This is a genomic window from Pantoea sp. EA-12, from assembly GCF_030053355.1.
GTDB classification, from domain to species: domain Bacteria; phylum Pseudomonadota; class Gammaproteobacteria; order Enterobacterales; family Enterobacteriaceae; genus Pantoea; species Pantoea vagans_C.
On the sequence record NZ_JASGBY010000002.1, the window covers coordinates 230,686 to 461,371 of the forward strand.

At 54.6% G+C, this 230,686-nt stretch carries 213 protein-coding genes, 5 tRNA genes, 1 other RNA gene and 2 pseudogenes (2 of these 221 running past the window's edge); 81 read left to right on the forward strand and 140 right to left on the reverse strand.

Going from position 1 to position 230,686, the window contains the following annotated elements; all coding sequences use genetic code 11:
- From nuoN to lrhA, 14 genes are all read right to left on the reverse strand, one after another.
- Nucleotides 1–971: the 5' portion of an NADH-quinone oxidoreductase subunit NuoN gene (gene nuoN, locus QMZ30_RS03735; protein ID WP_039328356.1), read on the reverse strand. Its footprint begins 493 nt before the window's first position; only the first 971 of its 1,464 coding nucleotides appear in the window; it begins with the start codon at nucleotides 969–971; its stop codon lies beyond the left edge, outside the window.
- A gap of 6 nt (nucleotides 972–977) precedes the next feature.
- Complete coding sequence (gene nuoM / locus QMZ30_RS03740) at nucleotides 978–2,498, reverse strand: NADH-quinone oxidoreductase subunit M (RefSeq protein WP_283226457.1); 1,521 nt, start codon at nucleotides 2,496–2,498, stop codon at nucleotides 978–980.
- A gap of 215 nt (nucleotides 2,499–2,713) precedes the next feature.
- Nucleotides 2,714–4,549, reverse strand: a complete 1,836-nt coding sequence (nuoL, locus tag QMZ30_RS03745; RefSeq protein ID WP_283226458.1) for an NADH-quinone oxidoreductase subunit L — start codon at nucleotides 4,547–4,549, stop codon at nucleotides 2,714–2,716.
- Nucleotides 4,546–4,848, reverse strand: a complete 303-nt coding sequence (gene nuoK / locus QMZ30_RS03750) for an NADH-quinone oxidoreductase subunit NuoK (protein WP_034825057.1) — start codon at nucleotides 4,846–4,848, stop codon at nucleotides 4,546–4,548. The genes nuoL and nuoK overlap by 4 nt, the downstream gene beginning before the upstream one ends.
- Nucleotides 4,845–5,396 (reverse strand): NADH-quinone oxidoreductase subunit J, encoded by a 552-nt coding sequence (gene nuoJ / locus QMZ30_RS03755; RefSeq protein ID WP_282996560.1) that lies wholly within the window; start codon nucleotides 5,394–5,396, stop codon nucleotides 4,845–4,847. The genes nuoK and nuoJ overlap by 4 nt, the downstream gene beginning before the upstream one ends.
- A gap of 10 nt (nucleotides 5,397–5,406) precedes the next feature.
- The gene (gene nuoI / locus QMZ30_RS03760; RefSeq protein ID WP_034825061.1) at nucleotides 5,407–5,949 is read right to left on the reverse strand and encodes an NADH-quinone oxidoreductase subunit NuoI; all 543 of its coding nucleotides are present in this window, start codon (nucleotides 5,947–5,949) and stop codon (nucleotides 5,407–5,409) included.
- Between the two features lie 11 nt (nucleotides 5,950–5,960).
- On the reverse strand, nucleotides 5,961–6,938 hold the full coding sequence (gene nuoH, locus QMZ30_RS03765) for an NADH-quinone oxidoreductase subunit NuoH (RefSeq protein ID WP_282996561.1): 978 nt from the start codon (nucleotides 6,936–6,938) through the stop codon (nucleotides 5,961–5,963).
- Nucleotides 6,935–9,658 (reverse strand): NADH-quinone oxidoreductase subunit NuoG, encoded by a 2,724-nt coding sequence (nuoG, locus tag QMZ30_RS03770; RefSeq protein WP_282996562.1) that lies wholly within the window; start codon nucleotides 9,656–9,658, stop codon nucleotides 6,935–6,937. The genes nuoH and nuoG overlap by 4 nt, the downstream gene beginning before the upstream one ends.
- A gap of 104 nt (nucleotides 9,659–9,762) precedes the next feature.
- Nucleotides 9,763–11,103, reverse strand: a complete 1,341-nt coding sequence (gene nuoF / locus QMZ30_RS03775) for an NADH-quinone oxidoreductase subunit NuoF (RefSeq protein ID WP_197063376.1) — start codon at nucleotides 11,101–11,103, stop codon at nucleotides 9,763–9,765.
- A gap of 2 nt (nucleotides 11,104–11,105) precedes the next feature.
- The gene (gene nuoE, locus QMZ30_RS03780; protein ID WP_038645741.1) at nucleotides 11,106–11,621 is read right to left on the reverse strand and encodes an NADH-quinone oxidoreductase subunit NuoE; all 516 of its coding nucleotides are present in this window, start codon (nucleotides 11,619–11,621) and stop codon (nucleotides 11,106–11,108) included.
- 2 nt (nucleotides 11,622–11,623) lie between these two features.
- Nucleotides 11,624–13,423 carry an NADH-quinone oxidoreductase subunit C/D gene (nuoC, locus tag QMZ30_RS03785; protein WP_058969161.1) on the reverse strand — a complete coding sequence of 600 codons (1,800 nt, stop codon included), beginning with the start codon at nucleotides 13,421–13,423 and terminating at the stop codon, nucleotides 11,624–11,626.
- A 116-nt stretch (nucleotides 13,424–13,539) separates the two neighbouring features.
- Nucleotides 13,540–14,220, reverse strand: coding sequence for a NuoB/complex I 20 kDa subunit family protein (locus tag QMZ30_RS03790; protein ID WP_007889318.1), 681 nt, complete (start codon nucleotides 14,218–14,220; stop codon nucleotides 13,540–13,542).
- Nucleotides 14,221–14,235: 15 nt separating this feature from the next.
- Complete coding sequence (locus QMZ30_RS03795; RefSeq protein ID WP_034825074.1) at nucleotides 14,236–14,679, reverse strand: NADH-quinone oxidoreductase subunit A; 444 nt, start codon at nucleotides 14,677–14,679, stop codon at nucleotides 14,236–14,238.
- 659 nt (nucleotides 14,680–15,338) lie between these two features.
- Nucleotides 15,339–16,262 carry a transcriptional regulator LrhA gene (gene lrhA, locus QMZ30_RS03800; protein WP_039336481.1) on the reverse strand — a complete coding sequence of 308 codons (924 nt, stop codon included), beginning with the start codon at nucleotides 16,260–16,262 and terminating at the stop codon, nucleotides 15,339–15,341.
- A gap of 967 nt (nucleotides 16,263–17,229) precedes the next feature.
- On the opposite strand from lrhA, the gene QMZ30_RS03805 reads away from it, so the two are divergent.
- Together QMZ30_RS03805 and yfbR are read left to right on the forward strand one after the other, a co-directional pair.
- The gene (locus QMZ30_RS03805) at nucleotides 17,230–18,447 is read left to right on the forward strand and encodes a pyridoxal phosphate-dependent aminotransferase (RefSeq protein ID WP_039336479.1); all 1,218 of its coding nucleotides are present in this window, start codon (nucleotides 17,230–17,232) and stop codon (nucleotides 18,445–18,447) included.
- A gap of 193 nt (nucleotides 18,448–18,640) precedes the next feature.
- Nucleotides 18,641–19,240 carry a 5'-deoxynucleotidase gene (yfbR, locus tag QMZ30_RS03810; RefSeq protein ID WP_283226459.1) on the forward strand — a complete coding sequence of 200 codons (600 nt, stop codon included), beginning with the start codon at nucleotides 18,641–18,643 and terminating at the stop codon, nucleotides 19,238–19,240.
- Between the two features lie 281 nt (nucleotides 19,241–19,521).
- Here the strand turns inward: yfbR and QMZ30_RS03815 are convergent, their stop codons facing one another.
- The 3 genes from QMZ30_RS03815 to yfbV form a co-directional block, all read right to left on the reverse strand.
- Nucleotides 19,522–20,181, reverse strand: a complete 660-nt coding sequence (locus QMZ30_RS03815) for a sugar phosphatase (protein WP_283226460.1) — start codon at nucleotides 20,179–20,181, stop codon at nucleotides 19,522–19,524.
- A 14-nt stretch (nucleotides 20,182–20,195) separates the two neighbouring features.
- On the reverse strand, nucleotides 20,196–20,690 hold the full coding sequence (locus QMZ30_RS03820) for a YfbU family protein (RefSeq protein ID WP_283226461.1): 495 nt from the start codon (nucleotides 20,688–20,690) through the stop codon (nucleotides 20,196–20,198).
- Nucleotides 20,691–20,841: 151 nt separating this feature from the next.
- Nucleotides 20,842–21,294 carry a terminus macrodomain insulation protein YfbV gene (gene yfbV, locus QMZ30_RS03825; protein WP_039336471.1) on the reverse strand — a complete coding sequence of 151 codons (453 nt, stop codon included), beginning with the start codon at nucleotides 21,292–21,294 and terminating at the stop codon, nucleotides 20,842–20,844.
- A 339-nt stretch (nucleotides 21,295–21,633) separates the two neighbouring features.
- Here yfbV and ackA point away from each other — a divergent pair, with 339 nt between their 5' ends.
- The 3 genes and pseudogenes from ackA to QMZ30_RS03840 all read left to right on the forward strand — a co-directional run bounded on the left by ackA (nucleotide 21,634) and on the right by QMZ30_RS03840 (nucleotide 26,537).
- Complete coding sequence (ackA, locus tag QMZ30_RS03830) at nucleotides 21,634–22,836, forward strand: acetate kinase (protein WP_283226462.1); 1,203 nt, start codon at nucleotides 21,634–21,636, stop codon at nucleotides 22,834–22,836.
- A 73-nt stretch (nucleotides 22,837–22,909) separates the two neighbouring features.
- Nucleotides 22,910–25,054 carry a phosphate acetyltransferase gene (gene pta, locus QMZ30_RS03835; RefSeq protein WP_283226463.1) on the forward strand — a complete coding sequence of 715 codons (2,145 nt, stop codon included), beginning with the start codon at nucleotides 22,910–22,912 and terminating at the stop codon, nucleotides 25,052–25,054.
- A 237-nt stretch (nucleotides 25,055–25,291) separates the two neighbouring features.
- Nucleotides 25,292–26,537: pseudogene (locus QMZ30_RS03840) on the forward strand (IS3 family transposase).
- Between the two features lie 17 nt (nucleotides 26,538–26,554).
- On the opposite strand, the gene yfcD reads toward QMZ30_RS03840, so the two are convergent.
- Both yfcD and yfcF read right to left on the reverse strand, forming a co-directional pair.
- Entirely contained in the window at nucleotides 26,555–27,088 is a 534-nt protein-coding gene (gene yfcD / locus QMZ30_RS03845) for an NUDIX hydrolase YfcD (RefSeq protein WP_039336465.1), read from the reverse strand.
- Between the two features lie 110 nt (nucleotides 27,089–27,198).
- The gene (gene yfcF / locus QMZ30_RS03850) at nucleotides 27,199–27,840 is read right to left on the reverse strand and encodes a glutathione transferase (protein ID WP_058969407.1); all 642 of its coding nucleotides are present in this window, start codon (nucleotides 27,838–27,840) and stop codon (nucleotides 27,199–27,201) included.
- Between the two features lie 204 nt (nucleotides 27,841–28,044).
- Here yfcF and QMZ30_RS03855 point away from each other — a divergent pair, with 204 nt between their 5' ends.
- On the forward strand, nucleotides 28,045–28,941 hold the full coding sequence (locus tag QMZ30_RS03855; RefSeq protein ID WP_283226464.1) for a TIGR01777 family oxidoreductase: 897 nt from the start codon (nucleotides 28,045–28,047) through the stop codon (nucleotides 28,939–28,941).
- 37 nt (nucleotides 28,942–28,978) lie between these two features.
- Here QMZ30_RS03855 and QMZ30_RS03860 read toward each other — a convergent pair whose 3' ends face one another.
- From QMZ30_RS03860 to dalD, 3 genes are read right to left on the reverse strand one after another with little or no spacing between them, the layout of a single operon-like run.
- Entirely contained in the window at nucleotides 28,979–30,259 is a 1,281-nt protein-coding gene (locus tag QMZ30_RS03860) for an MFS transporter (protein WP_058969499.1), read from the reverse strand.
- Nucleotides 30,260–30,278: 19 nt separating this feature from the next.
- Nucleotides 30,279–31,748 carry a xylulokinase gene (gene xylB / locus QMZ30_RS03865; protein ID WP_283226465.1) on the reverse strand — a complete coding sequence of 490 codons (1,470 nt, stop codon included), beginning with the start codon at nucleotides 31,746–31,748 and terminating at the stop codon, nucleotides 30,279–30,281.
- A 10-nt stretch (nucleotides 31,749–31,758) separates the two neighbouring features.
- Nucleotides 31,759–33,147: a D-arabinitol 4-dehydrogenase gene (gene dalD / locus QMZ30_RS03870; protein ID WP_283226466.1), complete on the reverse strand. Its 1,389-nt coding sequence runs from the start codon at nucleotides 33,145–33,147 to the stop codon at nucleotides 31,759–31,761.
- Between the two features lie 194 nt (nucleotides 33,148–33,341).
- On the opposite strand from dalD, the gene QMZ30_RS03875 reads away from it, so the two are divergent.
- The gene (locus QMZ30_RS03875) at nucleotides 33,342–34,289 is read left to right on the forward strand and encodes a sugar-binding transcriptional regulator (RefSeq protein WP_283226467.1); all 948 of its coding nucleotides are present in this window, start codon (nucleotides 33,342–33,344) and stop codon (nucleotides 34,287–34,289) included.
- Nucleotides 34,290–34,460: 171 nt separating this feature from the next.
- Here the strand turns inward: QMZ30_RS03875 and hisP are convergent, their stop codons facing one another.
- The 15 genes from hisP to QMZ30_RS03950 all read right to left on the reverse strand — a co-directional run bounded on the left by hisP (nucleotide 34,461) and on the right by QMZ30_RS03950 (nucleotide 48,558).
- Entirely contained in the window at nucleotides 34,461–35,234 is a 774-nt protein-coding gene (hisP, locus tag QMZ30_RS03880; protein WP_283226468.1) for a histidine ABC transporter ATP-binding protein HisP, read from the reverse strand.
- An 8-nt stretch (nucleotides 35,235–35,242) separates the two neighbouring features.
- Entirely contained in the window at nucleotides 35,243–35,959 is a 717-nt protein-coding gene (locus tag QMZ30_RS03885; protein WP_058969417.1) for an ABC transporter permease, read from the reverse strand.
- Nucleotides 35,956–36,642: a histidine ABC transporter permease HisQ gene (locus QMZ30_RS03890; protein WP_283226469.1), complete on the reverse strand. Its 687-nt coding sequence runs from the start codon at nucleotides 36,640–36,642 to the stop codon at nucleotides 35,956–35,958. Before QMZ30_RS03890 ends, QMZ30_RS03885 begins: the two co-directional genes overlap by 4 nt.
- Before the next feature lie 192 nt (nucleotides 36,643–36,834).
- Entirely contained in the window at nucleotides 36,835–37,617 is a 783-nt protein-coding gene (gene argT, locus QMZ30_RS03895) for a lysine/arginine/ornithine ABC transporter substrate-binding protein ArgT (protein WP_039336448.1), read from the reverse strand.
- Between the two features lie 275 nt (nucleotides 37,618–37,892).
- Nucleotides 37,893–38,462, reverse strand: a complete 570-nt coding sequence (locus QMZ30_RS03900; RefSeq protein ID WP_283226470.1) for a UbiX family flavin prenyltransferase — start codon at nucleotides 38,460–38,462, stop codon at nucleotides 37,893–37,895.
- A gap of 114 nt (nucleotides 38,463–38,576) precedes the next feature.
- Nucleotides 38,577–40,094: an amidophosphoribosyltransferase gene (purF, locus tag QMZ30_RS03905; RefSeq protein WP_283226471.1), complete on the reverse strand. Its 1,518-nt coding sequence runs from the start codon at nucleotides 40,092–40,094 to the stop codon at nucleotides 38,577–38,579.
- 36 nt (nucleotides 40,095–40,130) lie between these two features.
- The gene (gene cvpA, locus QMZ30_RS03910) at nucleotides 40,131–40,616 is read right to left on the reverse strand and encodes a colicin V production protein (protein ID WP_034825265.1); all 486 of its coding nucleotides are present in this window, start codon (nucleotides 40,614–40,616) and stop codon (nucleotides 40,131–40,133) included.
- A 250-nt stretch (nucleotides 40,617–40,866) separates the two neighbouring features.
- Nucleotides 40,867–41,622, reverse strand: coding sequence for a cell division protein DedD (gene dedD / locus QMZ30_RS03915; RefSeq protein ID WP_283226472.1), 756 nt, complete (start codon nucleotides 41,620–41,622; stop codon nucleotides 40,867–40,869).
- Nucleotides 41,612–42,877 (reverse strand): bifunctional tetrahydrofolate synthase/dihydrofolate synthase, encoded by a 1,266-nt coding sequence (gene folC, locus QMZ30_RS03920; protein ID WP_039337190.1) that lies wholly within the window; start codon nucleotides 42,875–42,877, stop codon nucleotides 41,612–41,614. The genes dedD and folC overlap by 11 nt, the downstream gene beginning before the upstream one ends.
- Nucleotides 42,878–42,944: 67 nt before the next feature.
- Nucleotides 42,945–43,853: an acetyl-CoA carboxylase, carboxyltransferase subunit beta gene (gene accD / locus QMZ30_RS03925; RefSeq protein WP_039337192.1), complete on the reverse strand. Its 909-nt coding sequence runs from the start codon at nucleotides 43,851–43,853 to the stop codon at nucleotides 42,945–42,947.
- Between the two features lie 132 nt (nucleotides 43,854–43,985).
- Nucleotides 43,986–44,648 carry a DedA family protein gene (locus tag QMZ30_RS03930; RefSeq protein WP_039337194.1) on the reverse strand — a complete coding sequence of 221 codons (663 nt, stop codon included), beginning with the start codon at nucleotides 44,646–44,648 and terminating at the stop codon, nucleotides 43,986–43,988.
- A gap of 29 nt (nucleotides 44,649–44,677) precedes the next feature.
- The gene (gene truA, locus QMZ30_RS03935; protein ID WP_064511439.1) at nucleotides 44,678–45,484 is read right to left on the reverse strand and encodes a tRNA pseudouridine(38-40) synthase TruA; all 807 of its coding nucleotides are present in this window, start codon (nucleotides 45,482–45,484) and stop codon (nucleotides 44,678–44,680) included.
- A complete protein-coding gene (locus QMZ30_RS03940) occupies nucleotides 45,484–46,494 on the reverse strand; it encodes an aspartate-semialdehyde dehydrogenase (protein ID WP_283226473.1) in 1,011 nt (336 codons plus the stop codon). The genes truA and QMZ30_RS03940 overlap by 1 nt, the downstream gene beginning before the upstream one ends.
- 102 nt (nucleotides 46,495–46,596) lie before the next feature.
- The gene (gene pdxB / locus QMZ30_RS03945; protein WP_283226474.1) at nucleotides 46,597–47,721 is read right to left on the reverse strand and encodes a 4-phosphoerythronate dehydrogenase PdxB; all 1,125 of its coding nucleotides are present in this window, start codon (nucleotides 47,719–47,721) and stop codon (nucleotides 46,597–46,599) included.
- A gap of 57 nt (nucleotides 47,722–47,778) precedes the next feature.
- Nucleotides 47,779–48,558 (reverse strand): AraC family transcriptional regulator, encoded by a 780-nt coding sequence (locus QMZ30_RS03950; protein ID WP_283226475.1) that lies wholly within the window; start codon nucleotides 48,556–48,558, stop codon nucleotides 47,779–47,781.
- A gap of 94 nt (nucleotides 48,559–48,652) precedes the next feature.
- Here QMZ30_RS03950 and QMZ30_RS03955 point away from each other — a divergent pair, with 94 nt between their 5' ends.
- A complete protein-coding gene (locus QMZ30_RS03955) occupies nucleotides 48,653–49,558 on the forward strand; it encodes a DMT family transporter (protein WP_283226476.1) in 906 nt (301 codons plus the stop codon).
- Here the strand turns inward: QMZ30_RS03955 and QMZ30_RS03960 are convergent.
- Both QMZ30_RS03960 and tctD read right to left on the reverse strand, forming a co-directional pair.
- A complete protein-coding gene (locus QMZ30_RS03960) occupies nucleotides 49,545–50,921 on the reverse strand; it encodes a sensor histidine kinase (protein WP_283226477.1) in 1,377 nt (458 codons plus the stop codon). The genes QMZ30_RS03955 and QMZ30_RS03960 overlap by 14 nt on opposite strands.
- Complete coding sequence (tctD, locus tag QMZ30_RS03965; RefSeq protein WP_283226478.1) at nucleotides 50,912–51,583, reverse strand: transcriptional regulator TctD; 672 nt, start codon at nucleotides 51,581–51,583, stop codon at nucleotides 50,912–50,914. Before tctD ends, QMZ30_RS03960 begins: the two co-directional genes overlap by 10 nt.
- A 120-nt stretch (nucleotides 51,584–51,703) precedes the next feature.
- On the opposite strand from tctD, the gene QMZ30_RS03970 reads away from it, so the two are divergent.
- The 4 genes from QMZ30_RS03970 (at nucleotide 51,704) to flk (ending at nucleotide 55,797) form a co-directional block, all read left to right on the forward strand.
- On the forward strand, nucleotides 51,704–52,681 hold the full coding sequence (locus tag QMZ30_RS03970) for a Bug family tripartite tricarboxylate transporter substrate binding protein (protein ID WP_283226479.1): 978 nt from the start codon (nucleotides 51,704–51,706) through the stop codon (nucleotides 52,679–52,681).
- 11 nt (nucleotides 52,682–52,692) lie between these two features.
- Nucleotides 52,693–53,124 (forward strand): tripartite tricarboxylate transporter TctB family protein, encoded by a 432-nt coding sequence (locus QMZ30_RS03975; RefSeq protein WP_283226480.1) that lies wholly within the window; start codon nucleotides 52,693–52,695, stop codon nucleotides 53,122–53,124.
- Between the two features lie 12 nt (nucleotides 53,125–53,136).
- Entirely contained in the window at nucleotides 53,137–54,645 is a 1,509-nt protein-coding gene (locus QMZ30_RS03980; RefSeq protein WP_283226481.1) for a tripartite tricarboxylate transporter permease, read from the forward strand.
- A 120-nt stretch (nucleotides 54,646–54,765) separates the two neighbouring features.
- Nucleotides 54,766–55,797: a flagella biosynthesis regulator Flk gene (gene flk, locus QMZ30_RS03985; protein WP_283226482.1), complete on the forward strand. Its 1,032-nt coding sequence runs from the start codon at nucleotides 54,766–54,768 to the stop codon at nucleotides 55,795–55,797.
- Nucleotide 55,798: 1 nt separating this feature from the next.
- On the opposite strand, the gene QMZ30_RS03990 is transcribed toward flk, so the two are convergent.
- The gene (locus QMZ30_RS03990) at nucleotides 55,799–56,242 is read right to left on the reverse strand and encodes a rhodanese-like domain-containing protein (RefSeq protein ID WP_283226483.1); all 444 of its coding nucleotides are present in this window, start codon (nucleotides 56,240–56,242) and stop codon (nucleotides 55,799–55,801) included.
- A gap of 86 nt (nucleotides 56,243–56,328) precedes the next feature.
- Between QMZ30_RS03990 and pdxR the strand changes: the two genes are divergently transcribed.
- Complete coding sequence (gene pdxR, locus QMZ30_RS03995; protein ID WP_283226484.1) at nucleotides 56,329–57,765, forward strand: MocR-like pyridoxine biosynthesis transcription factor PdxR; 1,437 nt, start codon at nucleotides 56,329–56,331, stop codon at nucleotides 57,763–57,765.
- Here the strand turns inward: pdxR and QMZ30_RS04000 are convergent.
- Nucleotides 57,728–58,909 (reverse strand): MFS transporter, encoded by a 1,182-nt coding sequence (locus tag QMZ30_RS04000; RefSeq protein WP_283226485.1) that lies wholly within the window; start codon nucleotides 58,907–58,909, stop codon nucleotides 57,728–57,730. The two genes, pdxR and QMZ30_RS04000, sit on opposite strands and share 38 nt — an antisense overlap.
- A gap of 251 nt (nucleotides 58,910–59,160) precedes the next feature.
- The gene (fabB, locus tag QMZ30_RS04005) at nucleotides 59,161–60,381 is read right to left on the reverse strand and encodes a beta-ketoacyl-ACP synthase I (RefSeq protein WP_034825147.1); all 1,221 of its coding nucleotides are present in this window, start codon (nucleotides 60,379–60,381) and stop codon (nucleotides 59,161–59,163) included.
- 155 nt (nucleotides 60,382–60,536) lie between these two features.
- Between fabB and mnmC the strand changes: the two genes are divergently transcribed.
- Entirely contained in the window at nucleotides 60,537–62,549 is a 2,013-nt protein-coding gene (mnmC, locus tag QMZ30_RS04010) for a bifunctional tRNA (5-methylaminomethyl-2-thiouridine)(34)-methyltransferase MnmC2/FAD-dependent 5-carboxymethylaminomethyl-2-thiouridine(34) oxidoreductase MnmC1 (RefSeq protein WP_283226486.1), read from the forward strand.
- A 30-nt stretch (nucleotides 62,550–62,579) separates the two neighbouring features.
- Here mnmC and QMZ30_RS04015 read toward each other — a convergent pair whose 3' ends face one another.
- The 6 genes from QMZ30_RS04015 to prmB all read right to left on the reverse strand — a co-directional run bounded on the left by QMZ30_RS04015 (nucleotide 62,580) and on the right by prmB (nucleotide 67,268).
- Complete coding sequence (locus tag QMZ30_RS04015) at nucleotides 62,580–62,861, reverse strand: YfcL family protein (RefSeq protein WP_039336069.1); 282 nt, start codon at nucleotides 62,859–62,861, stop codon at nucleotides 62,580–62,582.
- Nucleotides 62,862–62,892: 31 nt separating this feature from the next.
- Nucleotides 62,893–63,438 carry an elongation factor P hydroxylase gene (locus tag QMZ30_RS04020; RefSeq protein ID WP_039336067.1) on the reverse strand — a complete coding sequence of 182 codons (546 nt, stop codon included), beginning with the start codon at nucleotides 63,436–63,438 and terminating at the stop codon, nucleotides 62,893–62,895.
- Between the two features lie 67 nt (nucleotides 63,439–63,505).
- Nucleotides 63,506–64,303 (reverse strand): sulfite exporter TauE/SafE family protein, encoded by a 798-nt coding sequence (locus QMZ30_RS04025; protein ID WP_039336065.1) that lies wholly within the window; start codon nucleotides 64,301–64,303, stop codon nucleotides 63,506–63,508.
- A gap of 69 nt (nucleotides 64,304–64,372) precedes the next feature.
- Entirely contained in the window at nucleotides 64,373–65,197 is an 825-nt protein-coding gene (gene mepA, locus QMZ30_RS04030; RefSeq protein WP_283226487.1) for a penicillin-insensitive murein endopeptidase, read from the reverse strand.
- Nucleotides 65,198–65,204: 7 nt separating this feature from the next.
- Nucleotides 65,205–66,290, reverse strand: coding sequence for a chorismate synthase (gene aroC / locus QMZ30_RS04035; protein ID WP_039336061.1), 1,086 nt, complete (start codon nucleotides 66,288–66,290; stop codon nucleotides 65,205–65,207).
- Nucleotides 66,291–66,335: 45 nt separating this feature from the next.
- Nucleotides 66,336–67,268: a 50S ribosomal protein L3 N(5)-glutamine methyltransferase gene (gene prmB / locus QMZ30_RS04040; protein ID WP_039336059.1), complete on the reverse strand. Its 933-nt coding sequence runs from the start codon at nucleotides 67,266–67,268 to the stop codon at nucleotides 66,336–66,338.
- Between the two features lie 156 nt (nucleotides 67,269–67,424).
- On the opposite strand from prmB, the gene smrB reads away from it, so the two are divergent.
- A complete protein-coding gene (smrB, locus tag QMZ30_RS04045; RefSeq protein WP_039336057.1) occupies nucleotides 67,425–67,973 on the forward strand; it encodes an endonuclease SmrB in 549 nt (182 codons plus the stop codon).
- A gap of 46 nt (nucleotides 67,974–68,019) precedes the next feature.
- On the opposite strand, the gene sixA is transcribed toward smrB, so the two are convergent.
- The 4 genes from sixA to QMZ30_RS04065 form a co-directional block, all read right to left on the reverse strand.
- Nucleotides 68,020–68,502 carry a phosphohistidine phosphatase SixA gene (gene sixA, locus QMZ30_RS04050; RefSeq protein ID WP_039336074.1) on the reverse strand — a complete coding sequence of 161 codons (483 nt, stop codon included), beginning with the start codon at nucleotides 68,500–68,502 and terminating at the stop codon, nucleotides 68,020–68,022.
- 195 nt (nucleotides 68,503–68,697) lie between these two features.
- Nucleotides 68,698–70,827 (reverse strand): fatty acid oxidation complex subunit alpha FadJ, encoded by a 2,130-nt coding sequence (gene fadJ / locus QMZ30_RS04055; protein WP_283226488.1) that lies wholly within the window; start codon nucleotides 70,825–70,827, stop codon nucleotides 68,698–68,700.
- A complete protein-coding gene (fadI, locus tag QMZ30_RS04060; RefSeq protein WP_283226489.1) occupies nucleotides 70,827–72,137 on the reverse strand; it encodes an acetyl-CoA C-acyltransferase FadI in 1,311 nt (436 codons plus the stop codon). The genes fadJ and fadI overlap by 1 nt, the downstream gene beginning before the upstream one ends.
- Before the next feature lie 167 nt (nucleotides 72,138–72,304).
- A complete protein-coding gene (locus QMZ30_RS04065; RefSeq protein ID WP_283226490.1) occupies nucleotides 72,305–72,601 on the reverse strand; it encodes a YfcZ/YiiS family protein in 297 nt (98 codons plus the stop codon).
- A gap of 358 nt (nucleotides 72,602–72,959) precedes the next feature.
- Here QMZ30_RS04065 and fadL point away from each other — a divergent pair, with 358 nt between their 5' ends.
- Nucleotides 72,960–74,243, forward strand: a complete 1,284-nt coding sequence (fadL, locus tag QMZ30_RS04070; protein ID WP_283226491.1) for a long-chain fatty acid transporter FadL — start codon at nucleotides 72,960–72,962, stop codon at nucleotides 74,241–74,243.
- Between the two features lie 87 nt (nucleotides 74,244–74,330).
- On the opposite strand, the gene mlaA is transcribed toward fadL, so the two are convergent.
- Genes mlaA through ccmA form a run of 10 tightly spaced genes read right to left on the reverse strand, consistent with a single transcriptional unit; the run spans nucleotide 74,331 to nucleotide 82,087 of the window.
- Nucleotides 74,331–75,098, reverse strand: coding sequence for a phospholipid-binding lipoprotein MlaA (gene mlaA / locus QMZ30_RS04075; RefSeq protein WP_283226492.1), 768 nt, complete (start codon nucleotides 75,096–75,098; stop codon nucleotides 74,331–74,333).
- 35 nt (nucleotides 75,099–75,133) lie between these two features.
- The gene (ccmI, locus tag QMZ30_RS04080) at nucleotides 75,134–76,345 is read right to left on the reverse strand and encodes a c-type cytochrome biogenesis protein CcmI (RefSeq protein ID WP_283226493.1); all 1,212 of its coding nucleotides are present in this window, start codon (nucleotides 76,343–76,345) and stop codon (nucleotides 75,134–75,136) included.
- A complete protein-coding gene (locus tag QMZ30_RS04085; RefSeq protein WP_039335149.1) occupies nucleotides 76,345–76,800 on the reverse strand; it encodes a cytochrome c-type biogenesis protein in 456 nt (151 codons plus the stop codon). The genes ccmI and QMZ30_RS04085 overlap by 1 nt, the downstream gene beginning before the upstream one ends.
- Nucleotides 76,797–77,354 carry a DsbE family thiol:disulfide interchange protein gene (locus QMZ30_RS04090; RefSeq protein WP_038645648.1) on the reverse strand — a complete coding sequence of 186 codons (558 nt, stop codon included), beginning with the start codon at nucleotides 77,352–77,354 and terminating at the stop codon, nucleotides 76,797–76,799. The genes QMZ30_RS04085 and QMZ30_RS04090 overlap by 4 nt, the downstream gene beginning before the upstream one ends.
- On the reverse strand, nucleotides 77,351–79,309 hold the full coding sequence (locus QMZ30_RS04095; RefSeq protein WP_058969464.1) for a heme lyase CcmF/NrfE family subunit: 1,959 nt from the start codon (nucleotides 79,307–79,309) through the stop codon (nucleotides 77,351–77,353). Before QMZ30_RS04095 ends, QMZ30_RS04090 begins: the two co-directional genes overlap by 4 nt.
- Nucleotides 79,306–79,791, reverse strand: a complete 486-nt coding sequence (gene ccmE / locus QMZ30_RS04100) for a cytochrome c maturation protein CcmE (RefSeq protein ID WP_283226494.1) — start codon at nucleotides 79,789–79,791, stop codon at nucleotides 79,306–79,308. The genes QMZ30_RS04095 and ccmE overlap by 4 nt, the downstream gene beginning before the upstream one ends.
- Nucleotides 79,788–80,021, reverse strand: a complete 234-nt coding sequence (gene ccmD / locus QMZ30_RS04105) for a heme exporter protein CcmD (protein ID WP_039335142.1) — start codon at nucleotides 80,019–80,021, stop codon at nucleotides 79,788–79,790. Before ccmD ends, ccmE begins: the two co-directional genes overlap by 4 nt.
- Nucleotides 80,018–80,758 (reverse strand): heme ABC transporter permease, encoded by a 741-nt coding sequence (locus tag QMZ30_RS04110; RefSeq protein WP_283226624.1) that lies wholly within the window; start codon nucleotides 80,756–80,758, stop codon nucleotides 80,018–80,020. The genes ccmD and QMZ30_RS04110 overlap by 4 nt, the downstream gene beginning before the upstream one ends.
- A gap of 55 nt (nucleotides 80,759–80,813) precedes the next feature.
- Entirely contained in the window at nucleotides 80,814–81,473 is a 660-nt protein-coding gene (ccmB, locus tag QMZ30_RS04115; protein ID WP_058969466.1) for a heme exporter protein CcmB, read from the reverse strand.
- Nucleotides 81,473–82,087: a cytochrome c biogenesis heme-transporting ATPase CcmA gene (gene ccmA, locus QMZ30_RS04120; RefSeq protein WP_283226495.1), complete on the reverse strand. Its 615-nt coding sequence runs from the start codon at nucleotides 82,085–82,087 to the stop codon at nucleotides 81,473–81,475. The genes ccmB and ccmA overlap by 1 nt, the downstream gene beginning before the upstream one ends.
- A 244-nt stretch (nucleotides 82,088–82,331) precedes the next feature.
- On the opposite strand from ccmA, the gene QMZ30_RS04125 reads away from it, so the two are divergent.
- On the forward strand, nucleotides 82,332–83,252 hold the full coding sequence (locus QMZ30_RS04125) for a formate/nitrite transporter family protein (protein WP_039335138.1): 921 nt from the start codon (nucleotides 82,332–82,334) through the stop codon (nucleotides 83,250–83,252).
- An 86-nt stretch (nucleotides 83,253–83,338) separates the two neighbouring features.
- Nucleotides 83,339–83,413 (forward strand) — tRNA-Arg (locus tag QMZ30_RS04130).
- A gap of 17 nt (nucleotides 83,414–83,430) precedes the next feature.
- Here QMZ30_RS04130 and QMZ30_RS04135 read toward each other — a convergent pair.
- Nucleotides 83,431–83,697, reverse strand: a complete 267-nt coding sequence (locus QMZ30_RS04135; RefSeq protein ID WP_283226625.1) for a hypothetical protein — start codon at nucleotides 83,695–83,697, stop codon at nucleotides 83,431–83,433.
- A gap of 178 nt (nucleotides 83,698–83,875) precedes the next feature.
- Nucleotides 83,876–84,751, reverse strand: coding sequence for a helix-turn-helix domain-containing protein (locus QMZ30_RS04140; protein ID WP_283226496.1), 876 nt, complete (start codon nucleotides 84,749–84,751; stop codon nucleotides 83,876–83,878).
- Between the two features lie 182 nt (nucleotides 84,752–84,933).
- Between QMZ30_RS04140 and QMZ30_RS04145 the strand changes: the two genes are divergently transcribed.
- A complete protein-coding gene (locus QMZ30_RS04145; protein ID WP_283226497.1) occupies nucleotides 84,934–85,833 on the forward strand; it encodes a DMT family transporter in 900 nt (299 codons plus the stop codon).
- A gap of 38 nt (nucleotides 85,834–85,871) precedes the next feature.
- On the opposite strand, the gene QMZ30_RS04150 is transcribed toward QMZ30_RS04145, so the two are convergent.
- Nucleotides 85,872–86,111, reverse strand: a complete 240-nt coding sequence (locus QMZ30_RS04150; protein WP_039327337.1) for a hypothetical protein — start codon at nucleotides 86,109–86,111, stop codon at nucleotides 85,872–85,874.
- A gap of 278 nt (nucleotides 86,112–86,389) precedes the next feature.
- Between QMZ30_RS04150 and QMZ30_RS04155 the strand changes: the two genes are divergently transcribed.
- Together QMZ30_RS04155 and QMZ30_RS04160 are read left to right on the forward strand one after the other, a co-directional pair.
- Nucleotides 86,390–87,607 carry an L-lactate MFS transporter gene (locus QMZ30_RS04155; protein ID WP_283226498.1) on the forward strand — a complete coding sequence of 406 codons (1,218 nt, stop codon included), beginning with the start codon at nucleotides 86,390–86,392 and terminating at the stop codon, nucleotides 87,605–87,607.
- Nucleotides 87,608–87,890: 283 nt separating this feature from the next.
- Nucleotides 87,891–88,037: a hypothetical protein gene (locus QMZ30_RS04160; RefSeq protein ID WP_197063290.1), complete on the forward strand. Its 147-nt coding sequence runs from the start codon at nucleotides 87,891–87,893 to the stop codon at nucleotides 88,035–88,037.
- 67 nt (nucleotides 88,038–88,104) lie between these two features.
- Here QMZ30_RS04160 and QMZ30_RS04165 read toward each other — a convergent pair whose 3' ends face one another.
- The 4 genes from QMZ30_RS04165 to QMZ30_RS04180 form a co-directional block, all read right to left on the reverse strand.
- On the reverse strand, nucleotides 88,105–88,386 hold the full coding sequence (locus tag QMZ30_RS04165) for a putative periplasmic lipoprotein (RefSeq protein WP_283226499.1): 282 nt from the start codon (nucleotides 88,384–88,386) through the stop codon (nucleotides 88,105–88,107).
- A gap of 257 nt (nucleotides 88,387–88,643) precedes the next feature.
- On the reverse strand, nucleotides 88,644–89,447 hold the full coding sequence (locus tag QMZ30_RS04170; RefSeq protein WP_283226500.1) for a hypothetical protein: 804 nt from the start codon (nucleotides 89,445–89,447) through the stop codon (nucleotides 88,644–88,646).
- Between the two features lie 9 nt (nucleotides 89,448–89,456).
- The gene (locus tag QMZ30_RS04175) at nucleotides 89,457–89,909 is read right to left on the reverse strand and encodes a universal stress protein (protein ID WP_058969475.1); all 453 of its coding nucleotides are present in this window, start codon (nucleotides 89,907–89,909) and stop codon (nucleotides 89,457–89,459) included.
- Nucleotides 89,910–89,916: 7 nt separating this feature from the next.
- A complete protein-coding gene (locus QMZ30_RS04180; protein ID WP_283226501.1) occupies nucleotides 89,917–90,702 on the reverse strand; it encodes an IclR family transcriptional regulator in 786 nt (261 codons plus the stop codon).
- A 150-nt stretch (nucleotides 90,703–90,852) separates the two neighbouring features.
- On the opposite strand from QMZ30_RS04180, the gene QMZ30_RS04185 reads away from it, so the two are divergent.
- From QMZ30_RS04185 to ypdK, 3 genes are all read left to right on the forward strand, one after another.
- Nucleotides 90,853–92,454, forward strand: coding sequence for an MFS transporter (locus tag QMZ30_RS04185; RefSeq protein WP_283226502.1), 1,602 nt, complete (start codon nucleotides 90,853–90,855; stop codon nucleotides 92,452–92,454).
- Nucleotides 92,455–92,459: 5 nt separating this feature from the next.
- A complete protein-coding gene (locus tag QMZ30_RS04190) occupies nucleotides 92,460–93,488 on the forward strand; it encodes an HlyD family secretion protein (RefSeq protein WP_283226503.1) in 1,029 nt (342 codons plus the stop codon).
- Nucleotides 93,489–93,690: 202 nt separating this feature from the next.
- Nucleotides 93,691–93,765: a membrane protein YpdK gene (ypdK, locus tag QMZ30_RS04195; RefSeq protein ID WP_100701370.1), complete on the forward strand. Its 75-nt coding sequence runs from the start codon at nucleotides 93,691–93,693 to the stop codon at nucleotides 93,763–93,765.
- Nucleotides 93,766–93,806: 41 nt separating this feature from the next.
- On the opposite strand, the gene alaC is transcribed toward ypdK, so the two are convergent.
- Nucleotides 93,807–95,042 (reverse strand): alanine transaminase, encoded by a 1,236-nt coding sequence (alaC, locus tag QMZ30_RS04200; protein WP_039327361.1) that lies wholly within the window; start codon nucleotides 95,040–95,042, stop codon nucleotides 93,807–93,809.
- Nucleotides 95,043–95,159: 117 nt separating this feature from the next.
- The gene (locus tag QMZ30_RS04205) at nucleotides 95,160–95,684 is read right to left on the reverse strand and encodes a GNAT family N-acetyltransferase (RefSeq protein ID WP_283226504.1); all 525 of its coding nucleotides are present in this window, start codon (nucleotides 95,682–95,684) and stop codon (nucleotides 95,160–95,162) included.
- A gap of 530 nt (nucleotides 95,685–96,214) precedes the next feature.
- On the opposite strand from QMZ30_RS04205, the gene QMZ30_RS04210 reads away from it, so the two are divergent.
- Together QMZ30_RS04210 and QMZ30_RS04215 are read left to right on the forward strand one after the other, a co-directional pair.
- Entirely contained in the window at nucleotides 96,215–97,906 is a 1,692-nt protein-coding gene (locus QMZ30_RS04210; RefSeq protein ID WP_039327372.1) for a sensor histidine kinase, read from the forward strand.
- Nucleotides 97,903–98,628: a LytR/AlgR family response regulator transcription factor gene (locus QMZ30_RS04215; RefSeq protein WP_283226505.1), complete on the forward strand. Its 726-nt coding sequence runs from the start codon at nucleotides 97,903–97,905 to the stop codon at nucleotides 98,626–98,628. The genes QMZ30_RS04210 and QMZ30_RS04215 overlap by 4 nt, the downstream gene beginning before the upstream one ends.
- A 33-nt stretch (nucleotides 98,629–98,661) precedes the next feature.
- On the opposite strand, the gene glk is transcribed toward QMZ30_RS04215, so the two are convergent.
- Together glk and QMZ30_RS04225 are read right to left on the reverse strand one after the other, a co-directional pair.
- Complete coding sequence (gene glk / locus QMZ30_RS04220) at nucleotides 98,662–99,627, reverse strand: glucokinase (protein WP_283226506.1); 966 nt, start codon at nucleotides 99,625–99,627, stop codon at nucleotides 98,662–98,664.
- A gap of 156 nt (nucleotides 99,628–99,783) precedes the next feature.
- On the reverse strand, nucleotides 99,784–101,439 hold the full coding sequence (locus QMZ30_RS04225; RefSeq protein WP_283226507.1) for an alpha-keto acid decarboxylase family protein: 1,656 nt from the start codon (nucleotides 101,437–101,439) through the stop codon (nucleotides 99,784–99,786).
- A gap of 212 nt (nucleotides 101,440–101,651) precedes the next feature.
- Between QMZ30_RS04225 and mgrA the strand changes: the two genes are divergently transcribed.
- Both mgrA and QMZ30_RS04235 read left to right on the forward strand, forming a co-directional pair.
- Nucleotides 101,652–102,644 carry an L-glyceraldehyde 3-phosphate reductase gene (gene mgrA, locus QMZ30_RS04230; protein WP_283226508.1) on the forward strand — a complete coding sequence of 331 codons (993 nt, stop codon included), beginning with the start codon at nucleotides 101,652–101,654 and terminating at the stop codon, nucleotides 102,642–102,644.
- A gap of 159 nt (nucleotides 102,645–102,803) precedes the next feature.
- A complete protein-coding gene (locus tag QMZ30_RS04235; RefSeq protein ID WP_039327388.1) occupies nucleotides 102,804–103,142 on the forward strand; it encodes a DUF2502 domain-containing protein in 339 nt (112 codons plus the stop codon).
- A 46-nt stretch (nucleotides 103,143–103,188) separates the two neighbouring features.
- Here QMZ30_RS04235 and QMZ30_RS04240 read toward each other — a convergent pair whose 3' ends face one another.
- The gene (locus tag QMZ30_RS04240) at nucleotides 103,189–104,430 is read right to left on the reverse strand and encodes an Nramp family divalent metal transporter (RefSeq protein WP_283226509.1); all 1,242 of its coding nucleotides are present in this window, start codon (nucleotides 104,428–104,430) and stop codon (nucleotides 103,189–103,191) included.
- A 369-nt stretch (nucleotides 104,431–104,799) separates the two neighbouring features.
- Between QMZ30_RS04240 and QMZ30_RS04245 the strand changes: the two genes are divergently transcribed.
- The 5 genes from QMZ30_RS04245 (at nucleotide 104,800) to QMZ30_RS04265 (ending at nucleotide 110,433) form a co-directional block, all read left to right on the forward strand.
- Complete coding sequence (locus tag QMZ30_RS04245) at nucleotides 104,800–105,990, forward strand: NupC/NupG family nucleoside CNT transporter (RefSeq protein ID WP_039327393.1); 1,191 nt, start codon at nucleotides 104,800–104,802, stop codon at nucleotides 105,988–105,990.
- Nucleotides 105,991–106,183: 193 nt separating this feature from the next.
- Nucleotides 106,184–107,272 carry an LLM class flavin-dependent oxidoreductase gene (locus QMZ30_RS04250; RefSeq protein WP_283226510.1) on the forward strand — a complete coding sequence of 363 codons (1,089 nt, stop codon included), beginning with the start codon at nucleotides 106,184–106,186 and terminating at the stop codon, nucleotides 107,270–107,272.
- A complete protein-coding gene (locus tag QMZ30_RS04255; RefSeq protein WP_283226511.1) occupies nucleotides 107,272–108,255 on the forward strand; it encodes an ABC transporter substrate-binding protein in 984 nt (327 codons plus the stop codon). Before QMZ30_RS04250 ends, QMZ30_RS04255 begins: the two co-directional genes overlap by 1 nt.
- Nucleotides 108,252–108,842: a cysteine dioxygenase family protein gene (locus QMZ30_RS04260; protein WP_283226512.1), complete on the forward strand. Its 591-nt coding sequence runs from the start codon at nucleotides 108,252–108,254 to the stop codon at nucleotides 108,840–108,842. Before QMZ30_RS04255 ends, QMZ30_RS04260 begins: the two co-directional genes overlap by 4 nt.
- Nucleotides 108,835–110,433 (forward strand): rhodanese homology domain-containing protein, encoded by a 1,599-nt coding sequence (locus QMZ30_RS04265; RefSeq protein ID WP_283226513.1) that lies wholly within the window; start codon nucleotides 108,835–108,837, stop codon nucleotides 110,431–110,433. The genes QMZ30_RS04260 and QMZ30_RS04265 overlap by 8 nt, the downstream gene beginning before the upstream one ends.
- A gap of 175 nt (nucleotides 110,434–110,608) precedes the next feature.
- On the opposite strand, the gene QMZ30_RS04270 is transcribed toward QMZ30_RS04265, so the two are convergent.
- Nucleotides 110,609–110,684 (reverse strand) — tRNA-Ala (locus tag QMZ30_RS04270).
- 341 nt (nucleotides 110,685–111,025) lie between these two features.
- Between QMZ30_RS04270 and QMZ30_RS04275 the strand changes: the two genes are divergently transcribed.
- Nucleotides 111,026–111,814, forward strand: a complete 789-nt coding sequence (locus tag QMZ30_RS04275) for a formate/nitrite transporter family protein (RefSeq protein ID WP_039329656.1) — start codon at nucleotides 111,026–111,028, stop codon at nucleotides 111,812–111,814.
- A gap of 111 nt (nucleotides 111,815–111,925) precedes the next feature.
- Nucleotides 111,926–112,279, forward strand: coding sequence for a YfeC-like transcriptional regulator (locus QMZ30_RS04280; RefSeq protein ID WP_039329658.1), 354 nt, complete (start codon nucleotides 111,926–111,928; stop codon nucleotides 112,277–112,279).
- Between the two features lie 85 nt (nucleotides 112,280–112,364).
- On the opposite strand, the gene gltX is transcribed toward QMZ30_RS04280, so the two are convergent.
- The gene (gltX, locus tag QMZ30_RS04285) at nucleotides 112,365–113,786 is read right to left on the reverse strand and encodes a glutamate--tRNA ligase (RefSeq protein ID WP_283226514.1); all 1,422 of its coding nucleotides are present in this window, start codon (nucleotides 113,784–113,786) and stop codon (nucleotides 112,365–112,367) included.
- Nucleotides 113,787–114,059: 273 nt separating this feature from the next.
- Between gltX and QMZ30_RS04290 the strand changes: the two genes are divergently transcribed.
- The 5 genes from QMZ30_RS04290 to QMZ30_RS04310 all read left to right on the forward strand — a co-directional run bounded on the left by QMZ30_RS04290 (nucleotide 114,060) and on the right by QMZ30_RS04310 (nucleotide 114,999).
- Nucleotides 114,060–114,135: transfer RNA gene (locus tag QMZ30_RS04290), tRNA-Val, on the forward strand.
- A gap of 41 nt (nucleotides 114,136–114,176) precedes the next feature.
- Nucleotides 114,177–114,252: transfer RNA gene (locus tag QMZ30_RS04295), tRNA-Val, on the forward strand.
- Between the two features lie 4 nt (nucleotides 114,253–114,256).
- A tRNA-Lys gene (locus QMZ30_RS04300) sits at nucleotides 114,257–114,332 on the forward strand.
- 31 nt (nucleotides 114,333–114,363) lie between these two features.
- Nucleotides 114,364–114,500: non-coding RNA, RtT sRNA (locus QMZ30_RS04305), on the forward strand.
- A 148-nt stretch (nucleotides 114,501–114,648) separates the two neighbouring features.
- Entirely contained in the window at nucleotides 114,649–114,999 is a 351-nt protein-coding gene (locus QMZ30_RS04310; protein ID WP_039329661.1) for a FlxA-like family protein, read from the forward strand.
- Here the strand turns inward: QMZ30_RS04310 and QMZ30_RS04315 are convergent.
- On the reverse strand, nucleotides 114,996–115,916 hold the full coding sequence (locus QMZ30_RS04315) for a LysR family transcriptional regulator (protein WP_058972988.1): 921 nt from the start codon (nucleotides 115,914–115,916) through the stop codon (nucleotides 114,996–114,998). The genes QMZ30_RS04310 and QMZ30_RS04315 overlap by 4 nt on opposite strands.
- Before the next feature lie 100 nt (nucleotides 115,917–116,016).
- Here QMZ30_RS04315 and QMZ30_RS04320 point away from each other — a divergent pair, with 100 nt between their 5' ends.
- A complete protein-coding gene (locus tag QMZ30_RS04320) occupies nucleotides 116,017–117,018 on the forward strand; it encodes a bile acid:sodium symporter family protein (protein WP_283226515.1) in 1,002 nt (333 codons plus the stop codon).
- Between the two features lie 30 nt (nucleotides 117,019–117,048).
- Here the strand turns inward: QMZ30_RS04320 and QMZ30_RS04325 are convergent, their stop codons facing one another.
- The 3 genes from QMZ30_RS04325 to zipA all read right to left on the reverse strand — a co-directional run bounded on the left by QMZ30_RS04325 (nucleotide 117,049) and on the right by zipA (nucleotide 120,340).
- A complete protein-coding gene (locus tag QMZ30_RS04325) occupies nucleotides 117,049–117,267 on the reverse strand; it encodes a DUF3820 family protein (RefSeq protein ID WP_283226516.1) in 219 nt (72 codons plus the stop codon).
- Nucleotide 117,268: 1 nt separating this feature from the next.
- A complete protein-coding gene (ligA, locus tag QMZ30_RS04330; RefSeq protein ID WP_058972991.1) occupies nucleotides 117,269–119,284 on the reverse strand; it encodes an NAD-dependent DNA ligase LigA in 2,016 nt (671 codons plus the stop codon).
- A gap of 69 nt (nucleotides 119,285–119,353) precedes the next feature.
- Nucleotides 119,354–120,340, reverse strand: a complete 987-nt coding sequence (zipA, locus tag QMZ30_RS04335; RefSeq protein ID WP_283226517.1) for a cell division protein ZipA — start codon at nucleotides 120,338–120,340, stop codon at nucleotides 119,354–119,356.
- 218 nt (nucleotides 120,341–120,558) lie between these two features.
- On the opposite strand from zipA, the gene cysZ reads away from it, so the two are divergent.
- The 5 genes from cysZ (at nucleotide 120,559) to crr (ending at nucleotide 125,506) form a co-directional block, all read left to right on the forward strand.
- Nucleotides 120,559–121,317, forward strand: a complete 759-nt coding sequence (gene cysZ, locus QMZ30_RS04340; protein ID WP_058972993.1) for a sulfate transporter CysZ — start codon at nucleotides 120,559–120,561, stop codon at nucleotides 121,315–121,317.
- 140 nt (nucleotides 121,318–121,457) lie between these two features.
- On the forward strand, nucleotides 121,458–122,429 hold the full coding sequence (gene cysK, locus QMZ30_RS04345) for a cysteine synthase A (RefSeq protein ID WP_058972994.1): 972 nt from the start codon (nucleotides 121,458–121,460) through the stop codon (nucleotides 122,427–122,429).
- 386 nt (nucleotides 122,430–122,815) lie between these two features.
- Entirely contained in the window at nucleotides 122,816–123,073 is a 258-nt protein-coding gene (gene ptsH / locus QMZ30_RS04350) for a phosphocarrier protein Hpr (RefSeq protein ID WP_007889063.1), read from the forward strand.
- 159 nt (nucleotides 123,074–123,232) lie between these two features.
- Nucleotides 123,233–124,960: a phosphoenolpyruvate-protein phosphotransferase PtsI gene (ptsI, locus tag QMZ30_RS04355; protein WP_283226518.1), complete on the forward strand. Its 1,728-nt coding sequence runs from the start codon at nucleotides 123,233–123,235 to the stop codon at nucleotides 124,958–124,960.
- 42 nt (nucleotides 124,961–125,002) lie between these two features.
- A complete protein-coding gene (crr, locus tag QMZ30_RS04360) occupies nucleotides 125,003–125,506 on the forward strand; it encodes a PTS glucose transporter subunit IIA (RefSeq protein ID WP_034825872.1) in 504 nt (167 codons plus the stop codon).
- Nucleotides 125,507–125,797: 291 nt separating this feature from the next.
- Here crr and QMZ30_RS04365 read toward each other — a convergent pair whose 3' ends face one another.
- The 11 genes from QMZ30_RS04365 to QMZ30_RS04415 all read right to left on the reverse strand — a co-directional run bounded on the left by QMZ30_RS04365 (nucleotide 125,798) and on the right by QMZ30_RS04415 (nucleotide 135,666).
- Nucleotides 125,798–127,159, reverse strand: coding sequence for an ATP-binding protein (locus tag QMZ30_RS04365; RefSeq protein ID WP_283226519.1), 1,362 nt, complete (start codon nucleotides 127,157–127,159; stop codon nucleotides 125,798–125,800).
- Nucleotides 127,156–127,836 (reverse strand): response regulator transcription factor, encoded by a 681-nt coding sequence (locus QMZ30_RS04370; protein ID WP_039329688.1) that lies wholly within the window; start codon nucleotides 127,834–127,836, stop codon nucleotides 127,156–127,158. The genes QMZ30_RS04365 and QMZ30_RS04370 overlap by 4 nt, the downstream gene beginning before the upstream one ends.
- Before the next feature lie 178 nt (nucleotides 127,837–128,014).
- The gene (gene cysM / locus QMZ30_RS04375) at nucleotides 128,015–128,896 is read right to left on the reverse strand and encodes a cysteine synthase CysM (protein WP_283226520.1); all 882 of its coding nucleotides are present in this window, start codon (nucleotides 128,894–128,896) and stop codon (nucleotides 128,015–128,017) included.
- Nucleotides 128,897–128,968: 72 nt separating this feature from the next.
- Nucleotides 128,969–130,057: a sulfate/thiosulfate ABC transporter ATP-binding protein CysA gene (cysA, locus tag QMZ30_RS04380; RefSeq protein ID WP_039329691.1), complete on the reverse strand. Its 1,089-nt coding sequence runs from the start codon at nucleotides 130,055–130,057 to the stop codon at nucleotides 128,969–128,971.
- On the reverse strand, nucleotides 130,047–130,919 hold the full coding sequence (gene cysW, locus QMZ30_RS04385; RefSeq protein ID WP_039329693.1) for a sulfate/thiosulfate ABC transporter permease CysW: 873 nt from the start codon (nucleotides 130,917–130,919) through the stop codon (nucleotides 130,047–130,049). The genes cysA and cysW overlap by 11 nt, the downstream gene beginning before the upstream one ends.
- The gene (gene cysT / locus QMZ30_RS04390) at nucleotides 130,919–131,752 is read right to left on the reverse strand and encodes a sulfate/thiosulfate ABC transporter permease CysT (protein WP_283226521.1); all 834 of its coding nucleotides are present in this window, start codon (nucleotides 131,750–131,752) and stop codon (nucleotides 130,919–130,921) included. The genes cysW and cysT overlap by 1 nt, the downstream gene beginning before the upstream one ends.
- Nucleotides 131,752–132,768 (reverse strand): sulfate ABC transporter substrate-binding protein, encoded by a 1,017-nt coding sequence (locus QMZ30_RS04395; protein ID WP_283226522.1) that lies wholly within the window; start codon nucleotides 132,766–132,768, stop codon nucleotides 131,752–131,754. The genes cysT and QMZ30_RS04395 overlap by 1 nt, the downstream gene beginning before the upstream one ends.
- A gap of 325 nt (nucleotides 132,769–133,093) precedes the next feature.
- Entirely contained in the window at nucleotides 133,094–133,990 is an 897-nt protein-coding gene (locus tag QMZ30_RS04400) for a Dyp-type peroxidase (RefSeq protein WP_283226523.1), read from the reverse strand.
- A 97-nt stretch (nucleotides 133,991–134,087) separates the two neighbouring features.
- Nucleotides 134,088–134,708 (reverse strand): RpoE-regulated lipoprotein, encoded by a 621-nt coding sequence (locus QMZ30_RS04405; protein WP_283226524.1) that lies wholly within the window; start codon nucleotides 134,706–134,708, stop codon nucleotides 134,088–134,090.
- Nucleotides 134,709–134,771: 63 nt separating this feature from the next.
- Nucleotides 134,772–135,233, reverse strand: coding sequence for a DUF2919 domain-containing protein (locus tag QMZ30_RS04410; RefSeq protein WP_283226525.1), 462 nt, complete (start codon nucleotides 135,231–135,233; stop codon nucleotides 134,772–134,774).
- A gap of 7 nt (nucleotides 135,234–135,240) precedes the next feature.
- Complete coding sequence (locus QMZ30_RS04415; protein ID WP_034825851.1) at nucleotides 135,241–135,666, reverse strand: GNAT family acetyltransferase; 426 nt, start codon at nucleotides 135,664–135,666, stop codon at nucleotides 135,241–135,243.
- A 210-nt stretch (nucleotides 135,667–135,876) separates the two neighbouring features.
- Here QMZ30_RS04415 and amiA point away from each other — a divergent pair, with 210 nt between their 5' ends.
- Nucleotides 135,877–136,734, forward strand: coding sequence for an N-acetylmuramoyl-L-alanine amidase AmiA (amiA, locus tag QMZ30_RS04420; RefSeq protein WP_283226526.1), 858 nt, complete (start codon nucleotides 135,877–135,879; stop codon nucleotides 136,732–136,734).
- 47 nt (nucleotides 136,735–136,781) lie between these two features.
- The gene (hemF, locus tag QMZ30_RS04425; protein ID WP_283226527.1) at nucleotides 136,782–137,702 is read left to right on the forward strand and encodes an oxygen-dependent coproporphyrinogen oxidase; all 921 of its coding nucleotides are present in this window, start codon (nucleotides 136,782–136,784) and stop codon (nucleotides 137,700–137,702) included.
- A 65-nt stretch (nucleotides 137,703–137,767) separates the two neighbouring features.
- Here hemF and maeB read toward each other — a convergent pair whose 3' ends face one another.
- Nucleotides 137,768–140,047 (reverse strand): NADP-dependent oxaloacetate-decarboxylating malate dehydrogenase, encoded by a 2,280-nt coding sequence (maeB, locus tag QMZ30_RS04430; RefSeq protein WP_058973002.1) that lies wholly within the window; start codon nucleotides 140,045–140,047, stop codon nucleotides 137,768–137,770.
- Nucleotides 140,048–140,376: 329 nt separating this feature from the next.
- Here maeB and tal point away from each other — a divergent pair, with 329 nt between their 5' ends.
- From tal to ampH, 3 genes are all read left to right on the forward strand, one after another.
- On the forward strand, nucleotides 140,377–141,327 hold the full coding sequence (gene tal / locus QMZ30_RS04435) for a transaldolase (RefSeq protein ID WP_039329710.1): 951 nt from the start codon (nucleotides 140,377–140,379) through the stop codon (nucleotides 141,325–141,327).
- 69 nt (nucleotides 141,328–141,396) lie between these two features.
- Entirely contained in the window at nucleotides 141,397–143,406 is a 2,010-nt protein-coding gene (gene tkt, locus QMZ30_RS04440) for a transketolase (RefSeq protein WP_283226528.1), read from the forward strand.
- Between the two features lie 145 nt (nucleotides 143,407–143,551).
- A complete protein-coding gene (gene ampH, locus QMZ30_RS04445; RefSeq protein ID WP_039329713.1) occupies nucleotides 143,552–144,721 on the forward strand; it encodes a D-alanyl-D-alanine-carboxypeptidase/endopeptidase AmpH in 1,170 nt (389 codons plus the stop codon).
- 87 nt (nucleotides 144,722–144,808) lie between these two features.
- Here ampH and QMZ30_RS04450 read toward each other — a convergent pair whose 3' ends face one another.
- The gene (locus tag QMZ30_RS04450; protein WP_283226529.1) at nucleotides 144,809–145,882 is read right to left on the reverse strand and encodes a DUF1176 domain-containing protein; all 1,074 of its coding nucleotides are present in this window, start codon (nucleotides 145,880–145,882) and stop codon (nucleotides 144,809–144,811) included.
- A 624-nt stretch (nucleotides 145,883–146,506) separates the two neighbouring features.
- Between QMZ30_RS04450 and QMZ30_RS04455 the strand changes: the two genes are divergently transcribed.
- The 8 genes from QMZ30_RS04455 to QMZ30_RS04490 are packed head-to-tail and all read left to right on the forward strand — an operon-like array spanning nucleotide 146,507 to nucleotide 154,448.
- A complete protein-coding gene (locus QMZ30_RS04455) occupies nucleotides 146,507–147,337 on the forward strand; it encodes a DeoR/GlpR family DNA-binding transcription regulator (protein WP_039329717.1) in 831 nt (276 codons plus the stop codon).
- Between the two features lie 12 nt (nucleotides 147,338–147,349).
- Nucleotides 147,350–148,333, forward strand: a complete 984-nt coding sequence (locus QMZ30_RS04460; protein ID WP_039329719.1) for a substrate-binding domain-containing protein — start codon at nucleotides 147,350–147,352, stop codon at nucleotides 148,331–148,333.
- A 2-nt stretch (nucleotides 148,334–148,335) separates the two neighbouring features.
- Entirely contained in the window at nucleotides 148,336–149,841 is a 1,506-nt protein-coding gene (locus QMZ30_RS04465) for a sugar ABC transporter ATP-binding protein (protein WP_283226626.1), read from the forward strand.
- The gene (locus tag QMZ30_RS04470) at nucleotides 149,834–150,823 is read left to right on the forward strand and encodes an ABC transporter permease (protein ID WP_058973006.1); all 990 of its coding nucleotides are present in this window, start codon (nucleotides 149,834–149,836) and stop codon (nucleotides 150,821–150,823) included. Before QMZ30_RS04465 ends, QMZ30_RS04470 begins: the two co-directional genes overlap by 8 nt.
- A 16-nt stretch (nucleotides 150,824–150,839) precedes the next feature.
- Nucleotides 150,840–151,889: an ABC transporter permease gene (locus QMZ30_RS04475; RefSeq protein ID WP_039329723.1), complete on the forward strand. Its 1,050-nt coding sequence runs from the start codon at nucleotides 150,840–150,842 to the stop codon at nucleotides 151,887–151,889.
- Nucleotides 151,889–152,581 carry a D-allulose 6-phosphate 3-epimerase gene (gene alsE / locus QMZ30_RS04480; RefSeq protein WP_283226627.1) on the forward strand — a complete coding sequence of 231 codons (693 nt, stop codon included), beginning with the start codon at nucleotides 151,889–151,891 and terminating at the stop codon, nucleotides 152,579–152,581. The genes QMZ30_RS04475 and alsE overlap by 1 nt, the downstream gene beginning before the upstream one ends.
- A complete protein-coding gene (gene alsK, locus QMZ30_RS04485) occupies nucleotides 152,578–153,471 on the forward strand; it encodes an allose kinase (protein ID WP_283226530.1) in 894 nt (297 codons plus the stop codon). The genes alsE and alsK overlap by 4 nt, the downstream gene beginning before the upstream one ends.
- A complete protein-coding gene (locus QMZ30_RS04490; protein ID WP_283226628.1) occupies nucleotides 153,471–154,448 on the forward strand; it encodes a ribokinase in 978 nt (325 codons plus the stop codon). The genes alsK and QMZ30_RS04490 overlap by 1 nt, the downstream gene beginning before the upstream one ends.
- 111 nt (nucleotides 154,449–154,559) lie before the next feature.
- Here the strand turns inward: QMZ30_RS04490 and nudK are convergent, their stop codons facing one another.
- The 7 genes from nudK to QMZ30_RS04525 all read right to left on the reverse strand — a co-directional run bounded on the left by nudK (nucleotide 154,560) and on the right by QMZ30_RS04525 (nucleotide 161,332).
- Entirely contained in the window at nucleotides 154,560–155,138 is a 579-nt protein-coding gene (nudK, locus tag QMZ30_RS04495) for a GDP-mannose pyrophosphatase NudK (protein ID WP_039329732.1), read from the reverse strand.
- 154 nt (nucleotides 155,139–155,292) lie between these two features.
- Nucleotides 155,293–155,877, reverse strand: a complete 585-nt coding sequence (napC, locus tag QMZ30_RS04500) for a cytochrome c-type protein NapC (protein WP_039329734.1) — start codon at nucleotides 155,875–155,877, stop codon at nucleotides 155,293–155,295.
- Nucleotides 155,878–155,885: 8 nt separating this feature from the next.
- Nucleotides 155,886–156,317: a nitrate reductase cytochrome c-type subunit gene (gene napB, locus QMZ30_RS04505; RefSeq protein ID WP_283226531.1), complete on the reverse strand. Its 432-nt coding sequence runs from the start codon at nucleotides 156,315–156,317 to the stop codon at nucleotides 155,886–155,888.
- Between the two features lie 11 nt (nucleotides 156,318–156,328).
- Nucleotides 156,329–158,815 carry a nitrate reductase catalytic subunit NapA gene (gene napA, locus QMZ30_RS04510; RefSeq protein ID WP_283226532.1) on the reverse strand — a complete coding sequence of 829 codons (2,487 nt, stop codon included), beginning with the start codon at nucleotides 158,813–158,815 and terminating at the stop codon, nucleotides 156,329–156,331.
- On the reverse strand, nucleotides 158,812–159,117 hold the full coding sequence (locus tag QMZ30_RS04515) for a chaperone NapD (RefSeq protein ID WP_283226533.1): 306 nt from the start codon (nucleotides 159,115–159,117) through the stop codon (nucleotides 158,812–158,814). The genes napA and QMZ30_RS04515 overlap by 4 nt, the downstream gene beginning before the upstream one ends.
- A gap of 162 nt (nucleotides 159,118–159,279) precedes the next feature.
- The gene (gene ansP / locus QMZ30_RS04520) at nucleotides 159,280–160,782 is read right to left on the reverse strand and encodes an L-asparagine permease (protein WP_283226534.1); all 1,503 of its coding nucleotides are present in this window, start codon (nucleotides 160,780–160,782) and stop codon (nucleotides 159,280–159,282) included.
- Between the two features lie 277 nt (nucleotides 160,783–161,059).
- Nucleotides 161,060–161,332 (reverse strand): YdgH/BhsA/McbA-like domain containing protein, encoded by a 273-nt coding sequence (locus tag QMZ30_RS04525; protein WP_283226535.1) that lies wholly within the window; start codon nucleotides 161,330–161,332, stop codon nucleotides 161,060–161,062.
- A gap of 243 nt (nucleotides 161,333–161,575) precedes the next feature.
- Here QMZ30_RS04525 and narQ point away from each other — a divergent pair, with 243 nt between their 5' ends.
- The 3 genes from narQ (at nucleotide 161,576) to acrD (ending at nucleotide 167,251) form a co-directional block, all read left to right on the forward strand.
- Entirely contained in the window at nucleotides 161,576–163,264 is a 1,689-nt protein-coding gene (gene narQ / locus QMZ30_RS04530; RefSeq protein ID WP_283226536.1) for a nitrate/nitrite two-component system sensor histidine kinase NarQ, read from the forward strand.
- A gap of 42 nt (nucleotides 163,265–163,306) precedes the next feature.
- The gene (locus QMZ30_RS04535; protein ID WP_283226537.1) at nucleotides 163,307–163,939 is read left to right on the forward strand and encodes a response regulator; all 633 of its coding nucleotides are present in this window, start codon (nucleotides 163,307–163,309) and stop codon (nucleotides 163,937–163,939) included.
- Nucleotides 163,940–164,134: 195 nt separating this feature from the next.
- The gene (acrD, locus tag QMZ30_RS04540; protein WP_283226538.1) at nucleotides 164,135–167,251 is read left to right on the forward strand and encodes a multidrug efflux RND transporter permease AcrD; all 3,117 of its coding nucleotides are present in this window, start codon (nucleotides 164,135–164,137) and stop codon (nucleotides 167,249–167,251) included.
- A gap of 96 nt (nucleotides 167,252–167,347) precedes the next feature.
- Here acrD and ypfM read toward each other — a convergent pair whose 3' ends face one another.
- From ypfM to QMZ30_RS04550, 3 genes are all read right to left on the reverse strand, one after another.
- Nucleotides 167,348–167,410 (reverse strand): protein YpfM, encoded by a 63-nt coding sequence (ypfM, locus tag QMZ30_RS25855; RefSeq protein ID WP_139015967.1) that lies wholly within the window; start codon nucleotides 167,408–167,410, stop codon nucleotides 167,348–167,350.
- 271 nt (nucleotides 167,411–167,681) lie between these two features.
- Entirely contained in the window at nucleotides 167,682–168,947 is a 1,266-nt protein-coding gene (locus tag QMZ30_RS04545; RefSeq protein WP_283226539.1) for a type II toxin-antitoxin system HipA family toxin, read from the reverse strand.
- Nucleotides 168,940–169,257 (reverse strand): helix-turn-helix domain-containing protein, encoded by a 318-nt coding sequence (locus QMZ30_RS04550; RefSeq protein WP_283226540.1) that lies wholly within the window; start codon nucleotides 169,255–169,257, stop codon nucleotides 168,940–168,942. Before QMZ30_RS04550 ends, QMZ30_RS04545 begins: the two co-directional genes overlap by 8 nt.
- Nucleotides 169,258–169,619: 362 nt before the next feature.
- Here QMZ30_RS04550 and QMZ30_RS04555 point away from each other — a divergent pair, with 362 nt between their 5' ends.
- The 3 genes from QMZ30_RS04555 to QMZ30_RS04565 are packed head-to-tail and all read left to right on the forward strand — an operon-like array spanning nucleotide 169,620 to nucleotide 171,320.
- A complete protein-coding gene (locus QMZ30_RS04555) occupies nucleotides 169,620–169,982 on the forward strand; it encodes an ArsC family reductase (RefSeq protein WP_283226541.1) in 363 nt (120 codons plus the stop codon).
- A 1-nt stretch (nucleotide 169,983) separates the two neighbouring features.
- The gene (gene dapE, locus QMZ30_RS04560) at nucleotides 169,984–171,111 is read left to right on the forward strand and encodes a succinyl-diaminopimelate desuccinylase (RefSeq protein WP_039329754.1); all 1,128 of its coding nucleotides are present in this window, start codon (nucleotides 169,984–169,986) and stop codon (nucleotides 171,109–171,111) included.
- Nucleotides 171,112–171,131: 20 nt separating this feature from the next.
- A complete protein-coding gene (locus tag QMZ30_RS04565) occupies nucleotides 171,132–171,320 on the forward strand; it encodes a YpfN family protein (protein WP_039329756.1) in 189 nt (62 codons plus the stop codon).
- Between the two features lie 68 nt (nucleotides 171,321–171,388).
- Here QMZ30_RS04565 and ypfH read toward each other — a convergent pair whose 3' ends face one another.
- The 6 genes from ypfH to dapA all read right to left on the reverse strand — a co-directional run bounded on the left by ypfH (nucleotide 171,389) and on the right by dapA (nucleotide 178,086).
- Nucleotides 171,389–172,084: an esterase gene (ypfH, locus tag QMZ30_RS04570; protein ID WP_283226542.1), complete on the reverse strand. Its 696-nt coding sequence runs from the start codon at nucleotides 172,082–172,084 to the stop codon at nucleotides 171,389–171,391.
- 73 nt (nucleotides 172,085–172,157) lie between these two features.
- On the reverse strand, nucleotides 172,158–174,125 hold the full coding sequence (locus QMZ30_RS04575; RefSeq protein WP_283226543.1) for a tRNA(Met) cytidine acetyltransferase TmcA: 1,968 nt from the start codon (nucleotides 174,123–174,125) through the stop codon (nucleotides 172,158–172,160).
- Nucleotides 174,125–174,994, reverse strand: a complete 870-nt coding sequence (gene ypfJ / locus QMZ30_RS04580; protein WP_039329762.1) for a KPN_02809 family neutral zinc metallopeptidase — start codon at nucleotides 174,992–174,994, stop codon at nucleotides 174,125–174,127. Before ypfJ ends, QMZ30_RS04575 begins: the two co-directional genes overlap by 1 nt.
- A gap of 189 nt (nucleotides 174,995–175,183) precedes the next feature.
- On the reverse strand, nucleotides 175,184–175,897 hold the full coding sequence (gene purC / locus QMZ30_RS04585; protein ID WP_034825771.1) for a phosphoribosylaminoimidazolesuccinocarboxamide synthase: 714 nt from the start codon (nucleotides 175,895–175,897) through the stop codon (nucleotides 175,184–175,186).
- 264 nt (nucleotides 175,898–176,161) lie between these two features.
- The gene (gene bamC / locus QMZ30_RS04590; RefSeq protein WP_039329763.1) at nucleotides 176,162–177,193 is read right to left on the reverse strand and encodes an outer membrane protein assembly factor BamC; all 1,032 of its coding nucleotides are present in this window, start codon (nucleotides 177,191–177,193) and stop codon (nucleotides 176,162–176,164) included.
- Nucleotides 177,194–177,207: 14 nt separating this feature from the next.
- Entirely contained in the window at nucleotides 177,208–178,086 is an 879-nt protein-coding gene (dapA, locus tag QMZ30_RS04595) for a 4-hydroxy-tetrahydrodipicolinate synthase (RefSeq protein ID WP_283226544.1), read from the reverse strand.
- Between the two features lie 110 nt (nucleotides 178,087–178,196).
- Between dapA and QMZ30_RS04600 the strand changes: the two genes are divergently transcribed.
- Nucleotides 178,197–178,796, forward strand: coding sequence for a glycine cleavage system transcriptional repressor (locus QMZ30_RS04600; RefSeq protein ID WP_502921465.1), 600 nt, complete (start codon nucleotides 178,197–178,199; stop codon nucleotides 178,794–178,796).
- 107 nt (nucleotides 178,797–178,903) lie between these two features.
- Complete coding sequence (gene bcp / locus QMZ30_RS04605) at nucleotides 178,904–179,371, forward strand: thioredoxin-dependent thiol peroxidase (protein ID WP_039329769.1); 468 nt, start codon at nucleotides 178,904–178,906, stop codon at nucleotides 179,369–179,371.
- Nucleotides 179,372–179,405: 34 nt separating this feature from the next.
- Here bcp and QMZ30_RS04610 read toward each other — a convergent pair whose 3' ends face one another.
- The 10 genes and pseudogenes from QMZ30_RS04610 to QMZ30_RS04655 form a co-directional block, all read right to left on the reverse strand.
- Nucleotides 179,406–180,473, reverse strand: coding sequence for an AI-2E family transporter (locus QMZ30_RS04610; protein ID WP_283226546.1), 1,068 nt, complete (start codon nucleotides 180,471–180,473; stop codon nucleotides 179,406–179,408).
- A 179-nt stretch (nucleotides 180,474–180,652) separates the two neighbouring features.
- Complete coding sequence (locus QMZ30_RS04615; RefSeq protein ID WP_283226547.1) at nucleotides 180,653–182,245, reverse strand: sensor domain-containing diguanylate cyclase; 1,593 nt, start codon at nucleotides 182,243–182,245, stop codon at nucleotides 180,653–180,655.
- Nucleotides 182,246–182,410: 165 nt separating this feature from the next.
- Nucleotides 182,411–183,241, reverse strand: coding sequence for a phosphodiesterase (locus QMZ30_RS04620; RefSeq protein ID WP_283226548.1), 831 nt, complete (start codon nucleotides 183,239–183,241; stop codon nucleotides 182,411–182,413).
- 11 nt (nucleotides 183,242–183,252) lie between these two features.
- A pseudogene (locus QMZ30_RS04625) lies at nucleotides 183,253–184,240 on the reverse strand (ABC transporter ATP-binding protein).
- Complete coding sequence (locus QMZ30_RS04630; protein ID WP_200578165.1) at nucleotides 184,237–185,049, reverse strand: ABC transporter permease; 813 nt, start codon at nucleotides 185,047–185,049, stop codon at nucleotides 184,237–184,239. The pseudogene QMZ30_RS04625 and the gene QMZ30_RS04630 overlap by 4 nt, the downstream one beginning before the upstream one ends.
- Entirely contained in the window at nucleotides 185,046–185,903 is an 858-nt protein-coding gene (locus QMZ30_RS04635; protein ID WP_283226549.1) for an ABC transporter permease, read from the reverse strand. Before QMZ30_RS04635 ends, QMZ30_RS04630 begins: the two co-directional genes overlap by 4 nt.
- Nucleotides 185,904–185,905: 2 nt before the next feature.
- Nucleotides 185,906–186,928, reverse strand: coding sequence for an ABC transporter substrate-binding protein (locus QMZ30_RS04640; RefSeq protein ID WP_058968007.1), 1,023 nt, complete (start codon nucleotides 186,926–186,928; stop codon nucleotides 185,906–185,908).
- Nucleotides 186,918–187,940, reverse strand: a complete 1,023-nt coding sequence (locus QMZ30_RS04645; protein ID WP_283226550.1) for a substrate-binding domain-containing protein — start codon at nucleotides 187,938–187,940, stop codon at nucleotides 186,918–186,920. The genes QMZ30_RS04640 and QMZ30_RS04645 overlap by 11 nt, the downstream gene beginning before the upstream one ends.
- 126 nt (nucleotides 187,941–188,066) lie before the next feature.
- Nucleotides 188,067–188,675, reverse strand: a complete 609-nt coding sequence (locus QMZ30_RS04650) for a DsrE family protein (protein WP_283226551.1) — start codon at nucleotides 188,673–188,675, stop codon at nucleotides 188,067–188,069.
- Between the two features lie 34 nt (nucleotides 188,676–188,709).
- Nucleotides 188,710–189,315, reverse strand: a complete 606-nt coding sequence (locus tag QMZ30_RS04655) for a DsrE family protein (protein ID WP_283226552.1) — start codon at nucleotides 189,313–189,315, stop codon at nucleotides 188,710–188,712.
- Between the two features lie 617 nt (nucleotides 189,316–189,932).
- Between QMZ30_RS04655 and bepA the strand changes: the two genes are divergently transcribed.
- Together bepA and arsC are read left to right on the forward strand one after the other, a co-directional pair.
- On the forward strand, nucleotides 189,933–191,396 hold the full coding sequence (gene bepA, locus QMZ30_RS04660; protein ID WP_283226553.1) for a beta-barrel assembly-enhancing protease: 1,464 nt from the start codon (nucleotides 189,933–189,935) through the stop codon (nucleotides 191,394–191,396).
- Nucleotides 191,397–191,440: 44 nt separating this feature from the next.
- On the forward strand, nucleotides 191,441–191,788 hold the full coding sequence (arsC, locus tag QMZ30_RS04665) for an arsenate reductase (glutaredoxin) (RefSeq protein WP_283226554.1): 348 nt from the start codon (nucleotides 191,441–191,443) through the stop codon (nucleotides 191,786–191,788).
- On the opposite strand, the gene hda is transcribed toward arsC, so the two are convergent.
- From hda to upp, 3 genes are all read right to left on the reverse strand, one after another.
- Nucleotides 191,785–192,486 carry a DnaA inactivator Hda gene (gene hda / locus QMZ30_RS04670; RefSeq protein WP_039329796.1) on the reverse strand — a complete coding sequence of 234 codons (702 nt, stop codon included), beginning with the start codon at nucleotides 192,484–192,486 and terminating at the stop codon, nucleotides 191,785–191,787. The genes arsC and hda overlap by 4 nt on opposite strands.
- 93 nt (nucleotides 192,487–192,579) lie before the next feature.
- Nucleotides 192,580–193,863, reverse strand: coding sequence for a uracil permease (gene uraA, locus QMZ30_RS04675; protein ID WP_039329798.1), 1,284 nt, complete (start codon nucleotides 193,861–193,863; stop codon nucleotides 192,580–192,582).
- Between the two features lie 363 nt (nucleotides 193,864–194,226).
- Nucleotides 194,227–194,853, reverse strand: a complete 627-nt coding sequence (gene upp / locus QMZ30_RS04680) for a uracil phosphoribosyltransferase (RefSeq protein WP_034825735.1) — start codon at nucleotides 194,851–194,853, stop codon at nucleotides 194,227–194,229.
- Between the two features lie 240 nt (nucleotides 194,854–195,093).
- Here upp and purM point away from each other — a divergent pair, with 240 nt between their 5' ends.
- Both purM and purN read left to right on the forward strand, forming a co-directional pair.
- Nucleotides 195,094–196,134: a phosphoribosylformylglycinamidine cyclo-ligase gene (gene purM / locus QMZ30_RS04685; protein ID WP_039329968.1), complete on the forward strand. Its 1,041-nt coding sequence runs from the start codon at nucleotides 195,094–195,096 to the stop codon at nucleotides 196,132–196,134.
- Nucleotides 196,131–196,769 carry a phosphoribosylglycinamide formyltransferase gene (gene purN / locus QMZ30_RS04690; RefSeq protein WP_039329800.1) on the forward strand — a complete coding sequence of 213 codons (639 nt, stop codon included), beginning with the start codon at nucleotides 196,131–196,133 and terminating at the stop codon, nucleotides 196,767–196,769. Before purM ends, purN begins: the two co-directional genes overlap by 4 nt.
- 131 nt (nucleotides 196,770–196,900) lie before the next feature.
- Here the strand turns inward: purN and pstB are convergent, their stop codons facing one another.
- Genes pstB through QMZ30_RS04705 form a run of 3 tightly spaced genes read right to left on the reverse strand, consistent with a single transcriptional unit; the run spans nucleotide 196,901 to nucleotide 201,369 of the window.
- The gene (gene pstB, locus QMZ30_RS04695; protein ID WP_283226555.1) at nucleotides 196,901–197,668 is read right to left on the reverse strand and encodes a phosphate ABC transporter ATP-binding protein PstB; all 768 of its coding nucleotides are present in this window, start codon (nucleotides 197,666–197,668) and stop codon (nucleotides 196,901–196,903) included.
- 12 nt (nucleotides 197,669–197,680) lie between these two features.
- A complete protein-coding gene (gene pstA, locus QMZ30_RS04700; RefSeq protein ID WP_283226556.1) occupies nucleotides 197,681–199,279 on the reverse strand; it encodes a phosphate ABC transporter permease PstA in 1,599 nt (532 codons plus the stop codon).
- The gene (locus tag QMZ30_RS04705) at nucleotides 199,276–201,369 is read right to left on the reverse strand and encodes an ABC transporter permease subunit (protein ID WP_283226557.1); all 2,094 of its coding nucleotides are present in this window, start codon (nucleotides 201,367–201,369) and stop codon (nucleotides 199,276–199,278) included. Before QMZ30_RS04705 ends, pstA begins: the two co-directional genes overlap by 4 nt.
- A 182-nt stretch (nucleotides 201,370–201,551) precedes the next feature.
- On the opposite strand from QMZ30_RS04705, the gene ppk1 reads away from it, so the two are divergent.
- From ppk1 to QMZ30_RS04735, 6 genes are all read left to right on the forward strand, one after another.
- Nucleotides 201,552–203,612, forward strand: a complete 2,061-nt coding sequence (gene ppk1, locus QMZ30_RS04710; protein ID WP_039329808.1) for a polyphosphate kinase 1 — start codon at nucleotides 201,552–201,554, stop codon at nucleotides 203,610–203,612.
- 5 nt (nucleotides 203,613–203,617) lie between these two features.
- Nucleotides 203,618–205,141, forward strand: coding sequence for an exopolyphosphatase (ppx, locus tag QMZ30_RS04715; RefSeq protein ID WP_283226558.1), 1,524 nt, complete (start codon nucleotides 203,618–203,620; stop codon nucleotides 205,139–205,141).
- Between the two features lie 27 nt (nucleotides 205,142–205,168).
- Entirely contained in the window at nucleotides 205,169–205,768 is a 600-nt protein-coding gene (gene tehB / locus QMZ30_RS04720; protein WP_283226559.1) for a tellurite resistance methyltransferase TehB, read from the forward strand.
- A 272-nt stretch (nucleotides 205,769–206,040) separates the two neighbouring features.
- Entirely contained in the window at nucleotides 206,041–206,229 is a 189-nt protein-coding gene (locus tag QMZ30_RS04725) for a YfgG family protein (RefSeq protein WP_039329814.1), read from the forward strand.
- A 122-nt stretch (nucleotides 206,230–206,351) separates the two neighbouring features.
- On the forward strand, nucleotides 206,352–207,785 hold the full coding sequence (gene mgtE / locus QMZ30_RS04730; RefSeq protein ID WP_283226560.1) for a magnesium transporter: 1,434 nt from the start codon (nucleotides 206,352–206,354) through the stop codon (nucleotides 207,783–207,785).
- A gap of 74 nt (nucleotides 207,786–207,859) precedes the next feature.
- Nucleotides 207,860–208,039: a GDFGVC terminal motif YodC-like protein gene (locus QMZ30_RS04735; protein WP_058968018.1), complete on the forward strand. Its 180-nt coding sequence runs from the start codon at nucleotides 207,860–207,862 to the stop codon at nucleotides 208,037–208,039.
- 170 nt (nucleotides 208,040–208,209) lie between these two features.
- Here the strand turns inward: QMZ30_RS04735 and QMZ30_RS04740 are convergent, their stop codons facing one another.
- The 3 genes from QMZ30_RS04740 to guaB form a co-directional block, all read right to left on the reverse strand.
- Entirely contained in the window at nucleotides 208,210–208,986 is a 777-nt protein-coding gene (locus QMZ30_RS04740) for a DUF3750 domain-containing protein (RefSeq protein ID WP_283226561.1), read from the reverse strand.
- A 171-nt stretch (nucleotides 208,987–209,157) separates the two neighbouring features.
- A complete protein-coding gene (gene guaA / locus QMZ30_RS04745; RefSeq protein WP_283226562.1) occupies nucleotides 209,158–210,738 on the reverse strand; it encodes a glutamine-hydrolyzing GMP synthase in 1,581 nt (526 codons plus the stop codon).
- 72 nt (nucleotides 210,739–210,810) lie between these two features.
- Entirely contained in the window at nucleotides 210,811–212,277 is a 1,467-nt protein-coding gene (gene guaB, locus QMZ30_RS04750; RefSeq protein ID WP_283226563.1) for an IMP dehydrogenase, read from the reverse strand.
- 169 nt (nucleotides 212,278–212,446) lie between these two features.
- Here guaB and xseA point away from each other — a divergent pair, with 169 nt between their 5' ends.
- From xseA to QMZ30_RS04770, 4 genes are all read left to right on the forward strand, one after another.
- A complete protein-coding gene (gene xseA, locus QMZ30_RS04755; protein WP_283226564.1) occupies nucleotides 212,447–213,820 on the forward strand; it encodes an exodeoxyribonuclease VII large subunit in 1,374 nt (457 codons plus the stop codon).
- 47 nt (nucleotides 213,821–213,867) lie between these two features.
- Complete coding sequence (locus tag QMZ30_RS04760) at nucleotides 213,868–214,881, forward strand: M4 family metallopeptidase (RefSeq protein WP_283226565.1); 1,014 nt, start codon at nucleotides 213,868–213,870, stop codon at nucleotides 214,879–214,881.
- Entirely contained in the window at nucleotides 214,878–215,204 is a 327-nt protein-coding gene (locus QMZ30_RS04765; protein ID WP_283226566.1) for a protealysin inhibitor emfourin, read from the forward strand. Before QMZ30_RS04760 ends, QMZ30_RS04765 begins: the two co-directional genes overlap by 4 nt.
- 101 nt (nucleotides 215,205–215,305) lie before the next feature.
- Nucleotides 215,306–215,488, forward strand: a complete 183-nt coding sequence (locus QMZ30_RS04770) for a con-10 family general stress protein (RefSeq protein WP_045814915.1) — start codon at nucleotides 215,306–215,308, stop codon at nucleotides 215,486–215,488.
- 90 nt (nucleotides 215,489–215,578) lie between these two features.
- Here the strand turns inward: QMZ30_RS04770 and QMZ30_RS04775 are convergent, their stop codons facing one another.
- The 12 genes from QMZ30_RS04775 to pbpC form a co-directional block, all read right to left on the reverse strand.
- Complete coding sequence (locus tag QMZ30_RS04775) at nucleotides 215,579–218,017, reverse strand: glucose/quinate/shikimate family membrane-bound PQQ-dependent dehydrogenase (protein WP_283226567.1); 2,439 nt, start codon at nucleotides 218,015–218,017, stop codon at nucleotides 215,579–215,581.
- Between the two features lie 328 nt (nucleotides 218,018–218,345).
- Entirely contained in the window at nucleotides 218,346–218,573 is a 228-nt protein-coding gene (locus tag QMZ30_RS04780) for a zinc ribbon domain-containing protein (RefSeq protein ID WP_283226568.1), read from the reverse strand.
- 103 nt (nucleotides 218,574–218,676) lie between these two features.
- Entirely contained in the window at nucleotides 218,677–220,170 is a 1,494-nt protein-coding gene (gene der / locus QMZ30_RS04785; RefSeq protein ID WP_039329839.1) for a ribosome biogenesis GTPase Der, read from the reverse strand.
- A 177-nt stretch (nucleotides 220,171–220,347) separates the two neighbouring features.
- Nucleotides 220,348–221,529: an outer membrane protein assembly factor BamB gene (bamB, locus tag QMZ30_RS04790; protein WP_058968025.1), complete on the reverse strand. Its 1,182-nt coding sequence runs from the start codon at nucleotides 221,527–221,529 to the stop codon at nucleotides 220,348–220,350.
- Nucleotides 221,530–221,548: 19 nt separating this feature from the next.
- The gene (locus tag QMZ30_RS04795) at nucleotides 221,549–222,166 is read right to left on the reverse strand and encodes a YfgM family protein (protein ID WP_039329843.1); all 618 of its coding nucleotides are present in this window, start codon (nucleotides 222,164–222,166) and stop codon (nucleotides 221,549–221,551) included.
- Nucleotides 222,167–222,199: 33 nt separating this feature from the next.
- Nucleotides 222,200–223,480, reverse strand: coding sequence for a histidine--tRNA ligase (gene hisS, locus QMZ30_RS04800; RefSeq protein WP_283226569.1), 1,281 nt, complete (start codon nucleotides 223,478–223,480; stop codon nucleotides 222,200–222,202).
- Between the two features lie 106 nt (nucleotides 223,481–223,586).
- The gene (gene ispG, locus QMZ30_RS04805; protein ID WP_039329846.1) at nucleotides 223,587–224,708 is read right to left on the reverse strand and encodes a flavodoxin-dependent (E)-4-hydroxy-3-methylbut-2-enyl-diphosphate synthase; all 1,122 of its coding nucleotides are present in this window, start codon (nucleotides 224,706–224,708) and stop codon (nucleotides 223,587–223,589) included.
- A gap of 38 nt (nucleotides 224,709–224,746) precedes the next feature.
- Nucleotides 224,747–225,760, reverse strand: a complete 1,014-nt coding sequence (gene rodZ / locus QMZ30_RS04810; RefSeq protein ID WP_039329847.1) for a cytoskeleton protein RodZ — start codon at nucleotides 225,758–225,760, stop codon at nucleotides 224,747–224,749.
- On the reverse strand, nucleotides 225,750–226,484 hold the full coding sequence (pilW, locus tag QMZ30_RS04815; RefSeq protein ID WP_283226570.1) for a type IV pilus biogenesis/stability protein PilW: 735 nt from the start codon (nucleotides 226,482–226,484) through the stop codon (nucleotides 225,750–225,752). The genes rodZ and pilW overlap by 11 nt, the downstream gene beginning before the upstream one ends.
- A 77-nt stretch (nucleotides 226,485–226,561) precedes the next feature.
- Entirely contained in the window at nucleotides 226,562–227,731 is a 1,170-nt protein-coding gene (gene rlmN, locus QMZ30_RS04820) for a dual-specificity RNA methyltransferase RlmN (RefSeq protein ID WP_039329851.1), read from the reverse strand.
- Between the two features lie 188 nt (nucleotides 227,732–227,919).
- Nucleotides 227,920–228,351 (reverse strand): nucleoside-diphosphate kinase, encoded by a 432-nt coding sequence (ndk, locus tag QMZ30_RS04825; protein WP_283226571.1) that lies wholly within the window; start codon nucleotides 228,349–228,351, stop codon nucleotides 227,920–227,922.
- A gap of 168 nt (nucleotides 228,352–228,519) precedes the next feature.
- Nucleotides 228,520–230,686, reverse strand: partial view of a peptidoglycan glycosyltransferase PbpC gene (pbpC, locus tag QMZ30_RS04830; protein WP_283226572.1) — the 3' portion only. 152 nt of this gene lie beyond the right edge of the window; only the last 2,167 of its 2,319 coding nucleotides appear in the window; the start codon falls outside the window, past its right edge — the gene reads right to left on this strand; the stop codon is at nucleotides 228,520–228,522.

Consider the following 230,686-nt stretch of genomic DNA (forward strand, 5'->3'; position numbering starts at 1 on the left):
TCCAGTGACAGCTGATGAGTTTTCACCGCAATCAATGCCACCAGCAGATAACCCAAGTGGGCGATCGAGGAGTAGCCGAGCAGACGCTTGATGTTGCTCTGCGAAATCGCCATCAGGTTACCGAACAGAATCGATACAAAGGCGATAACCCCGAGTACCGTGCGCACCGCTTCGCTGTCAGTCACTGGCGCGTACAGGAACAGACGCATCACCACACCGAAGATAGCGATTTTACTGGCAGTCGCCAGGAAGGTGGAGACAGGTGCTGGCGCACCCTGATACACATCCGGCGTCCACAGATGGAACGGCACCAGTGACAATTTAAAGCCGAGGCCAATAATCATCATACCCAGGCCAACCAGCAGCAGCGGCTGTTGAATCATGCTGTCATTCAGACTCTTGCCTAACTGTACAAAGCTCAGGCTACCAGAGTCGGCATAAATCAGGGCAATACCGAAGATCAGGAACGAGGACGCAGCCGCTGAAAGAATCATGTATTTCAGCGCGGCTTCCAGTGAGCGTTTCTGGCGGAAGGCATAACCAATCAAACCAAACAGCGGTAATGACAGCAGTTCGATACCAATGAACAGCGCCGCCAGATGATTTGCACTGGCCAACACGATGCCACCCAGAGCGGCAATCAGCACCAGCAGATAGAACTCATCTTTGTTGTCCGGGAAACCGGCCAACCACGGATAAGCAAAGGTGCAGGTAGCCAGACTGGCGAGCAGCACCAGCGCGGTGTAGAACATCGAATAGCCGTCAACGCGCAGCAGCGGCGTGACATCCATAGCACCTACGTGACCTACAAACCACAGTGAAAACAGCGCCAGGTTAAGACCAATTACAGTCAGCGTGGCATTAACAAAGTGGTTGCGTCGCCACGCAATGGACAGCATCACCACCACCACCGTCAATCCGACGATCAACAGCGGCAGTAACGCAATCAGATGTTGAGGAGTTATTGTCATGGCGAATTACGGCCTTGTAGTTGAAATTGAAGCGGTAAACCACTGCTGAATATTGCTCATCGCAGCATGGGACGTGTCGAGGATCGGCTGTGGATAGATACCCAGCAGAACCAGCAGCACCACCAGAACCCCGATAGTCATGAATTCACGCGGTGACATGCCCGGCAGCGGATCTTTTGACTTCGCCTCACCGTAGTAAGCGCGCTGCATCATGATCAGTGAGTAAACCGAAGCGAACACCAGACCAAAGGTCGCAATCACGATAATGACCGGGACCACCTGGAAGCTACCGGTCAGAATCATGAATTCACCGACGAAGTTACCGGTACCCGGCATACCCAGGTTGGCGACCGCGAAGAACAGTGACAGGCCTGGAATCCATTTGATACGTCCCCACAAACCGCCCATCTGACGCAAGTCACGCGTGTGCAGACGCTCATACAACTGGCCACACAAGATGAACAGTGCTGCGGCGGACAGGCCGTGAGCAATCATCTGGATAACCGCGCCCTGGAACGCCAACTGGCTGCCGGTGTAGATAGCAATCAGTACGAAGCCCATGTGCGAAACGGACGTGTAAGCAATCAGACGCTTGATGTCAGTTTGTGAGAACGCCATCCAGGCACCGTAGAAGATACCGATGATACCGAGCCACATGGCAATTGGCGCAAACTCCGCCGAAGCGTTCGGGAACAGTGGCAGGCTGAAGCGCAGCAAACCGTAGGCGGCTGTTTTCAGCAAAATACCGGCGAGGTCAACGGAACCTGCCGTTGGCGCCTGGCTGTGTGCATCCGGTAACCAACCGTGCAGTGGCACCACCGGCATTTTTACGGCGAAGGCGATGAAGAAGCCCAGCATCAGTAGATATTCAACCGTCTGCGACATCGGCGTTTTCAGCAGTTCTTCGTAGCTGAACGTCCAGACGCCAGTGGCGTTGTAGTGCACAAACACCAGCGCCAGAATCGCAATCAACATCACCAGACCAGACGCCTGGGTATAGATGAAGAATTTGGTCGCCGCCGAGATACGGGTTTTACCGTCAGAGGCTTTGTGACCCCAGAGCGCGATGAGGAAGTACATCGGCACCAGCATCATTTCCCAGAAGAAGAAGAACAGGAACATGTCGATGGAGAGGAACACGCCAATCACGCCACCGAGGATCCACATCAGGTTGAGGTGGAAGAAGCCCTGATACTTCTCAATTTCGTTCCAGGAACAGAGTACCGCCATCAAGCCGAGCAGGCCGGTCAGCACCACCATCAGCAGTGAAAGACCGTCGATAGCCAGATGGAAGTTAATGCCGAAGCGCGGAATCCATGGCACCGAGAAGGTTGACTGCCACTGCGGGATCCCAGCAGCCTGCGTTAATGAATAGCCTCCCTGCAACCAAAGCTGCAGGCCAAGCGCCAGCGTCAGGCCCATGGTGATCATGGCGATCCAGCGTGGTACTTTCGCACCGAGGCGTTCTGCTAGCCAGCAGAGTAAGCCCCCAACAAAGGGTATGATTATTAGCCAAGGTAATAACACGGCATACTTCCCTATTATTCGTCTCTGTTCGAGCTATCTTGCTTGCCGTTTTTGTCCCCGGCAGTGCTCGCAATTCTCACGTACTAAAGTACGCTCCGGTTGCTGCACGCTGGCGGTGACAAAACTGGCTGCGCCGATAAGGCTCGTGCATCAGACAATTTTGAACATTCTTCATCAGGGGCGTTACAAAACGCTTCGCCCCCGCTCATCAATCTTTAGATCACCAGCATCAGCGCCAGCACCACCACGGCACCGACACTCATGGAAGCCACGTACCAGCGCAGGTAACCGTTCTCGCTCACCACCAGACCTTTATTACCCATACGCGAGATCAGCGCTGGCAAGTTCATCAGTGAGTTCAGCGGATCGCGCTTCAGTAGCCAGGCAATGCCGAGATAAGGTTTTACGAACACCTTGTCGTACAGCCAGTCGAAGCCCCAGGCCGCGAACCACCAGGTGCCGAAGAAACGGCCCGGCGCGCTGTTAGCAATGCTGGTGACCAGCTGACGTTTACCCAACCACAGTGCCGCAGCAATCAGGATGCCGACGATCGCGACCACACCTGAGGTAATTTCCAGCGCCACTTTGCCGCTTTCGCCAAATTCGTTCTGTGGCAGCACGCCCGCCAGCGGCGGAGTGATCATCGCACCGATAAAGGTGGACAGAACCAACAGCACAATGAGCGGCAGATGGTGAGTAATGCCTTTGCCCGCGTGCGCATGAATTTTCTCTTCACCGTGGAACACGATAAAGATCATGCGGAAGGTGTAGATCGAGGTCAGGAATGCACCGACCAGACCCGCCACCATCAGATTGATGTGGCCATTCGCCAGCGCACCAAACAGGATTTCATCCTTACTGTAGAAACCTGCGGTGATCAGCGGCAGTGCCGCCAGCGCTGCGCCACCCACCAGGAAACAGGTATACACCAATGGGATGCTCTTACGCAGGCCGCCCATTTTGAAGATATTCTGCTCGTGGTGGCAGGCCAGAATGACCGAACCCGAAGAAAGGAACAGCAGTGCTTTAAAGAATGCGTGCGTCATCAAGTGGAAAATCGCCGCGTCCCATGCCTGCACGCCAAGCGCGAGGAACATGTAGCCGATCTGACTCATGGTTGAGTAAGCCAGCACGCGTTTGATGTCGGTCTGTACCAGTGCCGCAAAACCCGCCAGTACCAGGGTAATCGCACCGACAATCCCGACCAGATGCAGCACTTCCGGCGTTAACAGGAACAAGCCGTGTGAACGGGCAATCAGGTAGACACCCGCGGTCACCATGGTGGCGGCGTGGATCAATGCAGAAACAGGTGTTGGACCCGCCATCGCATCGGCCAGCCAGGTTTGCAGCGGCAGCTGTGCAGATTTACCGACCGCACCACCCAGCAACATCAGCGTTGCCCATTGCAGCATGTGGTTGTCAGCGGCAAAGTGCGCCGGTGCCAGTTCCACCAGCTCGCGGAAGTTCAGCGTACCCAGTTCGTTGTAGAGAATGAACAGTGCGAAAGCGAGGAATACATCACCCACACGGGTAATGATGAACGCTTTCATCGCCGCTTTGCCGTTCTCTGGATTGCTGTAGTAGAAGCCAATCAGCAGGTATGAGCACAAGCCCACGCCTTCCCAACCGAGATACATCAGCATCAGGTTGTCAGCTAATACCAGCACCACCATGCTCGCGATGAACAAGTTGGTGTACGCGAAGAAGCGCGAATAGCCCTCTTCGCCACGCATGTACCAGGAAGCGAACATGTGGATGAAGAAACCGACGCCGGTGACCACGGAAAGCATGGTCAATGACAAGCCATCCAGCACCAGATTGACTTTGATATCAAAGGTGCCAACGTGCATCCATGTCCACAATGCTTGTGTGAACGGCTGCTGGCCGTGACTGAAGAAGTCGAAGCCGGCATAAATGGTGGTCAGTGCAGCAAGACCTACCGATCCCATTCCCACCGTAGCCGACAGGTTCTCCGACCAACGGCCACGGGAAAACGCTAATAGCAGAAAGCCAATCAGCGGAAATAATACGGTTAAATAGAGAAGATTCATCCGCGCATCTCGCTCACTGTGTCAATGTTCAACGTCTGACGACGACGATAGAGCTGCAGCAACAATGCCAGACCAATACTGGCTTCCGCCGCCGCAAGGCTGATGGCAAGAATGTACATGACCTGGCCGTCAGCTTGTCCCCAGTAACTGCCCGCGACAACCAGTGCCAGCGCAGCAGCGTTGATCATGATCTCCAGACCAATCAGCATAAACAGCAGGTTGCGACGCAGCACCAGTGAGGTCAGGCCAAGGACAAACAGCACAGCGGCCAACATCAGGCCGTGTTGTAACGGGATCATGCGTGATCCTCCTTATTCACATGTGCATCAGCATGGCGATTGCTTAACACTTCGCCCTGACGCTCTTCACGTCCGATATGGAAGGCCACCACCAGACCGGCCAGCAGCAACATTGACGCCAGCTCAACCGCCAGAACGTATGGGCCAAACAGGCTGATACCGACCGCTTTCGCATCAATGACGGTGCCATCAATACCCTGATCCTGCGCAGTGCTGATGGCGTAAATCATCACCGCCAGCAACAGCAGAGAGACAATGCCAGGTCCAATCCACAGCGAAGGCTTCAGCCATTCACGCTCCTGATCCTGCTGGCTTTTGCCCAGGTTCAGCATCATCACCACGAACACGAACAGCACCATAATGGCACCGGCGTAGACGATGATTTCCAGCGCACCGGCAAAGTAAGCTCCCATCGAGAAGAACACGCCCGCAATCGACAGCAGTGAAACAATCAGGTACAGCAGCGCATGTACTGGATTGGTGTGCGTGATGACGCGCAATGTCGTCAACACCGCCACCAGTCCGCAAAGATAAAACGCAAATTCCATACCTGGCTCCTTAAGGTAACAAGCTTTTGACGTCGATTGGCTTGGCTTCGTTTTCCGCTTCGCCTTTCTCTTTCCCGTCGATCGCCATACCCGCCATGCGATAGAAGTTGTACTCCGGATATTTACCCGGACCGGAAATCAGCAAGTCTTGCTTCTCATACACCAAGTCCTGACGCTTAAATTCACCCAGTTCAAAATCCGGGGTCAGCTGGATTGCAGTGGTTGGGCAAGCCTCTTCACACAGACCGCAGAAAATGCAGCGTGAGAAGTTGATGCGGAAAAATTCCGGATACCAACGACCATCGACGGTTTCTGCTTTTTGCAGTGAGATACAACCCACTGGGCAGGCTACCGCACACAGGTTACAGGCAACGCAGCGCTCTTCGCCGTCTGGATCGCGCGTCAACACAATACGGCCACGATAGCGCGGCGGCAGATATACCGGCTCTTCTGGGTACATCTGGGTTTCGCGCTTGGCGAAGGCATGCATGCCTATCATCCAGATACTGCGCACTGTCGTGCCGAAGCCAACGACAATATCTTTTAAAGTCATCTCAAAACCCCTTACTGCGCGCTGTACAGAATCACTGCGGCGGTCGCCAGCAGGTTCAATAACGTCAACGGCAGACACACTTTCCAGCCGAACGACAGCACCTGGTCATAACGTGGACGCGGCAGCGCAGCACGAATCAGGATAAACATCACCATAAAGAACGCCGTTTTCAGGGCGAACCAGATGAATGGCGGCAGGAATGGTCCGTGCCAGCCACCGAAGAACAGCGTGACAATCAGCGCTGAAACTGTAGTGATGGCCACGTATTCACCGACAAAGAACAGGCCGAACTTCATACCGGCATATTCAATGTGGTAACCATCGGCCAGTTCCTGTTCCGCTTCTGGCTGGTCAAACGGGTGACGGTGACACACCGCAACACCCGCGATGCAGAAGGTCACGAAGCCAAAGAACTGCGGAATAATGTTCCACAAATGCGCCTGGCTTTCGACGATGGCGTTCATATTGAACGAACCGGCTTGCGCCACCACACCCATCAGCGACAGGCCAAGGAATACTTCGTAGCTCAGCGTTTGCGCCGACGCACGCATCGCACCCAGCAGCGAGTATTTGTTGTTACTCGACCAACCAGCGAACAGCACGGCGTACACGGCCAGACCTGCCATCATCAGGAAGAACAACAAACCGATGTTCAGGTCTGTCACCATCCAGGTCGGTGAAACCGGCACAATGGCAAACGCCAGCAGCAGTGATACAAAGGCAATCACCGGTGCCAGGGTAAAGATGAAGCGATCGGTAAACGGCGGAACCCAGTCCTCTTTAAAGAACATTTTGATCATGTCAGCCGCAAGCTGCAGTGAGCCGCCCCAGCCCACACGGTTAGGACCGTAACGGTTCTGCCATAAGCCGAGCAGACGACGCTCGGCGAAACTCATGAAGGCACCACAACCCACCACCACCAGCAGGATCACAATGGTTTTCAGGATCTGGATGAGGATGTCGATAACGTCCGGTGTCAGCCAGCTCATTGCGCGGCCTCCTGCAATTTGTCAATTTGCGCACCTGAGAGGAACGGCGGTACACCCGGCATTCCCAGCGGCAGCCCCACCTGCCCTGCTTGCAAGGAAGCAGAGAAACAGACCGGCAAGCGCAGGGTTTCACCGGCACACACCAGCTCAACCGCAGAACCGTTGTTCACACCCAGTTTTTCCGCATCAGCAGGGTTAATCACCAATGTGGCAGGTGACATACGCTTCTGGAAGGTCGGTGAACGCTGGGTCATCTCTTCACTACCAAACAATTGGTAGTAAGGCGCAACACGGTATTGACCGCCTTCGACAAAGCTTTCTGGTACGGCAGTGAACCAAGGTAATGAGCCTTCACCGGCTTCAAACAGACGCACACCCGGATCGCCATGACGCAACTTGCCACCCACTTCAGCCTGGAACTTGTTCCATGCCTGCGGGGAGTTCCAGCCTGGTGCCCAGGCAAATGGAATCTGCGAGCGCGGAGCGCTTGGCTGGTTGTTACCTTCCATGGAGAAGGCAAACATGGTGTCTTTATCCTGCGGCTGACGCGGTTCGTGCACGCTAATATTGGCACGCATGGCGGTACGGCCACTGTTACGATGCGGTGAACGCGCCAGTTTCTGACCACGGATACGGAAGCTGGCATCCGGTGCCGCATCTTTGATGCCTTTCAGCTGTGGCAGCGCCGCAACGGTGGCATCGATGACGTGATCCAGCAGCGTCCAGTCGATTTGACGGCTTTCTACCGTGCTGTGCAGGGAGTGCAGCCAGCGCCAGCTCTCCAGCATGACAATGCTGTTGTCGTAGTAAGCGGGATCGTAAACCTGGAAGAAGCGCTGAGCACGGCCTTCCTGGTTGATAGAGGTACCGTCACTCTCCGCGAAGCTGGCAGTTGACAGCACCAGGCCTGCTTTCTCCAGCGTCGCGGTACGTTGGTGATCCACCACAATGACGTGTGCAGTGTTGTGCAGTGCGGCATCCACAGTGGCTTTTGGCGCGTGGCGGTAGAGATCGTTCTCTAATACGATCAGCGCTTCCGCTTCGCCTTTATCCAGCTGTTCCAGTGCGCTATCCAGCGATTGACCGCCCATCAGGCCGAGACCAAAGCTGTTCGCTGCACCGGCCAGGAAGGTGATCCCCACATCGGCACCGCGACCTTTCAGTGCTTTCGCTACGTTGGCCGCCGCTTCAATCATTGCAATGCTACCGGAGTGAGTACCGGAAATGATCAGCGGCTTTTTCGCCCCCGCCAATGCCTGTACCACCACATCCAGCTTGCCGTTCAGCTTACTGTCGAAGCCATTTACCGCAGGCGCAGTTTCATCCAGTGCATTAGCGATAGCAAAACCAAGACGCGCTTGGTCTTCTACCGGTGCGCGATAGCTCCACGCCGCGATGTCATCCAGCCGGGTTTCATCAACGTTGGTGACAAACAGCGGATGTTTGGCGTGCTGGCCAATGTTAAGGATCGCCGCGATCTGCCAGTCCGCCACTTTCTGTGCGGCTGCCATTTCACGTGCTTTGCCTTTCACTGCCTGACGCACAGACAACGCCACGCGCGCACCCACTTGAGTCAGATCTTCACCCAACACCAGTACCGCATCGTAGCTTTCAATTTCGCGCAGAGAAGGCGTGTAGATTCCGCCCTCCTGCAGCACTTTCAGCATTAACTCGACGCGAGCCTGTTCACCTGCTGGCATACCGGTTGAGAAGTTCTCTGCACCGACCAGTTCACGCAGCGCAAAGTTGCTTTCAATGCTGGCGCGCGGTGAACCAATACCGATCACTTTTTTCGCCTGACGCAGTACATCAGCCGCCGCATTGACCGCTTGCTCAGCATTGAGGCTGACCCAATCGTTGCCGCGTTTCTGTACCGGATGGCGTGGACGATCCTTGCGGTTCACATAGCCGTAACCGAAACGTCCGCGATCGCACAGGAAGTAGTGGTTAACCGTACCGTTGTAACGGTTCTCGATACGACGCAGTTCGCCGTAACGTTCGCCAGGGCTGGTGTTACAACCCACGCTGCACTGCTGGCAGACGCTTGGCGCGAACTGCATATCCCATTTACGGTTATAGCGTTCGGAGTGGGTTTTGTCCGTGAACACGCCGGTTGGGCAGATTTCGACCAGGTTACCGGAGAATTCGCTCTCCAGCGTGCCATCTTCCGGGCGGCCGAAGTAGACGTTGTCGTGGGCACCGTAGACGCCCAGATCTTTGCCGTCTGCGTAATCTTTGTAGTAGCGCACACAGCGATAACAGGCGATACAGCGGTTCATTTCATGCGAGATGAACGGGCCAAGATCCTGATTCTGGTGAGTACGTTTGGTGAAGCGATAACGACGGAAGCTATGGCCGGTCATTACCGTCATATCTTGCAGGTGGCAGTTACCGCCCTCTTCGCACACCGGACAGTCGTGCGGGTGGTTGGTCATCAGCCATTCCACCACGCTTTCACGAAACTCTTTGGCTTCGCCATCGTCGATGGAGATAAAGGTGCCGTCCGACGCCGGTGTCATACAGGACATGACAAGGCGACCGCGGGTATCTTCGGCATTCTGGAATTGCTTCACCGCGCACTGGCGGCAGGCTCCCACGCTTCCCAGCGCCGGATGCCAGCAAAAATAAGGAATATCAAGGCCCAGAGAGAGACACGCCTGCAACAGGTTGTCCGCTCCGTTCACATCATATTCTTTACCGTCTACATGGATTGTAGCCATAGTGAACATGCTTCCGTAAGGCTCGCCCTAAGACGAGCGTTAAACATCTAATTCTGTCCCCCAAGCCGGGTCGGCTCAGGGTGAATTCCGTGTACGGCGGCTGATTACCAGCGCGCTTTCAGCAGGTTGGGCTGAATACCACCGATCGATCGGGTATTACCAAACACCTGCGGCGCAATGCCGGCTTCAAACTCTTCACGGAAATATTTAATCGCGCTCTGCAATGGCTCAACGGCACCTGGTGCGTGGGCACAGAAGGTTTTACCTGGACCGAGCTGGCGGCAAAGCTGCTGCAGGGTTTCGATATCACCCGGCTGGCCTTTTTTCTGCTCCAGCGCACGCAGGATCTTCACGCTCCACGGCAATCCATCACGGCATGGCGTACACCAGCCACAGGATTCACGCGCAAAGAACTCTTCGAGGTTACGCACCAGTGAAACCATGTTGATCTCGTGATCGACCGCCATCGCCAGCGCGGTACCCAAACGGCTCCCGGCTTTGCCGATGCTGGCAAATTCCATTGGCAGATCGAGATGCTGATCGGTCAGGAAGTCGGTGCCCGCACCGCCTGGCTGCCAGGCTTTGAATTTCAGGCCATCGCGCATGCCACCGGCATAATCTTCCAGAATCTCACGCGCGGTGGTGCCAAATGGCAGTTCCCACACACCTGGGTTTTTCACGCGGCCAGAGAAGCCCATCATTTTGGTGCCGGTGTCTTCGCTGGTAGAGATATTTTTGTACCAGTCAACGCCGTTGAGGAAGATCGCAGGCACGTTGGACAAGGTTTCCACGTTGTTAACGCAGGTTGGCTTGCCCCATACGCCCGCACTCGCCGGGAATGGCGGCTTAGAGCGCGGATTCGCGCGGCGGCCTTCCAGCGAGTTGATCAGTGCCGTTTCTTCACCGCAGATATAACGCCCTGCGCCGGTGTGCACGATCAGCTCAAAATCGAATCCGGTGCCGAGAATGTTTTTACCGAGGTAGCCGGCTTCGGTGGCTTCGGCAATCGCGCGACGCAGATGAACAGCTGCTTCGATGTACTCGCCACGCAGGAAGATGTAGCCACGGTAAGCTTTCAAGGCGAACGCACTGATCAGCATGCCTTCCACCAGTTGGTGCGGCATCTGCTCCATCAGCAAGCGGTCTTTATAGGTGCCCGGCTCCATTTCATCGGCGTTACACAGCAGGTAACGGATGTTCATGGATTCGTCTTTCGGCATCAGGCTCCATTTCAGGCCGGTGTTGAAGCCTGCACCACCACGGCCTTTCAGACCGGAGTCTTTCACCGCCGCCACGATTTCATCCTGGCTGAATTCTTTCAAGGCTTTTTCCGCACCGACATAGCCGTTTTTACTGCGATATTCATCTATCCACACTGGCTGCTTGTCGTCGCGCAGACGCCAGGTCAGTGGATGTGTTTCCGCAGTACGAATGATCTGTTTAATGGTCATTGATACTGCTCCAGCAGGTTGGCGATGCCTTCCGGCGTCAGATGAACGTGGGTGTCTTCATCCACCATCATGGTTGGGCCTTTATCACAGTTGCCCAGGCAGCAGGTTGGCAGCAGCGTGAAGCGGCCATCGGCTGTGGTCTGGCCAGGCTTGATGTTCAGGTTCTGCTCAAGTGCAGCCTGAATGCCCTGGAAACCGGTGATGTGACATACCACGCTGTCGCAGTAACGGATCACGTGACGGCCAACCGGCGTACGGTAGATTTGGCTATAGAAGGTGGCAACACCTTCCACGTCACTGGCTGGGATGCCCAGCACATCAGCAATAGCATTAATGGCACCATCAGGCACCCAACCACGCTGCTTCTGCACGATCTTTAACGCTTCAATCGAGGCGGCGCGCGCATCTTCGTAATGGTGTTTTTCGTGCTCGATAGCGTGGTGCTCGGTCTCGCTCAGCACAAAGACCTCATCAGGGTCGATAGTGTGAATAGCAATTTTTTGATCGTGCATGATTAGCGGTCCACGTCTGACATAACAAAATCGATACTACCGAGGTAAACGATCAAGTCGGATACCAGGCTGCCGCGGATCACCGATGGGATCTGCTGCAGGTGCGGGAAGCTTGGCGTACGCACGCGGGTGCGGTAGCTCATGGTGCTGCCATCGCTGGTCAGGTAGTAGCTGTTGATCCCTTTGGTCGCCTCGATCATCTGGAAGGATTCGTTGGCCGGCATGACGGGGCCCCACGACACCTGCAGGAAGTGAGTGATCAGGGTTTCGATGTGTTGCAGCGTGCGCTCTTTTGGCGGCGGCGTGGTCAGCGGGTGATCTGCTTTGAACGGGCCTTCCGGCATGTTTTTCAGACACTGTTCCAAAATACGCAGTGACTGCCACATCTCTTCCATTTTCAGCTGAACGCGGGTGTAGGCATCACTGATGCCAGCGCCAACCGGGATCTCGAAATCGAAGTTTTCATAGCCTGAGTATGGACGCCATTTACGCACGTCGAAGTCCAGACCGGTGGCACGCAGGCCAGCGCCGGTGGTGCCCCACGCCAGTGCTTCATCCATGTTGTAGGCGGCCACACCTTGTGAACGGCCCATCAATACGGTATTGCGCAGTGCCGCTTTGTCATACTCTTTCAGACGCTTTGGCATCCAGTCGAGGAATTCACGCAGCAGACGCTCCCAACCTTTCGGCAGGTCATGTGCCACGCCGCCAATGCGGAACCAGGCGGGATGCATACGGAAACCGGTAATCGCTTCGACCACGTCATAAATTTTCTGACGGTCGGTAAAGGCGAAGAACACTGGCGTCATTGCGCCGACGTCCTGAATAAAGGTGGAGATGTACAGCAAGTGGCTGTTGATGCGGAACAGCTCAGACAGCATCACGCGGATCACGTTAACGCGATCCGGCACGGTGATACCGGCCAGTTTTTCTACCGCCAGCACGTAAGGCATTTCGTTCACGCAGCCGCCGAGATACTCGATGCGGTCGGTGTACGGAATGTAACTGTGCCAGGACTGACGCTCGCCCATCTTCTCAGCACCACGGTGGTGGTAACCGACATCCGGTACGCAGTCGACGATCTCTTCGCCATCCAACTGCAGGATGATACGGAATGCACCGTGCGCAGAGGGGTGGTTAGGACCCAGGTTGAGGAACATAAAGTCCTCATTGGTGGTACTGCGCTTCATGCCCCAGTCTTCAGGCTTGAAGGTCAGCGCCTCCATCTCCAGATCTTCTTTCTGTTTAGTCAGTTCAAACGGATCGAATTCGGTCGCACGCGCCGGGTAATCTTTGCGCAGCGGATGGCCTTCCCAAGTCTGTGGCATCATGATGCGCGTCAGGTGCGGGTGGCCATTGAAGGTGATACCAAACATCTCCCAGGTTTCGCGCTCATACCAGTTGGCATTGGCGAAGATTTTGGTGATGGTTGGCACATTCAGATCGTTTTCAGACAACGCCACCTTGAGCATGATGTCGCGGTTGCGTTCAATCGAAAGCAGGTGATAGAAAACGGAAAAATCCGCGGCAGGTAAGCCTGCGCGGTTAGTACGTAAACGCTCATCGAAACCATGTAAGTCATAGAGCATGACATACGGCTTCGGCAGCTTACGCAGGAACTCGACAATTTCCAGTAACTGTTCACGCTTCACCCAGACCACCGGAATGCCAGTGCGGGTGGCCTGAACGGTAAAGGCATCCGGCCCAAAACGGTTACGCAGCTCGCCGACCACTGGATCGTCCAGGTGATCGCGGGTTTGCCATGACGGCTGTGCGAGATCTTGCGTGGTTAAATCTGTCATACGTTACTCACCATTCCGGCCTGTTATCAGGCACTCAAAAGAAGGCGTCAGGATGGCGGCACACATTAAATTGTGATGTTCTGCTGCGGCCGCTGTGCCATCCGTGTACGGGAAGCTTAGACTTCGTCTGGCGTTCTCAGGTTAGTCACGGCAATGCGCTCGCCGCGTTTTCTTTCACGCTCTGGCTGCATATTGGCGCGATAAACACCCTGATCACCCACCACCCACGACAGTGGACGGCGCTCTTTACCAATGGACTCACGCAGCAGCAGCAGCGCTTGCATGTAGGCTTCTGGACGCGGCGGACAGCCAGGGATGTACACGTCGACAGGCAGGAATTTATCCACGCCCTGTACCACGGAATAGATGTCGTACATACCGCCCGAGTTCGCACAGGCGCCCATTGAGATCACCCACTTTGGTTCCAGCATCTGGTCATACAAACGCTGAATAACCGGCGCCATTTTGGTAAATGGCGTACCGGCGATCACCATAAAGTCAGCCTGACGTGGAGAGGCACGCATAACTTCCGCACCAAAACGCGCCACGTCATGCACCGCAGTGAATGACGTGGTCATTTCCACGTAGCAACAGGAAAGGCCGAAGTTATAAGGCCAGAGAGAGTTTTTACGACCCCAGTTCACCATGTCATGCAGGGCGTGTTCGAGCTTGCCCATATAGACGCTGCGATGAACGTGCTGCTCCAGGGGATCGGTCACGATCTCCTGTTTCTGCAAAGGATAACGATCGTTATCACCGCCGCCGTTCGGGTCTACGCGTGTCAGCGTGTAGTCCATGTTATAGCCTCGCTTTTACTGCTTATGAGGGTTGGTGTGGTTGTGACTAACCGGGATTGATTTGACCACGACGCGACGACGCGCAGGGGCCCAATCCAGCGCACCAATGCGCACCAGATAAACCAAGCCAGCCAAGAGCACCAAAATGAAAATTGCGGCTTCGACAAAGCCCACCCAGCCGCTTTCGCGGATTGAGGTCGACCATGCGTATAAATAGAGGGCTTCGACGTCGAAAATTACGAAGAACATCGCAACCAGATAGAATTTAGCGGAGAGGCGTATATGGGTATCACCAACGGATTCGATACCCGATTCAAACGGGGTGTCTTTGTGACGCGCTCGTGCACGGCCACCTAACAGCCAACCACCGGTCAACATAAAGGCACACAGGCCAAACGCGATAACAATAAAAACAATAAATGCCCAGTGATGAGCGATCACTTCTGTAGTTGTCGACATACTCTTTGCTTACTCATCAAAAGTGGCGTTGGCATCCTGCACTGTTGCAGCAAACACACCACATCGATTCAAGGGAAGGATAAAAACCTTATAAACCATGCTGTCATTATCAAATAAGCAGCACTTTTATGGGGTTTTTTACTCCTTTCTATAACCTTTTGTCAACTTTGACAAAAGCATTCAAACATTAATTAACACCAGCATCATATTATTAACAAATGAACCCCTTCATGCCAGCTAAATCGCTTCAGTTTGTGAGGTTAATTTCAGTGTAGCGGGTATTCACATGCATGGATCGTGCATTTAACAATCATATTTTGACAGGTCTTGCGGGGATTTCCCCCCCCTTAGAGGGGGTATTTTTTTGATCTAAGACACAGAATGGTGTTTTTTGCCGGAAAAAACGCCGATCGGTACAGGCAGATGCCCTGGAAAAGATGGCACGGAATGATAAAAACGTTCTACCTTGATTAAAAATGGAACGCATTTCATTTTTCTGGAAAGCGAGGAAATTATGTGGGGTCAATCGCGTCGAAAAATGCAAATTAATACGCATAAAAAAAGCCTTAGCTGACAATCATCAGTCTAAGGCTTTTTTTTCTAAGTTTTAACAATTGAACGGCATTCCATTTGCGAGGAATGGCCCGTTATTGTCATCCTTACTCTTCGTCATCCAGCAACAGAGAACCGTCTGGATTTGCACTCAGATTGTAAGGATCATTGGTCGACTGCATCGCATTGAAGATGGCCAGTGCCAGTTCGTTATCGCTGTCTGGATTGCGGCATAACAGATACTGCGTGTCCGGCAGAACCGGCAGACCTTCCGCCGCACCCATAACACGCAATTCTGGGCTCATCATCTCAACAGGACGCGCCGTGACACCTAAACCGGCTTTAACGGCAGCACGCACCGCAGCCAGCGTTGAGGCAACATAAGAGATGCGCCAAGGGATACCCGCTTCGTTGAGATGGTCAATCGCCATGTCACGATAAGGGCTTGGCTCATCCAGCAGAACCAAAGGAATGGCTTCGCCGCGCTGGAAGATGTAATCCGCCGCGCAGTACCACAGAGTCGGTGATGTACGCAGGACTTGATAGGTGAAATTACCGGGACTGGACGTGGTGACCACCAGATCAACTTCACCCTGGTTCAGCATTTCCATCATGAACGGGTTGCGCTTAACACGCACATCAATGGCCAGCTTTGGATACACCGACGTTACGCGGTTAAGCAGGAACGGCAGAATGGTATCGGAAGTATCATCAGAGGCACCGATAGTCAGTACGCCCTGGATATTGCTGTACATCAAAGAGGTGCAGGCTTCGTCGTTAAAACGAAGGATCTTTCTGGCATAGCCCAGCAACTGGATGCCATGCTCCGTCAGCAGTTTATTACGTCCATGTCTGGCAAACAGCTCTTTACCTACCAATTGTTCCAGACGTTGCATCTGCTGACTTACTGCCGATTGCGTTCTGCATACTGCTGCAGCTGCTGCCGCAAAGGTATTCAGGTCAGCAACAGCGACAAAAGTACGAAGCAGATCGAGGTCGAGATTCAGTATCGGACGATTTGCATTAGTCATGTTTTTTCTTCACTTATAAGATTTTTTAAAACTACTACCCTGGTGTATTACCCTACTTATCAAAGAGATAAGAGGTAATGGTGCTTAATGGCAGCCCTGTGTGGAGGATGCCATGAAAAAAACGTGTCAGGCGGATACCGACGGATAAGTCACTCTGCAAACAGAGCAGCGCCGTCTATTTAAGACAGAACAACTTCTGGTCCGAAGACGTATGTCGTACAAGTGCTGGAAGCTGCGTAGTTGTCTATTTTCCCGCAAAAAGGCCCTGCGGGTCAAAAAGGGATAACATCATGTTATGCTGATGCGAAGCGGTAAAGTGCATCAAATAATAAATTATACTTAATCATTTTTACGCTTTAAAGGGAAATGTTTTTGTTCAAAACATCGCAATTTTTGACCAAAACGCTTTTCCAGCCTATCCTGCCACAACCCTGCGCGTTTTTTAACCACCCCGATTCTGAAACCCCGTACCAGGCGTTAAAGTTACAGTACAAATGCTATTTAAGACGCAATTACCGCCTGAATCATTCACTTGTTAGCGCCTCATTCTGCTGTGAAAAAGTGAATAAGAATGCACTGCATACCCTGACACCAGTTATTGCTTCAACGCCGGTGCACACTTCTTCGGCATCCAACAAGATTCCTTTAACTATTTCATCATGTGGCTAATGAATTTTCGCACAGGATGTGAATAAAAAATTTCTTAATCACCTGCTTTACCTATGGATAACGCGCTTTACAGCGGCTATCAGTTTGCCCAGAATTTAATATCACACTTACTTAAGTTTGCAGACTTATAAACCAGACCAACACGCAACAGATGCGTTTTACTCCACGTACACCGGGAATAACTGGCAAACTCGCCAAAACCCAGCGCTACCCTTCTTTTGTGACGATGAGAGGAGTAAATTGGGCAGGTTTGTTTTTGGTGGCAGGTTAAAGGACTCTGCCCATTAAGGCGGTAATAATGAATTTTCAAATTGATAAATCTGGCAAGCTGGAAAATGTCTGTTATGACATCCGTGGTCCGGTACTGAAAGAAGCGAAGCGTCTTGAAGAAGAAGGTAACAAAGTCCTCAAACTGAACATCGGTAACCCTGCCCCGTTTGGTTTTGAAGCCCCTGATGAAATCCTGGTCGATGTGATTCGTAACCTGCCAAGTTCGCAGGGTTATTGTGATTCAAAGGGACTGTACTCGGCGCGTAAAGCGATCATGCAGCACTACCAGGCGCGAGATATGCGCGATGTTACCGTTGAAGATATCTACATTGGTAACGGTGTGTCTGAGTTGATCGTGCAGGCGATGCAGGCGTTGCTTAACAGTGGCGATGAAATGCTGGTTCCGGCCCCGGATTATCCCCTGTGGACCGCGGCCGTATCCCTGTCGAGCGGTAAAGCGGTGCACTATTTGTGCGACGAGTCTGCGGGTTGGTTCCCTGACCTGGATGATATTCGTAGCAAAATCACGCCGCGTACGCGTGGCATCGTGATCATCAATCCCAACAACCCGACCGGTGCGGTGTATAGCAAAGAACTGCTAATGGAAGTGGTTGAGATTGCGCGTCAACACAATCTGATTATTTTTGCCGACGAAATCTACGACAAGATTTTGTATGACGAAGCACAGCACCATTCGATTGCTGCGCTGGCACCGGATCTGCTGACGGTAACATTTAATGGCTTGTCCAAAACCTACCGCGTGGCCGGCTTCCGCCAGGGCTGGATGGTGTTGAACGGTCCGAAAAAGCATGCCAAAGGCTACATCGAAGGCCTGGAGATGCTGGCATCGATGCGTCTGTGTGCCAACGTCCCGGCTCAGCATGCCATTCAGACTGCGCTGGGCGGTTATCAGAGTATCAGCGAGTTTATTGCACCGGGCGGTCGTTTGTACGAACAGCGCCAGCGTGCCTGGGAGTTGATTAACGACATTCCGGGCGTGAGCTGCGTTAAGCCACAAGGTGCGTTGTATATGTTCCCACGCATCGATCCTAAGAAATTCAATATCTTTGATGACCAGAAGATGGTGCTGGATTTCCTGCTGCAAGAGAAGGTGCTGCTGGTTCAGGGTACTGCCTTCAACTGGCCATGGCCGGACCACGTGCGCATCGTAACGCTGCCGCGCGTTGATGACCTTGAAATGGCCATCAGCAAGTTTGGTCGCTTCCTGCAAGGCTATCGCCAGTAATAGGTGATGCGTATACCCAAAATAATTCGAATTGCAGAAAGGCGGCAAGTGGGTGAATCCCCAGGAGCTTACATGAGTAAGTGACTGGGGTGAGCACACGCAGCAAACGCAGCTGCGGTTCGAAGTATGACGGGTATATACTGTTTTTATTTCGGGGAGTGTAGAACTCCCCGCCGTGCAACAGGAATCCGTCATGACCCGTAGCCACTTTTTCGCCCACCTCTCCCGCCTCAAACTGATTAACCGTTGGCCGCTGATGCGCAATGTGCGCACCGAGAATGTCTCTGAACACAGCCTTCAGGTCGCGATGGTGGCGCATGCCCTGGCGATCATTAAAAACAAGAAGTTCAACGGTAATCTCAACGCGGAACGTATTGCGATGCTGGCGCTCTATCACGATGCCAGCGAAGTCTTAACCGGTGATTTACCAACGCCAGTGAAGTACTACAATGCACAAATCGCCCACGAATATAAGAAGATAGAGAAGATTGCGCAGCAAAAGCTGATTGATATGCTGCCGCCCGAATTGCAGGATGCCTATCGCCCCTTAATTGATGAGCATTTACACAGCGAAAGTGAGCAGGCAGTGGTGAAACAGGCGGATGCGCTTTGCGCCTATGTGAAATGCCTGGAAGAGTTATCGGCAGGTAATAACGAATTCTTGCTGGCGAAGGCGCGTCTGGAGAAAACCCTGTCGCAACGCCGCTCACCTGAGATGGATTACTTTGTGGAAGTCTTTATTCCTAGCTTCAGCCTGTCGCTGGATGAGATTTCGCAGGATACGCCGTTGTAAAGACGGGGCAGTAAAGGCTTTAGGATTGCCAATTGGGCGATGACGCCGATTGAGGCTGCATAAGGGCTGGCGGTCCTCGCGCCGCTCACGCGGTGCCTTCACTTCACTCGTCTGCCTTACGGACCGGTGCCGATGGAACATCCATGTTCCAGCGCCACCTTTCGCCCGCGTCCTGCGGGCTCTCCTGGCATCCTCATTCCATTCAGCGCTGCGGATTGCCTGCCCTTATGCAGCCCCAGTCGGCTTCTCAACTTATGTGCGTATTTTAGGGGCACGCGAAATTAAGCGTTGAGAGAAAGTGTAAACGTACCATTCTGGTCGATTGTCACCACCAGCGGTTCCAGGGTTTTTACCTGGTAAGTGACTTCATGCAAGCGCGGTGCATCTGCCGGGGCATTCACCGCCACCACCGTGCTACCCGCTTCCAGACCGGCAATAATCCCTGCTGGCGCATCTTCAACCACCACGCATTCGCTGGCGGCCAGGCCCAGGCGTTCGGCACCCAGCAAATAGGGTTCCGGGTTGGGCTTGCCGTGTTTGATATTCTCCGCCGTAATAAAGACTTCTGGCATCGGCAGCCCGGCAGCCTTATGTCGCGCATGCGCCACCGGAATCGAGCCCGATGTCACGATCGCCCAAGGAATATGCAGCTCATTCAAGGTCGCCAGCAGCGCTTTCGCCCCAGGGATAGCTTGAACCCCTTCGGTATCCTCCGCTTCCAGACGCTCAAGCCAGAGGAACTCGGCTTGAATTGCCTCTTCAGACTGGCCAGCCATAAAGTGGCGCAGTGAATTGATGGCGGGTTTGCCGTGTATGAAGTCCAGAACCTCTTCCGCTGCGATACCGTGGCGTTCGCCCCACAATGACCATGAGCGAATCACCACAGGCAATGAATCCACCAATGTACCGTCTAAATCAAACAGAAAACCTCTGTACTTCACACGCTGCTCCTTATTCAGGCATTGAGAATCTGCGCAATTTCATTCGCGCTAAGATGATACTGACGCGGACAAGTGTGCCACACTGCCAGCATACGTTGGTATTTTTCCCACATCGGGGTTTGCGCATTGAAGCCGTGCGAGCCGGAATCGAAATGGGTATAGCGCCCTTCCACATTCACCATAAAGCGCACATAGCCGAGATAGCGCGCTTCGGTTGCGGCATCAAAACCGAGAAACGCCAAACGGCGCTCTTCGAGGGTATGAGGTTCTTTCAGGTTCGACCAGGAAACATGCAGTGCGTGGTGCATTTCCATAATGTCGATAAGCTGGCGACAGGTTGCTTCGGTTAATTCGCCGAACTCTTTATCCAGTTCGCGCAGTTGCAGCCCGTAACCACGTTCAATAATGGTTTGATAACGACGATAGCGCTCGGCGTTATCCGGCTCCAGCATGGCCATCATTTTGTACTGATTGGAAAGGATGAGTCGCTGTGCGTGGGTCATTTCCATGGTTCTCTCCCGGGCTATTACGGCCGCTTAAGATTTAAACGATGTAGAAATGATTACACAAGGAAAGTGATGCGTGTGCGTTCACACCACTTTTCTTTGATTTAGACCGGGATCAAGCACACATTCTCTGCGTAAGCGTAGCGTGCATCTATCAAAGATCGTCCAGGAAAGTACGATCGAGTTGCTTAAATGCCCGTTTGAGCACGTCTGCCAATGCCTGATAGGTGGGCTTGCCATCAACCGGTGCGATAGCCTGACCCGCCTCTTCCAGTTTACTCCGCACTTCGTGGAACCAGTGCAGCAACGTGGGGGGTAATGGTGTGACTGAGCGTTTACCCAACCACCACAACCCTTGCATCGGTAAACTGCAGGCAAAGAGCGCAGTCGCGATCGCCGGGCCGAGCTGGCCGCCCATGGCGATTTGCCATGTCAGGGTAAAAATCGCTAAAGGTGGCATAAAGCGAATGGCAAAACGGGTTGCCGTCACCACACGATTTTCAGGGAACATTGGCGCCAAGCGTTTGTCGGCTGGCCAGGTCTTCATGTAGTGCTGGCCGCGCTGAAATAAGCCGAACCAGCCTGGATTACTTGCATCATTCGCCATGATAGACCTCAACTAATTCTGTAATGTTTAAAATAAACTGATAACTACACAACTTTACGTGACACGCTTCAAAAATTTTTGTCTTTGCGGGTGACACCAGATATTCTGACGCCGATTTAGCAACATTACCGGAAGCTTCAGCTCAATTAAAGAGCGGTTTAGAGCCATGTTTCGCTAAGCGGATTTCAAAAATCTGCGTAAAATTACCAAAATTTTTTTGCATGTCGGTCTCTTTTTGACTACCGCATGATGTTAATCATTAATCTACCAGCATTCATGGGCTACGCTGTTAGTCTGATTGCGTTATTTTTAGCCACTATTTAATCAATAGGTACTTCCATGTCGACGAAGTTAGTACTGGTTCTGAACTGCGGCAGCTCCTCTTTAAAGTTTGCCATCCTTAACCCTGCTACCGGTGACGAATACTTGTCAGGTCTGGCAGAGTGTTTCCATTTACCTGAAGCACGTATCAAGTGGAAACTGGAAGGCAGCAAACAGGAAGCTCCTCTGGGCGCAGGCGCGGCACATAGTGAAGCCCTGAACTTCATCGTTAAATCCATTCTGGCACAAAAACCAGAGCTCTCGGCACAAATCGCTGCAATCGGCCATCGTATTGTTCACGGCGGCGAGCAGTTGACTCAATCTGTCATCATCGACGAATCCGTGGTTCAAGGCATCAAAGATGCTTCATCTTTTGCCCCGCTGCATAACCCGGCGCATTTGATCGGCATCGACGAAGCCATGAAGAACTTCCCGCATCTGTCGGATAAGAATGTGGCGGTTTTTGATACAGCATTCCATCAGACAATGCCGGAAGAGTCCTATCTTTATGCACTGCCGTACAAATTGTACAAAGAGCACGGCGTCCGTCGCTATGGCGCACACGGTACCAGTCACTACTATGTGACGCAGGAAGCCGCAAAAATGCTTAACAAGCCGGTTAATGAGCTGAACATCATTACCTGCCACTTGGGCAACGGCGGTTCTGTTGCGGCAATCCGCAATGGTCAGTGCGTGGATACCTCAATGGGTTTGACCCCGCTGGAAGGCCTGGTGATGGGAACTCGTAGCGGCGATATCGATCCCGCTATCGTGTTCTTCTTGCATGACGCACTGGGCATGACCGTTGACGCAATCAACAAGTTGTTGACCAAAGAGTCAGGCCTGTTAGGTCTGACCGAAGTCACCAGCGATTGCCGCTATGTTGAAGACAACTACGCGACCAAAGAAGATGCCAAGCGTGCGATGGATGTGTTCTGCCACCGCCTGGCGAAATACATCGGTAGCTACACTTCACTGATGGAAGGCCGTCTGGATGCCGTGGTCTTCACCGGCGGTATTGGTGAAAATGCGGCAATGGTGCGTGAGCTGTCACTGGCGAAACTGGGCCTGTTGGGCTTCGAAGTGGATCACGAGCGCAATCTGGCGGCACGCTTCGGCAAGTCTGGCTTTATCAACAAAGAAGGCACTCGCCCGGCTGTGGTGATCCCAACCAACGAAGAGTTGGTCATCGCCCAGGACGCCGCGCGTCTCACTGCCTAACCACACTTCTCTCCGTCAGCCCAGGCTGACGGAGTTGTTTTAGCTCGTCTGCAACACCTGAGAGGTTTCTATAGTGTCACGTACAATCATGCTCATCCCCACCGGCACCAGCGTCGGCCTGACCAGCGTCAGCCTCGGCGTGATCCGTGCCATGGAGCGCAAAGGCGTCCGCCTGAGCGTGTTCAAGCCAATTGCCCAGCCACGTGCGGGCGGCGATGCGCCCGATCAGACCACCACCATCATCCGTAAAAACTCCGCCATTCCTGCCGCTGAACCGCTGCAGATGTCGCGCGTTGAGTCGCTGCTGGGTTCAAACCAGCAAGACGTGTTGATGGAAGAGATCATCGCTAATTACCATGCCAATGCTCAGGATGCTGAAGTGGTACTGGTAGAAGGTTTAGTGCCGACGCGCAAGCACCAATTCGCTTCCGCGCTGAACTATGAAATCGCCAAAACCCTGAATGCTGAAATTGTCTTTGTCACCGCACTGGGTAACGATTCCCCTGCTCAGCTGAAAGAGCGTATCGAACTGACGCAAAGTAGCTTCGGCGGCAGCAAGAACAAAAATATCACCGGCGTGATCATCAATAAACTGAATGCGCCCGTGGATGAGCAAGGCCGTACCCGCCCTGACCTGTCTGAAATCTTTGATGACTCAACCAAAGCCAATATCGCCAATATCGATCCTAAGCAGCTGTTTGCCAACAGCCCGCTGCCTATTCTCGGCTGCGTGCCATGGAGCTTTGATCTGATTGCGACTCGCGCCATCGACATGTGCCGCCATCTGAATGCAGACATCATCAACGAAGGTGAGATCCAGACGCGTCGCGTGAAATCCGTGACATTCTGTGCCCGTAGTATCCCGCACATGCTGGAGCATTTCCGCCCTGGCTCACTGCTGGTGACATCGGCTGACCGTCCTGATGTGTTGGTGGCAGCTTGCCTGGCCGCGATGAACGGCATTGAGATTGGTGCGGTGCTGCTGACCGGCGGTTACCAGATTGAAGCGCCGATCGCGCGCCTGTGCGAACGTGCCTTCCAGACTGGCCTGCCAGTGTTTATGGTGAAAACCAACACCTGGCAGACCTCCCTTAGCCTGCAGAGCTTCAATCTGGAAGTGCCGGCGGATGATACCCAACGCATTGAGAAAGTGCAGGAGTACGTCGCCAGCTACATCGATGCAGACTGGGTTGAATCACTGACGTCCACCTCTGAACGCAGCCGCCGCCTGTCACCTCCGGCATTCCGTTATCAGCTCACCGAACTGGCGCGCAAAGCGGGCAAACGTATCGTGCTGCCAGAAGGCGACGAGCCGCGCACCGTAAAAGCGGCCGCGATTTGTGCCGAGCGCGGCATTGCCTCTTGTGTACTGTTGGGCAATCCGGATGAGATCCAGCGCGTTGCCGCTGCTCAGGGCGTTGTTTTGGGCCAAGGCATTGAGATTGTCGATCCTGAAGTGGTACGTGAAAACTATGTGCCGCGCCTGGTTGAGCTGCGTAAGAGCAAAGGCATGACCGAAGTGGTTGCGCAGGAGCAGCTGGAAGATAACGTGATGCTCGGCACCATGATGCTGGAGCGGGGTGAAGTGGACGGTTTGGTGTCTGGTGCGGTTCACACCACGGCCAACACCATTCGTCCGCCGTTGCAGTTGATCAAAACCGCACCGAACAGCTCGCTGGTCTCTTCCGTCTTCTTCATGCTGCTGCCGGAGCAGGTGCTGGTTTACGGCGACTGCGCCATCAACCCCGACCCGAATCCAGAGCAGCTGGCAGAAATCGCCATTCAGTCCGCCGACTCCGCCAAAGCCTTTGGCATCGATCCACGTGTGGCGATGATCTCTTACTCCACCGGTAACTCAGGTGCAGGTAGCGACGTTGAGAAAGTACGTGAAGCCACGCGTATCGCTCAGGAAAAACGTCCTGACCTGGTGATTGATGGTCCACTGCAGTATGACGCCGCTATCATGGAAGACGTGGCCAAATCTAAAGCGCCAAACTCCGCGGTTGCGGGTCGTGCGACCGTGTTCATCTTCCCGGATCTGAACACCGGTAACACCACTTACAAAGCGGTACAGCGTTCTGCAGACCTGATCTCCATCGGGCCGATGCTGCAAGGCATGCGTAAGCCAGTCAATGACCTGTCTCGTGGTGCCCTGGTGGATGACATTGTCTACACCATCGCGTTGACCGCGATTCAGTCACAGCAGGCAGAAGGCTAAGGCTTTCTCCCCTGAGAAAAATATATACCCAAAATAATTCGGGTTTCAGGAAGGCGGCAAGTGCATGAATCCTCAGGAGCTTACTGAAGTAAGTGACTGAGGTGAATGCACGTAGCCAACGCACCTGCAACTTGAAGTATGAAGGGTATAAAGGCGCCTTTCGGCGCCTTTATTTCATCCTAGTGACCCGTCCTGAATAGCGTTGACACATTTTACTCACCCACTGAGGAAGATGTGATGAACCAGTATGTTAAACGCACGCAACGCGATTACCCTCTATCCTTTAAATTATCTGTCGTTGAGCAAGTCGAAAAAGGCGAAATGACCTATCGCCAGGCACAAGACCGCTATGGTATTCAGGGCAGCCACACCGTCCTGAACTGGCTCAGAAAATACGGTCAACTCGACTGGCTCACACTCCCTTCTGTAAGAAATTGTGGAGCCAATATGCCGGAAACGCCCCTGACGCCTGAACAGCGGATTAAAGAACTGGAACAGCAGCTGGCTGAATCTGAAGTCAAAGCCCAGTTCTTTGAGGCCGTCGTAAGGGTGATGAATACTGAGTTCGGAGCCACACTGACAAAAAAGCAGTTAACTTCCTTATCACGCAAGCACAAACACCGAAACTGACAGTGACGCGAGCCTGCCGGTTGATGGGGTTCAGCCGGCAGGCGTGGTATCAGTTTCTGAAGCGGGAAGAAGACAGAGAGCAACAAACCCGACATATCGTGCAGCAGGTGGTCGCCATCCGCCTGCATCAACCCCGGCTGGGTACTCGTAAGCTCCATCATCTGCTGTGGCGACAGCCGGAGGCGGCGTCACATGTGGGGCGTGATCGCCTGTTCCAGATACTGCGTAGCGCCCGGCTTCTGATAGTCCCTGAGCGGGCATATCATAAAACGACCCATAGTCATCATCGTTTTTATCGCCACCCCAATTTGCTGAAAAGCGGTGTAAATCAGGTGAAAGCCAGCCGCCCGGAACAGGTGTGGGTGGCCGATATCACTTATCTCCCGTTGCGGGAGGGAACAGCCTATGTCAGCCTGGTAACAGATGCCTGGTCGAGAAAAATAGTGGGATATCATGTCCATGACAGCCTGCATGCCCGGCACGTTGCCTGCGCGTTCAGGATGGCGCTGGGGAGCAGACGGACATCGCTTCCGCTGGTCCATCACTCAGACAGGGGCATCCAGTACTGCTCTGAGGAATATCAGGCGTTGCATAAACGACACGGCATCATGTGCTCAATGACGGATGGTTACGACTGTTACCAGAATGCGCTGGCAGAACGGGTAAACGGGATATTAAAAACGGAATATCTGCTCGTGAAGCCGGAGGATATAGAACAGGCAAGAACGATGGTCAGAGAGTCAGTAGAAATCTACAACACGCAACGGCCTCATATGTCGCTACAATACAAAACGCCCGATGAAGTTCATCGGGCGTTAGATAACTGAAAAGTGTCAACCTATACCAGGACTAGTCATAGCTAAGCTAAATTCAGGACTGGCTACGCGTGGCATCGCTGTTGCGGCTCAGCCATAGCGATACAGCCTTCAGCGAATCATCGGTGAATTCATCACAGCGCGCGGTAATTTCCTCCGGCGTCATCCAAAACACCTCATCCACCTCCTCTTCCTGCATGGCAAACGGGCCATGAGAAACGCAGCTGAACAATCCACCCCAAACGCGGCAGTGTTGGTCTTCGAAGTAGAATTTACCGTGTTCGGCAAAGGGTACAGCGGCGATACCGAGCTCTTCTTCCGCTTCACGGCGCGCGGATTCCAGCAGGTCTTCACCACTCTGCACGACACCACCTGCGGTGGCATCCAGCATACCCGGCATGAAGTCTTTGATTTCCGTGCGACGCTGCACCAGAATTTTACCCATACCATCATGCACCACGATATAGGTAGCACGATGGCGCAGATTCTGCGCACGCATCTGCGCACGGCTGGCCTGCGCAATGACCTCGTTCTCTTCACTAACGATATCAACCCACTCGATACCGTTATCTGCCGTTTGATCCACCATCCGTAACCCTTTCTGTTTTCGGCGTGCCCAGCACGCGCCTGTTTGCGATGCCTTATTAGAATGTGCGGTAAGGTAAAGCGTTCTTTTGGCCTCCGCAAGGCTCTTCGTGCTTAGCGCGATTTACCTGATTCGGACAACCATAGCTGGACGGATGCACGCTGCCACTGGAACTCGGCATAATGCTGCAATTTCACTGGCAGCATATCGCCATGTAACGCCAGGCGGTTAATCATCACCGCCAGGTCGGTATCCGCAATAGACCACTCGCCAAACAGGTTTTGCTGCCCTTCCGGCAACAGACGCTGTACCGCGGCAATCAGCTTGCTCGCGGCCTGCTCTCCTGCCGCCGACAACGGCGCAAACCGTTCCCCCGCAAACAGCACCTCAGTGGGACGTTCGGCGCGCAGTGCCATGAGATCACTGCGCAACCACGCCTGCACTTCACGTGCATGGGCACGCTTTTCACGGTCACGCGGGTAGAGACGCTCAAATTCCGGCGCAGGAAAACGCTCTTCAAGATATTCCGCAATCGCCGAAGATTCATTGAGGACCAGGTCATCAATTTGTAGCGTAGGCACACGGCAGGTCAGCGACAGAGCACGATAGTCATCATCAAGCTGCGCATTCTGCGACAAATCCACTCGCTTTAAGGTGAATGGGATACCTTTCTCAGTGAGTGCAACATAAACCGACATCGCATAGGGGCTGAAAAAGGACGCATCGGTCCACAAGGTGATAGTGGGATAATTCATCGGATGCCTCAAATAAGCGTCAGGTGTGCTTCCTGTTTACCGATTTTTATCTGCTAAGGCAATGGTGTGCTGGTCGGATCTTTATCCTTAAGACCAGCGCAGACTTTCCCTTTTTCTTCATTAGCGTAAGCCGGGTCACGCTACACCTGCGCTTCTCTTCTATGCTCAATTCTGAGCAGAAAATAAATTACAAGGAGGCTCACAATGCACCTGCTTATTACCGGCGGCACCGGCCTGATTGGTCGCCACCTGATTCCTCGCCTGCTATTGCTCGGACATCAGGTTAATGTTGTGACTCGTGATGTCGCCACAGCGCGCGAGAAACTCGATCCACGCGTATCACTCTGGTCTGGCATCAACCAGCAATCCGACCTCAACGGCATTGATGGCGTTATTAACCTGGCAGGCGAACCTATCGCCGACAAACGCTGGACCGAACAACAGAAGCAGCGGCTGTGTGAAAGCCGCTGGCAGATCACCGAACAGATTGTTTCGCTGATCCATGCCAGCAGCCATCCACCGCATTTTTTAATCTCCGGCTCTGCCACCGGCTTTTACGGTGATACCGGCGATCTGGTGCTGACTGAAGACGATCCCGGGCACGATGAGTTCACTCATGCCCTGTGCGCCCGCTGGGAGCGCCTGGCTATGAACGCACAGAGTGAACAGACTCGCGTCTGCTTGTTGCGCACTGGGGTGGTACTGGCAGCAGAAGGCGGTGCGCTGGCAAAAATGAAGCTGCCTTTTAAGCTGGGCGTAGGTGGCCCGTTAGGCAGTGGTAAGCAGTATTTGCCGTGGATCCACATTGATGATCTGGTGAACGCCATCATCTGGTTGATTGATAATAATGACCTGAATGGCCCGTTTAATATGGTGGCACCTTATGCGGTGCGTAATGAGCAGTTTGCCGCGACCCTGGGCCACGTGATGCATCGCCCGGCATTTATGCGCACACCCGCCAGCGCCATCAAACTGATGATGGGTGAATCGGCCGTGTTGGTGCTGGGTGGGCAACATGTGTTACCGAAACGGCTGGAGGAGTCCGGCTTTGGCTTCCGCTGGTACGATTTACAGGAAGCCTTGCAGGATGTGGCGGGATGAAATGACCCGGTGCGTAGCTCTACGCACCGGGCTTGCTTCAACTGCGCTGCTCCGCAACGCGTGATTTCACGACTTTCTCTTCACGGGTATGCCCCGGCTGCGGCACGCGAATGATGAAGGTCAACACGCCGGCAAACACATACAGTGCGGTGTAGGCCCACACTACCCCCACAATATCGAAGAACGGCAGCATCACTGACGCGATGGCGGGTGCGACAAAATTACTCAGACCCGCCGACAGGTTGTAAATCGACACCGCCGCGCCTTTATGATGGGGTTCCAGCGTGGGGAACACCGCCGTCATGGGCACAAACGCCGCCACAAAAATGCCCAACATTACCGCAGGGATCAGCGCCACCCAGAAGTTATGCCCGACATACAGCGGCAGGTAGTAGAACATTAAACTGGAGATGGCCATACCAAGGCAGCCAAACCAGCGCACCTGACGGATCCAGCCCAGTTTCTCGCCGGTAATACCCCAGAAGATGTTGGTGAAGATGGTGACAAAGAAGAATACCGCCCAAATCTGCAGCCACTCAGAGATGGTGAAGCCGAGACGATCGACAAACAGCAACGGCATGATGATGGCAAAACCAAACAGCGACAGCGTGTTGATGATGCGGATCAGGCAAGCGTAGAACACATGCTGATTGGTGAACAGAATGGTCACCGCACGCGACATCTCCGTCATTTTGTCACGCATCGGCAGGTTGACACGGGAGCGATCCACCGGCACATTGCGCAGACTAAAGTACGCCAGCACACCGCCGCAGGCCACCCAGATGATCGCCAGCCATAACGTCCCCGTTTCACCCAGCATCGGAATGGTCAGACTTGGCAGATAACTGCCGACCACGCCGATACCTACAGAATACATCGCCCAGAACCAGCCCGTGGCGGCCGCCAGTTTCTCGCGCGGTAATACCTGCACCAGCATCATCATAAACGAGTAGATAAACAGCGGATAAGCCAGCCCGCGAATACCGTAGAACAGCACCATCAAGGGGTAGTTGCGCAGGCCGAGACCCAGCGTCATAAACAGCGCATGCATCACAATCCACAGCACAAAACCGATCATCATCGCGCGCTGCGGGGTGATCAATTCGGCCACCACACCGGATGCCCAGGCCGCCAGCGCGGCCGCCAGGCCGTAGAAAGTAAACACCAGCGCAGACTGCGCAGGCGAGAAGCCCATATCGGTAATATGGCGTGACAGGAACGCCATTTCGAAGCCATCACCCGCCATGAAAATCGCGATAGCGAGGAAGCCCCAAAACATCTTCTTCGGTAAGCCAAACCAGTATTCGTTCGATTGCATCACCATCATCCTCTGTTCGTTATGCAGGCAGCAACTGGCGCACCCATTGCTGTTGAATGTAGAGTTCGCGGAACGCACGCAGCCGCTGTTGCAGCATTCCAGCTTGCGCCGTATCGGGCTGATAACGCGCCTGCACAGCCGGTTTCAGGCACACCTCATGTTCGTACCCACCATCCGCCAGCCATGCCAGACGCGCGGCACCCAGCGCGCCCGAGGCACTGGCTGGATGGGTCACTATCGGCAGTTGCAGCACATCAGCAATCAGTTGCGCCCACAACGTGCTGCGCGCGCCACCGCCGGTCAGACTGCATTGTTGAATCTGATGCTGGGCATCACCCAACACGGCGAGACCATCCGCCAGTCCAAACGCCACGCCTTCAATCACGGCATAACCTAATAGGGCACGAGGGGTTTCGTGGCGCAGATTAAAGAAGGAACCCGATGCATCGGGATCGTTGTGCGGAGTCCGCTCACCGGAAAGGTAAGGCAGAAAAAGCGGTGCCTGACGTCGCTGTTCAGCCGTGAGCTGTGCCATCTCCTCCATTAACTGACTTTCGCTGACCGCCAGTAGATTACACAGCCAGCGCAGGCAACTGGCTGCACTGAGCATCACGCTCATCTGATGCCAGCGTCCCGGCAGCGCATGGCAGAAAGCATGCACGCCGGATTGGGGATCAGCCTGTAAACGGTCATTCACCACGAAAATCACACCGGAGGTGCCCAACGAAATAAAAGCATCGCCGGGATTAACCGCCCCGACACCCACCGCGGATGCGGCATTGTCGCCACCACCGCCCGCCACCGTCACCGACGTGGACAAGCCCCACTCACTCGCCAACGCCGGTTTCAGACTGCCGCTGACGGCGCTGCCTTCCACCAGTTCTGGCATCTGTGCACGCGTCAGGCCGGTGATCGCCAGCAGTTCATCAGACCAGTCACGCTGCGCCACATCGAGCCACAGCGTGCCGGCGGCATCGGAAGGTTCACTGACAAAATGCCCGGTGAGACGCCAGCGCAGGTAATCCTTCGGCAACAACACCTTATCGATTCGACTAAAGACCTCTGGCTCCTGCTCTGCCACCCAGCGCAATTTTGGCGCGGTGAAACCCGGCATGATCATATTGCCGCTGATCGCCATCATCTGCGGATAGCACTTGCGTAGCACCTCACACTGTGCGGCACTGCGCGTGTCGTTCCACAAGATGCAAGGACGCAGCACCTTGCCGTCAGCGTCCAGCAGCACCGCACCATGCATCTGGCCCGATAAGCCGATGGCGCGCACCGCTGACCATGCCGCCGGTGACTGCTGCCGTAAACCGGCCAGCACCTCGGTGCAAGCTTGCCACCAGCGTTCGGGATCCTGTTCTGCCCAGTGCGGATGCGGGCGTTGCACACTCAAGGTTGCGTGCTGTGATGCCACGATTTCACCCTGCGTGTTGATGATCAGAGCCTTGAGTTCAGAGGTGCCAATATCGATACCGAGATACATAGTGCGCCCCTTACACCGCAGCCAGTTCGGGCTGTTTCAGCCACTGCTGCAACCCTTCGACACGGCGAGCAACTAATGCGTGAAACGCCTTATCGTTGGCCAGTTCCGCAAACAGCGCGCTATCACTGAGGAAAGCCTGCAATGGATCGCTGCTGGCAAACTGTTGACGCAACGCATCAGCCTGCAGTGCACCGTCCTGGTAGGTGTAAGGCAGATCCTCTTTGGCCCAGCGCTGCATAAACAGGAAGAACAGTGCCGGAATGGCTGCCGTTGCTGTGGGCTGTACACCACGCTGGTAGCATTCGCGCAGCGTCGGCGTCACCATGCCTGGAATCTTCGATAAGCCATCAGCGCCGACACGCTGATTGGTGTCTTTGATATAGGGATTGCTAAAGCGAGCCAGCACCACATCGCGGTAATCGGCCAGATCCAGAGGGCTGGGTGACAGTGAAGGGATCACATCCTGGGTTACATAGTCGTGTGCCAGTTGGTAGATCGCCGGATGACGCGTGCTGTCATCGATATAGTTGAGACCGATCAGCGTGCCTGCCCAGGCAATCGCCGCATGGGTGGCATTGAGGATGCGGATTTTTGCCTCTTCCCAAGGCAGTACCGACTCCACCAGCTCCACGCCGACGTTTTCGAGCGCCGGGCGACCCGCAATAAAGTCATCCTCGATCACCCACTGAATAAAGGATTCTGCCATCACCGCCGCACCATCCTGCTTACCGGTGGCGGCTTTGACTCGCTCCGCCACATCTGGTGTTGGGCGGGGTGTGATGCGGTCCACCATGGTGTTCGGCGAAGTGGTGTGAGTACGCACCCAATCAGCCAGTGCGCTGTCGCCTTTGGCGGTCAGAAAGGCCAGGAACCCCTCTCGGAAGCGTTCACCGTTGTGACGCAGGTTGTCGCAGTTGAGTAGCGTTACCGCTGTCCCGCCCTGCGCCACTCGCTGCGTCAGGATGCGGCTGAGTGCACCGTAAATCGTCCGAATATCGCCGCCGAGATCGGCCTGCACATCCGGCTGGCTGAGATCCAGCTGATGCTCTGGCGTCAGATAATAGCCCGCTTCGGTCACGGTGAAACCAATCACGCGCGTTTCAGGCTGAGCGCCCTGCAGCACCAGCGCACTGATTTCGCTATCCCACGGCAGGATTTTGCGCAAAGAGGTGATGGTCTCGTAGGCTCGCTCGCCATCCGGCGTTACGGTTTCGAGCACATACTCTCCCTGCTGTGCCGCAAGCTGGTTCAGCAGTGGCACCGCATCATTGCGAATGTTACCCAGCGCAATGCTCCAACTGTCATCGCCCTGCTCACGCAATTTGTGCAGATACCACGCCTGATGTGCCCGATGAAATGATCCCGCGCCGATGTGCATCCACACTGATTGATTGGTCATAATCGCCTCAATTAAACATTTGCCACAAGAAAGGGCATTTGCCCGATGTCGCGTAGCATAGGCTGCCATCCGACGATCGATCTGCGAACCGCATCACAATTAATACTTTTGCTCTTTTTTAGGGCTTTTGCTCAGTTAGTGCTTTTCGTAAAACACGCGCTAAGATGACGCATCAGTTTTAACGGAACCGCGTAATGAGCAGAGAAGAGAAAAAACAGGAGCTGGCCGCACGTGCCGCGTGGATGTATTACGTGGCGGGCGTGACGCAACAGGAGATCGCTCAGGCATTAGGCATCTCACGTCAGGTGGCTCAGCGCCTGGTGTCCAGCGCGCGTGAGATGGGAATGGTAAGTGTAAAGATCGATCATCCAGTCACGCACTGTCTGCAACTGGCGCGTGAGGTGCAGGAGAAGTTTGCGCTGGATTTATGCCGGGTGGTGCCATCGGCGAACTTAAATGATGACGCCATTCAGCAGATGCTGGCCGTTGAAGGTGCGACGGTGATGTCGCAGTTTATCAATGAGGAAGCGCCACAGGTGTTCGGTATTGGTTCTGGTAAAACCCTGCGCTCAATGATTGATGCGCTGCCATGGGTGGATCGTCCACAACATCAGTGCGTTTCCATGATTGGTGCGATTGCACGCGATGATTCCGGTACACGTTACGACGTGCCGTTGAAGATGGCCGAGAAAATGCAGGGCAAATACTTTTTCATTCCTGCACCGCTGTACGCAGACACGCCGCAAGACAAGGCAATGTGGGTTCAGCATCAGGTGTATCAGCGCGTCACCGATCGTGCCTTGCAAGCAGATGTGGCGTTTGTCGGCATAGGTGAAGTGATGCCCGGCTGTCCGTTAAATGCCGAAGGTTTTATCACCGATACCCAGGTTGAAGCGCTCAATGCGCGTGGTGTGGTCGGCGAGATGCTGGGACATTTTTTCAACCAACAGGGTGAGCGCGTATGGGGAGAAACCGATGATTTGCTTACCAGCGTCCTGCTTGAGAGTCAGACCGAGCGCAAAATCATCGGATTCTCTGGCAGCGAGCGTAAGTACCCGGCGATTCGTGCCGCGTTACAGGGTGGCTGGGTGTCGGGATTGGTGACGGATGAAGATACGGCGCTGAAGCTGTTGCGGGAGTGACTCATTGCGGCGGGACGGAGCGGCGCGATTTATCGCGCGGGTTTTCATGCCGGCGCATCTGCCAGGTGCGCATAAATACGTCAACAAAACCAATGCCACCCTCTGCCAGGTGCGCATAAATGCGCACCCTAAGTGACCTGTAGGGTCGCCATTTATGGCGACCTGGTAGCATTATTTCAACGATCCCTTCAGGAATTGCTGTAAACGTGGGCTTTTCGGGTTGCTAAACAGTTCATCTGGCGAGCCCTGCTCTTCAATCTTGCCCTGATGCAGGAAAATCACATGATTAGAGACATGGCGCGCAAACTCCATTTCATGCGTCACCACCACCATGGTTTTCCCCTCTTCGGCCAGCTTCTGCATGATACGCAGAACCTCGCCCACTAACTCAGGGTCGAGCGCAGAGGTCGGTTCATCAAACAGCAGCACCTCAGGTTCCATCGCCAACGCACGAGCAATCGAGACACGTTGCTGCTGCCCCCCGGAAAGATGCACCGGATATTTGGCGCGCGCACGTTCGTCAATGCCCACTTTATCCAGATATTTAATCGCCCGCTCACGCGCTTCCGCTTTGCTCAGTCCCAGTACCTGAATAGGCGCTTCGGTGACGTTATCCAGCACCGTCATGTGGCTCCAGAGATTGAAGTGCTGGAACACCATGGTCAGACGGGTACGCAGTGAGCGCAGTTGCTCTTTGTTAGAGACCTTCAGTTGGCCATCGGTGTCGCGCACCAGGTTGATCTGCTCATTGTTCACCGCAATAGTGCCTTCGCTCGGTTTCTCAAGGAAGTTAATGCAGCGTAAGAAGGTACTTTTCCCGGAACCGGACGAACCAATAATGCTGATCACATCGCCAGCATTGGCCTGCAGTGATACACCTTTCAGAACTTCGTGTTCACCGTAACGTTTGTGCAGTTCGGTCACGCTTAATTTGTTGTCAGCCATAGTGATACTCAATGCGATGAAGAAGGTTTCACGTGCGCCAGGAAGCGGCGTTCTGCTTTGCGGAACAGGCTAATCAGCACGTAAGAGATAATCAGATACAGCACCGCAGCGATGCCAAACGCGGTAAACGGCTGGTACGTTGCCGAGTTAATATCACGCGCAATTTTCAGCAGATCCGGCACCGTGGCGGTAAACGCCAGTGCGGTGGAGTGCAGCATCAGGATCACTTCATTACTGTAAGCCGGCAGTGCGGTACGCAGTGCCGACGGCAGGATAATGCAACGGTACATTTTGAACGGCGAGAAGCCATAAGCTCGGGCGGCTTCGATTTCACCGTGTGGCACAGCGCGAATCGCACCGGCAAAGATTTCAGTGGTATAGGCACAGGTGTTTAAGGTAAAGGCCAGCAGCGTACAGTTCAGACCGCTACGGAAAAAGGCGTTGAGTAACTCCGAACCTTTGACCACTTCCAGCGTGTACATGCCGGAGTAGAACACCAGTAACTGAACGTAGAGCGGTGTACCGCGGAATACATAAGTGAACAGCCAGACAGGTGTCGAAATAAAGCGGTTCGGTGACACACGGGCAATCGCCAGCAGCACCGCCATGGAACCCCCGATCACCACGGAGAGAATTAGCAACCACAGGGTAATGGCGACGCCAGTAAAACGGTAACCATCGGTCCAGAGCAGCTGTTTCCAATACTCTTGAATAATATCGATCATAGCTCTGCCCTTTTCACACCCACCGTGTAGCGACGTTCAAGCCACCACAGCACGCCATTAGACAGCGTGGTAAACACCAGATAAATCACCCCCGCGACAATCGCGAAGTAGAACGGCTGCCAGGTACTTTTCCCTGCCAGCTGCGTGGCTTTCACCACGTCTTCCAGCCCCAGCAGCGAAACCAGCGCCGTGGCTTTAAGGATAACTTGCCAGTTATTGCCAATACCCGGCAGCGCGAAACGCATCATCGCCGGGAACAGAATGCGGCGGAAGGTTTGCGAACCGGTGAAACCGAAAGCGGTTGCCGCTTCGATCTGCCCTTTAGGCACGGCGAGAAATGCACCACGGAAGGTTTCGGTGAAGTAAGCGCCGTAAATAAAGCCCAGCGTGATGATACCGGCCACCATCGGGTCAATATCAAACTGGTCCATACCTAATGCATCGGTCAGGGTGTTCAATGCGATCTGCAGTCCGTAGAAGATCAGCAGCATCAACACCAGGTCGGGTACCCCACGAATCAACGTGGTGTAGCCTTCGAAAATCATCGCCAGCAGGCGATTACGGGAGAGTTTGGCGCCAGCGCCAATCAAGCCGAGCACTACAGCCAGCACCACCGAGCTGAGTGCCAGCTCAAGGGTCACCAGGGTGCCTTTGAGGATTACTTCAGAATAGCCATACAGCATGGGTTCGATCCTGTCGTGAAGGAAAATAACAAACGCTGCCCAACTAACGGACAGTCCTGACCAGGATGTGAATCACAGGGTAGATGGCGGCAAGCGTATGAACCCCGGGAGTTTACATAAGTAAGCGCCCGGAGTGAATAGTTATGACCAACCCTGCTGCAAATCAATCATCAAGGTCAGAAAACAGGACAATTAATCGCCGTATACGTTGAAATCAAAGTACTTCTTAGCAATTTTGTCGTAGGTACCATCTTTACGCATGGCATCAAACGCTTTATCGATAGCGGCTTTCAAATCGGCATCATCTTTGCGCAGGCCCATACCGGTACCGACACCGAAGATTTTGTCATCTTTAACCGCTGGACCAGCAAACGCATAATCCTTACCGACTGGCTGTTTCAGGAAGCCTTCGCTCGCCTGCACTTCATCCTGGAAAGCCGCATCAATACGACCCGCATTCAGATCCTGATACACCAGATCCTGGTTCGCGTAAGGAGTGACGGTGACACCCTTTGGACGCCAGTTTTCATTGGCGTAGGTTTCCTGAGTGGTGCCCTGCAGCAGGCCAATGTTTTTGCCCTTCAAGGATTCAATGGTCGGTTGTAAATCTGACCCTTTTTTCGCGACTAAACGCGCGTTAGCTGCATACAGTTTTTCTGAGAAGGCGATCTCTTCCTGACGTTTCTCCGTGATAGAGAGAGAGGAGATGATGGCGTCAATTTTCTTCGCTTTCAGCGAAGGGATCAGCGCATCGAAATCGCTTTCAACGTAATTGCATTTAGTATGGATACGCTTACAAATTTCGTTCGCCAGATCGATGTCAAAACCCACTAACTGGCCTTGCGCATTTTTAGATTCAAATGGCGGGTAAGTCGGGTCAGTCCCGATACGCAGCGTCTTCGGTACTGCAGCGAACACGCTCGCAGCGCTGGTCATTGCCAGCAGCAGGGAAAGAGCCAGAACTCGCTTTTTCATAGGTAACCCTCAAGTAAGTGCTTATTGTTATATGGTGCGTGATGTGTGTTTGCGCTGAATGATTTGCAGGTTTCATGCCAGATATGCAAAACGGCTAAAGCCTGTTCAGACGCACTAAATACCGCGCCTTTTAGCGGCGCAAGCACTTAGTTTGTGAGGGAAATATAACAGCGGCGTGAGGAAGAAAAAGCGACATTGTTAACTTTTGGTGCACAAGATGCACGAAGAGTGATCGGGCACGCGAATTTGCACACGCTTAGTGCAATATTGCACCATTATGCGCCATGCCAACGGGTAAACAGATCTTTTGGAAGCTCAATATCGAACTGATCGATAACGCGGTTGACCGTTTGATCGATCAAATCTTCAATGCGCTGCGGGCGGTGATAGAAGGCGGGCACCGGTGGCATGATCATCGCCCCCATCTCGGCGGCGGTGGTCATCATGCGCAAGTGACCAAGGTGAAGCGGGGTTTCACGTACGCACAGTACCAGTTTACGCTGCTCTTTCAGCACCACATCCGCTGCTCGCGTCAGCAGACTGTCACTGTAGCTGTGCACAATCCCTGACAGCGTTTTCATCGAACAGGGCAAAATCGCCATGCCCAGCGTCTTGAATGAACCCGAAGAGATGCTGGCGGCAATGTCACGCACATCGTGCACCACATCGGCCAGTGACTGAACATCACGCAGGCTGTAGTCGGTTTCCAGCGTCAGCGTTTGTCGTGCAGCAGGGCTCAACACCAAATGAGTTTCCACATCGGCCACCGGTTGCAGCACCTGCAACAGTCGTACGCCGTAGATCGCGCCGCTGGCGCCGGAAATTCCAATGATGAGTCGTTTCATAATTCAGCCTTGCCATTCAGATTGCGGCAATGATAGCCGCTACCTGAACAAAAATACAAAAACAAACAGGGCGGGATTGCGCCCGCCCTGTTTTATGTGTGCACCGCGAAGAGGTTAACCTTCGTTATGCAACTCCAGCCCTTCCACTTCATTCTGACGCTGAATCGCTTTCGCATCGTCATTACGCAGTGACTGCAGGTACTCAAGGTACTGCTGGTCAACGTCTTTAGTCACGTAAACGCCGTTGAATACCGAGCACTCAAACTGAGCAATATCCGGGTTCTCTTCGCGCACGGCTTCGATAAGATCATTCAGGTCCTGGAAAATCAGGGCATCAGCTTTGATTAGCTGGCGAATCTCTTCCACTTCACGACCGTGAGCAATCAGTTCCGTGGCACTCGGCATATCGATGCCGTATACGTTCGGGAAACGAATTTCCGGTGCAGCCGACGCAAGGTAAACGCGTTTTGCGCCCGCTTCACGTGCCATCTCAATGATCTGCTCTGAGGTGGTGCCACGGACAATTGAGTCATCGATCAGCAGCACGTTCTTATCACGGAATTCCGCACGGTTGGCGTTCAACTTGCGGCGAATCGCGCTGCGGCGCTGATGCTGACCAGGCATGATGAAGGTGCGGCCAACGTAGCGGTTTTTCACAAAGCCCTGACGATAAGGTTTGTCGAGGATGCGAGCGATTTCCAGCGCAGCATCGGTCGAGGTTTCCGGAATCGGGATCACCACATCGATATCCAGATCTTCCCACTCGCGAGCAATTTTCTCGCCCAGCTTGGTGCCCATGCGCACGCGCGCGCTATAGACAGAAACCTTATCCAGGAACGAGTCTGGGCGAGCAAAATAAACGTATTCGAACAGGCACGGATTGGTTTTCGGATTCTCAGCACACTGACGTGTAGAGAGCTGACCTTGTTCGGTGATGTACACCGCTTCGCCCGGTGCCACATCGCGAATGAACTCAAAGCCCAGGGTATCCAGCGCGACACTTTCAGAGGCCACCATATATTCGGTGCGGCCATCTTCAATCACACGTTTGCCCAGTACCAGCGGACGAATTCCGTTTGGATCGCGGAACGCGACCATACCGTGCCCGATAATCATCGAAACCACTGCGTAAGCGCCGCGCACATGCTGATGCACCGCCGCCACCGCAGCAAAAATGTTGTCAGCTTCCAGCGGGTAATGCTGAAAACGGTCCAGCTCCTGCGCAAAGATATTCAGCAGGATTTCAGAATCAGAGGTGGTGTTAACGTGACGGCGACCCACTTCGAACAGGTGTTTACGCAGCTCGTGCGCATTGGTGAGGTTACCGTTGTGCGCCAGCGTAATACCATAAGGGGAGTTGACATAGAATGGCTGCGCTTCAGAAGCACTGGAGCTGCCCGCCGTTGGGTAGCGAACGTGACCAATCCCGATGTTACCCTGCAAACGCTGCATGTGGCGTGCTTCGAAAACATCGCTCACCAAGCCGTTTGCTTTACGCAGACGAAAACAGTTAAGCGCATCGATGGTACAAATGCCGGCGGCATCTTGCCCGCGGTGCTGCAGCACCGTTAACGCGTCATAGATCGACTGGTTTACTGGCATAAAACCGGTGATACCAACAATACCGCACATGTTGTCATTTCCTCATTGGCCGCACTCCCGGTGGCGTTACCGGGGTATAAAACTGGACGTGCTTTTCAGGTAATCGAAAAACCACCTGATGATGTAACTGAACTGGGGAATGAGTTGCGACTGTTGCCAGTCCGGGCTTTTAGAAAAGCCGGTGAATGTATCGAGGAAGAAGAGCATAGCGGAAACAATCAGCACGCCACGCAACGCCCCGAAACAGACCCCCAACACCCTGTCGGTTCCCGACAAGCCGGTTTTTTCCACCAGCGAGCCGATCACATAGTTCACGATGGCACCCACAATCAGGGTGGCAACGAATAACACCGCGATAGCGATGCCGTTGCGAACCAGTTCGTCGTCAAAACCTGTAAACCAGACTGCAAGGTAGGTGTAGTAATGACTGGCGACAAAAAACGCGCATCCCCAGGTAACGAGAGATAAGGCTTCACGGACAAACCCACGAATCAGGCTGACCAGAGCCGAAAAACCAACTACCGCAATAATGACGTAATCAATCCAGATCATGAACTCTTCCAGCCCAGTGCTTATGCACCCCTGCATCCAGTTCGGGGCGCATTCTAACAGAAAAAGAAAACGTTTGCGTAGGGTTTTCCGGTTCTGCATCCATAAAAAAGGCGATGAAAAAAACTTTCCTCGCCCTGAGTATTATCAGCGATTCAACCTACTGATATTAATTAATTTTTTCATGCCATTTTGACAAACTGCGAATGCTTTACCGCGCCTTTTACTGCTATCGGCGCGGCTTATCAAGCCATTAACGTGTACCGTACGGTTTAATCACACCACCGAGGCCTGAAATGCTTTGTAGCTCGCTCAGTGAACTTTGCAGCTTCGCTTTTGACGCATCCGGACCCACGTAAATTCGGGTGATTTGTCCCTGCACCGGCGTTGACGGCACGGTAAAGGCGCGATAGCCCGAGAGACGCAGTTGCGCCACGATCTCACTCACCTTGGCCGCATTCTTCAGCGCGCCGAGTTGCACCACATACGCCTGGCCTGCTGGTGCCGCTTCCGGCTCACTCTGCTTCGGCGTTTCAACCGCTTTCGGCTGCTCAACCGGCTTCGGTTGTTCTACCGGTTTCGGTTTTGCCTGCTCGACAGGTTTTGGCTTCGGCTGTTCTACGGGCTTCGGCTTGGGTTGTTCAATCGGTTTGGGCTTCGGTTGCTCAACCGGCTTCACCTGCTGATGCACCGGCGGTGGTGTCACCAGCGTCGGCTCACTGTTCTGCGCAGGCTGGGCATTGCCGTTGCTGGCATTACCCGTGGCTTTCGCATTATCCGGATTCTGTGCCGCACCGGCGCCTTCTGGCGGTTGCGCAGGCAACGGTTGCGTGACCGGCGGTACCATTTCGCTGTCTTGCTGATCGTCAGGTTTGGGCACCAGCGGGATCGCCGCAAACTCTTCCTTGTAGTGTTTTTTCTTGCCGTCCAACAGGCCCGGCAACACAATGACGCCAATCGCAACCAGAATAACGGTCCCGACTAAGCGATTTTGAAACTTACTTGCCACTGCCGTTCTCCGCTGCCATCGATTCCATAACCTGTGCGACGGTGTGGAAAGATCCACACACCAGAATCACATCCTCAGGCGCTGCTTGCAGGCGCGCTGCTTGCCATGCCGCATCCACATGCGTGAACGCTTTGCCTGCATCAAGATGCGCAATCAACTCATCGGCGGTTGCACCGCGTGGACCATCAAGTGGCGCGCAATACCAGCTGTCCACCTGTGGCGACAATGCCGCCAGGGTGCCAGCGATATCTTTGTCGTGCAGCATGCCAACCACCGCCAGGACTTTCCCGCGCTTTGGCAGTTCAGCCAACCGTGAAGCCAGATAATAAGCGGCATGTGGATTGTGCGCCACATCGAGGATCACGCGCGGTGATTCGCTCACGGTCTGGAAGCGGCCCGGCAAAATCGCCAATGGCAGATGTTCGCGGATCACTGCCTCACTGACATTCAGGCCAGAGGCGCGTAACGCCGTCAGTGCCGTTGCCGCGTTGGGCAGCGGCACCTGTGGCAATGGCAGGTCGCGCAACTCACCGTGCGCATCCTGCAACGTCCAGCTGTTTTCCTGTTTTTGCCACTGCCAGTCGCGATTGATTTGCAGCAGCTGCGCGCCCTTCTCTGCGGCCACCTCTGCAATGGTGTGCGGCATATCAGGTTCACCCACTACCGCAGGCTTACCGGCGCGGAACACGCCGGCCTTTTCACGTCCGATACTTTCGCGATCTGGCCCCAGCCAGTCAGTGTGATCCAGGGCAATACTGGTGATAACCGCTACATCAGCATCGACAATGTTGGTGGCATCCAGACGACCGCCCAGCCCGACTTCCAGGATCACCACATCAAGGTTGGCATCGCGGAACAGATTGAGTGCCGATAGCGTACCAAATTCGAAATAGGTCAGCGAAGTGTCACCGCGCCCGGCTTCGATGCTGGCGAAACTGGCGCTGTGCAGCGCTTCATCCAGCTCAGCGCCCTGCACACGTACACGCTCAGTGTAGCGCACCAGATGCGGCGAACTGTAAACACCCACACGGTATCCCGCGGCCATCAACAAGGTTTCCAGCGTACGACAGGTGGTGCCTTTGCCGTTAGTGCCGGCGACGGTGAAGATAAACGGAGCGGGTTTGAGTAAATCGAGGCGTGCAGCAACGCGTTGAATACGGTCCAGACCCAGTTCGATGGCCTGCGAATGAAGATGTTCTAGATAATGAAGCCACGTGGCCAAAGGCGACGTGGCTTGGGGAAGAGTCTTGTCCATGTGTCCCGTTAACTGATTGACGGTGCATTGGTGAAAAGGCGCATAAATGCGCCTTTTCGTTGCCTGATCAGGCCTCGTTGCTCTCCGGCTCAGCCGTCGTTGGCTGATCACCATCCTGCAGCGGCGCTGGCAGGTTCATCATTTTCGCCAGCAGGCTTGCCAGCTTAAAGCGCATTTCCGGACGACGGATGATCATGTCGATCGCGCCTTTCTCAATCAGGAACTCACTGCGCTGGAAGCCCGGCGGCAGTTTTTCGCGCACGGTCTGCTCAATGACGCGTGGACCCGCAAAGCCGATCAGGGCTTTCGGTTCTGCCACGTTCAGATCGCCTAACATCGCGAAGCTGGCTGACACACCACCCATGGTTGGGTCAGTCAGCACGGAGATGTACGGCAAGCCGCGCTCCTGCATTTTCGCCAAGGCTGCGCTGGTTTTCGCCATCTGCATCAGCGACTGCAACGCTTCCTGCATACGCGCACCGCCACTGGCTGAGAAGCAAATCAGTGGGCAGTTATCTTCCAGTGCTTGTTCAACGCCACGCACAAAGCGCGCGCCAACCACAGAACCCATCGAGCCGCCCATAAAGGAGAACTCGAAAGCCACAGCCACCACCGGCATACCATGCAGTGTACCTTTCATGGTGATCAGTGCATCTTTTTCACCGGTATCTTTCTGCGCGGCAACCAGACGATCTTTGTACTTCTTAGAATCGCGGAACTTCAGCAGATCCTTCGGTTCCAGCTCGCTGCCTAACTCAACCAGAGAACCTTCGTCCAGCATGCTGTGCAGACGCTCACGGGCGTGCATACGCATGTGGTGGTCGCACTTCGGGCAGACCTCAAGGTTACGCTCCAGCTCGGCGCGGTACAGCACCTGACCGCAGCTATCGCATTTGGTCCAGACCCCTTCCGGGATACTGGCTTTGCGCGTTGGCGTGGTGGTGCTTTTATTCAGTATGCGTTCAATCCAGCTCATTGATGACCTTTCTGTTTAATGCTGACCTGGTCCAGTCTTCTTGTGGCTGCCGAAATCACCTTCAGCAGGCCGTAAATGTCGCTCATTAAACCACAACCCGTTCTCGCTGTGGACAAAAATCTGGTAACAGGCTTACTGTGGCTTCTGCTGACGCGCCTGACGGCGATGGCGCCATACTTCAATCACGCCTGGCAGTATTGAGACCACAATAATGCCCACAATCAGCAGCTTCAGGTTCTCTTGCACCACTGGCAAGTCACCAAACAGGTAACCGGCGTAGGAGAAGAGCAGCACCCAAAGCAGCGCACCCGTTACGTTGAAGAGCGCGAAGTGGCGATAAGACATGTGTCCCATCCCTGCCACAAAGGGGGCAAAGGTTCGCACGATTGGTACAAAGCGCGCAAGTATAATGGTTTTACCGCCGTGGCGATCATAGAACGCGTGGGTTTTATCCAGGTAGCTGCGACGGAAAATTTTTGAGTTCGGGTTACTGAACAGCTTCTCACCGAACAACCGACCAATAGTGTAGTTCACCGCATCGCCGAGGATGGCGGCGATCACCAGCAGCGTCACCATTAAATGCACATTGAGATCGTTGCCCGGCAGTGCAGCCAAGGCACCGGCCACAAACAGCAGGGAATCCCCTGGCAGGAAAGGTGTGACCACTAAGCCGGTTTCACAGAACAGGATCAGGAACAGAATGGCGTAAATCCAGATGCCGTACTGCGCCACGAGTTCGGCTAAATGCACATCAATATGCAGAATAAAATCAATAACGAAGTGGATAAACTCCATACGGCTCCCCTACATCCTTCAATTAACAGTTAATCCGCGAGGAACAAGGGTCCCAGCGCAGGCTGAGGTAACGCAAAATGGGATGGATAATCCACCGCCACCAAATACAACCCTTCTGCTTTAGCGGTTGCTGCCGCCAGAGTGCGATCTTTTGCTGCCAGCAACTCAGCCATCCAATTCTCAGGCTTGTTGCCACAACCAATTTCCATCAGGCTGCCAACGATATTGCGCACCATGTGATGCACAAAGGCGTTGGCTTTGATATCGACAATCACATACGGCCCCTGACGCGTGACGTTGAGGTGCATCACATTGCGCCACGGTGTGCGTGACTGGCACTGTACGGCACGGAACGAGGTAAAATCGTTCTCGCCGATCAAACACTGCCCTGCACGCTGCATTTTTTCCGCATCCAGCGGATGATAAAAATGGGTGATACCGTTACCCAGAATCGCAGGACGCAGCCGCTGGTTGAAAATCACGTAGCGATAGCGACGCGCAGTGGCACTGAAACGCGCGTGGAACTCATCGGGCACTTCTTTGACCCAACGCACCGCAATGTCATCCGGCAAATTGGCGTTGGCGCCCAGCGTCCAGGCACCGTCAGCACGCTGTGAGGTGGTTTCAAAATGCACCACCTGCCCGGTCCCATGCACACCCGCATCGGTGCGTCCGGCGCAGAACACCACCACCGGATGGTTCGCCACTTTCGACAGCGCTTTTTCCAGCTTTTCCTGCACGCTGCGCACTTCATTCTGTCGCTGCCAGCCGTAATAACGGCTGCCATCGTACTCAATGCCTAACGCCAGCTTAATGGTCTTAGCTTCAGACAACATTAATAGAAATACTCCTGCACCAATTTCTCAGCGGTTTTCACGGCCATCAATGCGCCGCCGAAGCGGATGTTGTCCGCCACTGACCAGAACTGCAGCAGTTCAGGCACGCCGTAATCGTTACGCACGTTGCCAATGCTCAGTGCATCGCTGCCCGATGCATCGCTGACCGGCGTTGGGTACTCACCGTCTTCGCTCAAATTGATGTCTTCGGCACGGGCCAGTTCATCTCGTGCTTCTTCTGCTGACAGCGGGCGCAGGTTTTCGATGTGCACCAACTGTGCGCTGCCGTAAAACACCGGTGCCTGCACGCTGCTGACCGCAATCGGTAAACCTTCGTCCTGCAACACTTTACGTACTTGATCCACCAAACGACGTTCGCTCTCAACGCTGCCATTGTTGTCTGCCAACTGTGGCAACAGGTTGAACGCCAGCTGGCGGCCAAAGTAGTGTTCATCGGCGGGGATGCCGTTCAGCAAACGCGCGCTCTCACCGGCCAGGCCATCAACCGCGGCTTTACCATGGCTGGAGACAGACATCAGGTTGGTGACCTGTAAACGGCTTAAACCGGCGCTATCCACCAGCGGTTTGATCGCGCTCAGCAACTGACTGACCAGCGCATCTGCCACTGTCACAATATTACGATTACGATAGTCGGCCAGCACCTGCGGATTGACATCTGGCACCACCAACGGCACATCCGGCTCCAGCGCGAACAGGTCGCTGCTGTCGATCACCAGACAACCCTGGCTCGCGGCATCATCCGCATAACGTGCTGAGGCTTCACGCCCAGCCGCGAAAAATGCCAGCTGTGCCTGGGTCCAGTCGAACTCGGCGGCATCCTGCACCCGCAGGGTACGACCATCAAAACGTACACTCTCACCGGCGCTGTTTTCACTCGCCAGCAGATGCAATTCACCAACCGGGAACTGGCGTTCTGCCAGCAATTCCAGTACAGCGTTCCCTACTGCGCCTGTTGCGCCCAGTAGCGCGATATTCCAGCCGTCAGACATGTTGGTTTACTCCAGACAATGACACAAAAAATTGAGGCGGTGACATCACCGCCTGACATTTAAGACTTTTCCCGCGCGAAAACGCAGGGGATTGATTTAACTTTACAAACTGGCGCGAAAACCGAGTTTTTCCAGCATGGCAGCCGCGTCGGCGTCATCGCATTTCACCTGCAGCGAGGACCACTCACGGCGCTCTTCGTACTGCTTGCGCAGGCGGTCAAATTCACCTGGCTGCGCGGCCACTTTTCGTAGTGGGGCATCATCGCGGCGCACATCATACACCAGATGCACCAGTCGTTTCAGCGTAGGCTGATCGAGCTTACCGTGCAGCGTGATGGTGCCAAACTCGGGTGCAGGCAGCAGACTCTCCAGCGCCACCTGTTGGGGCTGGCCGATAAAGTCACACCAGGCTTCGAATACCTGCGTGGTTCCGCGCGCTTTCCCTTCCAGGGTATAGCCTGCAATATGGGCCGTGGCGATATCCACTTTATCCAGCAGATCCAGATTCAGATCCGGCTCTGGCTCCCACACATCCAGCACCACGCTCAGATCGCTGCGCAGCTTGAGCACTTCCAGTAAGGCGGCGTTATCCACCACCGGGCCACGACAGGCGTTGATCAGGATGGTGTTCGGTTTTAACGCCATCAACAGCGCCATGTCGGCCAGATGCCAGCTTTTATAAGGCCCATCTTTAAACAGTGGCGTGTGGAACGTCAGGATATCGGCCTGCGCCACCACCTCATCGAGCGAATGGAAATCTTCCTGATCGCCACGATAGGCGCGTGGCGGATCGCACAGCAAAGTTTTCACACCCCAGGCGGCAAGACGTTTTTGCAAGCGTCCGCCGACATTCCCAACGCCGACAATGCCCACAGTACGATCGCGCAACTCGAAACCATCACGCTCAGCCAGCAGCAGTAAAGAAGAGAACACATACTCCACTACGGCAATGGCGTTGCAGCCCGGCGCGGCAGAGAAGGCAATGCCCGCCGCCGCCAGCGATGCGTCATCAATATGGTCAGTGCCTGCCGTCGCAGTACCGACAAACTTCACCGGCGTGCCCGCCAGCAGTGCCGCATTGACTTTGGTGACGGAACGCACCATCAGTCCGCTGGCATTCTGTAATTCCGCTTCCGGTAATGGTCGACCCGGTACCGCCAGCACATCACCAGTACGGCTGAACAGTTCACGGGCGTAAGGCATATTTTCATCGACGAGAATTTTCACTGCGGCGGTCCTGTCATATTGAAATAAACGGGGCGTATTTTGTCACAAAGTCTGGGATTAGACTAACCGACTGCGATAGCGATCGGGCGTCGTACCCGCCTGCTGTTGAAACATCACAATCAGCGCGGATGCCGAACTGTAACCGAGTTCATGTGCGATCCCCTGCACGCTACAACCTTGCTCAAGAAGCGCAATCGCGCGCAGAAAACGCAAACGCTGCCGCCATTCGCTGAACGACATGTTCAGTTGCTGTTGGCAACGCCGCGCCAGCGTACGCTCGGTGGTAAATACGCACTTCGCCCATTGTGCCAGCGTGGTGTTATCGCCGGGGTTATCCTCCAGCGCGCGGAGAATCGGCGCGAGAAATTTGTCATCCGATAACGGTAAATAACTGGTGTGCACGGGCGCTAAACCCAGGCGGTCGATGAGTACCTCGCACAATCGCCAGTCGGCTTCGGTCTGAGGCTGTTCCAGCGAGCGCCGCGCAAAGTCGTTCATAATGGCGTGCACAATGGCATCGACGTTAAGCAAACAGGCTTTTTCCGGCAGGTCGTGGCAAAGCTCAGCGGCAATATTCAAGGTGCGAAAGTGCGCGGTGTTGTGGTTATAGCTGCTGTGACGATGGGTCGGTGGGATCCAGATCGGCATATCTGAAGGGGCCAACAAGCGCTCACCCTCCACTTCCATCTCCATGACGTGGCGGGTGACAAAAATCACCTGCCCCCAATCGTGAGCATGTGGAAGATACTCGGTCTTCGCATTGGCTTCGTCATAACGCATAAAGAAGCGCAGCATCGGTGCATCAATGGGCGCCTGATACTCGATCTGTAAATTCATTCTGTCCGGTCATTAACGAATATTGTCCGATTTTAACTATCTGGTTTAAACCGGTCAAACGTAAACTATTCGCAATTATTTCAGGAGCCGTACGATGAATTTACTCTTTCCGCTGATTGCGGTGCTGATCTGGTCGATCAACACCATCGTCAGCAAACTCTCTGCCGGGAGCATCGATCCTGCCGCCATTTCATTCTATCGCTGGTTGCTGGCGCTGGTGGTGCTGGCGCCGTTCTGCTTGCCCGGTGTCTGGCGTCATCGACAGACCATTCGTGCAAATGTGTGGCGTTTACTGGTCCTCGGCCTGCTGGGCATGGTGCTGTATCAGAGTCTTGCCTACTACGCGGCGCACAGCGTGTCAGCGGTGATGATGGGTATTCTGGGTGCCACCATCCCACTGTTAACCATCTTGCTCAGTGTGTTCGTGCTGCGCCTCGCACCCACGCGTGGGATTTTGATCGGCGGCCTGCTGTCATTTGTCGGGCTGGTGTGGCTGGTCAGTGAAGGCAACCCTGCCCAGCTGCTGAATCAACGTCTCGGAAACGGGGAGTTGATGATGCTGGCGGCCTCTACTTCGTACGCGCTCTATGGCGTACTTACCAAGCGCTGGGCGATCCCGCTGCCCACCTGGCAGAGCCTCTATGTACAGATTTTCTTTGGCGTGTTGCTGCTATTGCCGGGTTTCCTGCATGCACCAGACGTCACGCTGAATATGCATAATATTCCGCTGGTGCTGTTTGCAGGGCTATTTGCTTCTATTGTCGCGCCATTCCTGTGGATTCTTGGCGTACAACGGCTCGGTGCCAGCACCACCAGCATCTTTATGAATTTCGTACCGGCTTTTACGGCAATTATCGCCGTGCTGTTCCTGCATGAGCAGTTGCATGCCTATCACTGGGTGGGCGGCGGCATGACGTTAGTCGGCGTGATTCTGGCGCAACGCCTGAAAACCCCGCTGCGCAAGCCGCGCGCCATCGCGCCGCAGATCAGCGAAAGTTAATGATGACCCGCAGCCCGCCTAATTGTGGGCTGCGATCGAGTTGCAATTGTGCACCATGCCAGGCACAAATATCTTTCACCAGCGCGAGGCCGATGCCTGCCCCAGGCTGGCTGGCATTCTCTAAACGACCAAACGGCTGCAAAGCCTGATGCTGTTGTGACGTACTGATGCCCGGCCCACTGTCCTCTATTTCCAGCATTTTTTCCTGCAATCGCGCCGTCACGACGCCCCCTTCAGGCGTGTATTTGATCGCGTTGTCGAGTAAGTTGGCACACAGCTCAGCCAGCAATAGGCTATCGCCTTGCACGTTACAGGCGATGTCGCCTTCAAACCCCAGGTCAATCTGTTTGTGGCGTGCGGCGGCATAGCTGCTGAAGCAAGCCTGTTCCACGATTTGATTCAGGTTGACGCGGGCGAAGGGTTTATCTTCTCCGTGCCGGGCTTTGATTTGCGCAAGCTGCAAAAGTCGGTCGGTGAGTTGTACCGTATCGTTGAGCGTATGGCGCATACCAAGCAAACTTTCCCGCCATTGCGCGGGGTCGTCACTATTCAATGCAACGCCAACCTGCGTTTTGAGAATGGTGAGTGGCGTACGCAACTGGTGCGAAACATCCGCACTAAAACGTTCCTGACGCGCCAGTAAACCGCGCAGTCGTTCCAGATGGCGATTGAAGGCGATAATCAGAGGCTGTAATTCCGACCAGGGCAATAGCGATGGCAAGGGCGTTAACTCACCGGGCGCACGGCGTAACATCATGCGCGATAACCGGCGCAGCGGCCTTAACACTTTGCGTAACAGCAGGCTGGCTAATAACAGGGTAATCAGCACCAGAAAGCTTTGGCTAATCAAAGCGGTGCGCAACAGTCCTTCCGCAAAGACATGCCGCGAATTAAGGGTTTCGGCCACTAAGACCAGTGCCATCCCCTCTACGCCTTGCTCGTTCACCGGCTGCCATAACGCCGCCACCCGAATCGGTTGTTTACGATAATTGCCATCATAAAAATGCACTAATGCAGGATAGGCCTCTGAAAGGGGCGCATTGCGTGGCAATGGGGGCAAATCGGGATAGCCAGACAGGGTTTTACCCTGCGGCGAAATGACCTGATAAAACAGCTGATCGTTCATATTGCGCTCGAAACTGTCGAGCACCACCCAAGGGACATCCACATCCAGATGGTTTTGCCGCACCACCAGCCTCTCCGCCACCGTCCTTGCCGAGGCGAGGAGTGAGCGGTCATAGGCCTGATTCGCGGCTTGCATTGCGCTTTGATAATGGGTGTAAACCGACAATCCCCACAGCAACATCAACGGGGCACCCAACCACAGCAGCAGTTCACCACGCAGTGAATGGCTCAGGCGCACGGTTGGCACTCCAGGCTGTAACCTAATCCACGTAGCGTCACGATCGCGACATCACTGCCCTGCAGTTTTTTCCTTACCCGATGCACGTACAGCTCAATACTTTCCAGGCTGGCTTCATCGGTCAAGGTGAAGGTTTGTTCGTAAAGATGTTGACGTGACACAGGACGTCCAGGGCGTTGCATCAACGTGGAGAGCACGCTGGCTTCGCGCGGGGTGAGCAGCAAGGGTTTGTGATTCAACAAAAAATAGCCTTCGCCGTCGCGCTCCAGTTGCCCTACGGTCTGTGATTGCGCTGTTTGCCCCTGACTGCGGCGCAGCAGCGCCCGCAAGCGCGCTTCCAACTCATCCAGTTCAAACGGCTTAGTGAGATAGTCATCCGCGCCCGCATTCAGTCCTTGCACGCGCTGTTCCAGTGCGCTTTTGGCCGTCAGCAGCAACACCGGGGTGGCCTGCCCGCGTTTACGCAATCGCGCCAGCACCGCAAGGCCATCTAAGCGCGGCAGCGACACATCCAATACCACCACCGCATAGTCTTCGCTTTGCAAAACGTGATCCGCCGCCAGCCCGTCCGCCACCCAATCCACGGCAAAGCCTTTCTGTGTCAGGGCTTTTTGCAGCCAGTTGGCTAACTCAACCGTATCTTCCACCAGTAAGAGACGCATATCACATCCTGCTACTTTTCCCGAGCATTGAAAGGTAAATGAAAGGTTACGCCATTAACAATTCAGCAACGCCGAATGTTCGGCAGTTGTCACACTCTGGAAGAATGAATGGAGCGAATAATGAAAAAAATCTTACCCCTCGCCCTCGCCTCAACCCTACTGGCTGTGTCGATCTCTTCTGCGATGGCAGAAGCACCAGACCGCACAGAATGTATCGCCCCTGCCAAACCCGGCGGCGGGTTCGATCTGACCTGTAAACTGATTCAGGTTTCGATGCAGGAAACCGGCGAAATCAAGAAGCCGATGCGTGTGACATACATGCCAGGCGGTGTCGGTGCCGTAGCTTACAACGCCATTATTGCGCAACGCCCGGCCGAAGCAGGCACGCTGGTGGCCTTCTCCGGCGGTTCGTTGCTCAATCTCTCTCAGGGCAAGTTTGGTCGCTATTCAGAAAGTGACGTGAAGTGGTTGGCTGCGGTCGGCACCGACTACGGCATCGTCGCGGTGCGCAATGATGCCCCATGGAAAACGCTGGGCGAACTGATGGAAGCCATGAAGAGCGATCCCACAAAAGTGGTAGTCGGTGCGGGTGCCTCCATTGGTAGCCAGGATTGGATGAAAACCGCCTTACTGGCTCGCGAAGCGGGCATCGACCCACGCAAGATGCGCTACGTCGCCTTTGAAGGTGGTGGCGAGCCGGTAACAGCACTGTTGGGTAACCATATTCAGGTGGTGTCCGGTGATATGAGCGAGATGGTGCCACATCTGCAGGCTGGCAAGTTGCGCGTGCTGGCCGTGATGTCTGATAAACGCTTACCAGGTGATCTGGCGAGTGTGCCCACCGCCAAAGAGCAAGGCTACAACGTTGAATGGCCGATCATTCGTGGCTATTACCTCGGTCCGAAAGTGAGTGACGCGGAATATCAATGGTGGGAAGACGCGTTCAAGAAACTGGTCACCACCAAAGAATTCCAGCAACAGCGCGATATGCGCGGACTGTTTGAATTCAACTTGTTCGGCAACGAACTGGATGCCTATGTGAAAAAACAAGTGGCTGAATACCGAGAACAAGCCAAATCCTTTGGCCTGGCCAAATAACGGAGTCGATGATGAGCGATCGTATCTTCGCCGGTATCTGGCTGCTGCTGTGCATTGCCGGGCTGTTTATCGCCTGGCAAATCCAGAGTGAGTACAGCTATGAGCCGGTCGGCCCTCGCCCTTTCCCAATGTTGCTGCTGGGGTTAATGGCGATTTGCGCCGTGATGATGTTACTGCGCAAGCCTGATGGGGTGCAGTGGCCTGCCGCCGCCACACTGAAAAAGCTGGTGCTAATGTGCCTGATGTTGGTGGTTTATGGCTGGCTATTTGAGCGAATGGGCTTCGCTTTATGCACCTCGCTACTGACCTTTGGCATCGGATTGTTGTTTGGCGCGCGCTGGTGGGCGGCCGCGGTGTCCGGTGGGGTGATGGGTGTTGCGCTGTTTTATGCCTTTGACCGCCTGCTTGACGTCACCTTACCGGTCGGCAGCTGGTTCAATTAACAGGAGTCTCACATGGATACCTGGTCATTTCTGATGCAAGGGTTTGACGTCGCGATGACGCCGGAAAACCTGATGATCGCGCTGATTGGCTGCTTTATTGGCACCATTGTCGGCTTGCTGCCCGGACTCGGGCCCATTAACGGCGTGGCGATCCTGATGCCACTAGCGTTTGCTCTGCACTTACCGGCCGAGTCAGCACTGATCCTGCTCGCGACGGTCTACATTGGCTGTGAGTACGGTGGGCGCATATCCTCCATTCTTCTCAACGTACCGGGTGATGCCGGCGCAATTATGACCGCGCTGGATGGCTACCCTATGGCGCAACAGGGTAAAGCCGGCGTTGCCTTATCGATTTCGGCGGTGAGTTCGTTTATTGGGTCCACTATCTCCATCCTCGGCATTATTCTCTTCGCCCCTATCCTGGCTAACTGGTCGCTGGCCTTTGGCCCGGCAGAGTATTTCGCGCTGATGGTGTTTGCTATTGCCTGTCTGGGCAGCATGATGAGCCACAATCCGTTGAAATCGTTTTTGGCTGCGCTGATTGGCTTGGGCATGGCGACTGTAGGCGTTGATGCCAATACCGGTGTCTATCGCTTCACGTTTGATAGCGTCCACCTCTCCGATGGCATCCAGTTTGTTGTGGTGGTGATTGGGCTATTTTCGGTCAGTGAAATCCTGCTGATGCTGGAATCCACCAGCAGCGGCCAGAAAGTGGTCCGTGCCAGCGGTCGCATGATGTTCAATATGAAAGAAGCCGCGCAGGCAACCGGTGCAACCTTGCGCTCCTCCTTTATCGGTTTCTTTGTCGGTGTGCTGCCAGGCGCGGGCGCAACCATCGCCAGTGCCATCGCTTATATGAGCGAGAAGAAAATCAGCGGCAGCGATCAGTTTGGGAAAGGGGATATTCGCGGCGTGGCAGCGCCTGAAGCGGCTAACAACGCTTCAGCCTGCGGCTCCTTTATTCCGATGCTGACGCTGGGTATTCCAGGCTCTGGCACCACGGCGGTGATGGTGGGTGCACTGACGCTGTATAACATCACACCTGGGCCGGCGATGTTTACCGAGCAACCCGATATCGTCTGGGGCCTGATTGCGGCACTGCTGATTGGTAACGTGATGCTATTGATCATGAATATCCCGATGATCAATATCTTTGCGCGCATGTTGACGATTCCGCTGTGGTTCCTGGTGCCAGCGATCGCTGCGATCTCTGCAGTCGGTGTTTACGCCGTGCACAGTACCACTTTTGATCTGCTGCTGATGGTCGGTTTGGGTATTTTTGGCTATATCCTGCGTAAAATGGATTTCCCGATGTCACCGCTAATTTTAGGTTTCGTGCTGGGAGAGATGCTGGAGCAAAATCTACGTCGAGCACTTTCCATCAGTAACGGCAACCTGCCGATTCTGTGGGAAAGCCTTATCTGTAAAGTACTATTGGTGCTGGCGATTGCCGTCCTGATCGTGCCGCCATTGTGGAAACGCTGGCGACGTAAGCGTCTTAAACTGGCTGAAGCAGAATAAGTCGGCACCTGACGCGATTTCCCCTCACTGCCCCCGTGGATTTCCCGGGGGCTTTTGTTATCATATGGCCTCTTTTTTCCGGCGCACCCGGATCTGACCTCGTTTTTCAAGGATTCCGCCATGCAACCTCTCAGCGGTCCCGGTGTGCCTGCGGGCGATCGTTCAACGCCTACTCTCGCAACTGGCCCAACCCGTCCTGGCGGACCGGCGGGTGAACAGCCCCTCACCCCTGCCCAGCGCACGACGCTGGAACGTCTCATTGTTCGCATCATGTCTCTCAGCACACTGAAAGCGCCGGAGTTGTGGGCAGGCGTGCGTCATGAGGTGGGGGTGAAGAACGATGCAGAACTCCAATCGCGCCATTTCCCTGCCGCTGAACAGCATCTGAATGGTCGTTTAACGCAGGTGCAAAACAGCCTGGCCACGCGCCAGCTATTGCAGCAGTTGTTAGAAAAACTGCCGCAGGGCAATAATCGTCAGGCCGTCAGTGACTTTATTCGTCAGCAATTTAACCAAACCGTGTTAAGTGCGCTGTCGCAGGATCAACTGCGTCAGGTGTTGACGATGCTGCAAAATGGCCAGATGGCGATCCCACAGCCTCAGCAAACGCGCGTCTCGGATCGCACCTTGCTGCCGGCTGAACAGCAGTCACTCAATCAGCAAGTCACACGCCTTGCCGCGACGACCGGCGAATCGCCGGTTAAACTGCTGGCTGATACCTTAAAACTGGTCAATCTGAAAAGTGGCGATCCCATTCCCTCACGCCACTTCCCACTGCTGACACAGTATCTTCAGGTGCGTCAGACGCTGAGCCAGCATCATGCGCCAACGCTACAGTTACTGGAAAGCTCGCTGAAACAACCGCTGACTCATGATGAACAACGATTGCTGGAAGATTACAGCCAGCAACGCTTCCAGGCCACGCCGCAAACGGTACTGACCCCGGCACAAGCGCAAGATCTGCTCAATGTGCTGTTCAGCCGCCGCGTAGAGAAGACGCTTGAACAACCGCATGCCGCCAGCGAATTACGCCCTCAGCCCATCTGGTCACCTTGGGTTGAAATGCTGCCGCGTCCGCTGGCCCAGCGTCCGGCATTAACGCTGATCCTTGGACTGGCGCTGTTCTTCTTTTTACTGTGGCTGTTCTTGTAAATTAACAGCCGCAGTGTGCGCCGGGAGTGGCTTGTGGCCACTCACCTGGTGCTGCGCCCCACGTCAACGGGTGCCCATCCCGCTTCCAAAAATCCAAACCGCCAATCAGCTCCTTCACCTGTAAACCCAGTGACGCCAGTTTCAGCGCGGCTTTGGTCGATCCATTACAGCCAATGCCATCGCAATAGGTGATGTAAACTTTGCTGCGATCCAGCTGCGCAGTCGATTCGGCATTCATGGTGCGATGAGGGAAAGAGATCGCCCCTGTGATATGTCCCGCCTGATAAACCTCCTCGGAACGTGCATCAATCACCACGATGGCCGTTATGCCCAGAGCCAAATCTTCTGCCAGATCCCAGGCATCAGTGTAATAACTCAGTTTGTGCTGCAAATAGGCCAGGCTTTCTGCTGGGCTGGCTGCGGGAACATGTAATACCGATGACATCGCATTCTCCTGTTGTGATTTTCCCTCAGTCTACGGCAAAGTGGTCTGTAACCTGATACCACTTTTTAGATGATGATAAGACCACAATGAGCCTCTCTTTTTTGGCACTGTTTCACTTGCAGTCGCCGGGTGGATTGCGCGAGCGTGTGTGCAATACGCTGCGTCAGGCGATTGTCCACGGCCATTTACACCATCAGCAGAAGTTACCCTCCAGCCGCCAGTTGGCGCTGGATTTATCACTCTCACGCGTTACGGTGGAAAGCGCCTATGCGCAATTGGAGAGTGAGGGTTATCTGGAGCGGCGAGCGGGAAGCGGCACCTTTGTGTCGATTGCTATGCCGGTACGACAGATATCCTCAGCATCAATCGACTCCCCAACTTTCTCGCGGCGTGGCGAGCGCGTTCTGGCCACCGGCGGTTGCCAGGATCCCCCCTTCCCCTACGCTTTCGCCGCCGGTTCACCGGAGTTACGCGCCTTTCCGCATGAACAATGGCGACGCACCAGCAACAGTGTTCAACGTCAGATCGGGAGTCAGTTGATGGGTTATGGCGACCCGTTAGGATACCCACCGCTCCGTCAGGCGGTAGCGGATTATCTGGCACTTTCACGCGGGGTGCGTTGCACCGCTGAACAGGTGGTGATGTTGACCAGCTCGCAACAGGCATTGCAGCTACTGGCTTTGATGTTCCTGGATAATCATGATGAGGTGTGGCTGGAAGATCCCGGCTATCCTGGTGCACGTAATGCCTTTCTGGCTGCCGGTGCGCGCTGCCGTGCCATGCCGCTGGATAGCGAAGGTGCCGTGCCGCTAAGTGGGCATGCCAAATTGGTCTATCTGACGCCTGCGCATCATTACCCCACCGGCACGCCGATGAGCCTGGCCCGCCGTTTACAGTGGCTTGCCTGGGCGCGCCAACAACAAAGCTGGTTGATTGAAGATGATTACGACAGTGAATTTCATTATGAGGATCGTCCCGCCCCGGCGCTTCAGGGGTTGGAGAGCGACAGCCGGGTAATCTGTCTTGGTACCTTTTCCAAAACGCTGTTCCCTTCGCTGCGTTTGGCGTGGATGGTGGTGCCACCGCAGTTGGTAGAAGCATTGGGTCGCGCACGCAGCGTGATGGATGGTCACAGCGCACTGTTACCCCAGGCGATCACCGCCGAATTTATGCAGCAGGGCCATTTTGCCAGCCATTTACGGTTAATGCGCCAGCTCTATCACAGCCGCCGCGACCGCTTGCTGGAGCAAATCCACTCACGCCTGCAACCGTGGCTGACACCCTGGCATGCGACTGGCGGTCTGCAATTGGCCGTCACTTTGAATCAAGGTGATGAAGCACAATTGACACAGCAGGCCAGTGAGGTGGGGTTGTTGCTACCACGCCTGTCGCCGTTATATGCAGGGGATACAAAACAAGCCGGCTGGCTGCTCGGCTTTGCGGCACTGACGCCCGGTGAGATTATCAGTGCCTGTGATAAGCTGGTCAGGCTGTTGTCGCGCTACGCGCAAACGCCCAGGTAACCAAAATGCCCAATGCCGCGCAGCAGGCACCGGCCAGGTAGACCGAACCATAGCCCAGCGCGGTCGCCAGCAGGCCGGTGAGCGGACCGCTGGCACCATAAGCGATATCCTGAAAGGCGGAGAATCCACCCAGTGCAGTGCCGCGAATCTGCGGGGACACGCGTTTAATCACTTCGACACCCAATGCCGGGAAGATCAGCGAGCAGCCGCAGCCGGTCAGTGCCGCGCCGACCAGCGCCATCCAGCCAGAGCTCGCACACGCCAGCACCAGCAAACCCAAGGTTTCCACCAACAGCGACACCATCGCCACGCGCACGCCGCCGTGACGATCGGGCAAGCCGCCAAAAAATACCCGCACCAGCACAAAGGCACAGCCGAATGCCGTCAGGGCAAAACCGGCGTTACCCCAGTTCTCAGCGGCAAAGTAGAGCGAGGTGAAAGTGCCGATGACCGCGAATCCGGTACCTTGCAGTGCCAACGCCACACCCGGCTGGAAAATGGTTTTTACCACGCTGAACAGTGAAGGCCGATCCCCGCCGACTACCGGGACTTTGCTCACCCAGCTGTTGATCGCTAGCGAGAGCAAAGGAAGGAGTAGCGCCACAGCACCCAACGCCGCAAAACCGCCGTGTTGATTGATGAGTAAGCCAAGCGGTGCGCCAGCTGCCAGCGATCCATAAATCGCCATGCCGTTCCACGACATCACCAATCCAGAACGTTTGCTTCCGACCAATCCCATACCCCAGGTGAGATTGCCGGTCAGCAGCAGGCTCTCACCAAAGCCCAGTAACAAGCGTCCTACCGCTAACAGACCAAATTTGGCCCAGGGAGACACTGGCAACAATGCCGCCGCCAAATAGGCGACACCGACTAGCGCTATGGCAATCATCCCGTGCTGTGTGGTGAGCTTGGCACCGTGCTGATCGGCGCGACGGCCCGCAAAGCTGCGCGTCAGCAGGGTAGCGAAGAACTGAATCCCCACCGCCACGCCGACCATCAGGTTGCTCATGCCCAACTGCTGATGGACATACAGCGGGATCACCGGCAAGGCTAGCCCGGCAGTAAGATAAGTGAGGAATACCGCAAAAGAGATGCAGCCTAAAGGCAGTACGGATTGCGTCTGCGTATCAGCAGCCGTGGTCATGATGGTATGAACTCCTTGTTCAGGGCATGCGCAATAGGTTCGTTGGCTGCTTGCAGCAAAAACGGGTGATTTGATTCACAATACGCGCAAACGATTATTTTGTTTCAGGTAAGAACGAAGAGTGTAGGCAAGCGAAGGGATAAATGTCAAAAACAACAAGGGCCGGATTGACCGGCCCTTGATACTGAGCATGTTATGCACGAAATACTTCAACTCGCAGGCAGGCTGCAGGTTGAAATATGACGACTATTTTATGCTGGCAGCTTACGCATCGTTAGCGTGGCGTTAGTGCCACCGAAACCGAAGCTGTTAGACATCACGGTAGTCAGCGCTTTTTCAGTTGGCTGAGTCACGATGTTCAAGCCTTTACCGGCTTCATCAATCTCTTCGATGTTGATGCTTGGCGCGATGAAGCTGTGCTCCAGCATTAACAGCGTGTAAATTGCTTCCTGCACGCCCGCCGCACCCAGTGAGTGACCGGTCATGGCTTTGGTTGCAGAGATGTACGGAGAGTTGTCACCGAACACTTCACGAATCGCACCCAGCTCTTTCACATCGCCAACTGGCGTTGAAGTGCCGTGGGTGTTGAGGTAATCGATTGGGGTATCAACGCCCTGCATCGCCATCTTCATGCAACGCACTGCGCCTTCGCCTGAAGGTGCAACCATGTCCGCACCGTCAGAGGTCGCGCCGTAGCCCACGATTTCTGCATAGATGTGTGCGCCACGCGCCAGAGCATGCTCCAGCTCTTCGACAACAACCATACCGCCGCCGCCTGCGATCACGAAACCATCACGGTTCGCATCGTAAGTACGTGACGCTTTTTCTGGCGTTTCGTTGTATTTGGTGGACAGTGCGCCCATCGCATCAAACTCACAGGCCATTTCCCAGCTCAGCTCTTCGCCGCCGCCAGCAAACACGATGTCCTGTTTGCCCAGTTGGATCTGCTCAACGGCATTACCAATACAGTGTGCGGAAGTCGCACAAGCAGAGCTGATTGAGTAGTTCACACCGTGGATTTTGAACGGCGTGGCCAGGCAAGCTGACACACCAGAACCCATGGCTTTGGTCACCACATAAGGACCGACCGCTTTCAGACCACGTGGGCCGCGCATCGCGTCAGCACCAAAGACCTGGTAACGCGGGGAACCACCGCCTGAACCGGCAATCAGACCCACACGTGGGTTGTTCTGATACTGCTCATCAGTCAGACCGGAGTCCTGAATGGCTTCAGCCATAGACAGGTAAGCGTAGATTGAAGCATCACTCATGAAACGCACGATTTTGCGATCGATGAGCCCGTTGGTATCCAGTTTGACGTTGCCCCATACGTGGCTGCGCATACCGATATCTCTCATCTCTTCAGAGAAAGTGATCCCGGAACGGCCTTCACGCAGAGAAGCCAGCACTTCTTGCTGGTTATTACCAATGCTGGAAACAATACCCAGGCCAGTAATCACTGCACGTTTCATTCAATAGTCCTCATTCCACTTCTTTTGGATTGACGTGCACTCTAGCTTACAGTTGTAAGCCGAACAAGTCCGATCAGCCATTTCCTTTTGTAAATTTGCGTCATGTCACTGCACTCGTTAAAATCGCGCCACTGCCTGAAAAACGAGCCTTTCCCGTGAAGTTATCCCCGGTTGAACACGCGCAATTAAACTGGAATGATCAGGGTACACCTGTTTCCCGAGCATTCGACGACGTCTACTTCTCCAACGACAACGGGTTGGAAGAGACACGCTATGTGTTCCTTGATGGCAACCAAATTCCACTCCGTTTTGCCGAACATTCGCGCGATATTTTTATTGTTGCCGAAAGCGGTTTTGGGACTGGTCTTAACTTTTTGACGCTGTGGCAAGCCTTCGATCGCTTCTGTCACGCGCATCCAGATGCCAAACTGAAGCGCCTGCACTTTATCAGCGCCGAAAAATTCCCACTTACCCAAGCCGATCTCATGGCTGCCCATGCACACTGGCCTGAGCTGGCGCCCTGGGCCGAACAGCTACAACAACAGTGGCCGCAAGCGTTACCGGGTTGCCAGCGCATATTGTTCAACGGCGGTAAAGTCACGCTCGATCTCTGGCTCGGAGATATTAACGCGCTAATTAATACCTTTGATGACAGTCTTAATCGGCAAGTGGACGCATGGTTTTTAGATGGCTTTGCACCGGCAAAAAACCCTGAGATGTGGACCCCCGAGCTTTTCGCTGCCATGGCGCGCCTCGCCCGACCGGGTGGGACACTGGCGACCTTTACAGCAGCCGGTTTCGTGCGGCGTGGGTTGCAGGAAGCGGGTTTCACCGTGGCAAAACGCAAAGGGTTTGGCCACAAACGTGAAATGTTAACCGGGGTGATGGATCAGAGCATTACCCTGCCCCACAGCCAGCCGTGGTACGCCCGCCCTGCTGCTAACAGCCAGGAAGCCGCGCTGATTGGCGGGGGGGTCGCCAGCGCCGTGTTAGCTTTAGCGCTGTTACGCCGAGGCTGGAAAGTGACCCTTTATTGCACAGATGCGGCTCCCGCATTGGGCGCTTCAGGTAATCGTCAGGGAGCACTCTACCCCCTGCTCAATCAACACGACCCGGCACTTGCCACCTTCTTTCCTGCAGCGTTCACCTTTGCCCGCCGTTTGTACGATCAACTGCCAGTGATGTTTGAGCATGACTGGAGCGGCGTGTTGCAACTTGGCTGGGACAGTAAAAGCGCAGAGAAAATTGCGCAGATGCTGCAGATGGCACTGCCACAGGAAGTCGCGCGGGGAGTGAATAAAGAGGAAGCGGAACAACTGGCAGGCGTGGAAACTGGAAGCGGCGGTATTTTCTACCCGCAAGGCGGCTGGCTCTCTCCTTCTCAACTCACCAGCAATTTGCTTGAACATGCGCAAACACTGGGCTTACGCGTGCACTGGCTGCATCAGGTCACAAAGATGGAGCGTGCAGAGGATGGCTGGACGTTGCAGTTCAGCGAGCAACCGGCGGTCAAACATCAGCAAGTGGTATTGGCGAATGGACATGCGCTACTGGAGATAGAACAGAGCAAAGAACTGCCAGTGTACGCCGTGTCAGGCCAGGTGAGCCACGTGCCGACCCATCCCGCCTTGGGCGCGTTAAAAACCGTGCTGTGCTACGACGGCTATCTCACCCCGGTCAGCCCTGACTTTAATACCCACTGTATCGGTGCCAGCTATCATCGTGGTGATACCGCCACCACCTTCCGCGCTGACGATCAGCAGGAAAATCGTCAGCGACTGATTAACTGTTTACCTGATGCAGACTGGCCGCTGCAGGTGGATATCCGTGATAACGAGGCGCGTGTCGGTGTGCGTTGTGCCACACGTGACCATCTGCCGATGAGTGGCAGCGCGCCCGATTACCCCGCCACCCTTGCGCAGTATGCCAACCTGCCTGAGCAGCGTGCACAGGGTGACACCATCACTGAAGCGCCAGTGCATAGCGGGTTGTTTGTGCTGGGGGCGTTAGGTTCGCGCGGTTTATGCAGCGCACCGCTGGCCGCAGAAGTGCTGGCTGCGCAGATGAGTGGCGAACCCCAACCGCTGGATGCGGCAACGCTGGCGGCGATGAATCCCAATCGCTACTGGGTAAGGAAACTGCTGAAAGGAAAAAAAGCCGGGCGGTAACAGAACGGGGCGAGTAATCGCCCCGTTTGTTTATGCAGGCTGGCGCGCCTGCAGGAATAAGTTGTCCCACATCCCTATCACCAGCGCTTGATCGCGTGGTGATAATTCACCCGCCGCAATCGCTTTTTGCAGGCTATTGGTAACGTGAATTTGCAGGGCTTCAGGGGTATGTTCGCCGCTGATTTCAATCTCAGCCACCGCCAGGGTCAGATGACCACGCAGATAGCCACCGGCAAACAGCTCGTCGTCGCTGGCATGATCGACCATATCGTCAATCAGAGCCAGAATGCGTGATTCAAATTCTACGATCATCTTTTCTATCCTTTATTAGTCGCCAGACGAATCACAGATCTTCCGGCCAGGGAAAATGTGCCGCCGTCAGCGCAGGCGTACCGTAATAGCTGGCTAACGCATCAATAAAACGCGCCGGACGTGCCGGGATGCCCTGCTCAAAATAGTGCATGACCTGAGCATGGACCTTACGCTGAAACGCGATGCGATCCGGCTCACAATCCCCTTCGAGGTTGTCACAGCTGACATTGAAGGGAAAGCCCGCCGCAACACAGAATAACCACTCCAGTGCCTGTGGTTTCACTTCCACCGACTCGAACTGGCTCTGCGTCTGCGCATCACGTCCATCTGGGCAATACCAGTAACCAAAATCCACCAATTTACGACGGGCTTCACCCGCAATACACCAGTGGGAAATCTCGTGGAGTGCGCTGGCATAGAAGCCATGGGCAAACACCACGCGGTTCCAGGGTGATTCCTCATCCGCTGGAAGATAAATAGGTTCGTCGTCGCCTTTAATTAGACGGGTCTGAAAGTCTTCAACAAAGCAGCCATCAAAAATATCTACCAGCTGCTGATAATGATGTTCTGTACTCATAATATTTTAATCTTTAAAAAAACTGCTGCCATTGTCGCATTGGTAGCCGGTCTTGACGAGCGTTGGTTTACAGGGTCGCCATCCACGCCAGCAGCGCGCTGCCGTGGCTATCCCATAAAAGTTTAGCGCTCATCACCGCGGAGACGGTGACCACCATCGGGCGAATAAGTTTCTGACCGCGGCTCAGCACCAGCCTTGCGCCAAGGCGCGCACCACAAAATGCGCCAATCAGCATGATCGCGCCGGTGCCCCACACTACTTTCCCGCCGAACATAAAGAACAGTAGGCTCGCAAAGTTGGAAGTGAAATTTAAGACTTTGGCGTGGGCAGTGGCTTTCGCCAGATTGAATCCGCACAGCGTCACGAACGCCAATGCATAGAATGAACCGGCGCCCGGCCCGAAAAAGCCGTCGTAGAATCCCACACAGCCGCCGCCCACCAGCGCATAGGCGAAACCTTGCAGACGATGTTCACGATCGGATTCACCCAAGCGTGGCATCAGCAGGAACCATAAGCCAATGCTGATCAACAGGATAGGCAGAATCTGGCGCAGTACATCGGCCTGAATGTGTTGAATCAACACCGTGCCGCAGACCGCGCCAATAAAGGTCATGGCGATGTTGAGCCGCTGTTCACGCAGTTTCACCGCGCCGCGACGTACAAAGTAGAGGCTGGCAGAGAAAGAGCCGCCTACTGACTGTAATTTATTGGTGGCTAACGCCTGCGCCGGAGAGAGCCCAGCGGCCAGTAACGAGGGAACGGTGAGCAGACCACCGCCACCGGCGATGGAGTCGATAAACGCCGCCAGCACCGCAACCAGAAACAGCACGCCCAGCACCAGTGGGCTTACAACGAAGAAATCCATTTTTGTCTCATATATATAACTTTAAAATTCTCGTTGCAGCCAACGCACCTGCGGCGTGAAGAATCAAGGTTAGAGCAAATGACGATCCAGTAATGCCTGACACGATGGCGGCAACGGCGGCGGCGTCTTTTTCACCGGTGGCGTGCTGCCAGGTTTTTTCGGCAAGAACCAGCTATCCAGCTCCGCACCACAACCGTCGCCCGGTGGCGGTGCCGCCTGATCTTCGCACTCCAGGCTGCCAGCCGGACAGCGCAGACGCACGTGCATATGTGCACGATGGGCAAACCACGGTCGCACTTTGTTCAGCCAGGCACGATCGCTACCCGCATCAGCACAAAGCTGCTTTTTGATCGCCGGATTAACGAAGATGCGCGTGACTTCATCATCTTTGGCTGCCAGTTTAATCAGGCTATCAATTTGCGGCTGCCAGTGACGCGCAATCACTTGCTTATCATCCGGGGCCACCAGATCGAGCGGTTGCGGCTTCAACAACTGCTGTGCAGTCCAGCGGGTTTGCGGCAGTTGCAACCAGATATCGACATCCAGTCCGGTTTGGTGGCTGGCGTGACCACTGCTGAAACGCCCACCTGCGGCCATGCCCATATCGCCAATTAGCACTTGCCCCAACTGCAACTGGTGTACCTGGGTGCTAAGACGCTGAATAAAGGCGATAAGATCCGGATGACCATAGTAGCGACGCTGATCCTGACGCATCACCTGATAGTTCGGTGCGTTAAGCGGCAGCTGTTGTGCGCCGATAATACAGCCGTTGGCAAAACCACCAATCGACTGCGGACTACCGGCGATCGGCTGATGAATTTGCTGCCAGGGCGTGGCAGCAAAGGCGGCCGCACTGCACAACAGCGCGGCAACGGTGATGAGCAGGCGGCGCATCAATGGCTTACCAGCGTGGCACTGTGCTGTTGACGTCACCGTTTTGCGCACGCTGGCGCAGCAGGTGATCCATCAACACAATCGCCATCATTGCTTCCGCGATCGGCACCGCACGGATACCAACGCAAGGATCGTGACGACCTTTAGTGATCATCTCGACTTCTTCGCCATCACGGGTAATGGTTTTCCCCGGAACGGTGATGCTGGAAGTGGGTTTCATTGCCAAATTGGCGCTGATAGTTTGCCCACTGCTGATCCCGCCGAGGATGCCGCCCGCATGGTTACTCTGAAAGCCATCGGCACGAATTTCATCGCGGTGCTGGCTACCACGCTGGTTGATCACCGCGAAACCGTCACCGATCTCCACGCCTTTCACCGCGTTAATGCTCATCAGCGCGTGGGCCAAATCGGCATCCAGACGATCAAACACCGGTTCACCCAGTCCTGGCGGGACGTTTTCCGCCATCACCGTTACCTTGGCACCGATCGAGTCACCCTCTTTCTTCAGGCCACGCATTAGTTCGTCGAGCGCTTCCAGTTTTGATGCATCCGGGCAGAAGAACGGGTTCTCCTCCACGATGCTCCAGTCTTTCAACTCACAGGCCACATCACCAATCTGTGCCAGATAGCCGCGCACCTGAATACCATGCTTCATCTGCAGATATTTTTTGGCAATCGCCCCTGCTGCCACGCGCATCGCAGTCTCACGAGCAGATGAACGACCGCCTCCACGGTAGTCACGCATGCCATATTTCTGCTCGTAGGTGTAATCCGCATGACCCGGACGGAACAGATCTTTGATGGCGCTGTAATCCTGCGAACGCTGGTCGGTATTCTCAATCAGCAAGCCGATGGAGGTGCCCGTGGTGACGCCCTCAAACACACCGGACAAAATTTTCACCTGATCCGGTTCACGACGCTGCGTGGTATAGCGCGAGGTGCCCGGGCGGCGGCGATCGAGATCGTGCTGAATATCGGCTTCAGTGAGCGGAATGCCAGGTGGCACACCGTCAACAATGCAGCCCAGCGCAATACCATGCGACTCGCCAAAGGTGGTTACGCGAAAAACGTGTCCGATGCTGTTTCCGGCCATTGTGGTTCCTTGTTGCGATGTTGCGGGCGAGCGCTCGCCCCGATTTTAGTCTTTATAGAAAGAGAAGTGATGCTGTGCCGCGACAATCTGCTCGCGCGTCAGCATGAATACGCCGTCACCGCCGTTATCAAATTCCAGCCAGGTGAAAGGCACATCCGGATACTGTTCAATCATGTGCACCATGCTGTTGCCCACTTCACAAATCAGCACGCCCTGCTCGCTGAGATAATCCGGGGCGCAAGAGAGAATACGGCGCACCAGTTTCAAACCATCGCTGCCCGCGGCCAAGCCCAGTTCCGGCTCATGGCGATATTCGTTTGGCAGGTCGTCCATATCTTCCGCATCCACATACGGCGGATTCGTGACGATCAGATCATATTTCACCTGTGGCAGACCACGGAACAGATCCGCACGAATCGGCGTGACATGATGCATCAGGCCATGCTCTTCAATGTTCTGCTCAGCCACAGCCAGTGCATCGGTAGAAATATCTACCGCATCCACTTCGGCTTCCGGGAAGGCGTAAGCGCAGGCAATCGCGATACAGCCGCTGCCGGTGCACATGTCGAGAATGTGGTGGGGTTGCTGGCTAATCAGCCCGGCAAAACGGTTTTCGATCAGCTCACCAATCGGTGAACGCGGCACTAACACACGCTCGTCGACATAGAACTCATGGCCGCAGAACCAGGCTTTGTTAGTGAGGTAGGCCACTGGGATGCGCTCATTGACGCGACGAATCACGCGTTCAACAATGCGATGACGCTCACTGGCGGTGAGGCGCGCGTGGCGCATATCTTCGGGAATATCCAGCGGCAACCATAACGTTGGCAGAACCAGTTGGACTGCTTCGTCCCAGGGATTATCCGTGCCGTGACCGTACCAAATGCCTGCCGCCGAAAAACGGCTGACAGCCCAGCGCAGCATATCCTGAATGGTGTGCAGTTCACTCACTGCCTCATCGACGAAAATCTTGTCCACGTAGCCCTCCGCAGGCCTTAAAATCAATCGGCGGATAGTTTGCCACGAAGCCGGGCAGAATTCAGCGCGGCGAGGCGAAAAAGCTGACATTTGTTAACGCCCCGCGTTAAGGTATGCCACCGGCTGTTAACCAGCCTTTTAACCCATTGCCGAGCCATGAGTAAGAAGACACCGCTAAACCAGGACGATCAGGCGCTGTTTCGTGAATTAATGAGCGGAACGCGTAAGCTGAAACAAGACACCATCGTGCATAAACCGGTGGTGAAAACCCGCGAAGTACCGTTGAAAAGGCTGCTTTCCGAGCAGGCCGATAACAGCCATTACTTCTCAGATGAATTTCAGCCTCTGCTCTCCAGCGATGGGCCGATGCGCTATGTGCGTGCGGATGTCAGCCACTATGAATTGAAGAAGTTACGACGTGGCGACTATACGCCCGAGATTTTTCTCGATTTGCACGGGTTGAGACAGCAGCAGGCCAAACAGGAGTTGGGTGCGCTGATTGCCGCCTGCCGGCGCGAACACCTGTTTTGTGCCAGCGTCATGACCGGGCACGGCAAGCATATTCTCAAGCAGCAAACGCCACTGTGGTTGGCACAACATCCGCATGTGATGGCGTTTCATCAGGCGCCTAAGCTTTTTGGCGGAGATGCAGCGTTACTGGTGCTGATTGAAGTGGAAGAGTGGCAACCGCCGGAACTGCCGTGAGCAGAAAAGGAAAGGGCCGCAATTGCGGCCCATAACATTCGCGAATTTACATCGCTTTGGCCAGTTTTGACGGGCTGACCTGCCACTCCAGCTTGCCTTCACAGGCATCTGCATCAAAGTTCACGTAGGCTATCGCGGAAGTCGCGAACATCGGTGGCGCTTCCTGCGGGCAGAGTTCTGAAACCAGATACCCCACCAGCGGCAGATGCGAAATCACCAACGCCGATTTAACACCCTGCTGCGCCAGCGCCTGCAGATAACAGGCCACCATGCCCGGATCACCACCTGGCGTCAGTTCCGGCAATACATCCTGCCCTTCTGGTAACGTCAGCGCCTCACGGACTGTGGCGAGCGTTTGCTCAGCACGCAGATAAGGGCTCACTAACACTCGTTCGATATCCAGCGCCTGGCCGTTCAGCCAGCTCGCCATCTGGCGTGATTCATCACAGCCACAGATTGTTAAAGGGCGTACCGAATCACTTGCTGCTTCCAGAGCTGCATCGCCGTGACGCATGATAAAAACTTGCATAAAGCACCGCTGTTGTTTGTCGATATCGTCGGGTACCACAGCACCAGACGCTTCATTCTGCGAATGAACGCTGTGTTTTACCCCAATGGCTTCAGTATAGTCAACCGGTTGTTTATTAAATAAGCATATCTCAGAATGGTGCCGCGCCACCTGTTGCGCAGCCCCATTTCTAACCCGCTGAATCTGTGCGCCTATTCAGGATTGTGCAGAAGTGTAAAAATTCGTTTGCGCTTCTGACATTGCCATTAAAGCGTCACAGGGCGCAAAACGATCGCCCTGTTGCTGCATTAATGCGCGTAATGTGTTGACGATGTCAAGCACGCCACGCTGATCCATATAGCGGAACGGGCCGCCCAAAAACGGCGGAAAACCGATGCCAAATACAGCAGCTATATCGCCATCTCTGGCACTGCGGATCACCGTTTCATCCAGACAGCGTGCCGCTTCATTCAGCATAATCATCACGCAGCGCTGTGCGATCTGCTCTTCGCTCTGCTTCGCCTGCGGTTTGACGTTCAATAACGCATAAATCGAATCATCTACTTTGCGTTTACCCGGCCAGCGTGAGGCGCTGTAAAGGTAGAACCCCTTTTGGTTTTTACGCCCTTTGCGGCCATCCGCCAGGATAGCGTTGACCGCATCGGGTGCACTGAAACGCGCACCGTAGGCCTGCTGCAGAATGGGGCTGATTTTACTGCCCACATCAATGCCCACTTCATCAAGCAGCTGCAGCGGCCCCACCGGGAAGCCAAACTTCACTAATGCGCGGTCGATATGATCCACCGGCTCACCTTCAAGCAGGCAACGCATCGCTTCATTTATATAGGGTGCAAGAATACGGTTAACGTAGAAGCCAGGGCGATCGGCCACCACCACGGCGGTTTTCCCCTGCTGACGAGCCAGCTGCACCGTGGTTGCGATAGTCTCGGCGGAAGTACCAGCATGCGGGATCACCTCCACCAGCGGCATTTTGTCGACCGGACTGAAGTAATGCAGACCAATCACATTCTCTGGGCGCTGCGCATTTGCCGCGATGTCGCCAATCGGCAGTGAGGAGGTATTAGAGGCAAAAATGGTGTGCGGCTGACACTGTGTTTCGATTTCCGCCACCATCTGCTGCTTAAGCGCCAGGTCTTCAAACACCGCTTCGATCACCAGATCGCGCTGGCTAAAACCTTGATAGTCCGTTCCGCCGCTAATACGCGCCATCTGCTGTTGGCGTTCAGCCGCTTTTAACTGGCGGCGTTTCACCTTTTGGCTCAGCAGATCCCAGCTATATTGCAACGCGTGATTGACGCCGTTGAGGTTGATATCTTTGATGCGTACCGGTAAACCGGCCTTGATCGCCGTTACGCTGGCAATGCCGCCCCCCATCAATCCGCCACCCAGCACACCAATCTGCTTCAGCGTACGCGGTTCTGCATCAGCCATCGCTTCTTTCTTTAATGCGGTTGAGGCAAAGAACAGGCTGCGCAGCGCGGCCGATTCTGGGGTCATGGCCAACTGGCCAAATGCGCGAGCTTCAGCAGCGTGGCCTGCATCGCTCCCCTGCTCCAGCCCCACGCGCACCACCTGCAGAATACGATCTGCTGCGGGATAGTTGCCTTGGGTTTTACTGTCGGTCTGGCGCTTTGCCATCGCGAATAATAAGGAACGCATCAGCGGTGCCTGCATCAGCCGATCGCGGCGTGATAACTCACGACGGGAAATACGACCTTTGTGTACGCGTGCAATGGCGGTTTCCAGCAGAATCGATTGCGGAACGGCGTCATCTACTACACCCAGCTTTAATGCCTGCTTCGCGCGCAGCTGCTTACCGCTCAGTATTAACGGCAACGCCTGTGGCACGCCAATTAACTTCGGCAGGCGCTGTGTGCCGCCGGACCCTGGCAGCAGTCCCAGCTGTACCTCGGGCAACCCCAACCGGGTTTTGTCATCCAGCGTGCAAATACGCGCACTGCAGGCCAGCGCCAGTTCAAGACCGCCCCCCAGACAGGCACCGTGTATCGCCGCCACTACCGGGAAGGGTAAGGCCGCCATTTCTGCCATCACCTCTTGCCCCTGTCGCGCCAGGGCTTCCGCCTCTTCTGCCGTTTGACACTGCGCGATCATGCTGATGTCCGCACCCGCCACAAAGTTATCGCTTTTACCGGAAATCAGCACCAGCCCTGCCAGCTGCGGATTACTGCGCGCCTCTGTCAACACGGCTTTAATTTGCGGGACAAACTCGGCCTTGAGGGTGTTCATCTTTTCGCCCGGCACATCAATGGTGATCACCCCAACATGGTCGAGGCGCATATGTAAATGAAAAGCGGACTCGCTCATTATTCAGCCTCCAGAACCATCGCGGTACCTAATCCGCCCGCCGCGCAGGCGGTCACCAATCCCAACCCGCCGCCACGACGCCTTAGTTCTTGCAGCGTTTGGGTGATCATACGTGCGCCCGTGGCCGCAAACGGATGACCATAGGCAATCGATCCCCCCAGCACATTGAATCGCTCTTCATTGACTTCACCCAAGGCATGCGGTCGATTCAGCACCTCGCGGGCAAAGCGTTCATCGCGGAACATTTTCAAATTAGCCAGCGTTTGGGCGGCAAAAGCTTCGTGCATATCAATCAGCGTCAAATCGTTGAGAGTAATGCCTGCTCGCTCCAGCGCCAGCGGCGACGCATAGGCAGGACCCAGCAGCATGTCTTGCCAGACATCAATGGCGGTGAAGGCATAACTGCGCAGATAGCCCAGCGGTGTAATGCCCAGCTCACGCGCGCGGCCTTCACGCATCAAAATCACCGCGGCTGCGCCATCGGTCAGTGGCGTGCTGTTGGCGGCGGTCACCGTACCATGGCGACGATCAAAGGCTGGACGCAGTTTGGCGTAATCACTGGCACTGGCGTTGAAACGGATGTTGTTATCCTGTTCGATCGGGGCTTTCCAGGGCGGCACAAAAGCGGGCATCACTTCTTGCGCCAGTACGCCAGATTGCCAGGCCCGGGCCGCATGCTGATGCGAACGCAGTGCAAGGGCATCTTGTTGTTCACGGGTAATGCCATGGGTTTTCGCCATCTGCTCGGCGGTGTCACCCATGCGCAAACCGGTGGAATACTCCGCAACGGCCGGTGGCACTGGTAAGAGATCGCGTGGGCGCAGACGACGTAAGATTTGCAGCTTCTTGCTAAAGGTGCGTGCCTTGTTGAGATCTACCAGCGCGCGCGCCAGCGTCTTGCTGACACCAATCGGCAAGACGGAGGATGAATCGGCTCCTCCTGCAATTCCGGCATCGATGGTGCCCGCCATTAAACTCTCGGCCACATTGGCCACGGCCTGAAAACTGGTGGCGCACGCCCGGCTAACGCTGTAAGCATCGGTGTGCACACTCAGCCCGCTACTCAGCACGATTTCACGCGCAATGTTTGGCGCTTCCGGCATCTGTACCACCTGACCAAAGACCAGTTGGTCGATTACCTCGACCGGTAATTCGCTACGCGCCATGAGTTCAGACACCACCATGCGCCCCAGCTCAAGTGCTGGGATGCCATGAAAGTCACTCGCCTGGCGAGCAAAAGGTGTCCGTAATCCGTGGGTTATGGCGATACGTTCGCCCTGACGCGTCAGCAGCGGCTGCGCTTTGCTCATTGCACTCACCTGTAATTTACGACCGTAGCATCATTGCCAAACAGGTCTGACCTGATCATCAGTGTTAACCAGGTGCTGCTAAGTCGCCAATAACAGAAGAAAAAAAGTGCGAGGGAAGACACGAAAAAGAGATAAGGCTGCCGAAAGAGCTTCCGGCAGCAGCAGGATTAACGTAAGCCGAGCTGGAAAATCAGCGTCTCTGCCTGGCAGGCAAAGGTGAAATCGATATTGAGACGAACACCAGCCGCTTCTTCAACAAAGTCAGCGCGAATATCGCAAGGTTCCGACTCGACCTGACGCGCTTTGTCGCTGAGATGCGTCAGCATCGCCTCCGCCGCATGGCGGTCTGCAAACACACCCGACCAACTGGCCGTGCAATCGGTATTGTCCATCACGGTGCCGACATCGACACAGCAACAAGCTGCGGTTTCGTTAGCACTGCATTTTTTAATGGCATCAGTCATTGCTCTCTCCTGACGATAAATCGACACAATCGGATCATTTTCTATCGCAAAGTGTACGCTCCACGCGCCCTGGCATCTATCTCTCAGCAGCTAAGTGACGAATATCACACTAAAAATTGATCCAAAACAAATTTGACCGCTATGCTGGAGAGGCATCGACAAGATTTTGTTAAGCAGATCTGATTTTGTCGATCAAATTGGAAATATTTAAAAAACAATATTGCAACAAATACACAGGTCGGACCTATACTCGTCGCACTGGTCTGATATGTGTCTTTGTCGTCAGTCCCTACAATCCGCCGTCCTTTGTTACGCGACGTAACAACGTTTAATAATAAATCTAGATGAGGTTGTGGTCATGAACCATAAGAACCTGTTTGCAAAGTCAGCTGTGGCAGCTGCAGTGGCGCTCGTCTCTTCCCATGTTTACGCCGCAGGCTTTCAACTTAATGAATTCTCAGCAATTGGTTTAGGTCGTGCATATTCGGGTGAAGGTGCGATGGGCGATACCGCTGCATCCGCCAGTCGCAACCCCGCGACCATGGCATTGATGGATCGTCCTTCGTTCTCCATCGGCGCTGTTTATATTGATCCTGAAGTGGATATCAGCGGTCAGAGCCCAACAGGCAACAGCCTCAATGCGAAAAACATCGCACCGAATCAGTGGATCCCTAACCTCCATTACGTTCACCCAATTAACGATCAGTGGTGGGTGGGTGCATCCGTCACCTCCAACTATGGTCTGGCAACAGAATTCAATGACGGTTACGCCGCGGGTGGATATGGTGGCAAAACCGACCTGATGACCGGCAATTTTAACCTTAGCACGGCTTATCGTTTGAATGAGCACTTCAGCTTCGGTGTGGGCTTTGATGCGGTATACGCCAAAGCGAAAATCGAACGTTATGCAGGGGAAGCGGGAGCACGTGTTGGCATGCCTGCGGATACTCAGGTTGCTCACCTGAAAGGTGATGAATGGGGCTACGGCTGGAATGCCGGTATTCTGTATGAAGTGGATAAAAACAACCGTTTCGGCTTCACCTATCGTTCAGAAGTGAAAATCGACTTCGACGGCGATTATAAGAGCAGCATCCCAACCGCTTACAACGGCACACCGCAGGCGATTGCTTTAGGTCTGCCCTACGGCACCAGCGGACAGACCATTCCGGGTTCACTTACCCTGAATCTGCCAGAAATGTGGGAAGTATCAGGCTGGCATAAAGTGGCACCGCAGTGGGCGGTCCACTACAGCTTGACCTATACCAGCTGGAGTCAGTTCCAGGAGCTGAAAGCGACGGGCAGCAACGGCCAGACGCTTTTCTATAAAGATGAAGGCTTCAAAGATGCATACCGCATCGCGCTGGGTACCACTTACTTCTACGACGATAACTGGACCTTCCGTACCGGTATCGCCTTTGATGACAGCCCAGTTCCGGCTGATAAGCGTTCCATCTCCATCCCTGATCAGGACCGTCTGTGGCTGAGCGCCGGTGCTTCATACGCCTTCAACGAAGATGCGTCTGTCGACCTCGGTATCTCTTACATGCACGGCCAGAAAGTGACCGTGAAAGAAGGTCCTTACACCTTTAATTCCGAAGGTAAAGCCTGGCTGTACGGCGCGAACTTTAACTACAAGTTCTAATGCCCGCATCGATATGAACAACGGCGACAGTGATGTCGCCGTTTTTTTAGGATAAAAAAATGGCGACTGTAAAAGTCGCCATGATTTTTATTGTGAATCGATGTCTTTCAAATCGTCCTGAATCGCGCTGGCGTTCGGGTTCTCTTCCGGTTTCAACTTACCGCCATTGGCGAGGAAGTCATTACGCTGGAAGTAAGCATTACGAATAAAGCTGTACGGATCTTGCTGCTGCTTGAGGATGGCATCGGAATCCAACAGCTGCGCGCGCGTTTCCACGCCTTCCAGAGTCCACTTACCGATCGACATCGGCCAGGTCAGCCAACTCAATACCGGATAGAGCGTATCGACGTAGTCACCGCCATCCTGACGCACCGTAAAGCTACCGTAACCGGGTAACACCACGTACGGACCGTAGCCCACACCGTAACGGCCCAGGGTGCTGCCGAAGTGGTGCGGCACTTCACGCGCCAGTTCTGGGTTCGCTTTGCCCGCCACATCGATAAATCCGCCCAATCCCAACACGGTATTGAGGAAGAAACGCGTAAAGTGCACACCCGCCTGGCGTGGTTCACCCACCAGGATTGAGTTCAGCATGCTGGCCGGTTCGTCCAGGTTGCCGAGGAAATTACTTAAGCCGCTGCGCGCAGGCACAGGCACGTAGTCGCGCCAGGCAACCGCAACCGGGCGCACCACATAAGGATCCAGCACGTTGTAGTTGAAGTTAAACATCGTGCGGTTAAAGCCTTCGAGCGGATCGCTACGCTGGGCAGGCTGGGTAGGATCGGCCGGTTTTGAACTGGCACATCCCACCAGCAGCAAACTGGCCAGCGCCAGACCGGTCAGGCGGTTATTCATTCTTATCTCCCTGTGCGGTTGAAAAATGTATCGCTTCAGGGCTGCTGTTGATTAATTTCCACAGCCAGTTGCTGATGACCATCCCAGGGGGTGATCGCGCTGAGACCAAACCAGTCACCCGACTGAGGATTGGCACTACCATCGCGCGAAATACGCACCCTGACCTGCACCTGATGCTGCGCCGAAAGCAGACGATCGGGCATCATGGCGTTGCTGTCATCCAGCGTGAGCGATAACGGGAAGTGGCTCAGCGGTAAACGCTTCACTGCCACAGGCACCGGTGAAACACCGTCAGACACAGAAATATACATCACTCCGCCTTGCGGTAACATTTTTTCTGCCTGCGGGGTTAAATTCACCGTCAATGCCAGATGACTATTTTGCTGCCCCGCGTCCGTTTTCGCTTGTTCAATGCTGCGCTCGATCATAGTAATGCGCTTATCGCCCACAGGTAACAGCTTCAGCATCACCTGCCACGCACCGATGGCCTGATCGTACTGCTGCTGTTCAAAAGCATTAAATGCCAACAAACTCAGCGTGCGGATATTGCTGTGATCACGTTTTAACAGATCTTTCAGCATCACGTTCGCCTGGCGATTGTCCTGCGGATCGCTGGAGCGGGTTAACACTTCCGCATAATCCTGCTGTAACTCCAGATTGTCGGGAGCCAGTTGCAGCGCACGCTGGAACGCCTGGCTGGCATTGGTGGCGTTGTTCAGCACCATGCCCAGTCTGCCCAGCATCGTCCAGTCATTGAGATTCTGCGGATCATTCTGCAACGAGGTACGCAGACCTAGTTGTAAACGCGCCAACTCTTCCATGGTCAGCGGTGCGGCTTTCGGGTCCATGACACGGGCACGCAGTTCAGGATACTCCTGTTGCACTGTGACCCATCCTGCCAACTGACCCAGACCGCCGGTTTTCAGATAAAAACCGACCGAGACCACCAGCAACACCACCACACCGGGTAGCAATACCCAGCGACTACTGTGATGAATACGCGCTGCGTGAGCGTCAGGCACATCGGTCAGCAGAGTTTGCTGCAGCTCTCGCACCATCTCTGGGCGCTCGGCCACCACACCTTCCTCTTCATCACGCTCAAGTTCTCGCAGGCGCTGCTGATAGAAATCCGTGTTCAGGCGATCGCGATCGCCACTGCTGGCCACACGCTGGCGCCAGCCTGCGCTGACAAACAGCACCGATGCCGCCACCAGCAAAATAATCAGGGTAATCCAGAATCCAGTCATTACGGCTTCCCGTCACGCTTTAGAATCGCCGCAAGGCGTTGTTGTTCATCGTCGTCGAGATCGCTACGCGTCCGACCACGGCGATTACGCAGAATAATAATCAGCGCCCCCAGCACCACAAACAGCGCAGGCCCCGCCCACAAAATCAGTGTGGAGGGCGTGACCGGCGGTTCATAAGTGACGAAGTTGCCGTAGCGCGCCACCATGTAATCGATGATCTGCTGGCGACTCTGGCCCTGCTTCATCAGCTCATAGACTTTGAGACGCATATCGGCGGCGATCATCGCATTGGAATCCGCAATGCTGTTGTTCTGGCATTTAGGGCAGCGCAAAGAACCGGTGAGATCGCGGTACTGCTCTTCCTGCTGCACCGAATCGAATTGGTAAGTATCGATAGCCGCCCACAGGCTGGTGCTAAGCAGAATACCCGCTAACAAAAGCAGCAGACGCTTCATGCTCCCGCCCCCTTACTGTATTTATCCCATAGCGGCTTCACTTCTTCATTCCACACACGGTCATTCATATCACCCGCATGGCGATAACGAATAATGCCATGGCCATCGATCAGGAAGGTTTCCGGTGCGCCATACACGCCCAGGTCCAGACCCAGCATGCCATCACCATCATACAAGCTCAGCGCGTAAGGATTGCCCAACGTGTTCAGCCAGGTCACCGCTTTGGTCCGGTCATCTTTATAGTTAAGACCCACAACGCGGATGCCTTTCTCTGCCAGCGTATTAAGGTACTGATGCTCTGCACGACAGGTTGGGCACCAGGTGGCCCAGACGTTCAGCAGAATCGGCTTACCGTCGGTCAGCACCTGTTGGTCGTAGATTTTCCCCGGTTTGTCGAGCGCTTCCAGCTTGAACACTGGCACCGGTTTGCCAATCAAGGCCGATTCCAGACGGGTAGGATCGTCACCGTTGGCGTTGCGTGACAGCTGCCACAACAATGCCGCCGCCAGCAGCAAAAACAGCACAAGCGGGATGAAAAGGATTTTCTTACTCATGCCAACTCCTCCCGCTGCGCTTTTTTACGCGAACGATAGCGCGGATCAAGCAGACAGAGCACGCCACCCACTGCCATAAAGACGCCACCGAACCAGATCCAGCGCACGAACGGTTTGTAGTAAATACGTACCGCCCAGGAACCATCATCCAGCTCTTCGCCTAACGCGGCGTAAAGATCGCGCGTGAAGCCGCCGCTGATAGCCGCTTCGGTCATCATGGTACGAGCCGCGGTATAGAAGCGTTTTTCTGCATGCAGCACCGCTTCGGGTTTACCGTCACGCGTGACGTCAATAATCGCTACGCCGCCACTGTAGTTCGGTCCCTGCAGATTGTGTACATCACGGAAAATGAAGTGATAATTATGGATATCCACGGTATCACCTGACTTCATGCGCACGTCGCGTTCCACGCTGTACTGCGTGCTGAAGGCAATTCCGACAACAGTCACCGCCACGCCAAGATGACCCAGCACCATGCCCCAGTGGCTGCGCGTCAAGTGACGCAAGCCCTTAAGGAAGCTATGACGATGGGTGGCGCGTTCATGCAATTCCATCAACGTCAGCAGAATCACCCAGATCGCCATCAGCAGGCCGATCACCGTCATCGCTTCAATGCGATCCTGCAGCAGCCATGGCAGTGCGATCGACAGGATCAACGTCACCAGTAAGCCAACGCCAAGGCGCTTCCATAATTTCTGTGGCTCATCACGACGCCAGCGCACCAACGGCCCGATGCCCAGCATTAGCGCGAACGGTGCCATCAACCAGGTGAACATGGTGTTAAAGAAGGGTTCACCCACTGAAATACTGCCTAACCCCAGTTGCTTGTGCACCAGCGGCAGCAGCGTACCCAGCAGCACCACCAGCATGGCAGCAATCAGCAAGACGTTATTGCCCAGCAGGAAAGATTCGCGCGACCAGACTTCGCTCTGTACGCGGCTACGGACCTTGCCGCCTTTAATCGCGTAGAGCAGCAGTGAGCTGCCAATCACAATCACCAGGAAGGCGAGGATAAACATCCCACGCGCCGGATCGGAGGCGAATGAGTGCACGGAGACCAGTACGCCAGAGCGCACCAGGAAGGTGCCGAGCAGGCTCAGGGAGAATGCCGTGATCGCCAGCAGCACTGTCCAGGACTTGAAGCTGCCGCGTTTTTCAGTGACCGCCAGCGAGTGCATCAGCGCGGTACCGGCCAGCCATGGCATAAAGGAGGCATTCTCTACCGGATCCCAGAACCACCAGCCGCCCCAGCCCAGTTCGTAATACGCCCAGGCAGAACCCAGCACGATACCAATCGTCAGGAATACCCATGCGGCGGTGGTCCACGGACGTGACCAGCGCGCCCAGGCCGTATCCAGACGTCCCGCCATCAGTGAGGCGATGGCGAAAGCAAAGGCTACGGAGAAACCGACATACCCCATATAGAGTAACGGCGGATGGAAAATTAAGCCGATATCCTGCAGCATCGGATTGAGGTCGTTGCCATCAATCGGGAAGTTCGGCAAGGTGCGGGTAAACGGATTGGATGTCAGGGTGATAAACAGCAGGAAACCGAGATTGATCATCCCCATCACCGACAACACGCGCGCCAGCGCATCCTGCGGCATACCGCGGCTGAAGATTGCTACGGCTACCGTCCAGGTGCTGAGCAGCAGCAGCCACAACAGCAGAGAACCTTCGTGTGCGCCCCAGGTTGCTGCGATGCGATAGTAAACCGGCAACAAGGTGTTGGAGTTTGTAGCGACATAGCCAACCGTGAAGTCGTTGACGATAAACGCATGCACCAACACCAGGAACGCCGCTGCGATGCAGACAAACATGCCCCATGCCAGCGGACGTGCCAGCGCCATCAAACGTGCATCCTGGCGGGTTGCTCCCCACAACGGATAGATACTTAACAGCAGCGATAATGCCAGTGCCAGACAGAGTAAAAAGCTACCAATTTCCGGAATCATGATTGCGCACCTGCCTTTTGATACGTGGCGGCAGGCCCTTTGTGATTTTGCTTCATCGCATCTTCAATTTCTGGCGGCGTGTATTTCTCGTCATGCTTGGCGAGGACTTCTTTTGCCACCACCAGGTGGCCATCTTCCAGCACGCCCTGAGCGACCACGCCCTGCCCTTCCCGGAACAGGTCCGGCAAAATGCCTTCGTAGCTGACGCTGATCACGCCGTTGGCGTCATACAACTTGAAGGAGACGGCGAGTGTTTTAGGATCGCGTTTTACGCTGCCCGGCATCACCATACCGCCCACACGCAGACGCTGTCCGGTTTCAGGCATTTGATGTGCTTCGCCCTTGCCATACAGAATTTCACTTGGGGTGTAAAACAGATCGATGTTGGAACGCAGCGCGTACATCACCAGCGATGTGGCGAGGCCTAAGCCCACCAAAATCGCCACCACCACATACAGGCGGTTACGACGACGGATATTCACACGGATTCTCCTGCTGCTTCACTGGCAGCTTTTTTCGACTTCGCCGCGCGGATGCGGCGCTCCCTGGATTGACGCTGGCGAATCTCCGCCAGCAAGCGGCGACGGAACAACACGGTGTGCAGCACCAGGCCGAACAAGGGAATCAATGTGAGGATCACGGCGAGCCAGACATAAAAGGCATAGCCGCCCATGGCAAAGAAGTCGCTCCACGACGAGAAGGCTGGGGTCATGCTTTGCGCCCTCCCTGAGCCACATCAATCGCCCAGGGACGATGACGCTCGGTAAACAGGATCAGATTACGCAGACGCATCAGCGTCAGGGCACCAAACACCAGCAGATAACCGAGGATCGCCCAGCGCAGCGGTGTGCGCATACTTGGCGCGATGGCCTGCTGCAGAATACCTGACGATCCCTGATGGAGCGTGTTCCACCATTGCACCGAGAAATGGATAATCGGCAGATTGACCACACCGACCAGAATCAGGATACCCGCGGCGCGACCCGCCGTACGGCGGTCTTCAAAGGAGTGATAGAGTGCAATGACACCCATATAGATGAACAGCAGCACCAGTTCAGAGGTCAGACGCGCATCCCAGATCCACCAAGTGCCCCACATCGGTTTACCCCACGCAGAGCCGGTGATTAGGGCGATGAAAGTGAACACCGCACCAATTGGCGCCATCGCCGCCGAGGCCAAATCCGCCATTTTCATCTGCCAGACCAGGCCAATAAAGGCGGCAATCGCCATTGAGGCATACACCCCCATTGACCACATCGCAGCTGGCACATGAATGTACATAATACGGAAGCTGTTGCCCTGCTGATAATCCGCCGGTGCAAAGCCAAAGCCCCACACCCAACCGAGTAGCAGCGTTGCCACGCCCAATACGGCGAACCACGGAATCAAGCGACCGCATAGTTGGTAAAGCCGTTCAGGCTTCGCCCACTGGTGTAACCATTTCCACATTTGCATAGCTCACAATAAAAGAATTCGGTATTCGGCTACTCTGGGGCAGCACGAATCAGTGCAGACTAATACGCAAAGCCGCAGCAGTTGCGAACGGCGAAAGTGTTGCGCTCACTGCCAGCATGGCGCCAAGAATCGCCAGATAACCTCCGATCGGCAGCCCTTGGCCCGCGGCATCAATCGCCGCGCTGGCAAAAATCAGTACCGGTATCGACAACGGCAACACCAGCAAACTCAGTAATACGCCGCCGCGTCGCAGCCCCACCGTTAGACCTGTACCAATTGCGCCCAGGAAACTCAAAGTGGGTGTGCCGAGCAAGAGTGTCAGCGCCATCGCGCGCCAGCCGGAGAAATCCAGCGACAGCAGTAACGCCGCCAGCGGCGATAGCAAGATCAACGGCAAGCCGGTAATTAACCAGTGCGCAATCACTTTGCCCAGCACCGTCACCGGCAGTGGTGTTGGCAGCAAAAGTAGTTGCTCAAGCGAACCATCCAGAAAGTCATCACGAAACAGCCGTTCCAGCGCCAGCAAGGACGCCAATAACGCAGCAACCCACGCGATGCCGGGTGCAATGCGAGCCAACTGCTGCGGATCCGGACCGATACCCAAAGGAAACAGCGTGATAACAATCAGGAAAAACCACAGCGGGTTGATCACCTCAGCACCGCTGCGAAACGCAATTTTTAATTCACGCTGAATGACCCGACCTAACATCAAGCCCACTCCGAAGTCAGACGAATTTTGCGCACGCGATCGCTGTCACCGGGCAAATCCTGATGGGTGGTCAAAATGACCGCGCCTCCGTTATCGGCATGTTCAGCAAAGCGGGCCATTAATTTTTCCACGCCGCCTTTATCAATTGCCGTAAGCGGCTCATCCAGAATCCAGACTTTTGCCGTGCTCAGCCACAGGCGCGCCAGTGCAACACGTCGCTGCTGTCCGGCCGACAGTTGTGCCACGGGCACTTCTTCGTAACCCAACAGGTTGACCTGCTCCAGCGCCTCATAAAGGCGTTCTTCATCGTGATGACCATGCCAGAACTGCAGGTTTTCCATCGGTGAAAGTACTGACTTCACGCCCGGATGATGGCCAAGATAAAGCAGGTTTTGGTGCCATATTTCGCGTTGCTGACGCGTCGGCTGCGATTGCCACATCACTTCCCCCTCTTCTGCCCGGCTCAAACCCGCCAGTAAGCGTAACAGTGAGGTTTTCCCCGCCCCGTTAGGGCCTTCAATTTGCACAATGTCACCCGGTTGCACATGGAAGCTGAGTCCATGAAACAAGGTTCGCTCATCGCGAACGCATGAGAGATTAATGACTTCGAGCATGAAAGAGGGAATCGCAGCAATGAAATAAGGCGGGGATAATACCACAATGAATCTGTGGGCCGAAGTCTGTGAGTTGGCTCTCACTTCCCTCAAAGGGGTTATTCGTGCGCATCAGATCAATAAACTGCTCAATAAACCGCCTCAGTTAAAATCTTGTTACTCTTAAATTGAATCTTAGTAACATTTCGCCCTTGATAAAAACGTCTACGCTTATTACGCGCTGGCATTATCACTGGGGGAAAACATGAAGCAATCGCCATCCATTACAGAACATGACAACGATGTGGAAAGCGAAGAAAAGGAGCAAGGCAAAGAGATTGAGGTAGACGAAGATGCCTTGCCTTCACGGGCTGCCGCTATTCATGAAGAGATCCGTCAGGACGGTGAGAAAGAGTTAGAGCGCGACGGTATGGCATTGCTTTGGTCTGCTGTTGCTGCTGGGCTTTCCATGAGTGCCTCGCTGATGGCGAAAGGGATTTTCCACGTACATTTAGCTGAGGTGCCGGGCGGTTTTTTACTCGAGAATCTGGGTTACACCTTTGGCTTTGTTATCGTGATTATGGCGCGTCAGCAGCTGTTCACCGAAAACACGGTCACAGCCGTATTGCCCGTGATGCACAAACCCACCGGTGGCAATATGTTGCTGCTTTTACGCCTGTGGGGCGTGGTGCTGGCGGGAAACCTGATCGGTACAGCACTCGGCGCACTGGCGTTTAATCATATGCCCATCTTTGACGATGCCACACGCCAGGCTTTTACCTCGATCAGCGAAAAAGTGATGGCCAATCCACCGCGCGAGATGTTTGCCAACGCGGTGATTTCCGGCTGGATCATCGCCACCATGGTCTGGATGTTTCCCTATGCGGGCGCGGCGAAAATCGTGGTTATCGTGATGATGACGTGGCTGGTCGCATTGGGTGATTTGGCTCATATCGTGGTGGGTTCGGTCGAGGTGCTTTATCTGGTATTTGCCGGCACACTGCCTTGGTATGAGTTCTTCTGGCCATTTGCCCTGCCGACGTTGCTGGGCAATATTACCGGCGGTACGCTCATTTTTGCTTTAATTAGCCATGCCCAGATTCGCAACGATATGAGCGAAGCAGCAAAGGCTAAAGCCAAGGCTGAGCAGAAACGGAAAGAGAAAGCGCAAGGCCAGTCGAAGTGAAGTTTGGCACTACATTGTTGATAGATTGAGCAATCAAGCTTTACACGGTTAAATTTTGCGGGTCGGTACGCTATACTGCGCGCCGCGTCTCCTTAGTTAAATGGATATAACGAGCCCCTCCTAAGGGCTAGTTGCAGGTTCGATTCCTGCAGGGGACACCATTAGCCGCATTCCCCCTTCAAAACAACCATCGAGCAAACGCAAGGCTCAGCCCAGCCGTGCTCAACATACCTGCCACGATCCATTTGGTTTGTTTGGTGATTTCGACATGAATTTTGGCTATCTCCTGATGCAGATCGCTTTTGGTGACGTAGTTGGATTTGATCACCGCGATATCAGTTTTCACCGATGCCATATCGGTTTTCAGGGTTTCCGTATCGGTTTTCAACATTTTAATATCCGATTTCATCTCAAGCACATCAGCTTCCAACTTCGACACGCGCATTTCCATTTTACTACCTCACATAAGTTGAACATGTAATTTAATGATTAATATCAATGTGTTAATTATTTTCATTGTACAGCGTTCAAACGCAAATTCATCATAATGTAGGTGTCAGAGAGGAGATCTGAGACGTTTCTCGCAGAGAGAATTTCGGCTGTTTCAGTGAATTACAGCGAAATCAAATCTGATGCGCGCTTTGACGCCACACCGAGGGCGTGACGCCATGCTGCTGGCGGAAGCGGTTGCTGAAGTGGCTGGATGAGTGGAAACCACAGCGCAGTGCGATCTCGGTTAACGGCAGAGAGCTAAACTTCAACAGTTGCAGTGCGGTATCCATACGGCGGCGCATCACATATTGATGCGGTGCTTCACCTACGCTGCTGCGGAACATGCGTGCAAAATGGTATTCGCTTAAGGAAGCTTCGGCGGCTAATTGCGCCAGGGTTAATGGCTGATCCAGCTGGGCATCAATATACGCCAGCACACGACGCAGCACCGCTGGGGCAAGTCCACCTCTAACTTGAGGTGCCTGCCATTGCACTTCACTGTAACGCTGTAAAAGATGCGTCATCAGCAAGGTTGAGGCACTGCTCAACATTAACTGGTTCGCCGGTTGCTGCCAGTCCACGCTCAGCAGGAAATGGCGATAAAGCTGCGTGATGCGATCGTCATCGGCAAAGATTTTTTCATGCAAATTGAGCTGAGCGGGACTGCGATCCCAAATCTGCTCGCCCAGATGGCGCAAATGCGCATCGGTACAGTAGAGATGCACGAACGACAAATCTGACCGCAGGTCCCAGGTGGACTCCACACCGGAAGGCATCAGGCAAAAGCGATCCGGGCCGCCACCGTTGCGCCAGCCGTGAGGCGTTTTGTGCCAGGTGTCATAGCCGTCTGCGGTATACAGGCTGAGCGTATGGTGATCGCTGAGATTGGTCACGCGATCGCCACTGTTAAACCACGCCGCCAACTTGATGCCACTCGACAGCTGCACGCTATCGCGCAGTTGCGCTTTGTGGCGCTGCAGCATGTCGAAGGTCTGGTAATCAGGCATGGAAGGTGTCTACTCGCAGTTCAATTAGGCACAGTTTACGGATCTCTTCGGACAGAAGACAGACCAGCATGGGACATGATGGAAAAAATGCGCAAGATTTTGCAATTATCCCGCAAAGTCCTGCAAGCGTCTCTGCGCTGAAATCAGCACACTGCGGCCATGATTTTGCTGGAGAGTATCTGATGAACATAATGCTTTACCTTGCAGTCGTGCTTATTTGGGGCACCACCTGGATCGCGATTTTTCTACAACAAGATGCCGCCAATACCCCGGTGTTGGTGGCAGTGTTTTGGCGTTTCTTACTGGCATCTGTACTGATGCTGGTAATCCTGAAACTGTTAAAACGCCTGCGACCACTGGATAAACAAGACCACCTGTTTTGCGTGCTGCAAGGCTGCTGTGTGTTCGGCTTCAATTTCGTCTGTTTTTATCATGCGGCGGCGTGGATCAGCAGCGGACTGGAATCGGTGATTTTCTCCATGGCGGTGCTGTATAACGCCCTAAATAGTTGGATTTTCTTCCGCCAGCGCCCACCGTTTCGCCTGTTGCCTGCGGCAGTATTGGGTTTGGGAGGGATCGTCGCGCTGTTCTGGAATGATATTCAGGCCGCACATCCCGCGCCACAACTGCTGTGGGGCGTTGGGCTCAGTGCCTTGGGCACATTGGGCTTCTCGCTGGGTAATATGATCTCCACCCGCCACCAGCGTCGTCAACGCGACGTGCTGACCACCAACAGCTACGCCATGCTGTATGGCGCGATTATGATGGCGGTGCTGGCACTGCTGAACGGTGATTCACTGGCCCCTGCGCTCAATCTGCAATGGCTCGGCTCAATGAGTTATCTGGCCATCTTTGGTTCTGTATTGGGTTTCGGCGCCTATTTCACGTTAGTAGGCCGTATTGGTGCCAGTCAGGCCGCTTACAGCACCCTGCTATTCCCGTTAGTGGCGCTCACGCTGTCCACCTTATATGAAGGATATCAGTGGCATGACAATGCGATTGTTGGACTGGTGATGATTCTGGCAGGGAACATGGTGATGTTCGTGCGTTGGCCAAAAGCACGCAAATTGCGCCTGGCCTGATAAAGCGAGAGCGGGCATTGCGCCCGCTCTTTTTTCCTCTAACGCCAGCCCTGCACGCCGATATTGAGCTGGTGAGGTTTATTGATGGCTTTTCTGGCAATCCAGTAAAGCAGAACGCGTTCATCATCTCTGTCGCGATCGGCCATAGCCAGTAGTTTCAGCGACAGCGTGGATTTAGTCACAGGCTGATGCTCATCGCTTAACTCGATCACCGCCTGACCGATGATGCAGCAAACTTCATCCTCGCTTGACGCGGATTCATATGCTCGGTCTGTCATATTTCCTCCTGTTTAGTGAGTTTTAAGCCTGGCAAAAGCTGGCGAATTTGCAGGCCACAAGGCGCAATTGATACAACTCATTACAAACACTCACTAACAGTAATCACCTGTTGTTGATTGACACTGACGGTTCGTTTATTAGTTGCCAATGCCATTCATACCCGTTTCACTGCATTTCATTCCGCCCTCCAGTCCATTCACGCCCTCACCTGCCCCGCACGCGCGTAAGGCGCTTATTATCGCTGCAGATTCCGTATTCCCTGAGGGGAGAGATAAAAATGAAAACAGCCCTAACCGCGCAACACCAGCGTACTCGTATGTTTACCCTAATTGGCACCATCATCACCCAGTTTGCCCTGGGTTCGGTCTACACCTGGAGCCTGTTCAACGGCCAACTGGCGCATAAGTTGGATGCACCAATCAGCCAGGTCGCTTTCTCGTTTGGTTTGTTAAGTCTGGGACTGGCGATCGCCTCGTCACTGGCGGGCAAACTGCAGGAACGATTCGGCGTTCGCAACGTCACCATCGGCGCCGGGATCTTAATGGCCGTCGGCTTCTGGCTCACCGCCCATGCCGATAACCTGATGATGCTGTATCTCAGCGCAGGCATTCTGGTTGGTCTGGCTGACGGTGCCGGATACCTGTTAACCCTGTCTAACTGCGTGAAGTGGTTCCCAGAGCGTAAAGGGCTGATCTCCGCCTTTTCGATTGGTGCCTATGGATTAGGCAGCCTCGGCTTCAAATTCATTTGTGGTGCGTTATTGAGTACCTACGGCCTTGAAAACACCTTTATGATTTGGGGTGTGCTGGCCATGAGCATGATTATCATCGGTGCCTTGATGATGCGTGATGCACCCGTGCAGCAAACCAGCGGTAATGCGCAGTTGCAGGCGAAAGATTACACTCTGGCGCAATCAGTACGTTTGCCGCAGTACTGGATGCTGGCGCTGATGTTCCTTACCGCGTGTATGAGCGGCCTTTACGTTATCGGCGTAGCGAAAGATATCGGCGAAGGTATGGTGCATCTGACCACACAAACGGCAGCCAATGCGGTCACGGTGATTGCCATTGCCAACCTCAGCGGTCGTCTGATTCTTGGCGTACTGTCCGATAAAATGGCACGTATTCGCGTGATTTCTCTGGCACAGATTGTTTCGCTGGTCGGCATGAGCATCCTGCTGTTCACGCGTATGAATGAAACTACCTTCTTCCTGTCGCTGGCTTGTGTCGCCTTTAGCTTTGGCGGCACCATTACCGTGTTTCCGTCGCTGGTCAGTGATTTCTTCGGTCTCAATAACCTGACCAAAAACTACGGCCTGATTTACCTTGGCTTCGGTATCGGCAGCGTAATGGGTTCTCTGGTGGCTTCGGTGTTCGGCGGCTTTACCGTCACCTTCAGCCTGATTATGACGCTGCTGGTGATTTCGCTGGTATTGTCGCTCAGTATCCGTCTGCCAAATCGTCAAAACGTCAGCGAACCTTTGCTGCATAATTAATTGTCCGGGATGCCGCAGCCTGTGCGGCATCCACTTTCTCCATCTTTTCTGCACAAATAAAGCGTTGTTGAGAACAGCTGTTATTTAGTATTGCATTTCAGATTATTCGCGCTATTATCGTTATGTATTCAGCTTTATCCGATTGGTTTATTTCCCGCCCAGAGTTTATTAGCTTTAAATTGACATATCTGGTAATAGATCCAGAAATAACTCTACATTCCCTGCATCTTCACTCCACTTTTTCCCAGTAATCTGGCTTCATTGAAAAAGAGGAGGACTCTCCATGAAAACGTTTATTAAAATTGCTTCGGTTGCGGCTATTATGACCATGTTAAGTGGCTGTATCGTCCATGACGGTTACAGACACGGTCCCGGCTGGGGTAATGGCGGCTGGCATCATGACCGTGGCTACCATGGTCGCCACTGGTAATTGGGCAAAGCACACACAGCAAATAATAAAAAAATAAAAAGGGCGGGAATTTATCCCGCCCTTTCTTTTAGCTTTTTACCGCATAATTACATTGGTACCAGGCTTTCTTTAACCCTGGTAAATGGCTTTCCTGCGCAGGCAATGATTCCACTTTATCGAAACCTCGCTGGTTACAGTAATTAGCCAGATCGAGCTCCATCGCATCTTTATTTAGCTTTTGCGGATCATAGCGGTACTGAACAGTATTTGAGCTGGCATCTTCATCAACACGTTCAAATCCTCCGGGTTTGCTGACACTACAACCGGCCAGCATAAAGAGTGCCATCGCGCTAATAAGCATTTTTTTCATTAGGATGTCCTCATTAGATGCCGCAGTTTAAAAGGCAGCATCACGCGCATCTATAGGAAACAGGCGCGAAAATTTTTAAAAACCAACGTTTTTACCAATTAAATTGATAAAACCAAACGGTTTTCCTTCACTCACAGGCAATGAGAAGATGCCTACAGACGTAACAAAGTCTGCACCACACCAGGTGATACCCAGAAAAGAAAACCAATAGTGACCTTTATGCCCGCGCTGAGCGGGCTTTTTTTTGCCCGCTAACGCTAACCGGTTAGGCTGACCATCTTACGTAAAAGATTGGCGGCTTGTTTGGCAGGCAATGCGAGAATGCCGCTGTAGAGATCAATCGACATGGCACACATTGCACTGCGATCGACGGCGGTGTCTGCTGGCATGTTGAGTTGTTGCAGTTTATCGCCCCACTTCCCGTAGAGTTTTTCGACAATGCTTTGCAAATCCCGCTGCGCCAGGGCCTGATCTAAAGGTTGATCGTTGCCTGTGCTCTGTTGCAGCAGTTGATCGAGTGCCTGTGCATCCCGCTGGTAGAGTTCCGGCGACAAGGCTTGTTGCAGGTTAATCCCACCGTTGACCTGCGGGTAAAGAAAACGGAAACAACGCTGCGGTTCAGGCTGCTGCAATGCCTGCATTTCTTCTACTGAGACGCGCAAATAATTGACCAACGTAGCATCATCGGCACGCGCCATACGTTGGTTAACTAAATCCATTAGCCAGCCCCGCAGTTCACCCAGCGCCTGGTCGGCGGGAACGCCTTCCAGGCGCTTGTGGAGCAGTTCACGGTTAAGCAATTGCCATAGTGCCGGTTCCTGGGTTTTCAGCAAACGATAGCCCGGAGCCAGACTGAGTTGTGTCGAAACTTCCCGAGCCAGCGCCTGCCGCTCCTGACGAGGATGCAGCCAGCTAAACCACAGTAAATTGGCCAGCACTAACGGCAGCAGAAAGAGGATCACTCCCTGCCATAAACGCAGCGATGTGGTGCGAACCAACACAATGATGATGATCGCCAGCAGCACAAAGGCCACCAGCGTAATGGGGAAAAGCGAGAGCATGGAGCGTGATTAATCCTTGCGAACGTCAATCAATACCGGACAGTTGGCGCGCTCAATAACGGCTGCGCTAACCGAACCTTTCAGCAGACGGTTAAAAGGCGAAAGATGGCGGCGGCCAATAATAATCATGCTGGCCTTTAGCACATTGGACTGGGCCACAATGGTTTCCGCCGCTTCACCGGCCATAATCAAGCCTTTTGCTGCTACGCCCGCACGCAATAGTGGCGCCAGCGCGTGACGTACCACCATTTCTGCGGTGTTTTGTTCATCTTTTGCGGCCACGAAATCGTCGGGATCCTCTCCGGCATCAATTTCGATGGGCTGATTGCAGGATGAATAGGCCGGGTCGACGCAACACAGCACCGTCACCTGCGCCTGTTGCGCTAATGCCTGTTCAATAGTCAGCGCAATCACTTTTTCTGCCACCGGTGAGTTATCAATGGCCATCAGCAACGTTTTCATCAGTTGGTTATCCTTCCACAGCGGTCATTTTGCCAATTTCGCGAATTATCGCCTCTTTGCACTTCAAGATTTCCTCACGATAGCGCGCTTCCTGTTTATGAAAACGAGCGGTCGGCACCAGCAACGAGATAGAAAAGCGACCAAACAAGGTGTCGATCGCCACTGCCATGGTGGAAATACCTTCCAGCGTTTCGCCGCGATCGATGGCCAGACCGCTGATGCGCACTTCGGCAATCAACTCCAGCAGTTGCGGCAGGGTTTTCACCGTCATTTCGGTCAGCTCTTTATAAGCTTCACCGACCATCACCCGCACATCGTCATCACTCTCCAGCGCCAGCAATGCGCGACCGCCAGAGGTGCTGTAAAGCGGAAGATTCAGCCCAATACGCGGCACCACACGCAATTCACGTGAGGCCACCACATAATGCACAATTGCCAGCTGTGTGCCGCTGGCGCGCGCCAGTGAGACGGTCTCGTTGATTTCCGCAGAGAGTTGTTCCAGGAATGGGCGCACGATTTCAACCACGTCGCTGTGCACGCTGGATATCAGTTTGAGCAGCGCCGGCCCCAGGCGCAAGCCGCCCGCACCGCTGCTGCGCACCAGTTGGGCGCTATCCAACGCCGCGATGATGCGCTGCACCGTGGACCGCGGAAGATCAACCACCTGCGCAATTTCACCCAGACTCATGCCGCCGGGATGTTCACCCAGCGCATTCAGAATTTTTGCCGCACGCGCGATGACCTGAATGCCACCCGCTTTTTCATCCTCACGGCTTGAGGGAGTTTCAACCATTGTGCGTTCCTTTTTGGCCTGCCCTACTTTAGCGCGAATGACCGCACTTTTACACCCTGTATCACATTGCAATACATCATACCGAGATGTAAGATGCGACATGTATCACATCGCAATACACTGCATCAATAAAAACAAGAGAAGCCTGTTATGAACGCCCAGCCTGTTGCGGCTCCGGCTCCCCATCCGTTTACCTTGCGCCTGGCGTTAGGGTTGGTTGGCGTGCTGATAGCTGCGCTCACTTCCGGATTAAACGACCGCGTGACCGATATCGCACTGGCGGATATCCGTGCTGCGATCGGCATTAGCTACGATCAAGGCAGCTGGATCATCTCCGCCTACCAAGCCGCGGAAGTGGCCGCCATGATGATCGCGCCCTGGTTTGCCGTGACGTTTTCACTGCGACGCTTCGCCCTGGCCGTATGCACCGGATTTATGCTGAGCGGATTACTGCTGCCTTTAATGCCTGACTCGACGCTTTTCATCGCACTGCGTGTGATTCAGGGCCTGTTCGGTGGTGCACTGCCACCGCTGCTGATGACCGTCGCACTGCGTTTTTTACCGCCTCCCATTAAGCTGTATGGCTTGGGTGCCTATGCCTTGACCGCGACCTTTGGCCCCAACCTCGCCGCCACGCTGGCCGCTTTCTGGACCGATGAAGTCGGCTGGATGTTTGTGTTCTGGCAGGTGGTCCCCGCGATGCTGATTGCCATGCTGTTGATTGGCTGGGGGTTGCCACAGGATCCACTGCGCTTCGAGCGCTTCAGGCAGATCGATCTATTCGGCATGCTGACCGGCTGCTCGGGCATGGCGCTGCTGATACTGGCTTTGACCCAAGGCGAGCGCCTTGACTGGCTCAGTTCCCCCTTGTTCGTCGCGCTATTATTCAGCGCACTCGCATTGCTGACTGTGTTCTTTGTTAATGAATGGTTTCACCCGTTACCCTTGTTCAAATTGCAGATGCTACGTCGGCATAATTTGACGCACGGATTACTGGCTCTGGCGGGAGTGTTGATTTTGTCGCTGTCAGGTTCTGCCCTGCCCTCCGCCTATCTCGCTCAGGTTGAAGGCTTCCGCACGCTGCAATTCGCGCCGCTGGCGTTAACCATCGGCCTGCCACAACTGTTGATCGCCCCGCTGGTTGCCGCGCTGCTCAACATAAGGTGGATCGATTGCCGCTGGATGCTGACGGCGGGCGTCGCGTTACTGGTGATTTCATGCCTGATGGGGATGCACATCACCACTGACTGGGCACGCCAGAACTTCTGGCTGATTCAAATCCTGCAGGCTTTCGGTCAGCCGATGGTGATTTTGCCGGTATTGATGAGCGCCACCAGCGTGGTGGCCCCACCGGAAGGGCCTTTCGCCTCAGCGATGTTTAATACGGTACGCGGTTTCTCCAGCATTGCCGCCAGCACGCTGGTGACCTGGTTTATCAGCCATCGGGAACAGTTTCACTCCAACATATTGGTAGGGAATGCCGCCAGCCGCGACTGGCTGATGACCGCCCCCACCAGTGCTCAATCGAGCAGTAGTTTTCCTTTATTGCCAGATGGCAGTGCCAGCAGCGCTGAAAACCTCAGCGGTTTCGCCACGTTGCTGAAACACCAGGCGATGGTGCTGAGCCTGAGTGACTGTTATCAGATGCTGATCGCTTTCGCTGCGCTGCTGTTATTGCTCACCGCCTGGCTGCCAAAGCGCGTCTGGCCACCACAAACCCTGATTCAACCTGTTACGACGACGTCGAGATAATTGATATGCAAGCTTCTGCTTTAAAAAGAACGGTGCTGTTGAGCGCCTTATTAATCGTGTTGCTGGCAATGGCCTTTTTTGTCTGGTCATCGATGACCGGTAACGATCACCGTACGGATGATGCCTATGTGAATGCCGATTACACCCTGGTGGCACCGAAGGTGTCCGGCTATGTCGCCAGCGTGAATGTGCTGGATAACCAGCAAGTGAAAGCGGGCGAGTTGCTGGCCACGCTGGACGATCGTGACTACCGCGTGGCGCTGGAAACCGCGCAGGCAAATCTGCAAGTGAGTGAGGCCAAGCGGCTGAGCAGTCAGGCGCAGCTGGAGCAACAGCAGTCCACCATTGACGAGGCGAAAGCCACCTTAGCGGCCAGCCAGGCGTCCTCTCAGTACGCCGGACAAAGCGCAGCACGTTACAATCAGCTGTATAAAAGCGGCACCATTGCCGCCGATGAACAGCAAAAAGCCAGCTCGACCCAGCGTTCCGCCTCGGCAGCCGTGCGCCAGAGTGAAGCCGCTTTAGCCGCCGCCATCAAGCAGGTGGGCGTGTTGCAGGCCGCAGTACGTCAGGCGGAAGCGGACGTGACCGCCGCCCAAGCCAGTGTTGATCAGGCTAAGTTGAATCTTTCCTATACGCGCATCGTCGCGCCCGTGGATGGCATGGTAGGACAGCGGTCGGTGCGACTGGGCGCGTACGTCAGCGCGGGCACTCGTTTGCTGGCGGTAGTGCCGTTGCAACAGACGTACATTACCGCCAATTATCTTGAGACGCAGTTAGCCGATGTGCAGCCAGGACAGAAAGCGGTGGTGAAGGTTGATGCGTTGCCAGGCAAGCGCTTTACCGGCCATGTTGACAGCATTGCACCGGCCACGGGGGCGACTTTTTCCGCGATTTCACCCGACAATGCCACCGGTAATTACACCAAGGTGGTACAGCGTTTGCCGGTCAAAATTGTGCTGGATGCCAACCAGCCGGATCTGGCGCAATTGCGTGTGGGCATGTCTGCCATTCCAGAAATTGAAGTCCGCTGAAAATGTGAGCAATCTCTCAGAAGTGGCCTATTTATTTTCGGATCGATTGCGCGTAAATTAGCGCTCGATCCTGTTCTGAGTTCGCTTGGAACCACCTGAGAAGAAAGCGTGCAGCGGTTATGAACTTCACCTTTCTCTTATTCTGTTCGGGTTACGCTGGCGTGGGATCACCAGCATGGTAACCGCTCAGAGGAGTTGTTTTGTGAGATACGCTTTAATGGGAGTTTCTTTCTTCCTGTTGATCTGGGTTGGCACCTTCGTGCTGATGCTCAAATAAATCCTGCCAGGCGGGGCGACCAGTGTCGCCCCTCTTAGTTTTTACTCTTCTTCATCCAGCGCTTTTACCGTTCCCGGCAAAATGCCGTCGGCACGGAACATCGATTTGATGCCACGCACCGCCTGACGGATACGATCGCTGTTCTCAATCAGTGCAAATCGGACATGGGTATCACCGTAGTCACCGAAACCAATGCCCGGCGAGACGCACACCTTGGCTTCCTGCATCAGCAGTTTGGCGAACTCCAGTGAACCGAGATGTGCGTAGTGATCGGGGATTTTTGCCCAGACGTACATCGACGCTTTAGGCAGATCGACCATCCAACCCGCCTCATGCAAGCCTTTTACTAAGACATCACGACGGCGTTTGTACTGTTCCGCAATATCGCGCACGCATTGTTGATCGCCTTCCAGTGCCGCAATGGCCGCGACCTGCAATGGCGTGAAGGTGCCGTAGTCGTGATAGCTTTTGATGCGGGCCAGCGCAGAGACCAGCTCTTTGTTGCCGACCATAAAGCCGATGCGCCAGCCTGCCATGTTGTAGCTTTTTGACAGGGTAAAGAATTCCACCGCGACATCACGTGCGCCGGGCACCTGCATTATCGACGGTGCTTTCCAGCCATCGTAGGTGATATCTGCGTAGGCGAGGTCGTGAATCACCAGCACGTTATACTGTTTCGCCAGCGCAATCACGCGCTCGAAGAAGTCCAGCTCAACGCATTGTGACGTCGGGTTCGATGGGAAGCCGAGGATCATCATCTTCGGTTTTGGATAGCTTTCGCGGATGGCGCGCTCTAATTCGTTGAAGAAGTCGACGCCGGCCACCAGCGGCACTGAACGTACCTGCGCCCCGGCAATCACTGCGCCGTAGATGTGAATCGGGTAACTTGGGTTTGGCACCAGCACGGTATCACCGTGATCGAGGGTTGCCAGCATGAGATGTGCCAGCCCTTCTTTTGAACCGATGGTGACAATCGCTTCCGATTCCGGGTCGATGTCAACTTGATAGCGGTCTGCGTACCAGCGCGAGATGGCGCGACGCAGACGCGGAATGCCTTTAGAGGTTGAATAGCCGTGCGTGTCTTCGCGTTGCGCCACCTGGCAGAGTTTTTCCACGATATGCGGCGGCGTAGCGCCATCTGGGTTCCCCATCGAGAAATCGATGATGTCTTCGCCGCGCCGACGCGCAGCCATCTTCAACTCAGCGGTGATGTTAAATACATACGGGGGAAGGCGTTCAATACGCGAGAAACGACGGGGTGTGCTGTTATCAGCCATGATGTCCTCTGGATTACGTTAGCGCCCGGACCGTCCGAGCGACGCTGGTCACTGCGGTGACCGAAGAAGAACATAACGCGCTGATAACAGAATTGTCGAGAGCAACAGAATATTTTTTTAATTTTCTGGATTCAGGCGACCGAACACCCAATCGTTCACCCATTGGTCGTTTAACAGGTAATTATCCCGTAGCGTACCCTCTAGCTCGAAACCATTCTTTTCCAGAATGCGCCGCGATGGCCAATTCCCCTCGATAACCAGCGCTTTGAGCTTATGAAATTCTGCCTCCAGCAAGAAGTCACAGAGCGCTTGCAGGGCTTCGCTGCCATAACCTTTCCCGGTAAAGCGATGGCAGAGCATGTAACCCACTTCGGCCTGGCGATAGGGCTGCCATTCCGCACTGCATCCAAACAGGCCAATCGGTTCATTGGTGTCACGCAGGCGCGCCACCAGGCAGAGCATGTGGAAACTGCTGGCCTGCCAGGGCGCGAGCCGGTCATTAAAACGTTGGCGAATGTCATTTTCATCAGGTATTTCGCTGACCCACGTCATGGTCGCGGGGTCTTCATGCACGGCTTTAAAGATTTGCCAGTCTTCGGGTTGTAAGCGAGTCAGAGATAAACGAGGGGTGAGAAGTTGCATTGCTGCGCTCCGCGAATTTACTCAGGGCAACATAGCAAACCGGACAATAGACAACCAGCGCTCAGCGCACGGATTTATTAATCCTCTTTTTGTTACTCAAGTTTTCCTCTTTTTTCTGAATAAGGGGGAGTTGAGTTGATTGTCGCTGTGGGTTGAGTGCCAGCGCCAGAACGGACCAGCCCGATCGCAAAGACAAAACGCATCCATGCAGATCGGCCGCGCCATCCTTGGCGCGGACGCTTTGCTCTTCGCGCTGGCCCGCTCTGGCCTTGAGCTATATGCGTTGCTGTTTTAAAAATCGCGCGGAGCATGCCCTGATAACGACAGGCTGTGGGGATGCTTCGATTTTTGGGCTGGCCCGTTCAGGCCTTGAATTGCATGCGTTGCTGTTTTGAAACCGCAGGGAAAATTGATCTACGCCATCATAAGCGTTTGTCGGGTGCCTTAGCGCTGGCAGATCTTGATCACATTTTTTATCATAGCCCCATCCAAGCTCAGTCTGAGAGATGCCCTTGCCTTCCCACTTCGACATGCTGCTGGCGGTGTTTGACCGCGCTGCACTGATGCTGATTTGCCTATTCTTCCTCACGCGCACGCGCGTGTTTCGTCAGCTATTGCAGAAAGATGAGCATTCGATAAAAGAGAAAGTGGTGGTGACGGCGATTTTCTCACTGTTTGCACTGTTCAGTACCTGGTCAGGTATCAACGTGGATGGCTCGTTGCTGAACGTACGCGTGATTGCGGTGATGTCAGGCGGGATTCTGTTTGGTCCGTGGGTCGGCATTGCCACTGGGGTCATCGCGGGTGTGCATCGTTACTTGATTGATATGGACGGCGTCACCGCCGTGCCCTGTTTAATCACCAGCATTATTGCCGGTATAGCGTCAGGCGTGATCAATCGTCGGGTGGGTAAAGAGCAGCGTTGGCGCGCCGGTATCTTAGGTGGCATGCTGTGCGAAACCCTCACCATGCTGCTGATTGTGCTGTGGGCCAGACCAATGTCTCTGGGCTTTTCGATTGTTTCAGAGATTGCGCTGCCGATGATCCTTGGCGCGTCCAGCATCGGCCTGATTGTGCTGCTGGTGCAGAGCGTAGAGGGTGAAAAGGAGGCGATTGCGGCACGTCAGGCGAAATTGGCCTTGGAAATTGCCAACAAAACCCTGCCGCTGTTTCGCCAGGTCAACAGTCAGTCCTTGCGCCAGGTGTGCGATATCATCCGCAGCGATATTCATGCTGATGCGGTCGCCATCACCAATACCAAACAAATTCTGGCTTACGTCGGTTACGGCGAGCATAACTACCAGAATGGGGATGATGGCATCAGCCCCACCACCGCGCAGTCCATCGCCAGCGGCAAAATCATTATCAAGAATAATGATGAGGCGCACCGCACCAAAGATATTCACTCGATGCTGGTTATTCCCCTTTGGGAAAAAGGGGAAGTGACAGGCACACTAAAAATCTATTATCGCCGGGCGCACCGCATCACCGGTTCGCTAAAAGAGATGGCGATTGGCCTGTCACAAATCATCTCCACTCAGTTAGAAGTATCGCGCGCGGAGCAGTTGCGCGAAATGGCCAACAAAGCGGAACTGCGCGCGCTGCAAAGTAAGATAAACCCGCACTTCCTGTTTAATGCGCTCAACGCGATTTCGGCGTCCATTCGCCTCAATCCCGATACGGCGCGTCAGTTGGTGATTAATCTGTCGCGTTATCTGCGCTACAACCTGGAACTCAACGATGACGAGCCCATCGATATTAAAAAAGAGTTGTGGCAGGTGAAGGATTACATTGCCATTGAACAGGCGCGCTTTGGCGACAAGCTCTCGATGATCTACGACATCGATGAAGACCTGCACTTTTCTCTGCCGAGCCTGCTGATTCAGCCACTGGTAGAAAATGCCATTGTGCACGGGATCCAGCCGTGTCGCGGCAAGGGTGTGGTGACATTGAGCGTGAAAGATTTGGGCGATAATGTCCGCGTGGCGGTGCGTGATACCGGTGCCGGTATCAGTGAAGAGGTTATTGCTCGCGTGGCGCGCGATGAGATGCCCGGCAATAAAATTGGTCTGCTGAATGTCCATCATCGAGTCAAACTGCTTTCGGGTCAGGGGCTAACCATCATCCGTCATCAACCCGGCACCGAAATCTCCTTTACGCTGAGTAAAAATGGTCAGCGCCTGGCTGCGCCATTAAGCCTTATTTCGGAACACAACGCGTGAAAGCCATCATCGTCGAAGACGAATTCCTTGCTCAACAAGAGTTGAGCTGGATGATTCAGCAGCACAGTCAGATCGCTATCGAAGCCTGCTTTGATGACGGTCTGGAGGTGTTGAAATATCTGCAAAACCACCGTGTGGATGTGATTTTCCTCGATATCAATATTCCGTCTCTGGACGGCATGCTGCTGGCGCAAAATATTAATCAGTTTGCTCACAAGCCGTTGATCGTGTTTATCACTGCCTGGAAAGAGCACGCGGTGGATGCCTTTGAACTGGATGCGTTTGACTACATTCTCAAGCCCTACCAGGAGTCGCGCATCATCACCATGCTGAACAAACTGGAAGCCACTGCACAGCAGCAGCACGCGCAGACCCAATCAGCCCAGAGCACGCCTCTGACCGTCAATCTGGTGAAAGATGAGCGCATTATCGTCACCGATATCAACGATATCTATTACGTTGAGGCCCATGAAAAGCTGACGTTTGTTTATACCCGCCGCGAAGCCTATGTTATGTCGATGGCCATCAGCGAGTTTTGCAGTCGCTTGCCGGAGCAGCTGTTTTTCCGCTGCCACCGCTCGTATTGCGTCAACCTCAGCAAAATTCGCGAGATCGAGCCGTGGTTCAACAACACTTATCTGGTGAAGTTGCGTGATTTGGATGCGCAGGTGCCAGTGAGTCGTAGCAAGGTGAAGGCGTTTCGCCAGTTGATGAGGCTGTAAGGCGAACGGCACCACGCCGCTCGCCCTTGTGCGTTACAGTACGCGGCCCAGCGTTTGACGCAGATGCGCACCGGCGCCCAGTAAGCCTGGCTGATCGTGAGTAATCATATAGACCGGGATATCCACCAGATAATCACGGAAGCGGCCTTTATCTTCAAACGCGGCGCGGAAACCCGAGGCTTTGAAGAAGTCGAGGAAGCGCGGCACGATGCCACCGGCAATATACACCCCGCCAAAGGTGCCGAGATTCAGCGCCAGGTTGCCACCAAAACGCCCCATGATCACGCAAAACAGCGACAGTGCACGACGGCAATCGGTGCAGCTGTCTTGCAGTGCGCGTTCCGTGACATCTTTAGGCTTAAGATTTTCAGGCTCGCGCTGGTCAGATTTAACGATAGCGCGATACAGATTCACCAGCCCGGAGCCAGACAGCACACGCTCCGCTGAAACATGGCCCAGCTCGGCGCGAAGCACCTCAAGAATTTCACCCTCTTCTTCGCTATTTGGCGCGAAGTCAACGTGACCGCCCTCGCCCGGCAGGCTGACCCAGCGCTTGTCGACATGCACCAGGTGGCTAACCCCCAAACCGGTACCGGCACCATAAATGGCAATCGGTTTGCCTTCAACCGGGGCTTTACCGCCAAACTGCAGCACTTCTTTTTCAGAAAGCATCGGAATGGCCATCGAAACGGCGGTGAAATCATTGATGATTTCCAGGCTCTCGAAGGCCAGATGTTCTTTCATCTCACGCGTTGAAAATGCCCAATCGTGGTTGGTCATCTCCACCCAGTCGCCCGTGATTGGGCAGGCAATCGCGATACAGGCGTGTTTGATCTCCTGCTTCTGCTCATCGAGATAAGCACGAATCACCGCTTCGAGATTGTCGTAGTCTGATGTTGAGAATGTTTTGGCCTGGGAGATGGCGCCGGTCTCCACCTCACACAAGGCGAGACGAGCGTTAGTACCGCCCACATCGCCGACCAGGGCGTATTTTGTCATTCTTCTGCTGCTCCGCTTGGGTCATAAACAATTGCAGGACACTATATAAGAGCCTGCCAATAAAACAATCACGCCCGCCAGCATGATGGGCGTCAATACTTCAGATGTGTGGCACAGCCTGACGTTCACAGCCTCATGTGTATAGAGGCAATTTTCCTAAACCTGTCCGCTGTTACGCTGATGCAGCGCGGCGGTGACCTTACGCAGCAGAGGTGGCAGGTCTTGTTTCTCCATCACCACTTCCACCAGCGTCAGCCGACGATTAAGCATTAATTGCTCCATCACCGCCGTCAGTTGCACCGTCTCACTCACCCGCCAGCTTTGTGCCTGACACTGCACACTCATGGCGTGCGGCAGCGCGGTCCAGTTCCACGGCGCGATATCGTTATAGCGCTGCTCAGCACCGTGAATCGCGCGTTCAACCGTGTAACCGTCATTATTTAACAGGAAGATAATCGGCTGTTGCCCGTCACGCTGCATCGAACCCAACTCCTGAATAGTCAGTTGCGCTGAGCCATCACCAATGATCAGAATGACGCGGCGATCCGGCTGCGCAGTTTGTGCGCCGAAGGTCGCTGGTAGAGTATAGCCAATCGATCCCCATAACGGCTGCACCAGCAGTTGCGCGCCCTGTGGTAAACGCAGCGCTGCCGCGCCAAACGCCGCCGTGCCTTGGTCGGCCAGGATAATATCACCCGGCTGCAGGAAGCGCTGCATCGCCTGCCAGAATGCACGCTGACTGATTACAGCATCATCATGTTGCTCATTTTCTTCGCAAGAAACAGGGTCGGCCAGCGCCCAATGTGCGCAGTGACGCTGATAAACCGGCAGCAACACCGTCAGCGCCTGTGCCATGCTCAGCGGTGCAAAGCGTTCTCCGCCCACCGTGGCGTGGAAGGGTTGCAGGTCAATCACGCGTTCTGCAGGCAGATGCTGAGTGAAGCCAGCAGTTAAGGTGTCGGTAAAGCGCACGCCGACACACAGCGTGACATCGGTCTCTTCAATCGCACGGCGTACCGCTTCACTGCTGCCCTCCGCGGCGTAAGTGCCGATATAGCCCGGCTGCTGCTCATCCAGCACACCTTTGCCCATTAATAAGGTCGCGGCGGGAATCGCGCGTAGCTGGCGTAAGGTTGCCAGTGGTTTTTGCAGTTGCCAACGTGCCGCGAGAAAGTCCGCCAGCAAGGCGACACGCTGCGCGGGTGCCAGAAGACGTTCAGCGGCTGCCGCAAACGCTGCAACAGCGGAATCGTCAGGTGTTGCTGAAGAAGGTGAATCGGCGAGTTCAACCTGTGCGGCCGCCACATCGACCGCCAGCAATAAATAGCCCGGCCGGTGCTGATGCAGTGACTCGGTGATGACACGATCAATCTCCGCGACGGCATTCTCCGCTGTCAGCACCGCACTGGCGACGCTGACTTCCTGTGCCATACGCAGGAAGTGATGGAAGTCGCCATCACCCAAAGAGTGGTGCACACAATGCCCCTGCTGCTGGGCACGGCTGGCGGGAGCGCCCACGATATGAATTACCGGCACATACTCCGCATAGCTGCCCGCAATGCCATTTATTGCGCTGAGTTCGCCCACGCCAAAGGTGGTGAGTAAGGCGGCGGCACCGTTGCAGCGTCCATAGCCATCTGCCGCGTAGGCTGCGTTTAACTCATTGGCGCAGCCGACCCAGGCAATCTCAGGGTGATCGATTACGCTGTCGAGAAATTGCAGGTTGTAATCGCCGGGCACGCCAAACAAGTGGCGGATACCCGCCTGCTGTAAACGGTGCAGTAAATAGTCGCCAACAGTGAGAGTTTTCATCGACAGCTCCTTCTTAAGGGGATGATCGAAGTATCAGCAATGTGGCTGAATTGGCGAGATTTTCATCATCACCGCGCTGTGATTTGTGGCAAGCAATCGTTACGACGACAGAAAATTCTGTAAGTTGCGATCCTCGGCCCGTTTCGGCTCAGTGTAAACGCATACACTGCTATGCTGATGTCACTTTCTCCCCTTTGAGACAGGAACGCTGCATGTCTATTTTTCCCCATCCCGACCGTTATCAACAGATGCAATATCGCCGTAGTGGCCGTACCGGCCTGAAGCTGCCCGCGATTTCGCTGGGTTTATGGCATAACTTTGGCGACAGCACGCGCGTCGATAACAGTCGTGAACTCCTGCGCCACGCCTTTGATCGTGGCATCACTCACTTTGATCTCGCCAATAACTATGGTCCGCCTCCGGGTTCCGCCGAATCCAATTTTGGCCGTATTCTGCGCGAAGATTTTGCCGGACTGCGTGATGAACTGGTGATCTCGACCAAAGCGGGTTACACCATGTGGGATGGCCCGTATGGCGATTGGGGATCACGCAAGTATCTGGTTTCCAGTCTCGATCAAAGCCTGAAGCGTATGGGGCTGGAGTACGTCGATATCTTCTATCATCACCGTCCTGATCCAGAGACACCGCTGGAAGAGACCATGCGCACACTCGATCACGTGGTGCGTCAGGGCAAAGCGCTGTATGCCGCCATTTCCAACTATCCTGCCGATAAGGCCGCTGAGGCGATCGCTATTTTGCGTGACCTCGGTACGCCCTGTCTGATCCACCAGCCAAAATACTCCATGTTTGAACGTGCTCCCGAAGAGCAGGGTCTGCTGGATGTGCTGGGAGACAATGGTGTCGGCTGCATCGCCTTCTCTCCGCTGGCGGGCGGTGTGTTGACTGACCGTTATTTGCAAGGCATTCCAGAGGATTCACGCGCCGCCAGCGGCAGCAAATTCCTGAATGAGAGCCAACTGACACAAGAGAAAATGGAGAAGGTGCGCAAGCTGCAGGCTATCGCGCAACAGCGTGGGCAGAAGCTGGCGCAAATGGCGCTGAGCTGGGTGCTGCGTGATGAACGTGTGACTTCCGTGCTGATCGGTGCCAGCAAAACCGCGCAAATCGATGATGCTGTTGAGATGTTGAGCCAGCCGGTGCTCACCCAAGACGAAATCAACGCTATCCACGCCATTTTGGTGTAAGCGCTTACCCACCCGGTTCAGGCCGGGTGTTTTCCGCAGCAGATAATTCTCAATTCAGATTACCCTCAACCTTTTCAGACTCATTCTCAAGGCATAGTTGGTCCGATGTGGCAAACTAGCGCAACGGTGGCAGTTATAAGCCACTGAAAAGGAGAAGTAATGAAACGAGCTATTTTGTTTGCCGCGTTGCTGGCAAGTTTATCCCCGTTGGCAATAAGCACAGCACATGCCGATAGCCTGACCATTCGCACACCTGGCGTGACGTTACATCTCGGCGACCGTGACCGTCGCGGTTATTACTGGGATGGTGGACGCTGGCGTGAACCGCGTTGGTGGAATGACCGCTACTCATACAATGAACGCCGCTGGTGGCGACATGATGAATGGCGACGCCACAAAGAGTGGGAGCGTGAACATCGCTGGCACGAGCGTGAACGCCGCGCACACTGGCGACACGACCATCGGCCGCCACCGCCACCGCCGCCTCACTGGCGTTAAAAAAAATCCCGGCCTTAGAGCCGGGATTTTTCATTTAATAATTGAGTTACCAGCCGAGCGCTTCGCCCACCAGTAAGTAAAGGTTCAACGCCACTACCAGCACCACAATCAAGCGCCCCGCGTTTTGCATCAGGCGTGAATTCACCATCTCATCGCCCATCAGCTCACGGTTGCCGGTAAAGGCAAGCAGCGGAATCAGCGCCAGCGCAATACCAAAACTCAGCAGCACCTGGCTCATCACCAGAATGCGGGTGGGATCCCATCCGGCCCAAATCACAATAAAGGAAGGCAGCATGGTAATGGTACGACGCAGCCACAGCGGAATGTGGAAACGGATAAAGCCCTGCATTACCACCTGCCCCGCCAACGTACCGACAACGGTCGATGACAAACCGGCGGCGACCAGGCTCAAGCCAAACACGATGGCAGCCGCTTTGCCCAGCAGCGGTTGCAGCGTCAGGTACGCCTGGTCGAGATCGACAATACTGGTGTGGCCGCTAAAGTGGAACGCTGCGGCGGCAGTTGCCATCATCGCCAGATTGACAAAACCCGCGATAGTCATGGCAATTGCCACATCGAGTTTGGTCGAAGAGTAGCGATCGGCTTTGCTGCCGATATTGCCGTGTTGTGTCAGTGCGGAATGGAGATAAATCACGTGTGGCATGATGGTGGCACCTAACACACCTGCCGCCAGGAACACCGCATCGGATGTCGGCAGTGAAGGCAACGCCATGCCGGTCACTAACTCACTCACTTTCGGCTGCGAGAAAAACAGTTCAACGATGTAAGCCGCAGCGACAAACAGCAGCATGCCGCCAATCACTAATTCCAGCGGTTTTTGACCACGGTTTTGCAACATCAAAATCAAATAGGTGGCGACACCGGTCAACACTGCGCCTTGCAGCAGCGAAATCCCCAGCAGCAGCTTAAAGCCGAGCGCCGCACCAATAAATTCAGCGAGGTCTGTCGCCATCGCGATGATCTCTGCCTGCACCCAATAGAACCACACCGCCGGGCGCGGGAAACGATCGCGGATATGCTCAGCAAGATTCTTACCGGTGGCGATGCCTAGCTTGGCGGACATCAACTGAATCAGCATCGCCATCACGTTGGCCCAGACCACCACCCACAGCAGCTTATAGCCGTAGGCCGCACCGGCCTGAATGTTGGTGGCGAAGTTACCGGGATCGATATAACCGATCGCCGCGATGAAGGCTGGGCCCAGCAGCGCGAGCTTGATTTTTCTGGCTCCGCGAGCGGCGCGCTCAGCGGTGCGGCTTTCTGACATAGTGTTGACCCTGTCCTAACGCTTGATGACCCGCACAGATTACGGGGCCAGCAAGGCAAGTGAAATATGGTTATCGTTATCGTAGTAATAGATGGTGCTATGAAGTATAGCCATTGCTATACCTTGCGGTAAAGCCAGTTCTTGCCAAAATGTTTGCAACAGGAATCACTCTACTCTCGGGTTATTTTATAGACAATGTTTTTGTGGATATTTCTTGTAACGGATTTGTGAAGAGGGTGTGAGCGGTGAGACTATTCTTAGAAATATGTCGATACCGAATACTTATAATGTGGTTTAGATCTCGTTTTTAAGTAACGCGTTACATAGAATACGCAACAAAATACAACCCTCCTCAAATTTGGAGCCGACATGTCCCATATTTTGCACTTTCTTTTGGCATTAGTGGTGGTAGCCGTACTGGCCTTGCTGGTCAGTCACGATCGTAAGAGTATCCGTATTCGCTACATCGTACAGCTTCTGGTGATCGAAGTTTTGCTGGCGTGGTTCTTCCTTAACTCTGAAGCGGGCCTCGGCTTCGTGAAAGGGTTTGCCGGTCTGTTTGACCATCTGCTGAAGTACGCCGCAGAAGGGACCAACTTCGTGTTCGGTAACATGAATGAGAAAGGCCTCGCCTTCTTCTTCCTCAATGTTCTGTGCCCGATTGTGTTTATTTCCGCGCTGATCGGTATTTTGCAGCATTTCCGTATTTTGCCATGGGTGATCCGCGGCATCGGTACTGTGCTGTCTAAAATCAACGGCATGGGCAAACTGGAATCCTTTAACGCCGTAAGCTCTCTGATTTTGGGACAGTCAGAAAACTTCATCGCCTATAAGGATATCTTGGGCAAGATGTCACAGCGCCGCATGTACACCATGGCAGCGACCGCTATGTCGACTGTATCGATGTCAATCGTCGGTGCCTACATGACAATGCTGCAGCCAAAATATGTGGTTGCTGCGCTGGTGCTGAACATGTTCAGCACCTTTATTGTCCTGTCGCTGATTAACCCGTACCGCATCGACAGCGAAGAAGACCTGCAGTTGCAGGACCTGCATAAAGGTCAGAGCTTCTTTGAAATGCTGGGTGAATACATCCTTGCTGGTTTCAAAGTGGCGATTATCGTTGCCGCGATGCTGATTGGTTTTATCGCGCTGATTTCTGGTCTGAACGCCCTGTTTGACCTGATCTTCGGCATCAGCTTCCAGGGTGTGCTGGGCTACGTGTTCTACCCGTTTGCGTGGGTGATGGGCGTGCCGTCCAGCGAAGCACTGCAGGTCGGCAGTATCATGGCGACCAAACTGGTTTCAAACGAATTCGTGGCGATGATGGATCTGCAGAAAATTGCCGGTCAGCTGTCACCGCATGCTGAAGGCATCCTGTCTGTGTTCCTGGTCTCCTTCGCTAACTTCTCGTCTATCGGGATTGTGGCGGGTGCAATCAAAGGTCTGCATGAAGAGCAGGGTAATGTGGTTTCTCGCTTTGGCCTGAAACTGCTGTACGGTTCAACCCTGGTGAGCGTGCTCTCTGCCGCTATCGCCGGGCTGGTTCTGGCCTTCTGATAGTTTGGGCGAGCTTCGGCTCGCCCTTCTCTTCTTAATTATTCCTATCTGTTATAACCCCATTTCCAACCCGCAATCACCGCGCCAGCCGCTGCTTCCCCGCTAATTGCAAATCCTTTGCACAATATTGAATTTCCTTCCCAGCCACCTGCCCCCGTAGCTTTTCTCCATGACCTCACATCAGGAGAATCGTATGAGCATTCAATTTCTTGGCATGATTGGGCACCGCCTCGCTTCAGAAATCATCCCGGCCAGCGGCCCGCTGTTCGATAAAGACTACATCGCTCGCTTTGCCCGCGCCCATGAAGAAGCCGGTTTTGATCGTATCCTGGTCGGCTATTGGTCCGATCAACCCGACGGTTTTCTGGTCACGGCCCATGCCGCGGCCCACACCTCGACATTGAAATTCCTGCTGGCCCATCGCCCTGGTTTTGTCGCACCGACGCTGGCCGCGCGTAAGCTGGCCTCACTGGATCATCTCACCGATGGCCGCCTGGCGGTGCATATCATCAGCGGTGGCAGCGATGTGGAGCAGCGCCGTGATGGTGATTTCCTGAATAAAGCCGAACGCTATGCACGCAGCGATGAGTTTCTGACCGTGTTGAAACAGAGTCTGGAATCTTCACAGCCCTACGATCATCAAGGCCAGTTCTATCAGGCTGAACAGGCATTTTCGGCGATTAAACCGCTGCAGAAAAAACTGCCGGTCTATTTTGGTGGTTCATCGCAGGAAGCGATTGATGTTGCGGCGCGCCACGCCGACGTATTTGCACTGTGGGGCGAGCCGTTAAAAGGGGCTGAAGAGACGGTGCGCAGCGTGCGTGCCGCTGCGGCTCAGCGGGGGCGTGAAATCGACTTCAATATTTCCTTCCGCCCGATTATCGGCAAAACCGAGAAGGAAGCCTGGGAACGTGCCGAGCATATCCGCGAAACGGCCGAAAAACAGCTGCGCGAAACCGGCTTTGCCTTTGGTAAACCGAAACCGCAAAGCGTGGGTGCGCAACGCCTGTTGGCCGCCGCGAACGAAGGGGATCGACTGGATAAGGTGCTGTGGACCGGCGTGGCCAAACTGGTTCAGGGCGGCTACAACTCTACCGCGCTGGTCGGCACCGCAGATCAGGTTTCTGATGCGTTGCTGGACTACTATCGCCTTGGTATTCACAGCGTGTTAATTCGCGGCTTCGACCCACTCAATGATGCGGTGGAATATGGTCAGGAACTGATTCCCCTGACGCGTGAAAAAGTGGCCGCGCATACCGCTGCGGTTAAAAGGAGCGCCTGATGCGGTTGGCTGCGCTGTTTACCTGTGTTGCACTGGCGCTATCTGCGCTTAATCCGTTGTTGGCGGCGGATAAAGTCACCCTGCGCTTAGGCGATGTGAAAGGCGATCGTTTTGCCGCGCTGAAAGCCTCTGGCGAGCTTAATAACCTGCCTTACGATCTCAAACTCACTGCTTTCGATTCCGGCGCACCCGTGCAGGAAGCACTGAATGCTGGTGCGCTTGATGTCGGTTTCACCGGCGACCTGCCGTTCCTGTTTGTCTATGCCGCTGGCGCGCCGGTTAAAGCCGTGGGCGCCTGGCAGAATAATCCTGACAGCATCGCCCTGCTGACGCGTCCGAATGCCGGGATCCACAGTTTGCAGGATTTGAAAGGCAAGCAAATCGCGGTGAATCGCGGCGGCTGGGGCCATTATCTGCTGCTGGGCTTGCTGGAGCGTGCCGGGTTGAAGCCTGACGATGTCACGCTGCGTTTCCTTGGCCCGGTTGATGGTCGTGCGGCATTGACGTCTGGTGCGGTATCGGCCTGGGCGCCGTGGGAACCGTACATCGCCACCTCAACGGCCGTGGATGGCACCGTGCGTGTCCCTGACGGCGGCGGCAAAGGGATTATGTCCGGTTACTCGTATGCCTTAGCGCGCGATGAAGCCTTGAGTGATGCCGGTAAGCGTAAAGCCATCGCCGATTTGCTGGCGCGTCTGGCAAAAGCACAGATTTGGGCGCAGCAGCATCCGCAAGAGTTCGCGGCGGTGCTGGGCAAAACACTCAATATGCCCACAAACATTACCAGCAGCTGGATTGCCGATGCGCGAATCCGCCCGCTGGTGTTTGACGCCAGTTTGATCCCTACGCTGCAACAGTCGGCAGACTTCTTCCATCGCTATCAGGTATTGCCAAAAGCGATTGATGTCAGCAAAGCCTTTGATTTCAGCCTGTCAGCGCAGGCTAACCAGGTTGCGCAACATGCGCCGGGAGACAAATCATGAGTGAGTATCAACACCATCGTTTACGCCGCTTTGTCAGTGATCTGGCGAATTTACTCGACAGTCAACCCGATGAAGCCACGGTTTTGCAGCAGGGCAGCGCCTGGCTGGGCGAGCTTATTCGCCATGATGACTGGTTAGATGAAGCCTATACCCAGCCGCATCCAGACCACTATCAACAATATCTGCTGTATGCCGATGCTCAGCAGCGCTTTTCGGTCGTGAGTTTCGTGTGGGGACCGGGTCAGCAAACACCGATTCACGACCATCGCGTGTGGGGCTTGATTGGCATGCTGCGCGGCGCGGAGATTTCACAATCCTGGCAGCCGGGGCCACATGGCTTACAACCTGAAGGTGCTCCCGTGCGTCTCAATCCAGGTGATGTTGAAGCCGTCTCCCCCACCGTGGGTGATATTCACCGCGTGAGCAACGCCTATGACGACCGCGTCTCGATCAGCATCCACGTTTATGGCGCCAATATTGGCGCGGTAAAACGCGCGGTGTATAGCGAAGACGGCAGTGAAAAACAGTTTATCTCCGGTTACAGCAACCGCTATTTACCTAACATTTGGGATCTCTCACATGAGTAAAACGACTTTTCCTCTCCGCCCGGCAGTAGAGATTCTTGAAGCGCTACGTCAGCAACAAGAAGTGGCGATTGTGGATGTGCGTGACGAAGCGCTGTACGCCACCGCACACCCGCTGTTTGCGGTGAACATTCCGCTCTCCAAACTGGAACTCGAACTGTTAGATCGCATCCCGCAGCGCAGCACATCCATCACTTTATATGATAACGGCGAAGGTCTGGCGCAGGCGGCAGCCGAACGTATCGCCGCACTGGGCTACAGCAATGTTGCGCTGCTGAAGGATGACCTGGATGGCTGGCAAGCCGCGGGCGGCGAGCTGTTTATTGATGTCAATTCGCCGAGCAAAGCGTTCGGTGAACTGGTGGAGCATCACAATCACACCCCTTCCCTGTCAGCGGATGAGGTGCACGCCCTGATCAACAGCGATGCCGATGTGGTGGTGCTGGATGCCCGCCGCTTTGATGAATATCAGACCATGAGCATTCCCGGCGCCACCAGCGTGCCTGGGGGGGAACTGGTGTTGCGCGTGCGCGACCTCGCCCCTTCGCCGGAAACCACTGTGATTGTGAACTGCGCGGGACGCACGCGCAGCATCATCGGTACTCAGTCTTTGGTGAATGCCGGGATACGCAATCCGGTATTCGCGCTACGCAATGGCACCATCGGTTGGACGCTGGCGGGACATGCGCTGGATAAAGCCCAGTCGCGTCGCTACGGTGAGACCAGCGAAACCGCCCAGCGCCAGGCCGCGAATAATGCACGTAATCTTGCCGATCGTGCCGGCGTTGAGCGTATTCCGCTGGCTACCTTGAAGCGCTGGCAGCAGGAGCCGCGTACTACTTACGTATTTGATGTGCGCGATGCCGAGGAGTACGCCACGGGCCATCTGCCTGGCAGCCGCCATGTGCCAGGTGGACAGCTGGTGCAGGAGACCGACCACTACGCCAGCGTGCGCGGCGCGCGCATTGTATTGATTGATGACGACGGCGTACGCGCCAATATGACCGCCTCGTGGCTGGCGCAGCTTGGCTGGCAGGTTTCGGTGTTAGAAGAGTTGCAGCCAGAGGATTTCAGCGCAACCGGCAACTGGAAACCCCAGGTGCCAGCCGTCGAACAGCCAGAATTTGTTTCTCCTCAGCAGCTCGCGGACTGGCTGGACGAGGGGCAAACGCAAGTGCTGGATTTCACCACGCGTGCCAATCATCTCAACAGTCATATTCCCGGCGCTGGCTGGTTACTCCGTTCAACACTACAACAGCAGGGTAAAGCCGTATTACCCGATGCGCGACGCTATGTCCTGACCTGTGGCAGCAGCCTGTTAGCCGGTTATGCTGTCGAGCAGGTCGCAGAGTTGACCGGCAAGCCGGTGTTTGTGCTGGAAGGCGGCAACGCGGCGTGGCGGGCGGCCAACCTGCCGACCGAACAAGGCGAGCAACAACTATTGTCACCGCCAATCGACCGTTATCGTCGTCCGTATGAAGGCACAGATATCGAACCGAAGGTGATGCAGGCGTATCTGGATTGGGAGTATGGTCTGGTCGCGCAGTTAGACCGCGATGGCACACACGGTTTCCGGGTATTGCCGTTGGCTTAATGTGCTGTTGGGCGGCCAGAAGGGCTTTTGACACTCATTCAAGCGCTTTCGGTCGCCATTAATGCGCACTTGCAACAGAGATTCATTGCATAGCAAAAACGCCAAAATCACGATTATTCGTGTTTGATATTTTTTCGTTTGGAATTTTATAACGTGTTCAGAATGAACAGAGATTTGGTGGAGATAAGCGGGATCGAACCGCTGACCTCTTGCATGCCATGCAAGCGCTCTCCCAGCTGAGCTATACCCCCAGCACCGAAAACTGCCGATTTAACTCGACGGACGGCATAATATGAAACCGCCTCCTGAGTGTCAACGTCAAATTCTTGTTCTGTGTTCAATCGCTGAAAAAGGCGGCAACCCCGCGTCATAATGGCTTTTTTTTCAACGCAATCGCACTTTCCTTTGCTGATTTTCGCATGGCCTACACACCCTGCCAGGTTAAATCGCGGTTAAAGATGTTAGGAATAATCTTGTGTTCGTTACGGGCGCGTGTAAACTTAGCGCGCTAATTAACCGGTCAACCTTCCAGGGTAAGTCTCTCTTTGGCCGGCCAGCAACTTCCCCTTGTTAACGAAAAGAAAAGTGAACTATGTCGCTGCATACACCAAAAGAGATCGCCCAACTGGCGATTCAAGCTGGCGTGGCTAAAAGCCGTTTGCCGGTTTCTACCTTGTTAATTCTTGGCTTTATGGCCGGTGCATTTATTGCCACGGGTTTCCTGCTCGATCTGCACGTTATCAACCAACTCCCTGCTGAATGGGGTTCGTTTGGTGGCTTCCTCGGCGCTGCGGTGTTCCCGGTTGGTCTTATCCTCACCGTGTTAGCCGGTGGCGAGCTGCTGACCGGCAACATGATGACGATGCCGATTGCCTGGTTCGCTCGCCGCATCAGCGGTTTTAGCGTGCTGCGTAACTGGTTCTGGGTCACTATCGCCAACTTCTTAGGCAGCGTGGCCGTGGCGTGGTTCTTTGGCCACATGCTGGGTATGACCGAAGGCGATTACCTGAAAAAAACCGTGGCGATTGCCCACGCGAAAGTGAATGCCGACTTCTTGCATGCGTTCATTTCAGGTATTGGCTGCAACTGGCTGGTGTGTCTGGCTGTGTGGTTAGCTTTTGCCAGTAAAGATATGGTCGGTAAAATCTTTGGCATGTGGTTCCCGGTGATGGCATTCGTCGCCATTGGCTTCCAGCACGTGATCGCCAACATGTTTATTGTGCCTGCCGCCATTTTTGCCGGCCAAATGAGTTGGGCAGAATTTGCGCCAAACGTGATTGCCGTTTTCCTGGGCAACGGCGTCGGCGGTGCAATTTTTGTTGGCCTCACCTATTTCCTCGCTTTCCGTCCAGAACAGCCTTCCGTTAGCGAAGCACAGTAATCGAATTATGCCTTTTGTCATCTGACAAAAGGCATTTTCCTGTCGGATGACTTCTCCCCGTTACGTTTTGTTGTAATATGTACAGCTAATGTATTTAACAGGGACAGCATCGTGAAAAAGGAATGGCTCACCCCCGAAGAGCTCGCGCTTGAAACGGGCTACAGTCGGCAGACCGTGAATAAATGGATTAAGCGAGAGAACTGGACAACCACGCCTAAACCGGGTGTTCAGGGCGGTAAAGCGCGATTAATCCACATTGACGAGCGTGTGAAAAGTTTTATCCAGTCCACGCGTCATGTGAACGAACCGGTGGCCAATTACGGTGCTCAACAAAATACGTTGCCTGCGTTATTAATTAATTCTGTCCAGCAAATGACAACAGGCGAACAAGACCAACTGGCCGCCCTGCTGCTGCGCGAAGGGATAAGTGGCGTGCTGGAACGGCTAGGCATTAAAGAAGAATAAAAAAAGCCGGGGGCGTTATGCTCCCGGCTTTTTTAATGCCCACAATAAGTGTAGCGGCAGCCTTTGATGGCAGCCGCTGACTCAATTAAGCCTGGGCTTCACGCTCAGCAATAAATGCCAGCGCTCTTTCAATACGTGCCACGCTACGGCTGCGACCAATGGCTTCAACCGTCACATCCAGCGCCGGAGACTGGCCTGCACCCGTCACCGCCACACGCAGTGGCATACCCACTTTGCCCATTCCCAGCTCCAGTGCATCGGCTGCACCCTGAATCGCGTTATGCACGTTTTCCGCATTCCACTCGCTGTCACTGAGCGCAGCCAGCTTATCACGTACCACTTCCAGCGGCTGACGCGCAACAGGACGCAAGTGTTTCTTGGCAGCATCCGCATCAAAGGCGTCGAACTCTTCATAGAAGTAACGGCAAGAAGCGGCGATCTCGACCAGTGTTTTGCAGCGCTCACCCAGCAGCGTCACCAGCTTCGCCAGTTCCGGGCCGGTGCGGGTATCAATATTTTGCTGTTCAATGTGCCACTGCAGCTGCGTCGCCACATATTCTGGCGGCAGCGTATTAATGTAGTGATGGTTCAGCCACTGCAGTTTTTCAGTGTTGAAAGCACTGGCTGATTTGCTGACCGCATCCAGGGTAAACAGCTCGGCCATTTCTGCCACGCTGAAAATTTCCTGATCGCCATGCGACCAACCCAGGCGAACCAGATAGTTGAGCAGCGCTTCCGGCAGATAGCCGTCATCACGATACTGCATCACCCCTACCGCGCCATGACGCTTCGACAACTTCTTGCTGTCATCACCCAGAATCATAGAAACGTGCGCATAGGTTGGCACTTCTGCGCCAATCGCTTTCAGGATGTTGATCTGGCGCGGGGTGTTATTAATATGGTCTTCACCACGAATAACGTGGGTGATACCCATATCCCAGTCATCAACTACGACGCAGAAGTTATAGGTCGGCGAACCATCAGTACGACGGATGATCAAATCATCCAGCTCTTGGTTACTGAATTCGATCGGACCACGGATTTGGTCATCGAAAATCACCGAACCTTCCTGCGGGTTACGGAAACGCACCACGCAGGGCTCATCCGCAGCGTGATGCTCGTGGCTGTCACGGCAACGACCGTCATAGCGTGGCTTCTCACCTTTCGCCATCTGTTCTTCACGCAGAGCTTCTAAACGCTCTTTTGAGCAATAGCATTTATAAGCAGAGCCAGCCTCTACCATTTCATCAATGACCGCGTTGTAACGATCAAAGCGCTTCGTCTGATAGTACGGGCCCTCATCCCATTGCAGGTTAAGCCAGTGCATACCATCCATGATGGCTTCAATGGCTTCCGGCGTAGAACGTTCTAAATCGGTATCTTCGATACGCAGAACGAATTCGCCCTTGTTATGGCGAGCATAAAGCCAGGAATAGAGAGCAGTACGTGCACCGCCCACATGCAGGTAGCCAGTGGGGCTGGGTGCGAAGCGAGTTTTGATTTTCATTCAGCATTGCCTTAGATGCGCAGGTTTCTTTATCTGGATGACAAAAAAACGGGTTAACGCGAAAAAACAGTGGGCATATTCTAGCAGGTGAGACGCTTTCCTCAATGACTCTCGCGGTGGCATCGCTTATTCAACTGCGTTTTTCTGCTAATAAAACCAGCACATTGACTAAAACCACGACATAACGCCTAAATTTAGAGCGAACAAACATTTATGTTTTAAAAAGCGTTGACTCACTTCGAAGGATCCCTATAATGCGACTCCACACAGCGGGGGTGATTAGCTCAGTTGGTAGAGCATCTCCTTTACACGGAGGGGGTCGGCGGTTCGAGCCCGTCATCACCCACCATATCTTAGTCAGATGACACTCTTGTTAAGCAGTTCCGAAGTGGGCGATTAGCTCAGTTGGTAGAGCATCTCCTTTACACGGAGGGGGTCGGCGGTTCGAGCCCGTCATCGCCCACCACTTCGGGTCGTTAGCTCAGTTGGTAGAGCAGTTGACTTTTAATCAATTGGTCGCAGGTTCGAATCCTGCACGACCCACCAATGTAGAAAGGCGCCCTAAAGGCGCCTTTTTGCTATGCAGAAAAAGTGCAGGATGAGAACCTGCAGCAGGTTCGACTGAATTGCCTGGAGCAATTCAGGCTGATGCGCCAGCATCACCCGAAGGGCGAGGCCCCGGACGGGCCGAGACATATCCTGCACGACCCACCAATGTAGAAAGGCGCCCTAAAGGCGCCTTTTTGCTATGCGTAAAACATCCCTTCTTCACAAAACCTTTTCACTGGCTTAACGCTTTGTGTGCTCAAGGCTGTTCTCACCTGTGCCGATAACGATAATGGTCTATTGCAAGGAGTAAACCATGTCGACTATCTCAAGTGTAAGCAGCATCAGTAGCGCAAGCAGTGGTGGAGGTTCCACCTCACAAATCGCCAGCCTGAACAAACAGATCCAAAGCCTGACTCAACAGGTTAAAGATCTGGCAGATGACGATACCCTCACGGATGAACAGAAATCTGAAGAACAGCAGATGCTGGAATCACAGATTGCGATGGTAGAAGCGCAGATAGCGCAAATTGAGCAGCAGCAGGCAGAAAAGGCGCAGCAGAAGCAAGAAGCGCAGCAGCCGACTGCGGCCAGTGCCACCAGCGCACCGAAAGCTGATGGCATTAATCGTCCGACCGATACCAACCAAATCAACGTTTACGTCTAAAACGCCGGTTTGAGTGCGCGTTGTTGCGCCAGCAGGCTTGCCTGTTGGCGCACCTCCTGCCAGATGGCTTCTGCGGCCGGGGTCAAAGACCGATTTTTTCGTTTAATCAACATCAGATGACGATTGATCTCTGGATAGAGTCGACGTACTGCAAGTTTGCGCCCTGAAGGCAGTGGCAGCGCTAACGCTGGCAAAATACTGATGCCTATTCCCGCCTCCACCATCGGAAACAACGTGGCGGGGTGACCAATCTCCTGCACCACCTGCACCTTTATTGATAACTGCTGCAAAGCCGCATCCACCAGTAAGCGGCTGCCGGAAGCATAATCCTGCAGCACCAGATTGCGCCCCGCTAACATCGCCCACTCGGCTTGCTCCACCTGCGCCAGTACATCGTCCTGGTGACACAACAGTAAAAACGGCTCTTGCAAAATATCCTCGGCATCAAAATCGGCTTCCGCCAGCGGTCCGATAACAATACCAAAATCGACTTCCGCATTACGTACGCTCTGCAGCACCGACTGCTGCGCGCGATCGTGCAAAATCACACGAATATCCGGATAACGTTGCTGACTGCCCGCTAAACATTGCGGCATCAGGTTTGCCGAAGGGGTCTGACTCGCGGCCACCCGCACCGTGCCGCTGCGCTGTTCCCCATAGCTGCGCACATCCAACACCGTGGTGTTTAACTCTTCCAACAGCCGCTCAAGGCGTGATGCCAGTTGGTGCCCCGCTTCCGTCAACATCACCTCTCGCGTGGTGCGATCGAGCAGTCGCACCCCCATTTCGGCTTCAAGCTCTTTAATACTGTGGCTCACCGCAGACTGGCTGAGACCAATGGCCTGTCCTGCCTGACTAAAGCTCCCTTGCTGTGCCACCGCAACAAAGGTGCGTAGCTGACGTAAGGTGTAATTCATCGATATCGCTCATAGATTAATGCAATAAATCAATTTTATTTCTAAACCCGAGTAGCGCACAATCAGCACCATCATTTTTATTATTAACCGGATTGTAACAATGGGATTTTTACGACTCGACCCAATGATGGTCAAACTCATCATCACCGTGCTGCTGGCAAGCTTTATTCCGGCCAAAGGCGGTTTTGTTGATTTCTTTGAGTATCTGACCACCGCCGCCATCGCCCTGCTGTTCTTTATGCACGGTGCCAAGTTATCTCGCGAAAAAATCATTGCAGGCAGTAGCCACTGGCGTCTGCATCTGTGGATTATGTGCAGCACCTTTGTGGTATTCCCGATTCTGGGTCTGCTGCTGGTATGGTGGCATCCGGTTAACGTCGGTCCAGAGATTTACACCGGCTTCATCTATCTGTGTATCCTGCCTGCGACCGTTCAGTCAGCTATTGCCTTCACCTCCATGGCGGGCGGGAACGTCGCCGCTGCAGTATGTGCAGCATCGGCTTCCAGTTTGCTCGGCGTATTTGTTTCGCCGCTGCTGGTCAATCTGGTGATGAATGTGCACAGCGATGCGCCGAGTAATGGTCTCGAACAGATTGGCAAAATCATGCTGCAACTGTTAGTGCCTTTCGTGATTGGTCACTTGTCTCGTCGCTGGATTGGCGGCTGGATAGAGAAGCATCGCAGCCTGATTGGCAAAACTGACCAGACTTCAATCCTGCTGGTGGTCTATTCCGCCTTTAGTGAAGCGGTAGTGAACGGCATCTGGCATCGCGTGGGCGTGGATACGCTGCTGTGGATTCTGGTGGGCAGCGTGGTGATTCTGTTTGTCGCGCTGGCAATTAACCTTGGGGCTTCGCGTCTGTTTGGTTTCAGCCGGGCTGATGAAATCGTGGTGCTGTTCTGTGGTTCGAAGAAAAGTCTGGCCAATGGTGTGCCGATGGCCAACATTCTGTTCCCAGCCAGTTCGGTGGGGATTATCGTACTGCCGTTGATGATCTTCCATCAGGTGCAGTTGATGGTGTGTTCCTTTATTGCCCAACGCTACAAGGCAGGCAATGAGAAGCGACTGGCGCAGCAGCAAGTGGAAGCGCAAAAATCCTAAGCAAACGGCCCGCAAATGCGGGCCGTTTTGTTATTCACTGCGCTTAAGGGGTTTAACCAACCCCTCTAATCCTTCAATTTTAATCGCCAGCGTCAGTTGCATCAGGTCACCTAACTTGCCCGCAGGAAACTCGTTTTTACGCGCAAACCACAGCAAATACTCTTCAGGTAAATCGATCAACATACGACCTTTGTACTTACCAAAGGGCATCGCCATGTTGGCAATTTCCACCAACTGATGTTTATCCACGTCAGGCTCCAAGCAGGCGAATCATCTCCGCTTCATCAATCACCGGAATACCCAGTTCCTGTGCTTTCGCCAGTTTCGAACCTGCGGCTTCACCGGCAATCAGTAAATCGGTTTTCTTCGACACGCTGCCGCTGACTTTCGCACCGAGCGCCGCCAGGCGTGCCTTAGCATCGTCACGATTCATCTGCGACAGCGAGCCGGTCAGTACCACGGTTTTACCGGCAAACGGACTGTCAATCTCTGCCGCATTTACCACTTCTGGCTGCGGCCAGTGCACCCCAATCTCAGTCAGTTCGCGGATCACCTCGCGATTGCTCTCTTCATCCATGAAATTACGCACATGTGCAGCAACCACCTTACCCACATCCTGCACGGCAATCAGAGCCTCGAGATCGGCATTCATCACTTTATCCAGCTCACCAAAATGATTGGCCAGATTAGCGGCGGTGGCTTCCCCAACCTCACGGATGCCGAGTGCATAGAGGAATCGAGGCAACGTGGTGAGCTTAGCCTTTTCCAGCGCATCCACGATATTTTGCGCCGACTTTGGTCCCATACGATCCAGCCCGGTGAGCTTGCCAGCGGTAAGTCGGAACAGATCGGCAGGCGTCTGGACGTACTCTTTTTCCACGAGCTGATCGATGATTTTGTCGCCCATGCCGTCAACGTCCATCGCACGGCGGGAGACAAAGTGCTTGAGCGCTTCTTTACGCTGCGCACCGCAAATCAGGCCACCGGTACAACGCGTCACGGCTTCCCCTTCGACGCGCTCGACATCTGATCCACAGACCGGGCAATGGCTGGGGAAGACGATTTCACGCGTGTCTTCAGGGCGTTCAGATTCCACCACATTCACCACCTGCGGAATCACATCGCCCGCGCGGCGAATCACGACTTTGTCGCCGATACGCAAGCCCAGACGCGCGATTTCATCAGCGTTGTGCAGTGTGGCGTTACTCACCACCACGCCAGCCACCTGCACCGGCTCCAGCCGTGCCACCGGGGTGATGGCACCGGTACGGCCAACCTGGAATTCAACGTCGCGCACGAAGGTCATCTGCTCCTGCGCGGGGAATTTAAAGGCCACGGCCCAGCGTGGCGCACGCGCGACAAAACCGAGCTGCTCCTGCAGGGCCTGGGAATCCACTTTGATCACTACACCATCAATATCAAAACCGAGTGATGGACGGTCTTGCTCCACCTGGCGATAGAATGCCAGCACCTCTTCAGCGGTATGAGCCAGACGAATACGGTCACTGACCGGTAACCCCCAGGCTTTAAACTGTTGCAGGCGCTGCCAATGGCTGGCAGGCATTTCACCGCCTTCCAGCAGGCCAAAACCGTAGCAGAAGAAGGTCAACGGGCGTTTAGCCGTGATGCGTGGATCGAGCTGGCGCAATGAGCCCGCAGCGGCATTGCGCGGGTTGGCGAACACTTTCGCTCCCGTACGACGGGCTTCTTCATTGAGCTTTTCAAAGCCCACTTCCGTCATAAACACTTCCCCACGCACTTCAACGCGCGCAGGAATGTTGTCGCCGTGCAAACGCAGCGGGATAGCATGAATAGTACGCACATTGACGGTGATGTTCTCACCGGTGGTACCATCACCGCGTGTGGCTGCACGTACCAGCAGGCCATCCTCATAAAGTAGGCTGACCGCCAGTCCATCCAGCTTGAGTTCGCAGCAGTAGGTCAAATCATCGCTGCTTTTCAGGCGATCCTGGACGCGTTTATTGAAGGCAAGGAATCCGGCTTCATCAAAGGTGTTGTCGAGTGACAGCATGGGTACTTCGTGGCGAACTTGTTCGAAAGCAGCCAACGGTGCCGCGCCTACGCGCTGAGAGGGGGAATCGGGCGTGATGAGATCGGGGTTCGCCGCTTCCAGTTCGCGCAGCTGCTGCATTAATCGATCATATTCTGCATCCGGAATTTCCGGCGCATCCATCACGTGATAGAGGTACTCATGGTGACGTAACGAGGTGCGCAGCGCGGTGATCTGCTCCTGAACCGATTTCATAATCTTTTACCCGATAAAAAACCCCCGACATGCGGGGGTTCAGTTAATATTTTTCACGATGAAAGACGGTTAGCCAATCACTTCACGAATGCGTGCTTTGTAGGTTTCCAGCTTCTGTGGCGTCATCATACGACGCTCATCATCCAGCACCACACCGCCCACATCATCAGCGATACGCTGTGCTGACTGCAGCATCAGCTTGAAGTTCTGGTTGGCATCACCGTACGACGGCACCATCATAAAGATCGAGATGCCCGGCGTAGTGAAATCGCCCATGGTGTCCGGGTTAAACGAGCCCGGCTTGACCATATTCGCCAGGCTAAACAGCACAGGTCCGCTGCCTGCTGGACTGAGATGGCGATGGAAAATGTTCATTTCACCAAACTGGAAGCCCGCTTGCAGAATACCCTGCAACAGCGCTTCGCCGTTCAGTTCACCACCGGTGTGTGCGGCCACGTGCAGTACGAGTACCGCTTCATTTTTTCTCTGTGAAGAGGCAGCAGGCTGCGCCGGCTGTTCCTGCACCACCGGTGCTTCTTCTTCAAATTCAGGTTCTTCCGCGGCCTGGAATTCAGGCGCAGGCTGCGTTGCAGACAGTGGCTCATTATCCAGCAAAGGATCGGCCTGCACTGGCTGAGGTTGTGGCGCAGGCGCGGGTTTCGCCACAGGCGGTACTGGCGCTTGCGGTGCAGGTTGACGCACTGCTGGCTCATCATCCAGCAGTGGATCGCCCATCAATGGCGCTTCATGACGTGGGAACGGCTGACGCGCAGGCTCAGGCGCACGCGGCGCGCTGACAGGTTTAGTCACAGGCGCGTCAAATTCAGGCTCTTCATGGGCGTCACGATGACGGCTCACACGAACTTCGCCGACGCCATCATCTTCGTCGCTCAGCAGATCTTCATCGGCTTCATCGCGTTGTTTCAGACGTTTGTGCGGGCGATCACGAAAAACGGAAGAGCGCTCTTTACGGCTGGTCCACAGTCCGTGAAGTAGCAGCGCTATTATGGCGATCGCGCCAACAACGATTAATATCAGACGCAAATCCTGCATCATTGTATTCTCTGTTGTTCCAATACCTTGCCACCACGGCAAACTTTATCCTCTAACTGTATTTGCCCAGCTACACAAGTGCAAGTCTGTGCAGTATTTTCTGACAAATAAGATAGCTGCCCCACGCTTTTTTGCTGTTTTTTCGCGCAATGTGCCCCTACCGCCGACAAAAAGCCAGGTTATGATGTGCGCGCCGCCACACACAAGGAGAATGGCTCGCTATGCCCGCAGAGAACTTACCCTCATCATTTAATGGTATTCATTACTTTGCCGAAGGCTGGAAGTTGGTTCGCCTGCCTGGCATTCGCCGTTACGTTATTATCCCGCTGCTGGTTAACATCGTGCTGCTGGGCGGCGCCTTTATCTGGCTGTTTCAACGTCTGGGCCAATGGATCCCTGCCGTGTTGTCCCACGTACCAGACTGGTTGCAATGGCTGAGTTATTTACTGTGGCCGCTGTCGGTTATCTCGATTGTGCTGGTGTTTAGTTACTTCTTCTCCACCCTCGCCAACTGGATTGCCGCTCCCTTTTGCGGGCTGCTGGCAGAGCAGCTGGAAGGACGCCTGACCGGCAAACCGCTGCCAGACAGTGGCTGGATGGCGATGTTCAAAGATATCCCGCGCATCATGAAGCGCGAATTACAAAAGCTGGGCTACTATCTACCGCGCGCACTCGGCTTGCTGCTGCTCTATTTTGTCCCTGGATTTGGACAAACCGTCACCCCGGTCTTATGGTTTTTGTTCAGTGCCTGGATGTTGTCGATACAGTATTGCGATTATCCGTTTGATAACCACAAAGTGAGTTTCCACCAGATGCGCAGTGCATTGCGTCAGCATAAGACCGCCAATATGCAGTTCGGTGCGATGGTCAGCCTGTTTACCATGATTCCAATTCTGAATCTGGCCATCATGCCGGTGGCGGTATGTGGCGCCACAGCGATGTGGGTTGACCGTTATCGTATGCAACACGCACGTCATTAAAGCTTCAAAAAGCCTTATGCATTTTTGCGTAAGGCTTATGGTTGTGGGCTATATAGATATACGATTTCTTTCCTTCCGCGTACGGGAAGAAAAGGTATGCTCTGAGGGTTCCCAATATTTCATACAGTTAAGGACGAGCTATGAGTAAGATCTATGAAGACAACTCTCTGACAATTGGTCATACGCCGCTGGTTCGACTGAACCGCATCGGTAACGGCCGCATTCTGGCGAAGGTCGAGTCGCGTAACCCGAGCTTCAGCGTCAAATGCCGTATCGGTGCCAATATGATTTGGGACGCGGAAAAACGCGGCATTCTTAAACCGGGGGTTGAGCTGGTTGAACCCACCAGCGGTAACACCGGTATTGCACTGGCCTACGTTGCGGCGGCACGCGGTTATAAATTAACCCTGACCATGCCAGAGACCATGTCGGTTGAACGCCGTAAGCTGCTTAAAGCGCTGGGCGCCAATCTGGTGCTGACGGAAGGCGCGAAAGGCATGAAAGGGGCCATCGCCAAAGCGGAAGAGATCGTCGCCAGCGACCCAGACAAATTTGTGCTGTTGCAGCAGTTCAGCAACCCGGCAAACCCGGAAATCCACGAGAAAACCACTGGCCCAGAAATCTGGGAAGACACAGACGGCGAAGTCGATGTGTTTATCGCGGGTGTGGGCACCGGCGGCACGCTGACTGGCGTAAGCCGCTACATTAAAAATACCAAAGGCAAGAAAGAGCTGATTACGGTGGCGGTTGAGCCAACAGACTCGCCGGTTATCGCGCAAGCGCTGGCTGGTGAAGAGATAAAACCCGGCCCTCACAAGATTCAGGGCATCGGTGCCGGTTTCATTCCGGGCAACCTCGACCTGAAACTGGTTGACCGTGTGGTGGCGATTACTAACGAAGAGGCGATCAGCACTGCGCGTCAGTTAATGGAAGAAGAAGGTATTCTGGCCGGTATCTCATCAGGTGCTGCCGTGGCTGCCGCGTTAAAATTGCAGGAAGACGAAGCCTTCGCTAATAAGAACATTGTGGTCATCCTGCCCTCTTCTGGAGAGCGTTACCTTAGCACTGCATTGTTCGCCGATCTGTTCACTGAAAAAGAGCTGCAGCAGTAACCGCCAAAGTCTTAAATTGATGGAAAAAGCACCCAATCGGGTGCTTTTTTGTGGTGTAGATCTCACTTTTACCACCAGGCAGATTGATTTCAATGTCGCGGCTCTGGTATTTAAGCTCCCAATTATTTCGGTGCCTGAAATTAATCTGGCTTTGAAGTGGATCAAGCTGAATCGATTTACTGATTTGGCTAAACGGCGATTCACGGCATACTTAACGGAGTGCTGAATTCGCGCAGTTTTTGATCTGTCTCCGAAAGACGCACATTATGAAGCGCATTTTTTGGTCAGCTTAATGCCACACCAGCGCACCTACACAGGCTAAAGTAGCGGCTCCAGGCTAGACTTTAGATCCATAACACCAAACCTGATAAAGTTGGGGAAATAGAATGTTCCAGCAAGAAGTTACCATTACCGCACCTAACGGCCTTCATACCCGTCCTGCAGCTCAGTTCGTTAAAGAAGCTAAGGCTTTCCAGTCAGAAATCACTGTGACCTCTAATGGCAAATCTGCCAGCGCGAAAAGCCTGTTCAAACTGCAGACTCTGGGTCTGACTCAGGGTACGGTTGTAACGCTGTCTGCTGAAGGTGAAGATGAGCAGCAAGCGGTTGAGCACCTGGTGAAACTGATGGCTGAGCTGGAGTAATTCCGCTCAGGTAAGCAACTAAACCGACTCCTTTGCCCCATTGAGTGCAAATATCTTGATCGCGGACAACCTGTCCGCGTTCTTGCTTCCTTAGAGTACTGGTCCGTGACAGTGGCAACGCATTGGGTCAATGAGCCATCGTGATTAAAAGGTAGGGTTATGATTTCAGGCATTTTAGCATCACCGGGTATCGCTTTCGGCAAAGCACTTCTGCTGAAGGAAGATGAGATCGTCATCAGTCGTAAAAAAATTACTGACGACCATGTTGAGCAAGAAGTTCAACGCTTCCTTGATGGACGTGGCAAAGCGGCAGTTCAGCTTGAAGCCATCCGTGTCAAAGCTGGTGAAACCCTCGGCGAAGAGAAAGCGGCGATCTTTGAAGGTCATATCATGCTGCTCGAAGACGAAGAGCTTGAGCAAGAAATCATCGACCTGATCAAGAAAGATCACGCCACGGCTGACGCTGCAGCGTACTCTGTCATTGATGGCCAGGCCAAAGCACTGGAAGAACTCGACGACGAATACCTGAAGGAACGTGCGGCTGACGTACGTGACATCGGTAAACGTCTGCTGCAAAACATCCTCGGTCTGCACATTGTTGATCTGGGTGCAATCGCAGAAGAATCTATTCTGGTGGCGAAAGATTTAACGCCGTCAGAAACCGCGCAGCTGAACCTGAAAAAGGTGCTGGGCTTTATTACCGATATCGGTGGTCGTACCTCGCACACGTCCATCATGGCGCGTTCTCTGGAGATCCCAGCGATTGTCGGCACCGGTAATGTCACCACGCAAATTAAAAACGGTGATTTCCTGATTCTGGATGGCGTAAACAATAAAATTTACGTGAATCCTACTGATGCTGAACAAGAAGAGCTGAAAGCGATTCAAACCCAGTATCTGTCAGAAAAACATGAACTGGCTAAGCTGAAAGACCTGCCTGCTATCACACTGGATGGCCATCAGGTTGAAGTGTGCGCCAACATCGGTACCGTTCGTGATGTTGCCGGTGCAGAGCGCAACGGCGCGGAAGGCGTGGGCCTGTATCGTACCGAGTTCCTGTTTATGGACCGTGACTCACTGCCAACCGAAGAAGAGCAGTTCCAGGCTTACAAAGCCGTTGCTGAAGCCATGGGTTCTCAGGCCGTGATCGTGCGTACTATGGATATCGGCGGTGATAAAGATCTGCCGTACATGAACCTGCCAAAAGAGGACAACCCGTTCCTTGGCTGGCGCGCGATTCGTATCGCGATGGACCGTAAAGAGATCCTGCACGCTCAGCTGCGCGCTATTCTGCGTGCCTCTTCCTTCGGCAAACTGCGCATCATGTTCCCGATGATTATTTCGGTGGAAGAAGTGCGTGCACTGAAGGCCGAGCTGGAAATGCTGAAAGCGCAGCTGCGTGAAGAAGGCAAGTCCTTTGATGAGACCATTGAAGTGGGCATTATGGTGGAAACACCGGCTTCAGCGGTGATTGCTCGCCATCTGGCGAAAGAAGTCGACTTCTTTAGTATTGGGACAAATGACCTGACGCAGTATACTCTGGCGGTCGATCGTGGTAATGATTTGATTTCACACCTCTATAACCCAATGACGCCATCCGTACTCGGCCTCATTAAGCAAGTGATCGACGCGTCACATGCCGAAGGGAAATGGACCGGCATGTGTGGTGAGCTGGCGGGTGATGAACGTGCTACACTACTGTTACTGGGAATGGGGCTGGACGAATTCAGCATGAGTGCCATTTCAATCCCGAGCATCAAGAAGATTATTCGTAATACCAATTTCGAAGATGCGAAGGCATTGGCGGAGCAGGCTCTGGCTCAACCCACAGCGGAAGATTTGATGAACCTGGTGAACAAGTTCATTAAAGAAAAAACGCTCTGCTGATCCACGAGATGCTGGCCCCAAATTACTGCTTAGGAGAAGATCATGGGTTTGTTTTCTAAACTTTTTGGCGAAAAATCAGAGAGCGCGTCAGGGACTATTGATATCGTTGCGCCTCTGTCAGGCGAAATCGTGAATATCGAAGACGTTCCTGATGTGGTTTTTGCTGAGAAAATCGTGGGTGACGGTATCGCCATTAAACCGACGGGCAACAAAATGGTTGCACCGGTTGACGGTACCATCGGTAAGATTTTCGAAACCAACCACGCTTTTTCCATCGAATCTGACAATGGCATTGAGCTGTTTGTCCACTTCGGTATCGATACGGTTGAACTGAAAGGTGAAGGTTTCAAACGCATCGCTGAAGAAGGCCAGAAAGTGAAAAAAGGCGATGTGGTGATCGAGTTTGATCTGCCACTGCTGGAAGAGAAGGCAAAATCCACGCTGACGCCGGTTGTGATTTCGAACATGGACGAGATCAAAGACCTGATCAAACTCTCCGGTCAGGTGACTGTGGGTGAAACCCCGGTTATCCGCATTAAGAAGTAAGCAGCGCTTGCATCATAAAAAACGGCACCCTTTGGGTGCCGTTTTTGTTTCTGAGGCTGAATCTGAATTGGAGCATAAAAGCGGGTTTGGTGCTGTCGGTCAGGACAACCGGGCAGATCGCAAAGACGGCATAAACCATCCCTGGGCCTCTACCCTCGCCATCCCTGGCGAGGGACGCTTTGCTCTTCTGCCCGGTTGTCCTGCCCTACTCTACAGAGTGCGTGCTGTTTCAGAGCTTGAACCTCAGTCTTGCCATCTCTACAAAGCGCGTGCAGCTTGAGAACTTAAATCTCAGTCCTGCTTCCAGCGCGGAAGTCGCAATGTCAGCTCTAAACCACCTTCAGGGCGATTCACCGCCTGCACTTCACCATGGTGTGCCAGAATCACCTTACGCACGATAGACAGCCCCAGGCCGTATCCTTTGCCCATCACTGGGGAGTTCACCCGGACAAAGGGATCAAAGATGCTGGAAAGCTTCTCGTCGTCCACACCCGGCCCTTGGTCACGCACGCGAATCGCCAGCCATTGATTTTCCGCCTGCAATCGCACATTGATATGTTGCCCTTTGTGTGAAAAGCGCAGCGCATTGCGCAGCACGTTTTCCACACCACGGCGAATCAGCTCGGCGTTACCGTGTACGGTGTAGTCCGCGTTCTCATCCACCTGAAAATCGACTTTCACGCCCGGAATCTGCGCTTCATAGCGCACGTCCGTTACCACAGCATGCAGCAGTCCGGTGAGGTCAAAGTATTGCTCGCCAGGCATACTTTCATGTTCAGCGCGTGACAGGGTCAGCAGCTCACCGATCATCTTATCGAGGCGACGTGCCTCTTCATCAATACGATTAAGGGATGATTCAACGGATTCAGGAGTTTGGCGGGCTAATCCTGTTGCCAGTTGCAAACGCGCCAGCGGCGAGCGTAACTCATGGGAGATATCATGCAGCAGCTCTTCACGCGCTTTGACCAGCGTGTCGAGGCGTTCCACCATGGCATCGAACTCTTGTGCGACCGTGGAAAGCTCATCGTGACGCTTACGCATCACTGGATAGAGGCGTACCGACAAATCACCGCTTGAGACACGCGCAAAACCTTCGCGCAGCTGACGCATCGGACGTGTCAGGTTCCAGGCCAGCAACAGACTGAATAACAAGCCCAATGCCCCTGCAAAGGTAAACATCGGTTCCGGAATATTCAAGATGCGACGCGGGCCACCGCCCCCCATGGTGCTGTCTTCTCGCAGCCCTTTGACGTCGTAGCGTAGCTCATACTCTTTGCCGTCTTGACCTTTCACCCAGCGCACAATCACATCCGGGAAAGGACCATGGAAAGGCGCGCTAAAAGTCTCAGGTGGCGCATTGCCCGGCGTGGTTGCTGGCTTATCATGTTGAATGACGGAAAAGAACTGACGGTCATTCGGCTCCCAATCGGCCATCATATCATCCAGCGAACTGGGCCCGCCACGCTCTAATACCGACACCGCAGACGCCATCTGCAAATTGACGATACGGCGAATCGCCACGATTTCCGGCGGTTCATGGCGATTACCGGAAATCGTAAAACCGAGCCATAGCAGCTGACTGATAATGACAAAAACGATCCAGAAGCCCAGCAGGATCTTCCAGAACATACGGCCACGATAGCTGTGTTTCATCGAATGCGATAACCAATACTGCGCACAGTCTCAATATTGACGCTGTCAGCGGTCAACGCAGCCAGCTTCTGACGAATGTTGCTGATGTGCACATCAACGCTACGATCGTAAGCTTCGCGCGGACGGCCCAGCCCCTTCTCAGACAGCTCATCTTTCGACACCACACGATCTGGCGCACGCAGCAGCAGATCCAACAGATTGAATTCTGATGCAGTGAGGTCAAACGCTTTACCCTGCCATTCAGTAATACGCGTAGCGGGATTCAGGCACAGCTCGCCCCAGCGCAGCACTTCTTTTTTATCTGGAATTGGGGCCTGGTCTTCAAAACGACGCAGCACCGCACGCAAGCGCGCCACTAACTCACGCGGATAGCATGGCTTGGGCACATAGTCATCCGCGCCCATTTCCAGGCCGATGACGCGATCAATATTGTCGCCTTTGGCCGTCAACATAATCACCGGCAGACGGCTGTTTTGACGCACCTGACGCAGCACATCGATACCGCTCATATCGGGCAGCATAATATCGAGGATCATCGCAGTGTAATTGCCCGACAACGCGCCTTCAATACCGGCGGTTCCGGTTAAAACCAATTGCGTTTCAAAGCCTTCCGCAATCAGGTACTGGCTCAGCATGGTGCCAAGTTCTACATCGTCATCAACAAGCAGAATTTTCATCTTTATCTCTCGTACAAAATTGCCGCTATTTTGGCCTGAGTTGGCAACGAGCGCAGCCGATTTTACTCGATCCTTACAGTGCCAACATCAGACGATAATTAGGGAGACTATAGACAAAAACGGCCCGGTCGCACCACAACAGTACGCTCAGGCCAGATAAAATTTTGAGAGGCTGAAATCAGTGGAACACGCCGGTGGAGAGATAACGGTCACCGCGATCGCAGACAATCGCCACGATCACGCTGCCGGGATGCGCTGCCGCTACACGCAATGCGCCAGCCACTGCACCACCGGAACTGACGCCGCAAAAGATACCTTCACGCTGGGCTAACGCCCGCATCGTCTCTTCGGCTTCCTGCTGCGCCATATCAATGACGTCATCCACCAGCTCCGGGCGGAAAATGCCGGGAAGATACGCCTCTGGCCAGCGGCGAATGCCAGGAATACTGCTGCCTTCCTGCGGCTGCAAGCCAATCACTTGTACTGCAGGCGCGAACTCCTTCAAGTAGCGCCCGACACCCGTGATGGTGCCGGTTGTGCCCATGCTGGACACAAAATGGGTCATCCGACCGTGCGTCTGCTGCCATATCTCCGGGCCGGTGGTGAGATAGTGGCCGAGTGGATTATCGGGGTTATTGAACTGATCCAACACCCTGCCCTCACCGCGATCGGCCATCTCTTGCGCCAAATCGCGCGCCCCCTCCATGCCTTGCTCACGCGTCACCAGCACCAACTCAGCACCGTAAGCACGCATCGCATCCTGCCGCTCCTGGCTCATGTTATCGGGCATTAGCAGGCGCAGCTTGTAACCTTTCATCGCCGCAATCATCGCCAGCGCGATGCCGGTGTTGCCGCTGGTGGCTTCAATCAACTGGTCGCCGGGGGTAATATCACCGCGTAACTCTGCCTGATGAATCATCGACCAGGCGGCACGATCTTTGACCGAACCGGCCGGATTATTCCCCTCCAGCTTTAACCAGATCTCACTGCCGTTATCGGGCGTCAGGCGCTGCAACCTGATCAACGGCGTATTGCCGATAGTATTTTCCAGTGTGGTCACGGTTTGATTCCAGACAGAAGAGAGGCAAAGAAATCGGGCGGGAAAGTCCCGCCCGAAGGAGTGTCAAAAATATCAGGCGCTTTCGGCAAAGGCAACCGGACGCAGTGGCGTAGTGCCATGGTAGAGTCGAGCCTGCTGCAGGCCGACAAACAGGCGTTCGCCACGAATCGGGGCAGTATGGTCGCCGTCATACACCACGGAGAACGCATCGCCCTGCCAGCCGCTTGGCTGTACCACTAACTGCCAGAAGTGACCGCGCGGACTGATTTCTAATACCTGCACTGGCAACGGCGTTTCCAGGCTGCTCTGGCGTGATACATCCACTTCCCATGGGCGCAGGAACAGTTCAACATCACCTTGATGCGCAGGCGTGTACCCCAGCGGCCAGCGGTGTGCGGCCACATGGAACTGCGAACCGTGCACTTCACCGTCGAAGCGATTCACTTCGCCAAGGAACTCCAGCACAAAGCGGGTTGCCGGCTCTTGCCACACTTCATTTGGCGTGCCGACTTGCTCGATGTTGCCCTGACTCATCACCACCACGCTATCCGCAACTTCCATCGCTTCTTCCTGGTCGTGTGTCACAAACACGCTGGTGAATTTCAGCTCTTCATGCAACTGGCGCAACCAGCGGCGCAACTCTTTACGTACCTGGGCATCCAGCGCACCAAAAGGTTCATCGAGCAGCAGAATTTGCGGCTCCACCGCCAACGCACGTGCCAGCGCCACACGCTGTTTCTGTCCACCCGATAGCTGAGCCGGGAAGCGATTAGCGAGATGGGCGAGTTGCACCATCTCCAGCAAACGCGTGACGCGTTGTTTGATTTCCGCAGCAGAGGGGCGCTCACGGCGCGGCAGCACGGTCAGGCCAAAGGCGATGTTGTCAAACACCGTCATGTGACGGAACAGCGCATAGTGCTGGAACACAAAACCGACCTGACGATCGCGCGCATGGATGCGGCTCACATCATTACCGTGGAAATGAATCTGCCCGCTGTTTTGATGTTCCAGGCCAGCGATAATGCGCAGCAGCGTGGTTTTACCGGAACCCGACGGGCCCAGCAGCGCCACCATCTTGCCGGAAGGAATATCCAGAGAGATGTCGTTCAACACCGGTGTGCGGCCAAACGATTTGTTAATTTGTTTGATCTCAATGCTCATGATTTTCCTCCTGTTGGCGCTTCTGCTGATGCTCTAACCGCCACTGCACCACGCTTTTCAGAAACAGCGTTACAATTGCCATCAGGGTCAGCAGCGCGGCGGCGGTAAACGCGCCTACGGTGTTGTAATCCTGATGCAGTAATTCAACCTGAAGCGGTAAGGTATAGGTCTCACCGCGAATCGATCCCGAGACCACCGAGACCGCACCAAACTCACCTATCGCACGGGCATTGGTCAGAACCACGCCATACAGCAGCGCCCAACGGATATTCGGCAGCGTCACACGGCGGAACATCTGCCAGCCGGATGCACCTAACAGCACTGCGGCTTCATCTTCATTGCTGCCCTGGCTTAACATCACCGGCACCAGTTCACGCACCACAAACGGACAGGTGACGAAGATAGTGGCCAGCACCATGCCCGGCCAGGCAAACATAATCTGGATATTGTGCGCATCCAGCCAACCGCCCGCCGGACCGTTGATGCCCCAGAACAGCAGATACATCAGCCCCGCCACCACCGGCGACACGGCAAACGGAATATCAAACAGCGTCAGCAACAGTTGGCGGCCGGGGAAAGTAAAACGTGTCACCAGCCACGCCAGCAAGGTACCAAACACCAGATTGACCGGCACGGTGATTAATGCCACCAGAATGGTCAGCCAGATGGCATGCAGCATGTCGCCATCTTTGAGATTATTCAGCGAGGCGACCAGGCCTTGGCTGAGCGCTTCCCAGAAGATCGACACCATCGGCACAACCAACAGCAGAATCGATACCAGCGCACCGATGCCAATCAAGACCCACTTACCCCAGTTGATCGGCTGACGGTCGGCCTGATTAATCTGTGAAATCTCCGCCATTAGTGGCCTCCTAAGCGGCGGCCAAAGCGGCTCTGCAAGGTGTTAATCGCAAACAACAACAGCAGCGAAGCGGCCATAATCACCGAGGCAATGGCACTCGCCGCTGGGTAATCAAACTCTTGCAGGCGAACAAAAATCATCAGCGAAGTGACTTCGGTTTTCCACGCGATGTTGCCCGCAATGAAGATAACCGCACCAAACTCGCCGAGACTGCGGGTAAAGGATAATGCCGTACCCGCTAACAGCGCCGGAGCCACTTCAGGCAGCACCACGCGGCGGAAACTCTGCCACGGTGAAGCACCGAGGGTTTCCGCGGCTTCTTCATATTCCGGACCCAACTCTTCCAGCACCGGCTGTACAGTACGCACCACAAACGGGATGCTGGTAAACGCCATCGCCACGGCAATGCCCAGCCAGGTGTAAGAGACTTTGATGTCAAAGTGCGCCAGCCATTGGCCATACCAGCCATTCACCGAGAACAAGCCTGCCAGCGTTAAACCGGCCACGGCGGTGGGTAAGGCAAACGGCAAGTCCATTAAGCCATCCAGCAGCGCACGGCCAGGGAAGCGGTAACGCGTTAGAATCCAGGCCATCAACATGCCAAAGAATGCATTGAAAATGGAGGCCACACCGGCTGAAATCAGCGTGACTTTATAAGCCGCAATCAGCTGTGGATTGGTCACTACATCCCAATACTGCGCCAGCGTCATGTTGGAGAGTTGCATCAACAGAGCGCTGATCGGCAGCAGCAAGATCAAGCAGGTAAACAGCAGGCTGGTGCCCAGGCTCAAACCGAAGCCGGGTAACACGCGTTTTTGCGATAAGGCGAACATCAACCGCGCCCCGCTGCCAGTAATTTATCCAACTCACCACCGCTGGAGAAATGCGTTTGCATCACATTTTCCCAGCCGCCAAACGCGTCCTGCACGTTAAACAGCGCGGTCTGCGGGAAGCGATCTTTCTGCTCCGCCATCAGTTGTGGATTGTTCACACGATAGTAGTAACCGGTAATGATTTTCTGCGCCTCTGGGGAATAGAGGAAATTCAGGTAAGCTTTAGCCGCGTCGGCCGTGCCGTTGTGCTCGACGTTTTTATCGACCCACGCCACCGGGAATTCCGCCAGAATATTGGTTTTTGGCACAATCACTTCGTATTCATCTTTGCTGTATTGATTGCGGATATTGTTCACTTCCGATTCAAAGCTGATCAACACATCGCCCAATCCACGCTCGGCAAAAGTAGTGGTTGCGCCGCGCCCGCCGGTATCAAACACTTCGACATTCTTCAGGAACTTCGTCATGTAAGCTTCGGTTTTGGCTTTATCTTTGCCATCGGCCTGATCGGCTGCGCCCCACGCTGCGAGGTAGGTATAGCGACCGTTGCCTGAGGTTTTTGGATTCGGGAATACCAGCTTGACGTTATCGCGTGCCAGGTCGGCCCAGTCATGGATCTGCTTGGGATTCCCTTTGCGCACCAAAAACGCCATGGTGGAGTAAAACGGTGAACTGTTGTTAGGCAGGCGTGTTTGCCAGTCCGCTGGGATCAGGTTGCCTTTGTCGTGCAGCACCTGCACGTCGGTAACCTGGTTGTAGGTGACCACATCCGCACGCAAGCCCTGCAAAATCGCCAGTGCCTGTTTTGATGACCCGGCATGTGATTGTTTAATCGTTAGCTTATCATTAGGGTGCGCGGCATCCCACTGCTGTTCAAACGGGGCATTCAGGGCAACAAACAGCTCGCGCGAGACGTCGTAAGAGCTGTTCAGCAGCTCTGTTGCCTGCGCTGCACCGGCTAACGCCAGTGACAAGGCGATTCCGCTCATCCATTTTTTCGCAATCGGAAGTGTCATGCTGCACCCTGAAATTCGGCGATAGCGCCAATGCCATTAGATGCTGTCAGTGTATTTATAACTCAGGGCAAAGCTGTAACGGTTTTATATATCGTTTGGGGATTTCAAAGTCTAAAAAGGCATAAGACGGCGGGAGAGTTTATGCATCAAGCGGTAATGAGAAGTTTGTCGCAGGCGTGTGTCTGAAATGATTAAAGCACGAGCCGTAGCGGCGCAATTTATTGCGTGCCTTCCAGCCCTACCGCTGCTGTCGTTATGCGCGATAAATCGCGCCGCTACGACTTATTGACGGATGAATCGCGCCGTTACGTTTTGTTTAGTGAGGTTATAACGCCTGCAGCGCTTCAATCGATGGCGCAAAGAAGTAGCTACCGGTCACCGGTTTGGTGAAGCGCAGCATCGCATCCATCTTGCCATCGCGCTCGCCGAACATGCTCAGCAACTGCTGTTCAATGTTATGGAGACGGTTGCAGTAAGAGATGAAGTACAAACCGTGCGTGCCACTGGCGGTGCCATAAGGCAGGCTTTGGCGCAGGATCTTCAATCCTTTGCCCTCTTCTTTGAGATCAACGCGGCTGAGATGCGATGTCGCGGGGCGCTGGTCGTCGGGCAACTCTTGGTTATCCACCTTGGTGCGGCCAATAATCGCTTCCTGCTTCTCAACGGCCATGCGATTCCACAGTTTGAGGTTGTGCTCCCAGCGCTGGGTGAACACATAGCTGCCGCCCGCGTCTGGACCTTCCGCGATAATCGCCACTTGCTGGCGCGCCTCGCCCTGCGGGTTCTCGGTGCCATCCACGAAGCCGGAGAGATCGCGCTCTTCAACCCAACGGAACCCGTGCGTCTCTTCTTCAATCGTTACCGCACCGGCAAAAGCCTCTAACGCGGCTTGCGCCAGCGAGAAGTTCACGTCATGACGCAACGACTGAATGTGGATTAACAGATCGCGTTGCGACGCAGGCGCAATGCCTTTACCCAATGGCGCAAAGGCTTTTAGCTCAGGAGCAGAAGTCTGGCCTTGCAGGTCGCGCCACAGCGCATCACCAAAGGCGATCACCGCGCCTAATCCCGCATCGGTGAAGGTCTGTTGCAGTGCTGCCAATTGCTGCAAAAAGGACTGGCTGCCCAGGCGCAGCGCATCGAGGTCGCCCGTGACACGGGCTTCAAGCCAAATGGCGAAACGGCGGTGTTCCAGTAGGATCCCGCTCTGACATTGAGACATTGCACTGCTCTCCGGCATGAAAGTTAGGACGTTTTTTTCGCCTGTATCATACCGGAAAGCCACACAGTGATTGTGCGTTAACGCAACTTTTTTTCGCTTAGCGCTGCCAGACCATTTTGCTGATCTTCCAGCTTTTTAAGGTGTCGTCTGAGGGCATCAGGCCTTCCGGGCCGTGCCATTCACCGCTATAAACGTAAGCGATGTGCTGACTGCCAGGTGCACGGCACTCCACGTCACGCGCATCCAGCCCTGCGGCCAGTTTGCAGTTATCGAACGCTTTGCTGAATTTGGCGCTAAACAGATCGCCGATTTTGCTGCCATCGGCGCTTTTCGCATCGGCATCCATCACTTCGATGCGCTCAACGCTGCTCTGCCCGTTAATCACCAGCTTCACTTTGCCGTCATCCAGCGCCTGCCAGAAATCGACAACCTGGCCATTCTGCGTACGCATGCCCTGACGCAGTTGGAAATCATTGTTCAGCGCTTTACCGATCGCTGCTTCCGTCATCGGCGTGGTGCTGCTCAACCCTGCCACACCCTGCTCTGTCACGTTTAATGAACCGCCAAACCAGTTCATCGGATTCAGTGCTGACCAGTGATAGCTCAGCGGATTGTACCAATGGCTTTCGCTGGCGCTGGAAGGTGAAGAGGAACCCGAACTGGCGCAACCCGCCAGTATCAGCGCGCTGACCAGCAGTGCGGGACGAACAACTTTCATGAATACTCCTTGATCTTCTGTGCCGACTGGCGTGCCTGTTGGAGTCGCAAAGCGGCAAAAAGTTTATTCGAGATGTTGATGTTCCGGCAGAAAACAGTCACGTAAACGTTGATGGGCTTGTAGCCAAACCAATGCCAGCAGGTCAAACAGCGTCAACAGCAACGGCAGTGGCGAATCTGGAAACGCGCCTTGCAACAGCCCATAGCCTTGCCACAGCAAGCTAATGAACAGCGAAGCGCTTAACACCTGCCGCCAGCTCTGCCACAGGCGAGGCCAGCGTTGACGATAACCGGTCAACAATAAACCCAGCGCGGCGGGAATGCCCAACGCTAAGCCGAGCCAGAAGCTCTGGCGGTCGGGATAAAACAGCGCCAGTAAATCGTTGCCTTGTTGACGTGACGCACCGGCCATCACCAGTAACAGCCAGGTACGCGCCTGTAATAAGAGAATCAACCAGAAAAGAAACGGCAGCCGTAGCTGCCCTTTTGCATCGTACTCTTCGGGTAAATATTTCAGCCCCATCATCGGTAGCTTAGTACTCGCGATCTTCAATCAGGCGTTTACCCAACAGCACGGAATCTACTGGCTCATAATCGAGTTTTTCATAGAAGGCGAGCACCTGATCGTTCTCTTCACGCACCATCAGATTGATTTTCGGACAGCCGCGCGCAATCAGTTTTTTCTCCAACCGATTCATCAACGCGTTGGCAAAACCCCGTCCCTGGTAATCGGGATGCACCGCCAGATAATAGACCGAACCCCGGTGGCCGTCGTACCCGCCCATCACCGTGCCGACCACTTCACCACCGACTTCCGCCACCAGAAACAGTTCCGGGTCGTGGTTCATTTTACGTTCGATATCCAGTTCCGGATCGTTCCACGGACGTAACAAATCGCAACGCTCCCAGAGCGTGATCACTTCTTCAAAATCTTCCTGGCGGAAAGAGCGGATTTCCATCGACGTTACCCTGCGGTTAGGCACAATTCGCTGATTATCACGCATTATTTGCCTGGCGCAACCCTCACACCGCGCAACGGGGGAAAAAAACGGCTAAATTGCTGTTAGTACGGTGTAATACAAAGTAATGCGCTGAAATGGTTGTGAGGTCGCCGCGAGGCAATTGTTACGATATAACACTGGGCAGGATTTTCTGTCAGGGACACCATAATGAGTAAGATTTCACTGTTGAAGCGCCTGACCAATCGCCGTCAGTTGATTCTGTCTGGTTTAGCATTGGCGGTGCTGTCGCCGCGTGCCGTGATGGCAAAAGAAGAGAGCGCCGATTTACGCATTAGTAAAAGCCACACGCCCCCGAAACCGTCGACCAGCGGTAAACGCATCGTGATGATCGACCCCGGCCATGGCGGCATCGATTCTGGCGCTGTTGGCGAGGAGGGTTCTGAAGAGAAACACGTGGTACTGGCGATTGCCAACCAGGTACGCACGCTGCTGCAAAATCACCCTAAAGTTGAGGTGCGACTGACGCGCGACAGCGATCACTTTATCCCGCTGTATCAGCGTGTAGAGATCGCCCATCAACACGGTGCGAGCATGTTTATGTCAATCCACGCCGACGGTTACACCAGCCCAGATGCCAATGGCGCTTCGGTGTTTGCGCTTTCCAACCGAGGAGCGAGCAGCGCTATGGCACGCTATATGTCGCAGCGTGAAAACGATGCCGATAAGGTCGGCGGCGCGGAAGTGCAGGAAAAGGATAATTATCTGAACCAGATTCTGTTTGATCTGGTGCAGACCGACACCATCCGCAACAGCCTGACGCTGGGTAAACACGTGCTGGATCAGATTCGCCCGGTACACCATCTGCACAGCCAGCACACCGAACAGGCGGCATTTGCAGTGTTAAAGTCGCCATCTATCCCCTCGGTGCTGGTGGAAACGTCGTTCATTACTAACCCGCGTGAAGAGCAATTGCTGGGCACCCCTGCATTCCGCCAGAAAATTGCCAGCGCGATTGCCGATGGCATCGTCAATTACTTCAACGAATACGATCGTCGCCAGGCGTAGCTTTTTCCTGTGATAGAATCGCGGCAAATTTCCGGAACGAGTGACCCATGAGCAATCCCGATATTTCCCGCGTCAAAGCGTTCTTATTGACGCTTCAGGATGAAATTTGCGCCCAGTTGGCGGCAGCCGATGGTCAGGCGACCTTCGCCGAAGATGACTGGCAGCGACCAGGTGGTGGCGGCGGACGCAGCCGCGTGCTGCGCAACGGCGCGGTATTTGAGCAGGCTGGCGTCAACTTCTCGCACGTGCATGGCGATCAGATGCCCGCCTCTGCAACGGCACATCGCCCCGAGCTGGCAGGCCGCAGTTTTGAAGCCATGGGCGTGTCCCTCGTTGTCCACCCGGAAAATCCGTACATTCCCACCAGCCACGCCAACGTGCGCTTCTTTATTGCCGAGAAACCCGGTGCCGATCCGGTGTGGTGGTTCGGCGGCGGTTTCGATCTCACCCCCTATTACGGTTTCGAGGAAGATGCGCTGCACTGGCATCAAACGGCGTTTGATCTGTGCCAGCCGTTTGGCGAAGACGTCTACGCTCGCTACAAAAAGTGGTGTGATGACTATTTCCATCTAAAGCATCGTAATGAGCAGCGCGGCATCGGCGGGCTGTTTTACGACGATCTCAATACACCAGATTTTGATCACTGTTTCGATTTTATGCAGGCGGTCGGCAACGGTTATCTGAATGCTTACCTACCCATTGTTGCTAAGCGCAAACCGTTGCCTTGGGGCGAACGCGAGCGCCAGTTCCAGCTTTATCGTCGCGGGCGCTATGTTGAATTCAATCTGGTGTGGGATCGCGGCACGCTGTTTGGCCTGCAAACCGGCGGGCGCACGGAATCCATTTTGATGTCGATGCCGCCGCTGGTGCGCTGGGAGTATGATTACCAGCCAGAAGCGGGGACGCCGGAAGCCGCGCTGTACAGCGATTTCCTGCCGGTGAAGGATTGGCTGGGATTAGAAAAATAACATCGCGCGATAAATCGCGCCGCTACAAAGGGGGTACACCGTAGCGGCGCAATTTATTGCGCTAATCACAACGGCTCGGTCTGCGCCTCTACCACCGCTAACGCCACCATATTCACGATGCGCCGCACCGAGGCGATACGCGTCAGCACATGCACCGGCTTACTGATGCCCATTAATACCGGCCCAACGGTCACCCCTTCCGAGCACGACACGCGCAGCAGGTTGTAGCTGATTCGCGCTGCTTCAACGTTTGGCATGATCAACAGATTGGCGGTGCCTTTGAGCGGGCTATCGGGCATCAACTCTCGGCGGATACTCTCCACCAGCGCAGCATCACCGTGCATCTCACCATCTATCTCTAACTCCGGAGCCCGGCTTTGAATCAGCGCCAGCGCTTCACGCATCTTACGCGCACCCGGTGCATTCGACGTACCGAAGCTGGAGTGCGACAGCAGCGCCACACGCGGCTCAATGCCAAAGCGGCGCACCGTCTCTGCCGCCAGCAAGGTGATATCCGCCAACTGCTCTGCACTGGGGTCCTCATTCACATAGGTATCCGCCAGGAAAGTGTTGCCGCTTGGCAGCAGCAGTGCGTTCATCGCCCCCGCCACTTTCACGTCGTCGCGGAAGCCAAACACTTTCTCCACCACATCATAATGCTCACGATAATCGCCAATAGTGCCGCAAATCATCGCGTCGGCTTCTCCTCGATGCACCATGATGGCACCGATCAACGTCGGATTGCCGATCACCGCACGCTGCGCGGTTTCCGGTGTCACGCCACGCCGTTTCATGATCTGGTAATACTCGTTCCAGTACTCCTTAAAGCGTGGGTCCGACTCGTTATTCACGATCTCGAAATCTTTACCGGCCTCGATTTTTAATCCTTGTTTCTGAATACGCATGGCAATCACATTCGGGCGGCCAATCAAAATCGGCTTTGCCAGACCTAACGACACCAGCTCCTGCGTGGCGTGCAGCACGCGCACCTCCTCCCCTTCCGCCATCACCACCCGTTTCGGATCTTTTCGTGCCTGCGAGAAGATCGGCTTCATAAACAGGTTGGTTTTGTAGACGAACTCGGTGAGCTGCTCACGATAGGCATCAAAGTCAGTAATCGGTCGGGTTGCCACGCCCGATTCCATCGCTGCTTTGGCAACAGCGGGTGCGATTTGCACAATCAAGCGCGGATCGAAAGGCTTGGGAATGAGGTACTCTGCACCGAAACTCAGATCCTGATCGTCGTAAGCGGATGCCACCACATCACTCTGTTCCGCCTGCGCCAGCGCGGCAATGGCGTGCACCGCCGCCAGTTTCATCTCTTCATTGATCGCAGTAGCACCGACATCCAGCGCGCCACGGAAGATGAATGGGAAACAGAGCACGTTGTTGACCTGATTGGGGAAATCGGAACGTCCGGTGCAGATAATCGCGTCCGGTCGCACCTGTTTCGCTAACGGCGGCATGATCTCCGGTTCAGGATTAGCAAGAGCCAGAATCAGCGGGTCTTGCGCCATTTTTTGCACCATTTCTGGCGTCAGCGCTTTGGGGCCGGAACAGCCGAGGAAAATATCCGCGCCGCCAATCACCTCATCCAGCGTGCGCGCCCCGTTGTCCGCTATCGCATACTCGGCTTTGGTGGGCGTCATGTTCGGTTCACGCTCGCGGTAGATCACCCCTTTGGAATCACAGACCACAATGTTGTGCTTCTGCATGCCCAACGCCACCAGCAAGTTCAGGCAGGCAATCGCCGAGGCGCCCGCACCTGACACCACCAGCCGCACATCCGAGATGGCCTTTTTAACGATAGTCAGTCCGTTGAGCACCGCCGCAGTACAGATGATCGCCGTACCGTGTTGATCGTCGTGAAACACCGGAATTTTCATCCGCTCACGCAGCTTCTGCTCAATGTAAAAGCACTCCGGCGCTTTGATATCCTCCAAATTGATCCCGCCAAATGTTGGCTCCAGGGCGGCGACCACCTCAATCAGCTTATCCGGGTCCAGCTCATCGATTTCGATATCAAACACATCAATGCCGGCGAATTTTTTAAACAACACACCCTTGCCTTCCATCACCGGCTTGCCCGCCAGCGCGCCGATATTGCCCAAACCTAACACCGCCGTACCGTTGGAGATCACCGCCACCAGGTTGCCGCGTGCGGTGTATTTATGTGCCGCCAGCGGATCGGCGGCAATTTCCAGGCACGGTGCTGCCACGCCGGGCGAGTAGGCCAACGCCAGATCACGTTGTGTCGCGAGGGGTTTAGTCGGGGAAACCTGAATTTTTCCGGGCGTGGGGAATTGATGAAAATCGAGAGCGCTTTGCTTGAGTTGATCGTCCATTGGGCATCCTTTTGCGCAGCTGAGAAGCCACCAGTATAGGAATCAACGGCACAAAAGAGGGTGAAGGCGCTCAAAGAACGCACAGTCTCAAGGGCACAGATTGCTACGGCTTCGCCTGCGGCTTTGGCTCAGCCTGCTATCATTAAGGATGGCAAAACGCGTTGCTGAACCGATCAGGCCACCCCATCTGTCACAGATGCACTTCGTCGCCACAATCAGAGAAAACGCATTTTCTTCGTGCAACGTCTGTAGCACTGTGTTGGGCCACGACTCAACAGGAAAGGGCACGGCTCTGTTGCCCATACATTTGCTATTCAAGGAGTTAAGCAATGAACCAGCTAGATGCATTGAAACAGTTCACCACCGTGGTGGCGGACAGTGGCGATATCGAATCCATTCGCCAATACCATCCGGAAGACGCCACCACCAACCCTTCATTGATTCTGAAAGCTGCCGGCCTCGACGCTTATAAACACCTGATTGATGATGCCATCGACTATGCAAAAAAACAGGGTGGCAGCAAAGAGACACAAATCATCAACGCCAGCGACAAAGTGGCGATAAATCTCGGTATGGAAATTCTGAAAAGCGTACCAGGCCGTGTTTCGACCGAAGTGGATGCGCGCCTCTCCTTCGATCGTGGCATGTGTGTCACCAAAGCTGAAAAACTGGTACGGATGTATGAAGAGAATGGCATCGACCGCTCTCGCATCCTGATCAAGCTGGCATCCACCTGGGAAGGGATCAAAGCCGCTGAAGAGCTGGAGAAAAATGGCATTCAGTGCAACCTGACGCTGCTGTTCTCTTTCGCTCAGGCGCGGGCCTGTGCCGAAGCGGGCGTGTTCCTGATTTCACCGTTCGTCGGCCGTATATATGACTGGTACAACAGCCGTAAACCTCTCGACCCTTATGTGGTGGATGAAGATCCCGGCGTGAAATCGGTGCGCCGTATCTACGATTACTACAAAAAGCATCGTTACAGCACAGTGATCATGGGCGCCAGCTTCCGTAAAGTAGAACAGATTCAGGCACTGGCTGGCTGTGACCGCCTGACTATCTCGCCGAATCTTTTGGAAGAGCTGGCGAACAGCGATGCACCGCTGGAGCGCAAGCTGGAACCCTCAACCGAAGGCTTCCACCAGCCGGCACCGCTCTCCGAAGCAGAGTTCCGCTGGGAGCATAATCAGGATCCGATGGCGGTAGAAAAATTGTCAGACGGTATACGTCAATTCGCCATCGACCAGCAGAAACTGGAAGATGTGCTGGCTTCACGTCTGTAAGCAACAAAACTTCTCATGCCGGACGAGCGTCTGCTCGTCCTCAATTGCCCAATCAAAACGGAGTACCCTATGTCTTCACGCAGAGAGTTGGCTAACGCGATTCGTGCTTTGAGTATGGATGCGGTACAAAAAGCAAATTCAGGTCACCCTGGCATGCCGATGGGGATGGCGGATATCGCTGAAGTGTTATGGCGCGATGTCCTCAAACACAACCCTAATAACCCGGCGTGGGCTGACCGCGACCGCTTCATTCTCTCCAACGGCCACGGTTCGATGTTGCAGTACAGCCTGCTGCACCTCACCGGTTATGACCTGCCGATGGAAGAGCTGAAAAACTTCCGCCAGTTGCATTCGAAAACACCGGGTCATCCAGAGCTGGGCTATACGCCAGGCATTGAAACCACCACCGGACCGCTCGGTCAGGGCCTCGCCAATGCGGTGGGCATGGCGATTGCTGAACGCACGTTAGCGGCGCAATTTAACCGCCCAGGCCACGACATTGTCGATCACTACACCTATGTGTTTATGGGCGATGGATGCCTGATGGAGGGCATCTCGCACGAAGTCAGTTCCCTGGCGGGCACCCTTGGCCTCGGCAAACTGATTGGCTTCTATGATCACAACGGCATCTCGATTGATGGTGAAACCGAAGGCTGGTTCACCGATGACACCCACAAGCGCTTTGAAGCCTACAACTGGCACGTAGTCGGCAGTGCTGAAGGCATTGACGGGCACGATCCAGAGGCCATCGCCGCCGCCATTAAAGAGGCGCAGAGTGTCACGGACAAACCGTCACTGATTATCTGCCGCACCATCATCGGATTTGGCTCGCCGAATAAAGCCGGTAAAGAAGAGTCGCACGGTGCGGCGCTGGGCGAGCAGGAAGTGGCGTTAACGCGCCAGAAACTGGGATGGCATTATCCCCCATTTGAAATTCCGAAAGAGATTTACCAACAGTGGGATGCGAAAGAAGCTGGCAGTCAGCGAGAAAAAGCCTGGGATGAAAAATTCGCTGCCTATCAGGCTGCACACCCCGATCTCGCTAAAGAGTTCAGCCGCCGCCTCGACGGCGGTATGCCCGCCAAGTGGGCAGATGAAACTCAGGCTTTTGTTGAGCAGCTACAGGCGAACCCGCAAAAAATTGCCAGCCGCAAAGCTTCGCAAAACACTCTGGAAGTGTATGGCAAACTGCTGCCTGAGCTGATGGGTGGCTCCGCTGACCTCGCGCCGAGCAACCTCACTATCTGGTCAGGCTCGAAATCGATCAAAGAGGATATTGCCGGTAACTACATTCACTACGGCGTGCGTGAATTTGGTATGACGGCCATTGGCAACGGGATTGCCGTACACGGCGGCTTTATTCCTTATACCGCCACCTTCCTGATGTTTGTTGAGTACGCGCGTAACGCCGTGCGCATGGCCGCATTGATGAAGGCGCGCCAGGTGCTGGTCTATACCCATGACTCGATCGGTTTGGGTGAAGATGGCCCAACACACCAGCCAGTTGAGCAACTTGCCAGCCTGCGCGTCACGCCGAATATGAGCGTCTGGCGTCCTTGTGATCAGGTGGAAACCGCCGTGGCATGGAGAGCGGCCGTCGAGCGTCACCATGGCCCGACAGCGCTGATTCTGTCACGTCAGAACCTGCTGCAACCTGAGCGGAGCAAGGCCCAAGTGGCCGATATCGCCAAAGGCGGATATGTCCTGCAGGATTGCGACGGCACGCCGGAAGCTATCATCATTGCCACCGGTTCCGAGATTGAAATCGCCTTGGGGGCGGCGGATAAGTTGGGTGCCAACGGCCATAAAATCCGCGTGGTCTCCCTGCCAAGCACGGATGTGTTTGATAAGCAGGACGCGGCTTACCGTGAATCCGTGCTGCCTTCGAGCGTGAAAGCGCGCGTGGCAGTCGAAGCGGGCATCGCCGATTACTGGTTCAAATATGTCGGTCTGGATGGCGCGATTGTCGGGATGACCACCTTCGGGGAGTCAGCACCGGCCGGTAAGCTGTTCGCGGAGTTTGGCTTTACCGTGGAAAATATCGTGAGTCACACCGAAGCGTTACTCAAGCCGCACTAATCGATCCGGCCCGGCGTTGACCAACGTACGGGCCGTTTTTTGATCACAGCCTGATACAGAAAAAAATCCCACTTTCCCCCTTCCCGCACCGCGCAAACTGATTACTATAGGCTTTCCTCCGATTCCTGTTGCGGACGCTTTCCCGTTGAAAAAACGTACTCCTTTTTTACTGGCCTTAATGGTTTCAGTGCTTCCATTAAAAAGCATGGCGCAGACCGCCGCCGATCCGCTGCTGGCTTCTCAGATCGTTGATCGTTATGCCGAGCACATTTTCTATGGCAGCGGTGCAACCGGTATGGCATTGGTGGCGATTGATGGCAATCAGCGCGTGTTCGCCAGCTTTGGTGATACCAGCCCCGGCAATAATGTCCGCCCCCAGCTTGATTCAGTGATTCGTATTGCCTCGTTGAGCAAGCTAATGACCAGCGAAGTGATGGTGAAAATGGCCGAGCGCGGTCAGATCCGTCTTGACGATCCGCTGAGTAAATATGCGCCTCCTGGCGCACGTGTCCCAAGTTATAACGGCCAGCCGATTCGCCTGATCAACCTTGCCACCCACACCGGCAGCCTGCCGCGCGAACAACCTGGCGGCAAACCGCATCGTCCGGTATTTGTCTGGCCAACCAAAGCCGACCGTTGGCAATGGCTGCGTGGCGCCGAGTTGAAGGCCACGCCGGGCACCCAAGCGTCTTACTCTAACCTGGGTTTTGATCTGCTGGGCGATGCCCTGTCGAAAGCCGGCGGGATGCCCTACCCGGCGCTGTTGCAGCAGTTGGTGACGCGCCCACTGGGCATGAAAGACACCACTTTTACTCCGTCACCGGATCAGTGCCAACGTCTGATGATCCCAGAAAAAGGGGCCAGTCCGTGCAACAATACGCTGGCAGCGGTGGGCAGCGGTGGCGTTTACTCGACACCTGATGACATGGGCCGCTGGATGCAGCAGTTCCTGAACTCGGCAGTCAATCATCGCACGCCACAGATTGATCGTTTGCAAACGCTGATCTATCGTCGCGACCAACTGACCAAAGTCGAAGGCATGGATGTGCCAGGACGCGCTGATGCGTTAGGCATGGGCTGGGTGTATATGGGGCCAAAAGAGGGCCGTCCTGGCATCATCGAGAAAACCGGCGGCGGCGGTGGCTTCATTACCTATATGGCGATGGTGCCGCAGAACAATGTTGGGGTGTTTGTGGTGGTGACACGTTCACCGCTGTCACGCTTTACTCCGATGAGTGATGGCGTGAATAACCTGCTGGCCGAACTGGTCGGTAACCAGAACGGCTCACCGATGACGGTGCAAGCGATTCGTTAAGAAACCTGTGTTTCAGTTGCCATAAATGGCGCCCCTAAAAACCCAGGCGGTTTTTCGTAGGGTGCGCTTTATGCATACCGAGCAGCTTTAACGCGACTGAACCGCATTCTGCGACTGGCTAACCCATAACGTTGGCCAGTCCTCACTGCTATGCCAGGCATCGCAGATTTTCTCTTCGGCATACTCGGCCAGCACAAATTCGTTGCCATTGAACTGCCAACGGGTCGCTACGCCGCAGTCTCCCAAACCACGCCCTTTACTGAAGGTGTACAGCAGGCCACTGCTGGCATCGAACTCCGCGTTGACCAACTCCATCTGATTGTCGCTGCGTGATGGCGGCGTAAAGGGCAAGTTCAGCATCAATCCGCGCGCCACATAAGGCTGGCTGCGCGTCACTTCAAACGCCAGATCAATCACGTTGTAAGCGCCGGTTTCACAGCTGACTAAGATCAACGCTTTCGTGTCGGTCAGCGGTGCCACCGTCACTTCTCGCCGCAGCGGATCGAGCGAGCAGTTATCGGTATTGACGCGCCAGGTGCCATAGTCAATTAACCCGGCGGTTTCATCTTGGGTTAGTGGCGCGGGTTGTGGTAACGGCGTGGGCAATTGAGGTGGCTGAGGCGGCGGCGGTACATCCCACTGCGCCCGATCTCCCCGCTTCACCCATGCACTGCCACCGTTCACCCTGCCCTGCACTTCATCCATCAACAGCAGTGCCGCTTTCATGCCGCTTAAAGGAATAGTGGCTTTGGCTTGATAGGTCAGCTGCAGATTGTTGGCATCCAGCGTTTGTGCCAGAAACTCGTCAATGGCCACGGCATTACTGGTGGCCAGATGATGCGGTTCAACCGACCAGTGTTTAAGGTCTGGCGTCAAGCGACGCTGATCCAGCAGCAGGTTATCTTTCAGTGTACCGCCGGGCAGTTCGCCACTGTATCCGCTGCCGTAATCAATACGCAGAAGCGGGCGATCGTTAACGCCAGCATGACGTGAGACGGTCATCACTAATCCGTTGTCACCGGGAAAGCTGCGCGCCACGCAAAAAGCCGCGTTGTTGCAGGTGAGCTGCCAGTCAGAAAATGACTTTTGCAGTGGATCAGCCTGAACGCACGCGACAAACATAAAAGGCAACAAAAGCAGCGACTTCATCCAATACGACATTAAAAAAACCGGTCCCCAAATTCCTGGAAAGAAAATCATAGCGCAACGGCAACGCTGTCAGCAGGCCCAAACTGTGAGCTGGCCCGAAAAGTAAGGTTAACTGCTGAAAAAGCCGTCGCCTGAGGCGATCTAAGGCCGGATGACTCTACACCTTCATCTTCCTTTTCGACCGAATTCTGCTCAATCGGATTCGTCGGACTATTGCGGTTTGTGCGGGTGATGTCCGCCAATACAGGAATTAACTCTATGCAGCGGCGCAATTCATTGCGCGTTTGTCATCTGCACAGCGTTAAGAGGCATGCGATGAATCGCACCGCTTCGGTAAACAACATAATTGTGTTGGGATCACAAATCGGTCAAATACACACAAACGGTCACATACGGTCATGTTAAGGTATTTTACCGCGGTAATAGTTGTTGGCTACCGATCCCTTCATTGAGCGCTTATATGCGTATTTATGTGAATCAGATCTCATTCACCATGAAAAATTAAGATCTGATTTACATAAAAACCTGACCCATATCACCCTAATACCTCTGGGCATTTTGGTCACTGCGGACTCGTGCGCAGTCCACATTTTCCCGCTGCGGTATCCAGTAATTTATCACCATCGGAGGGCAGTTATGTTGCCGATTGAAAGACAGCAGCGAATTATTGACGAACTTAATTTAAATGGTCGGGTTATTGTCGCTGAATTAGTCACGTTGTGTCAGGTTTCTCAGGAAACCATTCGTCGTGATTTAACTCAGCTGGAGAAACGTGGGCTGTTGCAACGTAGCCACGGCGGTGCAGTACCAGCAAAACGACAAGCCGCTAACATTCAGGGGAATACGAGAGGTGTTAACGAGTATGAATTATCTTTCCGCCAGAGAATGAATGAACATGTAGATGCAAAAATGGCGATAGCCAAACGTGCACTCGATTTCATCAGCCCCGGCGATTGTATATTACTCGACAGTAGCACCACTTGCTGGTATTTAGCGCGACAGCTACCGGATATTGAATTAACGGTGTTAACCAACTCTATCAGAATCGTGCAGACCCTTGCCGCACGCGGCAGCATCCGCACCATCTGCTTAGGGGGAGAGTATTCTGACCGTTATGAAGATTTCCATGGCGTGGTCGCTGAGCAGCCTTTACGGGAATTCCAGATCAATAAGATCTTTTTTTCCTGTAGCAGTTTAGGCAATGACGGTTATTTACGTGAAGGTAACGAAAACAACGCACATTTAAAACAGCAAATGCTATTAGCAGCAGAAAGAAAACATCTGTTGCTGGACGCCAGTAAATTTCTGCGACCCTCATTCGCGCGTATTTGTCATTATCGCGATGTGGACTTTCTCATCACTGACCAAATAAAAGACAAAGAGCTGGAACAAGAATTAGCCTGGAACGGCGTCAATATTATTGATTGCTCACAGCGCACCAATTCAATGCAGCTAATAAAAAATTAATTCGGAGTCTTTATGAAAAAACATCTTATCGCCTGTTCTCTCCTCGCCCTGTTTGCCGCCACTGGCGCGCACGCTGCCGATAAATTGCGCATGGGCATCGTGGTGAAAATTGGCGGTATTCCCTGGTTCAACGCCATGGAAGCGGGCATCAAAAGTGAAGCGGCAAAACGCGGCATTGATGCATGGATGGTGGGCCCAACGGCTGCGGACCCGGCGTTACAGGTGCGTGCTATTGAGGATTTGATCGCGCAGAAAGTCGACATCATCGGCGTGGTGCCAAATGACCCGAAAGTGCTGGAGCCGGTGCTGAAACGAGCACGTGAAGCCGGAATTCAGGTCATCACCCACGAATCACCCGATCAGAAAGGGGCCAACTGGGACTTCGAACTGGTGGATGCGCCAACCCACGGCATCAACCATATGAAAGCTCTGGCGAAATGCATGCATGAGGAAGGCAAATACGCCATGTACGTTGGCAGCCTGACCGTGCCATTGCATCAGCAGTGGACCGATGCCGCACTGAATTACCAGAAAGAACACTACCCAAAAATGCAGATGGTGACCGACAAATTCGGCGTGGGCGAATCGCTGGATGACTCGATTCGTACCACCAACGAGCTGATGTCCAAGTACCCGGATCTGAAAGGCATCATGGCGTTTGGTTCTCAAGGCCCGATTGGTGCCGGTCGCGCGGTGATGAATCGCAACAAAATCGATCAGGTGTGCGTGATTGGTGCCTTTAGCCCGGGTCAGGGTGCTTCGCTGGTGCAGCGTGGTGCGATTAAAGGTGGCTACATCTGGAACCCAGAAACCGCCGGTGAAGTGTTTATCCGTATCGCCGACATGATGCAGAAGAAAGAGCCAATTACCGATGGCATGACCATCGAGGGGCTGGGCAAAGTGAAAGTTGACGAGGCGACACACACCATCCTCGGTAACAACACCGAAAGCCTGGACAAAGAAAACCTGCCAAAACTGGTGAAAATGGGGCTGTAATGATGAAAGAGGTGATCCCACAGACGCTGATTGCGCTCGACAACCTGTCGAAAACATTTGGTGGCAACCGCGCACTGAGCGATATCTCGCTAAGCCTGTTGGCTGGCGAAGTGCACTGTCTCGCTGGCACCAACGGCTGTGGCAAGAGCACCTTAATCAAAGTCATTTCCGGGGTACACGCCCCGGACAGTGGCAGCCGTATTACGCTGGGTGATGGCCCAAGCTTCCCGCGTCTGACGACTCGTCAGGCGCGTGACTTCGGCATCCAGGTGATTTATCAGGATCTGTCGCTGTTCCCGAATCTCAGCGTGGCCGAGAACATCGCCTTTGAGCATAACCTCAATGGCCTGCTCGGCTGGCATCGCAAAGCGAAGCTGCGCGAGACCGCTGCGCGCATTATTGAAGAACTCAAGTTTGACCTCGATCTGGATGAGAAAGTCTCGGCGCTGTCGATTGCGGCCCGCCAGCAGGTGGCGATATGCCGAGCACTGGTCGCCGATGCGCGTCTGGTGATTATGGATGAGCCAACGGCTTCTCTCACCCGTACCGAAGTGAATCAGTTGCTGCGCACCGTGCGTTATCTGAAAGACAAAAACATCTGCGTGGTGTTTGTTAGCCACCGTCTGGATGAAGTGTTAGAAATTTCCGACCGCGTGACGGTGATCCGCGACGGGCGCAAAATGGGCTGCTGGCCAGCCAAAGAGATGACGCCACACCATCTCACCGAGCTGATGACCGGTCTGAAACTCGACTATCAGCTGAAAGCGCCAACCCGCAATGCCGACCGTGCCATTCTTGAAGTGGATAACCTGACACGTGCCGGACAGTATCACGACGTCAATTTCAAACTCTATCAAGGCGAAGTTCTGGGCCTGTGTGGCCTGCTTGGCTCCGGCCGCACCGAACTGGCACTCTCACTGTTTGGCATGACCAAACCGGACAGCGGCAAAATCTGGCTCGATAGCAAGCCGGTGCGCTTCCGTGGTCATGAAGATGCCATCAAAGCGGGCATCGGTTATGTCTCCGAAGACCGCTTGACGCTGGGCTTGGTCCAGCAGCAGTCGGTGGCCGACAACATGGTGCTGCCGATCCTCGATAAGCTGCAAAACCGTTTCCACATCATCGACGAATACCGCAAAAACAAGCTGATCCTGCAATGGATTCAACAGCTCGGCGTGCGCGTGGCCGATCCCAATCTGGCGATCTCCACCCTGTCTGGCGGTAACCAGCAAAAGATCGTGCTGGCGAAATGGGTGCTCACGCAGCCACGCATCCTGATCCTTGATTCCCCGACCGTGGGCGTCGACGTCGGTGCCAAAGCCAGCATTTATCAACTGATCCACGAGCTGGCGAAAGAAGGTCTGTCGATCATTCTGATTTCCGATGAAGTGCCTGAGGTTTGGTACAACTGCGACCGCATTCTGCACTTCCGTGATGGCACCATTCATGCCGAATACCAACCCGATACCGTTGAGCAACAACAGCTGGCGGAGGTGATCAATGCCTGATTTTTCTCGTTTGCGCCCGCACTCCAGCCAAGGCTGGCTGGCGTGGGTACTGCTGGCTTTCATCCTGTTCTTCTCGGTGGCCAGCGATCAATTTCTGACAGTGCAGAACCTGCTGGATCTGGCTGAAAGCTACGCCGTCACCGGCATCTTTGCCCTCGGGCTGTTTTTGGTGCTGGTCACCGGCGGCATCGATATCTCGTTCGCAGCGGTGGCGTCGGTGGTGCAGTACCTGATCGCCACGCTGTTTGTGCAGTTCCAGTTTGATAACGCCCTGCTGAGCATTCTGCTGGCGATTGTGTGCGGCACGCTGTTCGGGGTGATCAACGCCCTGCTGATTACCTCACTGCGCGTGGTGTCGATCATCATCACCATCAGTATGCAGTCGCTGCTGTTTGGTTTGTTGATGTGGGTCACCGGCGGAAAAAGCCTCTACTCACTGCCGGACTGGTGGATCACCCTGCGCAGCGTGCTGCCTTTTACCTGGCAGGGCAACAGTTTCCAGATTGGATTGCCGCTGGTCACCATGCTGGTGATTGCCGGACTGACCGCGCTGCTGTTGAACAAAACCAACCTCGGCCGTCAGCTGTATGCGGTGGGTGGCGATGCTGAATCTGCACGTCGCATCGGCATCCGCGTTGGTCTGATTCACGTCTTCGCTTACGGCTGGCTGGGTGCGATGGCCGCGATTGGCGGGCTGGTGCAGGTGTATCGCATGGGTGAAGTGGTGCCGAATGCGTTAGTCGGCGGCGAGTTAGATGTTCTGGCGGCCACGGTGCTTGGTGGTGCCAGCCTGATGGGCGGCAAAGGCACGGTGAGTGGCACGCTGATGGGCGTGTTCCTGATCGCCATCCTGAAGAACGGCCTCAACCTGATTGGCGTCTCGAACTACTTCATGAACATCGTCGTCGGCGGCGTGATCATGGTGGCGATTGCCGTGACGCACTACAAAAAACGTAAAGAAACTGACGTCAGTTTCGTCTGACCGAAAGGGCATGCAAATGAAATCACTCTCCTCTCTGCGTCCGGACGGCACCAATATCGGCCTGATGTTACTGATTGCGCTGGCGCTGGCGATCTTCACCATCATGTTGCCGGGTCGTTTTATGACGGACTCCACCTTTATGAGTATGGCGTTCCAGTTGCCAGAACTCGGTTTGCTCACGCTGGCGATGTTTATTGCCATCCTGAGCGGCGGTTTGAACCTGGCGATCATCGCCACCGCTAACCTGACGGCGCTGTTTATTGCCTGGACGCTGATGAGCGCCCTGCCCGCTGATGCAGGCACCGGCCAGCAACTGCTGTGGCTGTTTATCGCCATCATCGGCGCGATGGTGATTGCTGCCTTCATCGGCGTGATCACCGGCGTAATGGTGACGCGGATTGGTGCCCACCCGATTCTGGTGACGCTGGCGACCATGATGACGCTCAACGGCATCGGTATCTGGCTGACCAAAGGCGCAGCTGTTAGCGGTATGCCCTCGATTGTGCAAGCGCTCGGCTCCAACACCTTGCTGGGTATGCCGCTGCCGCTGTGGGTGTTTCTGATTGCCGCCGCGCTGCTGGCGCTGTTCTTAGGCAAAACCCGCGCCGGTAAATGCATCTATATGGGCGGCAGCAATATCAACGCCACCTGGTTCAGCGGCATCAACACCCACCGCATGGTGATTCTGGTGTACGTGATCTCCAGCCTGCTGTGTGTGCTGGCCGGATTGATCATGATGGCGCGCTTTAACTCGGCCCGCATGGGTTACGGCGATGCCTACCTGCTGCTGACGGTACTGGCGATTATTCTCGGCGGCACCGACCCGAATGGGGGTTTTGGCCGCGTCACCGGTGTGGTACTGGCGCTGATTGCGCTGCAAGTGCTCTCCACCGGATTCAACCTGATGAACATCAGCCAGCATGTCAGCCTGGCGATGTGGGGTGCCGTGCTGATTGTGGTGCTGGCCTTCAAACAATTTAAAGCTCGTTTTAATGAACATCGCGCCGTAAAGCTCAGCAAGTTAGCCGCGGCCCTTAACCCTTTGACCGAAAAGAAGGAAGTATGATGCGTATTCAAGTCTCCCCGTCGTTGATGTGTATGAATCTGATGGAGATCAAGCACCAGTTAGAAGTGCTGGACTCCCGCGCGGACTTCCTTCACATCGACATCATGGACGGTCATTACGTTAAGAACATCACGCTGTCGCCGTTCTTTATTGAACAGATTCGTCCACACACCAAAGTGGCGCTGGATGTCCATCTGATGGTGGAACACCCGACTGATTTTATCGAAGTGATTGCCAAAGCCGGCGCAGACTACATCTGCCCGCACGCCGAAACCATCAACCGTGATGCGTTCCGCGTGATTAACCTGATTCGCAGTTTCGGCAAGAAAGTGGGTGTGGTGCTGAACCCGGCGACCCCGGTGTCGTTTATCCACCACTACATTCACCTGCTGGATAAGATCACCGTGATGACAGTTGATCCAGGCTATGCAGGTCAGCCGTTTATCCCGGAGATGGTGGCGAAAGTGCAGGAGCTGAAAGCTCTGAAGCAGCAGCACGGCCACAAATATCTGATCGAGATCGATGGCTCCTGTAATACCCGCACTTATAACACGCTGGTGGGTGCGGGCGCGGAAGTGCTGATTGTCGGCACCTCTGGCCTGTTCAATATTCACAACGATCTGGCGACCGCCTGGGACATGATGCGCGACAGCATTGATGAAGCGCAGGGCCTGAGCAAGGTGTCCGCATGAAAAAACGCTGGCTCGGTATCGACATTGGCGGCACCGGTACACGTCTGCAGCTGATGGAAGAGGGACGCGAATGGTCCAGCTTCCGCAAAGTGCCGACGGCCAGCTGGGCGCAGCAACCCGATGCCCTGTCGGCACTCGGGCAGTTAATCGGCGAGACGTTAGAGCAACAACCGGTGAACGGCGTGATGCTGGGCTTGCCGGGCATTCTCAGCCGCGACCGTCAGCAGGTGATCTCGCTGCCCTTTATTCAGGCGCTGGATCACCAGCCAGTTGCCGCGATCCTCACTGAACGCCTTGGCGTGCCGGTGGCGATGGATAAAGACGTCAATCATCTGATGATGTGGGATTTGATGCAGTTGGAGCAGTTACCGGATATCGCCGTCGGCCTTTATCCCGGTACCGGCATGGGCAACAGCCTGTGGATCAACGGCCAGTTTTACCATGGTCAACACGGCGGCGCGGGTGAGCTGGGACACGTACCGATTGCCGGTAACGATCTCCCCTGCCCGTGCGGCAACCGGGGTTGTGCAGAGACGTTGACGTCAGGCCACTGGCTGAGCCAATGGGCGAAGGCCAACGTGCCACAGACCGATATGTCTGCGCTGTTTAGCCAGCATGGCGATCATCCAGAGCTGCAGGCGTTCGTTTACCGTCTGGCACAGCTTATCGCCACCGAGATGAACATTCTCGATCCGGAATACCTGATTTTGGGTGGCGGCGTGTTGGCGATGGCGGACTTCCCGTTGGCGCAGCTGCGCAGCCAGGTTCAGCAGCATCTGCGTCCGCCTGCCACGCGTGATAATTTGAAGATTGTGTTCAGTCAATCCACCGATCACACCGGCTGTCGCGGCGCCTGTCTGGCCGCAGAACGCCTGTTCAGGAGTGCATGATGAAAGGAAAAGTGTGTGTGTTTGGCTCATTCAACCTCGACGTTGTCGCGGTGATGAACCGTTTCCCGATGCCGGGTGAATCCTTGACGGCTCACCAGAGTATGATGGGACCCGGCGGTAAGGGCGCAAACCAGGCCACTGCCGCCCTGCGCGCCGGGGCGCGCGTGCACTACATCGGCAAAGTGGGGAACGATGATTTTGGCACTTTTGCACGCCGCCACTTAGAAAAAACCGGCTTTGATGCGATTACGCTGTTTACCTGCAAAGAGAAGCCGACCGGTAACGCCCTGATTTACGTGGCGGGTGATGATGCCGAGAACATGATTTCGGTGTATCCCGGCGCCAATACCACGGTGAGTGCCGCTGAAGTGTCACGCTGCCAGCCCACCGTTGCCGCCGCTGATATTCTGCTGGTGCAGTTGGAGAACAACCTCAGCGCTATCCAGCGCATGATCGACAATGCGCGTGCAGGCGGAACCTTTGTGATTTTAAACCCGGCGCCATGGCAAAAAGTGAGTGACTCCCTGCTGGCGAAAGTGGATCTGCTGACGCCAAACAGCACCGAAGCGATGCAAATCACCGGAGTAAAAGTCACCGATTTCGCCAGCGCGCAGCAAGCCGCAGAAGTGATGCATCGCAAAGGCGCGCGTCAGGTGATTATTACCTTGGGCATGGCGGGCGCACTGCTTTCGAATGCGGAACAACCGCCGCTGCGCATTCCGCTGTTCCCGGCACAGCCGCTGGATACCACTGGCGCGGGCGATGCCTTCAACGGCGCACTGGCTGCACGGCTGGCGTCCGGTGATGAGTTACCGCAGGCGGCGCTGTTTGCTTCGGCCTATGCTTCGCTGTGTGTGGAGCGCTCGGGTGCCGCCAATTCGATGCCTTCTTACGCTGAAGCGCTGGCGCGCATGCAGGCGCATCCGGAGTGTGTGCCAGAACCGTTATTTACGGAAGAGTTGAGTCCTGCGCCGTAGCAGCGCAATGCGGTAGGGGCGTGCCTTGGCGTGCTTTGGCGCGCCCGATAGCGGCCATGGGCGGCCCAAAGGCCGCACCCTACTGGCAGCACCTTACAGGCGGCGCTTTATTTACGCTTTTAACCAACCCGCAATTTGCGCATGCTGCAACAGCATGATCGCTTTACCGTCCTGGATACGGCCCTCTTTCACCATCGCCAGCGCCTGTGGGAACGGCAATTCCAGTACGGTGATCTCTTCATCCTCAACGCCACCGCCCTCGTGGGTGCGCATCGCATCACTGTATTCGGCCGCAAAGAAGTGGACAATCTCCGTCACGCCGCCTGGCGACATATAGGCTTCAAACAGCTTTTCCACTTTACCAATTTCATAACCCGTCTCTTCAATCGCCTCTTTACGGATGCAATCTTCTGGCGTGTCATCGTCTAGCAGCCCGGCGCAACTTTCAATCAGCTCACCTGTGGGATTGCCATTGACATAGGTGGCAATGCGGAACTGACGAATCAGCAGCACGGTGTTTTTATCGCGGTTGTAGAGCAGGATGGTCGCGCCGTTGCCACGGTCATAGACTTCGCGCTTATGACGCACCACTTCGCCGTTGCTGCGCGTCAGTTCGTAGGTGAAGTTGCGCAGGATAAAGTAATTATCTGACAGCAACTTGTCTTTGATGATGTTGATCTTTAACGACATGGCCGCTCCACTGCTTATCTGAGGGAGCCAGAGATAATAGGCGCAAGCGCTGGGGAAAACTATCTGAATTTGTGCGGTTGTTGCGCAATAAATTGCGTTATCAATCTCGTGCGGTGATGGGCTGGTCGCCATAAATGGCGACCAGGATTTAACATCAAAATCCGTTCGGCTGCTCTTTCATATCCGGCAAATGATGCGCGATACCTTTGTGACAATCGATACAGGTTTGCCCATCCTGCACCGCTTTGCTGTGCATTTTGGCCGCCACGGTTTTCTGTGCGGTGAAATCCATATAATCGAAATTGTGGCAGTTGCGACACTCCTGCGAATTGTTGTTCTTCATCCTACGCCATTCGTTCTGGGCAAGTTCGATGCGCGTCTCTTCAAACTTTTGCGGCGTATCGATCAGACCAAAAATCTTCGCGTAGACCTCTTTGCTGGCCTGCAATTTGCGCAGCATTTTCGGGCCCCACTCGTGTGGCACATGGCAATCCGGGCAGGTGGCACGCACGCCGCTGCGGTTGTTGTAATGCACCGTCTGCATATACTCCTGATACACGTTATTGCGCATTTCATGGCAGCCAATACAGAACTGCTCGCGGTTGGTCATCTCCATCGCGGTGTTAAATCCACCCCAGAAAATGATGCCGCCGGCAAAGCCCAAAATCAGCAGTGTGCCCAGCGCCAGACGGCTGGGACGACGCCACCAGCGCCAGATGCGCAGTAATCTCTCTTTCATGTTCAACCTCATTGCCCAAAACCACTGGCCGGTGTAAAGGTGTTTTCCACCACCGGTTTGGCATCGGTTTGCGGCACGTGGCACTGCAAACAGAAGTAACGCCGCGGTGATACGGTGCTGCTCACCAGGCCATCGCGATCGGTAAAGTGCGTAGGGCTGACGCGCGGCGCGCCAGTGGTGAGATAGCTTTGCGTGCCGTGGCACTGCAGGCAGCGGTTGACGTTTTTCGTCACCTGATAGCCGTCTACGCTATGCGGGATCACCGGCGGCTGATTCACGTAGTTAAGCGGCTTGCGACTCTGCTCTTTGGGCTGATGAATGGTGCCCTGCTGTGTGGCGGTCACTTCCGGCGACTGATTGAGATCGACACCTTTTTCAGCCCAGACTGCGCCGCCCACCAGCAAGGCGGCTAAAGTGATGAGTGTGTAAGAGAGTTTCATTGCATCCTGCCTTAAATTTTAACCAGCTTGACGGCGCACTTCTTATAATCGGTCTGCTTCGACAGCGGATCGGTGGCATCTAACGTGACGTTATTGGCCAGCACGCCCGCATCGAAGAACGGCATAAATACCAGCCCTTGTGGCGGCTGATTGCGCCCGCGCGTTTCAACAGTGGCCACGGTTTCGCCTCGTCGTGACACCACGCGCACCTTTTCACCGCGGCGGAAACCACGTCCTTTGGCATCAAGAGGATGGATATAAAGCAGCGCCTGCGGCACAGCACGATGCAGTTCGGGGACGCGGCGCGTCATGGTGCCGGTGTGCCAGTGTTCCAGCACACGACCAGTGCAGAACCACATGTCGTACTCTGCATCCGGTGCTTCGGCAGGCGGTTCATAAGGCAGTGCGAAGATCGTGGCTTTGCCATCGGGCTTGCCGTAGAAACGTACGCCTTCACCCGCTTTGACGTAGCTGTCGAAACCTTCGCGGTAGCGCCAGCGCGTCTCTTTCCCGTTGACCACCGGCCAACGTAATCCGCGCGCTTCGTGGTACATATCGAACGGTGCCAGATCGTGACCGTGGCCACGCCCAAAGCTGGCGTACTCTTCAAACAGCCCTTTCTGAATGTAAAAACCGAATTCGCGCGCTTCATCGTTTAGTTGGTCATCGGCCACTTCACTGAGCGGGAACTGGTTCACCTGGCCGTTGGCGTAGAGCACATCGAACAGCGTTTTATCGCGCAATTCAGGGTGCTGCGCGATCAGCGCTTCGGGCCACACCTCAGTGACGCGGAAGCGCTTAGCAAAGTTCACCATCTGCCAAAGGTCAGATTTCGCCTCACCCGGCGCTTTCACCTGCTGATGCCAGAACTGAGTACGGCGCTCGGCATTGCCGTAAGCTCCCTCTTTTTCCACCCACATCGCCGTCGGCAGAATCAAGTCTGCGCATAATGCACTCACGGTGGGATAAGGGTCGGAGACGACGACAAAATTGCGCGCATCACGCCAGCCCGGCATGCGCTCCTGGGTCAGGTTGGGACCGGCCTGCATGTTGTTGTTACACATCACCCAGTATGCATTCAGCTTGCCATCCTTGAGGGCACGATCTTGCGCCACCGCGTGCAAACCGATTTTGGCGGGAATCGTGCCTTGCGGCAGCTTCCACAGTTTTTCAGCCGTTGCTCGATGTTTATCATTATTCACCACCATATCGGCTGGCAGGCGGTGCGAGAACGTGCCAACTTCGCGCGCCGTGCCGCAGGCAGAGGGTTGCCCGGTAAGCGAAAATGGTCCGGTGCCGGGACGCGAAATTTTGCCGGTCAGCAGGTGGATGTTGTAGCAGAGGTTGTTTGCCCACACACCGCGGGTGTGCTGGTTGAAGCCCATGGTCCAGTAAGAGACCACGTTGATATTGGGATCGGCATAGAGCTCAGCCAGCGCAATCAGCTGATCTTGTTCCACGCCGCTCATTTCGCTGGCTTTTTCTACTGTGTACTCGGAAACGAACTTCGCGTACTCATCAAAGCTAATCGGCGTCGACTCACCACTGTCGGGATTTTTTGCCGCTGCCTGACGCGGATCGCTGGGACGCAGACCATAGCCGATATCCGTCACGCCCCTGCGCAGCGTCACGTGGTTTTGCAGGAAGGCTCTATCGACCTTGTTGTTCTGAATGATGTAGTTGGCGATAAAGTTAAGGATTGCCAGATCGCTTTGCGGCGTGAACACCATGCCGTTATCCGCCAGCTCAAAGCTGCGATGACGATAAGTCGAGAGCACCGCCACTTTGACATTATCGTTGCTGAGACGGCGGGCGGTCAGGCGTGACCAGAGAATCGGGTGCATCTCGGCCATGTTGGAGCCCCACAGCACAAACGCATCCGCCACTTCGATATCATCGTAGCAGCCCATGGGTTCATCCATGCCGAAGGTGCGCATAAAGCCCACCACCGCTGAGGCCATGCAGTGGCGCGCGTTAGGATCGAGGTTATTGGTGCGGAATCCTGCTTTCATCAGCTTTGACGCCGCATAACCTTCCCACACCGTCCACTGGCCGGAACCGAACATGCCGACCGACTCCGGTCCATTGGCTTTCAGCGCGGCTTTAAACTTCTGCTCCATCACGTCGAACGCCTGGTCCCAGCTTACCGGCGTGAACTCGCCTTCCTTATCATATTTACCGTCGGTCATACGCAGCAGCGGCTGTGTCAGACGATCTTTTCCGTACATGATCTTCGGCAGGAAGTAGCCTTTAATGCAGTTCAAACCCCGGTTCACTTCCGCCTGGGGATCACCCTGCGAGGCAACGACACGGCCATCCTGCGTCCCCACCAGCACACCACAACCGGTGCCGCAGAAACGACAAGGGGCTTTTTCCCAACGAATCGGCGCGGCTAATGCGGTAACGGCTTTCGTCACGCTGGGAATAGTGAGTCCGGCCGCCATGGCCGCTGCGGCGGCAGCGTTAGCTTTCATAAATTCACGACGACTGAGTTTCATGCTTCTTCCTTGTAACGATGTTCCGCTTCGTCCTGCTGGTGATAAACCAGTGACACGGCCAGTACCTGGGGAATATTACGAGTGGATTCGATATGGCTAAGCAACGCGCGGCTATCGGCGGCACCGAGCGTGACCGCTAAGGTGCCACGGGCGTTGTCTTCGGCAGCAATCTCGCTATCCGGAAGGGCCAATAAGGCGAGTTTGACTGCTGCAATAGCGTGGGGCTGCGCCTGGATGACCAGGCCACAGACGTGCCAGCTGCTAGCAGAGGAAAATGCGTGCTCAGGGGACGATAGCGCCATGCGCTCACCTCAATGAGTCCATGAGAGATGGCGCGTAAAATAACCTGAGGTAAGTAAGGGCTATATCACCCGAAAGGTGTAAATACCGGGGTGGGATCAAGTGAAGGCGTGATGGAACAAAAACGGGGGCCAAAGGGCCCCCGCAGATGAGAATGACTGCGATTAACGCGAGCGGTCTTCCGCCAGCGTCGGGGCCGCATCATCCTGATCGTCATGGTGATGGTCATGCTCTTTCATGGCTTCAGCATGCACGCGTTTGCGCACACCAAACCAACCCAGCACCAGTACCACCGCAATCAGTGGGATCGAAGCAATGGTGTAAGTGCCGTTCGGGTAGTCAAACGCCATTAACACCAGCACGCTCACCAGGAACAGCAGCGTTAACCATGAGGTCACCGGTGCCCACGGCAGTTTGAAGCTGACATCTTCCGCTTTGCCCTCTTTAATCGCTTTGCGCAGACGCATCTGGCACACCACGATGAAGCCCCAAGAGGAGATGATACCCAGCGATGCCACGTTCAGTACGATTTCAAACACCTGCGAAGGCACATAGTAGTTGAGCACCACACCAATCACGTAGACAGCGATAGTGACCAGAATGCCGGCAAACGGCACCTGCTGTTTGCTCATCTTAGACATGAACTGTGGTGCAGAACCGCCCATCGACATAGAACGCAGAATACGACCGGTGGAGTAGAGACCCGAGTTGAGGCTCGACAGCGCGGCACTCAGTACCACGATATTCATCACGCTACCGATGTAAGGCACGCCCAACTTCGAGAAGAAGGTCACAAACGGACTCTGGCCCGCCTGATAAGCATTCCACGGCAGCAGCAGCACCAGCAGCACCACTGAACCCACGTAGAACAGGCCGATACGCCAGATCACGCTGTTGATAGCTTTTGGCAGCATGGTTTTCGGGTCTTTACACTCTCCCGCAGCTGTCCCGACTAACTCGATAGACGCGAAGGCAAACACCACCCCTTGCACCAAGACCAGCGCTGGCAGCAAACCGTGCGGGAAGAAGCCGCCGTTATCGGTTATCAGGTGGAAGCCGGTCGTGTTGCCATCTAGCGGTTTACCGCTGCCGAGGAACACTACGCCGACGATCAGGAACACCACGATCGCTAAGACTTTGACCAAGGCAAACCAGAACTCCATTTCGGCGAACCACTTCACGCCGATCATGTTCATGGTACCGACAATCGCTAACGCACCGAGGGCAAATACCCATTGCGGCACATCGCCAAACGCGCCCCAATAGTGCATGTAGAGCGCAACGGCCGTGATATCCACGATACCGGTCATCGCCCAGTTAACGAAGTACATCCAGCCCGCCACGTATGACGCTTTTTCCCCAAGGAATTCACGTGCATAAGAAACAAAGCTGCCGCTTGATGGGCGGTGTAATACCAGTTCGCCCAACGCACGCAGAATGAAGAAGGAGAAGATACCGCACACCAGATAAACCAGTGCTAAAGCAGGACCGGCCATCTGCAAGCGAGCGCCTGCACCGAGGAACAAGCCGGTACCGATAGCACCGCCGATGGCGATCATTTGTACCTGACGGTTACCCATTGCTTTGTGGTAACCGGTGTCGTGGGAATTGAGCCAGCGTCTTTTCGCAGCGCGTTGTTCGGCTGCGGTTTTTTTAGTTGATTTCATAGCTTTCCTGTTTGTCCTGACCATCAATCACCGCGCAACCAAACGTTTGCGTATGGCGGTGCGAAATGGGGTAAAACCCCCTACCGGTGCGGCGGAACGGTGTCGCGCGGCAAGGCGGGAAATTACGGCGATGAATCCTACCCGTTCTGCATGAACGAAGCAAAAAATACCGTTTGCCTGCACGAGTTGATTTGTAAGAATTGGTCGTGGTGCACAAAAAACCGGCCAGGGGGATGGCCGGTAAAGGGGTGGCTACAGGGAGGTATTGCGAGGGGGACTAACGGTAAATCTCTGCGGTGCCGCTCCACAGGCTGGAATCGCCGGGTGTTTGTACGCCAATCACTCGATAGTGGCTGGCACCCGACTCTTCAGCTTTTTGCGATAGCTGGCGCGTTGCGTCATCGAACGAACCCGTTACACCGCTAATTGAAACGGTGCCCGCGCTTTGCAGGTTTTGCGCCTGCTCAGCACTGAGGGGTTGCGCCGCAAACGCGGTGAAACTTGCGGTGGCAAGCAGTGCAGCAGTCAGAATGGCAAGGGGTGTCTTCATGATTTGCTCCTGTTGTCGTCCGTTAATAAAAGTGATTACGCTGCAAATTATCAGCGATGAAATGAAAATCAGGATTAGCGGGTCGTAAAGGCGTTCAATAATTCGCCAGTTAAGTGCGTGCTATCCAGGGAAAGGTAAAGAGAAGTGGATTTCTCTGTTAAAAGTAACCTGATGTGACGATATCAGACTCGCAGCACGGCAACGGCTGCCTTATAATCCCACTCTCTTAAAAGGGTTATTGTCGTGATTGTAAAACGTCCTGTTACTCGCACCATGGCGCGGGCACTCAGCGCTATTGTGCTGCTGTCATTTCTGACCACCGGGTTGGCGCTGGTCACACTCTCCAGCAGCCTGCGTGATGCCGAAGCGGTAAATGTCGCGGGTTCATTGCGCATGCAGATTTATCGCCTCGCATGGGATAGCTCACGTGATCCGCAGCAGTTAGCGCAGCATATGCAGATCTATCAGCGGACCCTGCATTCGCCTGCCTTGCAGCATCTGGAACGCCCTTGGGTGCCAACAGAGGTCACAAACCGCTATCGCTACCTGCGTGACAGTTGGCCGATGCTGCAACAGACGCTGCAACCCGAGCGTGCTCAGGTTTATCAGCAGCAGGTCGCCAGCTACGTGAGTGAGATCGACCGCTTTGTGTTGGCCGTGCAACATTATGCTGAGCTGAAAATGCATTTGGTGGCGGGCTGCAGCCTGTTTGGCTTTCTTGCCATTGTGGCGCTGGCGCTCTGGACCATCCGCTTTATTCGCCGCAACGTGGTGCGCCCGCTCAATTCGCTGGTCACCGCCAGCCAGTATGTGGAGCAGGCGAACTTCAGCTTTCCCCCGCTGCCGATTTCCCAACCCAGCGAACTCGGTGTGCTGGCGCAGGCATTTACCACCATGGCTGAACGGCTGCATTCACACTATCGCCTGTTGGAACTGGCGGTACGGAATAAGACGGAAGATCTGACCCAAGCCAACCGAACGTTGCGGCTGTTGTATGACAGTTCACAGGTGCTCACCAGCAGCCCGCTCAACCCCGAGTTGTTCCAGGGCTTGCTGCGTCTGGTTCAGCGGCGGGAAGCGCTCACCGTATTGAAAATCCACCACGATGGAATAGATTTTCAGGCGGGCGTGGCGGAAGACGATTTGGAGTGGCAGCGCCTGCCGTTACAGCAGGAAGATCAGTTGATTGGCGAGCTAAGCTGGCAAACGCGCCGCGCGCCGCCCGCGGATGAATTATTGCAGAGTCTGGCAAATATGCTGGCGCGCTCTTTGTGGATCTGGCAAACGCAAAAACAGGTCCAGCAGATGCTATTAATAGAAGAGCGATCGACCATCGCGCGCGAACTGCATGATTCGCTGGCGCAGTCGCTCTCTTTCCTGCGCATCCAACTGACCCTCTTGCGTCGCCATGTTGATGACAGGCAGCCGCAAGCCCAGACGATCATCGCTGACTTTGACCGCGCGCTGTCCGAAGCTTATCAGCAACTGCGCGAGCTGCTGACCACCTTCCGACTGACCATTGAGCAGGCGGACCTGGTGCAGGCCATGCAAGCGATGATCGCCCCGCTACAGGAACAGTCCTCCGCTATTATCGAATTTGATTATCAACCGGGCCTGCAAACCCTGGATGCCCAGCAACAGGTGCACGTATTGCAGATTGCGCGCGAGGCGTTGCTGAATGCCATTCGCCATGCACAGGCGAAACATATCCAGATTCACTATCAGCGTGATGCAGATGCCGATCATCTGCTGACCATCGACGATGACGGCTGCGGCATTCGCAGTCTGGAAGAACCCCCAGGCCACTATGGTCTGACGATTATGACCGAGCGCGCAGCACGACTTTCCGGCACGCTGAGGATTACGCCGCAAGCGCAAGGCACGCGCGTCACGCTGCGTTTTCCGCCGCACCCCACCCACCGGCTGGTTTAACGCGATACACTGAATATGAAACGGACTTTGACTGGAGAACTTATGGCATCCCCTTCCCTGACAATCATGATCGTGGACGATCATCCACTGATGCGCCGCGGCATTCGCCAGCTACTGGCACTGGAACCGCGCCTGGAAGTGGTGGCTGAAGCCAATAATGGCACCGAAGCGCTGGCCGAAGCGCGCCGCCAGTCACCGGATGTCATTCTGCTCGACCTGAATATGAAAGGCATGTCGGGTCTGGATACGCTCAAAGCACTGCGCCATGAGGGGATTGCGGCGCGCATTTTGGTGCTGACCGTCTCTGATGCGCGAAATGATATTTATGCCATGGTCGATGCCGGGGCAGACGGCTATTTGCTCAAGGACAGCGAACCGGAACTACTGCTGGCGCAAGTGATGCGTGGCGCTCAAGGTGAGAATGTGTTTAGTGACGTGGTGGCAGAGTATCTGGCCACGCGTCAGCACAGTGCCGATCCGTTTAAACAGCTCACCGAGCGTGAAATGGATGTGCTGCAAGAAGTGGCGCGTGGCTTATCTAATAAGGAGATTGCCGCCACCTTGCATATTTCGGAAGAAACAGTAAAAGTGCACATCCGCAATCTGCTGCGCAAACTGGATGTACGCTCACGCGTGGCTGCCACCGTGCTCTGGCTGGAGCGCCGCAATGTGTAGCAGCGCACAGAAATCCAGCACGACATTTACACTTTCTCCATAATTTATCCACGATTCTCTAATTTGCGCCGCGTACAGTAAGCAGCAGCAGGAGTTTTTGGGGATAGCACCTTGCACTCCGCCGGCGTGAAGCCATTCGAGCTTCACGCTTTACATAATAAAAGTAAAAATACGCAGCTGAGGAGTGTCGGTTCCATGTCGAATTTTTTTATCGACCGCCCCATTTTTGCCTGGGTTCTGGCTATTTTGTTATGCCTGTGCGGCACATTAGCGATCATATCATTGCCCATTGAGCAGTATCCCGACCTTGCCCCACCTAACGTGCGTATCACGGCGAACTACCCCGGTGCGTCAGCGGAAACGCTGGAGAACACCGTCACCCAGGTTATCGAGCAGAACATGACCGGCATCGATAACATGATGTATATGTCCTCAAACAGCAGTAATACCGGTCAGGCGCAAATCACCCTCACCTTTACCGCTGGCACTAATCCCGATGAAGCCCGTCAGCAAGTTCAGAACCAATTACAGACCGCTCTGCGCAAACTGCCTGCCGCCGTACAATCGCAAGGTGTCACGGTGAATAAAACCGGTGACAGCAATATCCTGATGATTGCGTTTGTCTCTACCGACGGAAGTATGGACAAACAGGATATTGCAGATTATGTCGCCAGTAACATTCAGGATCCGCTCAGCCGCATTGATGGTGTCGGCCAGGTTGACGCCTACGGTTCGCAATATGCGATGCGTATCTGGCTCGATCCAAACAAACTGATTGCTTACGCACTCACCACCGATGATGTGGTCACTGCCATTGAAGCACAAAACACCCAAGTGGCCGTTGGCCAGGTCGGTGGTTTACCGTCAGTGGATAAGCAGGCACTGAATGCCACGGTGAATGCACAGTCGATGTTGCAGACACCTGAGCAGTTCCGTGCCATTACGCTGAAAACCAACACTGACGGGTCGGTGGTGACGCTCGGTGATGTGGCGGATATCGCCATGGGTGCCGAAAAATACGACTTCCTCAGCCGCTATAATGGGCAAGCGGCATCCGGTCTGGGCATCAAGCTGGCATCCGGTGCCAACGAAATGAACACCGATAAGCTGGTGCGTGCGCGGGTGGAAGAGCTGTCGCACTACTTCCCGCATGGGCTGGAAGCGAAAGTGGCGTTTGAAACCACGCCGTTTGTTAAAGCTTCGATCAAAGACGTAGTGAAGACCTTGCTGGAAGCTATTCTGCTGGTGTTCCTCGTGATGTATCTGTTCCTGCAAAACTTCCGCGCCACGCTGATTCCCACCATTGCCGTGCCGGTGGTGCTGCTCGGCACCTTTGCCGTGCTCTACGCCTGTGGGTTCAGTATTAACACCCTCACCATGTTCGCGATGGTGCTCGCCATCGGGCTATTGGTGGATGACGCCATCGTGGTGGTGGAGAACGTCGAGCGCATTATGAGCGAGGAAGGCTTATCCCCGCGCGCCGCGACGCGGAAATCGATGGGGCAAATACAGGGCGCGCTGGTGGGGATTGCGCTGGTGCTGTCAGCGGTATTTGTACCGATGGCCTTCTTTGGCGGCACGGTGGGGGCGATCTACCGCCAGTTCTCCATCACTATCGTTTCGGCGATGGTGCTGTCGGTGCTGGTGGCGATGATTCTGACGCCAGCGCTCTGCTCAACGCTGCTCAAGCCGTTGGAACAGGGGCAGCACCATGGCCGCCGAGGTTTCTTTGGCTGGTTCAACCGTCACTTCAACGCCAGTGCCGAGCGCTATGAGCGGGGTGTTGCGCGCATTTTGATGAAGGGGGGACGCTGGCTGGTGCTCTATCTCGGCATCATCGGCGTGATGGCATTTCTGTTTATTCGCCTGCCGACCTCGTTCCTGCCGCTGGAAGACCGTGGTGTGTTCCTGACGCAAGTGCAGTTACCTGCGGGGGCCACCTTACAGCAGACCTCCAACGTGGTGGCGAAAGTCGAAAACTACTACATGACCGCCGAGAAAGATAACGTGCTGTCGGTGTTCTCGACCATTGGTGCCGGTCCTGGCGGTAACGGTCAGAACGTGGCACGACTGTTTGTGCGCCTGAAAGATTGGGAGGAGCGCCCAGGCAGCGATCGTACTTCTTTCGCCATTATCGATCGCGCCACTAAAGCCTTCCACAAGATCAAAGAAGGACGGGTGATCGCCAGCAGTCCACCGGCGATTACCGGCATGGGCAGTTCGTCAGGTTTCGATATGGAGCTACAGGATCATGCCGGTATTGGGCATACCCAATTGATGGCGATGCGCGATAAATTGCTGGAACTGGCGGACAGTAATCCTTCTCTTTCACGCGTGCGCCATAACGGTCTGGATGACAGCCCGCAGCTGCAGATCGATGTCGATCAGCGTAAAGCGCAGGCGCTTGGCGTATCACTCGACACTATTAACGATACGCTGACCACCGCCTGGGGATCGACCTACGTCAATGACTTCCTCGATCGTGGCCGCGTGAAGAAGGTCTATGTGCAGGCCGCAGCGGAATTCCGCATGCTGCCAGAGGACGTCAATAAATGGTATGTGCGTAACAGCAGCGGCACCATGGTGCCCTTCTCTGCCTTTGCCACCAGCCGTTGGGAGACCGGTTCACCGCGCCTGGAGCGTTACAATGGTTACTCCTCACTGGAAATCGTCGGTGAAGCGGCTAACGGCGTGAGTAGCGGAACGGCGATGGATGTGATGGAGAAGTTGGTAGGCCAATTGCCACTCGGCGTGGGCTTCCAATGGACCGGTGCCTCTTATCAGGAACGTCTCTCTGGTTCTCAGGCCCCGGCGCTGTATGCGATTTCGCTGCTGGTGGTGTTCCTGTGTCTGGCCGCACTGTATGAGAGCTGGTCTATTCCGTTCTCGGTGATGCTGGTGGTGCCACTGGGTGTGGTCGGTGCGTTGGTTGCCACCTGGATGCGCGGGCTGGAAAATGATGTTTACTTCCAGGTCGGCTTGTTAACAGTGATTGGCTTGTCGGCAAAAAACGCCATTTTGATTGTGGAGTTTGCCAATGAAATTAACAGCAAAGGGCGTGAGCTGCTTGAATCAACGTTGGAGGCCTCTCGCCAGCGTCTGCGCCCGATTTTGATGACGTCCCTGGCGTTTATCTTTGGCGTACTGCCGATGGCCATCAGCAGTGGCGCAGGCTCCGGCAGCCAGCATGCGGTCGGTACCGGCGTGATGGGCGGGATGATCTCCGCCACGGTGCTGGCAATCTTCTTTGTGCCACTGTTCTTTGTACTGGTGCGCCGTCGCTTCCCGCTGAAAGAGAAGCCGCACGATTAAGGCATAAATGAAAACGGGGCAGCGAATCGTCGCTGCCCCGTTTAGTTTGGCCAGAATTACAGCAAGTTGGGAGTGCCCTGCTTTTCTCTTCGCGTATTACTTGTTACGTAACATCGCTTCGATGAATTCTTTCCAGTTCCCCATTTCGGTGTCAATCATACTACCCTCTCTTATTGTGAGGGCAATTCTACGCCGCTTTATGCATCAGGTGAATACGTTTACACCTTTTACTGCTGTAGATTTCACCGATAATCGCCGTCATTTTGCACAAATTGCTGGCTGACGCACATTTCAGCAACTCCCTCATCTCTAACAAGAAAGCCCACCAAAGCGGAACGGCCTCGACCTAAGGTTATTCTGATCTGGCTTACGATTCGCGCTTCGATTATCACCCAGGAAACTGTAACCGCTTTCGGCGTACAGGTGTGCGCTAATTCAAGCGTAGATGACGAATGTTGTTATCAATATGGTTCTGAATCAGGGTGAGGGTTTCCGCTGAGATAGCGCCGGGTAATTGTTCGCGGGCATGGGAGGAAAACGCACTGCCGATTTGGCAAATTTCATCAATGATGCGGCTGGCTCGATCGGCGGGAACTTCGGCTTCTTGCGCCAGACGGAGCATAGCTTTGCCGCTGATAGTCAGGGCCTCTCCCATCACATCCATCTGATGATAGCCACCCGGTCCTTCACAGAAAGTAACATCGTAAGCCGGTGCTAATTGCCATTGACCACGCTGCGTCATCAAATAAGAAAAATTCTTTGGATGGTCATCACGGTTGTTAAACACCACGTTAAACACTGCGCGTTCGAAGGCGAGTGCTTTCTCTCTCACATCGTTGGTACACAACTGAGTGGCGCGCATGAAATTGACATAGTCCAGCGCACCCGGTGAGGCATAGTCAGCGCCGGTAAAAGCGGCAAGGCTCTGCATCGGTACTCTCTGACCGTTTTGACGATCGAAACGTTTACTGGCAAATGCAGCCTGGCCATTAGGTAAACTGAAGTACTGGGTCTCAGGCGTCTGGATACCGCATAAGCGCAGGCAGTGAGCGTAGATCATTTCAATGGCGCACACTTCGGCATTCTCACCTTGCGCAGGAAACTTGACCAGCCACGCGTCGAAATCTGGGGCAACCGCCGTAGTAAACTCATTATTTTGCGGGTTGCGATAGACCAGTGCTTTAGGCCTGGCACCCTGCGGTGAGCCCCCCACCAACAGTAAACGTTGAAGCAGCTCCCTCCCCTCTCCCTGGAGGACTTCCTGTACTTCAATGGCAAGTTGATCGAGAGAGATATTTAATGACGGCTGATTGCCTTCCGCCATCATGGGTTCAAACGACATTGCCCCCATAGCATTGTTGGCAATGTAGGTAAGCCTTTCCAACGGACCGATACGGGCTGTGCTCAAACCACGGCTGCGGAATAAACGGTCCATCAACATCATTCCCCAGCCATCAGGTAAAGCGTCATAGACCGGGCCAGGCAAGCCTAGCTGATGGGCTGGAAATCCCCGTCTTAGACGAGGCCCATCAAGCGGTAGCGTATAAGCTGACAGTTGATACTGTTTTTGCAATGCGTCATTGCTGTATTCAAACACAATTTGCGGGCGGCCATTGAGCGCGTTGGTGGTGACTAAAGTTCCCCACAACCAGCGTTCTCCCCAGCCTTCGTAATAGACATCAACCCGCTCAATCATTATGTGATCCCTTCCTGATCCGCTGGCGCCCTGCACCTTTTTCATAACGCATGATATCGTCGATGTTCTCAAGTTTGGGCAAGAAGAGTGCTTCAATTTCCTTAATGCGGCCCAAAACCATGGCGACGCGAATCACGTTCTCAATGCCGACATTTTTTCCCGCTTCAAGATTGGACAAGGTATTAACACCGATGCCCGCACGGCTGGCGACCTCAGACTGGGTCATCTGTTGGACAAGCCGCTCGTTGCGTAGCCGCTCAGCGAGCAAGCTCACAACCTCATCTGGCTTACTGAAGCTGAAATTCAACATGGATGACCTGGTCGTTTGGGGGAAACATGGGAGCATTATAGCGTTTAGCCCAAAAAAAACATAACTCCCTTTAAGTAAAGCTTAAGTCGACTTTAGACACTTAAGACACAATATAATGGATTTAAAATTTACTAAATCACATAATATGGCCTGATGACGGCATGAATATCATGGCCGATTATTCAAAAAATTGATGACGTAATTGCAAGCATGACAAACGGATAAGCTGCGCGGGAAATGGCCTCAAATGTAGATTTCCTGCTATCTCGGAGCTACGCGGTATTGTTACAATCCTGCTCAGGCCTGCCCCCAAGTTCTAGCGGCAATACAGGAATCACTGACGTACCGGAGAGTACCGACAAATGACGTTTACCATGTATGGCATTAAAAACTGCGACACCATTAAAAAAGCCCGACGTTTTCTGGAGCAACAGGGCGTAGCGTTCCACTTTCATGACTATCGCGCGGATGGCTTAGAGGCCAGTCAACTGCAGGCGTTTATCGATAAACTGGGCTATGAAGCCTTGCTGAACACCCGTGGCACGACCTGGCGTAAGTTGCCAGAAGCAGAGCGTCAAGCGGTCAATAATGCCGCCAGTGCCGCCGCGCTGATGCTGGCACAGCCGTCAATCATTAAACGTCCATTGCTCTGTGCGCCAGACGGCTCTATGCTGCTCGGCTTCAATGAAGAGAACTATCAGACCTTTATCCAGGAGAAGTCATAACATGTTCTGTCCGGTAATAGAGCTGGCTCAGCAGCTGATTCGTCGTCCATCCCTTAGCCCGGATGATGCTGGTTGTCAGGCACTGCTGATTGCACGTCTCGAAGCGATTGGCTTTACGGTCGAACAGATGCATATCGGCGATACGCTGAACTTCTGGGCAACGCGCGGTCAGGGTGAAACGCTGGCGTTTGCCGGCCATACCGATGTCGTGCCACCGGGCGATGCCAATCGCTGGATGAGCCCGCCTTTCGAACCGTCCATTCGTGACGGCATGCTGTTTGGCCGAGGCGCGGCAGATATGAAAGGTTCGCTGGCAGCCATGGTGGTGGCGGCCGAGCGTTTTGTTGCTGCCAATCCACAGCATAAAGGACGCCTGGCGTTTCTGATCACCTCTGACGAAGAGGCCAGCGCCGTCAATGGTACGGTGAAGGTGGTAGAACGCCTGATGGCACGCAACGAACGCATGGATTACTGTCTGGTGGGTGAGCCTTCCAGTACTGAAATCGTGGGTGACGTGGTGAAAAATGGCCGTCGTGGTTCGATGACCGCTAACCTGACGATTCACGGCGTTCAGGGCCACGTGGCGTATCCGCATCTGGCGGATAACCCGGTACACCGTGCCATGCCAGCGTTGAATGAACTGGTCGCCACCGAGTGGGATCAGGGTAACGAATTCTTCCCACCGACCAGCATGCAGATCGCCAACGTCCAGGCCGGCACCGGCAGCAACAACGTCATTCCAGGCGAATTTTTCGTGCAGTTCAACTTCCGTTTCAGCACCCAGCTCACCGATCAGATGATCAAAGATCGGGTTGCTGAATTGCTCGATCGCCATCAGCTGCGTTACACGCTGGAGTGGAATGTTTCCGGTCAGCCGTTCCTGACCTCACGCGGAAAACTGGTCGATGCCGTGGTAAACGCTGTCGCACACTATAATGAAATCAAGCCACAGTTGCTGACCACCGGCGGCACCTCAGACGGTCGCTTTATCGCGCGTATGGGTGCACAAGTGGTGGAACTGGGCCCGGTGAATGCCACCATTCATAAGATCAATGAGTGCGTGAAAGCGTCAGATTTGCAGATGCTCAGCCGTATGTATCAGCGCATCATGGAACAGCTGATCGCCTAAGCACGCTAAAGGAGCAAGGGATGGAATTCTTAAAAGAGTACTGGTGGATCTTAGTGATCCTGCTGATGGTCGGTATCTTAATGAACGTTTATAAAGACCTAAAACGTATCGACCATAAAAAATTCATGGAAAATAAACCGGATCTGCCACCACATCGCGACTTTAACGATAAATGGGACGATGACGACGACTGGCCGAAAAAGAAATGAAGACGGTTCAAGCTTTAAGTAACGTAGCGGCGCGATTTATCGCGCCGCTACCGTTTGATATACATCATTTAAAGCATCATCACCACATCATCATCGCCGGGCTTGGCTCCGCTGAGCGCCTCGTCGAAATAACGACGTGGGACGGTATAACGCAGATGATTCAACGCTAGTTGCATGCTGCGTTCGTCAATCGCATGCGGTAAATCGTCCACCACATCCAAGGTTACATCGCCACCCAGTGCCGTCAGCCGTTGCATGGCCGCTTCGGCATGTGCCAACGGGATTTGCTCATCGTAATCACCGTGGATCAGATGCAGGGTATTGCGCGAGCTGGCGCGTTCCGGCAGCGTGGCATAGCGGCCGCTGAACACGATCGCTCTGCCCGCCAAATCAGGCTGTGCTTTGATGCCTTCCAGCACCATGGTGCCGCCTTGCGAAAAACCAACCAGCGCCGTCGCTGCTGGCTGAACGCCACTTTCCTGCTGCCAGTGACGAACCGACTCGATAAACGTAGGCATCACCGCGTCAACGCCCTGCTGTTCAGAACGGTCATGCGCCGGAATCTCCAGATACCACTGGCGCCCCTGCGGCGCGCTGGCAGGATAAGGTGCGCCGACGGCCACCACCAACGCTTCCGGGAACGCCTGCGCGAACCAGTTACCGATTTGCGCCATGGAATCAGGATTGTCGTTCACGCCGTGATACAGCAGGAACAGCTGCGCGGCCCGAGTGGGTTGCTGAACAATTACATATCGTAGTGCCATAAGATCCTCCTCAAATCACTATACGCCGCTGCTGCAGAAGTGATATTGGGAAAATTTGAACGAGATAATGGATTTATTGCAATGAGGCGAGCCGCTGTTGCCACTGCTCAGCCCGCTGCGCATCCAGCAGCATCAGCGCCTCAGCCGACTCCTGACGCAGGCGCTGCACTAAGGCTTTACGCCCACTCAATCCCGCCTGCTGCGCCACGGCAGTCAGCGCTTGTTTTTGTACCAGGATCGCCTGCAAAAGCGATCGCGGAAAAGCACGCACTAAACGCTGTAACGCCGCATAACTGGCCTCAAACGGACGCTGCGCCCAGGCGAATCCCGCCAGCAGCGGCCAATCGTCGTCACTTAATCGTTGATCGCCACCGTCCAAAGTGAGGGGAAGATCTATCATCTCGCGAAGCCATACCCAGTCACGCAGCAGACGTTGTTCGGCCCGATGCTGCAACTGCTCTCCCTGGGGCGTCAAAGCGCGTATCGCCATCGCGGCATAGCAGCCGCTACTGGCTTCCCGCTGTGAACCTATTCGTACCAGGCTAAAGCCACAGCTGCGCCAGAACTGCCACAGTGTCTCGGTATAACCAAAGCTCACCGAGAGGAAATCACATCCCTGCGCCTGCTGTTGTGCCGCTTCGACCAGTGCTTTACCGATACCCCGCTGCCGCTGCGCGGCCTGTACTGCAATGCGGCTGATACGCTGCGAACGCAAGGTTGCCGCCTCGGTAAAACCGGCATGCGCGGCCATCGACTGCGCCACCAGGTTGCCACGTGGCCGCCGCAATCCCGCCCATACAGATTCCGCGAGTTGCGGATCTAATCCTCCTTCGTCCACCAGCCATAATGCAGCCACAACACTATCGGATTGCCCGGCCAGCCAGAATTGCATGCCGGGCGCATCAAGCATGCGCCGTAGATCCAAGGGAGAGGTGCGGTAGTGGGCGCTCGCCAGCAGACGATAACCCTCTTCAAGAGAACGGATAGCGTTTTGCGGCGTCGCGGGAAAAATGGTCGTTTCGCCATCGGCTGTGCGCTCTGTCGCATCCTCAAATAACATCGCCTGACTTAGCCATTGCTCAAGCGGATCACTCGCGGACCAACGTAACGGCTCATCGAGCTGAAAATAGCGTACCTGCGGCAATGTGGCGCAAAAGCGCAACATAAATCCGCGGCCGGTGCCTTCATAGCCTTGCACGGTGGTGGTCAGCAGTACGCGTGGAAAACGCTGCACCAGCTGATGCAGCACAGGCGCAGGAATCGCAGCGGCTTCATCCACAATTAGCCACGCCGCCTGCGGCACATCTTCTGCCGCCAGGATCGCATCCGGTGCCATAAAGTGAAAATGCTCCCCGGCAAATTCGGCCAGTACCTGGGTCGAGACTTTGGCGGGCGCAGTCACTAAACAGGGTTGATGCTGCTGTGCCAGCATACCGGCCAGAGCTGATTTGCCACGTCCGCGTGCAGCAGTGATGACGGCAACACCCGGCGGCATGGCTAACAACTGTTGCAGAATTTGCGCCTGCTGCTGCGGGGCCTGGCACTGCCAGTCGGGTAAGGTCAGGCTCGCGGGCTCGCGGATGGGCTGATGCTGACTCAGCACCATCACCTGCGGGTCCTGCAGGATCAGATGCTGAAGGTGGCGTGTAAAATTTGGCGTGGCAATCGGCTCTGCCACATCCGCCCAGCGCAGGCTGTCTGCGTCAGGTTGGGCAGCCCAGGATTGCCACGGGGGAGTGAGCAGCAAGAGCCAACTGCCTGCCCGTAAAGTTCCGGCCAGCGCGGCAAAGGCTTCGGCATGGAAACCTTCACGCGCATCAAAAATGGCGTGCAGGAATTCACGGCCCAGCAAGGTGCGCAAAGCGGCGGGGGACACGTGCTGCGGGAAATCCTCGCTGTCGCTGAGCGTTAACCAGTCACCGGATAATGCGGCGCGCCAGGCAGCCGTCTGCTGCAGGGCCCATTCCGCTTCACCGGCAATCACACACAGACGTCTTATCCCCGCACGCTGCATGGCGTCGGTGATCGCAGGCAACCGCATCAGTTGGTCGCGAAGGTGTTGCAATCACCCGGATTGCCGCTATCAAATCCGCGTTTGAACCACGTATAGCGTTGCTGCGATGTACCGTGTGTGAAGCTGTCTGGCACCACGCGGCCCTGGCTTTTCTGCTGGAGGCGGTCATCCCCTATCGCTTCAGCCGCATTGAGCGCTTTCTGCAGATCCCCCACTTCCAGCATATTTTGCTGCTGTACGTAGTGGCCCCACACGCCAGCAAAACAGTCGGCCTGTAGCTCCATTTTCACCGACAGTTGGTTAGCCTGTACCTGGCTGGCTCCCTGCTGCAGCTGACGGACTTTGGCCTCAATGCCGAGCAATTTCTGGATGTGATGGCCCACTTCATGCGCGATCACATAGCCTTGGGCAAAATCACCGCCGGCTCCGAGTTTGGTTTTCATGTCATCGTAGAATGAGAGATCGATGTAGACGGTTTGATCTGCCGGGCAGTAAAACGGCCCCATCGCGGACTGGCCGGTACCGCAATTTGTGGACGTGTAGTTACGGTACATCACCAACTTAGGCGGCACGTACTGTTTGCCCATTTTCTGGAACAGCGTGCTCCAGGTATCTTCCGTGGTGGCCAGCATCACCTTGGTGAATTTGGCATCTTCATTATCCTGTGCTGAATTCACCGGACGCTGTTGTTGCTGTTGCGAGACGGGTGCGCCTCCTTCCAGTAGCGCCGTGAGGTCATAACCATAATAACCGGCCACAGCCACCACAATTAACAGGATAATACCGCCCTTGCCACGCGGGATGCGGATTTGCCGCCCACCGCCGCCGCCCAATCCGGGTGAATCATTGCGGCGATCTTCTACATTGTCGCTCTCACGACGACCTTGCCAGCGCATGGCCTGCTCCTGTTTAAGAGGTTTTGCATGATTTTAGTTTGCAGCATGGCTAATCACCAGCATTGCGACGCCAGCGTGACGAGATTGAGAGAAAGGAGGCGACAAAAAAGAAAAGGTCGCCATAAATGACGACCCTACATCAGGCTGGTACGGTCTCATAAGGTACGCATTAATGCGCACCGATGAGCATTAATCCAGCTTCACACCCAGACGATGTGCCACTTCTTCATACGCTTCAATCAGGCCACCCAGGCTCTGACGGAAACGGTCTTTATCCATTTTGTCCATGGTCTCTTTGTCCCACAGACGTGCGCCGTCTGGCGAGAACTCATCGCCCAGCGTCACTTCGCCGTTGAATAAACCGAACTCCAGTTTGAAATCGACGAGGATTAAGCCTGCGTCATCAAACAGTTTGCTCAGCACGTCATTGGCTTTAAAGGTCAGTTCCTGCATGCGGGCCAGATTGGCTTTGCTTACCCAGCCAAATGTCTCGCAATAAGATTCGTTAACCATCGGGTCGTGTTTGGCGTCATCTTTCAGGAAAAGATCAAACAGCGGTGGATTGAGCAGCATGCCCTCTTCCACGCCCAGACGTTTCACCAGCGATCCTGCCGCGCGGTTACGAACCACGCACTCTACCGGCACCATCTCCAGCTTTTTCACCAGCGCTTCGTTATCCGACAGCAGCGCTTCCATCTGGGTCGGGATGCCCGCTTCCTGCAATTTGGTCATGATGAAATGGTTGAACTTGTTGTTCACCATCCCTTTACGATCAAACTGCTCGATTCGTGCACCGTCTCCTGCTGACGTATCGTTGCGGAATTCGAGTACCAGCAGATCCGGATTATCGGTGCTGTATACGGTTTTCGCTTTACCGCGATACAACTCAGCTCGCTTTTGCATCTTGTTAACTCCAAACATGAAAGAACCCGTTCAGCGGTGTTTCACCGCGCGATGACTGCCTGACGCAATCGTTTACTTCGCCGGGCGCTATTATACACAAATTAATTCGAGATACAGGAAGGCGGTAAAAGAGAGCGTCCCGATGAGCTGACTCAAGTCAGTGATTCGGGTGAACGAGAGCAGCCAACGCATCTGTAGCTTGAAGTATTTGTGTCTATGCCAAATCCAAACAAAAGGGCCGGAAATCTCCGGCCCTTTGGCAATTTATTTGTTCAGTGCACCTTGGAACACGGCCACCAGCGCATCATTCTGCGACTGAGTGAGCACATGGCCCTTAGGATCGATGAACTGCAGACTGCTGCGGTTATCCAAATCGCCAACCTGCAATTTGTAATCGCCGTTTGGCAGTTCTGGATCTTTCGCACCAATCGCATCAAACGCGCTGCTGCCTGGCTGCTTGTATGTCACTTTCAGACTACCCTGTGAACGGTTGTCATCAGTCACTTCCATGCCCATACGTTTCAGTGCCGCTGGCAGACGCTGCCAGGTAACGTTAAACGGTGAGCGCAGGACCAACATTGGCAGGCCGGTATCATCGGCGCCGCTCTGGACATCAATCTGTCCGGTCGCGCGGCCCGCAGCGGCATCTGCGCTGGCGGTATCGATTTTATCCAGACCGGTACTGATGTCGTTCAGCATCTGAGCAGTGTAGCGCTGAACCTGCGCTGGTGATGTCACCGCCTGGCCATTCTGCTGCAGTTCCAGCAGACGAACGGTCAGCACCTGCTGATAGCTCTGGTTCTGTACGCTGATCTGATAGCGTCCGCGATACTGGTTGTCTTCATCCGCGCGATTCCACTGTACCCAATCGGTCGTCAGCTGCTGCGCCGCATCATCACGCTGCGCAATCGGGAACTTGTAAGACTGCACCACGTTAACCACCTGGGACCAGATGGAACCACGGCTACTCTCTACCGCCAGCACGCCAGTATTGCCAGTGAACTGAGCACGCGTGCCGTTCAGCAATGCCAGTGGCTGAGCTGGAGGACGAATATCCAACTCTTTACCTACAGCACCCTTCGCGACGGTGTGCGGCACATCATAATCACCATTCTGCAGCGGCAGAATCATGCCCGCTGGGGCTTTTAAATCATGCAGTTCAGGCGCCTGCAGGTAAGATTCATCACCGCTGACCTGGCGCTTATAACGCTGATCGCTGGAACAAGCTGTTAGCAGCATCAGGGTGGACAAGCCCACCACGGTTGCCAGCGTCGAGCGCTTAACTGAATAACTCATTGATTCTCCCTAATTTATCGCAGACCCGCTTTAATCAGCGCTTGGGCCGTTTTCGCCTGACCCGCTTCGGTCAGTGGCGTCATTGGCAAGCGCAGCGTGTCATCTGCGATTAATCCTAGCTGTTTCGCTGCCCATTTGACTGGGATTGGATTCGGTTCACAGAAAAGCGTCTGGTGCAGATGCATCAGGCGCTGATTCAGGCGACGCGCTTCAGCAAATTGACCCTGTTGCGCTAAGGCACAGAGTTCAACCATTTCACGTGCTGCAATATTAGCCGTGACCGAAATGACGCCTTTGCCGCCCAGTTGCATTGAGTCCAGTGCCGTGGCGTCATCGCCGCTCACAATAACGAACTCATCATTAACCAGCTCTTGGATCTGAGAAATACGCGATAAGTTCCCGGTGGCCTCTTTGATTCCGATAATATTTTTAATTTCGGCCAGACGAGCAACGGTTTCAGGCAGCATATCGCAGCCGGTACGCGAAGGGACGTTATACAGCATCTGTGGCAGGTCGGTGCTTTCCGCAATCGCTTTAAAGTGCTGGAACAGACCTTCCTGAGTAGGGCGATTGTAGTAAGGCGTGACGGTCAGACAACCCACGACACCGGTGCCTGTGAAGCGCTTAGTGAGGGAAATACCTTCCGCAGTGGCGTTTGCACCGGTGCCCGCGATGACCGGAATGCGACCATCTGCCAATTCCAGGGTTTGCATGACCACATCACCATGCTCGTCATGGCTCAGGGTGGCAGACTCGCCGGTGGTTCCAACAGAAACAATTGCCGCGGTGCCGCTGGCAACATGATAATCAATCAGTTTTTTCAAACTCTCGCGGCAGACATTGCCTTTTTCATTCATTGGCGTAATGAGCGCAACAATACTTCCGGTGAACATGGGCTATCCCCTCGACAAACAAGTGCCTCATGTTACGTTTTACCTCGAAAGAAAAGCAAGTGAGCCAAGCCATTCCCGCGCTTGTCAGCAGTTTTTTTTATGTTTACCTTATGGTTATTAGCGAACGTACAGGAAATGTCATTTTGTCGCAGTCACAGCCTCACCATTTGGTGATTACCGCCTTGGGCGTCGATCGTCCGGGAATCGTCAATACTATCACCCGCCACGTCAGCAGCTGCGGTTGTAATATCGAAGACAGCCGCCTGGCCATGCTCGGTGATGAGTTCACCTTTATCATGCTGCTTTCTGGCAGCTGGAACGCGATTACCCTGATTGAATCAACGCTGCCAATGAAAGGCGCCGAGCTGGAACTGCTGATCGTGATGAAGCGAACCAACGCGCGTGTCACCCCGCCCATGCCCGCTACCGTTTGGGTGCAGGTAGAAGTGCCGGATTCGCCCCACATCATCGAGCGCTTCACCGATCTGTTCGACAAACATCAAATGAACATCGCTGAACTGGTTTCTCGTATCCAGCCCGCCCAGGAAGGTATCCCGCCGACGCTCTATGTGCAGATGACCGCACACAGCCCGAATAACCATGCCAGCGCACCGTTTGAACAAGCCTTCAACAAACTGTGTGAAGAACTGCATGCACAAGGCTCAATTCGTCTTTATAGTGTCACCGACGATGCCAGTAGCACCGCATAATCTTAATCCGGGTTATTTCTCCACACACTCTGCCGTTGTGGCATACCGTGTAGTGAAATAACCCAGAGGGTGTAAAACCCACAGCATGAAAAAAATGGAGAGTTGTGATGAATCCACTGAAAGCCGGTGATACCGCACCGAAATTTAGCTTGCCCGATCAGGACGGCGAACAAGTAAATTTGGCCGACTTCCAGGGACAGCGCGTTCTGGTGTACTTCTATCCGAAAGCCATGACGCCGGGTTGCACCGTACAGGCCTGTGGTCTGCGCGACAACATGGATCAGTTGAAAACCGTGGGTGTGGAAGTGCTGGGCATCAGCACTGACAAACCTGAAAAACTGTCACGCTTTGCTGAGAAAGAAGTGCTGAATTTCACACTGCTATCCGATGAAGATCATCAAGTGTGTGAGCAGTTTGGCGTTTGGGGTGAAAAAACCTTTATGGGTAAAACCTATGACGGCATTCACCGCATCAGCTTCCTGATTGATGGCAACGGCAAGGTAGAGAAAGTCTTCGACGATTTCAAAACGTCAAACCACCACGACATCGTGTTGGATTATTTGAAGTCCGCCTGATAGCAAACGGGTGCACACTGTGCACCCGTTTCTTTTAAGCCTGATGCTGTTCCAGCGAGGTTTCTGGCCACGCGCGCACCACGGCTTTAATCAGGGTGGCCAGCGGAATGGCAAAGAACACCCCCCAAAAGCCCCACATCCCGCCGAAAATCACCACCGAGAGAATAATCACCAGAGGGTGAAGATTGACGGCCTCCGAGAACAAAACCGGCACCAGCACATTGCCGTCCAGCGCTTGCACCACCAGATAGACGATAAACATCGTCCAGAAATCGCTGCCTAAGCCCCACTGGAACAGACCCACGCCGATCACGGGTATCGTAACCACCATGGCGCCGATGTAAGGAATCAGCACTGAAATGCCTACCAGTACCGCCAGCAACAGCGCGTAGTTGAGGCCGAGCACCAGGAATGCAATCCAGGTGACAAATCCGACCGCCACCATCTCCAGCACTTTGCCGCGAATATAGTTGGTGATCTGCTGATTCATCTCCTGCCACACCACGCCCGCTAAGCCTCGATTGCGCGGCAAGACACGGCGCACAGCATTGAGCATCTGCTCTTTATCTTTGAGCAGGAAAAACACCATCAGCGGCACCAGCACCAGATAGATCATCAGCGTCATCAACCCCACCAGCGAGGCCAGTGAGTACTTCACTAATGATTCACCCAGCCCCGTCAGGCGGCTGCGGAGATTCTCGACGATGATGTCGATGATGCCTGCATCCACCAGAGCCGGGAAACGCTTTGGCAGGCCTGCGGCATAGACGTAGAGCTTATTGAGCATATTGGGCAGGTCACGCAGCAAGTTAATGCCCTGCTGCCAGGCCACCGGGGCGACGATGAGGACCATCACCAACAAAATCCCGGCGAACACGATCAATACCGCGCTGGTTGCACAGGTCCGGCTGCATCCCAGACGTTGTAAACGTACCGTTGGCCATTCCAGTAAGTAAGCCAGAACCAGTGCCACCAGCAACGGAGCCAGCAAGCTACTGAAGAAGAACAGGATACAAAACGCCATCAGCAGAATGACCAGCAAACCTATCGCCTGCGGGTCGCTAAAACGACGTTTATACCATTGATAAAGCAGAGCCAGCATTTCACTTCCTTGGTGCCAAAAACAAGTCGACGATTGTACAGAAATACCTGGTGCGCATAAATGCGCACCCTACAACGTCGGGTTGACCAAACGGCATGCCGCATCGACCACATGAAACCGAATACCCACCCAAGTCGCACAGGCCATTGTAGGGGCGCCATTGATGGCGACCGGGTAAATCAGTGCGTAATGCTGCTGACCAGCGCATCCTGGCCGGCAATCATCACGCAGTTACGTCCGGCATGTTTCGCCTGATACAGGGCTGCATCGGCCTGTTTAAGGCTCTGCTCATGGGTACCATTTTCAACATCCCAGTGGGCGACCCCCACAGACAGCGTGATGTGACCAACATGGTCAATCCAGCTCTCAGCAATACTGGTGCGCACTCGCTCGGCAATCATGCGGGCTTCTTCCGTGGATGTAGCAGGCAGCAGCATCAAAAACTCTTCGCCGCCGTTACGACACACCACATCAGTTTGCCGTGCGCTGTGGCGCAGTGTACGCGCCACCTGCTTGATCACTTCATCACCGACATCGTGACCAAAGTTATCGTTAACGCGTTTGAAATGGTCGATATCCAATGCCAGCACGGCATAGGGTTGCCGCATGGTATCGAAATAGTCGAGCACCGCGCTGAGTCCACGGCGGTTCAGCAGGCTGGTCATCGGGTCGGTCTGCACTTCCGATTTCAGACGCCCAATTTTATCCTGCACTAAACCAATACCGGTCAGTAGCGCACGTTTGACCTGTGCAGCCTCGAAATACCATGCGCGAATACCACCGATTTCGCTGGAAACACCTTGGGTATCCATCTGGCTGGCCTTTCGTGCCAGTTGCCACAGTGGCAATGCAATCAGGCGGGCAAAAATCACGGCCATCAGCAAGGTCAGCAGTGCAAACGGCACCGAATTTTTCAGCACTTTCAGCAGTAGCCCAGAAAGCGGTTGCAGCGTGACATCGGTTGGCTTGAGTGCCACCACCATCCAGCCCGTGGTCGGCACAATGGCATAACCCGCCAGCTTAGGGGTGCCATCCTCGGTTAATTGCACTTCGCCATTGGTGCTCTCTTTACGTTCGCGTTCGCTGACGATCTCCGGCACGGTTTTACCAATCAGTTGGCTGTTTTGGTGATAAAGCACCTGATTGTTGCGGTCCATGACATACACATGCGTGCCATCGCGATAGAACTGCTCGCCGAGTAATGCGTTGAGGATACTTTTCTTCTTCAGATAGATGGTGCCGCCCACATAGCCGAGGTAACGCCCTTCATTGCTCCATATAGGCCAGGAAACAAACACAATCAGGTTGTTCGCTGCTGAGATTGTGGGTTTGCTGACCATCGGCTGACGCTGCGCCAGCGCCTCCCGCGAGGCCTGGCTGGTGAGCTGCATGCCTTTCAGCATCAGCGACTCCGGGGAAATCGCTTTCACGATACCGTCCGTCCCCACCACCGCGACCGAGTTAAAACTGTTGGTCTGCTCACGTAACCGATTCACTTCCTGCTGTGCCAGCGCCGTATTGTCAAAGTCTTTACCCAGCTGTGTCGCACTGTAGTGCAGTTGAGACTGCGCCAACTGAAAGAAGACTTCAGTGGTAGCGGCCAGCTTAGTGGCGTAAGCGCGGTTGGCTTCGAGGGTGCTTTCGATCAGGACCATGCGCTGCACACGCCAGGTGGCGTACAGCGTATTGGCGAGAGTGATGACGATACTGGTGATCGCCAGCAACGCGATCAGCGTTCGCAGGTCGGTTTTCGGCCGGATGCGCGTTAGCATGACGCAGCCGCCCTGGTGAATAGGTTCATCATTCGTGTGCCTGACAATATAGTTATAGTTGGACTAGCTACCCCTGGTGAGGGAACCGCCAATTGTACACCTGTAAACCAAATTGAGCACGAACCATCCTGTCAGACACGCGTAATTATTCAGCAAACATCGGTGCTAATCGATCAACCCATTAGCATCATAAAATGGCCATGGGCCAGGATAATCGCCAATCGCACACTGATGGGTGGTCATGCCCTGTTGCGGGTGCCAGCGATGCAGCAGGAATCCCGGCGGTTCCAGCACAAAGTTGGCCGGTCCATTTTCAGATAAATCAAAGGCCACCTGATGCGATACGCCAGGCGCAACACAGGCTAATGTTCCGGCGAACCGCGCCTGCACCGAGCGATGCAGATGGCCGCTCAGGACACGCTCAACTTGTGGATGGCGGGCAATGATGTTTGCCAGTGCCTCAGGATTACGCAGCGGCTGCTTGTCCATATGGCCGATGCCAGAAACTAAAGGGGGATGATGCAGCATCACCAGTGTCGGTAGCTGAGGTTCGCGCGATAACTGCTCTTCCAGCCAATCCAGCTGCGCCTCATCCACATAACCCCAGGGCTGCTGCGGCACGCTGGAATCCAGCGCCAGCAGCTGTACGCCTTTCACCCGCGCCTGCCAGTTCAGCGTTTCACCGTGCTGCAAGTAGTGGTGATCCGGAAACGCGGCACGTAACTGCTGGCGATCGTCGTGGTTGCCAGGCATGAGCATAAAGGGCAGCTGCAGCCGACGCAGCGCCGTGCGCAGCGTTTGGTACTCTTCAGCGGTGCCAAAATCCACTAAGTCGCCAGTAATCACCACTTTATCCGGGCGCGGTGTCAGACGATTTAACGTCTCAATCACCCGCAGCAATGCCGCCTGGGTATCGACTTTTTTATACGACAGGCGACCGTTCGCCTTGATGTGTAAGTCACTAATTTGCGCAATCAGCGTCAATGCTTCAGACACGAATCTCTTCCTCAGGATGCAGAAAATTGGAGTGCGGCGTCCTGCGCCAGCGTCCAGCTCACCGGTTGTCCGGCATGCCAGGCTTCACGTGCATGACGATCAACCTGAATCGGTGTTGCCAGCCCGATATCGATCATCAGCCGCTGCGATGCACCTAAAAAGGTGCTGGCCAAAATAAAGCCCTGGCGCGCATAGCGGTTGTCATCGGCCAACAGCACATCCTCCGGGCGACAGAAGCGCTGCGGGTTGCCACGGGTATCAACATCCACGCAGTTAATCGCGCCGACAAAATCGGCGACAAATTTCGACGCGGGATGCTGATAAATGTTTTGTGGCGTGTCGATCTGCACCAACCGGCCGTGCTCCATCACCGCGATGCGGTCGCCGAGCGCCATCGCCTCTTGCTGATCGTGGGTGACGTAAACCGCAGTAATCGCCAGCTTTTTGAGCAACGAGCCAATTTCAAGGCGCAGCCGGTCGCGCAGGCGCGCATCCAGTGCCGCCAGTGGCTCATCAAACAGTAAGACTTTCGGGCGTGCCGCCAGCGCGCGCTAAAGCGACACGCTGTTTCTGCCCACCGGAAAGTTTGTCGATACTGCGTTGCGACAAGGCGCTGAGATCCACTAACTCCAGCATCTCCTGCACGCGCGCTTCACGTTCCGCACGCGGTACGCCCTGCACTTTCAAGCCGTACGCCACGTTCTCCGCCACGTTGAGATTGGGGAACAGCGCGTAGTTCTGGAACACCATGCCGACATTGCGTTTCTCAATCGGCAGTGCGGTGACGTTGCGATCATCGAACCACACTTCCCCGCCCTCATCACTGCGCTCAAGCCCGCTAATAATGCGCAGTGTGGTGGTTTTGCCACAGCCGGAAGGTCCAAGCAGCACCAGGGTTTCACCGGGATTGACGGTTAAATCGAGGGGATGCAAGGCCAGTTGTTGATTGAAGTGACGTGAGCAGTTGCGCAGCTTCACGGTTACGGCCGCAGGATTCATGCCGCCTCCTTGTTTTGGCGCGAAACCGCGCGGTTAAGCCAGTGATTGACCGCATTGAGCATCAGCAACAGCGGCAGAATCATCAGAATAAAAATCAGGGTATAAGCAGAGCCCACTTCCAGTCGCATCGAGGCATAGCTGTCAGCAAGCCCGACCGGCAAGGTTTTGGTCAGTGGCGTGTGCAGCATCCAGGTGATATTGAATTCACCCACTGACAAAGTAATCACCATAAAAGCCCCCGCCAAAATGCCGTTGCGGCAGTTGGGTACGACTACGGTGAAGAAGCGCTGCCAGAGACTGGCCCCCAGACTGGCGGATGCCTCTTCAAGGCGCGGCATATCCACCGCCTGCATCACCGCCAGCACCGGGCGCATCATAAAGGGTAGCGTGAACAGCACGTGCCCAATCAAAATGAAGACCCAGCTATCACGCAGCGCAGAGAACTGACCGTAAAGCAGAATGATGCCAAGCGCGGTGGCTAATCCCGGCAGGGCGACTGGCAACATCAGGCACTCTTCGATACGTGCCGCCCAGCGTCCGGGTGCTTTCAGCAAGCCCCACGCGGCAGGCACGCCAATCACCAGCGTCACTAACAGGCAGAACAGCGCGATCAGCAGTGACAGCCAAAAGGTATCGGCATACATTTCCCATACCTGTTCCACCCATTTCAGGGTCAAGCCACTGCGCAGGCCAATAAAGTAGTTGTTCGTCACGCCCGCCAGCATCGACAACACCACGGGCACTATCATGAACAGCGCTGTCAGCGTGGTGACCAGCAGTTGCAGGCTAAATAATCCGCGACGATTCATACCGCCCCCTTGTGTGCCAACCGGCGTGCGAACATCAGCGCCAGCCACGCTACTGCTCCCATCACCACCGACAGCGCCGCCGCCGTGGCAAAGTTGGCGTAGTTAGTAAATTCGCCGTAGATCGTTAGCGGCAACACCGCCAAATTGGTGCCGAGGGTAAACGCGGTGCCAAAGGCCCCCATACTGGTGGCGAAGCAAAGCGCCCCGGTTGAGAGCAACGCCGGTTGCAGGCCGGGCACAATCACATCCCAGGTGATACGCCACTGGCTGGCACCGAGCGAACGTGCCGCCTCTTCCAGCGAACGATCCAGCTTTTCACTGGCGGCAACCAGGGTGACGATGGCGCGTGGCAGTGAGAAATAGAGATAACCGATAAATAAACCGGTGAGCGAGTAGGCCAACGTCCAGCGCTCGTGCACCAGGCTCATGCTGATTTGTGCCAGCAAGCCCTGACGCCCCGCCAGCATCACCACCAGAAAACCCACCACCACGCCGGGAAAAGCCAGTGGGAAAGTCAGCAGCGCGAGTAAGGTGCCGCGTCCGGTAAAACGCTGACGTGCAAGAAAACAGCCGACGATGGCGGCAATCGCCAGCGTCACCAGTGTGACCAGCAGTGACAGCACCACCGTATTCAGCAGGCTGAACAAGTAATTTGGCTGGCTCACCACCGTCCAGTAACCACTGTTACCGCTGCTGCGATCGTTCTGCATGCCCATTTGCAACAAACGCGCAAACGGCAGCAACCAGAAGGCGCAGAAGAACAGTAACGCGGGCAGCGTTAGCCATAACCAGCGGCTGCCCGGCAAAGCACGAGCCTGGCGGCGTGAAACCGCCAGGTTGTCGGAGATCGACATAATCAGTGAATCTCGCTCAGGTACTTAGCAGAGAAGGCTTTCTGCGCATCGGCCATCTGCTGATAATCGACGGTTTGAGCACGCGCATAATCGCTATCCGGCAGGAAGAACTTCTTCGCTTCGGGTGACATGGCTGAAGTACGCACCGGGCGCAGGAAGGCGTTAGCCCAAATGGCCTGGCCTTTGTCAGACAGTACATAGTCGATCACTTTTTTACCGTTGGCTTCATGCGGCGCATTCTTCACCAGGCTGATCACGTAAGGCACGGTGACGGTGCCCTCTTTCGGGATCACAAAGGCCACGTTGGCATGGTCCTTATACTTGGCGCGATAGGCGTTGAAATCGTAGTCGAGCAGAATCGGGATTTCGCCGGAGATCAGACGCGCATAGGCAGTCTGTTTCGGTACGATCGGCTGGTTAGCTTGCAGTTTCTTGAACCAGTTCAGCGCAGGGGTGAAGTCCTGCATGTTACCGCCTTTCGCCTGGTTAACGGCCACCGCTGCAACGTAACCAACAAAGGCACTGGCAGGATCGAGGTAGCCGATCATCCCTTTGTATTCGGGCTTCAGCAGGTCATCCCAGGACTGCGGCACAGGTGCGCCATTCAGCGCATCCACGTTCACCATAAAGCCCATGGTGCCTGAGTGCAGCGCGACCCATTTACCGTTGGGATCTTTCATTCCGGCTGGGATCTCATCCCAGTGTTGGGGTTTATAGCCGGTGATGACGCCGGCGCTGTCCGCCTGGATGCCGAAACTGACGCCGTAATACACCACATCTGCCACCGGATTACCCTTCTCCGCCACCATTTGCGCCAACGCCTGGCCGGAGTTTTTGTTGTCTTGTGGCACGGTGATACCGGTGTCTTTGGCAATGGCTTTAAGCTGTGTGCCCCAGTCAGCCCATTCGGGCGGACAGTTGTAACAGATCGCCGTTTCAGCGGCCTGCGTCATCATGCTGAACAGCGAACCTGCGGTCAGCACGATCGCGCCTGTCAAAATTTTCACTTTTTTATTAAAGGTCATGGTGGTTCCCTGGTGTGGTTAAAGTGGTGGCAGGTGCAGCAATGCTTTCGCCAACCCGCAACCGATGTGCCAGTACGCGGGTGCCGCGGCTGGCTTGTTGTAACAGCATGTCAATCGCACAGGCACCGAGCATGTCGGCTGGCTGAGTGACACTGGCCAGTGACGGCGCAATCTGCTCGCCAATATCGATGCCATCGAAGCCCATCACCGAAAGCTGCTGCGGTACGCGCAAACCTGCACGTGCCGCCGCCCCAATCAGGCTGATGGCGAGCAAATCGTTAGTACAAATCACCGCCGTCAGCGGCGCAGCGCCCTGCAACTGCGGCTGCAGCAGCGCAAAATCAGAGTGGGTGTGGCTGGTCATTTCAATCACGGGCAGCGCATGCAGCCCGGCACGGTGCATTGCATCGCAGTAGCCTTGATAGCGCAGGCGCGCACGGTCTGATTGCAGCATCGGTCCCGCCACCATGCCGATATGACGATGGCCGAGCGCCAGCAGATGTTGTGTCGCCTCTTCCATCGCCTGGCGGTTGTCGACGCAAATGGCTGGCCAGTGACTTTGCTGCGGCACGTTGTGCGCCAGCACAAACGGCATGCTGGCTTCGTGCAGCGTATTCAACACGGCGCTGTTATCGGCGTCCGCCACGGTCAGCACTAAACCGGCCACACGCTGACGCAGCATATGTTCAACAATCGCCGCCTCGCGTTCGGGCTGATAATCACTGGTGGCGACCAGCAAACCGTAACCGGCGGCGCGCGCCTGGCGCTCCATCGCCTGCAACTGGCGGGAAAAAATCGGGTTCAGCAGTGACGGCAGCAGCACACCCAGCGTGGTGGAGCTTTGCGTGCGCAACTGACGGGCAATGTGATTGGGGCGAAAACCGAGTTGCTCTGATGCCGCCAGCACTTTTTCCAGCGTGTCTGGTCGCAGCAGATGAGGATCAGAGAATGCGCGCGCAGCGGTAGCGCGGGATACGCCAGCCAGCTTTGCCACACTGATTAAATCGGACATGTTCGCCTCGTGAATTGCCAATGAGATCGATCTCATTGGCGCTTAAATTAGCGGCGAACTATGACAACAACATCGCGGGGAGATGACGGAAAGATGACAGCAGCGCAAACTGCTGTCAGGAGAGAATTACAACATCAGGAAGGCATACCCTTCGTTTTGCAGAGAGGCCACGGTGGTGCCGCTGGAGAGCGTGTGCGTGACTCGGGTGTCAATCCACTCGCGTTGCAACTGGTGAAACGCCACCGACTGATCGCAAATGGTGACTTTCACCCCCGCCTGCTTCAGCTCATCGATCAACTTCAGATTCGGGTTATCCGTGCCGTAGGCTTTGCGGAACTGCTCGTTATTCAGTGCCGCAGGAACGGCATCACTGTTGATCGACACCACAAAGTTCAGTTGATTGAGCGGCACACCGGCAGCGTAATAGAGGTTGGTCACTCGCGCCACGCGCTCCAGCCCAAGATTGGGCTGGAGCACATCGCCCTCGGTGCGATTGATTTGGAATACGATCTTGTTGCTCAGGCCCGGAGTGTTAGCAGGGTTGTAATCTGGCGTGTTCACAAAATGAATTTTGCCATAGCCTGCAATAGCCGGTGTGCTCCAGAAATCAGCCGGTTCGGACTTATTGTCAGCGAATTTGCTGCTGACCTTATCCACCAGCTCTGGAAGCTGTAACACATTACCGCCCACGAAGCCTGCCAGTGCAGCGATAACAATATAGGACGCTGGACGCATTTCACTTCTCCTCGATAAAAGACTGGAAGCCCAATTACATTTGCAGGAAGGCATAGCCCTGATTTTCCAGCGTCGACACGGTGGTCGGGCTGGACAATGCATGAATGACCGATTGATCGATCCACTCTTTCGGGAAGTGGTGGAATGCCACCGACTGATCGCACACTGACACTTTCACTCCCAGCTTATTCATCTCACTGATCAACGCCAGATTCGGGTTATCGACTTTGTAAAACTGCTGGAAGTGGGCATTGTCTAGCATGGCGGGCGTTGCATCCCCCGTTACGGACACCACAAAGTGCAACTGATCGGCGGGGACACCTGAAGCGATATAGAGATTCACCACACGTGCAACGCGCTCTAACCCCAGGTTGGGACGCTTCATATCCCCTTCGCTTTTGGTGATTTGAAACACCACTTTATTGCTTAACCCCACCACTGGTTTAAACGCGGCATCGGGTTCGTAATGGATCTTGCCGTATCCCTCAACGGCTGGGGTGCTCCAAAAACCGTCGGGATCGGTCGGCTCAGCAGAAAAATGGCTGGCCACACGCTGATAAATATCATCACTTTTTGTCACGGTGGCACCGACAATCCCACCCACAATCGCGATCAGGGCGTACGAGACAACAGAACGCATAGAAACTCTCCGGCATGCACTGCGCGTAACTTCACAGTCCGTTTAAACAAAGTACGTTATCTATACCACAGCGTGAGCATGGCAAAACGCCTGCACTTTCGGGCTGTCCGGGGTTATCGTTGCGGGAATAATAATTAGTATGGCTAATTGAATAAGGCTTTTGATTGAGGTTGAATCGCTGCTTAAGAAATAAATGGCTGCTTTATTATTCAATATGCAAACGTTTTATCCGTTATCGAATATTAAAAACCAGACCACACTTAACTAAAATTTTCGCTAAATGCTAAAACACCACAATTAAAATCACTGATGGATAATCCAGGCCAGTATCGAAGATGACTGCCTGTTTTTCAGAGTAAACCTGGAAAAGTTCATGCCAAATTCAATTATTTTGAGCAACTTTACGTAACTTTAACCTTTATTTTGAATATTCGTTTATGTAGTCGCTGAAAACTATTCAATTTTTTGCTGTAATTTCTGGCTGTCGGGTTTTTGATTTCACCTTGCGTGCCACTCCGCACTGGCTAAGATAGAACCGCTGCGCCAAAGGAAAGCATGCGCAGAACATTTGAACGACTTACCTGTCCAACTACAGGTGACTTTTACAGGATCAAGGCATGTTTAACCGGTTGAAGAAATCAGTGCTGGCGGCCCTTATTCCTACGCTGCTGCTGACACCTGCGCTCTCGGTTCGCGCTGATGTGAGTGATAACCTGCCCGATATGGGCACTACCGCAGGTTCGACGCTGTCGATAAATCAGGAACTGCAAATTGGCGATTTCTACGTGCGCCAACTGCGTGCCAGCGCGCCACTGATTAACGATCCATTGTTGAATCAATATATTAATGAACTCGGACAGCGTTTAGTCTCCCATGCCAACTCCGTCCGCACACCGTTCCACTTCTTCCTCATTCAGAACGATGAACTGAACGCCTTTGCCTTTTTTGGCGGCAATGTGGTGCTACATTCCTCGCTGTTCCGCTATACCGACAATGAAAGCCAACTGGCATCGGTTATGGCGCACGAAATTTCCCACGTCACCCAACGCCATCTGGCCCGCGCGATGGAAGAACAGAAGCGCAATGCGCCCTTGACGTGGGTAGGCGCGCTGGGTTCCATCCTGCTGGCGATCGCCAGCCCACAAGCCGGTATGGCGGCACTGACCGGTACACTGGCCGGTACCCAACAGGGGATGATCAGCTTTACCCAATCCAACGAGCAGGAAGCGGACCGCATCGGTATTCAGGTCCTGCAACGCGCTGGCTTTGATCCGCAAGCGATGCCCGCCTTCTTGCAGAAACTGGCCGATCAAAGCCGCTTCTCTTCCAAGCCGCCGGAAATTTTACTGACGCACCCGTTACCCGACAGTCGTCTGGCAGATGCGCGCAACCGCGCTAATCAGATGCGTCCGGTGGTGGTGCAGTCGTCCGAAGGCTTCTATATGGCGAAAGTGCGTTCACTCGGCATGTACGCCACGGGACGTAACCAGCTCACCGACGATCTGCTCAATGAGTACGCCAAAGGCAACTCACGTGAACAGATGGCCTCGCAATACGGCAAAGCCGTCCAGTTTTTACAGGCGAAAAGCTTCGACAATGCGAAGAAGATCATCGCCCCGATGCTGGCAAAACAGCCGGATAACATTTGGTTTTTGGATATCATGACGGATATCGATATTGGTCTGAACCAACCGCAGCAAGCGATCAGCATGTTGACCAGCGCCAAAGGCAGCAACACCAATCCGGTACTGCAACTCAACCTCGCCAATGCCTATGTCGAGGCGAAGCAACCGGCAAACGCCAGCCGTATTCTGAACCGCTATACCTTCGCGCACCCGGACGACGTCAACGCCTGGGACTTGCTGGCACAAGCTTCGGCGGCTCAGGGGCTGCGTGATGAAGAACTCTCCGCTCGCGCTGAAGGTCTGGCGCTGAATGGTCAACTCGACCAGGCGATTACCACCTTAAGCAGCGCCAGTGCGCAGGTGCCACTCGGCAGCCTGAAACAGGCACGTTACGATGCGCGTATTGATCAGTTCCGCGAACTGCAAAAACGCTTCCGTCAGTATCAGAAAGGGTAATGTCGTGTGCGCATTAATGCGCACCTGAAAAAGGATATTTAACAATGGTTAGCATTTATCACAACCCGCGTTGCAGCAAGAGCCGTGAAACCCTGGCGCTGTTGCAAGAGAAAGGCATTCAGCCGGATGTCGTGCTGTATCTGGAAACGCCACCTGATGTGGCCACACTCAAAACGTTATTGAAAAGACTGGGTATGAGCAGCGCGCGTGAACTGATGCGCCGTAAAGAAGAGTTGTATAAAGAGTTGCAGCTTGCGGACAGCAATCTGAGTGAAGATCAGCTGCTGCAGGCGATGGTGGATCACCCCAAATTGATCGAACGTCCGATCGTCCTGAATGGTGATAAAGCGCGCATTGGCCGCCCACCGGAAGCGGTGCTGGAGATTATTTAAAGCTCCAGCGCTTCTTTGACAAAGGGGATGGTGAGTTTGCGCTGTGCGCTGATGGATGCGCGATCGAGCCGATCCAGGGTGTCAAACAGCGTACGCATTTCGCGGTCGAGGCGTTTCAGCAGGAAACGCCCGACATCTTCTGGCAGTTCAAAACCACGCAGTCCTGCACGCAGCTGCATCGCCTGCAATTTGTCTTCATCCGACAGCGGCTGCAAACGATAAATTTGCCCCCAGTCGAGTCGCGACGCCAGATCCGGCAGCCCCAGATTCAACTGGCGCGGAGGACGATCGCCGGTGATCAGCAGGCGCGTTTTGCCGATTTCCAGAATGCGGTTGTAGAGATCGAAGATCGCCATTTCCCACTCGGCATCGCCCGCAATACATTCGATGTTATCGATGCACACTAATGCCAGGTTCTCCATACCGTCTAAGACTTCCGGCACAAACCAGGTCCGCTTATCCAGCGGGACATAGCCCACCGCTTCACCGCGCGCGGACATTTCCGCACAGGCTGCATGCAATAGATGGCTACGACCGCCGCCTTCGCGGGACCAAAAATAGAGATAGCTGCCGTGTTGCTGAGAAAGTGCGCCTTGCAGCGCCGCCAGCAAAGACGGATTTTCCCCCGGCCAGAAACTGGCAAAGGTTTCATCATCGGGTAGATAGAGTGGCAGTGAAAGCTGTGCCGGCGTGTTCAGAAGTACCTCAACGGATGAGCAGGCAGAAAACGGCGCAAGTTTATCACGATCTTTGCAAGAGATGAACCGGGCGTCCCTGCCCGACGAAGCGCATCAGGCCTGACGCTTTTCTTCCGCATCCAGCACCACTTCTTCTGGACGTATCAAGTTGATAACGCGGAAGATCAAAGCCAGCGCAACACCAACAATGGTCGCCAGCGCCATGCCTTTCAATTCTGCCGCACCAATGTGCACTTTCGCACCACTCACGCCGATGATCAGGATCACCGAGGTCAGGATCAGATTCTGCGCTTTGTTGTAATCCACTTTGGATTCAATCAGCACACGAATACCGGAAGCGCCAATCACCCCGTACAGCAGCAGAGAAACACCGCCCATCACGGGCACCGGGATCGCCTGAATGGCGGCCGCCAGTTTACCGACGCAAGAGAGCAGGATAGCGAAGATCGCCGCCCCGCCGATCACCCAGGTACTGTAAACTCGGGTAATGGCCATCACGCCGATGTTTTCGCCGTAAGTGGTATTCGGCGTGGAGCCGAAGAAACCGGAGATCATGGTGGATAAGCCGTTGGCGAACATGGAGCGGTGCAGGCCCGGATCGCGGATCAGGTCTTTTTTCACGATGTTCGCCGTCACCACCAGGTGACCAACGTGCTCCGCAATCACCACCAGTGCAGCAGGCAGAATGGTGAGCATGGCAGCCCATTCAAAGCGTGGTGTGTAGAAGGTGGGTAAGGCAAACCAAGGTGCATCCGCGACCGAACTCCAGTTCACAATGCCCATAAAGGAGGAGAGCGCATAACCCGCCAGCACGCCGATCAGAATCGGAATGATGGCAAGGAAGCCACGAAACAGCACGGAACCGAACACGGTCACCGCCAACGTCACCATCGAGATGATAATGGTTTTGCTGTCAGGTGATGTGCCATCCGCAGGCAACAGACCCGCCATGTTGGCCGCAACACCCGCCAACTCCAGGCCGATAACCGCCACAATCGCTCCCATCGCCGCAGGCGGGAACATCACGTCGAGCCAGCCGGTGCCAGCTTTTTTGACAATCAGCGCCACCACACAGAACAGGAATCCACACAGGATAAATCCGCCCAGCGCCACTTCATAGCCCAGAGGCAACAGCAGCAGAACCGGTGAAATAAAGGCAAAGCTTGAGCCCAGATATGCCGGGATTTTGCCTTTACAGATAAACAGATACAGCAGCGTACCCACGCCGTTAAACAGCAACACGGTGGCCGGGTTGATGTGGAACAGAATCGGCACCAGCACCGTGGCACCAAACATGGCGAACAGGTGTTGCAGGCTGAGTGGTATGGTTTGTAGCAGCGGTGGACGTTCGTCGACACCGATAGCACGTCTTGTCATCATTTATCCCCTCTCCCCTGCGTCCTTCAATCCATGGCTGCGTTGGCTGCTCTCGTTCACCCGAATCACTTACTGATGTAAGCTCATCGGGATGAACTCGTTTGCCGCCTTGCCATGGCTCGAATGACTTGGGGAGGATTGTTGTGTTTTTGCCAAAAAAAAGCCGACTCTTTGGCCGGCTACTCAAATGCTATTTTTCAAATAATACGAATGCATATTCTGCCTGCAGATGCAGGCCGGGCGTTATTGGCGCAGGCAATGTGTTCACGGCCAGCGCGGAGAAACCGGAGCGTACTGGAGTACGTGAGGATTTCGAGCACTGCCCGGGAGCAAAGTGGCAAGCAAAATAGCCCGGAGCGATCATTACTTAGTTCCGAAAATCTTATCGCCGGCATCGCCGAGGCCAGGGATGATATATCCCTTCTCGTTCAATCCCTGATCGATTGACGCGGTATACAGCTCAACGTCCGGATGCGCTTTTTCCAGCGCGGCAATCCCTTCCGGTGCGGCGACTAATACCAGCACTTTAATGCTGTTGCAGCCGGCTTTTTTCAGCAGGTCGATGGTGGCAATCATCGAACCACCGGTCGCCAGCATCGGGTCAACCACCAGCGCCAGGCGCTCTTCGATGTTGGAGACCAGTTTCTGGAAGTACGGTACCGGCTCCAGCGTCTCTTCATCACGGTACACACCCACCACGCTGATACGCGCGCTTGGCACGTGCTCCAGCACACCTTCCATCATGCCCAGACCCGCGCGCAGAATCGGAACCACGGTGATCTTTTTGCCTTTGATTTGATCGACGTCGACCGGGCCGTTCCAGCCTTCGATGGTCACGCGCTCGGTTGCCAAATCAGCTGTGGCTTCATAAGTCAGCAGGCTGCCGACTTCCGAGGCCAGTTCGCGGAATCGTTTGGTGCTGATATCATGCTCACGCATCAGGCCCAGTTTATGTTTGACCAGCGGGTGTTTGACTTCCACGATCTTCATGATTGTTCTCCCGGAATTGAGTTGAGCTAAAAAAAAATCGCCGGATTATACCGCCTTTTTGTCGCTGCGCCACTTGTCATTGGTCAATGGCTTAGCGCAATTTGCTCGATCATAAGAATTAGCGAAAAATCAGCGCCGCGCAAAGCGGCGAGAGATGGGACTCGCAAACGTTTGCCTGCACTGGTAGAATTAGCGCGCTTAATTTTTGCCACCAACCGCAATTCGCGTGGGGACTCCGCAGTGACCGACAAAACCTCTCTCAGCTACAAAGACGCCGGTGTTGATATCGATGCTGGTAACGATCTGGTTGACCGTATCAAAGGCGTAGTAAAGAAAACTCGCCGCCCGGAAGTCATGGGTGGATTGGGTGGCTTTGGCGCGCTCTGTGCGCTGCCGCAGAAATACCGCGAGCCTGTGCTGGTCTCTGGAACCGATGGCGTCGGCACCAAGCTGCGTCTGGCAATGGACCTCAAGCGTCATGACAGCATCGGTATCGATCTGGTTGCGATGTGTGTGAACGATTTGATTGTTCAGGGTGCTGAGCCACTGTTCTTCCTTGACTACTACGCGACCGGCAAACTGGATGTGGACACCGCATCAGCAGTGATCACCGGCATCGCCGAAGGTTGCTTGCAGTCAGGCTGTGCGCTGGTCGGCGGTGAAACTGCTGAGATGCCAGGCATGTACCACGGTGAAGATTACGACGTGGCCGGGTTCTGCGTTGGCGTGGTAGAGAAATCAGAAATCATTGACGGTTCGAAAGTGCAGGACGGCGACGTGCTGATCGCGCTGGGTTCCAGCGGCCCACACTCGAATGGTTACTCCCTGGTGCGCAAAATTCTGGAAGTTAGCCAGACCAATCCAGAAACCAAACAGCTGGATGGCAAACCACTGGCCGATCACCTGCTGGCACCGACCCGCATCTACGTGAAAAACATCCTGAGCCTGATCGAACAGGTGGATGTTCATGCGATTTCTCACCTGACCGGTGGCGGCTTCTGGGAAAACATTCCTCGCGTGCTGCCAGACAACACCCAAGCGGTGCTGGACGAGAAAAGCTGGCAGTGGCCGTCCGTGTTCAGCTGGTTGCAGCAAGCGGGCAACGTGAGCCGTCACGAAATGTATCGTACCTTTAACTGCGGCGTGGGCATGATCATCGCGCTGAGCCCGGCGGATGCCGATAAAGCGGTACAGCTGATGAGCGACGCTGGCGAGAAAGCGTGGAAAATCGGTGTGATTAAAGCCTCTGACTCTGAAGAGCGTGTGGTTATTAATCCATGAAAAAACTGGTTGTACTGATCTCCGGCAACGGAAGTAATCTTCAGTCCATCCTTGACGCCTGCGCAAGCGGGCGTGTCAACGGCAGCGTCGCTGCCGTTTTCAGTAATAAAGCTTCGGCTTATGGTTTAACCCGTGCGCAGGATGCGAACGTACCTGGCCATGCCCTTGCCGCCAGTGATTTCGCCGACCGTGATGCCTTTGATCGCCAACTGATGCAGGAAATCGACGCTTATGCGCCGGATCTGGTGGTGTTGGCCGGTTACATGCGCATCCTCAGCCAGGCGTTTGTCGCGCATTATCACGACCGGCTGGTGAATATCCATCCGTCGCTGTTGCCAAAATATCCCGGACTGCATACTCATCGCCAGGCATTAGAAAATGGTGACGAGGAGCACGGCACATCAGTGCACTTTGTCACCGATGAGCTGGATGGCGGGCCGGTGATTCTGCAGGCGCGCGTACCGGTATTTGCTGAAGATGACGAAGAAGAGATCACCGCACGCGTGCAGCATCAGGAGCATGCGATCTATCCGTTGGTGATTAGCTGGTTTGTCGATGGACGTTTGCAGATGCGTGAAGGAAAAGCCTGGCTGGATGGGCAACCGTTGCCGCCTGCTGGATACGCACACGACTGAGGTTTTGGTACGCATAAATGCGCACCAAATACAGGCAAGCACATACCGTAGCGGCGCGATTTATCGCGCTGTTTTTTTATGTGCGCACAACTCAGCGCAATACATTGCGCCGCTACCGATCGCAGAATGACTTAACCAAACCGCCCCGTAATATAATCTTCCGTTTTTCGTGCTCTCGGTGACGTAAATATCCGATCGGTTTCATCGAACTCCACTAACTGGCCGTTATGCATAAACGCCGTGTAATCCGACACGCGCGCCGCCTGCTGCATGTTGTGCGTCACCAGCACCAGCGTGAAATGCTGCTTCAGCGTGGTCATCAGCTCTTCGATCACTAACGTGGAGATGGGATCAAGTGCCGAGGTCGGCTCATCCAGCAACAGGACTTCCGGCTCAATCGCAATAGCGCGCGCAATCACCAAGCGCTGCTGCTGACCGCTGGAAAGCGTCAACGCATTCTGCCCCAGTTGATCCTTTACTTCACTCCACAGTGCCGCAGCGCGCAGCGCACGCTCGCAGGCTTCATTCAGCACACGACGATCGCGCACACCTTGCAGACGCAAGCCATACACCACGTTTTCGTAGATCGATTTCGGGAACGGATTCGGGCGCTGGAACACCATACCAATGCGACGGCGCAATGCCGGCAGATCCTGATTCGCCTGCATCACCGCATGTTGGTCGAGCAGAATTTCGCCCTCAATGCGACAGCGGTCAATCACATCATTCATGCGATTAAAGCAGCGCAACAGCGTCGATTTACCACATCCAGAGGGACCGATCAGCGCCGTGATGCGGTTCTTTGGGATCTGTAAATCAATACTGTTTAGCGCCTGGCGCTCCCCGTACCACAGCGACAGCTGGTTGACGGTTAACGCGATGTCGTAATCGGGCGTCATCTCAAAACCTTTTTAGTGCGTCATTAGCCGGTAACGCTCGCGCAGACGATGGCGCAACGCCATGGCCAGCAGATTGAGCGACAGGATGATCACCACCAGCAACAACGCGGTGGCGTAAACCAAGGGTCGATCAGCATCGATGTTTGGGCTCTGAAAGGCCAAATCGTAGATCTGAAATCCGAGGTGCATAAATTTGCGATCCAGATGCAGGTAAGGGAAAACCGCATCGACGGGCAATTCAGGGGCCATTTTCACTACGCCCACCAACATCAAGGGCGCGGTTTCACCCGCCGCGCGCGCCACGGCCAGAATCAAGCCCGTCAGCATCGCAGGAACGGCCAGCGGCAGTACCACGCGCCACAGCGTTTCCGCCTGCGTGGCTCCCAGCGCCAGTGAGCCCTGACGCAGATTATCCGGAATGCGCGATAAGCCCTCTTCGGTGGCAACAATCACCACTGGCAAGGTTAACAGCGCCAGCGTCAACGCTGCCCAAAGCAAGCCTGGCGTACCAAAAGTGGGATTGGGCAGCGAGCGTGAGAACAGCAGTTGGTCGATGGTGCCGCCAATCAACCAGACAAAGAAACCAAGACCAAACACACCATAAACAATCGACGGCACCCCCGCCAGATTCACGACGGCGATGCGCACCAGTCGGGTTAAGGCGTTGCGTCCGGCGTATTCATGCAGCCATACCGCGGCTACCACGCCCAGCGGCATAACGATGATCGACATCAGCAGCACCATCAGTACGGTGCCAAAGATCGCCGGGAAGGCTCCGCTCTCACCTCCGCCCGATGTCGGCGAGTCACTGACAAACTGCCAAATCTGGCTAAAGAAGTGCTGGAGTTGCTGGCCAAACGACATCGCATTGGGATACCAGGCATCCACCACCTGTGCCAAAGGAATAATGTGATCCTGGCCCTGCACATCGCGCAGCACCAGGCTATCGCGCTGGCTTTGATGCTGCAGCCGAGTTAGCTGCTGGGCTAATTCGTTAAAGCGGCGATGCAGCGCAGAGCTGTTCGCATCAAACTCCGACTGCTCCTGCAAGGTAAAAGTCCCGTGACGCTGCTGCTCATCGGCTTGCTGCTGCAGGCTTTCCAGTTGGGCATTGAGACGCGCCATCTGCACGCGACGAATGTGACTGGCCTGGCGCAGCTGCTCATGCACCTGCGTCAAACGCTGATGTAGCAGTGCATCACGGTCTCGCGCGGTCAATACTTCGTTATCTTCACGCAGCTCAATCAGCCAGCCGTAGGCGTTACCGCCGCTGCGGCGTTGCAACACAATGGCATCCGCCGGGCGACGGGTTTTCGCCGCGCCCTGGCTATAGAGCGCGCGAAAATCGGGTGCGGCAAAATCGCGGTTGCCGGTTTTCACCACATAGCGCCACTGCTCGCCCTGCGGCTGTTTGTGCAGGGTTTCACCCAGCACCATCACCGCCGCGCCTTCCGGTGGCTGGAACAGATATTGATCGACCGGTTGCGGCCAGAAGGCGCGCACGCCCTGCCAGCCCAGCAAGCCAATTAACAAGGTAAACGCCAGCAGGCACACCGCCACCGCACCGGCAGTGAGCCAGCGCCAGCGATCGTTTTGACGCATCGCTTTCATCCCTGCCCCTCATGCTGGCTGTAACGTTGACGCAGGCGCTGACGAATCAACTCCGCCACGGTGTTGATCACCAGCGTAAACATCAGCAGTAAAAGCGCACTGAGGAACAGGATACGGTAATGAGCACTGCCCGCTGCCGCCTCCGGCATTTCAATCGCGATGTTGGCAGAGAGCGCACGCAAACCCGCAAACAACCCGCCTTCACTGACCGGCGTGTTTCCGGTGGCCATTAGCACAATCATGGTTTCACCCACCGCGCGGCCAAAGCCGATCATCAAGGCAGCAAAGATCCCTGCCGATGCGCCGGGCAGCACCACACGCGTCAGGGTTTGCCATGGCGTTGCGCCTAATGCCAGCGATCCCTGCCCTAACGCGCCCGGCACACTGAACAAGGCATCTTCTGACAGGGTGAAAATCAACGGCACTAAGGCGAACCCCATCGCTAACCCGGCGATCAGTAAGTTGCGTTGCTCGTAATGCGCGAGCTGCTCCCCGATGTTCGGCCACAGCTGCGTTGGCAACCACAGTGTCAACAAGGTCACCACCAGCAACACCGGCAGCAACAAAATCACTTCAAAACCCGGGCGACGCCAGCAAAGTGGCAGATGTGGGCTGAGCACGCCACAGAGTAACAATGTGGCGGCCAGCACCAGCGGCAACAGCAGCACGCCTATCAACGCAGTACTGATATGCGGTGCCAGCCACACGCCGGCAATCAGTCCGATCACTACGCTCGGTAACGCACCCATCATCTCAATCCCGGGCTTCACCCAGCGCCGTAATCCCGGCGACATAAACCAGGCGGTATACATCGCGGCGGCCAGTGCCAGCGGGGTGGCAAACAGCAGAGCCAGCGCAGCGGCTTTCAGCGTGCCAACCACCATCGGTATCAGGCTGAATTTGGCTTGATAGCTGTCACCCGCGGCGGTGGATTGCCACACCCAATCCGGTTGCGGATAGTTTTCATACCAGATTTTCTGCCACAGATTTCGCCAGGTGAAATCGGGCCACGGATTATCCAGAGCAAATTGCTGCCACTGCCCGTCGCGCTCAACAATCAGTGCATCCCCGCGCGGTGCAAAGGCCAGCGCCTGAATGCCCGGTGCCAGTTGGCGAGTCAGAATCGGCCCCTGTTGTTTACTGGCAAACAGTTTGACCTCACCGGCATGATTAAAGGTGGCAAACACGCGACGCTGCGGCTCGGGCACAATGCTTATCGCATCTTTACTGTTGTTGAAGGTGTGAATCTCCTGCAGGCGCGGGCCTTTATCACTCGCAATCGCAAACCACTGATTTACGCCTTGGTTATCCTGAATTAACAGAGTCTGTCCACCGGTAAGAATATGCAGGCTCTGCGGACGCTGATTGAGCGTTTGGGTTTCACGCAGTTGTGCGCCCTCTGCGGTGATCTCCCACACACGCAGTAAACGCCCTTCACTGGCGTAGAGCAGCGTGCCGTCGGGCGACAACAGCAGATGATCGGCTTGTTGCTGCGGCAGCAGAATTTGATTGAGGGTTTGCTGATTTTCCAACGTCATCAGGCTGATGCCTGCGGGCGTTTGCGCGGCAATACGCCACTGATGATCGCCCAGCGAAGCCAGCGCCATGTTGCTCACCGGCCCTTGCTTCAACTGCAGTGGGCGATCGCCGAACGGAAAATACCATTCACCGTGGTTGTCGTGGATCAGCGGTTGCATCAACAGCAGCGCACCCTGCATATTGAGTAATACGCTACTACTGTTGCTACTGTACACCGCGGCATCGGGTTTGCCGGGTAACGGCAAGGCGTCGGTGGCAGGTTGTCCATCAAGCGGAATAAAACGCGCTTCATTGCGACTAATGCGCCAGCCAAGATGGCCGTCGCTGCCCATGGCCAGCACCGGGGCTTTATCCCAAAGTTGAAGATTGGTGGTCGCTTGCATGCCAGGCGCGCTAAAAAGCGGTAGCACCACCCAGATCAACCAGAAAAAAAGCAGTAGCATCAGCAGCAAAATGCCCACGCCACACGCGGTCACCACACGACGAACAACGTGATCGGTGGCGCGTCGACGGCGGTCGCTAAAGTGGACAGGAATTCGGTTTATGCTCATGCAGGCCAGGTTACAGGTGAAGACACGTCGCTATGTTGCCCGTAGCTGATTGATAAGACAACCTTTGGCGTTGGACAAGCTTGCCATACTCTCGCCATAATGGTGACGGACACTGAGCGGGAGCGCATTTTTACGATTATCCCGCCGGACAATCCGTCCAGCAACAGCATTACGGAGTCAGAATGGGTCAGGAAAAGCTGTATATAGAAAAAGAACTAAGCTGGTTAAGCTTCAACGAACGTGTTTTGCAGGAAGCGGCGGATAAAACCAACCCGCTGATTGAGCGTATGCGCTTCCTCGGTATCTATTCCAACAATCTCGAAGAGTTCTACAAAGTGCGCTTCGCCGATCTGAAACGTCGCATTCTGATTGGTGAAGAGCAAGGTACGCCGACGACGTTACGCCATATATTGAAAAAAATTCAGCTGCGGGTGCAGAAATCGGATCAGGAATTCGATGCACTGTACAACGACCTGCTGCTGGAGATGGCGCGTAATCAAATCTTCCTGATTAACGAACGTCAACTGTCGCCCAATCAGCAAGAGTGGCTGCGCTATTACTTCAAACATCAATTACGCCAGCACGTTACGCCGATTCTGATTAATCACGACACCGACCTGATTGAATTCCTCAAAGACGACTACACCTATCTGGCGGTCGAAATTATTCGCGGCGACGATATTCGCTATGCGCTGCTGGAGATTCCGTCCGATAAGGTGCCGCGTTTTATTAATCTGCCTGCCGAATCACCGCGTCGTCGTAAGCCGATGATTCTACTCGATAACATTTTGCGCTATTGCCTGGACGAAATCTTCAAAGGCTTCTTCGATTACGATGCGCTGAATGCCTATTCGATGAAAATGACGCGTGACGCCGAGTACGATCTGGTTACTGAAATGGAATCGAGCCTGCTGGAATTGATGTCATCCAGCCTTAAGCAGCGTCTCAATGCTGAGCCGGTCCGTTTTGTTTATCAGCGAGATATGCCAGATGCGATGGTAGAAATGCTGCGCCACAAGCTGTCGATTTCCAATTACGACTCCATTGTACCGGGCGGTCGTTATCACAACTTTAAAGACTTTATCGGCTTCCCGAATGTCGGCAAAGCCAACCTCGAAAACCGCGCGCTGCCACAAATTCGCCACATCGGCTTTGACGGCTTCCGCAACGGTTTTGACGCCATCCGCAATCGCGATGTGCTGCTCTACTATCCGTATCACACCTTTGAGCACGTGCTGGAACTGCTGCGTCAAGCGTCGTTCGACCCAAGCGTGCTGGCGATTAAGATCAACATTTATCGCGTGGCCAAAAACTCGCGCATCATGGATGCGATGATTCACGCCGCCTATAACGGTAAAAAAGTCACCGTGGTGGTGGAGTTGCAGGCGCGCTTCGATGAAGAAGCCAACATCCGCTGGGCAAAACGCCTGACGGAAGCGGGCGTGCATGTGATCTTCTCCGCGCCAGGTCTGAAAATTCACGCCAAGCTGTTCCTGATTTCGCGTCGCGAAGGCGATGAAATCGTGCGTTATGCGCACATCGGCACAGGTAACTTCAACGAAAAAACCGCGCGCATTTATACTGACTATTCATTGCTGACCGCCGATGCGCGTATCACCAACGAAGTGCGCCGCGTGTTTAACTTTATTGAAAACCCGTATCGCCCGGTGACGTTCGAGCATCTGCTGGTATCGCCGCAAAACTCGCGCGACATGTTGTATAAGTTGATTGATGCTGAGATTGCCAACGCCCAGCAGAAGAAACCGGCGGGCATTACGCTTAAAATCAATAACCTGGTGGATAACGGTCTGGTTGATCGGCTGTATGCGGCTTCCGCAGCAGGCGTGAAAATTAATCTGCTGGTGCGCGGCATGTGCTCTCTGATCCCTGATTTACCGGGCATCAGCGAAAATATTCGCATCACCAGCATCGTTGACCGTTATCTGGAGCACGACCGCGTCTATATTTTTGAGAGTGGCGGCGAGAAAAAAGTCTACCTCTCTTCCGCAGACTGGATGACGCGTAATATCGATCACCGCATTGAGGTGGCCGTGGCAATTCTCGATCCACGGGTGAAGCAGCGCATTCTGGATATTATCGCCATTCTGTTGAGTGATACGGTGAAAGCCCGCATCGTGGACAAAGAACTGAGTAACCGTTATGTTCCGCGCGGCAATCGCAAGAAGGTGCGGTCGCAGCTGGCCATTTATGATTACATCAAGAAACTGGAACAACCCGAATAACGCCTATGCCAATTTCCCATAAAAGTACGCCAAAACCGCAGGAATTTGCGGCCATCGACCTCGGGTCTAACAGTTTCCACATGGTGATCGCCCGTGTGGTGGATGGCGCAATGCAGGTGTTGGGGCGTCTGAAACAGCGCGTGCATCTGGCCGATGGATTGGATGCGCAAAATCGCCTGAGTGATGAGGCGATGGAGCGCGGCTTGAGCTGCCTGGCGCTGTTCGCTGAGCGCCTGCAAGGGTTCAGTGCGGCGAACGTGACCATTGTCGGCACGCACACGCTGCGTATTGCCACCAATGCGGAAGAGTTCCTGCAGCGGGCTGCCGAAGTGATCCCCTACCCGATTGAGGTGATATCCGGCAATGAAGAAGCGCGTTTAATCTTCATGGGCGTGGAACATACCCAGCCGGAGAAAGGCCGCAAACTGGTGATCGACATCGGTGGTGGCTCGACGGAGTTGGTGATCGGTGAAGATTTCGAGCCGCAACTGGTAGAGAGCCGCCGCATGGGCTGCGTCAGCTTTGCCAATCTCTATTTCCCGAAAGGGGAAATCTCGCCAGAGAACTTCCGTCGTGCACGTTTGTCGGCGGCGCAGAAGCTGGAAACCATGGCCTGGCAGTATCGTTTGCATGGTTGGCAATACGCCCTGGGCGCATCAGGTTCGATCAAAGCGGCCTGTGAAGTACTTTTGGCGATGGGTGAGAAAGAAAAACTGATCACCCCAGAAACGCTGGAGATGCTGGTCACCGAGGTGTTGAAACATAAGTCTTTCAATGCACTGAGCCTGCCGGGCTTGTCGGAAGAGCGCAAAGCCGTGTTTGTGCCGGGCCTGGCAATACTTTGCGGTGTGTTTGATGCGCTGGCAATCCGCGAGTTGCGCCTGTCAGATGGCGCACTGCGTGAAGGCGTGCTGTATGAGATGGAGGGCCGTTTCCGCCATCAGGATATTCGTAGCCGCACCGCGCAGAGTCTGGCCAATCATTACGCCATTGATAGCGATCAGGCGCGTCGGGTACTGGAAACCACAGAGCAGCTCTACCTGCAGTGGCTGGATCAGAACCCGAAACAAGCCAATCCACAGCTTTCCGCCCTGTTGAAATGGGCTGCGCTGCTGCATGAAGTGGGGTTGACCATCAATCACAGTGGCATGCAGCGCCATTCAGCTTACATCCTGCAAAACTCGAACATGCCTGGCTTTAATCAGGATCAACAGATGCTGCTGGCCACGCTGGTACGCTACCATCGTAAAGCGGTGAAGCAGGATGAGATGCCACGTTTCACCTTGTTTAAAAAGAAACAGTTTCTACCGATGGTGTTCCTGCTGCGCCTGGGCACCTTGCTGAATAATCAGCGCCAGGCCACCACCAAACCTGATTCGCTGAAGCTGACCACGGATGACGGTAACTGGACGCTGAAATTCCCCAATGGTTATCTGAGTCAGAATACCTTGGTGCAGCTGGATCTGGAGCGCGAACAGTCTTACTGGAATGATGTGACTGGCTGGAAACTGACGCTGGAAGAGGAGTAACGCGGGCTGCTGGCCCGCTGTATCACTATGACAAACCGTCCCGATAACTTTTATGCGGAAAAATATGGTCTGACGCCCACCCACTCCGAAGTGCTGGCCGCACTGCCAAAACTGGAAGTGGGTAAGGCGCTGGATTTGGGCTGCGGCCAGGGCCGTAACAGCCTGTTCCTGAATCAACATGGCTTTGACGTGACGGCCTGGGACAGCAATCCCCAGAGCCTTGAGCGACTGAATGGCATTATCCAGGAAGAGAATCTACTGAACATTCGCACTGAACTGTGCGATCTCAATCAGGTTCGCTTCAACGGCGGCTATCAGTTTGTGCTGTCGACCGTGGTGATGATGTTCCTGCAGCCGGAGACCATTCCGCAGCTGATTGCCGATATGCAGGCCAGCACGGTGAAATATGGCTACAACTTGATTGTGGCGGCGATGAGCACGGATGATTATCCTAACTCGCAGAATTTCCCTTTCACCTTTAAATCCGGTGAGCTGAGCCATTATTACCGTAACTGGCATATCGTGAAGTACAACGAAGATGTGGGCGAGCTGCACCGCCGTGACGAAAACGGTCATCGCATTAAGTATCGCTTTGCCACGCTACTGGCGCAGAAAGCCAGCTATTAGGCCACTGGCGGTCAATTGCTTTTTTGGTCGCCATGAATGGCAACCCTACGACTATCGTGCGCGGTTTTCGTAGGGTGCGCATTTATGCGTACTGGCATGAAGATGCGATTTTATTGAAGAGCACAACATTACGCCACCCACGGCCTAATCTGATTTTGATCAATTTACCCTTAACCATTCCTGCTCATTTTTCACACAGCGATTGACCTGAAGATCTAACTGTGACTAAATGTTGCCATCGCCCAACTGGGTATCTACAGGAACCACCCCGCGTGAACAGCGCTTTCCCTGCACGAAGACGTCCTAAAACCGGCACCATGACTCGCATTATTTTGCTGATCAGTTTCTTTATTTTGGTTGGCCGTCTGATTTTCATCATCCCTGGTGCCATTGAGCATCATCAGCAAAAAAAAGCCTTACCTGAGCCGGTACCGACACTGAGCATCAGCGATTCGCGCTAGAGAATTTGCGGGTCATCGTTGCTCCTCCACATTGTCCTGACATGACAATGCTGCTTAACTCGCCCTGATAACCCGCAACGCGCTACACTTTGACCTGACTTTACAGACACAAGGGACGCGCTATGTCTGCACCGTATGCACAACAATTAACTGAAACCCGCCAACGCATTCTTCACCTGCTACTCAGTGAGCACGACTTAGTCGACGTGTTGCTGGAAAAATCTGTCGATCTCAACGCTGCGGAACTGCGCGAGATCACCGAGTGGCGTCAGCAGTTGGAAGATGAGCTTCAACATCTGCATGCAGCTGACCTGGCGGATATCCTTGAGGCGTTACCCGAACAAGAACGTCTGGCATTGTGGCGTCTGGTGCCTTCCGAACAGCGTGGACGCGTATTGGTTGAGGCATCGGAAACCGTCTGGGCCAGTTTGACCGAAGGTATGACTGATCGCGAGATTCTGCACGCCATTGAGCCGCTGGACATCGACGATCAGGTATATCTGGCGCGCTATCTGCCGCGCGACCTCACTGGACGCCTGCTAACCACGCTGGAACCAAACCTGCGTGCTCGTCTGTTGGAAGTGATCGAGTTAGATCGTGACCGCGTGGGCCAGGTGATGGATTTCAACATCCTGACGGTGCGTTCAGATGTGACGCTCGCCACGGTGCAGCGTTTTCTGCGCAAGCGTAAAAGCATGCCAGATGGCACGGATAAAATTTTCATCACCAATGAAGAGAACCAGTTGTTGGGTGAGCTATCACTGACCGACATTCTGCTCAACAAACCGAAAACGCTGGTCTCTGATGTGATGAACGCGCGCCCCACCACTTTTCAGCTTAACGACAATGCGGAAGAGGCGGCCAGTGCCTTTGAACGTTATAACCTGATCTCGGCTGCCGTGACGGATGCGCAAGGCAAGTTGATTGGTCGTATTACCGTGGAAGATGTCATCGACCTGGTCAACGAAGAGAACGAAAGCAATATCCGTAAAATGGGGGGTATCAGCCAAGGTGAAGACGTGTTTGCCCCAGTGCGCAAAGCCGTGGGTAAACGCTGGGCATGGCTCGCTATCAACTTATGCACGGCGTTTATCGCCTCACGGGTGATCGGCCTGTTTGAAGAAACCATCTCCCAACTGGTGGCGCTGGCCGCCTTGATGCCGATTGTGGCCGGGATTGGCGGTAACACCGGTAATCAGACTATCACCATGATTGTGCGCGCATTGGCATTGCATCAAGTTGAGCCAGGTAACTTCTCATTCCTGGTGGTGCGTGAACTCGGTGTCGCGTTGATTAACGGTCTGTTCTGGGGCGGGATTATGGGCAGCATCACCTGGTTGATGTATGACAACCTGCCACTCGGCGGCGTGATGATGCTGGCAATGGTGCTGAATTTGTTGCTCGCGGCTTTAATGGGCGTACTGATTCCGTTGATCATGACCAAGATGAAACGCGATCCGGCCGTGGGCTCCAGCGTGTTGATCACCGCAATCACCGATACCGGTGGTTTCTTTATTTTCCTCGGTCTGGCGACAGTGTTTTTGCTGCATCATTAACGCACAAATTAAGGCGCGTCAGTGAGTGAGCGCATATACACTTAGCGCTAACACTGACCTGACGGAGATACAGCATGTTTAATGTAGGTGATATTGTGCAGTCGAAAACTGGTGGCCCAAAAATGCAGGTCACGCGCGTTGAAGGTGAATTACTTTGGTGCGCCCGCATTGATGATCACATCAAACGTGAAATTGAACTCAGAGCGGATACCGTGGCGCTGTATCACGAAGACGGTGATTTCGGCGTGTGCTGAATTTTGTATTGCGTAATGCTTGTCAGTTTAGCGCTTTTCGGTCGCCATGAATGGCAACCCTACGATGCTTGTGCTCGGGTTTCGTAGGGTGCGCATTCATGCGCACTGACATGGATATTGAATTTTCGCTGCAGATCAGCATTACACAATTTATTGCGCGACCTGAATAATCACGGATTCTCTTTCTGTAAATTGTCCTGCCCTAACCCGCCGATAAAGGGCAAACGCAGCTTAAACGGCGTGAAGTCGAGCCCCAGATTCAGCCCCAATACATTTACCTCCAGCCCCTCTTCTGCCCCAACGGTGACGCCAAGCACACCCAACAGGGAAACCTGCACACCACGCCCGGACGGCGGTAAACCAATCGGATGCAGCAACGAACGGTAATCCTTACCGATCGCGTTAGCGGGCAGGTCCAGTTGCAGAGACGGCACTTCGCGACCAATGTGCGCCATAAAGGTGTTGCTGTTCGGCCCCGGCCATGCGTGATAGGTGTGCGGCCACGGATACGATTTTATCGCCGCTTCGATCTGCGGAATCATCGCCTCTGCCGCTTTGCCGCGATGCTCCACCAGCAACCGTGGTTTCGCGCCATACCAGTAACCGTCGGGCAAGTTTGAATTGCGCCGTACCTTATTATCACTGCCCCAACTGATCACCTCATAGCGGTTGTATTGGGTCTCGCCCGCGCGCTTGAAAATGATCCACGGATGCACCGCCACTGCGCCTTTCCAACCATAGGTGGGCGCAGCATACACTTGCACAATCGCTTCATTGACGTATTGATGCGGGTCCGGCGCTAATCCAGCCGAATCCCGTCGCGCCGTCGCCCAACCACCACGTTCGGTAGTCAATTCGCCGGTACGCGTGGCCTGCGCAAGACTGGCTGCCAAAGAGAGCAGCACAATGCAGAGAAAGGAGAGCAGAAAGGCTTTCAGTGGCAACATCGACGACGTCCTGATGAATAACAATTCATCGACCATCATGCATTGAGAGGGGTGAGTTTGTATTCACCAACTATGCGATAGGAAAAATAATCAGAACGGAATGAACGTAAATTTTTAATCAAAAAAAGCCCGCTGTTAAGCGGGCTTGATAGACGGTTTAATTAAAGCGAATCATTCCCACTCAATCGTCGCCGGTGGCTTACCAGAAATATCGTAAACCACGCGGGAAATGCCGTTCACTTCGTTGATGATGCGGTTGGAAACGCGGCCGAGGAAATCGTACGGCAGGTGCGCCCAGTGCGCAGTCATGAAGTCGATGGTTTCAACTGCACGCAGTGATACCACCCAATCATATTTACGACCATCGCCCATCACGCCAACAGAGCGTACTGGCAGGAACACGGTGAAGGCCTGGCTCACTTTGTTGTACAGATCAGCTTTATGCAGCTCTTCGATGAAGATCGCATCTGCACGGCGCAACAGATCGCAGTACTCTTTCTTCACTTCGCCCAGCACACGCACACCGAGGCCTGGGCCTGGGAACGGATGGCGATACAGCATCGCGTACGGCAGGCCGAGTTCCAGACCGATCTTGCGTACTTCATCTTTGAACAGCTCTTTCAGCGGCTCAACCAGACCCATCTTCATCTCTTTCGGCAGACCGCCCACGTTGTGGTGCGATTTGATCACGTGCGCTTTACCGGTGGCAGAAGCCGCAGACTCGATCACGTCCGGATAGATGGTGCCCTGCGCCAGCCATTTCACATCAGTCAGTTTCAGTGCTTCTTCGTCGAACACTTCAACGAACACACGACCAATGATCTTACGCTTGGCTTCTGGATCGTTCTCACCCGCCAGTGCATCGAGGAAGCGGTTTTCTGCGGCAACGTGCACGATGTTCAGACCGAAGTGGTCACCAAACATGTCCATCACCTGCTCGGCTTCATTCAAACGCAGCAGGCCGTTGTCCACGAACACACAGGTCAGGCGCTCACCGATGGCACGGTGCAGCAGCATTGCCGTCACAGAAGAATCCACACCACCAGACAGGCCGAGGATCACTTTATCTTCGCCGACCTGCTCACGAATACGCTCTACCGCGTCTTCGATGATCTTGGCTGGGGTCCACAGTGCTTCACAGCCGCAGATATCGCGGATGAAACGTTCCAGCATGCGCAGACCCTGACGGGTGTGCGTCACTTCTGGGTGGAACTGCACGCCGTAGAATTTCTTCTCTTCGTTCGCCATGATGGCAAACGGACAAGTCTCGGTGCTGGCGACGGTTTCAAAGCCGGCTGGGATGGCAGTGACTTTGTCACCGTGGCTCATCCACACATCCAGCAGCGGTTTACCGGCGGCACTGATGGCATCTTCGATGTCACGCACCAGCGCGCTCTGGGTCAGCACTTCGACCTGCGCATAGCCAAACTCACGCTCGTTAGAACCTTCAACTTTGCCGCCCAGCTGCATCGCCATGGTCTGCATACCGTAGCACACACCCAGAACCGGCACGCCAGCGTTGAACACGTATTCTGGCGCACGTGGGCTGTTCAACTCAGTGGTGCTTTCCGGGCCACCTGACAGGATGATGCCGTTTGGATTGAAGCTACGAATTTGCTCTTCGGTGACATCCCACGCCCAGAGTTCGCAGTAGACGCCCAGCTCACGCACGCGGCGCGCAACCAGCTGCGTATACTGAGAACCAAAATCGAGGATCAAAATGCGATGTTTATGAATATTTTCAGTCGTCATTGAGGCGTTTCCATTGGGATGGACTTAATAATAAAAGCGCCCGGCAGGTGCCGGGCGTTGAATCTTACGGGATTATGAACCCATGCGGTAGTTCGGTGACTCTTTGGTGATGGTCACGTCATGCACGTGGCTTTCATTAATGCCTGCGCCACTGATGCGCACGAACTCAGCCTTGGTACGCAGGTCGTCAATGGTTGGGCAACCGGTCAGGCCCATGCATGAACGCAGGCCACCCATCTGCTGGTGCACGATCTCTTTCAGACGGCCTTTGTAGGCTACGCGGCCTTCGATACCTTCAGGTACCAATTTGTCAGCGGCGTTGTCGGTCTGGAAGTAGCGGTCAGATGAACCTTTAGACATCGCGCCCAGTGAACCCATACCACGGTAGGATTTGAATGAACGACCTTGATAGAGTTCGATTTCGCCAGGAGATTCTTCAGTACCCGCCAGCATTGAACCCACCATCACAGCCGCCGCGCCCGCAGCAATCGCTTTCGCGATATCACCGGAGAAACGAATACCGCCATCAGCGATAACCGGGATGCCAGTGCCTTCCAGTGCTTCAACCGCATCTGAAACCGCAGTGATCTGTGGTACACCGACACCAGTCACAATACGCGTGGTACAAATTGAACCCGGGCCGATACCTACTTTCACCGCGCTAACACCGGCTTCTGCCAGCGCCAGTGCACCTGCACCGGTCGCCACGTTGCCGCCGATGATTTCCAGATTTGGATATTTCGCACGGGTTTCACGGATACGCTGCAATACGCCTTCAGAGTGGCCGTGTGACGAGTCAATCAGCAGCACGTCAACACCAGCAGCGACCAGCGCATCAACACGCTCTTCGTTACCCGCACCGGCACCCACCGCAGCGCCTACGCGCAGACGGCCTTCTGCGTCTTTACACGCATTAGGTTTACGTTCTGCTTTCTGGAAATCTTTAACGGTGATCATGCCCAGCAGGTGGAAGCTGTCATCAACGACCAGCGCTTTCTCAACACGTTTTTCGTGCATTTTCTGCAGTACGATGTCGCGTGCTTCACCCTCTTTCACCGTCACCAGACGCTCTTTCGGGGTCATCACCGCAGAAACAGGTTGGTTCAAATCGGTGACGAAACGCACGTCACGACCGGTAATGATGCCGACCAGTTCGTTGTCGGTGTTAACCACCGGGTAACCGGCGAAACCGTTACGCTCAGTCAACTCTTGTACTGCCGCCAGCGTGGTGGTTGGCAGTACAGTTTGCGGATCGGTCACTACGCCACTTTCGTGTTTTTTTACTTTGCGAACTTCATCCGCCTGGCGCTCAATCGACATATTTTTGTGGATAAAGCCCAGACCACCTTCTTGTGCCAGTGCAATTGCCAGACCGGCTTCGGTCACGGTGTCCATTGCAGCAGACAGCATAGGGATGTTCAGACGGATGTTTTTCGTCAGTTGGGTGCTGAGATCAGCGGTGTTCGGTAAGACAGTGGAGTGAGCTGGAACGAGCAGAACGTCGTCAAAAGTGAGGGCTTCTTTAGTGATTCTTAACATAGCAATATCTCCACCTGGGGGCGATTAAAACAGATAAAATATTGCCGCGGCATTATACAGGCCGAAATCGGTTGCCTCCAGTGTTTTTTCGGAAAATGTCTTGATCCTCTTGGTCAGGCATGTAGTATCGGTTAATTAACCCTCTGATTTAAAATTTGATCTACATCACATGTCGCTACCGCCAACCGCCAATATTTTTACTGTCAGTCGCCTCAATACCACAGTGCGTCAACTGCTGGAAAATGAGATGGGCCTGGTGTGGCTCAGTGCGGAAATTTCAAATTTTAGCCAGCCCTCTTCCGGTCACTGGTACTTCACGCTGAAAGATGATGGTGCGCAAGTGCGCTGTGCGATGTTCCGCAACAGCAATCGCCGGGTGACTTTCCGTCCGCAACACGGTCAGCAGGTTTTGGTACGCGCCAGCATCACGCTGTACGAACCGCGTGGCGATTATCAGCTGATTATCGAAAGCATGCACCCTGCGGGTGAAGGTCTGCTGCAACAACAGTTCGAGCAGATGAAAGCGCGCCTGGCAGCAGAAGGCTTGTTTGATCAACAGTTCAAGCAGCCGTTGCCCGAGCCCGCTCGTCAGGTTGGCGTGATTACCTCCGCCACCGGCGCGGCGCTGCATGATGTGCTGCGTGTTCTGCATCGGCGTGATCCCTCATTGCCCGTAGTGATCTACCCCACTCCGGTACAAGGTGTGGATGCGCCTGCAGCGATTGTGCGCGCCATCGAGCTAGCCAACCTGCGCGATGAGTGTGATGTGTTGATTGTCGGCCGTGGCGGTGGATCGTTAGAGGATCTGTGGAGTTTTAACGACGAACGCGTCGCGCGGGCGATCTTTGCCAGCCGTTTACCGATTGTCAGCGCGGTCGGACACGAAACCGACATCACCATCGCCGACTTTGTTGCTGACCTGCGGGCGCCAACCCCTTCCGCTGCGGCAGAGCTGGTGAGCCGTAATCAGCAAGAACTGCTGCGTCGTTTGCAGTCCCAGCAGCAGCGGATGGAAATGGCGATGGATTTTTATCTGGCTGAGCAGCAGCGACGCTTCACACGCATTCATCACCGCTTACAGCAGCAACATCCTCAGTTACGCCTGGCGCGTCAACAAACCACGCTGTTCCAGCTGCAACGCCGCCTCGGTGAAGCGATGGATCAACGGCTGCGTTTAGCCAGTCGCCAACAGGATCGCCTGCTCCATCGTCTCAACACGCAACAACCACAGGGCCGCATCCATCGCGCACAACAGCAGATGCAGCAGTGGCAATATCGCTTACAGCAGGGTATGGAAAAGCAGCTCAACCACAATCGTCAGCGCTTTAGTACGCTGGCAGCACAGCTGGAAGGCGTCAGTCCTTTGGCAACGTTGGCTCGTGGCTTCAGTGTCACCACCGATACCCAAGGCCAACTGGTGAAGAAGACCAGGCAACTGCACAAAGGCGATTTGCTGCGCACGCGTCTGGATGATGGCTGGGTGGAAAGCCAGGTGACCACTCTCGACCCCCTCAAATCACGCAGTCGTAAAGCACGTACCTAGCTGAAAAACTATACTTCTGGCATGTTCACTCACGGCCAGGAGTTACTATGCCTTACAGCGTTATTCCTCCGTACATGCTACGCAATATCATTGACCACTGTTCAGGTGCACCTCAAGATTCCGCTCGCCGCACCCTCACCCATGTTCAACAACTGATGGCTGAGCACAATCGTCCTAATATCGGCGTTGCGACTTCGCCACCGGGCACAGTGCTACGTGCCATTTATGATGCTGAAAATACACAAAACTTGCCTGGCACACTGATTCGAGATGAAGGCCAACCCACCAATGGCGATGTGGCGGCTGAAGAAGCCTGGAACTATCTTGGCATCACCTACGACTTCTACTGGCAAACCTTCAAGCGCAATTCTCTGGATAACAAAGGGCTGAAACTTGACGGCACCGTACACTATGGCAAGGCATATCAGAACGCCTTCTGGAACGGCCAACAGATGGTGTTTGGCGATGGCGACGGTGTGATATTCAACCGCTTCACCATCGCCTTAGATGTGGTGGCGCACGAACTGACGCACGGGGTGACGGAAACCGAGGCGGGGTTGGTCTATTTCCAGCAGTCTGGTGCGCTGAATGAATCGATGTCCGATGTGTTCGGTTCACTGGTCAAACAGTTTCATCTTAAACAGAGCGCCGATCAGGCTGACTGGATCATTGGTGAAGGATTGCTGGCAAAAGGCATTCATGGCCGCGGTCTACGTTCGATGTCTGCACCTGGCACCGCCTATGACGATCCTCAGCTCGGTAAGGATCCCCAACCTGCCGATATGACGCACTACATTGAAACACGCGATGATAATGGCGGTGTGCATCTCAACTCAGGTATTCCCAACCGGGCCTTCTATCTCGCCGCTAAGGCGCTGGGAGGCTTTGCATGGGAGCTGGCGGGGCAAGCCTGGTATGACACCTTATGTGATAAAGCACTGCCGCAGGATGCCGATTTCAGTACCTTTGCCCGCTTTACCATCGAGCATGGCGGCAAACGCTTTAACCGTTCGGTAGCGGAAGCCATTCAATCCGCATGGCAACAGGTAGGCGTAACGTGAACATTCATCTGAGTGATGACGCCATCATTGAGCTGGCACGCGAGGGCGGTATCGCCTTTATCCCCCGTTTACGCGGAGAACGGCGCTTTGCCTTGGGACAGCTGCCAGAACCGCAAAAGCAGCGCGTCTGCAACGTGTTGGAGCAGGCACTACCGCTAGGTGAGCCAGAAGATCAAGCCGCTAATCTTGGACACGGCGATCAACGCTATTTCCGTATTCAAATCACCTATGCCACACATCAGGAAGCGGGATCAGTCGTGATTTTGATTCCGGAAACGCTGGCCTCTCCTGAGCTGGAGGCACTGTGGCGTGACGGCCAGTGATCTCGGAGATCTCCCAAAGCAAGCTGTAACTTACTGACTATAATCATTAAGTGGCTAGCTAGTCCACATCAAAGAAAACACCCTTAGATGAGGTCTCTGCTATGACACAAAAGAAGCAACGAGGCGGTGCTGGGAACTTTGCAGAGGACCCAGAGCGTGCCAGGGAAGCCGGCAGTGCTGGCGGCAAAGTCAGTGGGGGCAATTTCAGAAACGATCCTGAGAGAGCCAGGGAAGCTGGAAGAAAAGGAGGTCAAAAAAGCCGTCGCCCCTCCAAGCAGCAGTAAATAAGGTACCTTAAGGGATGCAGTGCGCCACGGATGGTTATAAAAAAAGGCCGACATCATGATGTCGGCCTTTCTCATTTTTACAGCGACTTACTTGCTGTCTGGCAGCGCGTAAGCAATCACGTAATCACCACGGTCTGGTGACTGGCGAGCACCACCTGCAGAGATCAGGATGTACTGTTTGCCATTTTTCGGTGAAACATAGCTGATTGGACCGCCCTGGCTGCCCACTGGCAGACGTGCTTTCCACACTTCTTTACCGGTTGAGCTATCAAAGGCGCGCAGATAGTAATCCTGCGTACCGGCGATGAATACCAGGCCGCCCTGAGTCGCTAAAGTACCGCCCAGCGTAGGCATACCGATTGGCATCTGTGCGTGCATCTTGATACCAAACGGACCGGTATCCTGCACGGTACCCACTGGCACCTGCCAAACAATCTGGCGGGTTTTCATGTCGATAGCAGACAAGGTTCCGAACGGTGGTGCCTGGCACGGAATGCCCAGCGGTGACATGAAGCGGTTTTTGTTCACCGCATACGGTGTGCCTTTCAGCGGAACCGCACCCATACCGGTGTTGATGGCTTCACCACCGTTGCTGGCAGCCGATTTAGTGGTGTCCTGAGGAATCATCTGCACCCACAAGCCCAGACGCATGTCGTTGACGAACATATACTGGTTGTTCGGGTCAAACGAGATGCTGCCCCAGTTCATCCCACCAAGTGAGCCTGGGAAGCTGAGTGACTTATCTGTATCGGGTACAGTGAACAGGCCATCGTAACGCATGCCTTTGAAGGCAATACGGCACACTAACTGGTCAAACGGTGTTGCACCCCACATGTCAGACTCGGTCAGCTTCTGGTTGCCAATGTTTGGCATTTCCACTGAGTGCGGCTGGGTTTTGGTGTACTGCTCGTTCGGGATATGACCCTGCGGCATTGGCTGCTCTTCAACTTTCGTTAAAGGCTTGCCGGTCAGGCGATCCAGCACCCAAATCATGCCGGTTTTCGCACCGATAACCACAGCAGGCTTGGTCGTACCATCCTTCATCGGGAAGTCGACCAGGCTCGGCTGCATTGGCAGGTCGAAGTCCCACAGATCGTTATGCACGGTCTGATAAACCCACTTCTGCTTACCTGTGGTGGCATCCAGCGCAAGGATAGACGCGCCATAGGTGTGATCCAGCTTGGTACGATCTGCACCATACAGGTCAACAGATGAGCTACCCATCGGCAGGAACACGGTATTCATGGCTGGGTCGTAAGACATCGGAGCCCATGAGTTCGGGGTACTACGGGTGTAGTCTTTGCCCGGCATCAGAACGGCATTTGGATCAACATTACCTGGGTCAAACGCCCAACGCATCTGACCGGTGATCACATCAAAGCCGCGCAGTACGCCGCCTGGCATATCCGTCTGTACGTTATCCGCAACACGGCCACCCACAACCACGGTAGTGCCCGCCACTTGAGGCGCTGAAGTTAACTGATATTGTGGATCTGGCGCAGCGCCCAGACCTTTTTTCAGGTCAACCACACCGTGGTCACCGAAGTCTTCACAGAATTCACCGTTGTCGGCGTTGATAGCAACCAGACGCGCATCGATGGTGTTCATCAGGATACGGCGCTGGCAGGTATCACCTGCCGCCAGAACTGGCGCAGGCACCGGCGTTGAGCCCGGCTGAGAAGGCTGCTGTACGGGTTTGGTCGCATCGAAATACGCCAGACCACGGCAACGGTTCCACACTTCGGCTTGCGCGTTGATTTCACGCTTCCAGATCTGCTTACCGGTATCGGCTGCAACCGCAATCACGTTGTTATGTGGGGTGCAAAGATACAGCGTGTTACCCACTTGCAGTGGCGTTTCCTGATCTTCCGCACCGTTACCGGTTGGGCTGATCGGCGTATCGCCCGTGTGGAAGGTCCAGGCAACCTGCAGGTCTTTGACGTTATCACGGGTAATCTGGTCGATTGCCGCAAAACGGTCACCTTCTGGCGTACGGCCATAGCTGCTCCAGTCCTGCTGTGGCTTAGACTTGTCTACCGGAATCAGCGGCAGTTGTTTGCCTTCAAACGCAACGGTTGGATGCGGCTGGAACATCTGAACAAAAGTCGCCACCATGCCAACAGCAATAACGGCAGACAGAACGTAAGACACTTTCGCCAGCGAGCTTTTGCCTTCACGCTTACGTAGTGCAGGCCATGTCAGGAACGCCAGCAGCATCAGGCCCGCGGGGACCATCAGGCGCGAAACCAACTGCCAGAAATGGAAGCCCGCATCGAACAGCGCCCAAATCAGGGTGCCAACGAAGACCAGAATAAACAGGGTGACGGCAGAAGACTTGCGACGGAAGAACTGAATCGCCGACAGCAACATCACAATACCGGAAATGAGGAAGTACCAACTGCCGCCCAAGGCGACCAACTTGCCGCCACCGATCGCGAAGAACAGACCGACAGCCAGAAGGACCAGCCCGAACAATACAGACCAGATACTCAGCCCTTTACAGGGACGAGCGGAATTTTCTGCCATAACAAAAACTCTCCTGAAAAAATAACGCGCTGGTGCCGGTACGCCATTGGCAGCCGGTGACAATGCTCCCGCCGAAACTGGCAGCAAGAGCTAATCCGTTACGCTTTATTTTATATCTATTGGTACGGGTACAATGCCCGTGATTCGGCGCTTGTGAGCGAGGACACATCGCAGGTGAGAGTCATTCTCGCTTCAAGGCGGCAGGATTGTACCACCTGGTACATTAGAAAGTGAACATCCATAACGAAGGAGTTACTGGCTAATAGCATTTTTGCTACAAAACCAGCCGTAAGGTATTAATAAATATGACGCCAGTAAGGTGAAATTTTTAAGAGGCAGGGAGTTCAGGCACGAATTCGACACGCTTTTTCGAGATGAGTCCGTGTCCGTGCTGGCAAAAATAGTCCACTGCACCGCAGGCTTTCAGCACCTGTAACGGCTGTTGGCAATCTGGGCAGACCGCGCATTGGGCATAATGGTGATGGCAATTATCGCAAGTGAAACCGGTATCGGTAGGGTTGAGAGGGTGCTGGCACTGGGGGCACAAATGGGGCATAGATTCTCCTTGTTACATTTTTCGCGCCTGATATGGCGCAAGTCGTAGCGGCGTGATCCCATTTTAAAGCCAAAAAAAAGGGCCCGTATGGGCCCTCATCATATTAACGTTTGTTTTTCTTCAGGTGCGACATCAGACGCTGACGTTTACGCTGCTGCGTTGGCGTCAGCAAGTTGCGTTTGCCCGCATACGGGTTATCGCCCTCTTTAAACTGAATACGAATTGGCGTACCCATGACGTTAAGTGAACGACGGAAGTAGTTCATCAGATAACGTTTATAAGAATCTGGCAGATCCTTCACCTGGTTACCGTGGATCACCACGATAGGCGGGTTATAACCACCGGCATGAGCATATTTCAGCTTCACGCGACGGCCACGCACCAATGGCGGCTGATGGTCATCCGACGCCATGGTCATAATACGTGTCAACATCGCTGTGCCGACGCGTTTGGTTGAGCAATCGTAGGCTTCGGTCACGGACTCGAACAGATTACCTACGCCGCTACCGTGCAGTGCCGAGATAAAGTGGATACGCGCGAAATCGATAAAGCCCAGACGGAAGTCCAGCATCTCTTTGACTTCTTCTCTGGCTTCTTGCGTCATGCCATCCCACTTGTTGACCACGATCACCAGTGAGCGTCCGCTGTTGAGGATAAAGCCAAGCAGCGATAGATCCTGATCGGAGATACCTTCACGCGCATCAATCACCAGCATCACCACGTTGGCATCTTCGATGGCCTGCAGAGTTTTGATGACGGAGAATTTCTCGACGGTTTCCGTGATCTTACCGCGCTTACGCACACCCGCAGTGTCGATCAGAACGTATTCGCGCTCATCACGCTCCATCGGGATATAGATGCTGTCACGCGTTGTGCCCGGCATGTCGTAGACCACGACACGGTCTTCGCCAAGGATACGGTTAGTTAACGTGGATTTACCCACGTTAGGGCGACCAACGATAGCCAGCTTGATCGGCAAGGTGGTGGGGTCGAAATCTTCTTCTTCCTCTTCCTCAAGTGCCTGATCGCTCTCTTCTGCCTCTAACGCAGCCCAGTAGGCAGCGTTCTCTTCTTCTTCCGTTAGCTCGACTTCTGGAACGATTTCGTCCATCCACGGCAGAAGTGCCGCTTCGAGCAAGTTATTTACACCGCGACCATGCGAGGCAGCGATGGGATGAATTTCACCCAAGCCCAGCGCGTAGAAATCCAACACTGCAGCATCCGGATCGATGCCGTCCGTTTTGTTGGCGACCACAAAGGTGGCTTTTTCACGTGCTCGCAAATGATTGGCGATCTGCTGATCGGCCGGCATAACGCCTGCACGCGCATCAACCATAAACAGCACCACATCGGCTTCTTCAATCGCCAGCAGCGACTGTTCTGCCATGCGGTTTTCGACGCCTTCCTCGGTGCCATCAATACCACCGGTATCGATAACAATAAATTCGCGCCCTTCCACTTCGGCGCGACCATATTTGCGATCGCGAGTCAGTCCAGGAAAATCCGCTACCAGCGCATCACGAGTGCGCGTTAAGCGGTTAAATAGCGTAGATTTTCCCACATTGGGACGCCCAACCAGCGCGACCACAGGTACCATAACACTTGCCTCAGTTTTGAAAATTAATCGCCCGAATGGCGTGATTATAACGACATTTGCCGGAAGGCGTCAGGCTGAAGGCGCAAAGAATACCATGCCTGACAAAAAACGAAACGGCCCCTGACGAATCAGGAGCCGTAAAAGCGAGCGGGAAATCGTTCCCCGCAGAGCCAGATCTTAACGCGTGATGGCGTAAACTTCGCCGCCCTTCGCCTGAATCAGCAGCTTATCACCCGCCACGACCGGCTCAGTCTGGAAGCCATCGCTGTCCAGTTTCTGCTGCGCGACAAAGCGACCATCCAGCGTGTTGATCCAGTGCAGGTAGCCTTCGCTATCACCCACGACCAGATAACCGTTGAACAGCACAGGTGAAGTCAGATTACGGTGCAGCAAATCACTCTGACGCCAGATGGCCACGCCACCGTCAGCATTCAGCGCAATCACACGGTCGTCTTGATCGACCAGATAAATACGGCCCGCATCAATCACCATATCTTTCACGCCGCCGATTTCACGTTTCCACAAAATCTGGCCTGAGCGCAATTCCAGTGCCGTCAGGTTACCGTTGTACGCCAGCGCGTAAACGACACCATTGACCACAACTGGCGTAGTATCCACATCACTCAGACGATCAATTTCAGTGGCGCCGCTCGGCTGCGAAATACGCTGCTGCCAAATCAGCTGCCCTTGGTTCAGGATCACGGCACTGACACGACCGTTATCACCGCCGACAATTGCACCACCAAAGGCCACGGTTGGGGCAGATTCACCGCGCAGTGACAGCGCAGGCATGTCCAGGTTCACGCTCCATTTGATGGCGCCGCTGCTCTGATCCAAACCTTGCAACATACCGTTGCTGGTATGAATCAGCACCAGGCCGTCGCTGACCACCGGGCGCGATAAGGCTTCACCGGCGACTTTGGTCTGCCAGGCGATGCTGCCATCACTGTTGTTCAGCGCAAAGACCTGGCCGCGTTCGCTGCCGATATAGATGCGATCGCTGGTAGCGGTAATACCGCCAGAGAGCAGTGCAGAAATGTTTTTCGAGAAGAAGCCGGTTTTCTCAGAGAGATTAACTTTCCATTTCTCTTTACCGTTGCTGGCGTCCAGCGCTTTCACCACACCAAAGCGGTCAGCCGCATAGACGGTGCCATCCTGCCAGGCCGGATGCAAATTGGAATAGAAATCGCCAACGCCATCACCCACAGAGGTGCTCCAGGCAGTCTGTGGCGTAAACTGGTTTTCCACTTTCGGCAGCGGGGCCATTTTCACTACATCTTCTTCGCCGCTGAACAGCGAGCAACCGCTGAGGAGGGTGACTGAAATCAGCCCTGGCAGCAGGTATTTACGTAATTCCATGTGCGCTCTCTTGACTGGCTTAGCTTAAGTTATTCATCTTCATCTGCAGCATCTGCTTCAACGCAGGAGAGGCCTGCGATTCAGCGCCTTTGCTCCAGGCATCACGTGCGCCCTGCTTGTCGCCTTTGCTCAGCAGTGCTTCACCACGAATGTCCGCAATAATGGCTGTCCAGCCATCACCCTTAACATTGTTGAGGGTAGTCAGTGCAGCATCAGCCTGGTTTTGTTGCAGTTGAATGCGCGCCAGACGCAGGTTAATCACCGCCTGCAGGTTGGCATCTTTGGTGTCTTTCAGACCGCTTTGCAACAGCGTAATGGCTTTGTCTAGCTGATTGGCTTCGACGTACTGCTTCGCTAAATCCAGCGACGCCAGTGCACCGTAAGTGTTGTTGTTTTCACTGGCAAACGTCGCGACGGCTTCCAGCGTCTGAGGCTTGTCAGCCTGCATTGCCGTGGTCAGCTGTTGATACTGTGCCGATGCGGCTTTATCTGCACCATCCTGATGGCTGGTCCAGAAACGCCAGCCCCCCAGCGCAGCGATGCCGATGATCACACCCACAGCCAGTGCTTTACCGTTGTTGGCAAAGAACTGACGCAGTGCGTCAACTTGTTCGTTTTCGTTGCTGTAAACTTCCACGCAATCCCTCTCCTGTAAATGGCTGTCGCAGTGCTACGCTGACTGCAGCAGCGTGCGCAACGTTGCTGCGGCTTCGCTCTGGGCAATAGTTTGTTGATCGCCGGTTGCCAGATTTTTGACGACAACCTGACCGGTTTTCACTTCATCTTCACCCATTACCAGCGCAATGCGTGCGCCCCACTTGTCTGCACGGCCAAACTGCTTCTTGAAGTTACCGCCACCGAAGTTCGTCATGAGCTTCAGTGCCGGATCAGCATCACGCAGTTTTTCCGCCAGTTGCATCGCGGCAGACTGAACGCCCTGCCCCGAAGCGATAACATAGACATCAACAATGCGCGTCGGTTCAAAATCTGGATTAACCGCCTGAACCAGCAACACCAAACGCTCCAGGCCCATCGCGAAACCAACGGCTGGCGTGGCGCGTCCACCTAACTGTTCAACCAGGCCATCATAGCGGCCACCGGCACACACGGTACCTTGCGCGCCGAGGCTGCTGGTCACCCATTCGAAGACGGTACGGTTGTAATAGTCGAGACCACGCACCAGACGCTGATTCACGGTATAAGCAATGCCCGCATCGTCCAACAGGGCACACAGGCCGTCGAAGTGCGCACGAGAATCTTCGTCAAGGTATTCGTTCAGGGTTGGCGCGTCATTCAGCAGAACCTGCACGTCCGGGTTCTTGCTGTCCAGCACGCGCAGCGGGTTGCTGTACATGCGGCGTTTGCAATCTTCGTCCAGCTTCTCTTTATGCTGTTCGAGGAATGCCACCAGTGCATCACGATAGTTAGCGCGCGCTTCAAGTGAGCCGATGGAATTCAGTTCCAGACGCACGTGGTCAGCAATACCCAACGCTTTCCACCAACGTGCAGTCATCATAATCAGTTCGGCATCGACATCCGGTCCTTGCAGACCAAACACTTCAGCGCCAATCTGATGGAACTGGCGATAACGGCCTTTTTGCGGACGTTCGTAGCGGAACATCGGGCCGATGTACCACAAACGCTGTTCCTGGTTGTAGAGCAAGCCATGCTCGATACCGGCACGCACGCAGCCTGCGGTACCTTCTGGGCGCAGTGTCAGACTTTCACCGTTGCGGTCGTCAAAGGTATACATCTCTTTTTCAACCACATCGGTGACTTCACCGATTGCGCGTTTAAACAGCGGCGTTTGTTCCACAATCGGTAAGCGAATTTCGCTAAAACCGTAACTGGCCAGCACCTGCTTCAGGGTGCCCTCAATACGCTGCCAAATCGCGGTATCCGCCGGCAGGTAATCGTTCATCCCACGGATCGCTTGAATATTCTTCGCCACGTTAGAATCTCTTAATACAAAAAAACCTGTCCGGCATCATACCTTATGAGGATGAAACCGCACAGGTTCATTCACAAACTGGCGCGCGGCGAGCGCGCACCGTCCCTTATTTTTCCAGCTGCTGCACGTTAATGCGGCGGCTTTCATCCAGCATGCTGGCTTTGGCACGAATGCGTGCTTCCAGCTGATCAATCATGTTGTCGTTATCAAGACGGTCACGTTGACGCACGCCGTCTTCGTAGAAACCACTTTTGCGGCTACCGCCCGTCACGCCCATGGTTGAAACCGTTGCTTCGCCCGGACCGTTCACCACGCACCCGATGATGGAGATATCCATTGGCGTGATGATGTCTTCAAGACGTTCTTCCAGCGCATTCACGGTACCGATCACATCAAACTCCTGACGTGAGCAGGTTGGGCAGGCAATGAAGTTAATGCCACGAGAACGAATTCGCAGTGATTTCAGAATGTCATAACCGACTTTGACTTCTTCAACCGGATCGGCCGCCAGCGAGATACGCAGCGTATCGCCAATGCCTTCTGCCAGCAGCAAACCGAGGCCAATAGCCGATTTCACCGAGCCGGCACGCGCGCCGCCTGCTTCGGTGATACCGAGATGAAGTGGCTGATCGATGGCTTTCGCCAGCAGACGATAAGATTCAACGGCGAGGAAGACGTCAGAGGCTTTAACACTCACTTTGAATTGATCAAAATTGAGGCGATCGAGGTGATCGACGTGACGCATAGCGGATTCAAGCAGCGCCTGAGGCGTTGGCTCACCGTATTTTTCCTGCAGATCCTTCTCCAGTGAACCGGCGTTAACGCCAATACGGATAGGAATATTGTAGTGACGCGCGCAATCCACCACCTGGCGAATACGCTCGTTATTGCCGATGTTGCCCGGATTGATACGCAGGCAATCTACGCCGTATTCGGCGACTTTCAAGGCGATGCGATAGTCAAAATGAATGTCCGCCACCAGCGGCACATTGACCTGTTGCTTAATCAGTTTGAACGCTTCAGCCGCATCCATGGTAGGCACAGAAACACGGACGATATCGACACCGACTCGCTCAAGCTGGCGAATCTGGTTAACCGTGGCTTCCACATCCGTGGTACGGGTGTTGGTCATTGACTGAACGGCAATGGGCGCACCATCACCAACCGGCACCTTGCCGACGTAAATCCGTGTTGATTTGCGACGGATAATGGGTGCTTCGTTATGCATATTCTCTCTCCACAATTACCCGGAAAGCGCGCTGCGCGTTATTGCGCACCCAGCGTCAGACGGGCAACCTGGTTATTACGGATAAAACGACTTAAATCAACGGGCTGATTCTGATATTGCACATCAACCGCACCTGGAGCACCAATTTTCAGACGATACGGAGGCGTTCCAGACAGGCTGAGCTTACCGCCGCTGCGTTGCAGCCCGCTGAACAGCTTCTTACCTGTCGCGTCTGTGACTTCCAACCAGCAATCCGCTTTGAAATTCATGACGACAGCGTTTGGGTCGCCCGCTGGCTCGCTGACTGCTGCATTACCCGTCGGCATTTGACCCGCCGGAATGCTGTTGGCCGGAGCCGGTGAAGTGGCTGCTGGCGGTGCGTTGTCAACAGGCGCCTGGCTTGGCGAGACCACCGCGTTATCGCTAGTTGCTGCCGGAGAAGAGGTGTTCGCCACTGGAGCATTGCTGCTGGTGTTCGGCGTCGCAACGGCACCGGCACCATTGTCGACCGGTGTGCCTGCTGCATTGGTGTCTGTATCTGCAGCACTGTCAGTGCTGCTATCACCCAACGGAATTGACTGGCTGCTATCGTTGCTGCTGCCGTTCTGGTCCGCCATAGAGACCAGATCCGCCTGCGAGGCTTTATGGTTCTGCCACCACCAGGCACCTGTCAGGCCGATGACCACAAAGACCACCAGCCACGTGAAAATCATCAACCAGCCATCGCGCTTTTTACGGCGTTTGCCCAATGAGAAGCTCTGCATCGGCTCAATTTTAGCCGCGCGCACCGGTGCCTGTTTTGCCATCATCGGCAACAGGTCATCCTCCGGCACATGCACCAGACGAGCATAAGAACGGATATAACCTCGCAGGAAAGTTGAGGCTAAATCAGCTGGTGATTTGTCCTCTTCAATATCCCGCACGGTAGAAAGCTTCAGGCACAGGCGTTCAGCGACGTTTTGCTGGGTCAGTCCCATCTGCTCACGGGCCAGACGCAGGCGTTCACCTGTGGAATGTACTGCAGAATTCTCTTGAGTGGCTTCAGTATTCATTAGCAAAATAACGCTGGTACTGTATCGATTGTGGAAAACTTCGCGCCAACAGATCGCCATAACGTGTAACGTCAGCAGCGTTTCCCTGTTGCGCGGCGAAACGTATTTGTAACCACAGGCTGTCTGCCGTTGCGGGCAACCGCTGGTGGTACACTTCTAATAACAGCGGAACCGCCGTGCGATCCTGCTGCTCAAGACGCCTTTCCACTTCCGCAAGCAGATGACTCCCCTGCTCCGGTGCGGCATCCAGCGCGTGGCCTAGTGGTTCGCGCGCTGCGGCACTCTCTCCAGCCTGCAGGTAACAATAGCCCGAAAACAGAAATGCATCCTGCCGGGCATCAATTTCCTGCGCTGCGATCGCCAGCTTAAACTGTTGATGCGCTTCGTCATACTGCCTTAAACCGCAGAGAAACGCACCGTAATTGTTAGCGACATAGCCATTCGTTGGCGCTAACTGCTGAGCGCGTTGGTAGTGCCAATGTGTCTGCGCGCTATTCTGCTGCGCCTGTGCCAATCGCGCAAGCGCCAACGGCACGCGGTAGTCCTTGGGTGCGGCACGCTCTGCACGTAAGAGATTGCGTTGCGCCGCGCCATAATCTTTCACAGCCAGATAGTGTAATCCTAACTGCAGCCTGATGTCAGCGGCACGGGTGTTGGGGGATGGATTGACACAACCACTTACAACAAAGCCAGCCACAACCACCGCGAGTAATCCTTTACGCATTTTTGTCTCTCCTGCTCAAAATCGAGCAGAGAGACTGTCACGCCTCACGCCCGGTGAATATCACCAGGCGACGGGTTTCAGAGCGCCTTCACAGAGATGGTTTCACCGGCCATTTTCTTACGCAGTGTGCGCTTGGTACGGTCAATCACATCCCCTGCCAGCTGACCACAGGCGGCATCGATATCATCGCCGCGCGTCTTACGCACGATAGTGGTAAAACCGTAGTCCATCAGCACTTTGGAGAAGCGGTCAATACGGCTGTTTGAGCTGCGGCCGTAAGGTGCACCAGGGAAGGGATTCCATGGAATCAGGTTGATTTTGCACGGTGTCTCTTTCAACAAGGCCGCCAGTTCATGCGCATTGTCGGTGCTGTCATTGATGTGATCCAACATCACGTACTCAATGGTCACACGGCCCTGATTGGCGTTTGATTTGCCGATATAGCGCTTCACTGCGGCCAGGAAGGTTTCGATGTTGTACTTTTTGTTGATCGGCACAATTTCATCACGGATGGTGTCGTTCGGCGCGTGCAGTGAAATCGCCAGCGCAACGTCGATCATATCGCCCAACTTATCCAGCGCGGGAACCACACCTGAAGTCGAGAGCGTCACGCGGCGTTTTGACAGACCAAAACCGAAATCGTCCAGCATGATGTCCATCGCAGGGACCACGTTGTTCAGGTTGAGCAACGGCTCACCCATGCCCATCATCACCACGTTGGTGATCGGACGCTGGCCGGTGATCTTAGCCGCGCCGATGATTTTCGCCGCACGCCATACCTGACCAATAATTTCGGAGACGCGCAGGTTACGGTTAAAGCCCTGCTGCGCGGTCGAACAGAATTTGCACTCCAGCGCACAACCCACCTGCGAGGAGACGCACAGCGTTGCACGGTCGGCTTCCGGGATATACACGGTTTCCACCAGCTGATCGCCCACGCGGATCGCCCATTTGATGGTGCCATCGCTGGAACGCATCTCTTCCGCCACTTCCGGCGCACGAATTTCAGCGCGCTGCATCAGTTTGCCACGCAGCACTTTATTGATATCCGTCATCTGCTCGAAATCGTCGCAGCAGTAGTGGTACATCCACTTCATGACTTGATCAGCGCGGAACGGCTTTTCGCCCATTTCGAGGAAGAATTCACGCATCTGCTGACGGTTAAGATCCAGCAGGTTAATTTTTTCGTTTTTTGGGGAAACAACCACGGGGGAAGCGGACGACGGCGTCACAATCTGTTCGGACATAATGTTCTCTGGCCTCGTTGTTACACGTTACGGCTCTGGTTAAGAATAGGAAAAAAAAGGCGCCCTCGCTGAGGCTGGCTCAACAAGGGCGCATAATTGTACTACATCTGCTGCATGATGCCAGGGGGAACGACTTTACTTACGCGTAAAAGGTGTAAAGACGTTTATCCGCATCAGCTGCAACGCACTTAGCGAGTGCGTGGGCAGACTTCGTTCTCAGCGAAGAAGTAAGCGATTTCACGTGCAGCAGACTCAGCAGAGTCAGAACCGTGGGTCGCGTTCTCGGTGAAGCTGTCAGCGTAGTCAGCACGCAGAGTACCGGCCAGTGCGTTGTCTGGGTTGGTTGCACCCATCAGGTCACGATGACGCTGAACGGCATTTTCGCCTTCCAGAACAGAAACAACAACGGGACCAGAAGTCATGAACTCAACCAGACCATCGAAGAATGGACGGCCTTTGTGCTCAGCGTAAAAGCCTTCTGCCTGCTCTTTGGTCAGGTGCAGCATTTTCGCGCCAACGATTTTGAAGCCTGCGCTTTCAAAACGGTTGTAGATAACACCAATCACGTTCTTAGCGACAGCATTTGGTTTAACGATTGAGAAAGTACGTTCGATTGCCATGATGACCTCTAGTTAGCATCCTGAAGAAACCGGGAACTCGCTCCCGGTAAGAAAACGCGCCGATTATAGGGACATCATCAGGCGTTGCCTATTGCCGATTGGTGGAATTATCGAAAATAATTGATTTTTGTCGGGGCGAACACGCGCAAAATCTGGCATAGCGTGGATTCAGCCGCGAATAAATGAGACGGATGCCAGTTGCCCCGCTTCATCCATCACCACCAGTTGATACGGGCCCGGCTCACTCAACACCAGTACGGCACTGTTCTTCTCCGCTTCCTGCTCAACGGGTTGTCCATTCAAAAACCACCAGCGCTGCTCCCCTTTTCCGCCCTGCACCGCCACCGGCAACATCAATACCACTTTGCCCGGCAGCGGCTGCACGCGCTGACCGTTAATGACGCCCGTGATCACCATTGGCGGCGCATTGCCTTGGTTTAACGGCGGGCAGCGCGGATCAATCGGCGGCAAGCGCTGTTCGCGGCGCTCTGCTAAGGGTAACCAGGGCTCAAGCGGTAAGGGCCACATCAGCCGCTCATGGCTTTGCGCATCCGGGCAGTCTGCCGCCACACGTAAGCCTTGGCTATTCAGCCAGTATTGCTGGCGTAAACCGTTAACGCTCTCCTGACCGGGTGCCAATAGCGTGGGCGGCACCGTTTGATTCAGCACCCAACTTTGGCGACGCTGGCGGCAGTTGTCGTCCCCCATCGGTAAAGGCTGACCTCCTGGCCAGCAAATGCTCATGGCGCTGACCGAGTCCGGGCGCGGGTCACGCGGTGCACCGCGCACCGACATATGCCCCGCCAGCAGATTGTTGACCTGATTCATTACCGGCACTGCTGAGGCAAAACCAAATTGCCCGGCAACGGGTGTGGCGTCGGGTCTGCCGACCCATACACCAATCAGATAACGTGGCGTGATGCCAATGGTCCATGCATCCCGATAGCCATAGCTGGTGCCGGTTTTCCATGCCAGTGGTGCGAGATCCGGCACTGCGCCAGAGGGTAACGCTTCACCTGCCAGTATGCGCCGAATAATCCAGGCTGCTCCGGGTGACAGCAAAGGGCGATCCAGCAGAGGCTGGTCAGGTAACCAACGCAGTTGCGCCGCATTACCCTGGCGGGCAAAGGCGCTGTACGCCGCGACAATATCATCCAGTCTTGCGCCCGTGCCGCCCAGGATCAATGACAGGTTGGGCTCGGCGCCAGCCGGGAATCGCAGGTTCAAGCCCACATTGCGTAAGCGCGCCGCCACCGTTTTCGGGCCGAGGGCGTCCAGTAGCTGCACCGCAGGCAGATTCAGCGAACGTTCCAGCGCTTCACTGGCACTGACCGGGCCATGAAAACCGGCATCAAAATTGCCCGGACGATAATCGCCAAAGCGGCGCGGCACATCCTGTAACAGTGATTCACCGTGGATCAGCCCTTCATCCAGCGCCATACCATAAACAAAAGGCTTTAGCACCGAACCGGGCGAGCGCACGCTGGAGATCATATCGACATGGCCAAAGCGGCTGTCGTCATTGAAAGACACCGAACCCACATAGCCACGCACCTTCATATTGCTGTGATCAACTACCAGCAGTGCCAGCGAGGTGCGCGGTGGCAACTGAGTTTTAAGCGAAGTGGCCAGACTCTCCAGCTCACGCTGCAGCGACACATCAATCGTGGAGGTAATTTTATTGTCGGGTGAGAGCGACAGCAGACGACGCGCCAACAGCGGGGCCATTTGCGGCGTCTGACGCGGCGGCAACCAGACGGATTCCTGTTTGATATCAGCGACATCTTGCGCCGACCACACCCGATACTCAGCGAGCCGATCCAGGACTTTGTTGCGGGCGGCTTCCGCACGTTGCGGCCAGCGGTCTGGACGCAGACGGCTCGGCGCCTGCGGAAGTACCGCGAGTAACGCCGCCTCACCTTTAGTGAGTTGTGACGGTGGCTTACCCAGCCACATCCAGCTTGCCGCTCCGACACCTTCAACGGTACCGCCAAAAGGGGCGCGATTGAGATACAGCGTCAGAATGTCGCGCTTCGACAGGTGCCACTCCAGTTGCAGTGCGCGCCACGCCTGAACCACTTTGCCACGCAGCGTGCGGGGTTGAGGATCGATCAGTCGCGCGACTTGCATTGTGAGTGTACTGCCGCCCGAGACAATGCTGTGATGCAGCACGTTTTGCCCGATGGCACGCACAACCGCCATCGGGTTGATGCCCGGATGATGCCAGAACCAGCGATCTTCGTAGGTCAGGAGTGCCTGGATATAATCAGGCGAGACCTCTTCCAGCGTGACGGGATAACGCCAGACCCCGTGTTGGTCCGCAAAACGCCACAGC

Bases quoted from the DNA above. Each gene is read 5' to 3' on its own strand.
- QMZ30_RS03875 (WP_283226467.1), top strand. From the start codon at position 33,342: ATGAGCAGAGAAGAGAAAAAACAGGAGCTGGCCGCACGTGCCGCGTGG.
- dalD (WP_283226466.1), bottom strand. From the start codon at position 33,147: ATGACCAATCAATCAGTGTGGATGCACATCGGCGCGGGATCATTTCAT.
- QMZ30_RS04550 (WP_283226540.1), bottom strand. From the start codon at position 169,257: ATGTTGAATTTCAGCTTCAGTAAGCCAGATGAGGTTGTGAGCTTGCTC.
- cvpA (WP_034825265.1), bottom strand. From the start codon at position 40,616: ATGATCTGGATTGATTACGTCATTATTGCGGTAGTTGGTTTTTCGGCT.
- tal (WP_039329710.1), top strand. From the start codon at position 140,377: ATGAACCAGCTAGATGCATTGAAACAGTTCACCACCGTGGTGGCGGAC.
- QMZ30_RS04145 (WP_283226497.1), top strand. From the start codon at position 84,934: ATGAACATAATGCTTTACCTTGCAGTCGTGCTTATTTGGGGCACCACC.
- bamC (WP_039329763.1), bottom strand. From the start codon at position 177,193: ATGAGTTATTCAGTTAAGCGCTCGACGCTGGCAACCGTGGTGGGCTTG.
- cysZ (WP_058972993.1), top strand. From the start codon at position 120,559: ATGCCCGCAGAGAACTTACCCTCATCATTTAATGGTATTCATTACTTT.
- QMZ30_RS04110 (WP_283226624.1), bottom strand. From the start codon at position 80,758: ATGTGGAAATGGTTACACCAGTGGGCGAAGCCTGAACGGCTTTACCAA.
- ansP (WP_283226534.1), bottom strand. From the start codon at position 160,782: ATGAAATCAACTAAAAAAACCGCAGCCGAACAACGCGCTGCGAAAAGA.
- nuoG (WP_282996562.1), bottom strand. From the start codon at position 9,658: ATGGCTACAATCCATGTAGACGGTAAAGAATATGATGTGAACGGAGCG.
- QMZ30_RS04255 (WP_283226511.1), top strand. From the start codon at position 107,272: ATGCGGTTGGCTGCGCTGTTTACCTGTGTTGCACTGGCGCTATCTGCG.
- tkt (WP_283226528.1), top strand. From the start codon at position 141,397: ATGTCTTCACGCAGAGAGTTGGCTAACGCGATTCGTGCTTTGAGTATG.
- QMZ30_RS03940 (WP_283226473.1), bottom strand. From the start codon at position 46,494: ATGTCTGACGGCTGGAATATCGCGCTACTGGGCGCAACAGGCGCAGTA.
- QMZ30_RS04630 (WP_200578165.1), bottom strand. From the start codon at position 185,049: ATGAATCGTCGCGGATTATTTAGCCTGCAACTGCTGGTCACCACGCTG.
- QMZ30_RS04175 (WP_058969475.1), bottom strand. From the start codon at position 89,909: ATGAAAACGTTGCTGATGGCCATTGATAACTCACCGGTGGCAGAAAAA.
- QMZ30_RS04455 (WP_039329717.1), top strand. From the start codon at position 146,507: ATGTTGCCGATTGAAAGACAGCAGCGAATTATTGACGAACTTAATTTA.
- QMZ30_RS04775 (WP_283226567.1), bottom strand. From the start codon at position 218,017: ATGGCAGAAAATTCCGCTCGTCCCTGTAAAGGGCTGAGTATCTGGTCT.
- yfcD (WP_039336465.1), bottom strand. From the start codon at position 27,088: ATGGTGGATCAAACGGCAGATAACGGTATCGAGTGGGTTGATATCGTT.
- QMZ30_RS04645 (WP_283226550.1), bottom strand. From the start codon at position 187,940: ATGTCCGATTTAATCAGTGTGGCAAAGCTGGCTGGCGTATCCCGCGCT.
- folC (WP_039337190.1), bottom strand. From the start codon at position 42,877: ATGGACAAGACTCTTCCCCAAGCCACGTCGCCTTTGGCCACGTGGCTT.
- argT (WP_039336448.1), bottom strand. From the start codon at position 37,617: ATGAAAAAGCGAGTTCTGGCTCTTTCCCTGCTGCTGGCAATGACCAGC.
- rodZ (WP_039329847.1), bottom strand. From the start codon at position 225,760: ATGAATACTGAAGCCACTCAAGAGAATTCTGCAGTACATTCCACAGGT.
- QMZ30_RS03990 (WP_283226483.1), bottom strand. From the start codon at position 56,242: ATGTCATCGGTATTACATGTTCCCGCAGCCAGCCCAGCAGAAAGCCTG.
- QMZ30_RS04235 (WP_039327388.1), top strand. From the start codon at position 102,804: ATGAAACGAGCTATTTTGTTTGCCGCGTTGCTGGCAAGTTTATCCCCG.
- ccmI (WP_283226493.1), bottom strand. From the start codon at position 76,345: ATGACTGGATTCTGGATTACCCTGATTATTTTGCTGGTGGCGGCATCG.
- pdxR (WP_283226484.1), top strand. From the start codon at position 56,329: ATGAGCCTCTCTTTTTTGGCACTGTTTCACTTGCAGTCGCCGGGTGGA.
- QMZ30_RS04180 (WP_283226501.1), bottom strand. From the start codon at position 90,702: ATGGTTGAAACTCCCTCAAGCCGTGAGGATGAAAAAGCGGGTGGCATT.
- purN (WP_039329800.1), top strand. From the start codon at position 196,131: ATGAAAAAACTGGTTGTACTGATCTCCGGCAACGGAAGTAATCTTCAG.
- ligA (WP_058972991.1), bottom strand. From the start codon at position 119,284: ATGAAATCGGTTCAGGAGCAGATCACCGCGCTGCGCACCTCGTTACGT.
- ispG (WP_039329846.1), bottom strand. From the start codon at position 224,708: ATGCATAACGAAGCACCCATTATCCGTCGCAAATCAACACGGATTTAC.
- nuoH (WP_282996561.1), bottom strand. From the start codon at position 6,938: ATGAGCTGGCTGACACCGGACGTTATCGACATCCTCATCCAGATCCTG.
- cysT (WP_283226521.1), bottom strand. From the start codon at position 131,752: ATGTTCGCCTTATCGCAAAAACGCGTGTTACCCGGCTTCGGTTTGAGC.
- nuoC (WP_058969161.1), bottom strand. From the start codon at position 13,423: ATGACAGATTTAACCACGCAAGATCTCGCACAGCCGTCATGGCAAACC.
- nuoL (WP_283226458.1), bottom strand. From the start codon at position 4,549: ATGAATCTTCTCTATTTAACCGTATTATTTCCGCTGATTGGCTTTCTG.
- guaA (WP_283226562.1), bottom strand. From the start codon at position 210,738: ATGACGACTGAAAATATTCATAAACATCGCATTTTGATCCTCGATTTT.
- yfcF (WP_058969407.1), bottom strand. From the start codon at position 27,840: ATGAATTATCCCACTATCACCTTGTGGACCGATGCGTCCTTTTTCAGC.
- QMZ30_RS03820 (WP_283226461.1), bottom strand. From the start codon at position 20,690: ATGGAAATGACCCACGCACAGCGACTCATCCTTTCCAATCAGTACAAA.
- QMZ30_RS04760 (WP_283226565.1), top strand. From the start codon at position 213,868: ATGCCTTACAGCGTTATTCCTCCGTACATGCTACGCAATATCATTGAC.
- QMZ30_RS04240 (WP_283226509.1), bottom strand. From the start codon at position 104,430: ATGTCAGAAAGCCGCACCGCTGAGCGCGCCGCTCGCGGAGCCAGAAAA.
- ypfJ (WP_039329762.1), bottom strand. From the start codon at position 174,994: ATGCGCTGGCAAGGTCGTCGTGAGAGCGACAATGTAGAAGATCGCCGC.
- QMZ30_RS04735 (WP_058968018.1), top strand. From the start codon at position 207,860: ATGTTTAATGTAGGTGATATTGTGCAGTCGAAAACTGGTGGCCCAAAA.
- QMZ30_RS04020 (WP_039336067.1), bottom strand. From the start codon at position 63,438: ATGAGTACAGAACATCATTATCAGCAGCTGGTAGATATTTTTGATGGC.
- alsE (WP_283226627.1), top strand. From the start codon at position 151,889: ATGCGTATTCAAGTCTCCCCGTCGTTGATGTGTATGAATCTGATGGAG.
- ptsI (WP_283226518.1), top strand. From the start codon at position 123,233: ATGATTTCAGGCATTTTAGCATCACCGGGTATCGCTTTCGGCAAAGCA.
- QMZ30_RS04170 (WP_283226500.1), bottom strand. From the start codon at position 89,447: ATGCTCTCGCTTTTCCCCATTACGCTGGTGGCCTTTGTGCTGCTGGCG.
- upp (WP_034825735.1), bottom strand. From the start codon at position 194,853: ATGAAGATCGTGGAAGTCAAACACCCGCTGGTCAAACATAAACTGGGC.
- QMZ30_RS03885 (WP_058969417.1), bottom strand. From the start codon at position 35,959: ATGATCGATATTATTCAAGAGTATTGGAAACAGCTGCTCTGGACCGAT.
- QMZ30_RS04370 (WP_039329688.1), bottom strand. From the start codon at position 127,836: ATGAAAATTCTGCTTGTTGATGACGATGTAGAACTTGGCACCATGCTG.
- QMZ30_RS04025 (WP_039336065.1), bottom strand. From the start codon at position 64,303: ATGGATTTCTTCGTTGTAAGCCCACTGGTGCTGGGCGTGCTGTTTCTG.
- QMZ30_RS04740 (WP_283226561.1), bottom strand. From the start codon at position 208,986: ATGTTGCCACTGAAAGCCTTTCTGCTCTCCTTTCTCTGCATTGTGCTG.
- cysK (WP_058972994.1), top strand. From the start codon at position 121,458: ATGAGTAAGATCTATGAAGACAACTCTCTGACAATTGGTCATACGCCG.
- sixA (WP_039336074.1), bottom strand. From the start codon at position 68,502: ATGCAAGTTTTTATCATGCGTCACGGCGATGCAGCTCTGGAAGCAGCA.
- ppx (WP_283226558.1), top strand. From the start codon at position 203,618: ATGCCAATTTCCCATAAAAGTACGCCAAAACCGCAGGAATTTGCGGCC.
- QMZ30_RS04140 (WP_283226496.1), bottom strand. From the start codon at position 84,751: ATGCCTGATTACCAGACCTTCGACATGCTGCAGCGCCACAAAGCGCAA.
- QMZ30_RS04275 (WP_039329656.1), top strand. From the start codon at position 111,026: ATGTCGCTGCATACACCAAAAGAGATCGCCCAACTGGCGATTCAAGCT.
- QMZ30_RS04705 (WP_283226557.1), bottom strand. From the start codon at position 201,369: ATGAGCATAAACCGAATTCCTGTCCACTTTAGCGACCGCCGTCGACGC.
- napA (WP_283226532.1), bottom strand. From the start codon at position 158,815: ATGAAACTCAGTCGTCGTGAATTTATGAAAGCTAACGCTGCCGCCGCA.
- mlaA (WP_283226492.1), bottom strand. From the start codon at position 75,098: ATGAATAACCGCCTGACCGGTCTGGCGCTGGCCAGTTTGCTGCTGGTG.
- nuoE (WP_038645741.1), bottom strand. From the start codon at position 11,621: ATGCACGATCAAAAAATTGCTATTCACACTATCGACCCTGATGAGGTC.
- QMZ30_RS04635 (WP_283226549.1), bottom strand. From the start codon at position 185,903: ATGTCGATCTCCGACAACCTGGCGGTTTCACGCCGCCAGGCTCGTGCT.
- QMZ30_RS04085 (WP_039335149.1), bottom strand. From the start codon at position 76,800: ATGAAGCGTCTGCTGCTTTTGTTAGCGGGTATTCTGCTTAGCACCAGC.
- smrB (WP_039336057.1), top strand. From the start codon at position 67,425: ATGAGTAAGAAGACACCGCTAAACCAGGACGATCAGGCGCTGTTTCGT.
- mepA (WP_283226487.1), bottom strand. From the start codon at position 65,197: ATGCGCCGCCTGCTCATCACCGTTGCCGCGCTGTTGTGCAGTGCGGCC.
- QMZ30_RS04165 (WP_283226499.1), bottom strand. From the start codon at position 88,386: ATGAAAAAAATGCTTATTAGCGCGATGGCACTCTTTATGCTGGCCGGT.
- QMZ30_RS04150 (WP_039327337.1), bottom strand. From the start codon at position 86,111: ATGACAGACCGAGCATATGAATCCGCGTCAAGCGAGGATGAAGTTTGC.
- QMZ30_RS04575 (WP_283226543.1), bottom strand. From the start codon at position 174,125: ATGCGGTTGCCTGCGATCACCGACGCCATGCAGCGTGCGGGGATAAGA.
- xylB (WP_283226465.1), bottom strand. From the start codon at position 31,748: ATGTATCTCGGTATCGATATTGGCACCTCTGAACTCAAGGCTCTGATC.
- lrhA (WP_039336481.1), bottom strand. From the start codon at position 16,262: ATGACTAATGCAAATCGTCCGATACTGAATCTCGACCTCGATCTGCTT.
- bepA (WP_283226553.1), top strand. From the start codon at position 189,933: ATGTTTAACCGGTTGAAGAAATCAGTGCTGGCGGCCCTTATTCCTACG.
- ndk (WP_283226571.1), bottom strand. From the start codon at position 228,351: ATGGCAATCGAACGTACTTTCTCAATCGTTAAACCAAATGCTGTCGCT.
- purC (WP_034825771.1), bottom strand. From the start codon at position 175,897: ATGCAAAAGCGAGCTGAGTTGTATCGCGGTAAAGCGAAAACCGTATAC.
- amiA (WP_283226526.1), top strand. From the start codon at position 135,877: ATGAGTAAGATTTCACTGTTGAAGCGCCTGACCAATCGCCGTCAGTTG.
- QMZ30_RS04640 (WP_058968007.1), bottom strand. From the start codon at position 186,928: ATGACCTTTAATAAAAAAGTGAAAATTTTGACAGGCGCGATCGTGCTG.
- zipA (WP_283226517.1), bottom strand. From the start codon at position 120,340: ATGATGCAGGATTTGCGTCTGATATTAATCGTTGTTGGCGCGATCGCC.
- acrD (WP_283226538.1), top strand. From the start codon at position 164,135: ATGTCGAATTTTTTTATCGACCGCCCCATTTTTGCCTGGGTTCTGGCT.
- QMZ30_RS04410 (WP_283226525.1), bottom strand. From the start codon at position 135,233: ATGATGGGGCTGAAATATTTACCCGAAGAGTACGATGCAAAAGGGCAG.
- xseA (WP_283226564.1), top strand. From the start codon at position 212,447: ATGTCGCTACCGCCAACCGCCAATATTTTTACTGTCAGTCGCCTCAAT.
- hisP (WP_283226468.1), bottom strand. From the start codon at position 35,234: ATGGCTGACAACAAATTAAGCGTGACCGAACTGCACAAACGTTACGGT.
- QMZ30_RS04365 (WP_283226519.1), bottom strand. From the start codon at position 127,159: ATGAAACACAGCTATCGTGGCCGTATGTTCTGGAAGATCCTGCTGGGC.
- QMZ30_RS04310 (WP_039329661.1), top strand. From the start codon at position 114,649: ATGTCGACTATCTCAAGTGTAAGCAGCATCAGTAGCGCAAGCAGTGGT.
- der (WP_039329839.1), bottom strand. From the start codon at position 220,170: ATGGTACCTGTGGTCGCGCTGGTTGGGCGTCCCAATGTGGGAAAATCT.
- guaB (WP_283226563.1), bottom strand. From the start codon at position 212,277: ATGTTAAGAATCACTAAAGAAGCCCTCACTTTTGACGACGTTCTGCTC.
- ccmA (WP_283226495.1), bottom strand. From the start codon at position 82,087: ATGCTCGAAGTCATTAATCTCTCATGCGTTCGCGATGAGCGAACCTTG.
- pstA (WP_283226556.1), bottom strand. From the start codon at position 199,279: ATGAAAGCGATGCGTCAAAACGATCGCTGGCGCTGGCTCACTGCCGGT.
- QMZ30_RS04600 (WP_502921465.1), top strand. From the start codon at position 178,197: ATGGTTATTAGCGAACGTACAGGAAATGTCATTTTGTCGCAGTCACAG.
- pstB (WP_283226555.1), bottom strand. From the start codon at position 197,668: ATGACGCCCGATTACGACATCGCGTTAACCGTCAACCAGCTGTCGCTG.
- yfbR (WP_283226459.1), top strand. From the start codon at position 18,641: ATGACCCGTAGCCACTTTTTCGCCCACCTCTCCCGCCTCAAACTGATT.
- QMZ30_RS04250 (WP_283226510.1), top strand. From the start codon at position 106,184: ATGAGCATTCAATTTCTTGGCATGATTGGGCACCGCCTCGCTTCAGAA.
- QMZ30_RS04780 (WP_283226568.1), bottom strand. From the start codon at position 218,573: ATGCCCCATTTGTGCCCCCAGTGCCAGCACCCTCTCAACCCTACCGAT.
- bcp (WP_039329769.1), top strand. From the start codon at position 178,904: ATGAATCCACTGAAAGCCGGTGATACCGCACCGAAATTTAGCTTGCCC.
- QMZ30_RS04525 (WP_283226535.1), bottom strand. From the start codon at position 161,332: ATGAAGACACCCCTTGCCATTCTGACTGCTGCACTGCTTGCCACCGCA.
- QMZ30_RS03890 (WP_283226469.1), bottom strand. From the start codon at position 36,642: ATGCTGTATGGCTATTCTGAAGTAATCCTCAAAGGCACCCTGGTGACC.
- QMZ30_RS04400 (WP_283226523.1), bottom strand. From the start codon at position 133,990: ATGTCTCAATGTCAGAGCGGGATCCTACTGGAACACCGCCGTTTCGCC.
- maeB (WP_058973002.1), bottom strand. From the start codon at position 140,047: ATGGACGATCAACTCAAGCAAAGCGCTCTCGATTTTCATCAATTCCCC.
- QMZ30_RS03950 (WP_283226475.1), bottom strand. From the start codon at position 48,558: ATGAATTTACAGATCGAGTATCAGGCGCCCATTGATGCACCGATGCTG.
- gltX (WP_283226514.1), bottom strand. From the start codon at position 113,786: ATGAAAATCAAAACTCGCTTCGCACCCAGCCCCACTGGCTACCTGCAT.
- QMZ30_RS04610 (WP_283226546.1), bottom strand. From the start codon at position 180,473: ATGCTGGCTCTGCTTTATCAATGGTATAAACGTCGTTTTAGCGACCCG.
- QMZ30_RS04565 (WP_039329756.1), top strand. From the start codon at position 171,132: ATGGAATTCTTAAAAGAGTACTGGTGGATCTTAGTGATCCTGCTGATG.
- dapE (WP_039329754.1), top strand. From the start codon at position 169,984: ATGTTCTGTCCGGTAATAGAGCTGGCTCAGCAGCTGATTCGTCGTCCA.
- QMZ30_RS04190 (WP_283226503.1), top strand. From the start codon at position 92,460: ATGCAAGCTTCTGCTTTAAAAAGAACGGTGCTGTTGAGCGCCTTATTA.
- QMZ30_RS04395 (WP_283226522.1), bottom strand. From the start codon at position 132,768: ATGACACTTCCGATTGCGAAAAAATGGATGAGCGGAATCGCCTTGTCA.
- QMZ30_RS04545 (WP_283226539.1), bottom strand. From the start codon at position 168,947: ATGATTGAGCGGGTTGATGTCTATTACGAAGGCTGGGGAGAACGCTGG.
- napB (WP_283226531.1), bottom strand. From the start codon at position 156,317: ATGAAACTCTCTTACACACTCATCACTTTAGCCGCCTTGCTGGTGGGC.
- cysW (WP_039329693.1), bottom strand. From the start codon at position 130,919: ATGGCGGAGATTTCACAGATTAATCAGGCCGACCGTCAGCCGATCAAC.
- dapA (WP_283226544.1), bottom strand. From the start codon at position 178,086: ATGTTCACCGGAAGTATTGTTGCGCTCATTACGCCAATGAATGAAAAA.
- fabB (WP_034825147.1), bottom strand. From the start codon at position 60,381: ATGAAACGTGCAGTGATTACTGGCCTGGGTATTGTTTCCAGCATTGGT.
- cysA (WP_039329691.1), bottom strand. From the start codon at position 130,057: ATGAGCATTGAGATCAAACAAATTAACAAATCGTTTGGCCGCACACCG.
- QMZ30_RS04015 (WP_039336069.1), bottom strand. From the start codon at position 62,861: ATGATCGTAGAATTTGAATCACGCATTCTGGCTCTGATTGACGATATG.
- uraA (WP_039329798.1), bottom strand. From the start codon at position 193,863: ATGACAAGACGTGCTATCGGTGTCGACGAACGTCCACCGCTGCTACAA.
- alsK (WP_283226530.1), top strand. From the start codon at position 152,578: ATGAAAAAACGCTGGCTCGGTATCGACATTGGCGGCACCGGTACACGT.
- QMZ30_RS04185 (WP_283226502.1), top strand. From the start codon at position 90,853: ATGAACGCCCAGCCTGTTGCGGCTCCGGCTCCCCATCCGTTTACCTTG.
- QMZ30_RS03930 (WP_039337194.1), bottom strand. From the start codon at position 44,648: ATGGAGTTTATCCACTTCGTTATTGATTTTATTCTGCATATTGATGTG.
- QMZ30_RS03795 (WP_034825074.1), bottom strand. From the start codon at position 14,679: ATGTCGACAACTACAGAAGTGATCGCTCATCACTGGGCATTTATTGTT.
- fadI (WP_283226489.1), bottom strand. From the start codon at position 72,137: ATGAGCAAAGCGCAGCCGCTGCTGACGCGTCAGGGCGAACGTATCGCC.
- QMZ30_RS04125 (WP_039335138.1), top strand. From the start codon at position 82,332: ATGAAGCAATCGCCATCCATTACAGAACATGACAACGATGTGGAAAGC.
- ppk1 (WP_039329808.1), top strand. From the start codon at position 201,552: ATGGGTCAGGAAAAGCTGTATATAGAAAAAGAACTAAGCTGGTTAAGC.
- QMZ30_RS04225 (WP_283226507.1), bottom strand. From the start codon at position 101,439: ATGAAAACTCTCACTGTTGGCGACTATTTACTGCACCGTTTACAGCAG.
- QMZ30_RS04460 (WP_039329719.1), top strand. From the start codon at position 147,350: ATGAAAAAACATCTTATCGCCTGTTCTCTCCTCGCCCTGTTTGCCGCC.
- ccmB (WP_058969466.1), bottom strand. From the start codon at position 81,473: ATGTTAGGTCGGGTCATTCAGCGTGAATTAAAAATTGCGTTTCGCAGC.
- QMZ30_RS04655 (WP_283226552.1), bottom strand. From the start codon at position 189,315: ATGCGTTCTGTTGTCTCGTACGCCCTGATCGCGATTGTGGGTGGGATT.
- QMZ30_RS03855 (WP_283226464.1), top strand. From the start codon at position 28,045: ATGCACCTGCTTATTACCGGCGGCACCGGCCTGATTGGTCGCCACCTG.
- QMZ30_RS04210 (WP_039327372.1), top strand. From the start codon at position 96,215: ATGCTGCTGGCGGTGTTTGACCGCGCTGCACTGATGCTGATTTGCCTA.
- aroC (WP_039336061.1), bottom strand. From the start codon at position 66,290: ATGGCCGGAAACAGCATCGGACACGTTTTTCGCGTAACCACCTTTGGC.
- crr (WP_034825872.1), top strand. From the start codon at position 125,003: ATGGGTTTGTTTTCTAAACTTTTTGGCGAAAAATCAGAGAGCGCGTCA.
- nuoK (WP_034825057.1), bottom strand. From the start codon at position 4,848: ATGATCCCGTTACAACACGGCCTGATGTTGGCCGCTGTGCTGTTTGTC.
- QMZ30_RS04260 (WP_283226512.1), top strand. From the start codon at position 108,252: ATGAGTGAGTATCAACACCATCGTTTACGCCGCTTTGTCAGTGATCTG.
- mgtE (WP_283226560.1), top strand. From the start codon at position 206,352: ATGTCTGCACCGTATGCACAACAATTAACTGAAACCCGCCAACGCATT.
- QMZ30_RS04515 (WP_283226533.1), bottom strand. From the start codon at position 159,117: ATGGCGCTATCGTCCCCTGAGCACGCATTTTCCTCTGCTAGCAGCTGG.
- QMZ30_RS04770 (WP_045814915.1), top strand. From the start codon at position 215,306: ATGACACAAAAGAAGCAACGAGGCGGTGCTGGGAACTTTGCAGAGGAC.
- QMZ30_RS04135 (WP_283226625.1), bottom strand. From the start codon at position 83,697: ATGCGCGTGTCGAAGTTGGAAGCTGATGTGCTTGAGATGAAATCGGAT.
- pilW (WP_283226570.1), bottom strand. From the start codon at position 226,484: ATGCGTAAAGGATTACTCGCGGTGGTTGTGGCTGGCTTTGTTGTAAGT.
- QMZ30_RS04090 (WP_038645648.1), bottom strand. From the start codon at position 77,354: ATGAGTAAGAAAATCCTTTTCATCCCGCTTGTGCTGTTTTTGCTGCTG.
- QMZ30_RS04320 (WP_283226515.1), top strand. From the start codon at position 116,017: ATGGGATTTTTACGACTCGACCCAATGATGGTCAAACTCATCATCACC.
- QMZ30_RS04405 (WP_283226524.1), bottom strand. From the start codon at position 134,708: ATGAAAGTTGTTCGTCCCGCACTGCTGGTCAGCGCGCTGATACTGGCG.
- bamB (WP_058968025.1), bottom strand. From the start codon at position 221,529: ATGGAATTACGTAAATACCTGCTGCCAGGGCTGATTTCAGTCACCCTC.
- hemF (WP_283226527.1), top strand. From the start codon at position 136,782: ATGAGCAATCCCGATATTTCCCGCGTCAAAGCGTTCTTATTGACGCTT.
- QMZ30_RS03900 (WP_283226470.1), bottom strand. From the start codon at position 38,462: ATGAAACGACTCATCATTGGAATTTCCGGCGCCAGCGGCGCGATCTAC.
- QMZ30_RS04465 (WP_283226626.1), top strand. From the start codon at position 148,336: ATGAAAGAGGTGATCCCACAGACGCTGATTGCGCTCGACAACCTGTCG.
- QMZ30_RS03955 (WP_283226476.1), top strand. From the start codon at position 48,653: ATGAATTTACTCTTTCCGCTGATTGCGGTGCTGATCTGGTCGATCAAC.
- QMZ30_RS04535 (WP_283226537.1), top strand. From the start codon at position 163,307: ATGGCATCCCCTTCCCTGACAATCATGATCGTGGACGATCATCCACTG.
- QMZ30_RS04450 (WP_283226529.1), bottom strand. From the start codon at position 145,882: ATGTCGTATTGGATGAAGTCGCTGCTTTTGTTGCCTTTTATGTTTGTC.
- QMZ30_RS04415 (WP_034825851.1), bottom strand. From the start codon at position 135,666: ATGGAAATCCGCTCTTTCCGCCAGGAAGATTTTGAAGAAGTGATCACG.
- alaC (WP_039327361.1), bottom strand. From the start codon at position 95,042: ATGGCTGATAACAGCACACCCCGTCGTTTCTCGCGTATTGAACGCCTT.
- QMZ30_RS03790 (WP_007889318.1), bottom strand. From the start codon at position 14,220: ATGGACTACACGCTGACACGCGTAGACCCGAACGGCGGCGGTGATAAC.
- fadL (WP_283226491.1), top strand. From the start codon at position 72,960: ATGAACCATAAGAACCTGTTTGCAAAGTCAGCTGTGGCAGCTGCAGTG.
- rlmN (WP_039329851.1), bottom strand. From the start codon at position 227,731: ATGTCCGAACAGATTGTGACGCCGTCGTCCGCTTCCCCCGTGGTTGTT.
- flk (WP_283226482.1), top strand. From the start codon at position 54,766: ATGCAACCTCTCAGCGGTCCCGGTGTGCCTGCGGGCGATCGTTCAACG.
- arsC (WP_283226554.1), top strand. From the start codon at position 191,441: ATGGTTAGCATTTATCACAACCCGCGTTGCAGCAAGAGCCGTGAAACC.
- QMZ30_RS04000 (WP_283226485.1), bottom strand. From the start codon at position 58,909: ATGACCACGGCTGCTGATACGCAGACGCAATCCGTACTGCCTTTAGGC.
- QMZ30_RS04095 (WP_058969464.1), bottom strand. From the start codon at position 79,309: ATGATTCCGGAAATTGGTAGCTTTTTACTCTGTCTGGCACTGGCATTA.
- glk (WP_283226506.1), bottom strand. From the start codon at position 99,627: ATGACAAAATACGCCCTGGTCGGCGATGTGGGCGGTACTAACGCTCGT.
- accD (WP_039337192.1), bottom strand. From the start codon at position 43,853: ATGAGCTGGATTGAACGCATACTGAATAAAAGCACCACCACGCCAACG.
- nuoI (WP_034825061.1), bottom strand. From the start codon at position 5,949: ATGACTTTAAAAGATATTGTCGTTGGCTTCGGCACGACAGTGCGCAGT.
- QMZ30_RS04160 (WP_197063290.1), top strand. From the start codon at position 87,891: ATGAAAACGTTTATTAAAATTGCTTCGGTTGCGGCTATTATGACCATG.
- QMZ30_RS04155 (WP_283226498.1), top strand. From the start codon at position 86,390: ATGAAAACAGCCCTAACCGCGCAACACCAGCGTACTCGTATGTTTACC.
- QMZ30_RS04470 (WP_058973006.1), top strand. From the start codon at position 149,834: ATGCCTGATTTTTCTCGTTTGCGCCCGCACTCCAGCCAAGGCTGGCTG.
- nuoJ (WP_282996560.1), bottom strand. From the start codon at position 5,396: ATGGAATTTGCGTTTTATCTTTGCGGACTGGTGGCGGTGTTGACGACA.
- QMZ30_RS03980 (WP_283226481.1), top strand. From the start codon at position 53,137: ATGGATACCTGGTCATTTCTGATGCAAGGGTTTGACGTCGCGATGACG.
- yfbV (WP_039336471.1), bottom strand. From the start codon at position 21,294: ATGGCGAATGATGCAAGTAATCCAGGCTGGTTCGGCTTATTTCAGCGC.
- QMZ30_RS04315 (WP_058972988.1), bottom strand. From the start codon at position 115,916: ATGAATTACACCTTACGTCAGCTACGCACCTTTGTTGCGGTGGCACAG.
- QMZ30_RS03970 (WP_283226479.1), top strand. From the start codon at position 51,704: ATGAAAAAAATCTTACCCCTCGCCCTCGCCTCAACCCTACTGGCTGTG.
- QMZ30_RS03975 (WP_283226480.1), top strand. From the start codon at position 52,693: ATGAGCGATCGTATCTTCGCCGGTATCTGGCTGCTGCTGTGCATTGCC.
- QMZ30_RS03805 (WP_039336479.1), top strand. From the start codon at position 17,230: ATGAATTTTCAAATTGATAAATCTGGCAAGCTGGAAAATGTCTGTTAT.
- ypfH (WP_283226542.1), bottom strand. From the start codon at position 172,084: ATGGCACTACGATATGTAATTGTTCAGCAACCCACTCGGGCCGCGCAG.
- nudK (WP_039329732.1), bottom strand. From the start codon at position 155,138: ATGTCGTTAAAGATCAACATCATCAAAGACAAGTTGCTGTCAGATAAT.
- QMZ30_RS04490 (WP_283226628.1), top strand. From the start codon at position 153,471: ATGAAAGGAAAAGTGTGTGTGTTTGGCTCATTCAACCTCGACGTTGTC.
- QMZ30_RS04650 (WP_283226551.1), bottom strand. From the start codon at position 188,675: ATGCGTCCAGCGTCCTATATTGTTATCGCTGCACTGGCAGGCTTCGTG.
- truA (WP_064511439.1), bottom strand. From the start codon at position 45,484: ATGTTGTCTGAAGCTAAGACCATTAAGCTGGCGTTAGGCATTGAGTAC.
- QMZ30_RS04065 (WP_283226490.1), bottom strand. From the start codon at position 72,601: ATGACTGATGCCATTAAAAAATGCAGTGCTAACGAAACCGCAGCTTGT.
- QMZ30_RS04265 (WP_283226513.1), top strand. From the start codon at position 108,835: ATGAGTAAAACGACTTTTCCTCTCCGCCCGGCAGTAGAGATTCTTGAA.
- ccmD (WP_039335142.1), bottom strand. From the start codon at position 80,021: ATGACCCCAGCCTTCTCGTCGTGGAGCGACTTCTTTGCCATGGGCGGC.
- ackA (WP_283226462.1), top strand. From the start codon at position 21,634: ATGTCGACGAAGTTAGTACTGGTTCTGAACTGCGGCAGCTCCTCTTTA.
- mgrA (WP_283226508.1), top strand. From the start codon at position 101,652: ATGTCTATTTTTCCCCATCCCGACCGTTATCAACAGATGCAATATCGC.
- tehB (WP_283226559.1), top strand. From the start codon at position 205,169: ATGACAAACCGTCCCGATAACTTTTATGCGGAAAAATATGGTCTGACG.
- QMZ30_RS04245 (WP_039327393.1), top strand. From the start codon at position 104,800: ATGTCCCATATTTTGCACTTTCTTTTGGCATTAGTGGTGGTAGCCGTA.
- QMZ30_RS04555 (WP_283226541.1), top strand. From the start codon at position 169,620: ATGACGTTTACCATGTATGGCATTAAAAACTGCGACACCATTAAAAAA.
- QMZ30_RS04205 (WP_283226504.1), bottom strand. From the start codon at position 95,684: ATGCAACTTCTCACCCCTCGTTTATCTCTGACTCGCTTACAACCCGAA.
- QMZ30_RS03860 (WP_058969499.1), bottom strand. From the start codon at position 30,259: ATGCAATCGAACGAATACTGGTTTGGCTTACCGAAGAAGATGTTTTGG.
- QMZ30_RS04615 (WP_283226547.1), bottom strand. From the start codon at position 182,245: ATGCTAACGCGCATCCGGCCGAAAACCGACCTGCGAACGCTGATCGCG.
- purF (WP_283226471.1), bottom strand. From the start codon at position 40,094: ATGTGCGGTATTGTTGGTATCACCGGTTTTATGCCAGTAAACCAGTCG.
- napC (WP_039329734.1), bottom strand. From the start codon at position 155,877: ATGAAAGAGAGATTACTGCGCATCTGGCGCTGGTGGCGTCGTCCCAGC.
- QMZ30_RS04475 (WP_039329723.1), top strand. From the start codon at position 150,840: ATGAAATCACTCTCCTCTCTGCGTCCGGACGGCACCAATATCGGCCTG.
- tctD (WP_283226478.1), bottom strand. From the start codon at position 51,583: ATGCGTCTCTTACTGGTGGAAGATACGGTTGAGTTAGCCAACTGGCTG.
- fadJ (WP_283226488.1), bottom strand. From the start codon at position 70,827: ATGAGCGAGTCCGCTTTTCATTTACATATGCGCCTCGACCATGTTGGG.
- ptsH (WP_007889063.1), top strand. From the start codon at position 122,816: ATGTTCCAGCAAGAAGTTACCATTACCGCACCTAACGGCCTTCATACC.